This window comes from Streptomyces sp. NPDC058579 (assembly GCF_042718575.1).
GTDB lineage: Bacteria > Actinomycetota > Actinomycetes > Streptomycetales > Streptomycetaceae > Streptomyces.
In genome coordinates, this window is record NZ_JBHXPI010000004.1 from 112325 (window position 1) to 331084 (window position 218760).

A 218760-nucleotide genomic window follows, 5' to 3' on the forward strand; every position below is an offset into this window, starting at 1 on the left:
ACGTCGAAGACACCGTTGTTGCGGCCCAGTCGGAGCACCGCGACCTTGTCCGCGACGGCGCGGACGTCGGCCATGTTGTGGCTGATGAGGATGACTCCGTGGCCGCGCTCGCGCAGCCGCTCCACGAGGTCGAGCACCTGTGCGGTCTGCTCGACGCCGAGGGCGGCGGTGGGCTCGTCCAGGATGACGACCTTCGGGTCGCCGATCAGGGCGCGGGCGATGGCCACGACCTGCCGCTGACCGCCGGAGAGGGCGGCGACGGGGATGCGGACCGACGGGATGCGGATGGACAGGGTGTCCAGGAGCTCCTTGGCGCGCTTCTCCATGGCGATCTCGTCGAGGACGGAGCCGGAGCTCAGCTCGCTGCCGAGGAAGAGGTTGGCGACGACATCGAGGTTGTCGCAGAGCGCCAGGTCCTGGTAGACGGTGGCGACCCCGAGGTTCTGGGCGTCGTGGGGCTTGGTGATCTGGACGGGGCGGCCGTCCCACTCGATGACGCCCTCGTCGATCGGGTGGACACCCGAGATCGTCTTGACGAGAGTCGACTTGCCGGCGCCGTTGTCGCCGACCAGGGCGACGACCTCACCGGCGTGGATCTCCAGTTCTACGTCGGTGAGCACCTGGACGGCGCCGAACCGCTTGGAGACTCCGCGCAACGCCAGCACGGGCGTAGCGGACACGTGAATCATCTCCTTCGCCGCCTGACCGGCGGGGATGGTGGTGCGAAGAGTACTGAGGGGGGCTGTGAGAGAAGTCCGGCGCCCCGCCCCCGCTTGCGGGGCGTTGAACGGGGCGGGGCGCCGGACCGGATCCGGGGGCCGTTCAGAGGGGTGATCCGAACCGAACGGCCGTACCGGCAGCGGGGGTTACTTGATGCCCGCCGCCTCGCAGGCCGCCTTGTACTCGGCGGTGCAGATGTCGGCCGCCTTGTAGACGCCGTCCTTGATGATCGTGCCGGCGATGTCGGCCTTGGTGACGACCTGGGCGTCGTACAGCTTCGCCGGGATGTCCTTGAACTCACCGGTCAGGCTGGTGACCTTGGTGGGAACGAGGTCGTCGATCTTCTCGCCCTTGAGGAGGCGGACGGCGATCTCGGCGGTGGTCTCGGCCTCCGGCTTGATCTGCTTGTAGATCGTGAAGGCCTGCTCGTCCTTCAGGATCCGCTGGAGACCGGCGAGCTCGGCGTCCTGGCCGCCGACCGGGACCTTGATGCCCTGCTTGGAGAGGGCGGTGATGATGCCGCCGGCCATGCCGTCGTTGGCCGAGTAGACGCCCTGGAAGCCGTCCTTGCCCAGCGAGTCGATGGCGGCACCCATCTTCTTGTTGGCCTCGTCCGGGGACCAGTCCGGGATGTCCTGCTCGTAGACGACCTTCTTGACGGCCGAGTCGAGGACGCTGTGCGCGCCCTTCTTGAAGAGCGGCGCGTTCGGGTCGGTCGGCGAGCCGTTGATCATGACAACGTTGGCGTCCTTGGCCTTGTCGCCGAGCGCCTTCACGAGGCCCTCGCCCTGGAGGCGGCCGATCTTCTCGTTGTCGTAGGAGACGTAGGCGGAGATCGGGCCCTCGGCCAGCCGGTCGTACGCGACGACCTTGACGCCCTTCTTCTCCGCCTGCTGGACCCAGGACTTGGTGGCCTTGTAGTCGACCGAGTCCAGGATGATGACCTTCACGCCCTGCGTGACGAGCGCGTCGAACTGCTTCTTCTGCGTCTCGGTGTCCTGCGCGGCGTTGTTGTACTTGACCTCGCAGTCCGAGCAGAGAGCCTTGATCTTCGCCTCGATGATCGGGCGGTCGAAGGTCTCGTAACGCGTGGTCTTGTTCTCCGGCAGCAGCAGACCGATGGTCTTGCTGTCGCCGCCGCTCCCGTTACCCGAGTCGCTGTCGCCCGCCTTGCCACAGGCGGCGACGGAGAGGGCCATGGAAACCGCGGCCGTGCCTATGACGACGCGACGCGTCAATGCGTTCATGTGGGGTTGCCTCCCTGACGAGGCCGCGACGTTGCGGCCGAGGTGGCTGGAAGTCAACTCGGCCGCGAGGACATCGTCAAGAAGTAAATCCTTAACGAGATGGCAACGGTGCCATTCGTTATCTAAGTGAAGGCAGGCGCGGAGGCCTGCGCCGCGCCGGGCAAGGCGCTCTCAAGCAGGGTCGAATCGCCCATTTCGCTCAGTACGAGAGCCAGCGCGCCGAGCACCTCGGCGCGGCTGCCGAGCGCCCCGGGAGCCAGCGACAACTGCCGGGCGGCGCTGGGGATCGCGTACCGCGAGACGGAGTCGCGGATGGGCGCGAGGACCAGTTCACCGGCCTCGGCCAGGTCGCCGCCGAGGACGACCCGGCTGGGGTTGAGCAGGTTGCAGAGGTTGGCGACCCCGCTGCCGATGTGGCGGCCGACGTCGGCGATGACGCGCCGGCAGCCCGGGTCGCCCTCGCGGGCCAGCTGCACGACCCGTTCCATCGTCAGATCGGGGCCGTGGCCGGGCTGGAGCAGGGGCAGGACGTAGCGGGCGGCCGTGAAGGTCTCCAGGCAGCCGCGGTTGCCGCAGCGGCAGACCGGGCCCGACTCGTCGAGCGTGATGTGCCCGATCTCGCCCGCCGTGCCCCCGGGGCCCCGGTAGACCCGCCCGTCGATGACGAGACCGGCCCCCACGCCGCTGGCGACCTTGATGTAGGCCAGGTCCTTCACCCCCCGGCCGCTGCCCCACACGAGCTCGCCCAGCGCGCCGAGGTTGGCGTCGTTGTCGACGTACACGGGCACGCCGAGCCGGCCCGAGAGCTCGTCGGCCGGGTTGATGCCGGACCAGCCCGGCAGGATCGAGGTGGAGCCCAGCGTGCCCGAGGAGACATCGATCGGGCCCGGTACGCCGAGGCCGACGCCGACGACCTTGTCGCGGCCGATGCCGGTAGCCCCGATGAGCCGCATGACCAGCTGTTCCGCCCGGTCGAAGCCCTCCGCGGCGGAGGCGTCCACGTCCAGCGGCTCGGACTCCTCGGCGAGCACCTGGTGAGCCAGGTTGCCCACGGCGACCCGCAGATGGGTGTGTCCGAAATCGACGCCGATGACGATGCCGGCGTCGCCGGAGAGCGAGACGCTGCGCGCCCGGCGGCCGCCCGCGGAGGTGGGCGTGACGTCGACGGTGCCGCCGTCCTTCAGCTCTCGCACGATGTTGGAGACCGTGGCGGCGGACAGGCCGGTCGCCCGGGCGATCTCCGCCTGGGTGAGCGAGCCCGCCATGCGTACCGCACGGACCACCCGCTCGAGGTTGGCCCTGTGCAGAGATGTCTGCGACCCCGGAGTCTCCATCGACTCATCCACTCCCGCCTGCGATGGACGGTGTGATCACCGCCCCGGCCGGGGACGCGCCTGTGAGACCCCAGCTTGTTCTCCAACTTGTGAACTCTAAGCTGAGCCTTTGGGCTTGTCTCCCGTCAAGACCTTGAGCAAGACCTTGAGCAAGGTGAGGCTCGAATGAGCCCGAAGTCAAGCACTCCTCGTGACCATTCGATCACGTCATGTAGTCCGAACGGGGGCGGTGTACGGCGAAGGGCGGCCCCCTCGCGCGGGGGCCGCCCTTCGCCGGCAAGTGTCCTGGACGGTTACTTCACCGCGCCCGCAGTCAGTCCCGCGACCACCTGGCGCTGGAAGATGATGTACGCGGCGAGGACCGGGAGCATCGCCATCACCAGGCCGGCGAAGAGGCCGGACCAGTCGCCCTTGTAGCCCTGGCTCACGGCGAGCTGGACCAGGCCCTGGGAGAGCACCTTCTTGTCCTGCTCGGTGTTGAGCACGGTGGGCAGCAGGTACTGGTTCCACTGGCCCAGGAAGTTGAAGATGCCCACGCTGATCAGGCCGGGCTTGGCCATCGGCAGCATCACCTGGAAGAAGGTCCGGGTGTGCGAGGCGCCGTCCATGAAGGCCGCTTCCGCCACCGAGGTCGGCAGGGTGCGGAAGAAGGCCGTGAGGAAGAAGACCGTGAACGGCAGCGAGTACGCGATGTAGACCAGGACCAGGCCGTGCAGCGTGTTGAGCAGGGCCATGTTCTGGAGCACGTAGAACAGCGGTACGAGCGCCAGGATGATCGGGAAGCTCATCCCGCCGATGAAGAGGAAGTAGATGAAGCGGTTGCCCGGGAAGTCGAAGCGGGCCAGGACGTAGGCCGCCATCGAGCCGAAGAGCAGCGTGCCGATCAGCGAGCCGCCCACCACCAGGATGGTGTTCAGGAAGTAGTCGCTCATGTGCGCCTCGGTCCAGGCGCGCGACCAGTTCTCGAAGTGCAGCTTGTCGGGCAGCGCCCAGGGCGAGGTGAAGATCGCCCGGTCGGTCTTGAACGAGGTCATGACCGCCCACAGCAGCGGCATGATCACCATGATCGCCCAGATGATCAGGATGCCGTGCGAGAAGACGTTGAGGGTGGCGCCCTCCGCCTTGCTCGTCCTGCGGGGAGCGGCGGGCGCGCGCTCCGTCACCTTCGTGATGCCGGGCTCGGGCGGCTCGGGGAGCGCCGCGCCGGCGGGAGGGGTGTCGATGGCTTTCACCGGAGGTCACCTCGTGCTGTCGTGCCGGCCACCGCGACCGAGCTGCTTTCCTGCTGGGGATCCGGGGCTTGTCCGCCGGGAAGACACAGCGTCGGTCGATGACGCGACATCGGTTGGGGACGAGGCATCAGTACTCCAGCCGCTCGCGCCGGCCGAACCGCATGACGACCGCCGCGAAGAGCAGCGTGACGACGAGCAGCGCGACACCGATGGTGGTCGCGTAGGCGGCCTGACCGTCGCGGAATGCCTTCTGGTACACGTACAGCGGCATCACGATGGTGGAGTAGTCAGGGCCACCGCCGTTGGGGCCGACCGTCATGATCTGGACGACGGCGAAGGACTCGGCGCCGAGCGCCAGGATGCCCATGTAGATCCAGCCGGACTGCACGGTGTCCCAGAGCAGCGGCAGGGTGATCTTGAAGAACGTGGTGAACCGGTTGGCGCCGTCGAGCAGCGCCGCCTCGTAGAAGTCCTTGGGGATGGACGCCATGCCCGCCGAGAAGAGGACGACGAAGAAGCCGACCGTGGACCAGACGAGGACGACCATCACACAGATGAGGGCCAGGTTCGGGTCGCCCAGCCAGTCGGGCTGGATGCTGCCGAGTCCGACTCCCTTGAGGACGGAGTTGATGGCTCCGCTGTTCGGGTTGTACGCGAACTGGAACAGGAGCGCGACGATCGCGATCGAGAGCACCTGCGGGAAGAAGTACACGATCTTGTAGAAGGAGGAGCCGCGCACACCGGCGACGGCCGCTCCCCGGCGGCGCCGACCACCGACATTGAGCATGAACGCGAAGAACAGCGCCAGGCCGACGGTGACCAGCGGCAGGACGACGGCGAAGGTCAGGCTGTGCTGGAGCGATTTCCAGAACACCTCGTCGTCGAGCATGCGGCTGTAGTTGTCGAACCCGACCATCTGGAATTCGGGGCTGAGACCGCTCCAGTCCGTGAACGAGTAGTAGATGGACTGGACGAAGGGCCAGATGACGAACAACGCGTACATGGCCAGGGGGATCGCCAGGAATCCCACGATGAAACGGTACTTGCCGTGTTGCATTCCTACCGACCCCGATCTTCCCGCGGAGTAGCCGCTGGTGCCGTGCGTGGCGTGCGTGCCGTACGCAAGGAGCCGGGGCCCGCTCCCGGTCGGCGGGAAGGGGCCCCGGCACAGCTCACTGGTGCTTGTAGTGCTTGATGGAGGTGTCCTTCGCCGCCTCGTCGGCGTACTTCTGGATCTTCTTGATCGTCTCGGCCGGGGTCGCCCGGCCGGCCATCATCTCGCCGAGTCCGGCGACACCGATCTTCTCCTTCTGCAGCGCCACGTACCAGTCCTGCAGACGCGGGTTGACGACGTTCTGGCCGGCCTTGTCGAGGGCCGCGACACCGGACTTCAGACCCGGGGTCAGCTCGATGCCGTCGGTGCCGCCGTTGAAGGCGGTCAGCGACTTCACGGACTTGGTGAAGTTCTTCGAGGAGGCCTCGCTGAGCATGATGCGCAGCTGCTCCATGCCGCCCTCGATGTTCTTCGCCTTGGCCGGGACGATGAAGGGCTCACCGCCGGAGGCCCAGATGGTGCCGAACGGCATCTTGTCGGAGGAGTCGATGCCGGTCGGGGCGTTGACGGCGAGGTTGAAGTCGGCCGGCATGGTCTTCGCCGCCTCGTTCTCCACCCAGGAGCCGTTCGGGATGAAGAGCGCCTTGCCCTCGGTCCAGGCGGTCTGCGACTGGATGTGGTCGAGGCCCGGGGTGCCCTGGAGGATGTAGCCCTTGCGCTGGAGCTCGTAGTACGCCTCGAAACAGGCCTTGACGGCCGGGTGCTCCCAGGCCTTCGGCTCCAGGTTGTCGATCGCGTCGAGGACCTCGCGGCCGCCGACCTTGGCGATCATCGGGTACAGCGAGAAGGGCACGTAGTACGGGTGCTTGCCCGCGTACGTCCAGCCGGCGATGCCCTTCTTCTTGGCCTTCTCGCAGACGGCCAGCATCTCGTCCCAGGTCTCGGGGTACGTCGCGTCGAGCGACTCGAGCAGCTTCTGGGAGTACCAGACGCCGTAGACCGTGTACGCGTAGTAGAGGATCCAGACCGGGGCGCCGTCGAACTGGCCCATCTCCACGATGCCGGGGCGGAGGGTGTCGCGGACCTTCTTGTTCGGGTCGTCGAGCGAGGCGGCGTCGAGCAGCGCGGTGAGGTCGGTGAGCTGCTTCTGGCCGACCAGGACGCCCATGTCCATTTGCTCGGCGCCGGAGTTGTCGATGAGGTCCGGCGGGTTGCCGCCGTTGAACCGCGGCTGCAGCTCGGTGGTGATCTTCTGGGTGGCGGTGAACTTGACCTTGGCCTGCGGGTAGGTGCCCTCGTAGACCTTGACCGCGTCCTTGGCGTACTGCTGGCCGAAGCCGCCGTCGAAGAGGACGAAGTCCAGGGGGGCCGAGCCGTTGACGCCGAGCGGGTTCTTCTCGGACTTGGTGCCCTTCTCGACCTTGTCGCCGCCGCCACCGTCACCGCCACTGGCGCAGGCGGAGAGGAAGCTCATCGTCGGCACCGAGATCAGACCGAGGGCGGCGGAGCGCTTGATCAGATCACGGCGGCCGAGGCCCTCGTTGTGGTGCGCGGAGGTGTCGTGCGCGGAGGTGGATCCCATGCTCAAGTCCTCGCCTTCATTCAGGACTCAGGCGGTGTACCGGTCGCCCGTTTTCTGCTCGCCACAGGCGAAGGGCCCCGCCACCGCATTCGTATGCAGCTTGGGTCGTACACGTACAGGCGTCGTGCCGTCGGGTGAGAGGTACGACGGTCCGGACGCCGACAGGTATAGTCCACTTCCCTTCTTCTGAGCAAGATCGAAAGCCGGTTTGCGAGGCAGTCTTTCCCGAAGTGAGACCTCCCGGATTATGACGGCGTATAAGTGCCGTTTCATCCCTCGACTTGCTGTCAACACCCTTGACACCACCTGCTACTTGCCCCACTACTGGAGCCTGCGCCATTCAGATGACAACGTTGTCCAAATCCAGCGGCAGGAGCGGCGACACTCCATGGATCCCAGAATTCGCACCCGATCACGGTCCGGGAACCGGTCCCGGAACCCCCGCCTCAGAGCCGCGGCGCTGCTCGCGTCGACGGCATTGGTACTGAGTTCGGCGCCCTCCGCGGCACAGGCACTTCCCGGCCAACCGGACACACCTTCCCGGGAGTTCACGACCTCCTTCGAATCGGACGAAACACAGCCCACCTGGCGCAATTCGGTGGACATCGCAGCGGACGGGGCCCCGCGGGCGTCGGGGGTCGACGGCGGATTCGCCAGTGGAATACCGGGCAATGTCACCGACAAGGTGACGACGCTGCGGGCCAGCGGTGAGAACGCGGGCTCGGGAGAGACCAAGGAGAATCTGGTCGATCTCCAGCCCGGCACGAAATGGCTGGTGTTCGAGCCCACCGCCTGGCTGGAGTTCGATCTCGACGAGCCGGTCAAGGTGGTCACGTACGCGCTGACCTCGGCGAACGACGCGGCGGAGCGCGACCCCAGGGACTGGACGCTCAAGGGCTCCGCGGACGGCAAGGAGTGGAAGGTCCTCGACAGCCGGTCGGGCCAGAGCTTCGCCAAGCGCTTCGAGACCCGGACGTTCGACTTCACCAACGACACGGCGTACCGCCACTACCGCCTGGAGCTCACGAAGAACGCGGGCGCGAATCTCACCCAACTGGCCGACGTTCAATTCTCGAACGGGGACACCTCGGCCCCCGTGCCCGAGGAGATGCGCAGCCATGTCGACCGTGGCCCCGGCGGTTCGCCGACCGCGAAGGCGAACGCGGGCTTCACCGGAACGCGGGCGCTGCGCTACGCCGGTACGCACAAGCCGGCCGGCCGGGCGTACTCGTACAACCGGATCTTCGACGTGGACACCCGGATCGACCGGGACACCGAACTGTCGTACCGGATCTTCCCGTCCATGCCGGAGACGGACCTCAACTACCCGGCCACGAACGTGTCGGTGGACCTGGCGTTCACCGACGGCACTCACCTGAGCGAGCTGCGGGCCACCGACTCCCACGGCGGCGCGCTCTCCCCGCAGGGCCAGGGCGCGGCGAAGCGGCTCTACGTCAACCAGTGGAACCAGGTGTCCGCGCGGATCGGCTCGGTCGCGGCCGGGAAGACCGTGGACCGGATCCTGGTGGCGTACGACTCCCCCAAGGGCCCGGCGAAGTTCCAGGGCTGGATCGACGACATCGCGCTGAAGCCCAAGGCGCCCGAGAAGCGGCTCGCCCGGCTCTCCGACTACGCGTCGACCATCCGGGGCACGAACTCCAGCGGCGCGTTCTCCCGCGGCAACACGTTCCCGGCGACCGCGGTCCCGCATGGCTTCAACTTCTGGACGCCGGTGACCAACGCGGCCTCGCAGAGCTGGCTGTACGAGTACGCGCGCGGCAACAACGCGGACAACCTGCCGACGGTGCAGGCCTTCGCGGCGAGCCACGAGCCGAGCCCCTGGATGGGCGACCGGCAGACCTTCCAGCTGATGCCCTCGGCGGCGGCCGGCGCTCCGCCGGCGGACCGGACGGCGCGGGCGCTCGCCTTCCGCCACGAGAAGGAGACGGCACGCCCGCACCACTACGGCGTCACCTTCGAGAACGGCCTGAAGGCCGAGATGACCCCGACGGACCACGCGGCGATGATGCGCTTCACCTACCCGGGTGAGGACGCGAGCGTCGTCTTCGACAACGTCACCGACCAGGGCGGCCTTACCCTCGACCCGGCGACGAGCTCCTTCTCCGGCTACTCCGACGTCAAGAGCGGTCTGTCGACGGGCGCGACGCGGATGTTCGTGTACGGCGTCTTCGACGCGCCGGTCACCGACTCCGCAGCACAGGGCGTGAAGGGCCACTTCCGCTTCGACGCGGGCACGGACCGCACGGTCACGCTCCGCCTTGCGACCTCGCTGCTCTCGGTGGACCAGGCGAAGGCGAACCTCGCGGACGAGCTGCCGGCGGGCAGCCGCTTCGAGAAGGTGAAGGACCGGGCGCAGACGGCGTGGGACAGGATCCTGGGCCGGGTGGAGGTGGAGGGCGCGAACCACGACCAGCTGACGACGCTCTACTCCAGCCTGTACCGCCTGTACCTCTACCCGAACTCGGGCTTCGAGAAGGTGGGGTCGACGTACAAGTACGCGAGCCCGTTCTCCCCGATGACGGGCGAGGACACTCCCACCCATACCGGGGCAAAGGTGGTGAACGGCAAGGTCTACGTCAACAACGGCTTCTGGGACACGTACCGCACGACGTGGCCGGCGTACTCCTTCCTCACCCCGAAGAAGGCGGGCGAGCTGGTCGACGGCTTCGTGCAGCAGTACAAGGACGGCGGGTGGATCTCCCGCTGGTCCTCCCCCGGTTACGCGGACCTGATGACCGGCACGTCCTCGGACGTGGCGTTCGCCGACGCGTACGTGAAGGGCGTGGACTTCGACGCGAAGGCGGCGTACGAGGCGGCCCTGAAGAACGCGACGGTCGTGCCTCCGAGCCGGGGCGTGGGCCGCAAGGGCATGGAGACCTCCCCCTTCCTCGGCTACGCGTCGACGGAGACCCACGAGGGCCTCTCCTGGTCCCTGGAGGGGTACCTCAACGACTACGGCATCGCGAAGATGGCGCAGGCGCTGCACAAGAAGACGGGCGAGAAGCGGTACCAGGAGGAGGCGGCGTACTTCCTCTCCCGGGCGCAGAGCTACGTCTCGCTCTTCGACGGCAAGGCCGGCTTCTTCCAGGGCCGCGACCTCAAGGGCGAGTGGCGGGTGCCGTCGGCGAGCTTCGACCCGCGGATCTGGGGCCACGACTACACGGAGACGAACGGCTGGGGCTACGCGTTCACGGCGCCGCAGGACTCGCGGGGCCTGGCGCACCTGTACGGCGGCCGGTCGGGCCTGGCCGGCAAGCTGGACACGTACTTCTCGACACCGGAGACGGCGAGCCCGGAGTTCGTCGGCTCGTACGGCAGCGTCATCCACGAGATGACGGAGGCCCGGGACGTACGGATGGGCATGTACGGCCACTCCAACCAGGTCGCGCACCACGTGCCGTACATGTACAACGCGGCGGGTCAGCCGTGGAAGACGCAGGAGAAGGTCCGCGAGGTCCTCTCCCGCCTGTACACCGGCAGCGAGATCGGGCAGGGCTACCACGGCGACGAGGACAACGGCGAGCAGTCGGCCTGGTACCTCTTCTCCGCGCTGGGCTTCTACCCGCTGGTGATGGGCAGCGGGGAGTACGCGATCGGCTCGCCGCTCTTCACGAAGGCGACCCTGCGGATGGACAACGGCCGCACGCTCGTGGTCGAGGCCCCGCGCAACAGCGCGAAGAACGTGTACGTCCAGGGCGTGAAGCTGAACGGCAAGCGCTGGAACTCCACGGCACTCCCCCACGACGTCCTGGCCCGCGGCGGCAAGCTGACGTTCGACATGGGCCCGAGGCCGTCGACCTGGGGCACGGGCAAGGAGGCGGGCCCGGTCTCGATCACCCCGCTCGGCTCGGCCCCGGCTCCGCGCAGGGACGCGACGACGGGCACGGGCCCGCTGGTCGACAACACGTCGGCGACGTCGACGGTGGTGACGGCGACGTCGCCGGCCGTTCTGCCGGTGGCGGAGAAGACGCGAGCGGTCCAGTACACGCTGACGTCGGAGGCGGCGGGTTCGGCGCCGACGGGGTGGGTGCTGCAGGGCTCTACGGACGGACAGAAGTGGATGAATGTGGATAGCCGGTCCGGTGAATCCTTCACCTGGGACCGCCAAACCAGGGCATTCACGATCAAGTCGCCGGGTGCATTCACGACATACCGTCTGATCGTGGACGGGGAGGCGAAATTGGCGGAAGTGGAGCTGCTGAGCTGATCCGGTCGAACATGACCGTCTATCCGAAACAGTTCTGTCACAAACAAATTGCCCTGTGAAGATCCTGTGCGAGGATCTTCGGGCATGAGTGGTCCGCCGCGCCCCTCGACAGGGTCGCGGCGGACCCGTTGGACCAAAAAACGGGAGTACTACGTGGCCAATTCTTCTGGCCTGAACACCACGGGCATCCTGTCCCGTGTCACGGTCGCCGCGATAACGGCGGCCCTGGTCGCCACGACCACGAGCGCGGTCGCGGCGGAGGCGCCGAAGCCGCGCTCCGCGGACACCGCGCAGTCCGCGCCGGCCGCCAGCACCTTCAACGCTCCGGCCGCCGCGGCCGAGGCCCCGCTGAACGCCCTGTACGGCGTCGACAGCACGGGCTTCATGTACGGCTACACGCCGAACGGCCAGGGTGGCCTCGACACCCGCCTGTTCTCCGGCTCGGGCTGGGAGTACACCAAGCAGATCACCCAGGTCGACCACAACGCCGACGGCCGCTCCGACGGTGTCTGGGCCGTGACCAACGGCTCGCTGGAGTACCTCCAGTGGGGCGAGGACCCGGCGCGCGTGGGCGGCGGCTGGGGCATCTACAACAAGGTGATCTCGACGGGCAACCTGGGCGGCGCCGCTGCGGACGACCTGCTCGCCCGTGACAACGCCGGCAAGCTGTACATCTACCTCGGCTACGGCAACGGCAAGGTGACCGGCCGCACCCTGGTCGGCGCGGGCTGGGGCTCCTACACCCAGATCGCGGGCAACGGCGACCTGAACAACGACGGCAAGGCCGACATCGTCGCGCGCGACGGCGCGGGCATCCTGTGGCTGTACAAGGGCACGGGCAACTACAAGGCCCCGTTCCAGACGCGCACCAAGATCGGCGCCGGCTGGAACGCCTTCAACTCGCTCGTCACGGTCGGCGACATCGACCTGGACGGCATCACGGACATGATCGCCCGTGACAAGGCCGGCAAGCTCTACCGCTACTCGGGCACCGGCATCGCCTCTGCCCCGTTCAAGCCCAAGGCCGTCATCGGCACCGGCGGCTGGAACACGTACCGCCTCATGTTCTGATCGACGCCTTGAGCGCCTGACGAACAGACGAACGGGCCCCGCTCCTCGAAAGAGGAGCGGGGCCCGTTTCGTGCATGACAGCGTCGTGACCGTTCGTCACCACAGCGCCCAAAACGCACACATCAGCGATCCACGCCGATGTGTAGCACCTGGCCACGGGAGCTCCTGACGGTCGCTCCTCCAGGCCAGCCACCCTCGGCGGAAGACTTCCTGAAAGGTTGAGCGATGCTCTTTGGAACGTGGAACTGGGTCTCCTTCGTGGTGGGGTTGTTGGCTCTGTCCATAGGGGTATCCGTCCTGGCCTCCGGGGAATTCAGCGGAAATGAGTTCACCGTCGTCCTGACCCTGGGTCTTGGGGGATGGGTGTCGGCGACGGCTCCCTTCGCGGGGGCTCGGGTGGACGACGTGGGTATTCGCTATCGGGGGATCTTCAAGTGGGCCACCTTGCCCTGGGGTGAGGTTCGGTCCATTTCCGTCGGACCCCTGGGCGGGAACGGTCTCTTCGAGGCGGAGATGCCCGTGGTCCAGAAGGCGGACGGGAAGGACCTGCCGATTCTGACTCTGGCCGGGTACACCTCCGGGAGGTCGCGCGCCAACGACCGCGTGCGACGACAGGTGGCTGTCATGCGCGAGGGGCTGGACCGCGCCCATCGGCATTGATCGGGCTTGGCCTGCGCGCCGCGCGTACGCGAACGGGCCCCGCTCCTCCTTCGAGGAGCGGGGCCCGTTCGTCTGTCAGTCGGTGCGTCAGCCGCGGATCAGGTTGCGGAGGACGTACTGCATGATGCCGCCGTTGCGGTAGTAGTCCGCCTCGCCGGGGGTGTCGATGCGGACGACCGCGTCGAAGTCGACGCCCGTGTCCGTCGTGACCTTGACCGTGCGCGGGGTCGTGCCGTTGTTCAGTTCCTCGACGCCCGTGAAGGAGAAGGTCTCCTCGCCGGTCAGGCCGAGGGAGGCCGCCGAGGCGCCCTCCGGGAACTGGAGCGGGAGGACGCCCATGCCGATGAGGTTCGAGCGGTGGATGCGCTCGTACGACTCGGCGATGACGGCCTTGACGCCGAGGAGCGCTGTGCCCTTGGCGGCCCAGTCACGGGACGAGCCGGAGCCGTACTCCTTGCCCGCGAGGATCGCGAGCGGGGTGCCCTGCTCGATGTAGTTGCGCGAGGCGTCGTAGATGAAGGAGACGGGGGCGCCGTCCTTCGTGAAGTCGCGGGTGAAGCCGCCCTCCGTGCCCGGCGCGATCTGGTTGCGCAGGCGGATGTTGGCGAACGTGCCGCGGATCATGACCTCGTGGTTGCCTCGGCGGGAACCGTACGAGTTGAAGTCGCGGCGCTCGACGCCGTGCTCCGTCAGGTACTGGCCCGCCGGGGTGTCGGCCTTGATGGCGCCGGCCGGGGAGATGTGGTCGGTGGTGACCGAGTCGCCCAGCTTGGCGAGGACGCGCGCGCCGACGATGTCGGTGACCGGGGTGGTCTCCATCGTCATGCCCTCGAAGTACGGGGGCTTGCGGACGTAGGTGGACTCGTTGTCCCACTCGAAGGTGTTGCCGGTCGGGATCGGCAGCGCCTGCCACTGGGCGTCGCCCGCGAAGACGTCCTGGTAGGACTTGTTGAACATGTCCTCGCCGATGGAGTTGGCGACGACGTCGTTCACCTCGGCCTCGGAGGGCCAGATGTCCTTGAGGAAGACCGGGTTGCCCTCGGTGTCGATGCCGAGCGCGTCCTTCGTGATGTCGACCTTCATCGAACCCGCGAGGGCGTACGCGACGACCAGCGGCGGGGACGCCAGGTAGTTCATCTTGACGTCGGGGTTGATACGGCCCTCGAAGTTCCGGTTGCCGGAGAGGACCGAGGTGACCGCGAGGTCGTGCTCGTTGACGGCCTTGGAGACCTCCTCCGGCAGCGGGCCGGAGTTGCCGATGCAGGTGGTGCAGCCGTAGCCGACGAGGTTGAAGCCGACCTTGTCGAGGTACGGGGTCAGGCCCGCCTTGTCGAAGTAGTCGGTGACGACCTTCGAGCCCGGGGCGAGGGTGGTCTTGACCCACGGCTTGCGGGTCAGGCCCTTCTCGACGGCCTTCTTCGCGACGAGCGCGGCGGCGACCATCACGTACGGGTTCGAGGTGTTGGTGCAGGAGGTGATCGCGGCGACGGTGACGGCGCCGTGGTCGATCTCGTACGTCGAGCCGTCGGGGGCGGTCACGGTGACCGGCTTCGACGGGGCGCCGTCGGGGTGGTTGACCGGGGCGTCGGAGGCCGGGAAGGACTCCTTGCCCGCCTCGTCGGCCTCGTCCACGTAGTTGCGGACGTCGAGGGCGAACTGCTGGGCGGCGTTCGCGAGGACGATGCGGTCCTGCGGGCGCTTCGGGCCGGCGATGGAGGGGACGACCGTGGAGAGGTCGAGCTCCAGCTTCTCGGAGAAGTCGGGCTCGGCGGACGGGTCCAGCCAGAGGCCCTGCTCCTTGGCGTACGCCTCGACCAGCGCGACCTGCTGCGCGGAACGGCCGGTGAGCTTCAGGTAGTTCAGGGTCTCGCCGTCGATCGGGAAGATCGCGGCGGTGGAGCCGAACTCCGGCGACATGTTGCCGATGGTGGCGCGGTTGGCGAGGGAGGTGGCGGCCACACCCTGACCGTAGAACTCGACGAACTTGCCGACGACGCCGTGCTTGCGCAGCATCTCGGTGATCGTGAGGACGAGGTCGGTGGCGGTGGTGCCGGCCGGCAGCTCGCCGGTCAGCTTGAAGCCGACGACGCGCGGGATGAGCATGGAGACCGGCTGGCCGAGCATCGCGGCCTCGGCCTCGATGCCGCCGACGCCCCAGCCGAGCACGCCGAGGCCGTTGACCATGGTGGTGTGCGAGTCGGTGCCGACGAGGGTGTCGGGGTACGCCTGGCCGTTACGGACCATGACCGTACGGGCCAGGTGCTCGATGTTCACCTGGTGGACGATGCCGGTGCCCGGGGGGACGACCTTGAAGTCGTCGAAGGCGGTCTGGCCCCAGCGCAGGAACTGGTAGCGCTCCTTGTTGCGGCCGTACTCCAGCTCGACGTTCTGGCCGAAGGCGTCCTTCGTACCGAACTTGTCGGCGATGACCGAGTGGTCGATGACCAGCTCGGCCGGGGAGAGCGGGTTGACCTTCGCCGGGTCGCCGCCGAGCTCCTTGACGGCCTCGCGCATGGTGGCGAGGTCGACGACACAGGGCACACCGGTGAAGTCCTGCATGATCACGCGGGCCGGCGTGAACTGGATCTCCTGGCTCGGCTGAGCCTGCGAGTCCCAGCTGCCCAGGGCACGGATGTGGTCGGCGGTGATGTTCGCGCCGTCCTCGGTGCGGAGGAGGTTCTCCAGAAGAACCTTCAGGCTGTAGGGAAGGCGCGCGGAGCCCTCTACCTTGTCCAGCTTGAAGATCTCGTACGACTCGTCGCCCACGCGCAGCGTGCTGCGGGCGTCGAAGCTGTTCGCCGACACGACAGTCTCCTTCATCAATGTGCGCGTATTACCGCCATGCTGCCGCCACGACTCCTCGCCGATCCGCTAAGGTAAGACTTAGTTAGGTAACCCTTACCCGGGTGGGCGGCTGCGGTGCGCCGTAAGCAGTTATCTCGATGTCGAGATAACTCTAGTGCATCCCCGCCGCTCGGTCATGCCCGGCATGCCTGTGCGCGTCCGCGCGCGTGGAGCGCGTGCTGCGGAAGGTGCGGCGGTACGTGTCCGGCGGCACGCCGATCGTGCGGTTGAAGTGGCGGCGCAGGGTCGTGGCCGTGCCCATTCCCGTGGCGGTCGCGATGGCGTCGACGCTGTCGTCGGTCGCCTCCAGGAGCTCCTGGGCGTGGCGGATCCGCTGGGTCAGCAGCCACTGGAGCGGCGTGGTGCCGGTCACCGTGCGGAAGTGGCGGGTCAGGTTCCGCGAGCTCATGTTCGCCCGGCGGGCCAGGTCCTCCACGGTCAGCGGCTCGCCGAGCCGTTCGAGGACCCACGGGAACAGGGCGGCGAGCGGGTGGTCGTCCTGGGCCGGCACCGGGGCGGTGACGAACTGGGCCTGACCGCCGGCCCGGTGCGGGGGTACGACGAGACGGCGGGCGACCGTGTTGGCGAGCGCCGAGCCGTGGTCGAGGCGGACCAGGTGCAGGCACAGGTCCATCGCGGCGGCCTTGCCCGCCGAGGTCAGCACGCTCCCGTTGTCGACGTAGAGGACGTCCGGGTCGACCTCCACCCGGGGGTACCGGGCCGCCAGGGCCTCGGTGTGCGCCCAGTGCGTGGTCGCGCGCCGCCCGTCGAGGAGCCCGGCGGCGGCGAGCACGAAAGCGCCCGTGCACAGCGAGGCCACCCGGGCGCCCGCCTCATGGGCCGCGCGCACCGCGTCGACCAGGGCGGCGGGCGGGTCCACGTCGGCGTCGGCCCAACCGGGGACGATCACCGTGCCTGCGCCCGCGAGGCCCTCGAAGCCGCCGTCCGGCTCCAGCAGGAACCTGCCGAAGCGGACGGGGGCGGGGCCGTGGACGGCCAGCTCGTACAGGGGGTCGCTGAACACCTCGTACGCCACGGAGAGTTCGAAGTGCAGCATGCCGTCGGTGACGGCCAGCGCGACGATGCCCGTGCCCGCGCCCGTGCTCGTGTCCGTGCCCGCAGCCTCTGTACCGCTGTCCGATTCCATGTCCGGAAGTGTATGGGGCGTGTCGTTCCAGACACTCGTGCCGGGCGTCCGCCGTTGCCAGACTCTCCGTATCCGTACGAAGCATGGACATAGGGGATCTCATGAGTGCAGGTCAGACGGTCGCGGTGTACGGCGCCTACGGGCACACCGGGCGTTTCGTGGTGGCGGAGCTGATCGCGCGCGGGTTCGTCCCGGTCCTGTCGGGGCGCGACGCCGACAAGCTGCGGGAGCTCGCGGCGTCGCTGCCGGGCGTCGAGGTCCGGCCCGCCTCGGTCGACGACCCGGCCGCGCTCGACCGGGCCCTGGCCGGCGCCGCCGCCGTGATCAACTCCGCCGGGCCCTTCGCCGCGACCGCCGCCCCGGTGATCGAGGCGGCGCTGCGGGCCGGCATCCCGTACGTGGACGTGGCGGCCGAGATCGAGGCCAACCTCGACACGTTCGCGCGGTTCGCCGAGCCGGCGCGCGCCGCGGACACGGCCGTCCTCCCCGCGATGGCCTTCTTCGGCGGCCTCGGCGACCTGCTGGTCAGCGCGGCCCTTGGCGACCGGACGACGGCCGACGAGGTCCATGTCGCGTACGGGCTGAGCAGCTGGCACCCGACGGCCGGGACCCGCGCGGGCGGCGCGATCTCCCGGCGGCGCAGGGAAGGCCGGAACGTCCGTTACACCAAGGGGCGCCTGGAGTACGGCGACGGCACCCGGCCGACCGTGAAGTGGTCCTTCCCCGAGCCGCTCGGGGTCAGGGACGTGATCGGCGACTTCACCATGGCCGACGTCGTCACCGTCCCCAGTCACCTGGCCGTCCCGGAGGTCCGTACGTACATGGCCGTCGAAGCGGCCAGGGACGTGGCCGCCCCCGACACCCCGGCACCGGCCGCTGCCGACGAGCGGGGGCGTTCCGCGCAGACCTTCCTCGTCGACGTCCTCGTCCGCTCCGGCGGCGAGGAGCTGCGCGCCACGGCGAGCGGCCGGGACATCTACGCCGTCAGCGCGCCGCTCGCCGTGGAGGCGGTCGACCGGCTGCTCACTGGCCGGAGCCGGACTGTCGGAGTCGCCTCTGCCGGGGCGATGTTCGACGCGCCGGACTTCCTCCGCGCCCTGTCCGCCGACCTCTCGGTGGAGCTGTAGACCGAGGCACAAGGCGGCCGGGGTCAGCCGTGCCAGACGCCCGTCGCGGCGGTGGTACGGACGTACTCCGCGAAGTCGCGCGGTTCGCGGCCGAGTGCGCGCTGCACACCGTCGGCGAGCTGGGCGAAGCGCTCCTCGCGGATCCAGCCGTAGAGCATGTTGACCAGCTCCACGTACTCCCCCGACAGCCCCTGGCGCACGCCGAAGGCCGCGAACTCCTCCGGCGGGACCGCGCGATGGGCGATGTCCCGGCCCGTGGCGCGGCCGATCTCGTCCATGACGTCGTCGAGACCGAGCAGGCGCGGCCCGGTCAGTCGGTACGTCTCCCCGGCGTGGCCGTCCTCGGTGAGGGCGGCCACCGCCACATCGGCGATGTCTTCGGCGTCGACGAACGGCTCGCCGCCGGTCCCCGTCGAGCTGACGACCTCGCCGTCGAGGATCTGCCCGAGGTAGAAGGGGTCCTCGCTGAAGTTCTGGGCGAACCAGGCCGGCTTCACGATGGTCCAGGCCGTGCCCGACTCCCGTACCGCGCGCTCGCAGGGCAGCTTCTCCTCGCCGTCCGGCACCACCCAGTCGTTGGCGGAGAGCAGGACGAGCCGCTCGACCCCGCGCGCGGCGGCGAGCCGGCTGAAGGCGCGCATCGAGTCCGCCGCCGTGTCGGTCTGCGCGTCGACCAGATAGACCGCGCCCGCGCCGGCGAGCGCCGGCTCCCAGGTGGACTCGTCGGTCCAGTCGAAGGGGGTCGGTCCTTTACGGGAGGCGGCGCGCACCTCGTGGCCGGCGTTCTGGAGGCGGGAGAGGACACGGCGGCCGGTCTTGCCGGTGCTGCCGAGGACCAGGACAGGCTTCGTCACCGAACTCTTCGTCATCGCATTCCTCGATTTCGTCGTCTTCGTCGTCATGGAACGAGTCAAACGCGCCGGTGGTGAGGCGGGGAATGGTCTGTCGACTCAATCCGATGTCTGAGCGTCTAACCTTGCCGTATGGACGCGTTGGGGAGCCTGCTGTACGAGGTGAGGGCCGAGGGCGCGCTGTTCAGCCGGAACCACTTGGCGCCCCCGTGGTCGGTCCGGTTCGCCGACCGCGCACCGCTCACCCTGGTCACCATGTTGCGGGGCTCAGGCCTCGTCGACGTGGGTGACGGCGAGCCGCCGGTCGCGCTCGGCGAGGGTGACGTGGCCGTCGTCGTCGGCTCGGAGCCGTTCTGCGTCGGCGACGAGGACGGTTCGGGGGCGCCGCCGCTGTACGTACGGGAAGGTCCCGACCGGTGCACGACGGCCGACGGTGAGGAGATCAGCGAGGACGTCATCCTGGGCCCGCGGGTGTGCGGGAACAGTGCGGACGGCCCCGCGGTGCTGCTGACCGGCAGTTATCGGGTCGGCGGGCGGGTCTCGGAGCGTCTGCTGAGCACGCTCCCCCGGGTCCTCGTGGTCCGCCCCGAGGGCGGACCCGCACCGATCATGGACCTGACGGCCGCCGAGATCGGCCGCGACGACCCGGGGCAGCAGGCGGTCCTCGACCGGCTCCTGGACCTGTTGCTGCTGTGCACACTGCGGGAGTGGTTCAGCCGTCCGGAGGCCGATCCGCCGGGCTGGTACCGGGCGCTCGGCGACCCGGTCGCGGGCCGGGCGCTCCGGCTGATCCACGACCGCCCGGAGCAGACGTGGACCGTGGCGGCGCTCGCCGAGGAGAGCGGCGTGTCGCGCGCGACGCTGGCCCGCCGCTTCACCGAGCTCGTCGGCGAACCCCCGATGGCCTATCTGACCGGCTGGCGCCTGGCGCTGGCGGCCGACCTTCTGGCGCGCACCGACGAGACGGTGGAGGCGATCGCCCGACAGGTGGGCTACCGCAGCGCGTTCGGGCTGAGCGTGGCCTTCCAGCGCGTCCACGGAACCCGCCCCAGCCACCACCGCGCTGCCGCGAGAACCGTCGCGGCCTGACCCCGTACGAGCCGGGGCCTTCGCCGCCTGACCCCCTACGGGCTCAGGACCGTCGCCGCCCGACCCCGTACGAACTCAGGACCGTCGCCGCCCGACCCCGTACGAGCTCAGGACCGTCGCCGCCCGAGCTCAGGACCATCGCCACCCGACCCCCGTACGGGCGCGGTTCGATTGCCGGGGCCGGGCGGTGGGCCGAGGATCGGAGCATGGGCATGTTCAGCGGCGCGCATGTGATTCTCTACACCCCGGACGCCGACGCCGACCGGGCCTTCCTCAAGGACGTCCTCGGCTTCGACCACGTCGACGCCGGTGGCGGCTGGCTCGTCTTCAAGCTGCCGCCGGCCGAGGTCGCGGTGCACCCGACGGCGGGTGAGTCGAAGCACGAGTTCTATCTGATGTGCGACGACATCGCCGCCACGCTCACCACCCTCGAGGATCGCGGCGCCGAGATCTCACGGCCCATCAGCGATCAGGGCTGGGGTCTGCTCGCCGCCGTACGGCTGCCGAGCGGGGCCGAACTGCCCCTGTACGAACCGCGTCACCCCACTGCGCACGGCGCGTCACCCTGACGGCCCACCCCCACGCGAGCGTCATCTCATATCTGAGATAACGTGACGCCCATGGCAGACGACTACCTCGTACGCATCGGCAAGCTCATCCGTGACGCCCGTCAGCACCGTGGCTGGACACAGACGCAGCTCGCCGAAGCCCTGGCCACAAGCCAGAGCGCCGTGAACCGGATCGAACGTGGCAACCAGAACATCAGCCTTGAGATGATCGCACGCATCGGCGAAGCACTCGACAGCGAGATCGTGTCCCTCGGTTACGCCGGACCCATGCATCTGCGGGTCGTCGGCCGCCGCCGGCTCTCCGGCGCCATCGACGTCAAGACGAGCAAGAACGCGTGTGTCGCGCTGCTCTGCGCCACGCTCCTCAACAGCGGCCGCACGGTCCTGCGCCGCGTCGCCCGGATCGAGGAGGTCTTCCGGCTCCTGGAGGTCCTCAACTCCATCGGCGTGCGCACCCGTTGGATCAACGACGGGGTCGACCTGGAGATCGTGCCGCCCGCCGAGCTGGACATGGACTCGATCGACGCCGAGGCGGCGATCCGGACCCGCTCGATCATCATGTTCCTCGGCCCGCTGCTGCACCGCATGGACCGCTTCAAGCTGCCGTACGCGGGCGGTTGCGACCTCGGTACGCGCACGATCGAGCCGCACATGATCGCGCTGCGCCGCTTCGGCCTCGACATCACGGCGACCGAGGGCCTCTACCACGCGCAGGTCGAGCGGTCGGTCTCCCCCGACCGCCCGATCGTGCTGACCGAGCGCGGCGACACCGTGACGGAGAACGCGCTGCTGGCCGCGGCCCGCCACGACGGCGTGACCGTCATCCGCAACGCCTCCTCCAACTACATGGTCCAGGACCTCTGCTTCTTCCTGGAGGCGCTGGGCGTACGGGTGGACGGCATCGGCACGACGACGCTGACCGTGCACGGTGTCCCGCGGATCGACGTGGACGTGGACTACTCCCCCTCGGAGGACCCGGTCGAGGCGATGAGCCTGCTGGCCGCGGCCGTGGTGACGGAGTCGGAGCTGACGATCCGCCGGGTCCCGATCGAGTTCATGGAGATCGAGCTCGCGGTCCTGGAGGAGATGGGCCTCGACCACGACCGCTCGCCGGAGTACGCGGCGGACAACGGCCGCACGCGCCTGGTGGACCTGACGGTCCGGCCCTCCAAGCTGGAGGCCCCGATCGACAAGATCCACCCGATGCCGTTCCCGGGCCTGAACATCGACAACGTGCCGTTCTTCGCGGCCATCGCGGCGACGGCGCAGGGCAAGACCCTCATCCACGACTGGGTCTACGACAACCGCGCCATCTACCTCACCGACCTCAACCGCCTCGGCGGCCGCCTCCAGCTCCTCGACCCCCACCGCGTCCTGGTCGAGGGCCCGACCCGCTGGCGCGCGGCCGAGATGATGTGCCCCCCGGCCCTTCGCCCGGCGGTCGTCGTCCTGCTGGCGATGATGGCGGCCGAGGGCACGTCGGTCCTGCGCAACGTCTACGTCATCAACCGCGGCTACGAGGAACTGGCGGAACGCCTGAACTCGGTGGGCGCGCAGATCGAGATCTTCCGGGACATCTGACCCGAACACCACACCGCCGCACCCTGTCTGACCTGCGAATACGCTGGTCAGACAGGGTGCGGCGGTGCTTTTCGGGCGGGTCGGCCGGTGGAACGGCCATACACTCGCTCCATGGGTCGCACCGGTTCGACGTGGCAGTGCCTGCGGCAGGCCGCGTCCGGAGTGGGTGCGGCCGTCGTCGACCCGGCCACCGCCGCTGACGTCGAAGCGCCCCGGATCCGCCGCATCGCCCTGCACGGCCACGGCTAGCGATCCCTCTCCCCGGCGCGCCGCTCCGCGTGCCGTACGCCGGGTCTCTCACCGGCCGAGGCCGCCTCGCCCTTCTGTCGCCGGGCGGTCTCCGCCCCGCTCCACATCACCACAGCAGCCTTCCGGCACTCGCCGGCGCTGCCGCCTGGCGACGGCCGCACGCATGGGCCGAGCCACCTCGAAGGGATCATTGTGAAGCTGAGCGACTTGCTGGCCGGCCAGGAGCACCACGTCCTCCACGGTGCCCCGGGCAGGACTCTGATCACCGCGGGGCCCACCTTCGACGTGGAGCGGGTGACGCCGGGTTGCCTGTTCATCGCCGTGCCCGGACACCAGGAGGGCGGGCCCGACTCCGTGGCGCCCGCGCTCGCCCGCGGAGCGGCCGCCGTACTCGTCGACGGCACCGGACCGGCGCTCCCGTCTTCGGTGTGGCCGCCGGGCGCGTGTGCCGTGCGGGTGCCGGACGTCCGGAGGGCGGCCGCGGTCGTGACCTCCCGTTACTACGGCGAACCGGGGCGGCAGATGGATGTCGTGGCGATCACCGGCACCAACGGCAAGACATCGGTCTCGTACATGGTCGAGTCCGCCCTGCGGATCGCCGAGGGCGCGAAGGTGGGGGTCATCGGAACGGCCGGCAGCCGCATCGGCGACGAGCTGATCCCGATGCCGCGCTCCGTGCTGACCACCCCGGAATCGCCGGACCTGCAGTATCTCCTCGGGTGCATGCGTGACCGCGGGACCGGCAGTGTGGTCCTCGAGGCCACGTCGATGGGCCTGCTGACGCACCGGGTGGACCGTACGTTCATCGACGTCGGGGTGTTCACCAACCTCACGCAGGACCACCTCGACGACCACGGGACGATGGCGAACTACCGGGACGCCAAGCTCCGTCTCTTCCAGGGGCTGTGCCGGCGCGCCGTGGTCAACGTCGACGACCCGGTCGGCGCCGGGATCGTGGCGATGATGCCGGGTGCGGTGACCACGTACGCCCTCGACACGCCGGCGGACTACCGGGCCACCGGCCTCGTCGTCAGCGCGTCCGGCACGCGGTTCACCCTGCACCACGGCGGGCGTACGTATCCGGCGTCGATCCCGGTCCCCGGCCGGTTCTCGGTGGCCAACGCGCTCGCCACGCTGGCCGCCTGCCACGTCCTCGGCCACGAGCTGGGCTCCCTCGTCACCGCGCTCGAGCTGATGCCGCCCGTCCCCGGCCGGTTCGAGCGCTTCGAGACTCCGGGCGGTACGTCGGTGATCGTGGACTACGCCCACTCCCCGGACTCCCTGGACAAGGTCCTGACGACCATCCGCGGCTACGCGCGCGGCCGGGTGATCACCGTCTTCGGCTGCGGCGGCGACCGGGACACGACGAAGCGGGCCGACATGGGGCGGATCGCCGGGACCCACTCCGACCTGTGCGTCCTCACCTCGGACAACCCGCGCAACGAGGACCCGCAGACCATCCTGGACCAGATCGTCCCCGGCCTCGCCGCGACCGGCACACCGTACGAGCGGATCGCCGACCGCCGCGAGGCCATCGCGTTCGCCCTGTCCGCGGCAGGCCCGCGGGACACCGTCCTGATCGCCGGCAAGGGCAGCGAGCCGCACCAGATCGTCGGCGACGAGCTGCTGCCCTTCAGCGACATGGCGACCGCGCGCGAACTCGCCGACGACTACTCCGGAGCCGGCGCTACGGGCGTACCCGCCGGGCCTCGAACCGGCCCGGGGTCAGTTCGAGGGTGAAGCTGACCTGCTGGCCCTCGGAGAGGACCTGGTCCGCCGTCTCTATGTCCTCGGCTCGGACGTAGACGGCGTCCTCGTCTCCGTACGGGGTGATGAACCCGTACCCGCCCTCCTGGTTGAAGTACGTCACGAGTCCCTTGCGGCGGCCGTTCACGATGGACTCCCTCGGGCGGCTTGCACCTCCCTTCCATCTCACCTCTGGACGGGCGCCTTGGGAAGATCCCTCAAGCGATCGGGCCGCTACGGAGCGTGATGGAGAGAGCAGCTCACTCGACGGGTTCCACCACGAAGACGGGGATCTCCCGGTCGGTCCCGCGCTGGTAGTCGGCGTAGGTGGGGAAGGCCGCGACGGCCCGTTCCCACCAGGCCTGGCGCTCCTCGCCGGTCACGAGCCGGGCCTTCATGTCCCACCGGCCCGTCCCGTCACGCAGCTCGACCTGCGGAAAGGCGACCAGGTTGTGGTACCAGACGGGGTGCTTCACGGCGCCGCCGTTGGAGGCGACGAGCGCGTACGCGCCCTCGTGCTCCACCCGCATGAGCGGGGTCTTGCGGAGCTTGCCGCTCTTCGCGCCGACGTTGGTCACGAGGACGACGGGCAGGCCGCGCATCGTCGTGCCCTCCGTGCCGCCCGAGCCCTCGTACAGCTCGACCTGCTCCCGTACCCACTGCGTCGGGCTGGGCTCGTACGTTCCCTCAAGCGGCATGTCGCTCCCTCTTCTCGCGTCGGTCCGGTCAGTCCATCAGAGACTCCCGCCTCAGGGATATGAGTGGGGTCAAATGTCTCCTTTTCGGCGTGTTGGCGCGTGAAGCAGGCCACTCTCCGCAAGGCGTTGCGCATGGATCCCGGTAGCCAGGGCAGGCGGCCGGACCGCCGGTCCTACCGGCAGGGGGACTCAAAGGAACGAAAGGCCGTACGCGACGTGACCGCAACACAGCAGACCATCCACGTGGGTGGAGAGTGGCGCTCAGCCCTCTCCGGCGCCACGCGCGAGATCATCGATCCCGTCGACGCGACCGCCTTCGCCGTCGTGGCGGAAGGCGGTGTCCAGGACACCGACGACGCCGTGGCCTCGGCCCGAGCCGCGTTCGACGACGGTTCCTGGCCACGCACGCCCGTCGCCGAGCGCGCCGCCCTGCTGCGGCGGGTCGCGGGCCTGCTGGAGCGCGACCGGGAGCGGATCGGCGCCCTGGAGAGCCAGGACGCGGGCAAGACGCTGGAGGAAGGGCGCGTCGACGTCGACTGCGTCCGCGACGCCTTCCTCTACTTCGCCGACCTCGTGGAGAAGGAGAGCGGCGCGCGGATCGTCGACGCCGGGTCCGAGGAGATCCACAGCGTCGTCGTGCATGAGCCCGTCGGTGTCTGCGCTCTGATCACGCCGTGGAACTATCCGCTGCTCCAGGCCAGCTGGAAGGTCGCGCCCGCCCTCGCCGCCGGCAACACCTTCGTGATCAAGCCGAGCGAGATCACTCCCCTGACCACCGTCGCGCTCGTCGAGCTGCTGATGGAGGCCGGGCTGCCGCTCGGCGCCGCGAACATCGTCACCGGGCCCGGCGCCACCGTCGGCGCCCGGCTCGCCGAGCACCCCGACGTCGACCTCGTCTCGTTCACGGGCGGGCTCGTCAGCGGTACGAAGGTCGCGAGGGCGGCCGCCGACAGCGTGAAGAAGGTCGCCCTCGAACTCGGCGGCAAGAACCCCAACGTCGTGTTCGCCGACGCCTGTGCGACGCCCGAGGGCTTCGACACCGCCGTCGACCAGGCGCTCAACGCCGCCTTCATCCACAGCGGCCAGGTCTGCTCCGCCGGCTCCCGCCTCATCGTCGAGGAGTCGCTGCGCGAGCGCTTCGTCGCCGAACTCGCCCGCCGGGCCGAACTGATCCGGCTCGGCCGCGGCACCGACGAAGGCGTCGAGTGCGGGCCGCTGGTCTCCGCCGCCCAGGTCGCCCGGGTCGAGGACTACGTGTCCTCCGCACTCGGCGAGGGCGCGGTGCTGCGGGCGGGTGGCGAGAAGCCCGCCGGGCCCGGCTACTTCTTCCGGCCCACCGTCCTGGACCACTGCCACCGCCGTATGCGCGTCGTCCGCGAGGAGATCTTCGGGCCCGTCCTCACCGTGGAGACCTTCCGCACCGAGGAGGAGGCCGTCACCCTCGCCAACGACACCGAGTACGGCCTCGCCGGAGCGGTGTGGACCGCCGACGAGGAGCGCGCCCGGCGCGTCGCGGGCCGGCTGCGGCACGGAACCGTCTGGATCAACGACTTCCACCCGTACCTTCCGCAGGCGGAATGGGGCGGCTTCGGCAAGTCCGGCATCGGCCGCGAGCTCGGCCCGAGCGGCCTCGCCGAGTACCGCGAGGCCAAGCACATCTACCAGAACCTCGCTCCGCGCCCGGTGCGCTGGTTCGCGGGCGAGAAGGACCAGGCATGAGCGAGCAGCACGTGTACGACTACGTCGTCGTCGGCGGCGGTACGGCCGGTTCCGTCATCGCCTCCCGGCTGACCGAGGACCCGGACGTCAGCGTCGCCGTCATCGAGGGCGGCCCCAGCGACGTCGGCCGCGACGACGTCCTCACCCTGCGCCGCTGGATGGGCCTGCTCGGCGGTGAGCTGGACTACGACTACCCCACCACCGCGCAGCCCCGGGGCAACTCGTACATCCGGCACAGCCGTGCGCGGGTGCTCGGCGGGTGCTCCTCGCACAACACCCTCATCGCGTTCAAGCCGCTGCCCTCCGACTGGGACGAGTGGGCCGAGGCCGGCGCCGAGGGGTGGGACGCGGCGGCCATGGACCCGTACTTCGCCCGGCTGCGCAACAACATCGTCCCCGTCGACGAGGCCGACCGGAACGCGATCGCCCGGGACTTCGTCGACGCGGCGCAGAGCGCGCTCGGCGTTCCGCGCGTCGAGGGGTTCAACCGGCAGCCCTTCCACGAGGGCGTCGGCTTCTTCGATCTCGCCTACCACCCCGAGAACAACAAGCGGTCCTCCGCGTCCGTGGCCTACCTGCACCCCTTCCTGGACCGGCCGAACCTGCACATCGCCCTGGAGACCTGGGCGTTCCGGCTCGACCTCGAAGGCACCCGCGCCACCGGCGTGCACATCCGTACGAAGGACGGCGCGGAACACGTCGTACGCGCCCGGCGCGAGGTCCTGGTGTGCGCGGGGGCCGTGGACACCCCGCGTCTGCTGCTGCACTCCGGCATCGGGCCGCGCGCCGACCTGGAGAAGCTCGGCATCCCCGTCGTGCACGACCTGCCGGGCGTCGGGGAGAACCTGCTGGACCACCCCGAGTCCGTCATCGTCTGGGAGACCCACGGTCCGATCCCGGAGAACTCGGCGATGGACTCCGACGCCGGGCTCTTCGTCCGGCGGGATCCGGCGGAAGAGGGGCCGGACCTGATGTTCCACTTCTACCAGATCCCCTTCACCGACAACCCCGAGCGGCTGGGCTACGAACGGCCCGCGCACGGCGTCTCGATGACCCCGAACATCCCCAAGCCGCGCAGCCGCGGCCGGCTCTACCTGACGAGCGCCGACCCCGAGGTCAAACCCGCCCTCGACTTCCGGTACTTCACCGACGAGGACGACTACGACGGCCGGACCCTCGTCGACGGGATCCGCATCGCCCGGCGGATCGCGGCGAGCGAGCCGCTCGCCGGATGGCTGAAGCGCGAGGTCTGTCCGGGGCCCGAGGTCACCTCCGACGAGGAGCTCAGCGCCTACGCCCGGCACGTGGCGCACACCGTCTACCACCCGGCCGGCACCTGCCGAATGGGGGCCGCCGACGACGAACTAGCCGTCGTCGCGCCCGACTTGAGGATCCGGGGCCTCGACGGCATCCGGATCGCCGACGCGTCCGTCTTCCCGACCATGACCGCCGTGAACCCGATGATCGGCGTGCTCATGGTCGGCGAGAAATGCGCCGACCTGCTGGGAGGCAGCAAACGATGAGTACCAGTCCGGCCAACCCCGTCTTCTCCGTGCGTGACCTGTGGAAGGTCTTCGGTCCGAAGGCCGACCGCGTGCCCGCAGACCCGGAACTCGCCGCCCTCGGCCCCGCCGAGCTGCGCGAGCGCACCGGCTGCACCGCCGCCGTCCGCGAGGTCTCCTTCGACGTCCGAAGAGGCGAGGTCTTCGTCGTCATGGGCCTGTCGGGCTCGGGCAAGTCGACCCTCGTGCGCTGTCTGACCCGGCTCATCGAGCCGACCTCGGGCACCCTCTCCATCGACGGCGAGGACGTGCTGGCCATGGACGCCGGCCGGCTGCGCGAGCTGCGCCGGCACCGGGCGTCGATGGTCTTCCAGCACTTCGGCCTGCTGCCGCACCGGTCCGTGCTCGACAACATCGCCTACGGACTGGAGATCCAGGGCGTGGGGCGTGCCGAACGGCGCGAGCGGGCGGCGGAGTTCGTCGCCAAGGTGGGCCTGGAGGGCATGGAGGACCGCAGGCCGGGCCAGTTGTCCGGTGGCCAGCAGCAGCGGGTCGGGCTTGCCCGCGCGCTCGCCGTGGACCCCGAAGTCCTGCTGTTCGACGAGCCGTTCAGCGCGCTCGACCCGCTGATCCGCCGGGACATGCAGGAGGAGGTCGTCCGCCTGCACCGGGAGGAGGGGCGGACGATGGTCTTCATCACGCACGACCTGAGCGAGGCGCTGAAGCTCGGCGACCGCATCGCGCTGATGCGCGACGGGCAGATAGTCCAGCTGGGCACGCCCGAGGACATCGTGGGCTCCCCCGCCGACGACTACGTGAGGGACTTCGTCCGGGACGTGCCGCGCGAACAGGTCCTGACCGTCCGCTCGGCGATGCGCCCCGCGCTCCCCGACGAGCGCGAGGGCGGGCCTTCGCTCGCCCCGAGCGCCACCGTCCACGAGGCCATCGAGGCCGTGGCCCGTACGGGCGTGAACGCGCGGGTCGTCGAGGACGGCCGGTGTCTCGGCGTGGTCGACCACGCGGGGCTCCTCGGCGTCGTCGCCGGGGTCCCGTCCGCCGCGTCGGGGAAGGCGGTGGCCTGATGTTCGCCCATTCGACCTGGCCGCCGCCGGGCGGTCCGACCCGTACGGCTCTCGGGCGGTGGGGCCGATGACCGCCACCGTCACCTCCGCCTCGTCGGGCGGCCCGGGTGGTGTCGGCGCCGTGCTGCGGGCCGTCGCGCGCGGCCGCGGCCGGCTGATCGGGGCCGGCGCGCTCCTCGCGCTCGTCCTCGGCGGCGTCCTGCTGGGCGCCGGCGGTTGGCCCTCGGCGTTCTCCGTCGACGTGTCGGGACCGCTCGGCCGCACCAGCGACTGGATCATCGACAACCGCGACGGCCACCCGCTGTTCCTGTACTTCCTCGGGCACGTCAGCAACGTCGTGGTCGTCTCCGTGCGCGCGGTGTACCTCGTGCTGCTCGCGCTCGGCTGGGCCGGTGTGACCGCCGCCGCCGGGCTCGTGGCCTGGCGGGTCGCGGGCGTACGGCTCGCGCTGACGTCCGTCGCCGCGTTCGGCGCCTGCGGGCTGCTCGGCATGTGGGTTCCCACCATGCAGACGCTCGCCCTCATGGTGGTCGCCGTCGCCGCGTCCGTGCTGCTCGGTGGGCTCCTCGGGCTTGCGGCGGGCCTGTCCGACCGTATGCACCGGATCCTGCGCCCGGTCCTCGACACCATGCAGGTGCTGCCGGCCTTCGCGTATCTGCTGCCCGTCGTCCTCGTCTTCGGCATCGGCGTGCCCGCGGCCGTGCTCGCGACCGTCGTCTACGCCGCCCCGCCCATGGCGCGGCTCACCGCGCTCGGGCTGCGGGGCGCCGACGCCGGGGTCATGGAGGCCGCCGCGTCGCTCGGCGCGACCGGCAGGCAGCGGCTCCTGACGGCCCGGCTGCCGCTGGCCCGCAAGGAGCTGCTGCTCGGCGTCAACCAGTCGATCATGATGGCCCTCGGCATGGCCGTGATCGCGTCCGTCATCGGCGCCGGTGGCCTCGGCGACCGCGTCTACCAGGCGCTGGCCTCGGTGGACGTCGGTGCCGCGCTGGCCGCAGGAGTGCCGATCGTGCTGCTCGCCGTCGTCCTTGACCGGGTGACCGCCGCCGCGGGCGAGCGGATCGGCGCGGCTCCGGTGCGCCGGGCCGGGGTGCCGTCGGCCGGGCTCGGGTGGGCCGTCGCCCTCGTGGCGACCGCCGTCGTCGCCGTCGCGGGCCGTCTCTCCGACCGGCTCACCTGGCCCACCGCGTGGACGGTGGACATCGCCGGGCCCGTCAACGGGGCGGTCGACTGGATGACCGCCCACCTCTACTCCGGTGTGCCGATCGTCGGCGGCACCGCCGACTGGGCCGGGCGCTTCACCACGTGGGTCCTCAACCCGCTGCGCGACGGCCTGCAGTGGCTGCCCTGGTGGGCGGTCCTGGTGACCGTCGGCGCGCTCGCCCTGCTCATCGGCACCTGGCGCACCGCCACGACCGCCGTCCTCGCGATGGCCGCGATCGGGGTGCTCGGCGTCTGGGACCCGGCGCTCGACACGCTGTCCCAGGTCCTGGCCGCCGTCGCGGTGACCCTGCTGCTCGGCTTCGCCCTCGGCGTCGCCGCGGCCCGCAGCGGCCGCCTGGAACGGGCGCTGCGTCCGGTGCTCGACGTCTTCCAGACGATGCCGCAGTTCGTGTACCTGATCCCCGTGGTCGCCCTGTTCGGGGTGGGCCGCGCCCCGGCGGTCGCGGCCGCCGTGGTCTACGCACTGCCCGCGGTCGTACGGATCACCGCCCAGGGCGTACGCGCGGTGAACCCGGCCGCGCTGGAGTCGGCGCGCTCGCTGGGCGCGACCGGCCGCCAGCAGCTCGTCCAGGTCCAGCTGCCGCTGGCCCGGCCCGCGCTGCTCCTCGCCGTCAACCAGGGCGTGGTCCTCGTCCTCGCCGTGGTCGTCATCGGCGGGCTCGTGGGCGGCGGGGCGCTCGGCTACGACGCGGTCTTCGGACTGGCCCAGGGCGACCTGGCGACCGGCCTCGTCGCGGGCGCGGCGATCGTCTGCCTGGGCCTGACGCTCGACCGCGTCACCCAGCCGACCGAGCGCCGTGACCTCTCCGGAAAGGGGGCCTGAGATGGCTCGTACCCGTATCGCCGCACTCGTGACAGCCGCCGCGCTCGCGGTCGGCCTCACCGGCTGCGGAGCAGCCGACATGACCCGCCAGGCCTCCCCGTTCGCCGCCGCCGAGGGGTCCCGCACGGTGACCCTGTCGGTGCAGTCGTGGGTGGGCGCGCAGGCCAATGTCGCCGTCGCCCAGTACCTGCTCGAACACGAGCTCGGCTACCGGGTGGACACCGTCCAGATCGACGAGGTGCCGGCCTGGGACGCGCTCAGCCAGGGCCGGGTGGACGCCATCCTGGAGGACTGGGGCCACCCGGAGCAGGAGAAGCGGTACGTCGAGGACAAGGGGACGATCGCCCGGGGCGGCGATCTCGGGGTGACCGGCCACATCGGCTGGTTCGTACCGACGTACTTCGCGGAGAAGCACCCGGACGTCACCGACTGGAAGAACCTGAACAAGTACGCCGACGAGTTCCGTACCGCGGAGAGCGGCGGCAAGGGCCAGTTGCTGGACGGTTCGCCGTCCTACGTGACGAACGACAAGGCGCTCGTGAAGAGCCTGGGGCTCGACTACGAGGTCGTGTTCGCGGGCTCGGAGGCGGCGCAGATCACCCAGATCAAGCAGTTCGCCAAGGAGAAGAAGCCGTTCCTGAGCTACTGGTACAAGCCCCAGTGGCTGTTCGAGAAGGTCCCGATGACGGAGGTGAAGCTGCCCGCGTACAAGGAGGGCTGCGACGCCGATCCGGAGAAGGTGGCCTGCGCGTACCCGCACACGCCGCTGCAAAAGTTCCTCAACGCCCGCTTCGCGGACGACGGTGGCGACGCCGCCGCGTTCCTGAAGAAGTTCCGGTGGACGACGGAGATGCAGAACGACGTCGCGCTGATGATCGCGGACCAGAAACTGTCGCCTCAGGAGGCGGCGGCTCGGTGGGTGAAGGAGAACGAGGCCACCTGGCGGACCTGGCTGCCGTCCCGATGACGCCGGACGTCAGTTCGGGGTCAAGGGGTGGCTGCGGAGCTTCTTGCGGAGGGTGCGCGTCTCGGGGTGCTTGGGGCCGTAGGCCGCGTCCAGGATGGCGAAGCTGTCGTCGTACCACTGGCGGGCCTGCTCCGGGCCGTCGGTGAGCAGGGCCACGTCGCCGAGGCGCTCGCAGAGGACGCTCAGGTCGCGCTGGGTCGACAGGTCGCGCGGGTCGTCGCCGAGGAGGGCGCGGCGCAGCGAGAGGGACTCGTCGTAGTGGGCGCGGGCGGCTTCCAGGTCGCGGCGGCGCAGGGCCAGGTCGCCGAGGCGTTCGAACTGGACGGCCAGGTCGCGCCGCGCCTGGGGGTCGCCGGGGAGCTCGGTCGCGAGTTCACGGCGTACGGCGAGGGCGCGGGCGTACCAGCGCGCGGCCTCGTCGAGGTCCTGGCGTTCGGTCGCGAGCAGGCCGAGGCGTTCCAGGACAATGCCCAGCTCGCGGCGGTCGGCGGTGTCGAGCGGGTCGGCCTCGACGACGTGCTCGGCGAGCGAGAGGGCGGTCGTGAAGCGGTCGCGCGCGGTGCCCTGGGCCGCGGGCCCGCCGGTCCGCAGGGCGATCTCGCCGAGTTTGAACTCGCCGAACCTGAGGTCCCTCAGGAGCCGGCTGTCGTCGGGGTTCTCCTCGCGCAGCCGGGTGGCGATGGCGAGGCCCTCCTCGTACGCCTGCGCGGCCTGGTCGAGGCGGTCGGCGCCGACCCAGAAGTCGCCGTACTTGTTGAACGAGAGGCTCAGGTCCCGCCGGGTGGAGAGGTCGGGGAACTGCTCGGCCAGCCGGATCGACTCGGCCAGCATCCGCTCGTAGTGCCGCCGCGCCTCGCGCGGCTTGCCCTTCCGAAGGGCCTGGTCACCGGCCTGCTCGGCCGAGGAACAGCTGTCGACGAGACCCTGCCGGACCCGGACCGCATCCCATCTCGTCATCGAACCCCCACGTGCGTGAACTCTGCCTGACCGGGATCACTATCCCCGGCGCCGACACCCCGCGAATCGTCCTGGGGCCAAGCTTCCACCAGAGTTCACCCGGCGGTCGTGGGAGGGTCAGGTGGTACGGGCGGGCGCCGCGTGGGCGGCCCGCCCGTACCCGTTCCCGCTTACTTCAGGGCGGCGATGGCGGCCTCGTAGTCGGGCTCGGTGGCGATCTCGCCGACGAGCTCGGAGTGGAGCACCGCGTTGTTCTCGTCGAGGACGACGACGGCGCGGGCGGTCAGGCCGGCCAGCGGGCCGTCGGCGATGTCGACGCCGTAGTTGGTGTGGAAGTCACGGCCGCGCACGGTGGAGAGCGTCTTCACGTTCTCCAGGCCCTCGGCACCGCAGAAGCGGGACTGGGCGAAGGGCAGGTCCGCGGAGATGCAGAGCACGACCGTGTTGTCCAGGTCGGCGGCCTTCTCGTTGAACGCGCGCACCGAGGCGGCGCAGACGCCGGTGTCGACGCTCGGGAAGATGTTCAGCACCTTGCGCTGACCGGCGTACTGCTCCAGCGTGCTGTCCGTCAGCTCCTTGGCGACGAGCGAGAACGCCGGAGCGACGCTGCCGGGGGCGGGCAGCACGCCGTTGACCTGCACGGGGTTGCCCTTGAACGCGATCTGGGCCATGGGGAAGCTCCCTCGGAGAGTGACTACGACAACATCTCCGATCGTACGTGGCGTGATCCCCCCGGCACGCCCCGCACCGGCCCCGGTCGGCCGCTGCCGATCAGCCCGCTCCGGGCGGTGGCATGCCGCCCTTGAGGCGTTCGATGTCCGAGGCGCGGACCTGGATCACGAAGAGGGCGACGACGAACGCCACGATGGAGAAGACCGCGGCCGTGACGAAGCCTTGGGAGACACCGGCGGTGAGGACCTCTTCGGACCAGGGCGGCGGAAGTTCGCCCGTCTTGGCGAACTGGGCCTTCTCCAGGGGACTCGCCTGGGCGAGGAAGGCCGGGATCTGATCCTTGGCCTCGTTGCGGCTGGCCGTGCCGAAGACCGTCACCAGGATCGACAGGCCGAGCGAACCGCCCACCTGCTGGGTGGCGTTGAGCAGCCCGGACGCGGCGCCGGACTCCGCCTGTTCGACGTTGGACAGCGCCATGATGGTCAGCGAGACGAAGATCAGGCCCATGCCGAAGCCGAAGACCAGGATCGGGCCGAGGACGCTGCCCAGATAGGTGGAGTCGACGTCGGTCAGCGTCAGCCAGGACAGGCCGACCGCCGACAGGAACGAGCCGGCCACCATGAAGGGTTTCGGCCCGTATCTGGGGAGCAGTTGGGAGGTGAGTCCGGCGCCGACCGCGATGATCGCGCTCACCGGCAGGAACGCCAGGCCGGTCTTGAGCGGGCTGAAGTGCAGGACGTCCTGCACCCAGAGCGTCAGGAAGAAGAACATCCCGAAGATCGCCGCCGCGAGGCAGAGCATGATGGCGTACGTGCCCGCCCGGTTGCGGTCGGCGAACATGTGCAGCGGGGTGATCGGCTGCCGGGAGCGCCGTTCCACCAGGATGAACAGGAGCAGCAGGACGACCGCCGCGCCGAACGAGGCCAGCGTCCACGGATCCCGCCAGCCCTCCTGGGCGGCGCGGATGAATCCGTACACCAGCGCCACCATGCCGAGGGTGGAGGTGAGCGCTCCGGTGAAGTCGAAGTGGCCGGGGTGCCGCTCGGACTCCTTGATGTGGCGGGGCGTGAGGAACGCGATGAGCAGGGCGATCGGCACGTTGACGAAGAAGATCCAGCGCCAGTCGAGCCATTCGACGAGCAGTCCGCCGGCGACGAGGCCGATCGCGCCGCCGCCCGCCGAGACCGCCGCGAACACGCCGAAGGCCCGGTTGCGTTCCGGGCCTTCCTCGAAGTTCGTGGTGATCAGGGAGAGCGAGGTCGGGGAGGCTATCGCGCCGCCGACGCCCTGCAAGGCCCGGGCGGCGAGCAGTTGCCAGTCGTTCTGGGCCAGTCCGCAGAGCAGTGAGGCGAATCCGAAGAGCAGGATGCCGAAGATGAAGACGCGGCGCCGGCCGAGGATGTCACCGGCACGTCCGCCGAGCAGCAGCAGTCCGCCGAAGGTCAGCGTGTACGCGTTGACCACCCAGGACAGGCTCGTGGTGGAGAAGTTCAGCGAGTCCTGGATGTGGGGCAGTGCGATGTTGACGATCGTGATGTCCAGAACGACCATCAGCTGACACGAGGCGATGACGAAGAGGGCGATGCCCTTGCCGTCGCCGCCCTTCTTGGGCGGCGTCGTGGTCTGTGCTGGGTTGGGCGTCGGGTTCGGTGTACTCATGGCGCATCGCGCCCTCGCTCACTGAGAGAGGCCGTGGGCCGGTCAGTCCACCTTTCGACATTAAGCCCGGGTCCTGCGACTCTCCAGTTGATCAAGTGCGCGGGCGCTCACCTGCTGTTCACTCCAGGACGGCGAGGCCGTCGACCTCCACCAGCGCCTGTTCGTCCCAGAGCCGTACGACTCCGATCACGGCCATCGCCGGGTAGTCGCGGCCCGCCAACCGCCGCCAGATCCGGCCCAGTTCGGGAGCGTTGCGGCGGTAGTCGGCGATGTCGGTGGCGTAGACCGTGACGCGGGCGAGGTCGGCCGGGGAGCCGCCGGCGTGCCGGAGCGCGGTGAGGAGGTTGGTCAGGGCGGTCTCGAACTGCTCGGGCAGGGTGTCCCCGACGACCTTGCCGTCGCGGTCGAGGCTGGTCTGCCCGGCGAGGAGGACGAGTCGGGAGCCGCTGGCGGTGACGGCGTGCGAGAAGCCGGTGGGCGGGGAGAGTTCGGCGGGGTTGTGCCGGTGCAGGCTCATGCCGTGGCCTCCTGTGGGTGTTTCGCCGCCGTCTGTGGCCTCTGCGCCGCGGCGTACAGCTCCTTGGCGATGATCGTGCGCTGGACCTCGGTGGCGCCTTCGTAGATGCGGGGGGCACGCACCTCACGGTAGAGGTGCTCAAGGAGATGGCCGCGCTGCAGCGCCCGCGCCCCGTGCAGCTGGACGGCCGCGTCGACGACGTACTGCGCGGTCTCGGTGGCGAGCAGCTTCGCCATCGCCGCGCGGCGGGGCACGTCGTCCGCCCCGGCGTCGTAGGCGGCGGCCGCCGCGTAGACGAGGAGGCGGGCGGCTTCGGTACGGGTGGCCATCTCGGCGACCTGGTGGGCGACGGCCTGGAGGTCGCCGAGCACGCCGCCGAAGGCCGCGCGGGTGGCGGTGTGCGCGAGGGTGGCGTCGAGGGCGGCCTGGGCCATGCCGACCGCGAAGGCGCCGACGCTCGGGCGGAAACGGTTGAGCGTGGTCATGGCGACCCGGAAGCCCCGGTCTGGCTCGCCCAGGAGGTCCGCGGGGCCGACCGGGACCCCGTCGAAGACGAGGCTGCCGATGGCGTGCGGGGCGAGCATGTCGAGGGGGCTGCCGGAGAGGCCTGGCCGGTCGGCCGGGACGAGGAACGCGGTGACGCCGCGGGCGCCGGCGCCCGGGGTGGTCCGGGCGAAGACGGTGGCGAAGTCGGCTTCCGGGGCGTTGGAGATCCAGCGCTTCTCGCCGTGGAGGCGCCAGCCGCCCGCGCCGTCCCGGCGGGCCTCCAGGGCGAGCGCGGCCGCGTCCGAGCCCGCCTCGGGCTCGCTGAGCGCGAAGGCCGCGACCGCCCGTCCCGCGACGACCTCGGGCAGCCAGCGGGCCCGCTGCTCGGGGGTGCCGAAGGCGGCGACCGGGTGGCCGCCGAGGCCCTGGAGGGCGAGGGCGGTCTCGGCCTCCGTACAGGTCTGCGCGAGGGACTCGCGGAGCAGGCAGAGGTCGAGGGCACCCGCGTCGAAGAGCCCGGCGAGCAGGCCGTACTCGCCGAGGGCGGCGACGAGGGGGCGGTTCACGCGGCCCGGTTCGCCCTTGTCGGCGATCGGCCGAAGCCGTTCGGCCGCGAGGGCGCGCAGTTCCGCGCAGCGGGCGGTCTGCTGTGGATCGAGTGAGAATACGGACATTCGGTCCCCTGTCCCGTTCGCCGACATCACTTCTATCGCGCACCGTTGACTGTCGTCATCATCACGATACGCTCGTTGGGCGACCCCACCACGACAAGGGGACGAACTGATGGAGCTGACCCCCTCGGCCCACCTCGACACCTTCGCGCGCGATCACCTGCCGCCCGCCGAACAGTGGCCACGACTGCTCTTCGATCTGCCCGGGCTCGACTACCCGGAACGCCTCAACTGCGGCACGGAGCTGCTCGACCGTACGGTGGAACGATTCGGCACGGAGCGGCCCGCGTTCCGGGACGGCGACGGGAACGTCTGGAGCTACGGAGAGCTGAGCGGGCGGGTGAACCGGATCGCCCACGTCCTGACCGCGGAGCTCGGCGTCCGGCCCGGCAACCGGGTGCTCCTGCGTGGCCCCACCACCCCCTGGCTGGCCGCCTGCTGGCTCGCCGTGATGAAGGCGGGCGCGGTGGCCGTCACCGTCCTGGCCCAGCAGCGCGCCCAGGAACTGGCCGTCATGTGCGAGATGGCCCGCTGCACGCACGCGCTCTGCGACGTCCGGACGGTGGACGACCTGGTCAAGGCCGAGGTGCCCGGGCTGCGGATCACGGCCTTCGGCGGGGACGCCCCGGACGACCTGCTGACCCTCGCCGCCGCCGCGCCGGACACGTACGAGGCGGTGGAGACCGCCGCCGACGACGTGGCCCTGATCGCCTTCACCTCGGGGACCACCGGGCAGCCGAAGGGGTGCATGCACTTCCACCGGGACGTGCTCGCCGTCGCCGACACCTTCTCCGCGCACGTGCTGCGCCCCGAGCCGGTCGACGTCTTCGCCGGCTCCCCTCCGCTCGGCTTCACCTTCGGGCTCGGCGGGCTCGTGCTCTTCCCGCTGCGCGCCGGGGCGAGCGCGCTGCTGCTCGAACAGGCGGGCCCCAAGCAGCTGTTGGAGGCGATCGCCGCCCACCGGGTGTCGGTTCTCTTCACCGCGCCGACGGCGTACCGGGTGATGCTGGAGGAGATCGACCGGCACGGCGGCCACGACGTGTCGACCCTCGGCTCGCTGCGGCGGTGCGTGTCGGCGGGCGAGAACCTGCCGGCCGCGACCTGGGACGCCTGGCACGAGCGCACCGGTCTGAAGCTCATCAACGGCATCGGGGCGACGGAACTCCTCCACATCTTCATCTCGGCGGCCGACGGCGACATCCGCCCGGGCACGACCGGCCGGCCTGTGCCCGGCTGGCAGGCGCGGGTGGTGGACCGGGCGGGGGCCGAGCTCCCGGACGGCGAGGAGGGGCTGCTCGCGGTGCGCGGCCCGGTCGGCTGCCGGTATCTGGCCGACCCGCGCCAGAGCGAGTACGTCCACCGGGGCTGGAACGTCACGGGCGACACGTACGTCCGTGACGCCGAGGGCTACTTCCGCTACGTCGCCCGCGCCGACGACATGATCATCTCGGCGGGCTTCAACATCGCGGGCCCCCAGGTGGAGGAGGCGCTCCTCGCCCATCCGGACGTGGTCGAGGCGGCGGTGGTGGGGCACGAGGACGCGCTGCGCGGCCAGATAGTGGTGGCGTACGCGGTGGTACGGGACGGGGTGCCGCGCGACGCGGAGACGGCGGGCGCGCTGCGGGCCTTCGTACGGGCCCGGCTCGTGCCGTACAAGAGCCCCAGGAAGATCGTCTTCCTGGACGCGCTGCCCCGGACGGCGACGGGCAAGCTCCAGCGATTCCGGCTGCGAGCGGCCTCGGAGGACACCCCCTAGAGTGATCACGTGGTCGAGCAGCACACCCCCCGTTCCCTGATCGTCTCGCTGTACGGCGCGTACGGCCGTGGGCTCGCGCCCGGCGAGGAGCCCCTGCCGGTGGCCGAGCTGATCCGGCTACTGGCGGTGCTCGGCGTGGACGCGCCGTCGGTGCGCTCGTCGGTGTCCCGGCTGAAGCGGCGCGGCCTGCTGCTGCCCCGGCGGACGGCGGACGGGGCCGCCGGGTACGTCCTGTCGGACGACGCCCGCCAGCTCCTGGACGACGGCGACCGCCGGATCTACGCCCGTACCGAGCCGGCGCTCTCCGACGGCTGGGTCCTGGCGGTCTTCACCGTCCCCGAGGCCGAGCGCCACAAGCGCCACCTGCTGCGCTCACGCCTGGCCCGGCTGGGCTTCGGGACGGCGTCACCGGGGGTCTGGATCGCCCCGGCGCGGCTGTACGAGGAGACCCGCCACACCCTGGAGCGGCTGGAGCTCTCCTCGTACGTGGACCTCTTCCGTGGCGCGCACCTGGGGTACGCGCCGACGGCGGAGGCGGTGGCCCGCTGGTGGGACCTGCCGTCGATCGCCAAGCTCCACGAGGAGTTCCTGGCCGCCCACGAGCCGGTGCTTCGGGCCTGGACGGCCGCGCCGGGCTCGGCGGAGGACGCGTACCGCGACTACCTCTTCGCCCTGGACTCCTGGCGCCGCCTCCCGTACGCCGACCCGGTCCTCCCGGCCGAGCTGCTGCCCCAGGACTGGCCGGGCGCCCGCTCGGCGGCGGTCTTCGCGGAGCTGCACGAGCGGCTGCGGGACCGGGGCGCGGAGTTCGCGCACGTCACGTCAGCCTGAGCCGCGGTTTCGGCGCGTCCGTGCGGCCCGTCGGGGGTGTGCGGCTGCCCGCGCGGTACGGGTCGGGCCAGGGCGCGGCCGGGCCCTGGTAGTTCTGGTCGGCCGCCGCGTGCAGGGTCCAGTGCGGGTCGTAGAGGTGGGGACGGGCCAGGGCGCAGAGGTCGGCGCGGCCGGCCAGGAGGAGCGAGTTGACGTCGTCCCAGGAGGAGATCGCGCCGACCGTGATGACCGGGACGCCGAGCGCGCCCCTGATCCGGTCGGCGTACGGGGTCTGGTAGGAGCGGCCGTACTCGGGGCGCTCGTCGGAGACGACCTGACCGGTGGAGACGTCGAGGGCGTCGGCGCCGTGAGCGGCGAAGGCGCGGGCGATCTCCACGGAGTCCTCGGGGGTGGTGCCGCCGTCCGCCCAGTCGGTCGCGGAGAGGCGTACGGTCATCGGCCGGTCCTCGGGCCACACCTCCCGTACGGCGTCGAAGACTTCGAGGGGGAAGCGGAGCCGGTTCTCCAGCGGGCCGCCGTAGGCGTCGTCGCGGTGGTTGGTGAGCGGGGAGAGGAAGCCGGAGAGCAGGTAGCCGTGGGCGCAGTGCAGTTCGAGGAGGTCGAAGTCGCAGGCGGCGGCGCGCCTGGTGGCGGCGACGAACTCCTCCCGTACGGCCGTCATGCCGGCCCGGTCCAGGGCTCGGGGGATCTGGTTGACCCCCTCGCGGTACGGCAGCGGGGAGGCGGCCGTCAGCGGCCAGTTGCCTTCGGGGAGCGGCTGGTCGATGCCCTCCCACATGCGGCGGGTCGAGCCCTTGCGGCCCGAGTGGCCGAGCTGGACGCCGATCGCCGTGCCGGGGGCGTTGCCGTGGACGAAGGCGGTGACCCGGCTCCAGGACTCGGCCTGTTCGTCGGTCCAGAGGCCGGTGCAGGCCGGGGTGATGCGGCCCTCGGGGCTCACGCAGACCATCTCGGTCATGACGAGTCCGGCGCCGCCGAGGGCCCTGGCTCCGAGGTGGACGAGGTGGTAGTCGGTGGGGAGGCCGTCCTCGGCGACGTACAGGTCCATCGGGGAGACCACGACCCGGTTGCGCAGGGTGAGGCCGCGCAGCCGGAAGGGGGTGAACATCGGCGGGGTGCCGGGCGGGCAGCCGAATTCGCGTTCCACCGCGTCGGTGAAGCGGGGGTCGCGCAGGCGCAGGTTGTCGTGGGTGACGCGGCGGCTGCGGGTGAGCAGGTTGAAGGCGAACTGCCGGGGCGGCTGGTCGAGATGGCCCTCGATCTCCTCGAACCAGCGCAGGCTGGCGGCCGCCGCGCGCTGGGTGGACTCGACGACGGGCCTGCGTTCGGTCTCGTACGCGGCGAGGGCCTCGGGGATCGTGGGCTGTTCCTCGACGCAGGCGGCGAGCGCGAGGGCGTCCTCGACGGCGAGCTTGGTGCCGGAGCCGATGGAGAAGTGCGCGGTGTGGGCGGCGTCGCCGAGGAGGACGATCGTGCCGTGGGACCAGCGCTCGTTGACGACCGTACGGAACGCGGTCCAGGTGGAGCGGTTCGAGCGCAGGGGGCGGCCGCCGAGGACGTCGGCGAAGAGCTTGGCGCAGTGGGCGGTGGACTCGCCCTCGTCCATCTCGTCGAAGCCCGCGGCCTGCCAGACCTCCTCGCGCATCTCGACGATGACGGTGGAGGCGGTGGAGGAGAAGGGGTAGCCGTGGAGCTGCATCACGCCGTGCTCGGTCTCGGCGATCTCGAAGCGGAAGGCGTCGAGGGCGAAGTCGGCGGCGAGCCAGACGTAGCGGCAGCGGTGGGCGGTGATCCGGGGGCGGAAGACGTCCGCGTGGGCCTCGCGGGTCGCGCTGTGGACGCCGTCCGCGGCGATGACGAGGTCGTGGTCCGCGGCCAGTTCGGCGGCGGGCGGCGCCTCGGTACGGAAGCGGAGCCGTACGCCGAGTTCGGCGCAGCGGGCGTGCAGGATCTCCAGGAGCCGGCGGCGGCCGAGGGCGGCGAAGCCGTGTCCTGTGGAGGTGAGCAGCCGGCCCCGGTGGCCGATGTGGATGTCGTCCCAGCGGACGAACTCGTAGTGGAGCGCCCGGTAGACGGACGGGTCGGCGTGTTCGATGCCGCCGAGGGTCTCGTCGGAGAGGACGACGCCGAACCCGAAGGTGTCGTCGGGGGCGTTGCGCTCCCAGACGGTGACCTCGCGGGCGGGGTCGAGCCGCTTGAGCAGCGCTGCCGCGTAGAGCCCGCCGGGGCCGCCGCCGACGACGGCGACCCGGAGCGGGGCGGTGGGTGCGCGGCCCGCCTCGCGCGGGGGCATCGTCAGCGCCCCCGCCACTTCGGGGGGCGTTTCTCGGTGAAGGCGGCGTGGAACTCGGCGTAGTCCTCGCCGTTCATCAGGAGCGCCTGGGTGGCGGCGTCCAGCTCGACGGAGGCCGCGAGCGGCATGTCCAGTTCGGCGGTGAGCAGGGCCTTGGTCTGGGCGTGGGCGAGGGCAGGCCCGTCGGCGAGGCGGCGGGCGAGCTCGGCGGCGCGGGCGGTGGCTCCGCCCTCCTCGGTGACCTCGCTGAGCAGGCCGATGCGCTCCGCCTCGGCCGCGTGGACCGGGTCGCCGAGCATGAGGAGCCGGGTCGCGTGGCCGAGGCCGACGACCCGTGGCAGGAGGTAGGCCGCGCCCATGTCGCCGCCGGAGAGCCCGACGCGGGTGAAGAGGAAGGCGAAGCGGGCGGTGGGGTCGGCGATCCGGAAGTCGGCGGCGAGGGCCAGGACGGCTCCGGCGCCTGCCGCGACGCCGTGGACGGCGGCGATCACGGGGAAGGGGCACTCGCGGATCGCGCGGACGACCTGTCCGGTCATCCGGTTGAAGTCGAGCAGCTGGGCGGTGTCCATGGCGAGCGTGGCGCCGATGATCTCGTCCACGTCGCCGCCGGAGCAGAAGCCGCGCCCCTCGCCGCCGAGGACGAGGGCGCGGACGGCCCGCTCGCGGGACAGCTCGGCAAGCAGGTCGCGCAGGTCGGCGTAGGCGCCGAAGGTGAGCGCGTTGAGTTTCGCGGGGCGGTCGAGGGTGACGGTGGCGACGCCGTCGTCGACGGTGAGGCGCAGGTGCTGCCAGCCCTCGGTACGGGGTGCGGAGCCGGTAAAGGGGCTCATGGGGTCGCCCTCCCTTCCTCCTCCCCGGAGCGTATCACCGCGTTGTGACCACCGTCACGAGTGCGCGATATCGCTGCGGCCCGAAGGTCCCGGCGCCTTGGGGGCACTGGTCCCCGCCGAGAAGGAGGGGGTGCCCATGGAATCGGCCGGCACGGTTCGTAAGGTTGAAAGCCGGACGTGTCGGGGCAGACGCTCCTTCAGGTCCTCCCCCACGTCCTCCCCACACACCGCACCGCACCGCCCTGCCCACTGCTCACCGCTCACCGCCCACCGCTCTCGGCGAAGGGAGCCCGCCATGGCCGAAGCCGCCGACCCCACCTCGTGGCGCGTCGAGCTTCCGCACACCACCGCCGCCGTGCCGATCGCCCGGGCCCTCGTCCGTACCGCGCTCACCGAGCTGGAAACGCCCGCCGACAGCGACACGGCCGAGCTGCTCACCGCCGAGCTGGTCGCCAACGCCGTGGAGCACACGGACCCCGAGGACCCCATCGAGCTGGTCGTCGAGCTGCTGCCGGGCGGCTGTCAGGTCGAGGTGCACGACCGGCGGCCGGCGGGGCCCGGCGAGCTGATCGGCCACGGGCCTGTCGCGCGGCCCGACCCCTGGCAGGAGCACGGGCGCGGGCTGCTCCTCATCCGCGCGCTCTCCAGCGACTGCGGCCACCGCCCCACCGCGCAGGGCAAGGCGGTCTGGTTCACCCTTCCCGCGAAACCTGCACAGCGTCGGCGGCCGGAGCACTGAGCTCCGGGGCCGTACGGTCCGCGGCACCGGACGCGAGCCGCGAGTTGCGGCGCCCGTAGAACGCGTAGACGAGCGCTCCGACGGCCAGGAAGACCACGAACTGCAGCCAGGTCGCCCAGCCCGTGCCCCAGATCAGGTACAGGCAGAAGCCGACCCCGAGCACCGGGCTCAGCGGGTAGAGCGGCACCCGGAAGGAGCGCGGCAGCTCCGGGTCGCGGCGGCGCAGCGCGATCACCGCGATGTTGACGACGGCCATGACGGCGAGCGTGCCGATGGTCGTCAGGCCGACCACCACGTCGAGCGAGGCGAACGCGGCCGGGACGGCGAAGACGGCCGCCACGATCCACGTGTTGGCGACGGGGGTCGCGCTCTTCGGCGAGACCCGCTCGAAGACCCGGGGGACGAGCCCGTCCCGGGACATCGACATCAGGATGCGGGTCTGCCCGTACATCACCGCGAGGACGACGGACGCGATCGCGACAACGGCGCCGAAGGCGATGATCCCGCCGCCGATCGTCGACCCGGTGACCTGGTCGACGACGAGCGAGAGCGCGGCCGGCTTGTCGGCGACGGCGTCGGCACCGAGTGCGCCGATCGCGGAGAGCGCCACCGCGCCGTAGAGCAGCGTGACGACCCCGATGCAGACGAGGATCGCGATGGGGATGTTGCGGCGGGGGTTCTTGACCTCCTCGCCCGCGGTGGTGATGGCGTCGAAGCCGATGTACGAGAAGAACGCCACGGACGCGCCCGCGGTGATCCCGGCGGCGCCGTGGGTGGCGAACGGCGCGAGGTTGCCGTCCTGGAAGGCGCTGAAGCCGATCGCGCAGAAGAGGACCAGGATCCCGAGCTTGAGGACGGCCATCGCGGCCGTCGCCCGGGCGCTCTCCCGGACCCCGCGCACCAGGAGCACGGCGGCCAGCGCGATGACGACGACGGCGGGCAGGTTGACGACACCGCCGTCGCCGGGTCCGGCGGAGAGCGCCTGCGGCAGGCTCAGCCCGACGAGGCTGTCCAGGAGCTCGTTCAGGTACTGGCTCCAGCCGACTGCGACCGCGGAGACCGAGACGCCGTACTCCAGGAGCAGGCACCAGCCGACGAGGAAGGCGACCCGCTCGCCGAGGCTCGCGTACGCGAAGGAGTAGGAGGACCCGGAGACGGGGATCGCGCCGCCCAGCTCGGCGAAGGAGAAGGCGGTGAAGACGCAGGTGATCGCGGCCAGGACGAAGGAGACGACGACGGCGGGGCCCGCCTCGGCGACGCTGTCGGAGAGGCCGACGAAGATCCCGGTGCCGACGATCGCGCCGATGCCGAAGCACATGAGCTGGAAGAGGCCCATGGTGCGCTTGAGGCCGTGGCCTTCGAGGTCCGCGCCGGATTCGGCGATCAACTGCTGGGGGGATTTGATCCGCGGCGCGGACGGGGACATGCGGGGGTTCTCATCTCTGATCAAGCGGGGCGCCCGGGGTGTGGACGCACGAGTGGGGTCCGGGCTTGTGAGCCCGAACCCCACCAATCGATCCGATGGTAACCATGAGAGCGCATATACACCCAATCGGGCGTATCGCTATCCGTGAGCTGCGGCTATGACCATCCGCGAGCTGCGGCCACGACTAGCCGAGGTCGCCGGCCATCGTGGCGACGAGGACCGCCTTGATGGTGTGCATCCGGTTCTCGGCCTCGTCGAAGACGACGGAGTGGTCCGACTCGAAGACCTCGTCGGAGACCTCCAGCTCGCTCAGCCCGTGCCGGGCGTGGATGTCGCGGCCGACGGCCGTCCCGAGGTCGTGGAAGGCCGGCAGACAGTGCAGGAACTTCACGGCCGGCTCGCCGGTGGCGCGCAGCACGTCCATGGTCACGGCGTACGGCAGGAGGTCGGCGATCCGCTGGTCCCACACCTCCTTGGGCTCCCCCATGGAGACCCAGACGTCGGTGGCGACGAAGTCCGCGCCCCTGACGCCCTCGCCGACGTCCTCGGTGAGGGTGATCGTCGCGCCGCTGGTCTCCGCGAGGGCGTGCGCCGAGGCGACGACCGCCTCGCCCGGCCAGTACGCCTTCGGGGCCACGATCCGGACGTCCATGCCGAGGAGGGCGCCGGTCACGAGGTAGGAGTTGCCCATGTTCAGCCGGGCGTCGCCGAGGTAGGCGAAGGTGACCTCGTCGAGCGGCTTGTCCGTGTGCTCGGTCATGGTGAGGACGTCGGCGAGCATCTGGGTGGGGTGCCAGTCGTCCGTCAGACCGTTGAACACGGGGACGCCGGCGTGCGCGGCGAACGCCTCGACCTTCTCGTGGTTGTCGCCGCGGTACTCGATGGCGTCGAACATCCGGCCGAGGACCCGGGCGGTGTCCTTGACCGACTCCTTGTGGCCGATCTGCGAGCCGGCGGGGTCCAGGTACGTGGTCGAGGCGCCCTGGTCGGCGGCGGCGACCTCGAAGGCGCAGCGGGTCCGGGTCGAGGTCTTCTCGAAGATCAGGGCGATGTTCCGGCCCCGGAGCCGCTGGACCTCGACGCCCGCCTTCTTGGCCGCCTTCAGCTCGGCGGCCAGGTCGATCAGACCGCGGAACTCCTCGGCGGAGAAGTCCAGCTCCTTGAGGAAGTGGCGGCCGATGAGGTCGGTGGCCATGGGGCGCTCCTGGATACGGTCGGGGACGGCGAGGCGACGACGGAAGGACGACGACGAACAAGTCTGCGACTGGAAGTCTATACGCCAATCAGCATGGCTATACAGTGACCCCGCACACGCGACGCCTCGGCCGCCCCCGGCCCGGTCGGGTTCACACGGCGTCGCGCTCCACCGGGCAGCTCATACAGCGCGGGCCGCCCCTCCCCCGGCCCAGCTCGCTGCCGGGGATCTCGATCACCTCGATGCCCTGCTTGCGCAGATGGGTGTTGGTGGTCGCGTTCCGCTCGTACGCCACGACCACGCCCGGCTCGACGGCGAGGACGTTGCAGCCGTCGTCCCACTGCTCGCGCTCCGCCGCGTGGACGTCCTGGGTCGCGGTGAGGACCCGGATGTCCTGGAGGCCGAGCGCGGCGGCGATCGCGCTGTGCATGTGCTCGGGCGGATGGTCGGTGACCCGCAGGGACTGGCCCTCGTCGCCCGGCTCGATCGTGTACGAGCGGAGCATGCCGAGCCCCGCGTACTGCGTGAAGGTGTCGTGGTCGACCATCGTCATCACCGTGTCCAGGTGCATGAACGCGCGCCGCTTCGGCATGTCGAGGGCGATGATCGTCCGGGCCGAGCCGGCCGCGAACATCCCCCGGGCCAGCATCTCCACCGCCTGCGGGGTGGTCCGCTCGCTCATGCCGATCAGGACGGCTCCGTTGCCGATGACGAGGACGTCGCCGCCCTCGATGGTGGACGGGTAGTCGGCCTGGCCCTCGGACCAGAGGTGGAAGCTGCCCGCCTCCGGGCCGGCGAAGAGCGGGTGGTGCTTGTAGATGGCCTCGAAGTGGACGGTCTCGCGCTGCCGGGCGGGCCAGCGCATCGCGTTGATGGAGACGCCGTCGTAGATCCAGGCGGAGGTGTCCCGCGTGAAGATGTGGTTCGGGAGCGGGCCGAGGATGAAGTCGTCCAGGTCCATCGCGTGGAACCGGACCGAGGTGGGCTCGCGGTGCGCCGCAAGGAACTCCCGCTTCGTCATCCCGCCGACGAGCGCCTCCACGAGCGTGACGGCGTCCAGGGAGTCGAAGGCCGCGCGGAGGTGGTCGGCGGCGAGGGGGCCGTACTCCTTCTCGTCGAAGACCCGGTCGAGGACGAGCTTGCGGGCGGCGGGCAGTTCGAGGGACTCGGCGAGGAGATCCCCGAAGAGATGGACCTCGACGTCCCGGTCGCGCAGCACGTCGGCGAACCCGTCGTGCTCCTGGCGTGCGCGGCGCACCCAGAGCACGTCGTCGAAGAGGAGAGCATCCTTGTTGGATGGTGTCAGCCGCTTCAGCTCCAGATCGGGCCGGTGCAGTATGACGCGGCGGAGCCGCCCGGTCTCGGAATCGACATGGAATCCCATGCGCCCATCCTGACGGAGCCGGGCGGCTCACGCGTGGTTCTCACGTCACGACCATCGACACGATGACGGAGACGAGGGTGACTATCACGGCGAGGAGCGCCACGAAGACGAGCTTCCCGTCGCCGGGGGGACGCGGGGGCGCCGGCGCCGAAGTCGGCGGCGGGGGTGAGGGTACGGGGGGCTGCGGGGTCTGGGGGTACGGGGCTTGGAAGGTCGGGGCCTGGGACTGTGCAGCCTGGTAGGCCTGGGGCTGTGAGGCCTGGTAGGCCGGGGCCTGGACCGGCGCGGCCTGGAAGGCCACGGGCGTCGGAACGGGTTCCGGGGGGAGTGCGGGGTCCTGGACGAGCACCCGCCAGACGGCCTCGGGGAGGCCGGGCCGCTCGTCGTCCACGATCTGCTGGAAGGCCGCCCGGGCGGCGGGGACCGGGCTCGCCCGGAGCCGGGTCAGGAGCGCGACGAGCACGCCGTTCGCCGGGGCGTCGCCCTCGTCCAGGAGCGGGCGCACGGCCCAGCGGTACAGGGCGGCCGCGTTGGCGGCACGGTCGGCCTCGTCGGGTTCGCCGAGGAGGGCGGAGCGCGGTGCCGTCACGAAGAACTCGTGGGCGATGACGAGGTCGCCGAACTCGCGCCGTAGGAGCTGCGGCCAGTTGGGCAGCCGGCGGGCGATCTCGCGCATGAGGAGGGTGGTGACCCGGTACGGGCGGTGCCCCCGGAGCGCGGTGAGCAGTTCACGGTCACCGGCCGCCCGGACGCGTGCCTCGGCGTCGTCCACGTCGGCGGCGAGCCACCGTACGAGACCGGTCTCCACCGGCCTCCCGCGCCGCGACCGCCCCATGCGCCACCAGGCCTTGCCCCCCTCGGGCCCTCGCCACACGGGGGTCACGACGGGCACGTCGCCGTGGGACTGAAGCGGGGGTGGTGGCGGGGGTGGAGGCGGGGGTGGTTGGTGTGTCTGGGGTGGTTGGTGTGGCTGGGGTGGTTGGTGTGGCTGGGGTGGTTGGTGTGGCTGCGGTGGCTGCGGTGGCTGCGGTGGCTGCGGTGGCTGAAGTACCTGAGGTGGCTGGTACGGAGCGGGAGGCCAGGTCGGCGGGGCCACGGGCTCGACCGGTACGACAGGCACGACGGGCTCGACCGGTACGACCGGCTCAACAGGCACGACATGCTCGACCGGTGGGGCCCCGCCCCCCTCCGGAACCCCGTACGAGGCGTCCTCGTCCTGGACCCAGGCCGGGACGCGCGCGGGCTCCGGGGGCTTGGTGTCGTCGGCGGACGCGCGGCGGGCGCGGGCGGCGTCGAGGCGGGCCACCGCCCGCCCGGCCGACTCCAGGAGCGTGAGGTCGCTCGCGCCCGGGGCCTCGCGGAGGGCCGCGACGACCGCGCCCTCCGGGCCGTCGAGGTGGTGGTGGACCAGGCGGGCCGCGAGCTCCTCCGCCCGGTCGCCGATCCGCTCGCGCGGGTCCACCCGGCGGCGGTCCGTGTTCCGACTGGCCGCCCCCGACCACTGGCCGACGAACACGTAGCGCAGCTTGTTCAGTTCGACCGTGTCGTGGCTCGCGAAGGTCCAGCGGCGCGGGCGCGGTACGTCGGTGAACATCGCGTGCAGCCCCCGCAGCACCGCGTACGCGGTGTCGCCCCGCTCGTCCAGGACCGTGAACCGCGCCTGTGGGTGCCGTAGCAACTCCGCGACCACGCCCGTGAGTTCGTGCTCCACTCCGGGCAGCGCCAGGTCGAGCGCCCGCTGACCGGCCACCGCCGAGGCCACCAGCGCCTCCCTCTGGACGACGGGCAGCGCCCCCCGTATCAGCCCCGAAGGCAGCTCCGCCCCCTGCCAGTCCCAGCCGTGCAGCCCGAGGCAGAACGCCGGGTCGAGCAGCTCCGGCGAGCCGACGAGAGCGTGGCAGACGACCGACGCCCGCCCGCCGGGGTCCCGTCCGGGCGTGCGGCGGATCAGGACGACGCCCGCGGGCTGCTCCACCCGGAGCAGCGCGGGCCGGGTCTCCTCCCCGCTCGCCCGCAGCAGCGCTCCGTAGATCTGGAAGAGGGCCTCCACCTCGTCCCGCTGGCCCGACCACGCCACCGGTCCGAACCCCGTGGTGCCGACGGCGTTCTCGCTGTCCCAGCGGAAGACGATCTGGTCCGCCTCGTATCTCGACCGGCTCATCCGGCCCCCTCCTCGATCGGTTCCGCCCCGGGAAGCAGCCCGCACATGGCGAAGATGGACAACAGCGGCGCGAGGACCCGGCGCGACCGGGCCCCGTGCGGGAACCGGTCACCCTTCGCCTGCCCGCCGGTCGCCGCGACGAAGTGCAGCGTGCAGCGCGCGCTGTCGTCGAAGGGCTTGAGCCAGGCGCGGCTCGCGTAGTGGGCCAGGAAGGCGTACGCGTCGCGGCTCTCGGCCCGCAGCGCCTCCCGGTCGATCCTCGGCGGCAGCGCGCGGCCCAGCCAGCGGTCGACGGCCGGTTCGAAGCGGACCAAGTCGGACTTGTTGACGGCGATCGCCGCCGGCGCGCCGATCAGTCCGTCGGCCGGCCGCTCCATCCGGTTGAGGACCGTGGTGAACGCCTCGTCCCCCAGGTCCCGCAGGGGCAGCCCGTCCTGTTCGCGGACCGGGTCGAGCGAGGGCATGCGCAGGGCGCGCAGCGGATCGAGGACGAAGACGAACGCGTCGACGCCCGACAGGAAGTTCGTCACCATGCCGTCCTGGGCGAGGTCCTCGCCGGCCAGGTCGAAGAAGACGACGGGCCGGGGCGTCGCGCCCCGGGCGGAGACGAGCAGGCCGTCGGCGAACCGGGCGAAGGTCTGCTGGACGGTGCTGCCGAGCCGCCGTCCCTGCTGCAGGCTCTGCACGCGCTCGCGCAGGAACGCGCGGTGCGTGTCCGGGTTGAGCGGCAGGCACTTCAGTCCGTACCGCTCCAGGCCGCCGAGTTCGACCTCGCCGAGCATGGCCGCGAGGAGATGGGTCTTGCCGACGGAGGAGCTGCCGACGAAGGCGATGGAGAGCGGCTCCCCGTTGGTCAGGTACGGCACGGGCAGTTCGTGCGCCTCGTCGCCAGGCCCGGCGTGGGGGCACAGGTGGTACGCCTTGCGCAGGAGCTCCCGGCGGTGCGCCGGCCGCTGTTCGGCGGCGAGGTCGAGCGGGAGCCGGTTGCCCTTGGTGTCGATGGTGACGAGGAGACTCTCGTCGTACTCGACGGAGAGCAGGCAGTGCGGGCACATCCGCCCGCGTCGCCGCGGAGCCGGGACGGCGACCGTCGCGGGAGCGGGGGGCGGGGGCGAGGTGGGGCGCGGCGGGTTCCGGTCGGCGGAGTCGCCGCCGAACAGCCGGGCGCGCAGGGAGGGCCGGGGCGCCACCAGGTCGTAGGGGTTGCGGGCGCCCTCACGTCCCGGCTGCCGCCCGTCCTCCGTCCCGCTCGGCTCCGGCGGGGACAGCGACGCCGCCGCCCGGCGTTTGCGGGCGAGGTGGGCGTCGAACTCGGCGCGGCCCCGGCTGAGCGGATCGGGCGCGCCGACGGCCGTGGCGAGCGGGTCCGGGACGTGCAGGAGCCGCAACAGCTCTACGGGCGAAGGTCGTTGTGCCGCGTCCGCGGCGAAGAGCCCGCTGTGTTCGAGCGCCGCGAGGCGGCGGTAGTCGCCGAGGTCCTCGGGCGGGCCCTCGCCCCGGTCGGGGTGACCGGAGAGGAGGTAGTAGCCGATCCTGCCGACCGACCACAGGTCGTCGCGGGTGTCGGCGGTGCCGCGCCCGGCGCGCTGTTCGGGCGAGGCCCACGGCGCCGCGCCGAAGGCCTCGCGGGCCTCGCCCGCGCGCAGTACGGCGTACGGCTCGCCCAGCCGCACATGGGTGCCGTCCCAGCGCACGGTGTCGGGGGCGATCGTCCGGTGCACCAGGTGCACCTCGTCAAGGAGCCGTACGGCGAGGGCGAGTTGGGCGAGGACCCAGGCCTGTTCATCGCCGTTGAGGCGGTCGGCGCACTCCGTGAGCGGCGATCCGGCGGGCAGCCGGTAGAGCACGAAGGGCTCCGCGCCCTCCAGGTCGAAGCCGACGACCCGGGTGAAGACCTCCCCGAACTTCTCGGTGCCGTAACGCCGTTCGAGCGCCACGGCGGCGGACACCTCCCGTTCCAGGGCGCCGTACGCGTGCGGGTCCCCCTGCGCGGAGCGCGGCAGCCGGTACTGGAGGACCGGCCAGCCGGCGCTCAGCGTGACCTCGCGGACGAGCACACCGGGGCGGCCGGGCGCTCTGCGGTCCGCGCCGTACCGGACGGCGAACCGGATCGTGTCCCCGAGGTGCGTGGAGAACTCCAACTCCTCCTGAAGCCCGGGGTGTCGGGCATGTCGCGCGTGTCGGGTGTCGTCGTCGGATTCGGTCATGGCGCTCCCGCCTCCTCTGCCCTGACGATGCGTACCACGTCCGGGCGCAGCGGTACGAGCCGCAGGACGCCGGCGTGGCGTCCCGCGCGGGTCCACTCCACGTCCTCCCCCGTGCCCCGCCAGATGTCGTCGCCGGTGGCTCCGCGCCGCATCGTCTCGGGGACGAAGCGGACCTGGCGGACGGCGCCGGGGTCGTGCGAGAGCAGCCGCAGATTCTCGGGCCCGCACATCGGCACCGTGTGGTCGGGGCCGTCGTCGGCGGCTATCAGCCGGGCCACGGCGTCGGGCGCGACACCGGTGAGCCGGGCCGCGTCGGGGCGGTCGCGCCGGTCGCCCGAGCCGGGCGGCGGGGAGGCCGCGACGTCCCGTTCGAGCCGGACGCGGGTCTCGTCGAGCAGCTCGGTCAGCCGCTCGTCCAGGGGCAGCCGGCCGGCGTTCGCCGGGTCGCGTTCGATCCCCGCCCAGCAGCCGTCGAGGATGCGGACGGTGCCCTCGACGAGGTCGGCGAGGAGGGTGTCCACGAGGGCGGGGCCGCCGTCGCCGTGCCGGCGCTCCAGCCAGGCGGGCGCCGGGTCTCCGGCCGCCCCGGTGGGGGCGAAGGGCTCGGCGGGCGCCGGGGGCTCGGGCTTGCGGGGCTCCGGAACGAGGTCGTCCTCGTCCGGTCCGTCGGACCAGAGGTCGTCGCCCGCGCTGTCCGCCCAGTCGCCCCAGCTCCAGGCCTCGCCCGTGCCCGTTCCCATGCCCGTGGCCGCGTCCACGCCGCCCGCAGGGTCGTTGCGCTCCGGGCCGTGGTCGTGGGCGCGCCCGAGACGACCGGAGCCGTGCGCGTTCCCCTCGTACGAGTACGGGTACGGGTACGGGTACGCGTCGGCCGTCGCGGCGAGGCCGCGCAGCAGTCGGGCGACCGCCCCGGCGCCCTCGGCGCAGTGGTGGCGCACGTCGGCGAAGAGCCAGTCGTGCACGGCCGTCGTGATCACGAGGTCCTGGATCTCCTTCAGCAGGGGGCCGGCGTGCCCCGGGTCCATCCGCGTCCACCAGTCGTCCACGGCACTCGTCCAGTCCCGCAGGGCGAGCCCGACAACGGCGGCGACGGCGACCACGGAGGTCACGGCGCCCGCCCAGAGCGGGAGGCCGAGGAGCTGCCCCACGGCCGCTCCGAGGACCCCGCCGACGACGCCGCCGAAGAGCCGGGGCGCGGCGCCGGTGCTGCCGCCGCCGTCGAGCCGCCCGTCCGGTGAACGGTTGGGCCTGCGGCGCAGCATCAGATGGGCCAGGCCGGCGGCAAGGACACCGGTGGCGGGCCCGAGGGCCCAGCCGGCGCCGGGCCAGAGCCCGGCGAGGAGTGCGAGGACACCGGTCACCACGAGCGCGACGGACCGGGAGCCGCCGGCCGTGAATGGCTGCTGCGCGGCCATCCGGTGCAGGTCCTCGGGCGGGCAGATCTCGTCGAGACGGGCGAGCCGGGCGGCGCTGCCGGCCGGGGCCGTGCGCGACGAGAGGGCCGCGAGCCGGGCGGCGACGGAGCGCAGCGGGAGCCCTCGGTCGATGAGTTCGTACGTGTGGTCGCGCAGGGCCGGGACGATCCCCGCGCGCGAGATCTCCCGCGGCATCTCGGGCAGTTCGACGCCCCGGTCGCGCAGGTGCCCCCGGTGCTCGGCGGTGAGCCTCGCCCCGCCCGCGACGGCGAACATGTCGGCGACGGCGGCTCGGAGGCGCTTCAGGGCACCGGCAAGGCGTTCGATGTCCCCCGGCAGGTCGGGCGACCGGTCGGGGGACGCGAGGAAGCCGGCCGGACCGCGCACGCGCGCGTGGCCCTCGACGGCGTCGTCCCAGGCCTCCTCGCAGGTGAGCAGCAGGCCACCGGCCCGACCGTGGGCGGGCAGCCAGTCGTGCCCGGCGAGCGAACGCGGGACGGACTCGTCGAGGAGCAGGGCGAGTTCGGCGGGCGCGCCGTCCGTCGAGGGAGCCTGGGCGGGTACGTCCGGTCCCGCGAGCCCCTCCACGGCCTGCCGCCAGGACCGGGCGCGGGCCTCCTCGGTCAGGTCGTGCTCCAGGACGCGCGCGGAGGGGACGGCCACGCCGTGCACCACCTCCGCGAGCGCACGGAGCACGGCCCCGAACACCTCGGGTCCCGAGACGATGTCCACGAGCGGGCGCAGCGCGGCGTCGTCCGGCTCGTCGAGCAGCCACAGCACCCCGGCGTTGCGCGGGCGCAGTGTCAGGGAGCGGTGCAGGACGCGCTGCCCCGGGGCGCCGACGGCGAGGCAGATGATCCGCGCGGGGCCGTACGACGACAGGCGTTCGTGCAGGAGTTGGTGGGCGACGAGCATCTCGGCGTCGTCGAGCACGACGAAGCGCCGGTCCCCGGGGGGCTGCGGGGCGTCCAGCGCGGCGCGCACGACGCCGTCGGGGTCGTGCAGCGGGGCCCTGAGGTCGAGGCACACGGCGTTGCCGGGCACCGGGTGCTCCGGGGTCGCGCGGGGGCTCACTCCTCCTCACCGTCCAGGGCCCACGGGATGCGGACGTCCTCGGGCGCGGGCTGGGGCGGGGCCTGGGGGCCCGCCTCGGGCCGGGGTTCGGGCCGGGGCCGGGGCACGGACTCCGGGGGCGGTTCCGGCGAATGGCTCGCGGCCTGAGCCTGAGCTTGGGCCTGTGCCTGTGCCTGAGCCTGGGCTTGGGCTTGGGCCTGAGCTTGCGCCTCAGCCTGCGCCTGCGCCTGCACTTGGGCATGCGCCTGTGCCTGTGTCTGTACGTACCGGTCGAAGAGGGCCTGGAGGCTGGGCCGAACGGGATGTCCCGACCCCGAGAAGCGCCGGTTCATGGCGGCCGGGAAGGTCACCGTCCAGAAGTGGCGCAGGGGCGCGAGCCATTGCGCGTCCCGCTCGTCGTACTCCGTGCTCAACTGGTCGAGCAGCGCCACCTGGCGCGGGACGACCTTCTCGATGAGGTGGACGAAGAGCGGCGACGGGTCGGCCGGGACGTGGGTGAGCCCCTTGGGCAGCGAGCGCATCAGCCGCTCGCAGAACACCTCCACGATCTGGCCCTCGTCGAGCAGTGCCGACTGCTCGTAGCCGCGCAGCAGGCCGGCCCAGCTGGAGAGCGCTCCGTCGAAGCCCTCCAGGCGGAGCGACATGCTCGCGCCCTCGCCCTCCTGGAGCCGGATGCGGACCAGTTCGGGGGAGTCCGCCGGTCCCTGGATCCGAATGTTCCCGTTCCACATCGCGTTGAGCAGCCGGTGCAGGATCCGGGTGCGGTCCTCCTCGGTGGAGACCAGCCAGTCGTCCTGGTAGCCGAGCCGCTGCCGCCAGTGCAGGAAGTCGTCCTCGCCCGCCGAGTCCCGTGCCTCCGCCCAGAGTTTGAGGACACTGCGGACCTCGGAGATGTCGGTGAGGTTCATCCCGCTGCGGAAGAGGACCACGGTGATGGAGTCGGTGTCCACGGCCCGGAACTCCTGCGTTCCGCCGACCGGCAGGTTCAGGTCCTCGGCGAGGTACTCGGACGCGCGGGTGTCGGACTCGCTCGCCGGGTGCACGATGAGGGTCTTCAGCGGTCCGCCGCCGTCCGGGCTGAAGCCCACCGGGAGCAGCCCGGCGATCCCGGCCCGGAACTGTTCGAGCCAGCGGACGTCGATCTTCGACTCGGCGGCCTCGTCCCCGGACGCGGCCCGCAGCAGCAGCTCCATGGACGGCAGCAGGGGCCGCGTGTAGCGGTCCTCGTTGGCCTCGCCGAAGAGCCGCTTCACGCGCTGCTCGACTACCTGCTTGATCTCCTTGACGGCGGCGCCCGGCGAGCGGCGGACGGCGTCCAGGGCGGAGCGCCAGTCCTCGGCCCTGACCAGCCGGCCGAGGAGGGTGGCGGCGTCGACGTTCTCGGGGAGCCGCTCGCTCTGCGCGAGCCGGTCGAGGACGTCGTCGTAGAAGGCCCGCAGGCTGTTCTGCGGGGGCAGGAGGTACGTGATCCCCGTGCGGTCGTCGCGGTAGAGCTCGCGCCTGCGGTCGGCGAAGAGGCGGCCCTCGTCCTGTTCGTGGGCGCGCAGCGCGCTGGTCAGCTCGCCGAGGTCGTGGACGATGCGGTGCAGCGGGTCCCGCCACTGCGTCTCGCCCTCCTGCCAGCCGCTGTGCCAGAGCTTCCGGGCCCGCCAGGTGTACCAGTCCTCCTGTTCGGCGAGCGCGTCCTGGACGTCGGGGTCGCTCCACCGGGCCGGTACGAGACCGCCCGCGCTGCGCTTGATGTGCGGGATCACGGGTGGCTGGTTGTGGACGTGCGGGGGCCGTTCGGGTTCGTTGCGCCGGTTGTCGAGCATGCCGGTGAACCCCTCCCTGCCGATCCGGTCCGTGTGGCCGGGCAGACCGTTCAGGACGGCCTCCAGCTGGAAGGGACCGATCTTGTCGAGGAGTTCCCGTACGCCGGTACCCGGCTTGAACTCCTCGACCAGGCGCGGCACTTCGCGCTCCAGGGTGCTCGTGAGGCGGTCGAGGGAGTCCTCCATGTCACCGAGCCGGTCGAACAGCGCCCTGGTGATCGCCCGGCTCCCCTTGGGCAGTTCCTCAGGCGCGGGCACGTCGGGGGCCTCGCGGACCCAGAGCCGCCCGACCCCCGACCGGTTGAAGAGCTCCTTGACCAGCTCCGGGGAGTCGGAGGAGGGGCGGCGGGCCCGCTCGGTCATGCCCCGGACGGCCTGGGCGAGGAGGCGCGCGGCGACGATCTCGGCGAGGTCGTCGACGGGCACGGTGAGGGAGGCGGCGAGGCTGGTGGACATGCCGCGGTAGCCGATGCCGGTACGGGCCGGAGTGGACCGTTCCACGCTCTTGTTGACGAAGCTGGCGGCGAAGGACTGGTAGTCGTCGTCGTTCCCCCGGTTGGCCCCGGGGCCGCCGTTGTCCTCGCCGACCTCGGTGCCGATGAGGGACATCACCATCGCCGTGATGGAGCGGCGCAGGTCCTCGGGGCGGATGACGGCGGGCTTGGAGAACAGGAACGCGGTCTGCACGGTCGAGGCCCGCAGCTTGACCGCGCCCTCGCCCGGGTAGTGGACGCTGATCCGGCTGCGCTGCTCGACGTCGCCCAGTTCGTCGAGCGCGTCCGGCACGTTCTGGTCGTCGACGAGCCGCGAGAGGTCCACCAGGGAGCGGGCGGCGTTCAGTTCGGCCTCGCGGCCGCCGCCCGCCTCGGGCGGGAACGCCGAGGGCATGACGACCAGCGGGTAGATCTTCACGCCGCGCACCTTCGCGTTGCGGAACTCGTGCCCGATGAGGTGGAGGAAGTCGTAGAAGATCCCGGCTCCGGTGCCGCCCGCCACCGAGAAGGCGACGAAGACGTCGCAGCCCCGGATCCGGCCGCCGCCGACCCGCTGGAGGTCACCGGCCGAGGTGCCGATGGCGCTGATGGCCTCGCGCAGCTGGCGCAGGACCGGTTCGAGACCGTGGCGCATCGTCGCGAAGAGCGCGGCGCGGCCCACGGTCGGCAGCTGGCCCGCGCCGTCGTGCAGCGGGGCGACCCGGGGCTGGCGGGCCTGCGGCGGCAGCCACGAACGGGTCTCCTCGTGCAGCGCGATCCGCAGCATGCGGGTCACGTCGGGAGAGGAGTCGAACTCGGCCGGCAGCAGGTCGCGGACCATCCTGGACGTACGGGCGTAGGCCTGGCTCTCGGCGCCCTTGGCCTTGAACTGAGGCTGGTGCAGCAGGTCGCCCTCGCTGAAGTCGGCGTAGACGAACTGGAGGCACTCGGGCAGCTGGAACGGCAGCCGCTTGCCGCCGTCGACGAGGTCGGTGCCGTCGGGGCCGCACAGCTCTCTGCGCAGGCTCCGCTCCAGTTCGCTGCCGATGCGTCCGCCGGTGCCGCCCAGGCCGACGAAGAGCATGGGCTGGTAGATCTTCATGTGCGTCTCCCCTTGAGACCGTGGTGGTGCGGTCGGTGCGTGAGCCGTCAGAAGTCCGATGAGCGGGTCGATCCGCGCGGCTCGGTGGAGCCGCCGGAGTCGGGCCGTCCGGTACGCCGCCGGTCCCGGCCCTGGTCGCGGTCGGTGGACCGTCCCGGGTCCCGGTCGGTGGACCGGTCGCGGTCTGTGGACCGGTCGCGGTCGGTGGTCGCCCGCTCGCGGCGCCGGTCGGTGTCGGGGGCGTCGGTGCCCCGGGTGGAGGAGCGGCGGCGGAAGCGGTCGCGCAAGCCGCCGGAGCCGCCGGTACGTTCGCGGCCGCCCGTACCCGTACGCGTACTCGTACCTGTACTCGTACTCGTACGCTCCCGGCCGCCGGACCCTCCCGTACGGACCGAGTCCGTGCCGCGGCTCGGGCGGCGGCCGTCGACGGCGACGAGTTCGAAGTCGTCGAGGCCGGCCGGCACCCCCGCGCGGACGGAGAACTCCCGCCCTCCCCTGGGGCGCAGCAGCAGCTCGCCGCCGCCCGACCGGCGCAGCCGGTGGGCGGAGGACCCGCCGCGGGCCCGGCGGAGCGTGGGGGCCGCACCGCGCGCCTCCTCGATCGTGAAGAGGTACTCGCCGCCGGGGCTCTGGTTCTTGCGGATGCCGAGCGTGCTCAGGACCTGTCCGTCGCGGAGGAGTTCGAGCCGGACGCCGGTCAGGTCCCTGCGGCGGCGCCGGTCGCGGTACCGGACGAGGGCGAACGCCCCGGCGAGCAGCAGGACCGCCGCCCCGGCCACCACCGCGCCCCACCAGCGGTCCCACCAGGTAGGCGGCGCCTCCACCCGTACGTCGAGGAAGGTGGTGTCGAGGGTGCGGTCGCCGTCGGCCGCGTCCAGGACCACGACCTGGCCGCCCAGTTCGCCCACGGGTGTGCCGCGACCGACGGTGACCGTGAAGTCGTACCGGGTCTTGCGGCCCGCTTCGGCGGTGACCGTTGCCGGGGATAGGGTGAGGTCGGCGCCCGGTGTCTGGTCCTTCAGGGCGAGGCGCAGACGGTGCGGCACGCTGTCGTCGTTGGCGACGTCCAGGGTGCCGCGCACGGTGGCCCCGGGGTGGACGGTCACCCGGTCGACGGTGAGACCGGCGGTGACGGTGGGCGTCTCGTCGGACGTCTCGGTGTGCAGCGGGCGCCGGTCCGAGGTGATGCCGGGCGCCACCATGTTCGTGACGAGTTCCAGGGCGCCGGTGGCGGTCGCAGGGACGGTGACGCGCCCCGTGAACCGTACGTCCCCCGCCCGCCGGTCGGGGGCCCGCCCGTCGTCGGCGAGGCGGACGGTGACCGGCTCGAAGCCGGGGCCGCTGAGCACGGCGGAGACGCCGATCCCCGCCAGCTGGGTGGGGTCGGTGATGACGACCCCGCGCCGGGTCTGCATCCGTACCTCCACCACGGTCTCCTCGCCCGCGCGCGGCGAGGCGGGGTCGAGGGTGACCTCGGAACGCAACCGGCCCTGCCAGATGGCCCGTACGGCGACCTCGCGGTCCCGGTGTCCCTCCGGGGCCTCGATGCGGACGCGCCAGCGGCCGGGCATCGGGTTCTTGACGCGCAGCGCCTCGACCGGGCCGTCCTGGCCGCTGACCTCGAAGGTCGAGCCGTCGAACTCGCCCTGGGTGGGCACCTTGCGGCCGCTCGGGTCGTAGTACGTCACCCGCACCTTGGGGTCGTGCTTGCCGACCGTGAGCGAGCCGTCGGTGGCGATCGGCGGGATGGTGACGGCCAGGTCGGCCGGCGGCTTGCCGATCGTGCCATGGGCGATCTGGGCGCAGCGGGCCGCCGCGAACGTCTCCTGGAGCGCCTTGTCGATCCCCGCCGCGTCGTCGACCACCCGCATCCGGGGTACGGCCCCGGGCACGTCGGCGCAGCTGCCGCGATAGCCGCCCTCGGCCATCGCGGTGAGGGCGGCGCGGTCGATCTCGCCGCCGAAGCCCAGGGGCCAGATCTGGACGGAGGCGGCCCGGGCCCGGGCGAGTTCCTCGGCGAGCCGCTTCTCGCCGTTGCTCTGCCGGATGGCCTTGTCGGGGCCGTACTCGGGGCTGTCGCCCACGTCGAGCTTGCCGTCGGTGAGCAGGAAGACGACCTTGGGCGTGGTCGTCCGGCCGCCCTCCGTGAGCCGGGAGACGGCCTGCCGGATCGCGGCGGGGAAGTCGGTGCCGGGGCCCGTGCGGGCCGGGTCCCGGCGGGTCAGCTGCGGGACGCAGTCGCTGAGGCGCTGGCGGCCGGCCGCGTCGGCGACGGTCGGCGGGCACACCTCGCGCACCGGGGACTGGCCCGGCTTCTCGGAGCTTCCGAAGCCGATGACGGTGGCCCGGGAGCGTTCGGATATCTCCCCCTGGCTGAGCAGGGCCGCCGCCTCCGTCTCCAGGGCGAGGTCCTTGTCGGCGAGGCTCGCCGACTGGTCCACGACGACGGCGAAGTCGATGGGGTCGGGGCCCTCGGACGGCGGCGGGGCCGCCGCGGCCTTGAGGGTCTCGGGAGTGGTCCAGGGCATCGCCGCGTCCGCCGCGCCCGGGCCGGAGAGCGCGAGCAGCGCCCCGGCGAGGAGCAGGACTCCCCCGGTGTTTCTCCACTGCATGTTTCTCACCACAGTCCGCTGAAGAGGGCCGGCAGCGCGCCGAGCGCGAGAGCGCTCACGCCCCGACGCAGCCATCGGTATTTCGCGGCGAGCACGACACCGTGCACGCTCGCCTGTTCGAGAAGCCAGTCGGTGACGTCCACGCCGGACGCCGTGAGCCGGTCGCGCAGGACGTCCGGCCCTGTCCCCGCCGTGAGTTCGCGCAGCAGGGTGCGGTCGGCGCCGACGCGGGTACGCGGCAGCACCACCGAGACGAGCATCAGGACCCCGGCCGTCCACAGCACTCCGGCTCCGACGAACAGGGCCAGACCCGCGCCCGATGAGGGCAGCGGACCGGGGTCCCGGGAGAAGACCACCGCCAGGAAGGCGAGGGCGCCGGAGAGCAGGATCGCCGCCTTCGTGTCGGCCCGGCCGATGTCCTCACGGACGGTGGTGAGGAGCCGCTCGGCCATGAAACGGAGGTCGGCGGCGTCCGGCACGGATATCGATGCGGGCGCGGGGGTCGGGGTGGGCGTGGGCGCGGTCATTCCGTGTCCCAGTCGTCGAACTCGGAGCTGGGTCGGCGGGCGGGCCCCCGGTCGTCGAAGTCCCGGTCGTCGTGGCGCCTGTCGTCGTGCCGCCCCTCGTCATTGCGCCGGCGGCGGGCGCGGTCGCGCTCGGAGGACGACTGGACGCGGGTCGGCTCGTACACGGTCCGTTCCTCGTCCCGCGCCTCCCTCGAACCCTCGTCCCGCGTGTCCCGCGCCCCCTCGTCCCGCTGCTCGTCCTCGTCGCGCTCGTCGTCGCGCCACGGCGGTGCGACGGGCTCGGGTTGCCCCTGCCCCCTGTCCAGGGCCGCCCTTCCACGGCCGGAACCGGGTGGGTTGAGGACCCGCTGGGCGACCCCGCCGAGGACCGAGCCCGTGCTCTCCCGCAGGAACTCCAGTACCTGGTACATCGGTTCGCCGATGTCGTGCCGCTCCAGGACCCCGGTGTCGAGCAGGCGGTTGAACACGGCCAGGAAGTCGGCCTGCCCCTCCCGCTTCTCGTGCTGGAGCTCGCGCCTGATCTCCCACTGCTTGTCGGGGTTCATCGCCATGTGGTGGGCGATCTGCGCCAGGTCGCCTCGCCGGAACAGCTCTTCGAGCTCGCGGGCCCGTTCCGCGACGAGCCCCCGCTCGCCCAGCTCCTTGAGCCGCTTCTGCTCCAGCTCTCGCTCGTCGACCTGGATCGACACCTCGATGATGTCCCGCTCGCCGACCTTCTCCTTGATGGCGTCGGCCAGGTCGATGAAGACCAGGACCCGTACGCGCAGCCCCAGGTCCTCGCCGAGGCTGAAGCGCCCGGAGCTCAGCTCCTCGCGTACGGCCTCGTCGGCGCGCTGCGCGTCGGTGAGCCTGAATCGGCGGGACACCGCCCGCAGCCCGTCCAGGAGGTCGTCGCGGATCAACTCGGCCACGTCCCACACCTGTTGGGTGACGACGAGGTACGGGTCCGCCACCTCCCACACCACCCGCGCGGCGGCCTGGAAGAAGATGCCGTCCCCGGATGCGGGCAGGCTCAGCTCGAACTCGGTGACATGGCGGCCTGTCAGCACCTCGAAGACGGTGTACGGGGAGCCCAGGAGGGGCTTGTTGGTGTCCTCGGTGCGGTCGGGCCACATGATGCGGTGGCCGCCGTTGCGGTAGAGCAGCACGGCCGCGACCGCGCCGCTGGTCCGCTTGTACGGAGGCGCGACCTCGCGGGCCAGCGGCCCCACGGCCTTCTCCCCACCCGACTGCCCTGACTGCCCCGACTGCTCGGGCTGTTCCTGCTGCCCGCGTCGCTGCCCGCTCTGCCGCTCCACGTCTCGCTGTCCGTCCCTCTGCCCCTGCTGTCCGCGCCCGGCCTGCTGACCGCGCTGCTGCCCCCGCGCTCCCTGCGCGCCTTGTGCGCCCTCTGCGCCCTGTGCGCCCTGCTGTCGCCGCTGTCCCTGTCCGCCGCCCTGGCCGCCCTGCCCGCCGTTCTGGTTCCGGGGGTCGTTCATCGCTCGGCTCCTTCCGCCACCGCGTCCCACATCCGGCCCGCGGCCCGCCGGTCCATCGGCCGGTCCCGGTCGCCGACCAGTTCCTTCAGCAGCCCGCGCAGCCGGTCGCGGTCCCTTCGCGTCACCCCGAGCAGCGGCAGCAGCCGGCACACGTGGTCCAGCGCCTCCTCGTCGCGCGACGCGCGGCGAAGCAGGCTCCCCAGGCCGTCGAGGGCCGCCTCGCCCGAACGGCCGGTGCCGAGGGTGTGGCGCAGCAGCCCCGCGAGGTGCGGCGCGAGGGAGGGGTGGGTGGCGAGCAGGGCCACGAGGAGCGGCCTGGCCGCGTGCGGCTCGAGCTCGGGCACGTCCCGCAGGCCCCAGAGGTGGGTGGTCCGGAACGTCAGCGTGTTCAGCATGGAGACCAGGACCAGGTTGGCGAGGTTGAGCCGCCCGTCGCGGAGCCAGGCCGCCATCCGCCGCACGACCGGCTCCGGGTCGCCCGAGGCGAGCAGCCGTACGACGCTGAAGGAGGCCGTGCCGATGACGTCCACGTCGGTGGCCTCCCGGCGGCGCACCACGCGCGCGAGCGCGTCGAGCGAGCCCGTCACGGTCCCGGCGGCGAGGACGTAGCCGTGGGTGAGCAGGACGGTGTCGAGGAGCTCGTCGTCCTCGCCGTTCGCCCAGTCCTTCAGGACGGCGACGACGGCCGGCTTCACGCGCGGGTTGCGGGCGGCCTCGGCGAGCGCGGTCGCGGCCGCCATCCGCGGTACGGCGCTGTCCATGGCCGCCATCGGGGCGATCAGCTCGCCGAATCCGTAGATCCAGTCCCAGGAGCAGAGCACGCCCGCGGCGATGGAGGCCCGTACCCACACCTCGGGGCGCGGGTCGTGGCAGAGCGTCCGGAGCCAGCGGGAGACCGGGCCGCGCACGTTGTGGTAGCCGTCCCAGATCTCGGCGAGGACGGCCGGAGCCAGCGCCTCGCCCTGGAAGCGGATGGCCCGGACGGGCACCTTGACGGACCCGAGGTCGAGCTCGCCGTCCTCCAGGACCGAGCGGGCCAGGACGGGCCGGCTGTCGGCGTGGGTGCCGAAAAGGCGCCGCCCCGGCGGCTGTTCGGGGTCGAGGGTGGCGGCAAGCTCCCAGGTGAGGAGTTCGGCGGCCTCGGCGGCGATGCTGTACGCCGAGCCGTTGAAGACGGCGACGGCGATCCGGAACGCGGTCGCGTTGAGGGCGGGCAGCGCCTCCGGGAGCGTGCCGGGCCGGTCCGCGCCGGCGAACCAGGAGCGGGCCTGCGCGCGGACGAACGCCGAGCAGTCCTCCAGGAGTTCGGCGTCGGTCAGCTCCTCCTTCTGCCGCCTCGCCAGGTGGTCGGCGAGCCGGGCGGCCTCCCGGGGGCGCAGCGCGTCGAGGCCGAGGGCCTTGGTCACGTCCGCGCGCGTGGCCAGGGCCCGCGCGCCGTCGAGGGCGCCCTCGGGCTCGCCCCGCAGCAGCGTCCGCAGGTGGCGGTGGAGGACCTCGTGGGAGGGCGGCGGCGGGCAGTACATCCCGTACCGTCCGCGCAGCAGCCGGTCGGCGAGGTCGCCGCTCTCGACGAGGACGACTCCGTACGCCTCCTGTTCGCGCAGCTGCTCGCTGAACCGGTCGAGGTGCAGTTCGGAGAGGCGTACGCGGGTCCTGCGGGGCCTGTCGTGGCGCTCGTCGCGGCCCCGGTGCGGCTCGTGCTCGGCCCGGCCGTCGTCGGAGGGCAGTTCGAGCAGGTGGCCGAAGCCCCGCTCCAGCGCGGCGGTGTCGATCTCGTCGACGCGGTGGCGGGGGTCGAGCCGGTTGACCTTGTGGTCGGTGACCTCGGAGAGCACGGCGAGGGCGGTGGCCTTGCGGCCGCTGCCGGGTTCGCCGCACAGGACGAGGAGGCGGTTGCCGCGCAGGAGGTCCCGCATCCGGGCGTAGCCGGGCACTTCGCGGTACACGTCGTCCAGGTGCTGGAGCGTCTCCTGCGGGACGGCGCCCTGGACCAGTTCGGGGCGGGTGCCCGACCAGAACTGGGTGATCCACTGGTTGCCCTCGTAGATGTGACCGTCGCCGCCGATCTCGTACGTACGGCCGGCGGGCCGGGGCGCGAGGGTGCGCAGGGCGGCCCGCGCGGTTCCGGCGCCGCCGGTGCCGCCCACTCCGTCGACCGGGCTGCGGCCGGCCCGCTCGAAGGGGCTCAGCTCCGGGGCGGGAGCGGTTTCGGTGCCTCCTTCGGGACGCTCGGGGCCGGAGGTCTCGCCGCCTCCCGTGCCCCCGGACCCTCCCGAGCCGCCGGGGGACGCGTCGTCCCGGGACTCCTCCGGGGCCGGGGCGTCGTCCTGATCGCTCATGCCGTCTCCCCCTCTGCGGCGGCGGGCCGGTCCTTGCGGATGCCGGTGATGCCGCCGTGGATCGTGTTCCGCTCGAACACCTGCATGTCGCCCCCGGCCTGGTACTGCCGCAAGAGCTCAGGTGCGGGTACGTCGGTGGGCGGTGGGCCGTCCCCCCGCGCCGGCCCACCGCCGGTCTGTGCGCCCCCCGGGGCCGCCGGGGCCGCCGGGAGCGGCGGGGCCGGGAGGCGGGGGATGTGGAACCAGGCGAGCTCGTCGGTCTCCTTGGAGCGCACCCGGGCCTGCCGGTAGTGCGCGGGCTCGACGTAACGTCCGCCCTCGACCACGACGTTGGAGTAGAGCCAGTCCGAGACGACCACGAGCAGGTCGGCCTCGGGCGCCGCGGTCATGATCTCCTTGGCCGTCGGGCTGTCGCAGAGCCGGCAGGCGAGGTCGACCGCCCGTCCGACCAGGCCGTGGCCGTCCTCCAGGACGAGGCCCGCGTTCATGCCGACCCGTATGCGCAGCCGGTCGCGGCGGTTCGCGTTGTGCTCGCGCAGGCTCTCGTACAGGGTGTCGATCCACCGCCCGAGGACGAACATCGGCGGTACGTCGGGGCGCAGCGCCCCGAGGATGCCGTCGCCGCGGTCCTCCTGGTGGACGGTGTCCGGTTCGACGCCGATGGCGGCGTACGCCTCGCCGAAGGCCTCGTACATGGTGGCGCGCATCAGCCGTTTCGCGTCCATGCCCAAGGTGCCCGATCCGACGGCGTCGCCGAAGACGACGAGCCGGTGGATCGCTCCGGCGCTCGCTCCCGCGCTCGCTCCCGCAGTGCTCACTCGGACTCCCTGTGTGTGCCGTGGTGCCGTGGTGACGGGTCAAGACTGGCCGCGCGCGGCGGCCCGGGCTGTAGCCGTTTACACACCGGGCGGAGATTTCTCCGCCGGGCTCGTACGAGGTGATCCGCCCTGGGCCAGCAGGATCAGGACGGGCATGTCGAGGACGACGACCCGGCGGTTGGCGGTACGGACGACGTCCTGTTCCCGCAGCAGCCGCAGGGCCTTGGCCACCGCCTCCCTGGTCGCGCCGACGGCGGCGGCCAGGTCGTGCTGGTGCAGCGGGAGTTCGAGTACGGTCCCGGTCTCGGCGCGCCGGCCCGCGCGCTCGGCCAGTTCGACCAGGCGGGCGGCGAGCCGCTGGAGCACCGTCTCGGAGGCGAGGGCGCGGCGCTCGACGTCGGCGCTGCGCAGCCGGGCGGAGAGCTGCCGCATGATCAGCGCGGTGGCGTGCGGGTGGGTGGCGAGGAAGTGCCGGAAGCGGTCGCCGGAGACGGCCACGGCCTCCACGCGGCCGAGGGCGGTGACGGTGGCGCTGCGCGGGCGCCGGTCCACGGCGGCGAGGTCGCCGACCACCTCGCCCGCGCCGCGCAGGGCGAGGATGAGCCGGGTGCCGCGCTCGGTCTCGACGGAGACGACCGACCAGCCCGAGGTGAGCGCGAGGACGTACGCGGAGGTGTCGCGCTCGCGGATCATCACCTCGCCGGGCTCGTAGGCACGCGGAGTGCCGGCGGCGAGGAGTGCCGTGCGGTCCTGGTCGGGGAGGGCGTGGAGGAAGGAACGGTCCTGGCCGAAAAGACTCACCGTCGCTCACCCCCCGCTCTCGCCCGCGCGGCCTTTCGGCCACGTGACGAAACCGCTCCGCCTGCGCGCTCATGTGTATGGGTCTCACCTCACGTGACGAGCGCAGCCACTCTGTTGACGCTGCGTCACGCCGTGGGGTGAAGAACGCTAGGTGCTGGTGCGAATACTCGCCAACGAGCATGGGGGGCGCAGGGGAGCGTTGCTATCCAGCCCCCTGCGCCCCCCGTGGCGGCACCGTCGCGATCACGTCACAGACGCGGGTCCACCGGCTCGGACTCCAGTGCGAGCACCGCGAAGACGGCCTCGTGGACCCGCCAGAGCGGCTCGCCCTCGGCGAGCCGGTCCACCGCTTCCAGGCCGAGCGCGTACTCGCGCAGGGCCAGCGAGCGCTTGTGGCCGAGGAAACGGTTGCGCAGCCGCTCCAGGTTCTCCGGGCGGGTGTACTCCGGGCCGTAGATGATCCGCAGGTACTCGCGGCCACGGACCTTCACGCCCGGCTGGACGAGCCGGCTCTTGGCGCCGCGGACGAGCGCGGCGAGCGGCTTGACGACCATGCCCTCGCCCCCGGCGGCCGTCATCTCCAGCCACCAGTCGACCCCGGCCCTGACCGACTCCTCGTCGCCCGTGTCGACGATCAGCCGGCGCGTGACCTGGAGCAGACCGGTCGGGTCGGCGTCGACGAGCCGGTCGAGCCACCCGAGCTGCTCGTCGTGCGGCACGGCCGTCAGCGCGCGCCCCCGCGCGGCGAGGATCTGGAACGGGGCGAACCGCACCCCTTCCAGGCCCTGCGTCGGCCAGCAGTACCGCCGGTACGCCTCCGTGAACGCCTCGGCGTCCGCGGCGCGTTCGCGCTGCTTGGCCAGGAGCGCGTCCACGCCCGCGACCCCGCGCGCCGCCGCCTGCTCCAATGCGCCCAGCGCGCCCGGGAAGACGGCGCGGGAGGCCGCGCCGACGGCCGCGTACTGCGAGCGCAGCAGCCCGGCCGACTTCAGCGACCACGGCATGAGCTCGCCGTCGAGCAGCAGCCAGTCCGTGTCGAGGCTCTCCCAGAGCCCGGCGGCGGTGATCGCCGCCCGCAGCCGCGCGAGGACCTCCTCGGTGACCGCCTGGTCGTCGAAGAAGGGGCGTCCGGTACGGGTGTGCAGCGCACCGGTCACTCCGGTGACCCCGAACCGTTCGCGCGCCACGTCCTCGTCCCGGCAGACCAGGGCGACGGCCCGCGAGCCCATGTGCTTCTCCTCGCACACGACCCGCTCGACGCCGTCCGCCCTGTACTGCGCGAACGCCTCGGCCGGGTGCTCCAGGTAGCCGTCCCGCTTCGAGGTCGCGGTGGGCGCCATGGTCGGCGGCAGGTAGGCGAGCAGGCGCGGGTCGACCGCGAACCGGCTCATGACCTCCAGGGCCGCCGCCGCGTTCTCCTCGCGTACGGACACGTTGCCCATCTGCCGGGTCTCCACGATCCGGCGTCCGTGCACGTCGGCGAGGTCCAGCGGCCGGCCCTCGTGCCCGCCGGGCGCCTCGGTGGCGAGCGGCCGGGCGGGCTCGTACCAGACCTTCTCCGCCGGTACGTCGACGAGTTCACGCTCCGGCCAGCGCAGCGCGGTCATCTTCCCGCCGAAGACGGCACCCGTGTCGAGGCAGATGGTGTTGTTGATCCACGAGGTGTTCGGGACGGGCGTGTGGCCGTAGACGACGGTGGCCTTGCCGCGGTACTCCTCCGCCCACGGGTAGCGCACGGGCAGCCCGAACTCGTCGGTCTCCCCGGTCGTGTCCCCGTACAGCGCGTGCGAGCGCACCCGGCCGGAGTTCCGGCCGTGGTACTTCTCCGGCAGACCGGCGTGACAGACCACGAGCTTGCCCTCGTCGAGGACGTAGTGGCTGACGAGCCCGTCGATGAACGTGCCCACCTCGGCGCGGAACTCCTCGCTCTCGCGCCCCAGCTGCTCGATGGTCTCGGCGAGGCCGTGGGTCTCCTGGACCTTGCGGCCCTTGAGCCAACGACCGAGCTTGTTCTCGTGGTTCCCGGGCACGCAGAGCGCGTCCCCGGCCGCGACCATGGACATGACCCGGCGCAGGACGCCCGGGCTGTCCGGTCCCCGGTCCACGAGGTCGCCGACGAAGACGGCCGTACGGCCCTCGGGGTGGTGGCCGTCCTCGTAACCGAGCCTGCCGAGCAGCGTCTCCAGCTCGGAGCGGCAGCCGTGGATGTCACCGATGATGTCGAAGGGGCCTGTGAGGTGGCGCAGGTCGTTGAACCGCTTCTCCAGGACGACCTGGGCGCCCTCCACCTCCTCGACGCTGCGCAGGACGTGCACCTTGCGGAAGCCCTCGCGCTCCAGGCCGCGCAGCGAGCGGCGCAGCTCGCGGCGGTGGCGCTGGACGACGTGCCGGGGCATGTCGGCGCGGTCGGGGCGGGTCGCATTCCGTGCCTGGCAGACCTCCTCGGGCAGGTCGAGGACGATCGCGATCGGGAGCACGTCGTACTGGCGCGCGAGCTGGACGAGCTGGCGCCGCGCCTCCTGCTGGACGTTGGTGGCGTCGACGACGGTCAGCCGTCCCGCCTCCAGGCGCTTGCCGGCGATGTAGTGCAGGACGTCGAAGGCGTCCCGGCTGGCGCTCTGGTCGTTCTCGTCGTCGGCGACCAGGCCCCGGCAGAAGTCGGAGGAGATGACCTCGGTGGGCTTGAAGTGGCGGCGCGCGAACGTGGACTTGCCGGAGCCGCTCGCCCCGATCAGGACGACGAGGGAGAGGTCGGTGACGGGCAGCGTGCGGCTGGTCTCGTTGGTGTTCATGCCTGCTCCTCCTTCGAAGTAGTCAGATCGGGCTTCTGGGCGAAGACGGCCATCTGGGTAGGCGGGCCGACCTCGGGGTCGTCGGGTCCGACGGGTGTGAACTCGACTCCGTATCCGTACTGTTCGGCGACGCGGCCCGCCCAGGCGCGGAACTCGTCACGGTTCCACTCGAAGCGGTGGTCGCTGTGCCGGACGTGTCCGGCCGGGAGGGACTCCCAGCGGACGTTGTACTCGACGTTCGGCGTGGTCACGAGGACCGTCCGGGGGCGCGCCGAGCCGAACACGGCGTATTCGAGCGCGGGCAGCCTGGGCAGGTCGAGGTGCTCGATGACCTCGCTCAGGACCGCCGCGTCGTAGCCGGTGAGCCGCTTGTCGGTGTACGCGAGGGAGCCCTGGATCAGCTTCACCCGGCCGGCCTGCCGCTCGCCGAGCCGGTCGAGCCGCAGCCGGCGCCCGGCGACGGTCAGGGCGCGTACGGACACGTCGACGCCGACGATGTCGGTGAAGCGCACGTCCTTGAGCAGCGCCTGCACCAACTGGCCCTGGCCGCAGCCGAGATCGAGCACGCGCGTCGCGTCGGCGGCGCGCAGCGCGGCGAGGATCGCGTCCCGGCGCTGCACGGCGAGCGGCACCGGCTTCTCCTCGGTGTCGGTCGTCTCGTCGACGGCGTTGTCGACGTCCTCGACGTCGAGGTCGTCGGCCTCGGCGAGGCGGGCGAGCTCCAGACGCTCCATGGCGTCCCGGGTCAGGCCCCAGCGACGGGAGAGGTAGCGGCTGGTGATCAGCTTCTGCTCGGGGTGGTCGGCCAGCCAGCCGTCGCCCGCGCGCAGCAGCTTGTCGACCTCGTCGGGCGAGACCCAGTAGTGCTTGGCGTCGTCGAGGACGGGCAGCAGGACGTACAGCTGGTTGAGCGCGTCGGCGAGCCGCAGCTCCCCTTCGAGGACGAGGCGCACGTAGCGCGAGTCGCCCCACTCCGGGAACGCGGTGTCGAGCGCCACCGGCTCCGCCTCGACCGTGTCCCAGCCGAGGGGCCCGAACAGCTTGCGGACCAGCTCGGCCCCGCCGCGCGCGGGCAGCGCCGGGACCTCGACGCGCAGCGGCAACGGCGCGGCGGCCCGCTCGGGCATCGCCTTGCAGGCGCCGTGCAGGGCGCTCTTGAAGACGGTGGCGAGCGCGACGGCGAGCAGCGAGGACGCGGCGTAGGGCCGGTCGTTCACGTACTGCGCGAGCGCGGAGTCGGGGGCACCGCCCCGCCCCTTGCCCTTGCCGCGCCGCACCAGACCCACGGGGTCGATCTCCAGGAGAAGCGCGGCCGTACACCGCTCGGCGCTCGCCTCGGGGTAGAGGACGTGCGCCGTGCCGTGCGAGGTCGAGAACGTCTGCGCGTTGTCGGGATGCTTGTGCAGCAGAAAGCCCAGATCGGTCGCGGGACGTTCGGGGGTGCCGGTGGTACTGATCGTCAGGAACACGTGTCCGAGTATGGTCCGATATCCCGGCTCCGACCAGGCATTTTCCCGCTGAACGGCTCCGCGCGGCGCCTACACCTCTCGGTACTCCACCGGGTCGGCGGCCGGGTCGTGGGCGCGGTAGCGGGCGAGGCGCTCCAGGAGGGTGCCCGGGGCCTTGTCGCCTACGGTGGCCAGGAGGGCGTAGAAGGGCACTTCGCCGACGCCGTCCCTGACGGTGGGCTGGTTGACGAAGGGCCGCTCCAGGTAGATGTTCTTCTCCACCTCTTCCCGGGGGATCCCCTCCGGGGCCTCACGGTAGGTCCAGGCCCCGTGCCGGTGGCGGACGGCGACCTCGCCGACGTACCAGACGGCGCCCTGGACGAACGGGGTGTCCTCGGCGGCCCGGTACGCGTCCTTGGCGGTGAACCGTTCCACCATGAGCCGCCCCAGGGTCTCCAGCGACTCCGGGGAGAAGTCCCAGGCCCCGGGCCCCGCGTCCGCCGCCCAGGCGGGGAAGTCGTCCCGGCGCTCGGTGAGCCAGCCCGCGAGCCAGGGGTGCGGGGCGTCGGCCGCCCACGGGTCGAGGCCGGGGGTCGGTTCCTTGGCGGGCTTCCAGCCGGGTTCACGCTCGCGGTGCGCCGCGACCGCCGCGCGCAGTTCGTCGGCGGCCTCGGTGAACGCGCCGGAACGGTCGCCCTCCTGCGCGGAGATGATCAGCTCCAGGGGGTCGAGCGGAGCCAGGCCGAGCGCGGGGTCGGGCAGCACGACCGGGCGGTCGGCGGCGCTCATGGCCCAGCGGCCGCCGCCGACCGCCATGAGCGCCTCGCCGAGGTAGGCCATCGCGCCCTGGAGGAAGTCCTGCGACTCGGGCGTGCCCTCGGGCTGGTACGTGAAGACCAGGGCGTCCTCCAGCAGGCGCAGCGACTCCTGCGACATGTCCGGGGTGAAGTCCTCGGGGGTGTACCAAGTGTCGAGCCGCATCACGCGGGCCGGCACGTCGTCGATCCACGCGGCCAGCCGCTCGCCCTCTGCGGCGCCGTTCGTGGGTCCTTCCGCGGCGCCGCTCGTGGTCCCGTCCGTGGTGCCGTTCGTGGTGTCAGACATGCCCGCCACTCTAGACAGGATGCGCCCAACCAATCCGAAGTGGCAGACTGGACACACGAGTTACGTTCCAAAACCTTGGCGTGTCCCTGCCACTTTCTTCACACACCCCTCCTATCGTGAGTGGCCATCAGGTCACTTCCACGGGGGCCGTGTCCTGATATCCGACCGCATGCACCTTCAACCCGTGGCCCCCTGACCATGGGACCGATCATCTTGACCACCGCCAGACCACGGCGCTCCAGTTGGTTCGGCCGCGCGGCCGTCCTGGCGTTGAGCGTCGGCATCCTCTCCGGCAGCCTGCCGCTCCTGGACAACGTCCAAGAGGCCCAGGCCGCGCCCAAGCGCTGTACCGAGATGTACCAGACGCCCAACTCGGCACCCCGGCTCGGAAGCCTGCCCGGCTTCAAGGCCCCGGGGAAGTACCAGTGGCGCACCCTCGGGGACACCAAGCGCACGTACTCCTTCGACAACCCGCGCAAGCGCCTCTCGGGCCTCGACCTGCCCAGCGCCGAGGACCTGGACAAGATCCTCCCGGACCCGAGCAAGTACCCCAACGCCTCCCCGGAGCACGCCTGGGCGTACTGGAAGCAGAACCAGGCCGGGAAGTCGCCCTACAAGGGCACCTTCAACGAGTACGTGAACAGCTACTACACCAACGGCGAGGCCAACAGCCGGGGCGGCAACGCCTACGAGGCCGAGGTCGCCCGGTACTTCAAGCTCGGCGGGCAGAACTGGTACTGCCAGTACTCCATGGCCGAGGAGATGCCGGAGCTCTTCCGGGAGCTCGTCGAGGAGCTCGGCGAGGACAACGTCAAGAAGGACCGCCGCTTCGACGCGATCAAGACCAACGGCCGCGACAAGATCATCTACGAGTTCAAGTCCGGCACGAAGCAGATCGACACCAAGCAGCTGCTCGTCGACCAGGCCCTGGGCAAGCGTGGGTACAAGGTCGTGTACGTCTTCGGTGAGCCGCCGAGCAAGGCCGTCGAGGCACGCCTCCGGGCGCACGGCCTCTCCTGGTACCAACACCGCGCCACGCCGGACGCCCGGTACACACCGCACCCCCAGTACACCCGTCAGGACCCCGCCTTCAGCGGCAGGACCTGCCCCACCGCGACCACTCTGGCCTCGGCCAAGGCGGCCGGCTGCGGCAGCTCCCGGGGCGCGGCGAACGACTTCGCCCGCAACTCCGGCCGGACGAAGGAAGAGGCGCAGCGCCGCCAGGCGGCGGCCCGGCAGGCGCCCGGCGCGCCCTTCCGGATGCGGGGCCCCGGTGGCATCGACTTCACCACCATGGAGCTGCGGTACATCACCGAGCCCGTCAAGGGCAAGGGCATGGACTACGGCTTCAAGGCCAAGATGAACGACGACGAGGACGAGAACCCCTCGTGGGGCGGCGGGGCGAAGATCGACCTCTCGTCCGACACGATGTTCACGTGGCTCGCCCTGCACCCCAACCGGTTCTGGGTGAACCTCAACCCCGACCAGCCGGACCAGGTCACCGACGACAAGCTCGCCAAGACCGACGCGGGCCGCATCCTGCTGGAAGCCGACCTGGAGATGAAGCACGACCTGTCCCGGGTGATGGTCCCGGACAACCCGGTCGGCAACCGGCTGTGGGACTCGTTCCAGCACGTCAACGGCGCGCCCTGCTGGAAGACGTACCGGTACTACATCGAGCCGGCCCCGGCCCAGGTCCGCGAGGAGGACGGCAAGCTCTACATCCTCGACGCGCCCATGGACGTGAAGGCCGCGAAGATCGACTTCGACGAGGGCTTCAAGTGCAAGCAGCCCGAGTCGGTCCAGGAGTACAACTTCCGGCAGATCCAGGAGATCGCGATCCCGGAGGTCGAGAAGCTGGTCAACACCGCGCCCCAGTACGCCGATCTGCGCAGCGTCTACACCTCTCGGATCGCCGCCGAGTGGATCAAGCAGCGGGACGCCGTGAAGCCCGGTGACTTCCACGCGCTCATCGGCTCGGATGACGCGACCGCCTGGCCCTCGCGCACGAAGTGGGACCGCGACAAGGTCTACGCGGACTACATGAAGTCGTACCGCGAGGGTGACTTCCACTTCAAGCGGACGTACCCGCAGGACGGTTCGGTCCTGGAGTTCTCCTTCTACCTGGGTGGCGTGGACTTCTCCAAGCAGCCCAAGCAGAACATCTCGAAGGCGCGCTTCCAGGCCGAGAACCCGGACATGCCCGACACGGTGAACGCCGCCGTGAAGTCGACCACCGCCTACGCCGACACGGACACCGCCTTCCTCGGCGGCAACAACACCGGCAAGGACTCCGGCGGCACCGACCCCACGCCGACGCCCACCCCGACCAAGCCGGGTCCCGACCCGACCGACAAGCCGACGACCCCGGCCCCGAGCCCGTCGACACCGGGCAACGGCAACGGGAGCGGCGGTCAGACCCCGCCCGCGAAGGACCCTGACGGCGGGCTCGCCGACACGGGCTCCGACACGCCCGTCGGCCTGATCGTGGGCCTCGCCGCCGTCCTCGCGGCGGTGGGCGCGGGTCTGCTCTGGTGGAAGCGCCGCCGCACCATGGCCGACGGCTGACCCACCACCCACTGAGCACCACTCTCGGCCCCGTACCCGCACCGGGTACGGGGCCGAGTCACGCCCGTCAGGGCGCAAGGGCGGCGGAGAGGGCCGCGATACGGTCCGGTCCCACGCGGCAGCAGCCGCCGATCAGCCGGGCCCCGGCCGCCGGCCAGTCCCGCATCCGGTCCGGGTCGAAGGAGCCGGTACCGCGCCAGGCCCGGGCGCCGGCGTCCCACTCCTCCCCGCTGTTGGGGTAGACGACGACCGGCTTCCCGGTGGCCCGCGCCGCGATCCCGACGGCCCGCGCCGCGTCCGCCGGCTCGCAGCAGTTGACCCCGACCGCGAGCACCTGCTCGTTCCCCGCTACGAGCCCGAACGCCTCGGCGAGGCCCTGCCCGGCGCGCGTCCGCTCGCCCGCCACGGTGTACGAGAGCCAGACCGGCACCCCGCACCCCTCGACGGCCCGCAGCAACGCCTCCGCCTCGACCGCGTCCGGCACCGTCTCCAGGGCCAGCACGTCCGGCCCCGCCGCCGCGAGCGCCTCGACCCGGGGCCGGTGGAACCGCTCCAGCTCGCGCACGGTCAGTCCGTACCGGCCCCGGTACTCGCTACCGTCGGCGAGCATCGCTCCGTACGGCCCCACCGACGCGGCCACCCACACCGGTGCCACCGCGCCCTCCCCCGCCGCCCGGGCCAGCTCCACGCTCCGCCCGAGCAGCCGCGCCGCCTCCGCCCGGGCCACCCCGCGCCGGGCGAAGCCCTCGAAGGTGGCCTGGTAGCTCGCGGTGATCAGCACTCGCGCGCCCGCCCGCACATAGGCGGTGTGCGCCGCCGCGATCTGCTCGGGCCCGTCGGCGAGCAGCCGCGCCGACCACAGCTCGTCGCTCAGGTCACAGCCCTGGGCCTCCAACTGGTTGGAGAGCCCGCCGTCGAGGACGAGCACCTCGCGGGCGAGCGCCTCGGCCAGGGGGTGGACGGGCCTCATCGGTGCGCCTCCGTTCAGCCGAGCTGCGACTGGACCTGGGCGGAGATCAGCTCCAGGTGGTCCAGGTCGGACAGGTCGAGGACCTGGAGGTAGATCCGGGACGCCCCGATCGCTCCGTACCGCCCGATCTTGTCGACGACCTCCTCGGGCGAGCCGGCCAGACCGTTCGCCTTCAGCTCCTCCACGTCCCGCCCGATGGCCGCGGCCCGGCGGGCCACCTCCGCGTCGTCCTTGCCGACGCAGACCACCAGGGCGTTGGAGTACACCAGCTCGTCGGCCCGGCGCCCCGCGGCCTCGGCGGCGGCCCGGACGCGCCCGAACTGCCGCTCGCTGTCCTCGATCGAGGCGAAGGGGATGTTGAACTCGTCGGCGTACCGCGCGGCCAGCCGCGGCGTGCGGGTCGCGCCGTGCCCGCCGATGAGCACCGGGATCCTGTCCTGGGCGGGCTTGGGGAGCGCGGGCGAGTCCGCGAGCTGGTAGAACTCGCCCTCGTAGGAGAACTTCTCGCCGAGCTTCGTGTTCCAGAGCCCCGTGACGATCGCGAGCTGCTCTTCGAGCCGGCCGAACTTCTCCTTGGGGAACGGGATGCCGTACGCCCGGTGCTCCTCCTCGAACCAGCCCGCCCCCAGGCCCAGTTCGACCCGGCCGCCCGACATTTGGTCGACCTGGGCGACCTGGATGGCCAGGACACCTGGGAGCCGGAACGTGCCGGCGGTCATCAGCGTGCCGAGCCGGATCCGCCGGGTCTCGCGGGCGAGGCCGGCCAGGGTGATCCAGGCGTCGGTCGGCCCGGGCAGCCCGTCGCCGGAGCCCATGCTGACGTAGTGGTCGGAGCGGAAGAAGGCGTCGAAACCGAGGTCCTCGGTGGCCTTGGCGACCGTGAGCAGGGTGTCGTAGTCGGCCCCTTGCTGGGGCTCGGTGAAGATTCGAAGATCCATGCCTCCATCCTGCACCGACGGGCGGCCGTCAACCTCTCCGTCAGCCCGGGGGCCGGTCCTGCCCGGTCGGGTGAATATCGGGCCCTGTGGCGGGCCGCGTCCCACCCGGCCAGTGACCGTGGCCCGGCGCGCGTCGTTGGCTCGGGCGGTGCCGGACCGCCCGGCGCCCGCGTGCCGGCGGCCGCTGCCGGTGCGACGTGCTCCCGTGTGGCCCTCCCTTCGGGGGAAGGGCCTGGGCCGAGGAGGCCGCCATGTCCCAGGAAGCCGCGCCCGAAAGGGCGCTGCCCGAGCAGCCGGTGCAGCAGTCCGTGCCCGAGCAGAAGGGCTCCGGCGCCCCCAAGGGCCTGCTGCAGCAGATGGAGGAGCTGATGGCGGCGCTCACCGCCGACCTGTCGCAGCTCGACGCCGACCTCCAGTCCTCGTCGGACCGACTGGAGAGCGAGGGCCAGGAACGGAGCCAGGCGAACGACGAGCCCCGAGCCCGGTGACGCCGACCCGGCCGCCGCCGCGCGCGGTGACGCCGACCCGGCCGCCCGCCGGCGACTCATGACGACGCCCCCGCCGGACCCGCCCGGCCCCGAGCGGCATCGGGCGGCCGGTCCCGCTCCCGGATCGCGAGTCGCCGCAGCATCCCGCGCACCCGGTCGTTCGACTCGTCGGCGGCGTCGATGGCCTCGATGCACTGCCAGTACAGTCCCTCCTCGTCGGTCGCGCAGGCCACGCCCACCAGGGCGATCCCCACTTCCCCGAGCAGCGCGCCGAGCGCGGTCAACGCCACGCGTGGCTCGACCACTTCGGTGAGCTGGGCGGCTCTCGGTCCGCCCGTCCCGAGCAGCGGACAGTCGGGCACCATGCCGCGCCCGCCGCCGATCTCGCTCAGCCCTCGCGCCTCGCTCCGCAGCTCCTGCGGTCCGCAGAGGGCGAGATGACTCCCTATCGCCTGGGCGAGGGCCTGGGCCTGCCAGGCCTCCGCCACGATGTCCAATGCCGTCCCCGCTCCCGCGAGCGCGTGCCGGCCTGCCGCGATCAGTCGCTGCGCTTCCATGTACGCCGCCCCCGTTCGTACGACTTACTGCCCACTGACTCCATTACCCAGCGTGAAGGCGCCTGAGCCCCCACGCCAGAGGAATTCGGAAATCTGTGGACAGTAGGCTCGATGGGGAAATCCCGATCACTCCGAAGAGTGACGAAAACCGTTTTCGGTGGCGCTCCCGTCCCGTTCCTCGTGGGTCGGGGGCCGTCGGGCCGGGAATCGGAGTTCGTTCCTGTCGATCTTCGCCGCCAGCGCGGCGAGCGGGTCCACGCCCAACACCTCGCAGAACTGCAGCAGATACGCCAGCACGTCGGCGACCTCGTCCTCGACCCGGTGGGCGGTGTCCGGGTCGTCCATCACCCGGTCCGCCTGCTCGGGCGTCAACCACTGGAAGATCTCCAGGAGTTCGGCCGCCTCCACGCTGAGCGCCGCCGCCAGGTTCTTCGGGGTGTGGTACGGCTGCCACTCCCGCGCGGCCGCGAACTCGGCCAGCCTGCGCTGCAATCCCGCTACATCCAGTTCACTCACGCCCCAGGTCTACCACCGACACCCCCGGTGTCTCGCGTGCGTACCGCGCCGCCGGCTCCCCCACCGAGCCCACGAGCCGGATGTGCCCGCCGGAGGCGATGTCGGCGGCGAGCCCGAGCAGCGCGCGGAGCTGGCGTCCGTCCAAGGACCGGTCGAGGCCGTCGGCGAGGACCGTCAGGGTCCGCATCGCGGCGGGCACCTCGCCGAGCTGGTCCATGGCGAGCACCCCGGGCCCGGTGAGCAGGACGAGCGCGAGGGCGAGATAGCGCAGTTCGCCGTCGCCGAGCCGGCCGAGCGGGGTCGCGAACGGTGCCCGGCGCGGCGCCGGGACCACGGCGGCCCCGGCCCACCCGGACGCGCCGGACGCGCCCGGCCGCACGGCGCCGCCCGGTGCGCGCTCCAGGAGCGCCCGTACCGTCGCGTCGGGCAGCTCCTCCACCCGCAGCCCGGTCACGATCCCCGCGCACCCGGCGCCCGCGACCACCGCGAGCCGGGCGTGGCGGCGCGGGCACTCGGAGGCGGTGCGGTGCAGGACCTCCGCCAGGTTGTCGCAGCCGCGCAGCAGCCGGCCCTCGCCCATCGGCACGGATCCCCGCATCCGGGCGGGCTCCGGATCGCAGGGGAACACCGAGCGCAGCGCGACGACCACCTGCTCGGCGGCGGCCAGGACCTCCAGCTGCCCCTTCGTCTTGCCTGCCACGCGCAGCGGCAGCAGCGCGGTGCCGAGGAGGTCGTCGGGGAAGGGCGCCCGGGTGACCGGCGTGGCGCCCGCGGTGTGCCACTCGGCCTGGACGGCACTGCGGCCGGGGTCGCGCAGCGCGGTGGTGAGGAGCGTACGGCCGCGGCAGGTGAGGCGTTCGCCGACGATACGGAGCGTGGGTTCGGCCTGGACCGCGAGGTCGAGGCGGACGGGTCCGGCCGGGCCGTCGACGGTGCAGCCGATCCGGAAGCCGCGCCGCCCCTGGGCGTCGGGCCGGGCGTGTTCGGGTACGTGGGCGACGGCGTCGGGGAACGCGGCGGCCAGGTCCTCCCCGGCGCCGAGCCGGGCGAGCGCCTCGTAGGCCCGCAGGGCGCTGGACTTGCCGCTGCCGCTCGCCCCGGTGAAGAGGGTGACGGGGCCGAGCGGATGGACGGCGGCGCGGTGCGCGGCGAAGGCGGAGAGGCGGAGCTCGGTGACCGTGGGGCGGGCGGGCCGGCGCGCGGAGGCGTCCATCAACTGCCGCAGCGCGTCCCGCCGCGCGGCCCGCGTGCCGGAACCACCGGGACCGCCAGGACCGCCGGAACCGCCGGGACCGCCGCCGGAACCACTTGATCCACCCACGGGCGGACCGCCACCACCCACCGGAGCCCGCTCCCCCGCGGGGCCGCGTAACGGTGCCCGGACCGGGGTCGTACAGGCAGGGGAAGCGGCGGAGGCGGAGGGGAAGGAGGAGACGGAATCGGGCGTGTGGCCGCCGGTGGAGTCCATGATCGGACCGTACGCAGCCCCGTGGATGACGAACCGTTACGCCCTGTCCATCTTCCTACGATCGGGGGACGGCCGCCCCGGCCACGTCCTCCCCGGCCTCCGCTTCGGACGTGCCCTCGACCTCCGTACCGGCGGGGGCGAGCAGGAAGACGTTGCGGTCGACCCGGTGCATGCCGCTGCCGAGGCCGAAGACCACGCCGCTGCTGAAGTCCAGGATGCGCTTGGCCACTTCGGTGTCCGCGCTGGTCAGGTCGAGGAGGACCGGGATCCGGGCGATGAGGTACTCGGCGACCTCGCGGGCGTCGGCGAAGACCTGCACGCGCAGGACGACCATGCGGCGCTGCTCGGCGGCCTCATAGGGGTCGGGCATGGTGCGGTGGTCGACTCTGGACGGCCATTCGTCGCGGCCGCGCAGGGGGACGACCTGGGCGAGGCCCTCCCACTGCGCGTCGGTGACGTCGTACCTCTCGTACCTACTCATGCGCCCATCCTCCCGTTTCTCACCCGTTCGGCCCAACACCGACACGAGTGGACTCTGACGGCCCGTTCGCGGAGGGCATCAGCGTTCGACCGGCAGTCCGCGCGGTTCCTTGACCCGCTTCATGATGATCTGCGAGTTGACCTCCGTGACGCCGGCCAGCGAGGTGAGTCGCTCGATCCAGAGGCGTTCGTACGCGGCGAGGTCGGCGACCGCGATGCGCAGGAGGCAGCCGGGGCTGCCAAAGAGGCGGTAGGCCTCGATGACGTCGGGGATGGCCTGCAGGGCCTCCTCGAAGGCCTCGACGGTCTCCCGGTCGCGCCGGACCTCGATCGAGACGAGGACCTCGAAGCCGCGCCCCACGGCGGAGGGGTCGATCACGGCGCGGTACCCCTGGATCACCCCGTCCTCCTCCAGCTGCCGCACGCGCCGCAGGCACGCGGAGGCGCTGAGGCCGATGCGCTGGGCGAGCTCCAGATTGCTCAGACGGCCGTCGTCCTGAAGCTCACGCAAGATGCTGCGGTCGATCCGGTCCATGACGCAATTATGCATGCGGGAATTCACGATTCCGGCGCGGAACTCGCAATCGTATTCCATACAAGCTGAACTATCGTTGCGAAGGCGACTACCTTCGATCTCCGGGACAGACACCCATGCAGTGGACACGCGACGACCGGCCCCGCCGGATCACCCTCATCAGCACGGGCGGCACCATAGCCAGCCGCTGGCAGGGCACCGGTTACGCCGCCGACGCGTCGGGCGACGACGTCCTGGCCACCTCGGCGCTGCCCGAGGGCGTGGTGGTCGAGGTCGTCGACCTGTTCAACGTCAACAGCTCCCGGATGACCTCCGTCCGCCAGCTCACCCTGCTGCACGCGGTCCACGCCGCGCTCGCCGACCCGGGCGTGGACGGCGTCGTGGTCACGCACGGCACGGACACCCTGGAGGAGTCCGCCTTCTTCCTGGACCTCCACCACTCCGACCCCCGCCCGGTCGTCTTCACCGGCGCGCAGCGTCCGCTCGGTACGGGCGACGGCGACGGCCCCGGCAATGTGTACGACGCCCTGCAGGTCGCCGCCTCGGTGCGCGACCTGGGCGTGCTCGTGGTCTTCGACGGCCGGGTGCACGCGGCGCGCGGCACGGTGAAGACGCAGACCCTCGCGGCGGACGCGTTCGCGGACCCCTCCGAGAGCGTCCTCGGGAAGGTCGGCTTCGGCAGCGTGCACATCCGCCGCAGCCCGGACCGCCCCACTCCGCTGCCGCTGCCCAAGGCCACGGCCACGGCCTCCGCCGACGCGACTGAGGAGCTGCCCCGGGTCGACGTGGTCATGCACCACAGCGACGGCGACCCGCTCTTCCTGAACACCTCCGTCGCGGCCGGCGCCGGGGGCGTCGTGCTCGTCGGTACCGGGGCGGGCAACGCCACCCCCGAGATCTCCGCGGCCGTCGGCGCGGCCGTCGCCGACGGCATCCTGGTGGCCCTGAGCACGCGGGTCCCCGCCGGCCCGATCGCCGAGCTGTACACCGGCGGCGGGGCCGTGGACCTCGTGGCCGCCGGAGCCGTACCCGCGGGGACGCTGCGTGCGGGGCAGGCCCGGATGGCCGTCCTGGCGACGCTCCTCGCGGACGTCTCCGCCGAGCGCCGCCCGGCGCTGCTGCACAGCCTCCTGAACGGCCCGGTCCGCCCCGAGCCCGCCCTCGCGGCCTCCGGCGCCCGCTCCTCCAGCGCCTCCTGACGGCGCCGCCTGGTTCATTCGCGGACGCAGTGGTGCCGTGACGACCGGTCACGGGGGTGCGGGACGGTCGGCCTCGGGGGTGCCGAGGCCGGCTCGGCGGTGTGGCGGCGGATCGCGGACAGCAGGGCGTCGACGTCCTCGGCGGAGTGCGCGAACGACGTCACGAACCGGACGACGCCCGGCTCCCAACGGTCGTGGTAGAAGGCGTAGCCGTCGGCGAGCAGACCCTTGATGGTGTCGGGAGCAAGACCGCAGAAGACCATGTTCATCTGCGGCTCCGCGCCGGGCAGTTCGACGCCCGGTACGCCGCTCAGGCCGTCCCGGAGACGTGCGGCGAGAGCGTTCGCACGGTCGGCGTTGCGCAGCCAGAGGCCGTCGGTGAGGTACGCGTCGAGCTGCGCGGCGTGGAAGCGCGCCTTGGCGGCGAGCTGCCCGGCGCGCTTCACGCGGGCGGCCAGTTCGGCGGAGAGGGACGGCTCGAAGGAGATGATCGCGTCCGCGGTCATCGTGCCGTTCTTGGTCGTGCCGAACGACAGCACGTCGATGCCGGCCTTCCAGCTCAACTCCGCCGGGCTGACGCCGAGCCGACCGACCGCGTTGGCGAAGCGCGCGCCGTCCATGTGCACGCCAAGACCGGAGGCCTTGGCAATCAGGCACAGGGTGCGGATCTCCTCGACGGTGTACACACCACCGGTCTCCGTGCCCTGGCTGAGCGTGAGGGCCGAGGGCTGGACGCTGTGCCGGTCGCCCGCACGCCTCCGTATCTCGCGCAGCAGCGCCTCGGGGTCGACCTTGCTGTCGGCGCCGGGGACGGTGACGACCTTGGAACCGCCCGTGAAGAACTCGGCGGCACCGCACTCGTCGTTGTGCACATGGCTCCCTGTGTGACACAGGACGCTTCCCCAGGGGCGGGCGAGGGCCGACAGGGCGAGGCCGTTGGCGGCGGTCCCCGAGGAGACCAGGAAGACGTCGAGGTCCCGCTCGAAGACGTCCCTGAGGCGGCGCCGGACAGAGTCCGTGTACGGGTCGGCGCCGTACGGCAGGGAGTGCCCGGCCAGCGCCTCGGCGACCGCCTGCGCCACCTCGGGGGACGCGCCGGCGGTGTTGTCGCTCAGGAAGTTCCGGCCGAGGGAGGCCCGGCCGAGGGAGTTCCGGCCGGCGGAGTTCCGGCCGGCGGAGACCTCGTCACCGGGCTCACTCATCGCGCGTCCAGGTGTCATTCCCCGCGAGGAGTTGTGCGAGGTCGCCCTTGCCGTGCTGCTCGATGGCGGTGTCGAGTTGGTCGGCCATGAGGGTGTCGTAGACGGGGCGTTGGACGGAGCGGAAGACGCCGATGGGGGTTTGGTGGAGGGTGTCGGGGTCGGCGAGGCGGGAGAGTGCGAACGCGGTGGTGGGTGAGGTGGCGTGGGCGTCGTGGACGAGGAGTTGTGACTGGGTCTCCTCGGTGACTTCGACGACCTTGAGGTCGCCGGTGAGGGTGTCGCGGACGACGCCCTTGCGGCCGTCGGTGCCGAAGCGGATGGGGTGGCCGTGTTCGAGGCGGATGACGGCTTCTTCCGCTTGTTGTTTGTCTTTGAGGACTTCGAAGGCGCCGTCGTTGAAGATGTTGCAGTTCTGGTAGATCTCGACGAGGGCGGTGCCGGGGTGGTCGGCGGCCTGGCGGAGGACCTCGGTGAGGTGTTTGCGGTCGGAGTCGACGGTCCGTGCCACGAACGAGGCTTCGGCGCCCAGGGCGAGGGAGACCGGGTTGAAGGGTGCGTCCAGGGAGCCCATGGGGGTGGATTTGGTGATTTTGCCGAGTTCGCTGGTGGGGGAGTACTGGCCCTTGGTGAGGCCGTAGATGCGGTTGTTGAAGAGGAGGATCTTGAGGTTGACGTTGCGGCGCAGGGCGTGGATGAGGTGGTTGCCGCCGATGGAGAGGGCGTCGCCGTCGCCGGTGACGACCCAGACGGACAGGTCACGGCGGGAGGTGGCGAGGCCGGTGGCGATGGCGGGGGCGCGGCCGTGGATGGAGTGCATCCCGTAGGTGTTCATGTAGTACGGGAAGCGGGAGGAGCAGCCGATGCCGGAGACGAAGACGATGTTCTCCTTCGCCAGGCCCAGTTCCGGCATGAACCCCTGCACCGCGGCCAGGACGGCGTAGTCGCCGCACCCGGGGCACCAGCGCACCTCTTGGTCGGACTTGAAGTCCTTCATCGACTGCGCCGCTTCGGCCTTCGGGACAAGGGACAGCAGGGTGTCAGCCATGGATGGCCTCCTTGAGAACCGTCGCGAGCTGTTCCGCCTTGAAGGGCATGCCGTTGACCTGGGTGTACGAGTGGGCGTCGACCAGGTACTTGGCCCTGATCATCAGGGCGAGCTGACCGAGGTTCATCTCCGGTACGACGACCTTCTCGTACCGCTTCAGCAGTTCCCCGAGGTTCCTCGGGAAGGGGTTGAGGTGCCTCAGATGGGCCTGCGCGATCGGCACGCCGACGGACCGCAGTCGGCGGACGGCGGCGGTGATGGGTCCGTAGGTGGAGCCCCAGCCGAGGACCAGGGTCTTGGCGCCGCTGGGGTCGTCGACCTCGATGTCGGGGACTTCGATGCCGTCGATCTTGGCCTGGCGGGTGCGGACCATGAGTTCGTGGTTGGCCGGGTCGTAGCTGATGTTGCCGGTGCCGTCCTGCTTCTCAATGCCGCCGATGCGGTGTTCGAGGCCGGGGGTGCCGGGGACGGCCCAGGGGCGGGCGAGGGTCTGGGGGTCGCGCTTGTAGGGCCAGAAGACTTCGGTGCCGTCGGCGAGTTCGTGGTTGGGTCCGGTGGCGAACTGGACCCGCAGGTCGGGGAGTTCCTGCACGTCCGGGATCCGCCAGGGCTCGGAGCCGTTGGCGAGGTAGCCGTCGGAGAGCAGGAAGACCGGGGTGCGGTAGGTGAGCGCGATCCGTGCGGCCTCGATCGCCGCGTCGAAACAGTCCGCCGGCGTCCTCGGCGCCACGACCGGTACGGGGGCTTCGCCGTTACGGCCGTACATCGCCTGCAGCAGGTCCGCCTGCTCGGTCTTGGTCGGAAGCCCGGTCGAAGGCCCGCCGCGCTGGATGTCCACGATCAGCAGCGGCAGCTCGAGCGAGACCGCGAGCCCGATCGTCTCCGACTTCAACGCCACACCAGGCCCCGACGTGGTGGTGACGGCGAGCGAGCCACCGAAGGCCGCACCCAGCGCCGCGCCGATACCCGCGATCTCGTCCTCGGCCTGGAACGTACGCACACCGAAGTTCTTGTGCCGGCTCAGCTCGTGCAGGATGTCGGAGGCCGGAGTGATCGGGTACGAGCCCAGGTAGAGCGGCAGATCGGCCTGCTGCCCCGCCGCCACGAGCCCGTACGACAGGGCGAGGTTGCCGTTGATATTGCGGTACGTCCCGGTCGGGAACGCCTTCGTGGCCGGAGCGACTTCGTACGAGGCCGCGAAGCTCTCCGTGGTCTCGCCGAAGTTCCAGCCCGCCCGGAAGGCCACGATGTTGGCCTCGGCGATCTGCGGCTTCTTCGCGAACTTCTGCCGCAGGAACCTCTCCGTACCCTCCGTCGGCCGGTGGTACATCCACGACAGCAGCCCCAGCGCGAACATGTTCTTCGACCGCTCGGCCTCCTTGCGGGAGAGCCCGAAGTCCTTCAACGCCTCGATCGTCAACGTCGTGAGCGGCACCGGATGAACCCGGTACGCGTCCAGCGAACCGTCCTCCAAAGGGGACGTCTCGTAGCCGACCTTCGCCATCGCCCGCTTGGCGAACTCGTCCGTGTTCACGATGATCTCGCTGCCACGCGGCACGTCGTCGATGTTGGCCTTCAACGCGGCCGGGTTCATCGCGACCAGCACGTTCGGAGCATCGCCCGGGGTCAGGATGTCGTGATCGGCGAAATGCAACTGGAACGAGGAGACACCCGGCAGCGTCCCGGCAGGAGCCCTGATCTCGGCCGGGAAGTTCGGCAGCGTCGACAGGTCGTTCCCGAACGACGCCGTCTCCGAGGTGAACCTGTCACCCGTCAGCTGCATACCGTCACCGGAGTCACCGGCGAACCGAATGATCACCCGATCGAGCTTGTGCACCTCTTTGCGGGTCGGTGCCCGCTCGCTCAACAGACCGGAATCCGTCATGGGTTGTCCTTAGGGGAGGAGAGGAAGAGCCGTGGCGAGGGCGATGGCCGCCGCGTACGAAGGCAGAGGCGTCGGTACGTCGTGCACGGCGAAGTCGGCCAGTTCGGCGGGGACTTCGGAGACGCCCACGTACGGATCGGCGACGCCGTACGCGAGGCCGACGCCCGTCGCCTTCAGGTACGCCTCCTTGCGCGTCCACACCCGGGCCAGCGCGCCGGGGCGGGCCGCGTCCGGCAGGGCGCGCAGGGCGCTCTGCTCGCGCGGGTGCAGGGAGGGGAGGAGCTCGTCGGTGATGGCCGGGCGCGGGACGCCCTCGACGTCGGCGCCCACCCGGGCCCCCGAGACGGCGATCAGGGCGAGGCCGTCGCTGTGCGAGAGCGAGAAGTGCGGGCCGCCGCCTGCCAGGGCGGGCCGCCCGTGCGGCGCGCCGCAGCATGGGCAGTCCTCGCGGACCAGGCCCAGGACCTCGGGGGCGAGCCCCGTGTACCCGCCGAGGACGAGGCGCAGCCCGATGTGGGCGGCCCGGTAGCGGTGCCGGTCGCCGGGGCGGCGCAGGCGGGCCGACCGGTCCCGTTCCTCGGGGCTCAGGGGCGTCTCCTCGGCCGCCACCGGGTGGCCGCCGACGATCTCCCGGTCCGTGTCCAGCCACCACAGGGCCACCTCGCCGCCCCTCGGCGGCCGGCCCGGCTCCGGAAGGGCGTTCTCCGGAATGTGGAGGGTGGGGAAGAGGGAACGGGTACGGGGTACGCCGAGGGTCTCAGCCATCGACCCCGCCCGCCCCGGCGAGTTCGCGGATCGTGGGCGTGCGGAACAGGTCCCGCAGCGGTACGGCGGGCAGTCCGCGACCGCGCAGTGCGGCGCTGATCCGCACCGCGAGCAGGGAGTTGCCGCCGAGCTCGAAGAAGTCGTCGTCCAGGCCGACCGGTGTTCCGAGCATCGCCGACCAGACCTCCTGGAGCACCGCCGCCTTGCCCGCCGCCGAGCCCTCCCCCGCCGGCTGCACCGCGGCCGGCGGGGGCGTCGCCGTCCGCGTCGGCTCCGGCAGCCGTGCCGCGTCCAGCTTCCCGTTGGTGGTCAGCGGCAGGGAGTCGAGCGGGGTGACGGTCGCCGGGAGCATGTACGCGGGCAGGACGGTCGCGGCCCGCTTCCGTACCCCCGCGGCGTCGAGGTCCGCCGGGACGACGTACGCGTCGAGGCGGGCGGTCGCCGGGTCGGACGGGTCGTCGCGGCGGACCACCACGGCCGCCGCGCGGACGTCGGGGTCCTCCAGGAGTACGGAGCGGATCTCGTCCAGCTCGATGCGGAAGCCCCGGATCTTCACCTGGCTGTCGATGCGCCCCAGGTGTTCGAGGGTGCCGTCGGGGCGCAGCCGGCCGAGGTCGCCGCTGTGGTACTGGCGGCCCTCCGCGTACGGGTCGGTGGTGAAGCGGGCGGCCGTGAGTTCGGGCTGTCCCAGGTAGCCGAGGGCCACGCCCGCGCCGCCGACGCGGATCTCGCCCGTCACGCCGGGCGGGACGAGCCGGCCGCGCGCGTCGGTCACGTACAGGTGCCAGCCGGGCAGCGCCGGGCCGACGGACTTCGAGCCCGCGAGGGCCAGTTCGCGGGTCAGCGTCTGCGCGGTGACGTGCACGGTGGTCTCGGTGATGCCGAACATGTTGACCATGCGGCACTCGTCCTCGGGGTGCCGGTCGAACCAGCGCAGCAGCATGCGGGCGTCCAGCGGCTCGCCGCCGAAGACGACGAGGCGTACGGCGAGCGCCGCGTGGTCGGTCTCCAGGAGCTGGGAGAAGGCGGACGGCGTCTGGCTGAGGACGGTGACGCCCTCGCGCCGCAGCAGGTCGCGGAACTCCTCGGGCTCGCGGGAGACGGCGTACGGGACGACCACGAGCCGACCGCCGGTCAGCAGGCAGCCCCAGATCTCCCAGACGGAGAAGTCGAACGCGCCGGAGTGGAAGAACGTCCACACGTCGTCCGGGCCGAGGCCGTACTCCTCGCGGGTCGCGTCGATGAGCGCACCGACGTTGCGGTGCGGGACGACGACGCCCTTGGGCCGGCCGGTGGAGCCGGAGGTGTAGATGACGTAGGCGGGGTCGTCCGGGCCTCCCATCCGCGGGAGTTCCACCGTCTGGTCCGGTGCGCTCGTCAGGAGGTCGTCCGGGGTGACGGGCGTGCCAGCATCGGCCGGGTACTCCGCGTGCCGGGTGATCACCAACTCCAGGCCCGCGTCCTGCGCGGTGTGGGCGAGGCGGTCGGCAGGGTAGGCCGGGTCGGTGGGGACGTACGCGGCGCCCGCCTTGAGGACGCCGAGCATGGCCGCGACGATCTCGTTGGTGCGCTCCAGGCAGATGCCGACCCGGTCGCCGGGCGCGACCCCGCGCGCCACGAGGCCACGGGCCAACCGGTCGGCCAGGCCGTCGAGTTCGCGGTACGTGAGGGTCGTCGTGCCGTCGCCGACCGCCGGGGCGTCCGGGCGGGCGGCGGCCACCCGCGCGAAGGCATCGGTGAGCCGCTCCGGGATGCCGGTGAGGACGGCGTCCGGTCGGCCGAGCGCGGCGACGCGCTCGCGCTCGGCGGCGTCCAGGAGCTCGGCGTCGTCGGCTTGGAGGGCCGGGGTCTCGCCGAACTGGCGCAGGACATGGGCGAGATGGATCAGGAAGGCGTCGGCGATCTCGGGAGAGAAGTGACTACGGCGGTACGCGGCCCAGAGGCGGCCGCCGCCCTCTCCCGTCCCCGGCAGCACCGTGACCGTGAGCGGGAACGGCGGTGCGAGGCAGGGCAGGTACTCCCCCGCGTACGGCAACGGCCCCTCCCCCACGGCCGGTTCGAGCAGGCCCACGGTCACCGGGCGGTCGGTCGGCGACGGTACGGCGGCGAGCAGCGAGGCGAGCGTGGCGTCCGCCGGGATCGCGTGGGCGAGTGCTCCGCGCAGGTCGGTGGCGAGCGTGATGTCGCCGGTGGCGCCGTGGCCCTCGTAGCGGTGCAGGGTGAGGGCGAGGGCGGCGCGCAGCGCGGCCGGGTGGGCCCCGGCGGGCAGGTCGAGGGAGCGGGTCTCCCAGGCGGTGGCTCCGCTCGTACCGCCGCCCCAGTCCGGCGCCGGGCCGGTGCCGACGGCGAGAGGGGTGGAAGCGGCTTCCGAGGCGGCGTGGGCCGGTCGGCCCACGAGCCCCGTGCGCTCGCCGGTGGACGGTCCGGCCTCCGTCGGCATCGCACCGGGGCCCGCTGACCCCACGCCCAAGGCACCGGCGGCAGCCGTGCCCCCGTGGGCCGCCACCGCCCCGTCGACCAGGCCGACGGCCAGGCGGGTGAGGGCGTCCCGGTCTAGTACCGAGCGGTCGGCGACGAGGATCAGGTCCTCGACTCCGTCCTCGTGGCGCAGCAGCACGCACCGTACGGCCGGGGTCGGCCGGTTCAGCTCGGTCCGTCGGCGGCGCAGGGCCACCGGCTCGTCGGAACCGGCCGCGACGTCCTCCACCCACAGCCGCCAGGGGCCCGCCGCGCCCAGGCGAGCCGTCAGCTCGGCGGCGGTCACCCGACTGCTCAGCCGGACCCGTAGGGCGTGGCAACGCTCACCCACCATGGGGGTGTCCTCCCTCTCAACTCTCACAACGGTCACAACTGCTGGTCCCGCGCAGGTCAGCGCGCGGTGAACCCGCCGTCCACGGTCACTACGGAGCCCGTCACCTGGCGGGCGTCGTCCGAGACGAGGTAGACGACGGCGGCGGCCACGTCCTCGGGCTCGATCAGGGCGTTCATCGGCTGCGCCTCGGTGAACGTCTGCTCGTGCTCGCCCACCTCCACCTCCAGGGCGCGGGCGATCTCGGCGAGCATCCGGCCCTCGGCGGTCGGGTCGTCGCGCACGGAGCCGGGGCAGACGGCGTTGACCCGGACCTTGGTGGGCGCGTAGTCGAGCGCGGCGGCCTTCGTCAGTCCGATCAGGCCGTGCTTGGCGGCGACGTAGCCGGCGAAGTGCCGGTAGCCGACCAGGCCGGCCGTCGAGGAGATGTTGACGATGGAGCCGGAGCGGCGGGCGCTCATCGCCCCGGCGACCGTACGGATCACCCGCCAGGCCCCTGACAGGTCGACGTCGATCATCAGCGCCCACTCGTCCTCGCCGATCTCGTGCGCGGGACGGCCCGAAGGGGCCGCGATCCCCGCGTTGTTGACGGCGGCGTCGATCTGGCCGAAGCGGTCCACGGCGAGGGCCACGGCGGCCTCCACGGAGGACAGGTCGCGTACGTCGCAGGCGGCGGTGAGGACTGCGGCGCCGTTCTTGCGGCAGAGGGTGGCGGTGTGTTCCAACTGGCCACGCGTCCCCAGCGGGTACGGCACGCCGTCGAGGTCCTCGCAGAGGTCGAGCAGCGCGAGGTCGGCGCCCTCGGCGGCGCAGGCGACGGCGGTGGCCCGGCCGAGGCCCCGGGCGGCGCCGGTGACGAGGACGGTCTTGCCGGTCAGACGCACAGTTCCGCCCCCTCGGCCGAGGTCGCCAGCTCCTCGGCGACGATCCGGAGCAGTTCGGGCGCCGACTCGGTGAGGTACATGTGGCCGCCGTCCAGCTCGACGTGGCGGTGCCCGGCGTCCGTGGTCCGGTCCCAGGCCTCGGCCTCGGAGCGGCGGACGAGGGTGTCGGCCGTTCCGCGCAGGGTGGTGACCGGGACCGTCAGGCTCCGGTCGTCGGAGGGTACGTACGACTCGTGCATCTCCACGTCGGCGCGGAGCGTGGGCAGGACCAGCTCGCGCAGCTCGGGGTCGTCCAGGGCCTCGTCCGCGTAGCCGGCGAACTCGTTGACGCGCGCCAGGAACGCGTCGTCGTCGAGGCCCGTGGCGCGGGCGGCGCGCGGCTCGGCCGGGTGCGGGGAGCCGCTGGCGAAGAGCCGTACGAGCTGGACGTCCGGGGTGGACGCGAGCCGGCGGGCCAGCTCGTACGCGAGGACCGCGCCGAGGCTGTGGCCGAAGAGGGCGACGCGGCGCGGGCCGGCCTCAGCGGGCAGGGCGGCCAGAGCGGTCAGAAGGTCGGCGTGGAGGGCGGCGGCGGCGGCGTGCGCGTCGCGGAACGGCTCCTCGTCGATGAGGCGTTCACGGCCCGGGAGCTGGAGCGGCAGGACGTCGAGGCCGAGGGGCTCGGCGTGGCGCTGCCAGGGGCGGTAGAACGAGGCTCCGGCGCCGGCGAAGGGCAGGCAGACGAGGGCGGTGCGGTCGGACATGTCAGTGTTCCCCGGTCTGGTCGGCGGCGGCGGTGGACCCGGGCTCGGGCTCGGGCTCGGGCGCGTCGGCCGGCAGGCGGACGTCGTAGGTGACCGGCAGCCTCACCAGGCCACGGCTGGTGGAGTTGTCGAAGAGCCACTCCAGCTCATCGGCGGGCACGGCCAGGCGCAGGCCGGGCAGGCGGCGCAGCAGGGTCGTGAACGCTATCTGGCCCTCGACCCGGGAGAGCGGCGCGCCGACGCAGAAGTGCGGGCCCTGGCCGAAGGCGAGGTGGCGGTTGGCGGAGCGGGTGATGTCGAGCCGGTCCGGGTCCTCGAAGGCCTCGGGGTCACGGTTGGCGGAGCCCATGAGGAGGTGGACGAATGCCTCCTTGGGGATCGGGCAGCCGCCGATCTCCATGTCCTCGGCGGCGACCCGCAGGGTGCCCCGGTAGACGGGGGACTCGAAGCGCAGGAACTCCTCGACCGCCGAGCCGGCCAGATCGGGCCGGGAGCGGAGCAGTTCGAGCTGGTCGGGGTGGGTGAGCAGGGCCTGGACGCCGTTGCCGATGAGGTTGGCGGTGGTCTTGTGACCGGCGATGATCAGCAGGACGAGGGTGGAGACGAGCTCGTCGTTGGTGAAGCGGCCCTCCTCGTCGGCGGCCCGCAGCAGGATGCTGACCAGGTCGTCGCCGAGGTCGGCGCGCCGGTCGGCGAGCAGGTCGAGCAGGTAGCGCTCGATGTTCTCGCTGGCGTCCTTGAGCTTCTCGTTGGACTCGGCGTCCGGGTACGGGGCGCCGCTGAGCCAGTTGCCCCAGCTGTGCAGCTGCGGCCGGTCGTCGACCGGGACGCCGAGGAACTCGCAGATGACGCGCATCGGCAGGGAGAAGGCGAACTCCATCAGGTTCGCTTCGCCGTGCTCGGGCAGGTCGTCGATGAGCTCGTCGGTGATCTCCTGGATGCGCGGGCGGAGCAGCTCCATCCGGCGCGGTACGAAGGCCCGGCTGACGAGCTTGCGCAGCCGGGTGTGCTCCGGCGGGTCGGCGGTGAGCATGTTGCGGATCAGTACGGGACTGGCGTCCTTGACGAGGTCCCGGAACCAGGCGGGGGCGTTGTCGATCTGCTTCGACAGGCGCGGGTCGCTGAAGGCCTTGAGCGTGGTCTCGTAGTCGGCGACGACGTAACCCTCGCCGCCCACCGGGTAGTTGATCGCGTGGACCGGGCAACCGCTGGCACGCAGCTTGGCGTTGGGGGTGTGGAGGTCGTTGCCCTCGGGGGCGGTGAAGAACTCGGGGGGCAGCTGGTCCGTGGTGCGGGGCAGCTCGGTGGTCATCGGGTTTCTCCTTCCTTGTCGGAACGCTTGGTGTCGGAGCGGTTGTTGTCGGAGCGGCTGTTGTCGGAGGCGGGCGCGTCGGCGGCCGACGCGTCGGCGGCCGGCGCTGTGTCTGCTGTCGGTGCCGTATCGGGCTGTGCCGTGTCCGCGTACGCCTCCGGGGGCGCGAGGTTGCGGATGCGCGGGCTGAGGGTGGGCAGGGCGGCCAGGCCGGAGACGACGGCCATGATGGTGAACACCCAGACCGGTCCTGCCGTGTCGAAGACGGTGCCGATGACGAACACACCGACCGGGGCGGCGATCATCGACATGAACATCACCGCGCCGAGGACCCGGCCCTGCGCCTTGTCGGGCACCATCGCCGCGAGGTAGGCGAGGAAGAGCGCGCTGGTGATGGGGCCGCGCAGGAACACGCAGGCGACGATGATGCCGAGCGGGATGAGCCCGGAGACGTTGGCGAGCAGGATCGCGGCCACGGGCCCGATCCAGGCGGCGGCCAGGAAGAGCTTCGCCGGGGCGACCTTCTTGATGACGGGTCCCGCGACGAGCGAGCCGACCAGTCCGCCGATGCCGGCGATGGAGAGCAGCATGCCGGTGAAGCTCGCGGAGGCCCCCCGGCTCTCGGCGGTGGCGATCAGGGCGAGGAAGACGCCGGAGTGGGTGAACGCCATGTTCGAGCCCATGATCCAGACGATCAGCAGCCGCAGGACCGGCTGGTTGGCCAGGATCTTGAAGCCCTCGGCGGTGTTGCGCTTCTCCCCCGGGCTGATCTGCTCGACCTTCATCGGCTTGCGGATGAAGAGCAGCAGGACGGTGGAGACGAGGAAGCCGATCGAGGCGCTCAGGAACGGGAACGCGCGCGCCACGCCGAACAGCGCGCCGCCGACGGGCGGGCCGCCCATGGTCGCCGCGAAGTAGCGGATCTGGTTCTGGGCGGTGGCCTGGGTGAGCTGGGAGGGCGGGACGAGCTGCTTGATGGCGGCGAGTCCGGTGGGGTTGGAGATGCCGAGGCAGGCGGCCGAGCCGACCGCGACGGCGAAGACCAGGACGGGGTGGGTCTGGTCGGCGAAGATCAGCAGGCTGAAGACGCCGAGCAGGACGACCCGGACCAGGTTGCAGATGATCATGAGGAGCCGGCGGTCCACCCGGTCGGCGAGCGTGCCGCCGGGGATGGACATCAGGCTGGCGGTGATGAGCTGCGCCGAGCCGACCGCGCCCGCGTAGAAGGCGGAACCGGAGGAGGCCAGGATGAGCAGCGGGTACGCCACCTCCGCGGTCTCCTTGGCGAGCGCGGCGAACGCCTCGCTGGTCCAGAGTGCCTGGAAGTCGCGGTTCTTCAGGAGCGGCTTCTCGGCGGGCTCCTGCTTCTCCTTGGTCTGCTCCTTGGTCGCCCCCTTGGTCTCCTCCCTGGTCTCCCCCTTCGTCTGCTCCCGCAGCTCCTGTTCGTCCGGCGACTCCGTCGCCATGTCCGCCGTACTGCCGGGCGGTGTCTGCGAGACCGTCATGAGTCCTTCCTCTCCTTGGGTTCCTCTGTGAGTACTTCGTCGAGGCGGGCGGCGAGTTCGTCGACGTACGGGGCCCGCAGCATCGACCAGTGGTCGCCGGCGACCGGGACCACGCGCAGCCCCGCCGGGTAGAGACCCGCCAGGCGCCGCGCGAGCCGGGCGGCCGCTGCCGGGTCCGCGTCCGCCTTGAACAGCACGGCCGGGCAGTCCACCGGGCCCGGCCGGTGGGCCAGTACGGCGGCCTGGCCGGCCAGGAACCGGCGGCGCGCCTCGGGGTCGCGGCGGAACGGCCCGGCGGTCGGGCCGACGCGGAGCAGGGTGTCGAGGCCGGCCCGTACCCCGCCGAGCAGGAAGTCGGGGGCGGCGGCGACGGGGAGCGGACGGGTGTCGGGGACGTAGCCGTCGAGGGAGACCAGTACGTCCACCTCCCGCCCGTGGCCCATGAGCAGCCGGGCGGTCTCCTGCGCCACGACGGCGCCGAAGGACCAGCCGCCGAGCGTGTACGCCCCCGTCGGCTGGGCCCGCAGCAGGGTGCGGGCGTGCGCGGCGGCGAGGGAGCGGATCGTGCCGCCCCGGGACGCGGGCCGCTCCAGGGCGAGGACCGGGCGGTCGCCCACGGGAGCGAGCCGTGCGGCCAACTCCCGGTAGGGCAGGGCGTTTCCGAGGGCGTCCGCGACGAGGAAGACCGGGCGTCCTGTGCCTGCCCGCAGGGTGGCCACGCCGGGGGGCAGCGCGGTGACGGGGTCGGTGCGGCCGGGCAGCCGTCGCTCGACGAGTTCGACGAGTCCGGCGAAGGTGCCGTTCAGGGCGAACTCGGTGACGGAGACCTCCGCGCCGAGCCGTTCGCGGACGGCGGTCGTGAGCGCGAGGGCGAGCAGCGACTCGCCGCCGAGGACGAAGAAGTCGTCCCCGTCTCCGACGGCCGGGACGCCGAGCGTCTGCCGCCAGATCTCTTCGAGGGCTCGGCGCGGACCTCCGGCGGCCAGGGTGGCCTTCGCCACCGAGGCCTTCGCGACCGCACCCGTCGTCGCCCTGCCCCGGCCAGGTCCCGCCTCCGGGTCTGGGGCGGGGGCCGGGGCCGAGTCCGGGTCCGGAGCCGGGTCAGGGTCCTCGCCCAGGAGCGGGTGCGCGGGGAGCGAGCACCGGACGGGCCGGTCCTCGGGGTCGGCGTACCGGGCCTCCAGGACCGATTCGAGGGCCTGGTCCACGCCGAGCTCCCAGAGGGCGCCGATCGCGTCGAGCAGCCCGGCCTCCGTCTCGACCCGGCCGCCCGGGGCGAGCCGTACCGTCCGGTGGCGCGGGTTCCAGCCGGGCGCGACCCGCAGCGAGCCGGTCATCGAGCCGCCGGGGCCCAGCTCCAGGTACGTCGTGCAGCCGGCGGCCAGCAGCGTGGCGGTGCCGGCGTCGAGCCGGACCGGTTCGCGCAGGTGCTCGGCCCAGTGGCCGGGGGTGACCACGGCCTCGGGATCGGCCCAGTCGCCCGTGGTGTTGGAGATGTACGGCAGCCGAGGCGGGCGGGCGGGCATCGACGACAGATGGTCCCGCACCGCCTCGGCTGCCGAGTTCATGGCCGGCGAGTGGAAGGCCCGCCGGGTGTGGACGGGCGTGACGCGCAGTCCGGTGAGCGCGTCCCCCGCGAGAAGGCAGTCCATGGCGGCCTCGGGGCCCGAGAGGACCGCCGAACCGTTTCCGCGTACGGCGACGGTGACACCGGAGTCGACGGGCAGCCGGGCCTCGACGTCGGCGGGGGCCGCCTCGACCACGGCCATGCGGCCGGGCTCGGCGTCGCGCATCGCCACGGCCCGCCGGTGGACAAGCCCGACGGCGTCGGGCAGGCTCCACACCTCCGCGAGCGCGGCGGCGGCGTACTCGCCGATGCTGTTGCCGAGCATGGCGTGAGGGGTGACACCCCACGCGGCCAGCTGACGCCCGAAGGCGAAGCCCAGTGCGAAGAGCCCGAGTTGCTGGTGGACGGTGTCCGCGTACCAATCGTCGCCGAGCGAGCCGACGCCGAGCGAGCCGTCGACCGCCGGCGCGGAGACCACGGACCCGGCGACCGCCGCCGCTCCGGAGCCGCCCGACTCGGCGCCATCCGACCCAAGGCCGCCGTCGGCCACCGGCCCGGCGGCGTCCCGTGCCTCGCCGCCCGTTCGCGCGTCGCCGTCCTCAAGACCCGCCTCGACCGGGACGACCACCGGGTTCAGATCCACCCCACAGTCGTCGTACGCGATCTTGCGGATCTCGTCGAAGGCCGCGCGGAACTCCGGCAGCAGCCGGTACGCGGCCTCGCCCGCGGCGCTCTTGAGGGTGCCCTGCCCCGGGAAGAGGAAGGCCACCTTGCCCAACCGGCCCGGGGTTCCCGGACGTTCCGCCGCCGCCCCGGCCGCCGCGCGCAGTGCCTCCGCCGCGTGGGCGTGGTCGCGTACGACCACGGCCTGACGGTGCTTGTGGACGCGGCGCCCGGACAAGGTCCATGCCACCGCGTCGAGTTCGGGTGCGGAGGAAGCATCGGCCTCGGGGCCGTCGAAACGATCCGCCAGCGCCTCGTCCAAGCGGGCCAGCGAGGCCGGGCTGTAGCCGGAGAGCGGCAGCAGACGCGGTCCGCCGACGCGCCCCCCGGCGCGCCGGCGCGACGGCGCGACCGTCGGCGCCTCGGTCAGCACCGCGTGCGCGTTGGTGCCGCCGACGCCGAACGAGCTCACCGCTCCGGCCCGCCGCTCCTGGCCCGCGCGCAGCTCCCACGGGCCGAGGGACTCGGTCACGCGGAACGGCGAACGCTCCAGCTCAAGAAGCGGGTTGGCGGACGTGTAGTGCGCGGTCGGGTAGATCTCGTGGTGCTCCAGCATGAGGGCCGTCTTGATCAGGCCCGTCACACCCGCCGCCGCGCCGGTGTGCCCGATGTTGCCCTTGACGGCGCCGAGCGCGCACCAGGCGGTGTCCGCCTCCAGGCCCCCGCTCGCCGGGCCGAAGACCTCGGTGAGCGCCTGCACCTCGATGGGGTCGCCCAGTTGGGTCGCCGTCCCGTGCGCCTCCACGTGTCCGATCGCGGTGGCGGGGAGCCCGGCCGCGTCCAGGGCCGCGCGGATGACCTCGCTCTGGCCGCCGGCCGAGGGCGCGGTGTACGCCATCTTGTCCGCGCCGTCGTTGTTGACGGCGGTGCCCGCGATGACTGCGGCGATCCGGTCGCCGTCGCGCAGGGCGTCGGCGAGCCGCTTGAGCACGACCACGCCCACGCCCTCGCTGGGCACGGTCCCCGCGGACCGGGCGTCGAAGGGACGGCAGTGTCCGTCCGGCGCCAGGATCCCGCCGGGCTCGAACAGGTAACCCCACTCGCCGGCCGGCATCACGGTGACGCCGCCCGCGAGGGCCGCGTCGCACTCGCCGCCGCGCAGCGCGCCCACCGCGAGGTGGACGGCGGTCAGCGAGGTGGAGCAGGCGGTCTGCACGGTGATCGCGGGCCCGCGCAGGCCGAGCTTGTACGCGACCCGGGTGGCGACGAAGTCCTTCTCCCGCCCGATGTACCGGGCCAGTTCGCTCAGGGCCGCGTCGTTCCTGCCGGGGCCCGAGCGGTCGGCGCCCGCGTAGACGCCGACGCGGCCGCGGAACCGTACGGGATCGAGACCGGCGTCGTCGACGGCGGTGGCCGCGCACTCCAGGAAGACCCGCTGCTGCGGGTCCATCGCCGCCGCCTCCGCGCGGCTGTACCGGAAGAAGGACCAGTCGAAGCGGCGGGAGTCCTCGATGACGCCCATGGCCGGTACGAAGTTCTCCTGGCCCGCGTAGGCGGGGTCCACACCGCTCCTGAGCAGCTCCTCGCGGGTGGGGCGGCTGATGCCGTCCCGGCCCGCGCGGAGCAGGGCGCGGAAGGCGCGGACATCGCGTGCGCCGGGCAGTCGGCAGGCCATGCCGACGACGGCGACGGCGTCTTCGAGGGACATGTCAGACCTCTCCTCCCAGGTCGACACCCAGGTCGACGTACAGGTGGTCGAGACCGACGTAGCTGAGGTTGGGGCCCCAGACGGCGGCCTCTTCGGACAGCCGGGCGTCCGGGAACCGCGCCGCCAGGCGGCGCAGCAGGACGGCCGCCTCCAGGCGGGCCAGCGGCGCGCCGACGCAGTAGTGCGGGCCGTGGCCGAAGACGAGGTTCCGCTCCCCGTCCGCGAGCGCGGCGGGGGTCGAACCAGGGGCCACGCCAGAGGCCGCGCCGGGCGACTCGGCCGCGACCGCTCCGGTCACCGGACAGACGGCTGCCGGGACTTCCTCCTCGACCTCGTCGAGCGGCCCCTGACCGGTGAGGCTCACAAGGACGAGGTCCCCCTCGCTCAGCCGCGCCCCCGCGAACTCCTGGTCGTACGCGACGACCCGGCCGAGGTGCCGCAGCGGCGGCTTGCGGACGAGCACCGACTCGACGAGGCCGGCGACCGCGCCCGGCTCGTCGCGCTTGACGGTCTCCCAGAGGTCCTGGTCGCCGAGGGCGGTGAGGACCGTGGAGCCGAGCAGCGAGGCCGTGGTCTCCAGGCCGCCGAAGAGGCACATGGCCCAGGTCGCGGTGGTCCGGGCCCGGTCCTCCGGGGTGTCGGTGGGGAAGCCCTCCAGGGCCCGGGCGCCGGCGAGCGCCTCGGCCATCTCCTCCATCACCTTGTGCGCGGCCAGCGCGTGGTCGCGGCGGTACATGGCGCCGATGAACAGCGACAGGGTCCGCGACCAGCGGTGCAGGACGGGCGGGGGCACGTCGACGCCGACGACGTGCGCCATGACCTTGCCCGAGATGCCCTCGGCCACGGCCGGCACGAGGTCCTGCGGGCGGTCGGCGGCGGCCAGTTCGGTCAGGCACTCGTCCGTGATCTCCTCGATGCGCGGCGCGAGGAGGCGCACGTACGAGGCGGAGAGCATCCGCTGGACCGGGCGCCGCAGCGCCATGTGCTCGGGGGCGTCGGCCTGGACGAACCAGAGCCGCAGGAACTCGGTGAGCTCCCGGTACTCGGCGCGGGCCGTGTCCGTCATGTAGAGCTGGAAGGAGCGCTCGAAGGTCCCTGAGGCGAAGCCGGGGTGGTTGAGGACCTGCAGGGCCAGGCGCGGGTCGGCGACGACCCAGCAGTCGAGTCCTTCGTCCCACTCCGGCGCCCGGACGCCGTCCGCGAGGGACGGCGCCGGGACCGGTGCCGCGGTACGGGTCATCAGTCCGCGGCCTTCTCGATGAGGGCACTCAGCCCGGCGGGCGTGGGCGACAGCAGGAAGTCCCGCAGCCGTACGTTCGCGCCCAGCTCCTGCTTGATCTTGCGCATCAGGCGTACGGCGCCGAGGGAGTTGCCGCCGACCATGAAGAAGTCGGTGTCCTCGGTGACCTCGGTGAGGGGGTCGCCGTCGATGACTCCGTCGAACAGTGCGGCGATGCGCTCCAGGTCCACCCCGGCCGGTGCCGGGACGGCGGGCGCCTCCACCGCGGGCACCGGGGCGGCCGACCGCTTCGCCGGGCCCGCCACGGCGGCGAGCGCACGCCGGTCGACCTTGCCGTTGGCGGTCACCGGCAGCCGGTCCACCACGGCCCACAGGTTCGGGACCATGTAGGAGGGCAGGTTCTCCGCGAGCAGTTCGCGCAGGCCCACCGCGTCGACGGCGGCGCCCGGCGCGAGGACCACGGCGGCCACGAGCCGCTTGTCGGCGCCGTCGCCGTCGGTCACGATCACCACGGCGTCCTGCACCTCGGCGTGCGCGGCGAGGACGTCGCTGATGGCACTCAACTCGACCCGGTAGCCGCGCAGTTTGACCTGGTCGTCGGCGCGGCCGAGGAAGCGGACGCGGCCGCTGGTGTCGACGCGTACGAGGTCGCCGGTGCGGTAGAGGCGCTCGGGCACGTCCGGGGAGAGGTTCCCGAAGACGCGGGCGGTCTCCTGCTCGTCGCCGAGGTAGCCGTCGGCGAGGCCGGCGCCGCTGGTGTAGAGCTCGCCGACCGCGCCGGGCGGGAGCTGGCGGCGCCGGGCGTCGAGGACGTACACGCGGGTGCCGGGGACCGGGCGGCCGATGGGCAGCGGGCCGTCGACGTCCTCCACGCGCGCCACCGAGTGGGTGGTGGTGAAGGTGGTGTTCTCGGTCGGACCGTAACCGTTGGTGAGGACGATGCCGGGGTGCCGGGCCAGCAGCCGGGCGGTGTGCTCGTGGGGCACCACGTCGCCGCCGGTGAGGAGCTGGCGCAGGCCGCCCAGGGAGTCCGGGGCGAACTCCTCGACCAGGCGGAAGAGTCCGGCGGTCAGCCAGGCGACGGTGACCCCGCGCTCCTGGAGGAAGGCACCGAGCTCGGTCGGCGAGGCGAGGCCCGCCGGGTGCACTTCGAGGGAGGCGCCGGTGAGCAGGGCGCCCCACAGCTCCAGGGTGGAGGCGTCGAAGGAGAGCGGGGAGAGCCGAAGCATCCGCTCGCCCGCGCCGAGGCGGACGTAACCGGCCTCGTGGACCAGGCGGATGACCGCCCGGTGCGGTACGCACACGCCCTTGGGCTGCCCGGTGGAGCCTGAGGTGAAGGCGACGTACGCGAGGCGCGCCGGGTCGGCGGGCGAGGTGGGCACGGCGTCGGCCGGGCCTGGCCGCCAGTCGGCCTCCCAGGTGGCGACGGCGGGGACGCCCAGGCCGGCGAAGCGCTCGGCGACGGTGGAGTCGACGGGTCCGGTGAGGGCGACGGTCGGCTTCGCCCGCTCCAGGATCTTCGTGACGTGGCTGTCGGGCAGCGCGGGGTCGATGCCGACGTACGCGGCGCCCGCCCAGGCCACACCGAGGACGGCGACGGCCTCGGCGACCGAGCGGTCCACGCCCACCAGGACCCGGTCACCGGGCCGTACACCCGCGGCGAGCAGCAGCCTGGCCTGCTCGGCGGCGGCCGCTTCGAGCTGACCGTACGTCAGGGTGTGGGCGGCGTCGCGGACGGCGACGGCGCCGGGCTCGCGCGCGGCGACCTCGCGGAAGAGGGCGTCGAGGGAGGTGACGGGGAAGTCCCGGCCGCTCTCGTTGATCTCGTCCAGGAGCGCGCGGCTCTCCACGGAGATGCCCCGGACGTCTTCGAGCCGGGCGTCGGGCGCGTCGGCGAGCTGGGCGACGGCGGCGCGGTAGTCGGCGACGAACGCCTCCGCCTCGGCCTGGCGCCAGACGCTCGTCGCGTACTCCAGGTGGCCGGCGTACGACGGGTCGGCGTGGCCGATGAGCATCGTCAGGTCGAACTGCGAGCCGCCGCCGTGGCCCTCCTCGACGCGTACGCGCAGCGGTCCGGCGGTCAGCTCGCGCGGGACGAGCTGGTCGTGCATGCCGAAGCAGACCTGGACGAGCGGGTGGCAGCCGAGGCTGCGCTCGACGCCGAGGCGGGCGACGAGCTCCTCGAAGGGCAGGTCGCCGGCGTCGATGGCGGCGCCGAGCGAACGGTGCACCCCGCGCAGGTAGTCGGCGACGTCGAGGTCGTCGTCCACGTCCACGCGGACCGGTACGAGGTTGCCCGCGACGGCGACGAGCCGGCGCAGTTCGGAGGAGCCGCGGCCCAGCAGCGGTACGCCGACCAGGAGCCGGCGGGCACCGGTGCGGCGGGCCAGGGTGAGGCCGAAGGCGCCGAGCAGGAAGGCGTACGGGGTGATGCCGAGGGCGCGGGCCTGTGCGGCGACCCGCTCGGTGACGCCGGCACCGAGATCGAGGCCGAGGCGGTCGCCCGCGCCGTCCTGGACGGCGGGGCGCTGCTGGTCGGCGGGGAGTTCGAGGACGGACGGCACGCCGTCGAGGTGGGAGCGCCAGAACGCGGCCTGCTCGTCCCAGGCGCCGCGGGCGCGGGCCTCCTCCTGGTGGTGGCGGAGGGCCGCGAGCGGGGTGCCGAGGTCGCGGGGCGCGGCCTGGCCGACCTGGGCGGCCTGGGCGGCGAGTTCGGCGTACGTCTCGAATATCTCGCGCAGCAGGTGTCCGACGGCGTAGCCGTCGAGGACCATGTGGTGCGCGGCGAGGACGAGGGCGCCGCGCTCGTCCTCCGCGGCGGCGGGGGCCCAGTGGCCGAACCGGTAGGCGGGGGCGGCCGCCAGGTCGAAGGGCTCGCGGCCGAGGTCGGCGCCCTCGCGGCGGACCTGGCTCTCGAAGGCCTCCGCCGGACCGACGTAGGTGTGCGCGACGAGCTCGGGGGTGTGCGCGGGCAGGATCTCCTGGACCACGTCGTCGTCGGTCTCGCGGAAGACGGTGCGCAGCCCCTCGTGGCGGGCGACGGTGGCGGCGATGGCCTTGGTGAGGAGGTCGCGGTCGAGCCGGGCGCCCTCGGTGAAGCAGTGGAAGACGAGGTTGTAGGGGGAGCCGCCGGCGACCCGCTCGATCAGCCACATGCCGCGCTGGGCAGGGGTGAGAGCCTGCTCGGCGCTGCCGGTGAGCAGTTCGGCGGGGGCCGTCTCGGCGGGGGCGACGGGCGTGGCGCCGTCGAGCACCTGCCCGAGGGGGGCCTCGCCGAGGAGGTCCATGATGGCGACGCGCAGTCCGAGCTTCTCCTGCAGGACGGCGGCGAGGCGCATGGCGCGCAGCGAGTCGCCGCCGAGGGAGATGAAGCTCTCGTCGCCGAAGGCGTCCGGGCCGTCCGGGAGGTCGAGGACCTCGGCGGCCAGCGTGCGGGCCGTCATCGGGCGGCTCCGGTGGACTGGGTGCGGGCGGCGGCGAGGAGCGCGGCGCGGTCGCCGCCGGCGCCGGGGGCGGCGGCCGGGGCAGCGGCGGCGGCGATCAGCTCGGCCTGGCCCTCGACGGTGGGCTGGCGGAACAGGTCCATGGTGCGGACCTCGCGGCCGGAGACCTGGCCGAGGCGCTCCACGAGGAGGACCAGGAGCAGCGAGTCGCCGCCGGACTCGAAGAAGCTGACGTCGTCGGCGACCTCGTCGGTCTCCAGGACCTCGCGCCAGATGGAACGTACGAGTTCGAGGCGGGCCTCCGGGTCGTCCAGGTCGACGGCCGGGGCGGTGGTGTCGGGGCGTACGGACTCTTCGAGCACGGGATTCTCCGGGAAGGTGGCGAGGTCCGCGGCGCTGCGCCGCAGAGCGTTGAGGAAGTCCTGGACTTCTCCGGTGCCGAACACATGGACCGGGTAGTCGAGGGAGAGCCCGAGCCGCCGTCCGTCGGGCGTGTCCTCGAGACGGACGAACAGGGCCAGGTCGTACTTGATGAACATCGGGTCGAGCGGGCGCAGCCGGCCGGCGGTGCCGGGGACCAGGTCGAGGGAGCGGGGCGCCTCGTCGAGGTTGACCAAGACCGGCGACAGTGGCGGCCACAGGGCGTTGCGGTCGGGGTTGAGGGCGGCGGAGACCGCGTCGAGGGGTACGTCGCTGTCGACGAAGGCCTCCATGCCGCCGATCCGTACGCCGGCGAGCAGGTCGTGCCAGGTGTCCTCGGCCTCGACGGTGGCCCGGAGCACGACGGTCGTCATGAACATCCCGATCACCTCTGCGGTGGCGGGGTCGTCGCGGCCGGGCCAGGCGAAGGCGATGAGGAAGTCCCGCTGGGGCCCGGTGCGGGCGAGGGTCGCGGCGAGCAGCGCGACGCCGACCATGAAGGGCGTACAGCCCTCGCGGGCGGCGACGTCCATGATCCGGGCGGTGGTCGCCGTGTCGAGCGAGGTGGTGACGGTGGCGCCGAGCAGGGACTCCTCGGTGCCGTCGGGTGCGGTACGGGTGAAGGGCAGGCGCACCTCGGCGGGTGCGCCGCGCAGCCGGTCGACGACCTCGGCGACCTGCTCGGCGATCGCGTCCGGGTCGCGTCCGGCGACGACGGAGGCGGGGTGCGGTGGGGTGCTCAGGAGCGGTTCGACCCCGTCGACGGCGGCCCGGTAGAGGCCGACGATGTCGTCGAGGAGCATGCCGCGGGAGACCCCGTCGAAGATGATGTGGTGCACGTTGAGGACGAGGAGGGTGCGCTCGGGCCCGAGGCGCATGACCTCCGCCCGGGCGGGCGCGTCCTTCGCGAGGTCGAACGGCGCGGAGCACAGGGCCCGTACCAGGTTGTCGACCTCCTCCTCGGTCCAGCCCTCGGCCTCCGCGTCGAGGAAGCCGGGCTCGGCCGGCGGGCCTTCGGTCGTGTACTCGACCTGGCGGCGCTTGACGTCGAGCCGGAAGCGGGCGCGGAGCGAGGGGTGCCGGGAGAGGGACCGTCCGACCGCCGAGACCAGCGCCGCGTGGTCCACGGGGCCGGTGAACTCGACGACCGTGGGGACCAGTTGGGTGGGGCGCAGCAGCTCGTCCCGGTCCAGGACCCAGATGCCTTGCTGCACCCTCGTGGCCGGATACCAGACGTGTCCGGTCGGTGACGTACCGTACGGCGCTGCGGGCAGCACGAATGGACCTCCGAATTCCGCGGGGGCGGTGAGTGGGATGGAGCCCGGTGGGGCTGGGTGGAGCCAGGTGGAGCTAGGCGGGGCGGCGTGGAGCCGGCCGTCGGGCCTGGCTCAGCCCCACTGGGAGTCGTCGAGCGGCGCGACGGGGGTCTGCGGCGGGGTCGGGCCCCACTGGGAGTCGGCCTGGACGGTGGAGGCGGGAGCGGTGGTGCTCGTGACGGCCAGTCCCGCGATGGCCGGAATCGTCAGCGCGAGAACGGCGAGAGCTCTGACGGAAGCGTGCTTGAACATCTCTATACCTTGCCTTTTCACTGTGGTCGGAGTGACGGTGCATGGTTTAGACCTGTGTGGTTCCCCGTCCGGAATCATGCGTTGTACTGACGCGCCGGGTCACCCGTGATCGGGGAGGATGATCCTGCAATGCGGAAACCAGCAGGGTGGGGAAATGTGCACGAGAGCGGACATAGGAAGCGAAGATCGCACCGTCGAGATCTGCGCAACCGGACTTCAGTACTACGCCGACGCCTTGGCGAACCGGCCGACGTCGGGCGAATGCCCTCAATGCCTGCTTGACCTGGGACTTGTCCAGCGCGTGCCGGACGGGGAACTCGCCCCGATACCGCCCCGGCTGGCCTCCGGGGCACAGATGGACCGTATGGAACGCGTCATCGAGGAGAAGAAGCACGCCCTCTCGACCATGCGCGCGTCCATCGCCCAGGCGCAGGAGATCTATCTCGACAGTTATGGCCAAGGGGATTCGCATCTGATTCGCGTCGTGCAGGGGGCCGACGCCATCAGCGCGACGCTTTCGGCGGCCGTGCACGCCTGCGAAGAGGAGCTGCTGACGGCGCAGCCGGGCGGGGGCCGGCCGCAGGAACTCCTGGACAAGGCGCTCGCCAGCGATCTGGAGGCGATCGGGCGGGGTGTCGCCCAGCGGACGATCTACCAGCACACGATCCGCTCCCACCAGCCGACGCTCACGTACGTCGAGCACATCGCGCGCGCGGGCGGTGAGGTCCGCACGCTCGACGAGGTCTTCGACCGGCTGATCGTCTGCGACCGGAAGATCGCCTTCATCCCGGACCCCAGCTCGGAGCGGAGCGAGATCGCGCTCGCCGTGGAGCATCCCGGCGTGGTCCGGTACCTGGTGGGCATCTTCGAGCACGCCTGGCAGCGGGCCTCGCCGCTGCGCAACTTCCCCAGCACGCGGCTGCCCCCGCTGCTGACGGACGAGGTGCGGCGGGCGATCCTGCGGCACATGGTGAACGGCTACACGGACGACGCGATCGCGGCCCGCCTCGGCATGAGCACGCGCAGCGTGGCCAACCACATGCGGTGGGCGGCGGAGCTCTTCGGCAGCCGCAGCCGGGCCCAACTGGCCTACCTGATAGCCAAGAGCGGCTTCCTGGACGACGCCCCGGAGTGACGGGACGGCCCCCGGGGGTGGGGTGGGGCCGGGGGGCTGCTGGGGGGGTGGTGCTGGGGCCTGGGGGCGCGGGGGCGCGCGGGGGGATCTTCACGTTCGGCGCGGTGTCATGTACGTTGTGCCATCAGCACCACCCCCGCGCGGTCTTCTCCGGCCGCAGCAGAGCGCAGACCGGCTGGTTCCCCGTCGCGCCACGCAGGACCCTGCCCCGGGTCGTCGATCCGGTGGCCTGTGGTCCGTCTCTCCGCACGCGCCCCGCGCCGTCCTTTCCGTACGCCGCGAGCCCGCGTGTCCTGGCGCGTTCCCACCGCCCGCCCCGGCGAAAGGAAGACGGGTCTTGACCGTCCACGCCACCACACCGTCCGATACACCGTCGCTCGTGCCGCCGCCCGGCTGCCCGATGCACGCGGCCGCCACCGGCCCCGCCGACGCCCTCGACCTGGTCGACCCGAGTCTCTACAGCGACGGCGACCCGCACCCGGTCTGGGCGCGCATGCGCGCGCTCGACACCCTGACCCGCCACGAGGTCGACGCCGACCGCTGGTTCTGGAACGTCGTGCGCTTCGACGACTCCGACCGCGTCCTGCGCGACACCGCGACGTTCACCTCCGAACGCGGCACCATGCTGGACCTGCTGGGCCTCGACGACCCGGCCAGCGGCAAGCAGCTCGCGGCCACCGACCCGCCGCGCCACACCGAGATGCAGGGCCGGCTCAAGAAGGCCCTGGCCATCAAGTCGGTCGACCGGCAGCGGGAGATGATCCGCGACCTGGTCGTACCGCTCATCGAACCGCTCGGCGACGGCGGCACCTTCGACTTCGCGCAGGCCATGCTGGCCATGCCGATGTCGGTCACCGGCACCATGATGGGCCTGCCGACCTCGGACTGGTCCTGGCTCAACCGGCTCACCACCGTGTGCATCGCCGCCGACGACCCCGAGTACCAGGACGCGGGCGGCCGGGACGTCACCCTGAAGGCGGCCCACCGGGACCTGTTCGCCTACTTCCAGGACCTGGTGCGGTTCCGCCGCAACAACCTGGGCGACGACCTGCTGAGCGTCCTGATCTCCACGGAGTTCGAGGGCCGGCACATGGCGCCCGACGAGATCGTCGCCAACTGCTACAGCCTGCTGCTCGGCGCGAACGTCACCACCCCGCACGCGCCGAACTTCGTGATGGCCGAGTTCATCGAGTCCGGCGTGCTCCAGGACTGGGCCGCGCACCCGGAGGCCGACGCCACCGGTCTGGAGGAGTCCCTGCGCTGGGCCTCCCCCGTCAACCACTTCCTGCGGTACGCCACCCGCGACATCGAGATCCGTAACACCCGGATCAAGGCCGGGGACGCGGTCGTCGTCTGGCTCGGCTCCGCCAACCGCGACGACCGGGTCTTCACGCGCGGCAGCGAGTTCGACATCCGGCGCAAGCCCAACAAGCACCTCGCGTTCGGCATCGGCCCGCACTACTGCATCGGCCACAGCGTCGCCCGCGTCACCCTCAAGACGCTGTACGACGAGCTGTTCACGCGCTTCGAGGACTTCCGGCCCGCCGGCACCCCCGAGCGGCTGCGCTCCAACTTCGTCTCCGGCTACAAGCACATCCCGATCACCGCCCGCCCCGCGCGCGGCGGCGACGGCCGGGCGAGGAGGGCGGCGTGACGACGCCGGGCGTGACGAACCCCGGAGCGGCGAACACCGGAGTGGCGAACCCCGGAGTGGCGAACCCCGGCGGCACGACCCCGGCCAGGACGTCCGGCGCGCCGACCGGGACGCGGTGGCTGCGCCGCTTCCACGCCGCCCCGGCCGGCGCCCCGCGCCTCCTCGTCCTCCCGCACGCGGGCGGCAACGCCTCGTACTACTTCCCGTTCTCGGCCGCCCTCGCCGACCACGCCGAGGTACTGGTCGTGCAGTACCCGGGCCGCCAGGAGCGGTTCGGCGAGCCGTGCGTGGAGTCGCTGCACGAGCTGGCCGACCTGGTGACCGCAGAACTGTTCGGCGCCCGGGAGACCTTCCTGGACCGGCCGTTCACGGTCTTCGGGCACAGCATGGGTGCCTCGCTCGCCTTCGAGGTGTCCTGCCGGCTCCGCGACGCGGGCTTCCCGCCCGCCGCGCTCGCCGTCTCCGGCCGGCGCGCGCCGTCGATCGCCGCGCCCGGCGCGGTGCACCTCGCCGACGACGAACGGCTCATCGCGGACATGAAGCTGCTCGGCGGCACGGACGAGCGGATGCTCGACCACCCCGAGCTGCTCGCCGCGATCCTGCCCGCCGTCCGCAGCGACTACGTGGCCACGGAGACGTACCGCTTCCGTGGCGCCACCCCGCTGGACTGCCCCGTCACCGCGCTCATCGGCGACATCGACCCGCGGGTCGACGAGTCGCAGGCACTCGCCTGGCGCGCCCACACCACGGGCGCGTTCCGGCTGCGCTCGTACGCGGGCGGCCACTTCTATCTCGTACCCCACCTGGACGCCATCGTGTCCGAGCTGCTCGCCGATCTCCCGGCCGGCACCACGGACACCGTCAGCACCGGCGCACCCACCCACCCCTGATCCGAAAGGACCGTCCGTCATGAAGTACCGCGTCATCGGAAGTTCGCCCGCAACGCGCCGCGAGGTCAGTGTGCTGAGCCTCGGCGCCATGACCTTCGGCACCACCGTGGACGAGGCGACGTCCTACGCGATCCTCGACCGCTTCGTCGAGGCCGGCGGCACGTTCATCGACACCTCCAACAACTACGCGTTCTGGGTCAACGGCACCCAGGGCGGCGAGAGCGAGGAGCTGGTCGGCCGCTGGCTGAAGAGCCGGGGCATCGGCGACGAGGTCACCATCGCCACCAAGCTGGGCGCCCGCCCCAACCAGCCCACCTCGGGCTTCAGCCTGGACGTCGAGGGCCTCTCCGCCAAGGTCATCCGCGAGTCGTCGGAGCGCAGCCGCGAGCGCCTCGGCATCGAGAAGATCCACCTGCTGTACGCGCACATCATGGACGAGCACACTCCGCTCGAGGAGACCGTCCAGGGCTTCGCCGACGTCGTCGCGGACGGCGTGGCCGGCCTGATCGGCGCCAGCAACCACTGGGCCTGGCGCGTCGAGCGCGCCCGCGCCCTGGCCGCCGCGGCGGGCGTACCCGGCTACGAGGTGCTCCAGCACCACCACAGCTACCTGCGCCAGCGCATGGACGTCCCGAGCCTGCGCTCCCCCGACGGCAACCAGGGCCTGGTCAGCGGCGACCTGCTCAGCTACCTGCGCGCCAACCCCGAGCTCACCCAGGTCTCGTACTCGCCGCTGATCTCGGGCGCGTACGTACGGGACGACAAGCCGCTCGGCGCGGGCTTCGAGCACGCGGGCACCGAGCCGCGGCTCAAGGCGGTCCGCGAGGTGGCGGCGGAGACCGGCGCGACGGTCAACCAGGTGGTGCTCGCCTGGCTGATGGGCGGCGACATCCCGGTCCTGCCGCTGGTCGGCGCCTCGTCGGTGGCCCAGCTGGACGAGAACCTGGGCGCGGTCGACCTCGAACTGACCGAGGAGCAGCGGAAGAAGCTCGACTCCGTCAACTGACGCACTCCCGCCGCGTGCCCCCCGCCTCTTCCGAGCCGCGGGGCACGCGGCCGTCCTACGGCGTCTGCGCGCTGTTGCCCTCGACGGGACGGTCGATCCACTCGTTCCAGCCCAGCGGCCGGTCGTAGCCGGGCCGGCCCACGTTGCCGCTCGTACGGAACGGCTTGCCGTCGTCGTCGATCCGGACCGTACCGCGCTGCTTGCCGCTGGACCAGTCCAGTTCGATGTACCAGGTCACGTCGTGCGCCTGGGCGCGCGCCATCACGTAGAAGACCTCGGGGTCGGTCTCGCTGACCTTGTACGGGAAGTCCCGCTGACCGGCGACGGGGGTGACGTCGGGGCGCGGGGAGTCGAGGTCCACGGCGAAGGACTTGGTCTCCACCAGACCGCCGCAGCCGACGCCCATGCTGTAGTCGTTCCAGGCGAGCGGCGCGCCCTTCCTCTCGACGCGGACGTGGAGGGCGTCCACGACGACGGTCTGCTTCCCGGTGCCCTGCACGGTCAGCGCGAGCATCTGCTCGCCGCTCGCGACCCCACCGAGCGACGCGACCCAGCCGGGCGCCTCCGCCTCGATGGGCGGCGGGGGAACCTGCGCGGGCTCCCGGTCCAGCAGGTAGTGCTGGCTGCACGGGTCATCCCACTTGTACGCGTTGGTGGCGACGGTCGGCGCGGTGGCTTCCGCTTGGCCCCCGCCCGTTCCCGTACCCGCGCCCTTGCCCGTGGCCTTCGACGCCGACGGTGTCGGGCCGGTGCTGCCGCTCTTGCCCGACGCCGACGGGCTCGGGGTCGGGGTGGCGGGCGCGGTCTCCGGGCGCTCGGAGACGGACGAGGAGCCCGCGGCGTCCCGCTTGTCGTCGCCGTCCGCGCCTCTGGGGACGTTCAGCACGAGGGCCACCGAGACGACGGCCGCGACGACGGCGGCACCGGCGATCGCGACGGTACGCCGACGCCACCCGCGCCGGGGGCGGGGCTCGGCATCGGGCGCGGGAGACGGGCCACTGACGACCAGCTCGCCGTCGTCGGACGCGTCCGACTCCGGCTCCGCGTCCGCTTCCACCTCCGCCTGCGGCGCAGGCGCGGGTGCCGGTACGGGTGCCGCCGCAGGTGCCGGTACGGCTTCGGGCGCCGACCCCTTGCGCTGGCGCGTCACGTCCGCGTGCACCCAGAGCCGGTGCAGCTCGACGAGCTCGTCCGGCGTCGCCTTGCAGAGCCGCGCGAAGCGCTCCACGGGCGCGTAGTCCGTCGGCACGGCCTCCCCGGTGACGTACCGATGGAGGGTGGAACCGCTCAGGTGCAGTCGCTTCCCCAGTGAGCCGTAGCTCAGTCCCGACCGCTCCTTGAGCCGACCCAGAAGCGTCGCGAACTCGTCCCCGACCACCGTTTCATCCTCTCCCACATCCCGCCCCCGCATCCCAGGGATCGACATCCCCCCAGGTCAACGGCCTGACTTCGTCCCAGTGTCCCGTACCACCCGGCGGTTGTGGCGGGCGGGACGGATCTTCGCTCAAGCTCTGGTCATCCAAGCACGCCGCAGCGGCCCGGCCGCCGGCCTGCACTCGACCCACGCACATCCAGGGGGACCCCACCATGTCCGGACGCATCACCCGAACCCGCCTGCTCGCCGCGACGACGGTCGCGATCGCCGCGCTCTCGCTGACCGCCTGCGGTGACACCGACGCCTCTTCCGCACGGAGCCACGGCGCCGCCGACTCCGCCTCCGACTCCACCCCCACCTCCACGGTCACCTCCACCCCCACCGCGAGCCCCTCCGCGTCGCAGCCCGCCACGCAGCCGCCGAGCACGAGCCCGACGGCGCAGCCGGCCAAGACCACGGCGAAGAAGTCCGGCACCAAGGAGAGCGGCGGCAAGGGTGACGCGCAGGCCTCCACCGGCGGGGGCGGCGAATCCAGGAACCCGCAGTGCGGCGCCGGCACCACCAAGACCATCGCCACGCCGGTCTCCCGCCCGCTGAACCACCTCCTGATCACCGTCACCAACACCGGCAAGAAGTACTGCGACCTCCTCGGCTACCCGGTCGCCCGCTTCGGCGAGGCCCAGTCCGTGCCCCCGGTGGACGAGTCCACCCACCCGCAGGCGGTCGTCACCCTCGCCCCGGGCGAGTCCGCCTACGCGGGCGTCCGGCTGTCGGCCGCGGACGGCGGCGGTCTCCACGGCTACACGGCCAAGAGCCTGACGGTCGGCTTCAAGAACGGCACGTTCGCGAAGCCTTCGCTCCCCGGGAAGGGCGTGTACGTCGACTCCACGCTCCAGGTGACGTACTGGCAGCAGCAGATGGGCGACGCCCTCAACTGACGGCCGGAGCCGGCAGGACGATCGAGGTGCAGAGCAGTCCGTCGCGTACGCTCCAGCGTCCGGGCAGGCTGCGCCCCGTCGGCCAGGGGCCCTCGACGAGGAGTTCGGCCAGGAAGCCGCCCGAGGTGCCGGTCCGGCTGTCGCCCGTGACGTCCAGCGTGAGGGTCGCCTCCTCGAAGGTGAGGAAGCGTTCGGTCAGCGGGAACCACGCCTTGTAGACGGACTCCTTCGCGCTGAAGAGCAGCCGGTCCCAGCACACGCCGGTGTTCACGCGCGCCAGCGCCTGGACGGCCGCGGACTCCCGCGGGAGAGCGATGGCCTCCAGGACACCGTCCGGCAGGGGTTCGTTCGGCTCGGCGTCGATGCCGATGGTGAGGGCCTCGTCCGCGCGGGCCACCGCCGCGGCGCGGTAGCCGACGCAGTGCGTCATGCTGCCGACGACGCCCGCCGGCCACCGCGGCGCCCCGCGCTGCCCCGGCAGGATCGGTACGGAGGGGATGCCGAGCCCGGCCAGCGCCTTGCGGGCGCAGGCTCGGGTGGTGGTGAACTCCCGCCGCCGGGTGTCGACGGCGAGGGCGATGTGCTGTTCCTCCTCCGGGTGGAGCGGCGCGTGCGGGAGGTCGGTACGGGTGTCCGCGTACCGGACGCCGGCCGGGAGTATGTCGCCGATCATCCGCGCGGCTCGTCCTGGAGGACCGGGCGCAGCAGTGTCTTCGGCAGCCCTCTCTTGCCCCACTCGCGCGGATAGCCGAGCGAGACCTCCTTGAACGGCACGCCGTCGTAGGTGGTGTCGCGGGGGATGTGCAGGTGTCCGTAGATCGCGGCGGCGGTACGGAACCTCCGGTGCCAGTCGGCGGTCAGCACGGTGCCGCACCACTGGGCGAACTCGGGGAACCACAGCACCGACGTGGGCTCCTGGACGAGCGGGAAGTGGTTCACCAGGACCAGGGGGATCTCCGGGTCGCAGGCGGCGAGCCGCTCCTCGGTGGCGCTGACGCGGGCGCGGCACCAGGCCTCGCGGCTCGGGTACGGGTCCGGGTGCAGCAGGAACTCGTCGCTGCAGACGACGCCGGCGTCGTAAGCGCGGGCCAGGGCCTGTTCCTGGCTGAGTCCGGGCGCGCGGAAGGTGTAGTCGTACAGCAGGAAGAGCGGGGCGACCGTCACCGGTCCGTCGGCTCCGCGCCAGACCGGGTAGGGGTCCTCGGGGGTGTGCACGCCCAGGGTCCGGCAGAACGCGACCAGATGGTCGTAGCGGGCCTGCCCGCGCAGTTGGACCGGGTCCGACGGGTGGGTCCACAGTTCATGGTTCCCCGGCGCCCACACCACCTCGGCGAATCGGCCGCGCAGCAGCGTCAGGGCCCACTCGATGTCCGTGGTCAGTTCGCCGATGTCGCCGGCGATGAGCAGCCAGTCGCCGTCGGTCTCCGGCTTCATCGTCTCGACGATGCGCCGGTTCTCGGCGTGGGAGACGTGCAGGTCGCTCACGGCGAGCAGCCGGCCGGTCTTTCGCTCGGTCATGGGTCTCACACCTGTGCTTCCGCGCGCGGGGCGAGCACCTTCGGTGCCCCTTGTTTCCAGAGAAAGGACACGTGAATTGAGGCGCTCTCGATGAGCCGGTGCGAAATTCGCGATACTGCGTGGAGCGGCGCCGATACGCCGACTAAATGCCCCCGCCCAGCCACAACGCATCCCCAGAACGTCGTCGAAAAGAACAGAATTCCAGCAATTCCCCCGTCAAGCCGACTCAAGCTATACCAGTGGACGATCCACTCGCAAGGCATCCATCGGTAACCCGCAGGTGGGGGCCGTGCCGGGGCCGGCCGACGTCTCCGACCCCGGCCCGGCCCCGGCCTCAGGCGCTCAACGCGCCCGCGCGGCCTCGCTACTCGACCTTGGCGCTCTCGATGATCACGGGCTCGACCGGGACGTCCTGGAAGCCGTCGCGGCGGCCGGTGCGAACCGCGGCGATCCTGTCGACCACGTCGAGCCCCTCGACGACCTTGCCGAACACCGCGTAGCCCCAGCCCCGCGGGGACGGCGCGGTGTGGTTGAGCGAGTCGTTCTTCGCGGTGTTGATGAAGAACTGCGCCGACGCCGAGTGCGGGTCGGAGGTACGGGCCATGGCCACGGTGTAGCGGGCGTTGACCAGCCCGTTGTTCGCCTCGTTCTCGACCGGCGCGTGGGTGGGCTTCTGCGTCATGTCCTCCAGGAAGCCACCGCCCTGGATCATGAACGTCTGGATGACGCGGTGAAAGACGGTGTTGTCGTAGTGCCCCTCGTTGACATACGTCAAGAAGTTCTCGACCGTCTTGGGTGCCTTCTCGGCGTCGAGCTTGAGCTTGATCACACCGAAGTTGGTGGTGAGCACGACCTGGGTCATCGTGACTTTCCTCCGCGAACTGTAGAACTGTCGAACCGTCAATAAATCGGCCTCACCCTATAGGACCTGGTTCTTCGTCTTCGCCTTCTCGAAGGTGCGGGCGAACGAATCGTTGCCGTACCCCTCGGCGACCAGTTCGTCGGCGGCCTGCTTGACCGGCTCGAGCCAGGACGCGTCGACGCCCAGCTCCTTGCTCGCCTGGAGGATGTGGCCGAGCGCGAGCCGGTTGGTGCTGACGTTGGAGATCTCGGTCGCGTAGTCGCCCTCGTCGATGACGCGCGCCTGGTCCTGGTTCGCGATGGCGGCCCAGGCGGCCGTCGACCGGGCGTCGTCGGGCGTGCCGGTGGTCAGATTGATGAGGGTCTTGCCCCCCAGCTGCGCGGCCAGCGGCTCGATCAGGCCACGCGTGACCTCATACGTCGACACGCACACGATGACGACCTCACTGGCGGCGACCGCGTCGCCGACGGAACCGGCGAGCGTCGCGCCCTCGGAGACGAGCGCGTCGGCCTTGCCGGCGGGCCGGTTCCACACGGTGGTCGGGTGACCGTTGCCGAGCAGAGTCGCAGCTTACAAATTGGTAAGTGGGCGGCCGGGGAGGGAAATCCGAAATTCAGTCACAGCAGCAGCCACAACTGTCGGGCGCGGCCGCCGCAACCGGGACTGGCACCAGAACCGGAACCGGCTGACGCACATACGGGACTCCCCTACCGACCTCGCGAAGCGCGACGTGGGCGGGCAGATGCCTCCGACGTCCGGCGCGGATGCCGTTGCCGATGACGAGGACTTCGGCGAGTTCGTGACTGGCGACCACGGTGGCAAGGCCCAGGACGCCGGTGGCGGCCAGCGGGACGAGCGCGACGAGGATGCCGCCGGACATCACCAGGTTCTGGGTGAACACCCGGCGGGCGGCGCGGGTGTGGGCGATCGCGTCGGGCAGGCGGCGCAGGTCCTCGCCCATGAGCGCGATGTCGGCGGCTTCGACGGCGACGTCGCTGCCCATGGCGCCCATCGCGATGCCCGCGTCGGCGGTGGCCAGGGCGGGGGCGTCGTTGATGCCGTCACCGACCATCGCCACCGGGCCGTGGGCGGCCCGGAGTTCGGTGACGATACGGGCCTTGTCCTGCGGGAGGAGTTCGGCGCGTACGTCGTCGATGCCGGCGGCCGCGCCGATGGCGGCGGCGGTACGGGCGTTGTCGCCGGTGAGCATGACGACCCGGATGCCCTGGCCGCGCAGGGCCTTGACGGCTTCGGCGGCCTCGGGGCGTATCTCGTCGCGTACGGCGACGGCGCCGAGCAGGACGCGGTCGTGCTCGACCAGGACGACGGTGGCGCCGGCGTCCTGGAGCCGCAGGACGTCGTCGGCCAGCGGGCCGGCCTCGACGAAGCCGGGCTTGCCGAGGCGCGCCGTGCCGCCGTCGACGGTTCCGGTGAGGCCGTTTCCGGGGACGGCTTCAACCTCCTCTCCCGGGGTGAGGTCCCGCGCGTCGACCTCGGCGAGGATCGCGGCGGCGAGCGGGTGTTCGCTGCGGGCTTCCAGCGTGGCGGCCACCGCGAGCACCCGCGCACGGTCCGTGCCGGCCACGGGTACGACGTCGATGACCACGGGTTCGTTACGGGTGAGGGTGCCGGTCTTGTCGAGGGCGACCACCTTCACCTTGCCCAGGGCCTCCACCGCGGCACCGCCCTTGACCAGGACGCCCGCCTTGGAGGCCGTACCTATCGCGGCGACGACCGCCACGGGCACGGACAGCGCGAAGGCGCACGGGGCGGCGGCGACGAGGACGACCAGGGAGCGTTCGATCCACACGGCGGGGTCGCCGAGGAGGCTGCCCACGGCCGCGATCAGGGCGGCGAGCACGAGGACGCCGGGGACGAGGGGCCTGGCGAACTTCTGCGCGAGGCGCTGGCTGGCGCCCTTGCGTTCCTGGGCCTCGTGGACGATGTGGACGAGGCGGGCGAGGGAGTTGTCCCGCGCGGTCGCGGTGACGGTGAGCTCCAGGGCGCCGGAGCCGTTGACGCAGCCGGCGAACACCTCGGCGCCGGGGCCGGCTTCGACGGGCACGGACTCGCCGGTGACCACGGACATGTCCAGCGCGCTGCGGCCGGAGGCGATGACGCCGTCGGTGGCGATCCGCTCACCGGGCTTGACCAACAGGACGTCGCCGACCCTGAGTTCGGCAGCCGCCACCTCGGTCTCCGTACCCCCGCGACGGACGGTGGCGGTGGGCGGGACCAGGTCGAGCAGGGCGCGCAGGCCGTGCTGGGTACGGGCGACCGCGTACCCTTCGAGGCCCTCGGCGACGGAGAACAGGAAGGCCAGGGTGGCGGCCTCCCCGTACTCGCCGAGCGCGACGGCGCCGACGGCGGCGATGGTCATCAGCAGCCCGACGCCGAGTCGCCCCTTGAGCAGGCCGCGCACGGTGCCGGGGACGAAGGTCGCCGCGCCGACGAGCAGCGCCGCCCAGGTGGCGCCGGTGTCCCAGGGGCCGGGCAGCAGGAGGGAGGCCAGGAGCAGGAGTCCGGATGCGGCGGCCGCTTGGAGTTCGCGTACCTGCCATATCGCGGCGGGGGCGGGGGCCGTTCCCGGACCGGGGGTGTCGGTGGCGCAGCACGCGTCAGCCATGAACGTCCCCCTCCTCGGCGCAGTCGTCGCCCTCGGAGTCGACGAGCAGGACCAGGGAGGCCAGTTCGGCCAGGGCGTGGGCGAGCTTGGGGTCGGCCAGTTCGTAGCGGACCCGCCGGCCTACGGGGACGGTGCGCACGAGACCGCAGCCGCGCAGACAGGACAGATGGTTCGACACGTTCCCGCGGGTCATGCCCAGGGCGTCGGCGAGATCCGACGGGTAGGCGGGCGCTTCCAGCAGGGCGAGCAGCAGCCTGCGCCGGTTCTCGTCGGCCAGTGCGGTACCGACCCGGGCCAGCGCGGCGGCGTCGACGGCGACGGCGACGGGCCCGCAGGTGTGAGTAACGTCCATGAGGCACGACAGTACAGCCAAACCTGAATCAAGCACAGCCTGAACTCAAGGATGGTGGGCACGCCTCCGGGACACAGCAGGCCACCTGCGAGGATGAGGGCCGAGCGGCCGACCGCCCACCGGGGCCGGGGCCGGGGCCGGGGCGACGAGAAAGAGCAGGGCGACGTGGAGCACCGGGAGTCCAAGGGCCTGGTCGAGCGGATGGACGACCACCAGGTCGCGATCTACCTGGCGGCGATGGCGGCGGGCGGCCTCCTCGGCTGGCTCGCCCCGGCCGCCGGTCCGGGCCTGGAACACGCCATCAACCCGGTTCTCGGGGCGCTCCTCTTCGTGACCTTCCTCCAGGTGCCGGCGGCCGAGCTGTTCCGCTCGCTGCGCGACGGGCGCTTCCTGGCCGCGGCCCTGGTCGTGAACTTCGTCGTCGTCCCGCTAATGGTCGCGGCGATGTTCACGTTCCTCCCGGCCGACCAGGCGGTCCGCCTCGGCGTCCTGCTCGTGCTGCTGTGCCCGTGCGTCGACTACGTGATCGTCTTCTCGGGCCTGGCCGGAGGCTCCAGCCGCCGTCTGCTGGCCGCCACTCCACTGCTCCTGGTGGCACAGATGGCGCTGCTCCCGGGCTTCCTCTACCTCTTCATGGGCCCCGACCTGGCCGACATCGTCGAGCCGGGCCCGTTCCTCGAAGCGTTCCTGGCCCTGATCGTCATCCCGCTGGCCCTGGCCTGGGCCCTACAGGCCTGGGCGGCCCGCCGCCCGACGGGCCAAAAGGTGTCCGCCGCGGCGACCACGACAATGGTCCCGCTGATGGCGGCGACCCTCCTCACGGTGGTCGCCTCACAGGTCCCCAAGCTCGGCGACAGCCTCACGGACGTCGCCGCCGTGATCCCCTTCTACGCGGCGTTCCTGGTGGTCATGGCCTTCGCGGGCAAGGCCGTCGCCCACCTCTTCCACCTCGACACCGGCGCCGCCCGCGCGATCGTCTTCACCGGCGCGACCCGCAACTCCCTGGTAGTCCTCCCCCTGGCCCTGGCCCTCCCGGACACCCTCGCCGTAGCGGCCGTGGTCGTAGTCACGCAAACCCTCGTGGAGGTCCTGGGCATGGTCACGTACGTCCGCCTGATCCCCCACCTGATCCCGACCCAGCCCCGGAGGTAGGTCATCTTCTTACTGATCGTCGCCTGTGACGTCCTGTTCTGGTTACTGCTGTTCAGCGGACTGGCGGCCCGCTACATCGCCGGGTGGCGAAGGCTGGGCGGCGCGCTGCTGCTGTGTGTCCCGCTGCTCGACGTCGTCCTGCTCGTGGCGACCGTCATCAGCGTGCGGGGCGGCGCCGAGCCGGACATCTGGCACGGCCTGTCCGCCGCGTACCTCGGCCTCACGGTCGTCTACGGCCACAGCACGCTGCGCTGGGCAGACCAGAAGTTCGCGAAGCGCTTCGGCGAAACACCCGCCGGCCCCACCCCCGAACCGCTCTACGGCCGCCAGGCGATCGCCGCGGCCTGGCGATCCTGGCTCCGCTTCCTCCTGGCGTACACCCTCAGCGTCAGCCTGACCGCCGCCCTGGTCGCCCTGACCGGCGACAGCCAGGACAGCGGGCCCCTGCTGGTATGGCTGAACCCACTGACCAAGATCCTCATCTACTCCTTGATCTGGCCGGTCATCACCACCCTCCGCCCGGGGAGGCCGCCTCAGCCACAACCGGATTCGGCCGGTTCCTGAGGGGCGCCGGACGATTGTGCGGGGCGGGACGCCACCTCGTTGGAGTTGCTCGGCCGTGCGTGCGGGGTGGGGCGGTTGGGGGCGGGGGTTGGGGCCACGCGGGTTGCCCCCTCCCCCAGCACACAGAAGAGATGCCGCCTGACCGGCTGAGCCGAGCTGAGAGCCTCTCAGCTCGGACCGGGGGGCGGGGTATCAGGCGCTGAGCCAGTCCTGGTACCGGTTGGTGGCCAGCCGGGCATCGGCGCCGGGGACGAGGGCGTCGCCCTGGACGGCGGCGAAGAGTCCGGCCTGGTCGTCCACGACCACGGGACGCTCGTCGCCCCGCGCGGCCAGGGTGATCCGGCCGATCTCGTCGAGCGTGAACCGGTCGGGACCCGCGACCTCCAGGATGCCGCCGAGCGGCGAGCCGGTGGCCACGTCCGCGAGCGCGTCGACCACGTCGGCGCTGGCGATGGGCTGCACCGGCGTGGCGGGCAGCCGCACGGCGGTGTCGTCCGAGGTCCACGACATGGTCGGCTCCATGAACTCGTAGAACTGCGTGGCGCGCACGATCGAGTAGGGCGTGGAGCCGCCGCGCAGCAGCTCCTCCTGGAGCAGCTTGGCGCGGTAGTAGTCCAGCTGCGGCACCTCGTCGACCCCGACGATCGAGAGAACGACCTGATGGCGCACGCCCGCGCGCACGCCCGCGGCGAGCAGGTTGCCCACCGTGGCGCGGAAGAAGTCGAGCGACGCCTCGTCGAACGTGGGCGAGTTGGTCACGTTGACGACCGTGTCGGCGCCGGCGAGCGCCTTGTCGAGACCCTCACCCGTGAGCAGGTCGACGCCGGACGACAGCGACGCGGCCGTGACCTCGTGGCCCTGGGCGGTGAGCTTGGCGGCGAGCTGGGAGCCGATGAGCCCCGTTCCGATGACGGTGATCTTCACGATGTTCCTTCCGTCTGCGACTAACTCGGACAACTTCTATCCGAGATGATACTCGGATATCCTGTATCCGAGTCAAACGGAGGCGGAATGAAACTGTCGGGGGGCGTGGAGTGGGCGCTGCATTGCTGCGTGGTACTGACCGCGGCCAGCACACCAGTACCGGCGGCCCGCCTTGCCGCGCTGCACGACGTGTCGCCGAGCTATCTCGCCAAGCAGCTGCAGGCGCTGTCGCGCGCAGGCCTGGTGCGCTCGATCCAGGGCAAGACCGGCGGATACGTCCTCACCAAGAAGGCCACTGACATCACGCTCCTCGACGTGGTCCAGGCCGTCGACGGCGCGAGCCCGGCCTTCGAGTGCACCGAGCTCCGCCAACGAGGGCCCCTGGGAACACCGCCGGAACAGTGCACGAAGCAGTGCCCGATCGCACGGGCGATGGGAGCGGCCGACGCGGCATGGCGGGCTTCGCTCGCGGCAGTGACCATCGCCGACATCGCGTCAACGGTGGAGGAGGACAGCGGCCCCCAGGCCCTGCCCACGGTCGGGGCGTGGCTGAGCCGGGCGACCGACTGAGCAGGACTGCAAAGGTTTGCGGTCACTCGAAGTCGACGGCGGCGACCCAGCCCCCACCAGCCCCCAGGTCAGGCGCCCTTCGCCACCCGCTCCAGAATCGCCACGCACTCCACGTGATGCGTCATCGGAAAGAAGTAGTGACATACCCAGAGGACAAAACAGCAGGTCAGAGGGCCGCACCACTCCAGCGACGGGGCCCGTGCGTCAAACCAGCGTCACAACGGAGAACGGAATGGCGCGCGATGATCCCAGCACGAGGCTGTGCAAGCGCTGGCGAGCGCTTGCACAGCCGAATACAGCCGCCGCCAACTTGGTCCGCAAGAGCGCAGCGGCCACTCATGCGGTGCGCATCCTGCCGCCCCCGAGTCGGCCGATCAGCCCAGGTCCTGGCGAAGGCGGCGGAGATAAGTATCGATCTGCGCCAGCCCAGGCCAGTCGCCTCCCCGTAGGCGGGAGGTTTCCGACCGGAGCCGTTCTCCTATGTCCAGCGCCTGGTGGAGGCTTTCCGTCGCGGCGTACAGGCTCATCAGCCGTGCGAGAGCATCGAGGTGGCGGTTGACCGCGTCCTCGTCGCCCTCGTCGGGCGTGATCTCGCCGATTCGGTCAAAGGCTTGGATGGCGGCGGTCGCTTCGCCAAGTTCCATCCGGCATTGCCCGGCGTAGTACCAGCACAGCTGGCCTTGCTCGTCTTGGTCGCCATAGCGGTCGGTGTACTTGTGGGCGAGCGGCTCGAAGAGCGCGAGGGCCTCTCGGTGGCTTCCTGCCAGAAACCTCACCTGGGCGAGACTGAACTCCATGCCTTCTCGGAGCTCCAGGTCAGCGGCTCTTGCGATTGCCTCGGCCAGTGCGTCAGCTGCCTGCGTGAACTGGCCCTGCTGAGCCAGCCCCGCCGCCCGGTCGGAGACCGCGTCCGCCTCCTGCTCGGTCAGTGCAGCAGGGTCTGTCGCCGGCCCCTGCGACGCGCCTGCCACTGAGGGCGCCCACGGTGAGGGAACGACGACTGTGGGTGTGTACGAGGCGGAGACACTAGGGCTGGGCTCCCGGCCGCCGAAGGGTCGCAGGAACGGAAGACGGGGGTCGAGCATGCCCTCGTCGGTCGTAGCGGCGGTGCCGGTGGAGGCGTGGACGAAGGGCAGCAGGGTGTCGTAGACCGCCATCGCATCCATACGCTGCTCGGCTTCCTTGGTGAGCATCGCCAGCAGGAGCTTCTCGATGTCGGCCGGCACATCCGGGCGCAGGGTGCGGATGGGCGGAGGCGGGGTGTGGACGTGGTGCCACATGTGGGAGCGGCTGTCGTCGGGGGTAAACGGCGGCTTTCCGGTGAGGAGTTCGTGGAGCACGCAGGCGAGCGCGTACACGTCTGCGGCGGGGCCGACAGCGTTGGCCAGGCTCTGCTCCGGGGACATGTAGGGCGGGGTGCCTACGGTCATGCCGACCTGGGTGAGGCGGGGCAAGGTGCCGATTCCGCGCAGGGCGGCGACGCCGAAGTCGAGGACCTTGACCACGCCTCCGGGGGTGAGCATCAGGTTGGACGGTTTGATGTCGCGGTGAACGACGTCGTGGTGGTGCACTGTGTCAAGGACGGAGGCAATCTGGGCGCCGACGGCAGCGGCCCAGGAGACGGGGACCGTCTCGCTTTCGTAGTCGGTCTCGTCGATGAACGTCTGCAGTTCGCGTCCCTGCAGGAGCTGCATGACGACGAACAGCCGTCCGCTGGCCTCGTCGGTTCCGGTGTCGTAGACGGCCGGCACACCTAGTTGTTCGATGCCGGCGGTGATCTGGACCTCGCGCAGGAATCGGGCGCGGCGGGTCTGCAGGGTCTCCTCGAAGGCCGCGCCCTGCAACCCTGGCGGGACCGGGCTCTCGGCCAGCATCATCTTGACCGCGACCCGGCGGTCCAGGCGCTCGTCGTACGCCTGCCAGACCTCGCCCATTCCGCCCGCGCCGATGGGCGTGTGCAGCCGGTACCGGCCCGCGATCACGCGGGCCGGTACGCCGGCGTCGAAGCTCGGCGTGCCGCCCTGCATCATGCGAGGTCCCTCTCTGTGTGGTCGGAGCGTGACCACCCCGTTCGGCCTCTTGCCTGACATGCTGCAGAGCACAGGCTATGCGGTCGGCGGTTCCGCCTGACGGCTTCCGGACGACTTGAGCTCGGCGGCCCGCTGCTCCGTGGCGCGGCGCTCGGCCTCGCGGCGGACCGGGCGTCGGATGAGTTGGTACGCCTGCTGGGTCGCGACCTGCTTGAACAGGCGGTTGACGTCGGCGTCGTCGAAGTAGCGGACCATCAGGGCGTCGTTGGACGCCGCCTGGTCGATGACGATCCGGTCGAGGTCCTTCTCCAGTTCTCCGCCGAAGACTTCCTGGTCCTGGTGCAGGGCGATGGCCCGGAGTTCGGGGTCCTCGCTGACAGCAACAACGAGTTGACCGAGGAGGATCTGGTCGGTGGTGGACAGCCCGGTCCCGTACTCGTCGTTGACGGACTGGATCACCTCGGCCAGCGACATCTCCTCCGCCTCGGCTACCGCTCCGGCCGCCTCGGGTACCAGGCCAGGCAGTACCTGCGCACCCGCCGCCTCCAGGCGCAGCTCCGGGGTGCCTGTCTGAGCGATGCGCATGTGGCTCGGGGCGGCCGTCCCTATGTCGGCGCCGGCGCTGCGGGCGGGTGCGGGAAGGCGGCGCAGCAGGAAGCGGCCGTACTGGTAGAGCCGTTCCAGTTCGAGGTTCTCGAATCCGATGACGTGGGAGAGCCAGCCGTACGCCTTGGTGTAGGAGTCCAGGGCGCGGCGGAATTCGGCGGCGGTGTCTGGTTCGCTGGCGTTGAGGGCGTTGAAGCGGTCCAGGGCGGGCTGCAAGTAGCCGTAGAGGCGGGCGTGGGCCTTCATGATGGCGGTGTCGGTGGCCGAGCCGCCTTGGAAGGCCGCGAAGTACGCAGTAACGAAGGCATCCATCTCTGCTTCCACCAGGAGCTGGTAGGCCATCACCTCGCGCTCGCGGTCAAACAGGAGGTTGGGGTCGGTGGGCTCGCTGACCGACGCCTCGTAGTACTGCTGGAAAGCCTGCTCGATGTCCTCGGGCCGGTTGGCGAAGTCGAGGATGAACAGGTCCTCGGTGGTCTTGAGCCGGTGGGTGCGGTTGAGCCGGGAAAGCGTCTGCACCGCGGCCAGCTTCACCAGGACCTTGTCCACGTACATGGTGGTCAGCAGCGGCTGGTCGAAGCCAGTCTGGTACTTCTCGGCAACAACGAGGATGCGGTGCTCGGGCTTCGGCACGGAAGGCGGGTTCGGGTCGTCCGCGCGGGTGTAGCCGAACCGTGCTGGCAGTTCGCGTTCGGGGAAGCCGTTGAGCTTGGCCTCGGTGTACTCAATCCCATCGATGGTCAGGGCCCCGGAGAACGCGGCCAAGGTGCCGCAGTCAGTGAAGCCGCGCTGGTCGATGTAGGCCCGCATGGCCTGGTACAGCCGTACGGCGTGGTCACGGCCGGAGGTGACGACCATCGCCTTGGCCCGGCCGCCGAGTCGCGGGCTGGAGTGCGACCGGAAGTGGTCGACGACGATCTTCGCCCGGGAGGCCATCGACGCCTCCGACATCAGCGCGGCCCTCACCAGCCGCGAGCGGGCCTTGCGTGGGTCCACCTGCTGCTCCGCCTCATCGGCGGCGGCCTCCTGGAGCTTGAAGTACGTGGCGTAAGTGATGTAGTTGCCGAGAACGTCGAGGATGAAGCCCTCCTCGATGGCCTGCCGCATCGAGTAGACGTGGAACGGTCCCTTCTCCTGCTCCCCCGAGCCGGGATTCGCGTAAGGGGTGCCGAAGAGGTCGATCGTCTTCGCCTTGGGGGTGGCCGTGAACGCGAAGAAGGACAGGTTCGGCTGCTTGCCGCGCGCCAGGGCCGCGGCCGTCAGCGGGTCGCCGTCCTCGTCCACCGCGTCCGAGCCGAGACGTCCCAGGGCCTTCTTCAAGGCCGCCGCGCTCTCCCCGCCCTGCGAGGAGTGCGCCTCGTCGATGATCACCGCGTAGCGCTGGCCGCCCAGTCCGGCGACCTTGTCCAGGACGAAGGGGAACTTCTGCACCGTGGTGATCACGATCCGGGCCGTCGGCCCGGTCAGCGCGTCCGCGAGTTGCTGGGAGTTCTCGTCGATCCGCACGACCACACCGGCCTTGTGGTCGAACTGGTAGATGGTGTCCTGGAGCTGCTTGTCCAGTACCCGCCGGTCGGTGATGACGATGACCTTGTCGAAGACCAGCTTGTTCGCCCCCAAACCGGAGGCGAGCGCGGCAGGTGCGATCTGCCCAGGGTCGTGGGAGGTGTGCAGGCTGGACAGGTGGTGCGCGAGCCAGGCAATGGTGTTGGACTTGCCCGAGCCGGCGGAGTGCTGGATCAGGTAGTTCTCCCCTGCACCGTGGCGGGCCGCGTGCGCGATGAGCTTGCGCACCGCGTCCCACTGGTGGAAACGCGGGAAGATCAACGGCTGTGTGTGCGCGCTACCCGGCTTGTGCGACGGCGCCCGGCCGGCCTTCGCGGCGGCGTCCTCGACATGCAGGAACCGTTGCAGCAGCTCCAGCCAGTTGTCTCGGGCCCACACCTCGTCGAAGAGGTACGAGGTGGGGTACGTCCCATCCGTCGAGGCCGGGATGTTGCCCGCACCGCCCATCCGGCCAGGGCCACCGGATCCGGTGTTGAAGGGGAGAAAGCGGGTGGCGTCGCCGGCCAGGCGGGTCGTCAGAAATGCCAGCGTCGGATCGACCGCGAAGTGGACCAGGCTGCGCTTGGCGAAGAACAGTTCCTTCGGGTCGCGGTCGCGGCGGTACTGCCGCTTGGCGTCCTCGACGGTCTGACCGGTCAGCCCGTTCTTCAACTCCACCGAGGCGACGGGGAGTCCGTTGAGGAAGAGAGCCATGTCGAGGCTGTCGGCCGGGCGCGCGGCGGAGTAGTGGAACTGGCGCACGAAGGTGAGCCGGTTGGCGTTGTACTCGTCCAAGGCGTCGGCGGCGAGGGTGTGCGCGGGACGGAAGTACGCAAGCTGGATCTTCACGTTCCGGTCATTCACGCCCCGACGCAGTACGTCCAGCAGGCCGCGGGAGTCGATCTCCCGCGCCACCCGCTTGGCGAACCGACCGATGGCCTGCTCTTCGTCCTCGCCGTACGCGGCCTGGAGGGCCAACCACGCGTCGTTCTGCGACGCTCCGAGGAACGCGACCAGCTCGGAGGTGTCGATACCGAGCGTGGGGTTGTAGGTGTTCGACAGCCCGCGCTGCCAGCCGCTGCGCAGCAGTGCCGCTTCCACGGCGTTCTCAAATGCCTTCTCGGTGTATACGCGGGCGTCGTTCATCTGAATCCCCCTCAGAGGTCACGGTCGTGCGCGGGGCGGGCTGTGGCGACGTCGAGCTGGCCGGTGACGGCAGCAGTGATCAACGCTTGGCGTCTCTCCGAAAGCAGTGCAGAAGACGTCTCGATGGCAGCCCTGGTGGCTTCGATACGCCGCTCCTCAGCTGCGAGATCAGCCGCGATTTGCAGTTGCTGTCCAACAGGAACAGATGGGATGTGGATTTCCTTGATATCTTCGGACCTCAACTTGATGGTCTGCCCCGATTGCCCCCGCATCAGCAATGACATAAAGCCTCTCACCGGGCGGCTACGCAACATCAAGGCCACAAACTCAGGACTCCATTCAAGATCTGTACGAACACGATAGAGGAGGTCGCTCAGGAGTAGATTTCGCCCCTCTGTATGAGCCACTGTAGACACCCCAACATGTTCGGCCGACCCACTTCCGCGCGTCATGAGAAGGTCGCCATCAAGGATCCGGTAGCGGAAATCAGGGCGCAAGGTACTGGGGAGCCGCTTGTGCTCCATAGGACGAAAGACGCCCGAACTCACGGAGCTCGTCTTCAGCACTGCCCACTCGTCCGGCCCGGCGGGTGCATCTTCGCACTGCGGGCTCCACCCCTGCTCGACGGAGCGAACGACCCTCCGGAGACGGACAATTCCATGCTCCGTGATCAGGCTCTCCACTCTGGCAGCCAGGCGTGACACCCAAAGCTCTTTGAGGCTGTCGAGCTGACGCCTACGGGCGTCAAGGAGAGCGTCGATGTACCCAGTCTCAGCGTCGAGGAAGTCGGCGATGCGTCGCTGCTCGTCCACAGGAGGAAGCTTCACTGGAAGCACTCGCAGCAGGTCATTGTCGATTTCCACCTGCCCTGGGCGCACCCCACGCGACAGCGAGGCAAATTCCGTTGCATAGATTCCCGAACGAAGAAGCCAGTTAAGGAAGCGACCGTTCTCGTGATGGTTCGGGCGAAAGCAAATGTAGTGCCCGGAGACGATGCCACGGTATGGGGAGATGCCGACTGACCCCTGCCAAGCCTTCATCCGATTCACCACCAGCCATCCTGAGCCGATTAGCTGGTAAATGTTACGGTCAGGCGCAGCTTTGTTAAAGTTGTCGTCTCGACCTTCCCGCTTCACTACGCCGTGGTCGCGATATACGCTGAGCAGTTCCTCATGTGGATGCCCGATGTCTTTGATGCGGTCAAACATCGCCCACAGAGGAACTGTGCGCCAAGTCGAGGGCCAGGCAACTGGCGAGAGAATCGACTGATCAAATCGCGCCGGGTTCACCCTGTCACCGCTCCCAAAAGTGCCTGAATTTCTGCCTCCAACGACTTCAGTTCCGCGTTAATCTCCGTCAGAGGCCGCGGTGGCGTGTAGGTGTAGAACTGGCGCGTGAATGGGATTTCATACCCCAGCTTGAACCGCTCCATCTCTTTCGTCTTCGGGTTGCGGGTCTCCGCGATCCAGGCATCCGGGACATGAGGCAGCACCTCGCGGGCGAAGTACTCGTCAATGTCCTCGTCGAGCGGGACGTTCTCGTTGTCGCGCAGGTCGGGGTCGGGCTCGGGCTTGCCCTTAACAAGCTGGACCTCGCCTTCCGGATCGGTCACGCCCACCGCGTCGCGCAGGGCCTTCTGGAACGGCGCAACGGAGGGCCACAGGACGCCGCCGGCGACCATCGCCGTCCGCAGGGCGTCCCACGCCTCAGCCTTGGTGGCCCACTGCGATCCGAGCAGCGGCTTGAGCGCGGCCAACAACAGCTCGACCGCCGCCTCGCTCCCGACCGCCTTCTTCACGGCGGCCGACGCCCCGAGCTGATCAAGGCTGTCCTCGGTCAGCTCAAAGCGGAGCTTGAGCGGCCGGTCCACTGCGATGCGTTGGTAGCCGAACTTCCGGTTGGCGAAGAGCTTCACCCGTCCGTGGTCCGGATGGCTCTCGTCGCCAGCGATGCTCAGCGCGTCGCGGTAAATCGCGCCGATGCGTCCAATCTGCGCCCTGGTGATCTTCTTGCGCTTCTCGCCGAGACCCTTATGCATCTTCGACCACTGGTCGCGTGCGTCGAGCAGGATCACGCGGCCCTTGCGGTCGGCGGGCTTGCGGTTGGTGACGATCCAGAAGTACGTGGAGATACCCGTGTTGTAGAAGAGCTGGTCCGGGAGGGCGACAATCGCCTCCAGGTAGTCATGCTCGATGATCCACCGACGGATCTCCGACTCGCCCGACCCAGCGCCACCGGTGAACAGCGGGGAGCCGTTGAAGACGATGGCCAGGCGGGTGCCGCCGGCCTCGTCGCCCGCCTCGTCCTTCTTGAGCGGCTGCATCTTGCTCATCATGTGCTGCAGGAACAGCAGCGATCCGTCGTTGATCCGAGGCAGGCCGGCTCCGAAGCGGCCGTCGAATCCCCGGTCCTCGTGCTCCTGGCGTACGGCCTTCTCGACCTTCTTCCACTCCACACCGAAGGGCGGGTTGGCGAGCATGTAGTTGAAGGTCTCGCCGTCGTGGCCGTCCTGGCTGAAGGAGTTGCCGAAGCGGATGTTCTTGGCCGTGTGGCCCTTCAGAAGCATGTCGGAGCGGCAGATCGCGTACGACTCGGCGTTCAGCTCCTGTCCGAACAGGTTGACTCGCACGCGCGGGTTCAGCTTGCGGATGTGCTCTTCAGCTGCCGAGAGCATGCCGCCGGTGCCGCAAGCCGGGTCGAGGATCTTGACGACCTGGCCCTCTCCGTTCAGCCGGTCGTCGTCCGGGGCGAGCAGCAGCTCGACCATGAGCTCGATGACCTCGCGCGGGGTGAAGTGCTCACCGGCGGTCTCGTTGGAGGCATCGGCGAACTTGCGGATCAGCTCCTCGAAGACGTAACCCATGTCGTGGTTGTCCACGGCTTTGAAGCTCAGATCCAGGCCGGCGAACTTCCGCACCACCTGGTAGAGCAGATCGGCGTTGTCCAGGCGGTCGATCTGGAGGTGGAACTCGTAGCGGTTGATGATCTCAGTGGCCTCCGAGGAGAATCCCCGGATGTAGTCCTTGAGGTTCTTCGCCACGTTAGCTGCGTCGTTGCTGATCGTGTCGAAGGTCTGCTCGGACAGGTTGTAGAACTTGAGTTTGGACGCTGCCAGCAGCAGCCCGTCCTTGTTCTCCCCGGTGTAGGAGGCCGCCCGGTCCCACACGGCCTGACGGGTCGGGGCCATGACGCAGTCCAGTCGGCGCAACACCGTCAGCGGCAGGATGACCTTTCCGTACTCCGAGCGCTTGTAGTCACCGCGCAGGAGGTCGGCCACCGACCAGATGAAGTCGGCCAGTTCCTGGTTCTTGCTCAAAGTGTCCTGTCCTCTCGCCCCACTGCGGCGTCTCCGTCGGTCGTCGTGCTCTGGTGTTCGGCGTTGCCGCCGACACGGGTTGGCGGCGGATCGAGTGCGCCGCCGGTGAGGCCGTCGCGGGCGAGCCGCGCAGCCCGGTCGCCCATTTTGGCGAGTTCGGCAAGTTCGTGCTCGAACGCACCCAACGAGCGAAAGGCGTCGCCGTAGCGATGCTGTCGCTCAACGTCCATGCGGGGTAGGCGCGCCGCCTGCAGGTCCGCTCGGAACGTACCCGAGGAGGACGTGCTACGACGGACGTTCGCCGCGCTGCTGGCGAATCCACGCACGTAGTCGGGGTCCAACTGGTCGCTGACGGAGATGAGCTCGTCACCGTCCAGGCTGACCAGGCCGGCAGCCAGCAGGTCGCTCACCGCCACCGGGACGCCATCGTCCAGGGCGTCGGCCCGGCCACGCGGTGGCAGCTCGGGAAGCAGCGCCCGCAGGCGACTCAGGCGCGTGTCGAGATCCTCGCGCAGCTTGGCGTACTCCACCGCGTAGTCGGGTTCCGGCTCGCGTACGTAGCGGCTGGGCGTGAGGTCCACCTCGTTGTCCAGCAGATCGATCAGCGGCACCTCCGTCTCCTGATGCGGCTGAGGGTCCCACGGCCCGTCCGGGCTGTTGGTACTGAGGTCCACCATCCGAATAGTCCCCGCCGCCCGCCCGGGGATAGAGGGACGGGCCAGCAGCCACAGGTGTAGCGGTAGTGCGTGACTGGCAGCGAGGCCGGGCGGTAGAGCCACCACTGCGGTTACGCAGCCGCGGCGCAGCAACTCCGCACGGATTCTGCGACCGGAGCGGCGATGGGCGACCGACGCCGGCAGGACCACCACGGCCCGCCCGCCGGGTGCCGTGTGGTGGTAGCAATGCTGAAGCCAGGCGAGTTCGCTCTCCCCGCGCGAGGGCACACCCGCTTCCCAGCGCGGATCGATGAGAAGCTGTTCGCGGCCCCAGTCGGCCACGGCCGTCGGAGGCTCGCACACGACCAGGTCCGCGCGAAGATCGGGGAACGCGTCAGCCCGCAACGAGTCGCCTACCACCACCTGAAGCGGCGCCGCCGCCCCAGTGGCAGCCAAGGCCGCGCGCACCTGGGCTACGCGTGCCGCATCCGCCTGTGTGTCCTGCCCCAGCCTGCCTCGGACCGCACCGCCGCCCACCGCAACGAGGAGCGATCCTATGCCACACGCAGGGTCAAAGACGGTGCCTGAGGTCTCACCAGCGAATTCTCGGACCGCACGAGCCAGGCGCAATGTCGAGGCCCCATCCAACGCGGCGCGCGCGGTGGACTCCAGCAGACGGGCGACTAGAGCATCCATCACCTCGGTAGGCGTCCGGACCGCGACCAGCCGATCCACCGCCTCTCGGGCGGCCTGGTCAGCGAGGTCTTCCGCATCGCCCCGGAGATATTCCCCAAGAGCAGCCAGCGCCCCGGCCATTTCCTCACCATAGGCGCCGCGCAGCGCCTGCCAGAGCCGGACCTCCCCGCTGACCTCCGGCCCGCCGCGCTGCCCTTCCAGCCACTGCCGTACCTCGGCGAGCGAGAACAGGGGACTCGCCGAGGTGCCACCTACGGGTGTGGGGAAGTCCGAACGACGCCTGCGCCAGTTGGACACCGCGGCACGCGTCACGCCTGCCAACCGCGCGATCTCCGCAGCGGTCGCCGTGGCATCAGGAGCCTCGTTTCCTACGGTCATGGCGCGACCGTACACCGTTCACGCTCGAACTTTCAAGTTACATTCTGTTGACGGCGTTAACTAGCTCCTGTTCACTGGGTGTCACGCGCCAAGGACTCCGACACCGCGCACGGCACACGGCACACGGCACACGGCAGCCGGCACACGTAGGAGAACCGGGCGTGAGCACGAAGTCACGCGGATCGAGGAGAACGACCCCGTGGCACCGACCTCCGGCACCTCGACTCAAAGGAGCATGACGTGGCCTCTATGGAGAAGAGCAGCACCGGCACCCGTAAGTCCACACTTCACCGACTCACTGTTCCCAACGGTGGCGAGGTAGAACTTCGCACCCTTGTGCGCCCCCACTATCTCGACAGACCCGGATACCAAGTCCGCGAGTTCGCCTGGGAGGGCGTCACCGGCCTGCTGGTGAACGGGGGAATCCCCCGAGATCGCGCCGACTGGTGCCCAGCTGTCGAGCGGATCACCGGCCTGGAGGTCAACGAACGGAATCACTCCGCTGCGGGCCTGGTGCTCATGCGTACCGAGCGCGGCCTGTACGCCCTGAGTTACGGGGTCGGCCAGCACATGCTGGACCCGTACTACCGTGATGATGAGTTCGGCCTGGAGTTCGCCACCCGCTGCCTTGACGAGGACGGCATCATCAAGGTGCGCAACCAGATCATGGACGGGCGAGGGCGTGTCGACGAGTACTCCGTTGCCCGGGGGGAGCGTATCGACGGCTTCGGCCTCGACCGGTTCGGCGCAGTCGTCCGCCGTATCTGCGGAACGATCAGCGGCATCCCGTTGACCTCACTGCCCTCCGGCACCTCCAAGCACGTTCGGGTCGAGTGCTCAGAGTCGACCATCAAGCTGCCGCTGGCCACCACGCCGGAGGAATTCCTCAACGACCTGCGCGCGATAGAGGAGGTCTGCTCGCGCCCGGATCCGCTGCCCGAACTGGGCTTCGTCGATCGGCTCCGCACGCTGGACAACCGCAGCCGCAAGGCGGTAGATGCCCAGGCAGTCCTTGAGGGCATGCTCGCCGACCCGAGTCAACCGCGGCTCACGCTGGGAGTTCCGGATAGTTGCCAGGAGGGCTTCGGCTCCGCTCAGGCGTTCCGGATAAGCTCGGGGAGCCGCAGCATCGACGTCACCAACCTGGACCTTCCTGTCCTCCTCGAGTTCGTCTCGGACAAGACAGAGGGCGAGCGCCTCAAGGCGCTCGGCCAGGTACGGGTCGTCATGTTCAGCGACGACGACCTGAAGACGCCGGCCAGCGCCGCCACCACCGGCAAGGAATGGCTCATCGCGGACGTCCCCGTGGGAACGTCGCGGTACTTCTACGGCCACGGAAAGTGGTACGAGGTGGGAGCTGGCTTCCTCGAGACGTTGGAGGAAGAGCTCCGGGAGCTACTGGGCAAGCCATCCAGCGTCCAGCTGCCGGCCTGGCCGAAGGGAGTACCGAACGCCAAGGGGCGGGACTCTCACGATGAGGACTGGTACAACAAGCAGGCGGCAGGCCAGGAGGGCTATCTCCTGTTCGACAAGAAGAACATCGTCACCGACAAGTTCAACGGTGGCGGACTGGAGATCTGCGATGTCCTCGGCCCGGACAACCAGCTGATCTGCGTCAAGAAGGCCACCAGCAGCAACGGCACCGCGCCGCTGAACCACCTCTTCGCCCAGGCGGTCACTGCCGTCGAAACCCTGCGCAGCGACGAAGCCATCCGCAGCGCTTTCCTGAGGCAGGTTGCGGACCGTACTCCCGACCACCGCCTCCTGAGCGACTTCGGCACGCTGAAGGTCGTGCTCGCCATCCTCCTCAAGGACGGAAAGGAGATCACTGTCGATTCTCTCTTCGCTTTCGCCCAGGTCTCCCTCCTCCAGTCGGCACGTCGCTTGCGGGCGATGAACGCAGAGGTAGAGGTCGTCGCTATCCGACGCTGAACTGCTCCAGGCTGCTACTCCGACCTCAGACAACGAGGGCGGCCCGGAATTTACCCAGCAGAGATCGGCAGCAGCTCTGAGCGCTGCACGCGCAATTCCATCGCTGGCCGGTGCGCTGGCACGCCGACCGAGCGCAAGCGTCCCATGCCGCTACAGTCCGCGCTGAGCTCTCTCCCCCCCCGCATGCCATCACACAAGGTGACATCTGCACACCTATGCTTGCCGAAACCTGCCTCGCTCCGGGGCGGCCTGCTGCGATCTTGACTCCCTAAGAAGGCTGCCCCGGAACGCCATTCATGGCGACCAAAGCAGGGACCAACTTCCACTGACGGACCGTCAGCAATGGCGCTGGATGAGCGTCATTCGAGCGTCAAGGCACTGGGCGATCCAGCGGGACTACGGCCGCGCCCCTTCGTTCGCCACCTAAAACCGCAGGCCAGGCGACCGTAGTGGTGAGCGACGGCCTCCACCTGTTGTCGGGATGAAAACAGGTGGAGTTGCTACCGAATCCGAAAAATCGCAGGTCAGGAGCCCTTTGTGACAGGCTCCAGAATCGCCACGCACTCCACGTGATGCGTCATCGGGAACAAGTCGAACGCCCGCAGCGTCCGTACCCGGTAGCCGCCCTCCTTGAAGTAGGCGATGTCGCGGGCCAGGGCCGCCGGGTCGCACGCGACGTAGGCGATGCGGCGGGCGCCCAGGCCTGCGAGGTGCTTGACCGTCTGCTTGCCGGCGCCCGCGCGGGGCGGGTCCAGGACGATGAGGTCCACCTCCGTGATGCGGGTGCGCGGGAGGACGGTCTCCACCTTGCCCTGCTCGATGCGCACGCGGTCGTAGGCCTCGAGGTTGTGGCGGGCGTCCTCGACCGCGCGCTTGCCGGACTCGATGCCCAGGACCGCGCCCTGGTCGCCGACGCGGTCGGCGATCGCGCCCGCGAAGAGGCCGACGCCGCAGTAGAGGTCCAGGGCCGAGTCGCCCTTGCGGGGCATCAGGCCCTGCATGACCGCGAGGACCAGGGTCTGGGCGGCCTTCGGGTGGACCTGCCAGAAGCCGCCGTTGCCGACGCGGTACGTGCGGTCGTCGGCGCGCTCGCGGACGAAGGCGCGGCCGTGGACCCGGTGCACGCCGCCGTCGTTCTCCTCGACGCGGAGGACCGAGACCGGCTTGTCCAGTTCCACCAGGGGGAGGCGGGCTCCGGGGCGGGGGGTCAGGATGACCTGGCGGTCGCCCGAGCCCGTCGCCGCGATGGCCTCCACCGAGGCCATGCCCTCCCAGGTGCGCTTCTCGATGCCGAGTTCCGTGACGCCGGGAGCCGCGATCATGCAGTGGTCGATCACCTCGACCTCGTGCGAGCGGTGCCGGCGCAGGCCCGCGTGGCCCTCGACGTCGACCGCGTACTGCACGCGGGTGCGCCACTGCGGGACCTCGCCCACCGGGAGCTTGTCGCCCTCGGCCGGCATCACGGTGCCGTCCCAGCCGGCCTCCTCCGGGGTGAGCCCGGCGAGGCGCTGGAGCTGCTCGGCGATGACCTCGCCCTTGAGGCGGCGCTGTGCGCCCGGCTTGGCGTGCTGCCAGTCGCAGCCGCCGCACTTGCCCGGGCCGGCGAAGGGGCAGGGGGCTTCCACCCGGTCCTTGGAGGCGTCCAGGACCGTGATCGCGTCCGCGCGCAGGTAGCGGGAGGTCTCGTCGCCCTCCGTCACCTTCGCCACGACCCGCTCGCCCGGCAGCGCGTGCCGGACGAAGAGGACCCGGCCGCCCTCCGTCCGCGCGATGCAGTGGCCGCCGTGCGCCACCGGACCGACCTCGACCTCGTACTCTTCCCCGACCAACGAAGGAACAGGTGCGTTCTGCATGATCGGGTGACTCCAGGGGAAGAGGGAGGTGGGCTGCCGCTCGCGGCAGCGAGCCAGGCGGCAGCCCACCAGTCTACGTGCCCTTTCCGGCCGGTTCCTTCGTGCGCTTCTCGACCGGGCCGCGCCGCACCGAACCCGGCGCGTTCCAGTCCTGCCTCTTCCGGGCCCGCTTCCTCGCGGCCTCGGACGAGCGGAGCTGGTACGGGACCGAGGTGACCATCACGCCCGGGGTGAAGAGCAGCCGGCCCTTGAGCCGCAGGGCGCTCTGGTTGTGCAGCAGGTGCTCGTACCAGTGGCCGACGACGTACTCGGGGATGTAGACCGAGACGGCGTCCCGCGGGCTCTCGCGGCGGATGTTCTTGACGTACTCGATGACCGGCCGGGTGATCTCGCGGTACGGCGAGTCGAGGATCTTCAGCGGTACGTTGATCCCGCGCCGGTCCCACTCCTCCCGCAGCGCCTTGGTCTCGGCCGGGTCGACGTTGACGCTCAGCGCCTCCAGCTCGTGGGCGTGCAGCAGCTTCGCGTACGCGAGGGCGCGCAGCGTCGGCTTGTGCAGCTTGGAGACGAGGACCACGGAACGGACGCGGGAGGGCCGGACGTACTCGTCGGGGCGCTCCTCGGCCGCCGCGATCTCCTCCGCCACCGAGTCGTAGTGGCGCCGGATCGCCGACATCGTCCCGTAGAAGATCACCATGCCGAGCAGCGCGACCCAGGCGCCGTGGGTGAACTTCGTGGCGAGGACGACGACCAGGACCAGGCCGGTGAAGAAGGCGCCGAAGGCGTTGATCGCGCGGGAGCGGATCATGTGGCGGCGCTTGGCCGGGTCCTTCTCGGTCTTCAGGTGCCGGTTCCAGTGCCGGACCATGCCGGTCTGGCTGAGGGTGAACGAGACGAAGACGCCGACGATGTACAGCTGGATCAGCTTCGTCGAGTCGGCTCCGTAGACCCACACCAGCAGCATCGCGGCGCCGGCGAGGAGCACGATGCCGTTGGAGAAGGTGAGCCGGTCGCCGCGGGTGTGCAGCTGGCGCGGCAGGTACCGGTCCTGGGCGAGGATCGAGCCGAGGAGCGGGAAGCCGTTGTACGCCGTGTTGGCGGCGAGGAAGAGGACGAGCGCCGTGGCGGCGGCGAGGACCACGAAAAGGAACGTTCCGTCGCCGAAGACCGCCGCGGCGACCTGGGAGATCACCGGGTCCTGTACGTAGCTCTCGCCGACCGGCTGCCCGTTGCTCAGCAGGTCGTGCGCCGGGTTCTCGGCCATCCGTACGTCGGTGGCCATCGCCAGGAAGATGATGCCGCAGAACATGGTGACGGCCAGGCCGCCCATGAGGGCGAGCGTCGTGGCCGCGTTCTTCGACTTCGGCTTGCGGAAGGCGGGGACGCCGTTGGAGATCGCCTCGACGCCGGTGAGGGCGGCGCAGCCGGAGGAGAAGGCGCGGAGCAGCAGGAAGACCAGCGCGAAGCCGGCCAGGCCCTCGTGCTCGGGCTTGATCTCGAAGTCGGCGGTGGGCGCCTTCATGGTGTCGTCGAGGACGATCCCCTTGTACGCGCCCCAGGCGATCATGATGAAGACGCCGACGACGAAGACGTACGTCGGGATGGCGAAGAGGCTGCCCGACTCCTTGACCCCGCGCAGGTTCATCAGCGTGAGCAGCAGGATGACGGCGACCGCGCAGAGGACCTTGTTCTCGACGACGAACGGGACGGCCGAGCCGAGGTTCTCGATTCCGGAGGAGATCGAGACGGCGACGGTCAGGACGTAGTCGACGAGCAGCGCGCTGGCGACGGTCAGACCGGCCTTCGGGCCGAGGTTGGTGTTGGCGACCTCGTAGTCGCCGCCGCCGCTCGGATAGGCGTGCACGTTCTGGCGGTAGGAGGCGACGACCGTGAACATCAGGACGACGACGGCCAGCGCGATCCACGGGCTGAAGTGGTAGGCCGACAGACCCGCGATCGACAGGACGAGCAGCACCTCGCCGGGTGCGTACGCCACCGAGGACAGCGGGTCGGAGGCGAAGACGGGGAGGGCGATGCGCTTCGGGAGCAGGGTCTCCCCGAGCTTGTCGCTGCGCAGAGCCCGTCCGATCAGGATGCGTTTGGGCAGGTCGGTCAGTTTGGACACGCAGAGGATCGTAAGCGTTAGGAATTCGTCAGGCTCACCTCGGGCCCCCATCCACACCGAATCTCCCTGGCCGCGACCTGACAGGGGCCTCGGATGCGGTCCCGCCCGGGGTTGCCGCATAAGCTCGGACCGGGCAGCACGGCAGGGCGCTGCCCGCCACGGCCCGGGCCAGTCGGGTGAGGAAAGTTGTGAGCAGGGTGTTTTCGCAGGTCAGCAAGACGATCAGGAGTGCGGGGTAAGGGGACGTGCACATCGTCATCATGGGCTGCGGGCGAGTGGGAGCCGCTCTCGCGCAGACCCTGGAGCAGCAGGGGCACACCGTCGCGGTCGTGGACCAGGACCCGACGGCTTTCCGCCGTCTCGGCTCCGGTTTCGGCGGACGCCGTGTCACGGGCGTCGGGTTCGACCAGGACACCCTGCGTGAGGCGGGGATCGAAGAGGCCGGCGCCTTCGCCGCCGTGAGCAGCGGCGACAACTCGAACATCATCGCGGCGCGGGTCGCGCGCGAGATGTTCGGCATCGAGAACGTGGCGGCCCGGATCTACGACCCCCGGCGCGCCGAGGTCTACCAGCGGCTCGGCATCCCGACGGTCGCGACGGTCCGCTGGACCGCCGACCAGATGCTGCGGCGGCTGCTGCCGTCCGGCGCGGAGCCGCTGTGGAGCGACCCGAGCGGTGGCGTGCAGCTGGCGGAGGTGCACACCTCCGCGGCGTGGATCGGCCACAAGATCAGCAAGCTGCAGGACGAGACAGGCGTACGCGTGGCATTCCTCACCCGGCTGGGCGAGGCGGTCATCCCCTCCTCGCAGACGGTGCTGCAGGAGGGCGACCTCGTGCACGTGATGATGCGTATCGACGAGATCGGCAAGGTCGAGGCGGCCTTCGCCGAGGGTCCTGAGGAGGGCGGTCACTGATGCGTGTCGCAATCGCGGGCGCGGGTGCGGTGGGCCGTTCCATCGCGGGCGAGCTCCTGGAGAACGGCCACGAGATCCTGCTGATCGACAAGGCGCCCACGGCCATCTCGGTGGAGCGGGTGCCGCAGGCGGAGTGGCTGCTCGCCGACGCCTGCGAGATCACCTCGCTGGACGAGGCGGCGCTGCAGCGCTGCAACGTGGTCATCGCGGCCACCGGAGACGACAAGGTGAACCTGGTCGTCTCGCTGCTCGCGAAGACCGAGTACGGCGTGCCGCGCGTCGTCGCCCGAGTGAACAACCCGAAGAACGAGTGGCTCTTCAACGAGTCCTGGGGCGTGGACGTCGCCGTCTCGACGCCGCGTCTGATGTCGGCCCTGGTGGAGGAGGCGGTGAGCGTCGGCGACCTGGTCCGGCTGCTGCGCTTCAGCCACGGCGACGCGAACCTGGTGGAGCTGACGCTGCCGCCGGAGTCGGCTATCGCGGGTACGGCGGTGGGCGACGTGGCCTGGCCGCAGGACACCTCCCTCGTGACGATCATCCGCGGCTCCCGGGTCCTGACCCCGACCGCCGAGGAGACCCTGGAGGCCGGCGACGAGCTCCTCTTCGTGGCCGCCCAGGCCCGCGAGGAGCAGCTGGAGGACCTCCTCTCGGTCCGCCGCGACGAGGGCGCCCCGAAGAACTGACGGCGCGTGCCCGTACGGGGAAGGGCCCGGGACCTTGAGAGGTCCCGGGCCCTTCCCCGTACGAACGACGACGCCTACGGCTTACGCCTCCGGCTGCCTGGCCGCGGCTTCCTCGCGGGCCTTCTCGGCCGCCTCCTCCGCCTCCATCTCGGCGAAGACGTCGATCGGCGGCGGGGCCTTCGCCAGGAAGACCCACGTCAGGTACACCGCGAGCAGGAACGGCGGGATCTTCAGCGCGACGAGCACCCAGCCGAACTGGGTCGTGTCGGCCCACCAGTAGAGCGGGAAGAGGATCGCGCACTTGGCGAGCAGGATCAGGCCCCAGGCCCAGCTCGCCTTGGCGTACGCCTTCTTCCGGCCGAGGTTACGGGTCCGCCAGGAGAGGTTCTCCTTGAAGACCGGGCCCAGGATGAGGCCGATCAGCGGCACGCCCGCGATCGTCGTGATGATGTACGCGAGGGCCAGGCCCAGCGTGTACAGCATGCCCGGCAGGTAGAAGTCCTTGGCGTTGCCGGTCATCATCGCGAAGACCACGCCGAACGCGACGCCGAAGACACCGCTGAAGGCGTGCTTGACCGTGTCCCGGCGGATCAGCCGGACGGCGACCAGGACCAGGGAGACCGCGAGCGCCGCGATCGCCGAGATGTGCAGGTCCTTGTTGATCGTGAAGATCGTGACGAAGAGCAGACCGGGCACGACCGTCTCGATCATGCCGCGCAGACCACCGAACGCCTCGAAGAGCGCGGCCTCCGTGACCTCCTTCGATGCCCGGCGGTCCTGATCCGACTGATCCGACTGGTCCGTCGGATCCGTCTGATCCTTCGTCGGCTTGTCGAGCGACGTCACCGGCTACTCCTGTCCGAGCGGTCGGAGCTCGTATTTGGGGTTGAAGAGGACCCGCCGGCCGTGGCTCATGGAGATCCGGCCGGAGGCGATCAGCTTGCGGCCCGGCTCTATGCCCACGATGGACCGCCGGCCCAGCCACACCACGTCCAGCGGGGCCGTGCCGTCGAACAGCTCGGCCTCGAGGGCGGGCACACCGGCCCGGGGGCGCAGCGTGACCGTGCGCAAGGTACCAGTCACCTTGACTATCTGGCGGTCGGAACAGTCCGAGATGCGCGTGCAGCCCGACGCCTCGGCGTCCTCCTGGAGCTCTTCGGACTCCAGCTCCTCCTGCGAGGTGGACAGCCGGTCGAGCATCCGGCGGAAGCGCCCGGCCGGCTTCTCTGTACGGGGTGCGGCACTCATACAGAAAGCGTACCGGCCGCCGACGGCAGCGGAACCGGCCCGGATCGCCCCGGACCGCCCCGCATCAGCGCGCCACCTGTCAGCGCGGCCCGAATCAGTGCTCGAAGCGGTAGCCCATCCCCGGCTCCGTGACGAAGTGCTTCGGGTGCGAGGGGTCGGCCTCCAGCTTGCGCCGCAGCTGCGCCATGTAGACCCGGAGGTAGTTGGTCTCGGTGCCGTACGACGGGCCCCAGACCTCCTGCAGGAGCTGCTTCTGGCTCACCAGGCGCCCGCTGTTGCGGACGAGCACTTCGAGGAGGTGCCACTCGGTCGGCGTGAGACGGACGTCCCGCCCGTCCCGGTGGACCTTCTTCGCGGCCAGGTCGACCGTGAAGTCCTCGGTCTCGACCGTCACGACGCCGTCGTCCCCGCCGCCGACCGGCTCGGCCCTGCGCACGGCGGCGCGCAACCGGGCCAGCAGCTCGTCCATGCCGAAGGGCTTGGTGACGTAGTCGTCGGCGCCGGCGTCGAGGGCCTCGACCTTCTCGTCGGAGGTCTGGCGCGCCGAGAGCACCAGGATCGGCACTCGGGTCCAGCCGCGCAGGCCCTTGATGACCTCGACACCGTCGAGGTCCGGCAGGCCGAGGTCGAGGACGACCACGTCGGGGTGGCGTTCGGCGGCGAGCCGAAGGGCGGTGGCGCCGTCGGGGGCCGCGTCCACCTCGTACTTGCGCGCCTTGAGGTTGATCACCAGCGCGCGGACGATCTGCGGCTCGTCGTCGACGACGAGAACCCGGGTCATCGAAGGCTTCCTTCTCTCTGCTTCGTACGTCTGGAAGAACGGGGTCGTCCGGGAGGACGGGGTCGTGCTCGGGGACGGGGTCGTGCTGGGGGACGGGGTCGTCCCGGAGGGCGGGGTGGGTCGTGGGGTCACGTGGTGATCCGGGCGGTGGGCAGGTCGGAGTCCGAGGGCGGCAGCTGACCGTTCACGGCCTTGAGGGTCAGCGTCATCGTGAGGCCGCCACCAGGGGTGTCCTCCGCGGTGATCGTGCCCCCCATGGCCTCGACGAAGCCCCGGGCGACCGCGAGGCCGAGGCCGACGCCGGAGCCCCGCGGGGCGTCCCCGAAGCGCTGGAACGGCTCGAAGACGCGCTCCTTGCTCTCGTCCGGCACCCCGGGCCCCCGGTCGACGACGCGCAGCTCGACCCGGTCGCCCAGGGCGCTCGCGGAGACGGTCACCGGCGTCCCGTCGGGGCTGTACTTGACCGCGTTCTCGACGACGTTGGCGACGACCCGCTCCAGGAGCCCCTTGTCGACCTCCACCATCGGCAGGGTCTCGGGGATGTCCAGCTCGGCACTCCCGTCCGGCACGCCGCCGAGGGCCATGGGAACCACCTCGTCCAGGTCGATGGGACGGATAAGGGGGGTGACCGTACCGGTCTGGAGCCGGGACATGTCGAGGAGATTACCGACCAGATGGTCCAGCCGGTCCGCTCCGTCCTCGATGCCCTCGAGAAGTTCCGCCCGGTCCTCCTCTGACCAGTCGACGTCGTCGGAGCGCAGGGAGGAGACGGAGGCCTTGATGCCGGCCAGCGGGGTACGAAGGTCATGGCTGACGGCCGCGAGGAGCGAGGTGCGGATCTTGTTGCCCTCGGCCAGCTTGCGGGCCCTCTCCGCCTCGCCGACGAGCCGCTGGCGGTCCAGGACGACCGCGGCCTGGGCGGCGAAGGCGCCGAGCACACGACGGTCCTCGGCGGGCAGGACGCGGCCGGTCAGCGCGAGCGCCATGTGCTCGCCGACGGGCATGTCCACGTCCGCGTCCTCGGGGCGGGCGGCGGGGCGCTGTCCGACGCTCGCCGCGCAGGTCCACGGCTCGACGTCGCTCTCGCGTTCGAGGAGGGCGACCGATTCCATGGAGAAGGTCTCCCGGACGCGTTCGAGCAGGGCGGGCAGGCTGGACTCCCCGCGCAGCACGCTTCCGGCCAGGTACGAGAGCACCTCGGACTCGGCGCGCAGCCGGGCGGCCTGGTGGGTGCGCCGGGCGGCGAGGTCGACCACCGAGGCGACGGAGACGGCGACGCCGAAGAAGACGGCGATGGCGACGATGTTCCTGGGGTCGGAGATCGTCAGCTGGTGCACCGGCGGGGTGAAGAACCAGTTCAGCAGGAACGAGCCGAAGGCGACCGACGCGAGGGCCGGCAGGAGCCCGCCGAGCAGCGCCGAGGCGACGGTCAGCGCAAGGAACAGCAGCATGTCGTTGGCGAGGCCGAGGTCGGCGTCGATGTGCGTGAGGAGCAGGGTGAGCAGCGCGGGGCCCGCGATGCCGACCAGCCAGCCCCAGATGATCCGGGAGCGGCCGAGCCGGGCGCCCCGGGCGACGGGCAGGCCGCGGCCCTTGGCGACCTCGTCGTGGGTGACGATGTGGACGTCGAGGTCGGGGCCCGACTCGCGGGCGACGGTCTGGCCGACGCCGGGACCGAACATGTACTGCCAGGTCTTGCGGCGGCTGGAGCCGAGGACGATCTGGGTGGCGTTGACGCCCCGGGCGAACTCCAGGAGGCCGGAGGGGATGTCGTCCCCGATGACGTGGTGGAACGTTCCGCCCAGGTCTTCGACCAGCGTGCGCTGGACGGCGAGTTCCTTGGGCGAGGCGGCCGTGAGGCCGTCGCTGCGGGCGATGTAGACGGCGAGCACCTCGCCGCCGGCGCCCTTCTCGGCCAGCCGGGCGGCGCGGCGGATGAGCGTACGGCCCTCGGGGCCGCCGGTGAGGCCGACGACGATCCGCTCGCGGGCCTGCCAGGTGGAGCGGATGCCGTGCTCGCCCCGGTACTGCTGGAGGTACTCGTCGACCCGGTCGGCGGTCCAGAGCAGGGCCAGCTCACGCAGGGCCGTGAGGTTGCCGGGGCGGAAGTAGTTGGCGAGGGACGCGTCGATCCGGTCCGGTTTGTAGATGTTGCCGTGGGCCATGCGGCGCCGCAGGGCCTGGGGCGACATGTCGACCAGCTCGATCTGGTCCGCGCGGCGCACGACCTCGTCGGGGACGGTCTCCTGCTGGCGCACGCCGGTGATCGACTCGACGACGTCGCCCAGCGATTCGAGGTGCTGGATGTTGACGGTGGATATGACGTCGATCCCGGCGGCGAGCAGCTCCTCGACGTCCTGCCAGCGCTTGGAGTTCCGGGAGCCCGGCACATTGGTGTGGGCCAGTTCGTCCACGAGTGCGACGGCGGGCTTCCTGGCGAGGACGGCGTCGACGTCCATCTCGGTGAAGGTGGCACCCCGGTACTGGAGGGTGGCGCGCGGGACCTGCTCCAGGCCGTGCAGCATCACCTCGGTGCGCGGCCGTCCGTGGTGCTCCACCAGGGCGACGACGCAGTCGGTGCCTCGTTCGACACGGCGATGCCCCTCGGAGAGCATCGCGTACGTCTTGCCGACGCCCGGTGCCGCGCCGAGGTAGATCCGTAGCTTGCCGCGTCCCATGCCATGACCTTACGTCCAGAGAATCGGACATTCCGCACCAGGGGCAAGCGCGACAAGCTGTATTGACGTGATTCTGATGGCTCCGGGAGCGAACCGGCGGAAAGGTGGCTGGCGCTTTCCCGCGGAGTCGCTACGCCCTTCCGTGAGGCGCCCACGGCTCCTGGCCCGGCGGCCGACGGCGCGGGATCGGATATTGGATATTGGACAGTGGATATTGGATCCGATATCCACTGTTGATCCACTGCCGCCGTCAGTGCTCGATGATCTCGCCGTCGTTCAGTTCGAGCACCCGGTCCGCGAGGCCCAGGAGCTGGGCGTCGTGGGTGGCCACCAGGGCCGTCACACCCTCGCTGCGGACCACCGCGCGCAGCAGGTGCATCACCGCGAGTCCGGTCTCGGCGTCGAGCTGGCCGGTCGGCTCGTCGGCGATCAGCAGGGCCGGATTGTTGGCGAGGGCCCGGGCGATGGCGACGCGCTGCTGCTGGCCGCCGGAGAGCTCGCCGGGCCGCTGGGCCGCGTGGTCGGCGAGGCCGACCAGGGCGAGCAGGAGCGCCACCCGCTCCTCGCGCATCTTGGGATCGGCCTTGCGCAGCCGCAGCGGTACACCCACGTTCTCGGCGGCGGTCAGGATCGGGATGAGCCCGAACGACTGGAAGATGAAGCCGATCCGGTCCCGGCGCAGCTCCAGGAGCCCGTTCTCGCCGAGCTCCGCGAGGTCGGTGCCGTCGATGGTGATCCGGCCGCCGTCGGGGGCGTCCAGGCCGCCGACCAGGTTGAGCAGGGTGGTCTTGCCGGAGCCGGAGCGGCCCTTCAGGGCGACGAGCTCCCCGCGCGGGATGTCGAAGGAGACCCCGCGCAGCGCGTGGACGGCGGCCTCACCCGTACCGTACGAGCGGCGCAGCTCCTCGACGCGGACCATGGGTCCGCCGGTCGGGTCCTCGGCGACGGCCGTGCCGGACCGGGCGCTGCTCTCACTCATCGCTGTGCTCCCCCTCGTCGAACGTGTGCGCCCGTCAGTATGGGCCGCCGAGGGCCCGCACGACCAGGGTCCGGACATGCCGGTGGGCCGCATTCCGGACACGTTGTCCGGAATGCGGCCCACCGGCCTAGATCGCGAAAGAGTACGAATACGGGGTCAGCGGACCTCGGTGATCTCCGGTCCGCGCTGGAGCTGGCCCATGCCTCCGGAGAAGCGGGAGCCCTCCTGCTCGTCCTGCTGCACGCCGTCCGGCACCATCTGCGCGTCGTTGGGCAGCTTGAGGACGATGGGGTCGCGCGGGGCCATCGGGCCCTCGCCCCGGACCACCACGGTGTCCCGGACGATCTGCTCCAGCAGACCGGCGGCCTCGGGCTGCACGGCTCCCTGGCCGGAGATGACTCCGCGCAGGAACCAGCGGGGCCCGTCGACGCCCACGAAACGCACCAGCTGCACACCGCCGGTGCCGTCCGGCAGCTGCACGGGGACCTGCGCCCGCAGCTCCCAGCCCAGCGGGCCCTCGACCTCGTCGATGACCCCGCCCTGCTGGGTGATGCCGGAGGCGATCTCCTCGCGGACCTCGCCCCAGATGCCTTCCTTCTTCGGCGCGGCGAAGGCCTGCAGCTGTACGGCGCTGTTCTGCAGCACCACGGTGGCCGCGACGATCGCGTCGCCCGCCACCTCGACCCGGAGCTCCATGCCCTCGACTCCGGGCACGAAGATTCCGCCGAGGTCCACGCGGCCGTCCTCCGGCTTGGAGACCTCGGCGATGTCCCACGGTCCGTCGGGCCGGGGCGCCGGCGGAAGGTTCACCCGACGCGGCCCACCGGCCGTGTCGTCAGTGTCGACCTCGTCGACGACCTGCTCGGCCTCGCCCGCCGCGTCCTCAGCGGTACCGTTCTTCTTGCGACGTCCGAACACGTCACTGTCCTTCCCGGTCGGATACGACCGAAGCGTATCGATTCCCACCCGTTGCGCCGTCCACGGCGGCATGACCGCCGGTGGACCCGAAGCCCCCCTCGGCCCGCGCCGAGCCGGGAAGCTCCGCCACCTCGTGGAAGCGCACCTTCTCGACCTGCTGGACGACCAGCTGGGCAATCCGGTCGAACCGTTCGAACCGCACGCTCTCGCGCGGGTCCAGGTTGACCACGATCACCTTGATCTCTCCACGGTACCCGGCATCCACCGTCCCTGGGGCATTCACCAGGGCCACTCCGCAGCGGGCGGCCAGGCCCGAGCGCGGGTGCACGAAGGCGGCGTAGCCGTCGGGGAGCGCGATGGAGACGCCGGTCGGCAGCACGGCCCGCTCCCCGGGGGCCAGGACGGCCGCCTCGGTGGTCACGAGATCGGCTCCGGCGTCGCCGGGGTGGCCGTAGGCGGGGATCGGCACGTCGGGGTCGACGCGGCGGATCAGGACGTCGAGAGGGGAGTTGCTCATCAGGGGTTCACCTCGAAGGCGCGGGCGCGCCGGACCTGGTCGGGGTCGGACATGGCGGCCTGGATCTCCTCCGGGCGGCCGTTGTCGATGAAGTGGTCGACCTTGACCTCGATGAAGAGGGCGTCGGCGCGGACGGCGACGGGGCCTTCCGGCCCGCCGATCCGGCCGACGGCGGTCGAGTAGATCTTGCGCCCGTGCACGGCGGTGACCTCGGCCTCCAGGTGCAGGACGGTGCCGACGGGGACGGGCCTGACGAAGTCGGTCTCCAGGCGTCCCGTGACGGCGATGACCCGCAGCAGCCAGTTCAGGGAGCCGAGGGTCTCGTCGAGCGCGGTGGCGAGGACGCCGCCGTGCGCGAGGCCGGGGGCGCCCTGGTGGTCGGGGGTCACCGTGAACTCGGCGGTGACGGTCACGCCCTCACCGGCCCGGGCCTCCAGGTGGAGTCCGTGGGGCTGCCCGCCGCCGCACCCGAAGCAGTGCGCGTAGTGCGCGCCGAGCGGCTCGCCCGGGGCAGGCGCGTCGGGGTGGCGTACCGGCGGTATGGCGTCGGCCGGCGGGGTGAGGCGAGGAGATGTTGCGGTCACAGGCGCAGACCTTACCCGCGAGTCCGGGCGCAGGTCGCGCCGTGCCAAGCTTGGACGCATGCAGCCTTCCGCCTCCTCCCCCGTTCCGCCCGCCCCGGCGGCCTCGGCGCCGCGTTTCGACGAGCGGCTGACCGCTCCCGGCTCCTGGTGGGTCATCACGGCTCTGCTGGGCCTCAGCGGCGGTCTGGTCATGTTCCCGCTGGGCACCGTCCCGACGCTCGGCGGCGTGATCGCCGCGGGCGCGCTGGCGGCGGTGGCCGTGTCGTCGTACGGCTCGGTGCGGATCCGGGTGGTGTCCGGTTCGCTGGTCGCGGGTGACGCACGGATCCCGGCGACGGCGCTGGGGACGCCGGAGGTGCTCGACGAGGAGGAGGCGCGCGCCTGGCGCACGTTCAAGGCCGATCCGCGCGCCTTCATGCTGCTGCGCAGCTATGTGCCGCGGGCGGTCCGGATACAGGTCACCGACCCCGAGGACCCGACGCCGTACGTCTATCTCTCCACCCGCGACCCGGAGGGCCTGGCGGCCGCGCTCGAGGCGGCCCGCACGGAGGGCCAGGACAGCTAGAAGGGCCAGGACGGCTAGAAGCCGATCTGCTTGGGGTTCTCGGGCTGCTCCAGCGGGGGCAGCCCCTCCAGGGCGTCCCAGGGGACCTGTCGCGCGCGCAGGTCCTTGCGGACGTGCTGGGCGAGCTTTCTGGTGTCACGGCGGTTCATCACGGCGCCGACGGCCGCGCCGACCATGAACGGCATCAGGTTGGGCAGGTTGCGGACCATGCGCTTCATGATCTGCTGGCGCAGCTCGCGCTTGAGCTGGCCGCCGAGCGCCGCGTTGACGGTGGTCGGCTTGGTGGGGTCGATGCCCCGCTCCTCGGTCCAGGCGGTCAGATAGGCCGTCGACCGCTGGGTGAGCGTGCCGGGTGGCCTGAGTCCGTAGACCTCGTGGAGTTCGGCGATGAGCTTGAGCTCGATCGCGGCGACCCCGGTGATCTCGGCTGCGAGCTCGGCGGGCATGGCCGGGGGTACGGGCAGCATGGCGGCCGCGCCGACGCCGGCACCGACGGTCGAGCTGGCATTGCAGGCGCCCGCGATGAGCTTGTCGGCGATCTGCTCCGGGCCGAGCCCGGGGAAGTGCTTGCGCAGGGTCGCCAGGTCCCGGACGGGGACGCGCGGGGCGATCTCGATGATCCGGTCGGCGAGGTAGCCGATGCCCGCTCTGGCGCTCTCGCCGCCGCGCTTCACGCCGCGTTTGACGGCGTCGATCCGCGCGCGGTCGAGCTTCATACGGTCCAGCTGCACGCGCGCCGGGTCGGCGACGCGCTTGACGAGGCGCCCACCGCGTGAAGCGTCCCGCTCCTCCGGTTCCGGCACCGTGGCAGCTTCGAGCGAGGCCGAAGGGCCCCGCTCGTCGTCACGTGCGCCGAGGGAGGGCAGGAGGGCGGCCTGCTCGGCTGCCGTGGCCTCCTGGGCCACGTCCGCCGGGTTCGAGCCGCCCTGTTCCGCCTCCGGCCTCCCAGGAAGCCGGAAGCGTCGCTTCCGAGACGGTGAGTCGCCTGCCACGGTCGACCGATCTCAGTCGCAGTCGCGGCAGATCGGCTGACCGTTCTTCTCCCGAGCCAGCTGGCTGCGGTGGTGCACGAGGAAGCAGCTCATGCAGGTGAACTCGTCCGCCTGCTTGGGCAGGACCCGGACGGCCAGCTCCTCGTTCGAGAGGTCGGCGCCGGGCAGCTCCAGGCCTTCGGCGGCCTCGAACTCGTCGACGTCGACCGTCGAGGTCGACTTGTCGTTCCGGCGGGCCTTCAGTTCCTCAAGGCTGTCCGAATCGACGTCGTCGTCGGTCTTGCGTGGGGTGTCGTAATCCGTTGCCATGTCGCTCTCCCCCTCTGGGTGGTTGCGGTGTCTCCAGCGCAGGTAACGCTCGAGAGGCCGGACTTGTGCCCGACCCGAGGCGGAGATTTTGCCTCACATCAAGGTCTGTTACTCAATCGACACCCAACCGGCCCTCTCACGAGTGATCGGCGTTGGGTGGCGAACCGGACCGTACACGGTCCTCCTGCCGCCCTTCACGGGCGCCACCCCGTGTACTTCCCGTCATCCAGGGCCCGGGAAACCCGGACTTTTCCGGGTTTTCCCATGAATTCTCGATCACGGAGAGTAGAGCGCCGGATGCATGCCCCTGTGATCGATCACACACGTGCGTCTCAGGGGCGGACCCGGAATTCCGCGCAAAGCGAACGGAACCGGTTGGTACTCGAAGTGTGTCAGATGGGCAGAGTGACACGCATCACGAGACCACCGCCTTCGCGGGGCTCCGCGATGATACGGCCACCGTGGGCACGCGCGACGGAACGGGCGATCGACAGGCCGAGTCCGACGCCCTTGTCGCTCCCGGTCCGCTCCTGCCGCAGCCTTCTGAACGGCTCGAAGAGGTTGTCGATCTCGTACGCGGGAACCACGGGACCCGTGTTCGAGACGACGAGGACCGCCTGACCGTGCTCGGTCGCGGTGGTGACCTCCACCCAGCCTTCCTCGGCCACGTTGTACCGCACGGCGTTCTGGACCAGGTTCAGGGCGATCCGCTCCAGGAGCACGCCATTGCCCTGGACGACGGCAAGGCCACGCTCGCCGCGGATCTCCACGCCCTTGGCCTGGGCCTCGGCGTGCACCTGGTCGATGGCGCGCGAGGCGACCTCCGCGAGGTCGACCGGCTTGCGCTCGACGATCTGGTTGTCGCTGCGGGCGAGCAGCAGCAGGCCCTCGACCAGCTGCTCGCTGCGCTCGTTGGTGGCGAGCAGGGTCTTGCCGAGCTGCTGGAGCTCGACCGGCGCCCCGGGGTCGGAGAGGTGGACCTCCAGGAGCGTGCGGTTGATCGCCAGCGGGGTGCGCAGCTCGTGCGAGGCGTTGGCGACGAACCGCTGCTGGGCGGTGAAGGCCCGCTCCAGGCGCTCCAGCATCTCGTCGAAGGTGTCCGCGAGCTCCTTGAGCTCGTCGTCCGGGCCGTCCAGCTCGATCCGGCGTGCCAGGTCGGAGCCGGCCACCTGGCGGGCGGTCCGGGTGATCCGGCCCAGCGGGGAGAGCACCCGGCCGGCCATGGCGTAGCCGAAGGCGAAGGCGATGATGCTCAGGCCGAGCAGGGCGAAGAGGGAGCGGCGCAGGAGGTCGTCGAGCGCCATTTCCCGCTGGCGCTGGAGGCAGGCCGAGACGGCGTGGTCGAGCTGCTCGCCGGTGCCCTGGACGGGCAGCTCGCACCAGGAGGTGGTCGGCTGGACCTTGCCCTCGATGACCTTGAAGGGCAGCTCGGAGGCGCTGTCGCCCAGGGCCTGGGCGGTGAAGAGGTAGATGATCGACAGCAGCAGGATGCCGGCGATCAGGAACATGCCGCCGTACAGCAGCGTGAGCCGTATCCGGATGGTCGGGCGGAGCAGCGGCCTGACCGGGTCCCTCGGGTCCCAGGTCGGCTTCGGGGGCGCCTGTGGGTGCGCCGGTGTCGCGGCCACCGGGTCAGATCCGGTAGCCGGAGCCGGGCACGGTGACGATGACCGGCGGCTCGCCCAGCTTGCGGCGCAGGGTCATCACCGTGACCCGTACGACGTTGGTGAACGGGTCGGTGTTCTCGTCCCAGGCCTTCTCCAGGAGCTGCTCGGCCGAGACGACCGCGCCCTCGCTGCGCATGAGGACCTCCAGGACCGCGAACTCCTTGGGCGCGAGCTGGACCTCCTTGCCCTCGCGGAAGACCTCGCGGCGGTTCGGGTCGAGCTTGATGCCCGCGCGCTCCAGGACGGGCGGCAGCGGCACGGTGGTGCGGCGGCCGAGGGCGCGCACGCGCGCGGTGAGCTCGCTGAAGGCGAAGGGCTTCGGCAGGTAGTCGTCGGCACCCAGTTCCAGGCCCTCGACGCGGTCGCTGACGTCGCCGGCGGCGGTGAGCATCAGGATGCGGGTGGGCAAGCCGAGCTCGACGATCTTGCGGCAGACGTCGTCGCCGTGGACCAGCGGAAGGTCGCGGTCGAGGACGACCACGTCGTAGTCGTTCACCCCGACCCGCTCCAGGGCGGCGGCGCCGTCGTACACGACGTCGACGGCCATGGCCTCCCGGCGCAGTCCGGTGGCCACCGCATCGGCGAGCAGCTGCTCGTCCTCGACGACGAGTACGCGCACGTCGGTTCTTCCTTCCTGTGGGCCCATGCCCTCAACACGGACCGGGCGGTCTGAGCACTGACTGTGCGTGTCCATCCTGCCCCGTACGCGCGTAAACCGGCTGTAAGGCGGCCTGCGGGAGGCGGGCACGGGGCGTCGCGGTGGGCGGGGGGGCGTGTGGAAGCACGGGTGGAGTCAGAGGGGGCGTGCGAAGAATTCACCTGATTCCCGGGCCAGTTGAGGTTTCTCTGAGGAAACACCTGGGGAGGACGTCTGCACACCCCGTGATCACACTCTGCTTCGTGGCACACGTACGTCGCCGCCACAGGCCGCTCTGTCCCCCAGAGGTTCACAGCGTGTGATCCACCCACCCTCGGCACACCCCCGTGCCACCGACCCATGACGAGGGGGCGCACCATGGACGCTTTCACCGCAGGACTGCTGCAGCGCATAAGGACCGCGCAGACCGACCTCACACGGGCACGCGAGACGGGCGACGACTTCCTCGCGGAGGTCGAGCAGGCCGAGCTCGACGACCTGCACCGACTGGCCGCCGAGCACGGCGTGGAGGTCGGCGCCGCCAGCGTCTGACCCCATGCGGAGAGGCCCCGGTGTCCACACACCGGGGCCTCTCCGCGTCTCCGGTACCGCTCAGTCGTGCCAGGCCCCGAGCTCTTCCAGGAGCCCCTGGAGGGGCTCGAAGACGCCCGGTGGGGCCGCGACGGTCAGCTCGCCCGACGGGCGCTCGCCGGGCCGTCCGCCGGTCAGGGCGCCCGCCTCGCGGGCGATCAGGTCCCCGGCGGCGAGGTCCCAGGGGTTGAGGCCCCGCTCGTAGTAGCCGTCGAGGCGTCCCGCGGCGACGTCGCAGAGGTCGATGGCGGCCGATCCACCGCGCCGGATGTCGCGCAGGCGCGGGATCATCCGCTGGGCCACGTCGGCCTGATGGGCGCGGCGGGTCTGGACGTAGGCGAAGCCGGTGGAGATCAGCGCCTGGTCCATCGGGGGCGCCGGGCGGACCGCGAGGCGGCGCTCGCCGTGCGCCGCGTCGACGTACGCGCCGCCGCCGAGCACCGCCCGGTACGTCTCGTTCCGCATCGGCGCCTCGACCACGCCGACGAGGGTCTCGCCGTCGCGCTCGGCCGCGATGGACACGGCCCAGGTCGGCAGGCCGTAGAGGTAGTTCACGGTCCCGTCGAGGGGGTCGATGACCCAGCGGACGCCGCTGGTGCCGGGGGTGGCGGCGCCCTCCTCGCCGAGGAAGCCGTCGTCCGGCCGGTGCTCGGCGAGGAAGCCGGTGATCAGCTTCTCGGCCGCGATGTCCATCTCCGTGACGACGTCGATGGGGCTGGACTTGGTCTTGGCGACCGTCAGGTCGTCCGGCCGGCCGTCGCGCAGCAGCACGCCGGCCCGGCGCCCGGCCTCCAGGGCGAGGCCGAGCAGTTCGGTCAGCAGGGGGTCGGTCGGGGTGGGGTTCTCAGTCACCAGGGCTCCTCAGGCGTACGGACTGTCGGCGCCGGCCGCCGCGGGCCGCTCCGCCCGCGCGGGGCAGCAGCCGATCGGGCAGAGGTCGTGGGAGGCGCCGAGGGTGCCGAGGGCGCAGCGCTCGACCCGGGCCCCGCGCTCCCCCGCCGCGCGTTCCAGGACGAGGTCCCGTACGGCCGCGGCGAACCGGGGGTCGGAGCCGACGGTCGCCGAGCGGCGCACCGGCAGGCCCAGCTCGGCGGCCTTCGCGGTGGCTTCGGTGTCGAGGTCGTAGAGGACCTCCATGTGGTCGGAGACGAAGCCGATCGGGACCATCACCGCGGCCGGGACGCCGGCGCCGTGCAGCTCCTCCAGGTGATCGCAGATGTCCGGTTCCAGCCACGGGATGTGCGGGGCGCCGCTGCGCGACTGGTAGACGAGCTTCCAGGGGTGGGCGACACCGGTCTCCTCGCGGACGGCGTCCACGATCGCCCGGGCGACGTCCAGGTGCTGCCGCACGTAGGCGCCGCCCTCGCCGTGGTCACCGACGGGGCCGGAGGAGTCCGCGGCCGAGTCCGGGATGGAGTGCGTGGTGAAGGCGAGGTGCGCCTCGGCGCGGACCGACTCGTCCAGCTCGGCGAGGGAGGCGAGGACGCCCTCGACCATGGGGCGGACGAAGCCGGGGTGGTTGAAGTAGTGCCGCAGCTTGTCCACCCGGGGCAGCGGCAGCCCCTCCGCCTCCAGCTCCGAGAGCGCGTCGGCGAGGTTCTCGCGGTACTGCCGGCAGCCGGAGTACGAGGCGTACGCGCTGGTGGTGAGCACGGCGATGTGGCGCCGGCCGTCGGTGACCATCTCCCGCAGCGTGTCGGTGAGGTACGGCGCCCAGTTCCGGTTTCCCCAGTAGACCGGCAGGTCGAGGCCGGCCCGCGCGAAGTCCTCGCGCAGCGCGTCGAGCAGCGCGCGGTTCTGGTCGTTGATCGGGCTGACGCCGCCGAACAGGAAGTAGTGCTGTCCCACCTCCTTCAGCCGCTCCTTCGGGATGCCTCGGCCGCGCGTCACGTTCTCCAGGAACGGGACCACGTCGTCCGGGCCCTCGGGGCCGCCGAAGGAGAGCAGCAGAAGGGCGTCGTACGGGGCGGGATCGTGCTGATCGGACATGGCACCGATCCTGCCACCAGCCACTGACGGCCGATGGCCCGGCCCGACCGAAAAAGTGGCTGCACCATCCAGTTCAACGCCGTAGGCTTTAGCTGTTAATTACACGTTTGAGCCGCTGCCTGCCCGGAGATCCTCTTGCCCAGTCCCTACCGCGCGATCTTCGCGGCGCCCGGCACCAGATCCTTCTCGGTGGCCGGTTTCATAGGCCGGATGCCGCTGTCCATGATGGGCATCGGCATCGTCACGATGATCTCCCAGGTCACCGGCCGGTACGGCCTCGCGGGCGCGCTCTCCGCGACCATGGCCATGTCGGCTGCCGTCCTCGGCCCGCAGGTCTCCCGGCTCGTCGACCGGCACGGCCAGCGCCGGGTGCTGCGCCCGGTCACCCTCGTCTCGCTCGTCGCGGCGGCCGGGCTGCTGCTCTGCGTGCAGCAGAAGGCCCCGGACTGGACGCTGTTCGTCTTCACCGCCGTCATCGGCTGCGTGCCGAGCCTCGGTGCCATGACCCGGGCCCGCTGGGCGGACATCTACCGGGGGGAGGCGCGCCGGCTGCACACCGCGTACTCCTGGGAGTCGATCGTCGACGAGGTGTGCTTCATCTTCGGCCCGATCATCTCCATCGGTCTGTCGACGATCTGGTTCCCCGAGGCGGGCCCGCTCTTCGCCGCCGTCTTCCTGGCCGTCGGTGTCTTCTGGCTGACCTCGCTGCGGGCCACCGAGCCCGAGCCGCACCCGAAGGACGCCCACTCGGGCGGCTCGGCGCTGCGCTCCCCCGGTCTGCAGGTCCTCGCGCTCGCCTTCGTCGCCACCGGCGCGATCTTCGGCTCGGTCGACGTGGTCACGGTCGCCTTCGCGGAGGAGCAGGGCCACAAGGCCGCCGCCAGCCTGGTCCTCGCGGTCTACGCGCTGGGCTCCTGCCTGGCCGGCGCCGTGTTCGGGCTGCTGCACCTCAAGGGCGAACCGTCCCGCAGGTGGCTGCTGGGTGTCTGTGCGATGGCCGTGAGTATGATCCCCCTCCTACTGGCCGGGAACCTGCCGTTGCTGGCCGTGGCGCTCTTTGTCGCGGGCCTCTCCATCGCACCGACGATGGTGACCACGATGGCCCTCGTCGAAGCGCACGTACCGCGCACCAAACTGACCGAGGGCATGACCTGGACAGGGACCGGGCTCGCCGTCGGTGTCGCGCTGGGCTCCTCGGCCGCCGGCTGGGTGGTCGACGCGTCGGGTGCGGAGGCGGGGTACGTGGTGCCCGTGGTCTCGGGCGCGTTCGCGGCCGCGGTGGGTCTCCTGGGGTACCGCCGGCTGCGCAGGCCGGTGCCGACGCGGGAGGGGCAGCGTGAGCAGGACACCGAGAGCACGGTGGACGAGCACGAGGGCGGCGAGCAGCCCGTGGCGTAACTGGGCCGGGAACGTCACCTCCCGTCCCGCGCGGGAGGTGAGCCCGGCCTCGGCCGAGGAGCTGGCCGACGCCATCAGGAAGGCCGCCGAGGACGGGCTGCGGGTGAAGACGGTCGGTACCGGCCACTCCTTCACCTCGATCGCCGCCACGGACGGCGTGCTGATCCGTCCGGACCTGCTGACGGGCATCCGGCGGATCGACCGCGAGGCGATGACCGTGACCGTGGAGTCCGGCACTCCGCTGAAGCGGCTCAACGTGGCGCTGGCCCGGGAGGGCCTGTCGCTCACGAACATGGGCGACATCATGGAGCAGACGGTCGCCGGGGCCACCTCCACCGGGACGCACGGCACCGGCCGCGACTCCGCCTCGATCGCCGCGCAGATCCGGGAGCTGGAGCTGGTCACGGCGGACGGCGGGCTGCTGACCTGTTCGGAGAAGGAGAATCCGGAGGTCTTCGCGGCCGCCCGGCTCGGGCTCGGCGCGCTGGGCGTGGTCACGGCGATCACCTTCGCCGTCGAGCCGGTCTTCCTGCTCACCGCGCGCGAGGAGCCGATGACCTTCGACAGGGTCACCTCGGAGTTCGACGCGCTGCACGCGGAGAACGAGCACTTCGAGTTCTACTGGTTCCCCCACACGGACAACTGCAACACCAAGCGCAACAACCGCAGCGTGGGCCCCGCCGCCCCGCCCGGACGGATCGGTGCCTGGATCGACGACGAGCTGCTGTCGAACGGCGTCTTCCAGCTCGCGTGTTCGGTGGGCCGGGCGGTCCCCCCGGTCATCCCGTCGATCGCCAAGGTCTCCAGCCGCGCCCTGTCGGCCCGTACGTACACCGACATCCCGTACAAGGTCTTCACCTCCCCGCGCCGGGTGCGCTTCCTGGAGATGGAGTACGCCCTGCCGCGCGAGGCGGCCGTCGCGGCGCTGCGCGAGGTGAAGGCGATGGTCGAGCGTTCGCCGCTGAAGGTGAGCTTCCCGGTGGAGGTGCGGACGGCGCCCGCCGACGACATCGCGCTCTCCACGGCCTCGGGGCGGGAGACGGCGTACATCGCGGTGCACGTCTACAAGGGCACGCCCCACCGCGCGTACTTCACCGCGGTGGAGCGCATCATGACCGCGCACGGCGGCCGGCCGCACTGGGGCAAGGTGCACACCCGGGACGCGGCGTACTTCTCCGAGGTCTACCCGCGTTTCGCCGAGTTCACCGAGCTGCGCGACCGGCTCGACCCCGACCGGCTCTTCGCCAACGACTATCTGCGCCGCGTCCTGGGCGACTGAGTCCTGGGCGACTGACGGCCCATCACGCCGCCTGTCACTCGGCGGGCGTTCCGGCCTTCTCCGGAGCGCCCGCGCCGGTGGACGGGGTGTCCGTCGGGGGCACCGTGGGCGTCGTCGGACCGCTGGGGGTCGGGGTCGGCGTGGGGGTCGGCGGCGGGGTCGGCGTGGGCGTCGGGTCGCCGCCTGCGGAGCCCGAGGGGGTCGGCGTGGGGTCGGGGGTGCGGTTCCCGGAGTCGGGCGTCGCGCCGTCGGTGGGGGTGCCGCCGCCCTTCTCCCGCTGCTCCTGCCGCTGCCCCGTCGGCGCGTCGTCGGACGGCTGCTCGTTCTTCGCCTCGCCGCCGCGTCCGACGACCGAGCCGAAGGTCGTGGTTCCCTTCGTGCCGCTGAAGTCCTGATCGGAGATCAGTTCGTAGGTGGTGATGCCGCCCATGGCGACGAGGAAGACGAGCGCGGCGCCGACGGCGGACCGCTTCCAGCCCCGGACGCGCGTGCCGTGCGTGGTCGCCTCGCTGAAGTCCTCGTCGTACGGGGGCACGGCGGGCCCGCCGACGGTCGTGAGCACCTGGGTGCGGTCCAGGGCGGGGTGGTCCTCCGGGGCCCGGCCGACGGGTGCCTTCGCCGGCTCGGCGTGGACGGTGACCTCCCGGATCTGCTCGCCCGTGCGCTTGAAGACGTGCTGGAAGACCGAGCCGCCGCAGGTGGCGATGACGCTGATCACACCGGCGCCCAGGATCGTGCCGTACACACCGAGCGTGGAGGCGAGCTTCGCCGCCACGACGGCGGCGATCGCGGAGCCCGAGACCTGAGCGACGCTCAGGTCGAGCTTCTTCTTCTCACCGTTCTTCTCCTGCTCCATACCCACAAAGGACAAATGGGCGAAGGGGATGGTTCCGTTTCCGTGGTTTCTGTGAAGAGCGCCACGTGCGGCCGGAGATCACGGACACTCAACTCCCGTACCCCCGGAGAAGTTGGGCGGCGCGCCGGTCCACCCAGGTGGCCCGAATGGAGTACTCTGGCGATCCCTGGGTCCGGGCTCCCTCATGGGTGCCGGGTCACGGGGAGGGGGCCGAACGTGGCACTCGAACCGGCGGAGCCGAGGCACCGCACGGTCTCCCACTGCGGAGCGTGACCGGCAGTCACTCAGCGTCGCAAAAGGGTAACCGTGCCATAACGGCGATCCAAGATCCATGCCCGACACGCCGGGCAACTCGGCAAGGTTGTGGCAGGCTGCACCCGGGCAGGCCACACTCGACTAGCGGAAGCAGCGACGCACGTGACGTCGGCAGGCACCACCCGGGAGGTCCCCATGCCCGAACTGCGTGTCGTGGCCGTCTCCAACGACGGCACACGACTGGTGCTGAAGGCTGCTGACAGCACGGAGTACACGCTTCCGATCGACGAGCGGCTGCGCGCCGCCGTGCGCAACGACCGCGCGCGGCTCGGCCAGATCGAGATCGAGGTGGAGAGCCACCTCCGCCCGCGCGACATCCAGGCGCGGATACGTGCCGGTGCCTCCGCCGAGGAGGTCGCCCAGCTCGCCGGAATCCCCGTCGACCGCGTACGGCGGTTCGAGGGCCCCGTGCTCGCGGAGCGGGCGTTCATGGCCGAGCGGGCCCGCAAGACGCCCGTACGCCGGCCCGGCGAGAACACCGGACCGCAGCTCGGCGAGGCGGTGCAGGAGCGGCTGCTGCTGCGCGGCGCCGAGAAGGACACCGTGCAGTGGGACTCCTGGCGCCGCGACGACGGCACCTGGGAGGTGCTGCTCGTCTACCGCGTCGCGGGCGAGGTGCACACGGCGAGCTGGACGTACGACCCGCCCCGGCGGCTCGTCCAGGCCGTGGACGACGAGGCACGCGCGCTGATCGGCGAGACGGACGACACCATCGCCGCCGCGCCGGAGCCGAGCTTCCCGTTCGTGCCCCGGATCGCCCGGCTGCCGCGCGACCGGCCGCTGGACCGCACCCTCGACCGGACTCTCGACCGCCAGATCGAGCGCCCTGCCCCGGTTCCCGAGCCGGAGGACGAGCGGGACTCGCTGACCAGCCTGCTGGAAGCGGTGCCCAACTTCCGCGGCGACATGGTCGTCCCCGACCGGATCACCGACCCGGCCTCGACCGAGCCCGGAGAGGAGCCCGAGGCGGAGGAGCCCCCGGCTCCCGCGGCCTCGGCCGGCGCGGGCTCGGCCTACGCCGACGTCCTGATGCCCCGCGCGGTCTCGGGCCACCGCGACCGCCTCACGGGCACCACGGACCGCCAGGCGGAAGCGGACGGCGTCCGCCCGGGCCGCCGCGCGGCGGTCCCGAGCTGGGACGAGATCGTCTTCGGCACGCGAAGGAAGAAGCAGGACTGACGCCCGTACAGCAGGACGTATGGCAGTACGTAAGGCAGTACGTGAAGGGGCCCGCGCCGGGATCGGTGCGGGCTCCTTTGCCTTTGCCTTCGCCGTTCGGCAAGGCCTACTGCGGGTCCGGGCCCTTGGCGACGGGGCGGGCGGGGTCGTTGGACCACTCCGACCAGGAGCCCGCGTAGAGGGCGGACGGGATGCCCGCGATCGCCAGGGCGAGGACCTCGTGCGCGCCCGAGACGCCCGAGCCGCAGTAGACGCCGACCATCCCGTCCTCCTGGGCACCGAGCGCGTTGAAGCGGGCCGCCAGCTCCCGCGCCGGCAGGAAGCGGCCGTCCTCGGCCACGTTCTCCGCCGTCGGGGCGGAGACCGCCCCCGGGATGTGGCCGCCGACCGGGTCGATCGGCTCCACGTCGCCCCGATAGCGCTCCGCCGCCCGCGCGTCGAGCAGCAGGCCCGAGCGGGCCAGGGCCGCGGCCCCGTCCGCGTTCAGCAGCCCGACCTCGCTCGGGTCCGGCGCGAAGGCGCCCGGCTCCGGGCTCGGGGTCTCCTTCGACAGCTCGTGCCCCGCCGCCGTCCAGGCCGCGAGACCGCCGTCCAGGACCCGTACGTCCGTGTGCCCGGTCCAGCGCAGCAGCCACCAGGCCCGCGCGGCACCCCAGCCGAGGCCGCCGTCGTAGACGACGACCGGCGTGCCCGCGGAGACACCCGCCCGGCGCATCGCCGCGCCGAAGACCTCCAGGTCCGGCAGCGGGTGCCGGCCGCCAGGACCGGGCGGAGCGGCCAGTTCCGCGTCCAGGTCGACATAGACCGCACCGGGCACGTGCCCGGCCTCGTACTCGGGCCGTCCGGGCGGGCCGCCGAGCTGCCAACGGACGTCCAGGAGGACCGGGCGCCGGGCCCCGGCCAGGTCGCTCGCGAGATCGCTTGCGGAGATGATGGGCTTCATGGGTGCCATCCTCGCGCAGCCCGCCCCCGACCGGACCACGGCATAGGACGACGGAACTCGGCGCGGCCGAGGCGCGCGGGGCGCCCGTCGGTGCGAGCATCGTGCTCGGGCGCGCCCGAGGGGCGTGTACGGGGCGTGGTCGGCGGGCAGGAACCCGCTGCGGAAGCCGAGAACGCCGACCCAGGGCCCCGCTCCCACCCGCCCGCACGAGTCCCGTGCGCCCGGGTCCCCCGCACGGCCACGACGACGATGGTCCGAGGAGAGAGTGACGATGACCGAGGCGACTCGGCGCACACCCGGTACGCCCTCTTGGGTGAGCTTGATGGTGCATGGGCTTGACGCGACGCGGGAGTTCTACGGCGCGCTCTTCGGCTGGGAGTTCGCCCCCGGTCCGCAGCAGCTCGGGCCGTACGTCCGCGCGCTGCTCGACGGCAAGGAGGTGGCGGGCATCGGCCAGCTGCCGCCCGACCGGCACCTGCCGGTCGCGTGGACGACGTATCTGGCCACCGATGACGCCGACGAGGCCGCGGAGACCATCCGCTGCTGCGGGGGCACCGTCGCCGTCGGCCCGATCGACGCGGACGAGGCCGGCCGCCTGGTGATCTGCTCGGACCCGGTCGGCGCCGTCTTCGGCGTCTGGCAGGCCGAGCTGCACCACGGCACGGCGACCGCCGGGCCGCCCGGGACACCGGTGTGGAACGAGCTCCTGACGTACGAGACCTCGGCGGTCGCGAAGTTCTACCAGACGGTGTTCCGGTACGAGGCCGAGCCGGTCGTCTCCGCCGACTTCGACTATCTGACCCTCCACCTGGACGGCCGCCCGGTGGCCGCCCTGCACGGCGTCGGCACCGCGCTCCCGCGTGACCGGGGCCCGCACTGGATGACGTACTTCGAGGTCGCCGACACGGACGCGGCCGCGCGGCTCGTCACCGAGCTGGGCGGCCAGGTCCTGCGGCCGCCCAGGGAGGGCACGACGGGCCGGATCGCGCAGGTGGCGGACCCGGAGGGGGCCGTCTTCACGATCGTCCACTCGGCGACGGACTGAACGACGGCGGCCCCGGACCGCCCGCCGTCAGCCCCTGCCGCTGCGGATCAGGCTCCGGCGCAGCCGGGACGCGGTGCTGCGCGGGGCCGGGCCGCCGCCGGGCAGGGCGAGCTGCGTCAGCCGCTCGGCGTCGAAGTAGCGCGCCATGTCCGCGTCGCCCCTGTGGGCTTCGAGGAAGCGGGCCGTCTCGTCCCGGAGCAGCGGGTGGAGCTTGGGCTGCATGCAGAAGCCCACGGCCCGGACGAGCGGGGTGAGCGTCTCGGGTCCCGCGCCCGGGACGGCCGGTCCCGTGCCGGTCTCCAGGTCGGGCACGATGTGGTCCACGACGGTCAGCGGCACCCGGTTGCTGTTCTCGACCGGCGTCAGCCGGTCCAGGACCGTGTCGGTGCCCACGCGCGCGATCGGTACGCCGTAGTAGACGGAGGCGGTGACCATCGCGGTGGAGAAGCAGCCGACGACGAGCCGGGGCCTGCACCGCTCGTAGAAGGTCTCCGCGAGCAGCGGGCCGTCCAGGACCGTCAGCCGTACGCCGGCCTCCTCGGCGGCCTCGTTCAGCGCCGTCGAGTAGCGGGCGGGCGCGGTCGGGTGCGGCTTGAAGATCACCGAGGTATGTCCGGCCGCCGCGGCCCCGCGCATCATCCGGATGTGCAGCTCCTCCTCCTCGTCGGCGGTGAGGATGTCGAGCGCCGCGAGGTACTGGCCGAGGAGGAGGGCGGTGGGCTCGGCCGCGACCGCCTCGGTCACCATCGGGTCGCCGTCGGCCGCCTCGGCGATCTCCGCGAGGACCGTGCGGAAGGCCTCGTCGGGGACGAGTTCGGGCTGGACGCCGTACTCGGAGAGCAGCATCGGGCGAAGCCCTGGGACCAGGTCGAGGTGGAGCAGGCGCCCGACCCGGCAGGCGATCGACTGCGGCAGCTCCTCACGCGTCGGGCCGTAGCTCATCAGGCCGTCGGCGTAGACCTGGACGGTGCTCTCGGCGAAGACGAAGGCGAGCGCCTTGGCGGGGTTGACCTGGATGGACTCCACGATCAGCTCGACCGGGGCGTCGCCCAGCTCCCACGCCGTGCGGAAGACGCGCTGCCAGAGCGGGGCCTCCTCGGTGCGCGGCGACCAGGTGGCGGGGTGGTGCGGCTGGATCGCCTCGTTCCAGTCGATGACCTCGTCGAAGCGGGTGACGATCCGGTCGTAACCGGTCATCGTCTCCATCCGCAGGGCGGTCTCCGGGATCGCCGCGTTGTTCGAGACCAGCAGGATCCGGCGGGCGCCTTCGGCGGCCCCGAACTGACCCGCGTCGATGGCCGCCGCGAGCGTTGCGGCGCCGTAGAGCGTGGACATCTCGAAGATCTGGATGCGCGGCTTCGCCGTCGTCGTACGCGGGTTCGCGGGTGCCGTACGCGGCTTCGCGGGCGTCGCGGTCATGATCAGGCGGTCCTTCCGGTGGCGCGCAGGCCGCGGAGCAGGGTGCTGCGCGCGGTGTCCATCGTCGCGAGGGTCTCGTCGAGCACCTGCTGCGGCATCCGGCGCAGGGCGTCGGTCACGTTCTGCTTGAGCCGCTTGGTGACGGCCGGTTCGTACTGGTCGGCCTTGCCCATGTGGAAGGCGATCATGGCGCAGTACGTACGCACGGCCTTCGGCAGGAAGCGGTCGGCGTCGCGGTCCGCGGAGACCTCCTCCAGGAGGAGGTCGTACGACGGGATGAAGTCGAGCTGGCGGTTGTCGGTGATCTGGGTGAGGGAGGTGGTGACGCCGCGCCGGTAGAAGACGCCGTGGACGCTGAGGGACGCGTAGGTGGCGGCGTTCAGGTGGAGGCGCCAGATCCAGAGCCGGTCCTCGGCGGTGCGCAGCTTCGTCTCGAAGCGCGAGCCGCCGTTCTCGAAGAGCCGGGCGCTGTAGATGCCGAAGGGGACGAAGGGGTAGTCGACCATCGTGATCATGCTGGCGGGCGCGATGCCGTCGCGCGGGTCCATCACGCTCTCGCGCTCCTTGGCGGGCGCGTAGCGGATGGCGCGCTTCGTGCCGGTCGACAGGACGTGGTCGGTCCGGGCGAAGTCGCAGCCGAGCGCCTCGATGCCGTCGACCATGGCGCGCAGGTGGCCGGGGGCGTACCAGTCGTCACCGTCGAGGAAGGTGATGTAGTCGCCGGTGGCCGCGTCGATCCCGGTGTTGCGCGCCTGGGCCACGCCGAGGTTCGTCTCGTGGCGGATCACTCTGGCGTTCGGGATCCGGTCCCGCCAGCGGTCCAGGACATGGGGCGTCTCGTCCGTCGAGCAGTCGTCGATCAGCAGGAACTCGAACTCCGGGTCCGCGTTGCCGGCGAGGCTGCGCATGGTGTCGGAGGCGTAGATCCCGACGTTGTGGAACGGCACGATGACGGACAACTTGGGCACTCGGACATCCCCACACTCAAGCCAGGCGAACAGAAGAGCAGACGAACGGACCAGCGGACGAACAGATCGGCGGACCGGCGGACGGGCGGGCATCCGCCCGGTGTGCGAGCGGGCTCGCGGCTGTGTTCACCTGGGCGAACGCCGGTCGGACGGGCAGCGTAACCACCGTCATTTCCCGTCCGACGAGCCGGACGCGGACTCCAGGTGAACTCTTGGCGCCCTCCTGGCGAACCGGCCCCCGCGTCCGCCTCCGAGTCGGCCCCGGAGTCCGAGCGCGAGCAGGACGAGCAGCGCCACGGCGCCGATCGCACCGCCGGCGCGCAGTCCCGGTGGCCGGAAGGTGCACGTGACAGACGTCGTCGTGGAGTCGAGCGGGACGGCGAGGAGGCCGAGGTAGCTCTGGGCTGGTGTCGGGGCGGCGCCTCCGGCGGCGCAGTACCAGCCGGAGACGCGCGGTACGGCGATGACGGCGGTTCCCGTGCTGCCGGCCGGGAGTTCGGCGGTCAGCGTGTGGCCCGAGACGCGGACGTCGGTGGCGCCGGTCGCCGTCAACTGCCGTACGGCGGTGTCGAGACGCTCCCGGTCCAGGCAGCCGAGGGGCTGCCGCGGCAGGGACGGCGGCTCGTCGCCGCGCAGTTCGACGCGTACGGATCCGGAGGCCGGGACGGTGCCGAGCGTCCGCATCGGGCCCTGCACGGACGGGAGTCCGCCGAAGAAGGAGACGGGACGCTCGCCCGCCAGGGCCGCGGTGGCCTGGAGTTCGGGCGCCCAGAGCCAGACGCCGGAGCCCGCCGGGCAGGAGGCCGTCAGGGTCGTGGCACCGCCGGGGCCGTCGGTGCGCCGCACCTGCTCCGGCACGGTGTACACCCGCGATCCGAGCAGCAACTCCTGGTTGGCGAAGGCGGATTCGCCGAAGTCGGTACCGCGCGCGGGCAGCCGGACGTCCGGGCGGACCGTCACGAGCGGCGGCACGGGCGTGTCGGTGACGGTGATGTCCGCCTCGGGGAGGGTGTCCGGCGTCACGGGCGCGGCGGGCTCGGACCGCATCCGGGTGCCGATGGAGAAGATGGCGTCGGTCACCGGGTTGTCGAGCGTGGTCAGGTGGCGGCCCTTGGCCCAGAAGCCGAAGCCCAGCGCGGAGAGGGTGCGGTTGTACGACTCCGCGGTGAGGCTGGAGTAGTACTCGGAGCTCTGGCCGCCGACGAGCAGGACGTCGTTGCCGCCCGGCAGTTCGCCGGGGTCCGTACGGTGGCGTGGCCAGGCGTCCTTGTCGGCGACGGCCCGCCGCATGTCCTCCTGCCAGGGCCCGACGCGCGGGGACCAGTGGACCTGAGCCAGCGACAGTTCGGCGATCCTGCCGCCGGTGACGGCGGCCTCGCCCGCCTGGGCGACGACGAGGAGGAGCACGGCGAGGGCGGGCAGGGCCTTGACGCCGACCGCGTACCGCCGGGCGAGCAGGACGGCCACGGCGGCGAGCGCCGCGAGGGCCAGGGCGGCGGCGAAGGCCGGGTAGGTCCAGCGGTCGACGACGAGGCTGCCCCGGGCGGCGAAGGCGAGGGCGGCGAGCACGGCCGCCCCGCCGAGGAGGGCGGGCAGCGGGGGCAGGCCGCGGGCTGTGGAGAGCCAGGCCGCGATCAGCAGCAGCCCGCAGAGCACGAAGGCCTGCCGGTACGGGATGCCGTTCGGCGAGGCGCCCGCGTGCCAGAGGAGGTGGGTGGGGCCCCATTGCAGGGAGAGCGCGACCAGGACGATCGCGGCCGTCCAGACGAGGCGCGTCCGGAGCGCCACCGTGCTGTTGAAGGGCAGGGTGAGCGCGAGCGCGAGCGCCGGGGTGCCGATGAAGAGGGCCGGGCTGGCGACGCTGGCCGTGGCGGGCAGCAGCCGGGCGAACACCTCGGTCCAGGCGACGGCCGTGAACGTCACCTCGGGGGTCGGGTCGGCGGTCTTGGTCGCCAGATAGATGACCAGGACGAGCGGGGTGGCCAGACCGATGCCGAGGAGCACGGCCCGGGAGGCGCGCAGCAGCCCGGCCAGGCGCCGGCGGGCCGGCCCGGGTTCGGTGAGCAGGCGGACCGTCAGGACGATGGCCGCGCCGAGGGTCGCCATGTACGCGGTGTAGAAGTTGGCGTACCAGGCCAGGGCGACGACGAGCGGCCCGAGGACGGGCCGGCGCCCGCTGCGGGCCCACTCGCCCACCAGGCACAGGAGAGGGAAGGCGAGCAGCCCGTCGAGCCACATCGGCACGGTGGTGCCGTAGTTGAGGGTCCAGCCGCACAGCGCGTACGCCGCGCCCAGCACGGCCGCGACCTGCCAGGGGCCCCGGCGCAGCCGGAGGAGCAGGACCGCCATGGCCGCGCCCGCGGCGGTGATCTTGGCGGCGGTGATGACGTAGAGGGCGAGCTCGATCCGGTCGGCCGGGAAGACCACGACCAGCAGGTCGAACGGGCTGCTCAGGTACGTGCCGTAGTCGCCGAGGAAGTTCGAGCCGAAGCCCGCGCTCCAGTTGACGAACAGGTCGCCGTCGGCCTGGCCGAGGAGGACTCTGCGCCAGTGGGCGTGGAAGGGCAGGTACTGCTGGCCGAGGTCGACGGTGTTGCGGGTCGTGGGCCCGAACGGATGGCTGCCGGCGAGGAGACCGCCGAGGCAGAGGACGAGGCAGGTCAGCAGGGCGGCAGCGGCGGCCGCCCGGACGCGCGTGCTGCGCCGGACCCGTACGAGGAACCGCTGCTCGCGGGGCCGGCTTCCCCCGCCGTCCGGGGCGCCCGGACGCTCGGCCTCCGTGCGCGCGCCTTCGCCCCGGTCGGGCACGGTCTCGGCAGCAGGGGGCACACGTCCTCCGGGGTGTCTCGCGCGGCGCGCGGTTGCGCGTAGGCCCGGTGTTCACGTTCACGTCACGGGCAGACAGCCATTACCGCCGAGCCGGACGACTCGCGTCCGATCAGCAGGCGGTCTTCCGGCGCACCCGAGGTGAACACGAGGTGTTGCGACAGGGGCTCCACTGACGGGGCTCCACTGAGGGGGCTCCACGCGCGGGGCTTCTCCGACGAGGCTCCGGCGGCGGGGAACCCCGCGCACGGCGATAGCCACCCCACGCAATACCCTCCGCTTGCACTTAACCAGCGTCTGCAACTATTGTCGAAGCAAGCAAGACCCCCCTGCAAGCATTCTGGAAGGTGCTCCACCATGCCTCTCGCGCTCCTGGCCCTCGCCATAGGGGCCTTCGGGATCGGCACCACCGAGTTCGTGATCATGGGCGTGCTGCCCCAGGTCGCCGGCGACTTCGGTGTCTCCATCCCCACGGCCGGCTGGCTGGTGACCGGCTACGCCCTCGGTGTCGTGTTCGGCGCCCCGCTTCTGACGGTGCTCGGCACCAAGGTGTCCCGGAAGAAGATGCTCCTCTTCCTGATGGGCCTCTTCATCGTCGGCAACCTGCTCTCCGCCGTCGCCCCCTCCTTCGGCATGATGCTGGCCGGCCGGATCGTGGCCTCGCTCGCGCACGGCGCGTTCTTCGGCATCGGCTCGGTCGTCGCCGCGGACCTGGTCGCCCCGGAGAAGAAGGCGTCCGCGATCTCCCTGATGTTCATGGGCCTGACCGTCGCCAACATCGTCGGCGTACCGCTCGGCACCTACATCGGCCAGGCCGCCGGCTGGCGCGTCACCTTCGCCCTCGTCGCCGCGCTCGGCGTGGTCGGCTTCCTCGGCGTGGCCAGGCTCATCCCCACGACGGGCCGGGCCGAGACGGCGAACGTGCGCACCGAGTTCGCCGCCTTCAAGAACGTGCAGGTCTGGCTGGCCATGGCGATGACCGTCCTCGGGTACGGCGGTGTCTTCGCGGCCATCACGTACATCACCCCGATGATGACCGAGGTCGCCGGCTACACCGAGGGGGCCGTGACCTGGCTCCTCGTCCTCTTCGGCATCGGCATGTTCCTCGGCAACCTGCTCGGCGGAAAATTCGCCGACCGCGCCCTGATGCCCATGCTCTTCGTGTCGCTCGGCGCGCTCTCCCTCACCCTGCTGGCCTTCACGGCCACCGCGCACAACAAGGTCCTCGCCGCGATCACCCTCACCCTGATCGGCGCCCTCGGCTTCGCCACCGTGCCGCCGCTGCAGAAGTGGGTCCTGGACCAGGCCAAGCAGGCCCCGACCCTCGCCTCGGCCGCCAACATCGGCGCCTTCAATCTCGGCAACGCCCTGGCCGCCTGGCTCGGCGGCGTCGTCATCGCCACGGGCCTCGGCTTCACCGCCCCGAACTGGGTCGGCGCGCTCCTCTCCGGTACGGCGCTGCTGCTGGCGTTCTTGGCGGCGTTCCTGGACCGGCGTAGGCGTGCCGCGGCTGCCGGAGCCGAGGCCGGCGCAGGGACCAGCTCCCAGGCCCGGACCGCCGCACCGGTACCGGCCGGGCTGCACTGACCCCCGTACCCCTCACAACCGCGTACCCCTCCCCCACCCAAAGGAAGACAGCACCATGAGCACGACCACCACCACGGCCGTCACCCCGCTGACCACCCAGGACGCCGAGATCCTGCTCTCCGCCGCACGCCGCGCCGCCGAGCACGCCGGGGTCACCGTCAGCGTCACCGTCCTGGACGCGGGCGGCCATCTGCTGGCCTTCCGCCGCGACGACCGCGCGGTCCTGATCTCCGGCGAGACCAGCACCCGCAAGGCGTACACGGCCCTCCAGCTCAACGCCCCCACCGCCGACCTCGTCGACCTGGTGAAGCCCGACGGCCCGTTCCACAGCCTCACGACGGCCCTCGACCGCCCGCTCCTCTTCATCGCCGGCGGCCTCCCGGTCCACCGCGACGGCCGGCTCATCGGCGCCATCGGCGTCGGCGGCGGAGCGCCGGAACAGGACCACGGCTTCGCGACCGCGGCCGTCGAGGACCTCGCAGCGCGGTAGCCCGACCCGCCGGCTCGCGAGGGGGGCACGGCGTGAGCCCCCGGGCGAAGGACGTGTGACGGGCCGCGCACCGTGCCGCGAGGAGCACGAAGCCAACATGGCCGGGAGCGAAAGGCCCTGCCTACTGGTCGGCCAGCAGGTCGGTGCGGTGCTGTTCGAGGTCGGTGACGCCCTTGAGGCCCGCCCTGACCGTGTACCGGGTGTAGCCAGGAGCCGACTCGTCGGTCAGCTGAAAGTTGTCTGCGAAGCCCCAGCTGCCGCCTGTGTAGACGCCCTTGATCCAGCCGTCCACCGTCCCGACAGCGTCGAACGGGCCGCCCTTCCATCGGAAGGTCCAGTGGGTCCGGTACCAGGCGTCCAACTGCTCCGGGGCGGCCAGGAAGTGCTCGCCGCTCGGGTCCCGGGGATCGGCGACAAGACCCTCAGGTCGGTCATGCCCAGTGGTCAGTGCGATGAGGCCCGAGGCATCGGCCTCGGCAGCAGCCGGATACGTCCGGCCGCGGTAGACCGCGTAGGCCTTGGGGCGGAAATGGTCGACCTCGGCCAGCCGCCGCACCAGAGCGTGCAGCGGCTGGAGCAGATCCTCGCGGTGCTCCTCCAGATCGGTGACCTCGCCGCGCGGGAAGACGCCGCGGTAGCGGATGCCCCGGCGCTTGAGATGCGCTTTGGCGAAAGGTTCGTCGGAGCCGAGATAGTCGCCCGTGAGCGTGGCGGGCGCGGCGGCGGCGCAATCGAAGAGCTCGCCGCGCCAGCGGAACGTCCACCTCACGGCATACCAGGCTTCAAGGCGCTCCGGCGCAACCGGGTACCCCACCGACCCGTCGGCCGCCTCACGCGGCGCGAGCCCTTCGGGTGCGGGGCAGCCGGGCTCGGGCAGCAGCTCGACGGACGGCCATAGGCCCACGGCGGGACGGGTCCGGTAGAGCTTGCCGTGGAAGACGGCGACCTCGCCCTTGTCCGGGAAGGGAAAGCCCGCAGGGTCAGTCATGGTGATTTCCACCGTCCTTCGTTCTTGTCGAAGAAGCCGACGGCCGCTTCGGTACCGTCGGCGTGCATACGCCAAATCTCAGCATGGTCGGGGAAGCCGGTGGACTCGGCGATCCACTCCGGGATACCCCCGCCGGTGTAACCAGTGCCGAGGAACGGGTCACGCCAGGCCCGTCCCATGCTCTGGTCGGCCATGCTTGCGATGTGGTTGGCCAGCCTCTCGTCGTCGACGGCGCCGAAGCTCGGATTGGCACGCATGTCGTGCGGTGCCGGGAAGCGCAGCTGGTACGCCTCGGACGCGCCCGGAGGGACGGGCGACCAGCCGGCCCCGCCATCGTCAAGAGCAAGCCCGTCGCGCAGTTGGTCCATGCTGCGCAGGTCGACGGTGTCGGAACCGCGCGCGATGGAGCCGCGGAACTCGCCGGGATTGAAGGGGTCCTCGCCCAAACTCGTGGCGTTGTCCAGATAGGCCTGCATGGTCGGGGGGGCGATCACCTTGGTCACCATGCGGCCCTCGTCGAGCTTGATCGCGTCACGGACCCCGACGACCTCGCGGGCCTGCGCCTCGCTCAGCTCGTTGGTCCGGGTGAGCCGGAGCTTGTCGTGCTCGGAGCGGTCCAGGCCGCGTGCGCCCAGCTGGTCGTCGATCTCCTGCTGGTAGCTGGGGCCGTCGCGCAGCGCGCTGTTGTCGTGCCGCTCGGCTTCGTCCTCGGACGCTTCGGCCGTCGGCTCGGCCTCCGCCTCGTGGTCCTGGCGAATGCCGTTGCCGTCGCCTGGCAGGGCAGTCTCGCCGGTCTCCCCCGGCTTCGCACCGGCACCGGCCGGTTCGGCGGCCTCGGCCTCACTCGCCGGCGTCCTGCCCTCGTGGGCTTCGACGGGATCGGCCTCGTTCTCGGCGTGCGCGGGGAGGTCCCGGGGACCTTCTGCCTGCGGCTCCGGGGCATCGATCGGCGCCGTCGGCTCCGGAGCCTCTTCAGCCGAGTGCAGGACCTCCGCAGGCGGCTTCGCCGCCTCGGCCCGTTCCGGAGCAGCCTCCGCGTCAGCCTCGGGTGCCGGCGGCTCGGGTGCGTCCGTCGGCGCTGTCGGCTCCGTCGCCGACCCATCGGCGGCCTCCGATGCCCGTGCGGGTGCCGCGTCCGCTTCGCGGGACTCGGCTCGGGGCGGAGCCGGGGATTCTCCGGGCCCGGTCGCCTCCGCCTCTGCGGGCTCCGGAGCGGTCTCGGTCTCGGGTGCGCCGGGTCGTCCGGCCCCGTCCACCCCGGCCTCCGGCGCGGCCTCGGCGGTCGGCTCGGCGGCCGCCTCGGGCGCCGACACGTTCTTGGAGGACTCGTCCGGCTGCTCGGCACCGGGTGCTGCGGTGTACGCGGCCGAGTACGGCACGGAGTCGTCGTAGGGCTTGAGTTCCAGCTCCAGTTCGGGAATTTCGTCGTCCGGTTCCGGCCGATCGCCGGAACCTTCCGGCGCTTCCGGTTCGCTGCCCTCGGCGGCGGGCGCCTCCGGGCGCTCGGGCCCGACCGACCCGGTGGTGTCGTCCGATGCCGGGAAAGGAGCGGGCGCCTCGTCCGCTTCCGGGGAGCCCGATCCGGCCGAGTCGACGGCCTCCGCCGGAACCGGTGCTACCTCCGGAACCGGTGCTTCCTCCGGATCCGGCGCCACGTCCGATGACACACGCGCGTCCCGGCCAGGAGCCTCGCCAGAATCCGACGCCCTGGCGGGGTCAGGTGCCTCGTCAGGATCAGAGGCTTCAGCGGGGACGGGTGCCTCGTCGAGGTCAGAGGCTTCAGGCGGGACGGAGGCATCCGCCGGGTTGCGGACTTCGGCAGAGGCAGAGGCTCCCGCCGAGTCGGAGGCTTCGGCGGGATCGGGCGCTTCCGCCGAGTCGGAGGCCTCCGCCGGATCGGGCGCTCCCCCCGAGTCGGAAGCCTCCGCCGGATCGGGCGCCCCCGCCGAGTCAGGCGCTTCCTCCGGCTTGGAGGCTTCCGCCCGGTCCGTCGCCGGGGCCGGGGCCGGGGCGTCCGTCGGCGGGGCCGGGGCTGGGGCGTCCGTCGGCGGGGTCGGGGCAGGAGCGTCCGTGGGCTCTGGCGAAGCTGAGGCTTCCGGACGTGGGGGCTGCTCTGTCGGGCGCTCGCTCATCGGTCACGTCCTGGCCGGACGTTGTCGCGGTAGAGGCGAACCCAGGGCAGGGTGTTGCGCTGCCAAGCCGCTCGGGCGACGTGGACGAAGACACAGGCCCGGTAGTCGTCCACCGCGGAGTCCCGATCCCCTTCCGGCACGCGCAGGGGAACCGTGTCCGCGAGCCCGGCCACCCAGTCGCCGGTGTCGCGCCACCAACCGGCCTGCTCGCCGCTCGTCTTCGGGTACGCCGCCACGCGTTCCTTCAACTTCGTACCGTGCTCGGGCCACACCGCCGTGGCGGCCCGGGTGCGGAAGCTGCACCGGTGACGGCAGCCTTCGCAGTCCGGGAAGGGCGCCAGTGCGGCGTCGACCGCCTCGTCGTCGGCTGCCAAGGCGCGGAAGCGGGTGGCCAGTTCCGCGTCCGTCGCCAGAGGTGCCCGGCTGACGCCCGCCTCCCTCGCTGCCTGCGCGCGTACGTCGGGTACCTGGAGCAGTCCCGGACGGTCGATGCGGTCATGGTGGGCGAAGGCCTGGAAGGGCTCAAGGGAGGCGGCGTACCGCTCCTGGTCGGGAGAGAACCGCATGGTTCCGCCGATGAGGTTGCGGTCCTCCGCGGACGGCAGACGGTGCATGACCTTGAGGTTGGTGTTCTTGTACGCGTCCTCGACGAGCTTGCCGGGTACCTGTTCGACGATGACCACGCCCTCGCCGTACTTACGGTTCTCCGCCAGGGTGTTGGCGAAAGCCTGGGCCGCCCGGGCCTGCGCGTTGCCCTCCTTCGCGTCGCCACCGTGGGCCACCGGCCGGCCGAGCAGGCGGTGAGCCTCCTCGATCACGGTGACGTGGGCGAGGGAGCCGCCCCCGCGGTTCGCCTTGTAGTACTCGGTCATGTTCTGCAGGAGCAGCGCTGTGATGAGCGACTGCTCCTTCTCGTTGTCCCCGACTCCGGCCAGTTCGACGATCACCGGCCGCCGCAACAGCTCCTCCACCGGATAGGAGCGGGCCACGTCCAGGGTGGTGCCGCAGGCCCCTTCCGCGAGGGACTCCGCACGCAGGCGGGAGGCGGCGACGATGTTGTCGCGTACCTCGCCCGAGTAGTCCAGCTGCTCGCACTGCTTGCGCATCTCCGTGATGAAGTCGCGCAGCGTCGGCCAGTCTCCGGCCTGGGCCGCATCGGCGATGTCGGTGGGGACGATGCGCTTGCGGGCGTACGTCGCGCGCAGGGCCCGGTTGTAGATGCTGGGCAACGGGTCCCAGAGGCCGAAGGCCGCGTCGAAGCAGGCCATGAGTCCGGCGATGTGGGTGCTGACGCGCACCCCGGCCGGCACCTCGAAGGGGTTGAGGCGCAGGGGTGCGACGGATTCGTCGCCGACGGTGAGGACCAGCAGGTCCTCGAACCCAGGTCGGGTGGCCAGCCAGCGGTAGTCGTCCAGGGCGGAGTTGACGGGTTCGAGGACGAGGAAGGGCACCTGGTGGTGACGCCACAGTTGCTCGCAGAAGGCCAGTGTGGTGTTGGTCTTGCCGGAGCCGGTCGTCCCCACGATCAGGGCATGCCGGGTGAGGTCGCCGAGGCCGATGCCCAGGGGGCCGGCGGGCGTGTCGTTGACGAGCTGCTGTCCGAGGGTGATGGCCGGGCCGTCCATGCGGTACGCGGTCTCACCGGCCATGCCGGGGCGCCGTACGGGGAAGCCCGTCATGTGGCCGTTGACGGCCAGCGGAAGGCGGAAGGCCGCAACGGCCTCACGGGCGTCGACGAGTTCCGGAAGCAGTCGCAGGGGCGGGGAGAGCTGTTCGGGCAGCCGCCAGCAGTGGTCGCCGCCCCAACGCGACTGCTCCAGGGTGGTCAGCTGCCGCCAGGCCGCGGGTAGTTCACCGGGTGCGGGCCAGGCCACGGTGTGGGCCGCACCGTTGATCGTCTCGGTGAGGACGCCGCCCTCGCGAGCCTGCACCGGCGGGGACACGGTGGCACCGACGAGCTCGGCGAGGGATTCCGGCAGGGGCGCCGGCGAGGCGAGCCCGATCCGCACGCGGAACACCCGGTCGGTGTAGCGGCGGGCAGCATCGGCATAGATGCGGGAGGCGTCCACGGCGAAGGCGTCGGCGGCGAGTTGGGCGCCTGGGGACCACAGCCCGTCGGGGAGCTGCCCTGGTGTGCCCAGGCGTCCGTACTGTGTGGCGATGCGGTGCAGCAGCGGACCGAAGTCGGGCGGTACGACGTACGGCTCCAGGCCGATGCTGAGCATGACGGGGTACGGGTGCGCGGCCAGCGCCTGCCACAGCATGTCCCACGGCGGGGCCGCCGCTGTGAACGGCTGCGGCGCGAGGTAGTACTGCACCCCGGCGTCGGGGCGGTTGGGGAGACCACTGTGGTAGCGCTTGCGGATCTCCGCCACCCCCGCCGCCCCATCGGGCGAGAAGGGGGTCAGCAGCCGTGCCGTCTCGTCGCCGTCCTCGACCGGCGTGGCGTGCACATGCCGGGGCAGCGCTGCCATCCGGTCACGGAGCCCGCGCGCGGCCGCCTGGGCGCGCTCCGCGGTGGGAGCCGCGACCCGACCGAGCAGGGCGCAGGAGAGCCTGCGCTCGACCGGGTCGCTGAGGTACCGCAGCTCGATCCGTTCGCCATGGCCGGTGTTCCACTGGCCCGTCAGCCAGGCGGTCTCGGCGGCCGCCGCCTTGGTCCTGCGCTCCGATTCCGAGAGGTCCGCGTACTCCCGGGTCTCGGTGAGGTCGGCGGCGGCGTCGATGCGAACGGCCGTCCAGGCCCAGACGGTCATGCCGTCGGTGGCGGTGAGCACGCCGTCCGGCCCGGCTGCGCTCAGTTCCCACCGCCGGGGGTCCCGTACGGCGGCATGGGCGGGGCGGTCGGCGGGGTCGGCGCACCGTAGTGGGGCGGCGGGGGGCCCGGGACCTGCGGAGCCGGGTACGGCTGGTTCATGTGCGGCGCCATGGCCGGACCGGCCGTCCCGGGCGCGGGCACGGCGCCCGGAACGGGACCGCCGTTGTTCGTCGCCTGCCCGTTCGCGGCGGCGCCCGACTGGATGGGCGGCTCCTGACCGAAGGTCGACACGAGCGGAACCTCGATGCCCTGGACAGCCGTCTCCACGCCCTCGCGGGCCGCGGAGTGCACGGCCTCCCGCATGGCACGCGGCTTCTCGGTGCGGAGCATCTGGTTGATCGTGCCCGTGCGGTTGAACATCCCGCCCACGAGGTCCTTCAGGAAGTGACCGATGATCACCGCTCCGGAGCGGTTGCGCCACATCGTCCATCCGACGTACAGGCTGGTCCCGTAGCCGAACACCGTCACGTAGGCGACGTACCGGCCGCTCTTGACGACCAGCCGATTGTTCACGACCTCCGGCATGATGTCGCTGCGGATCCGGACAGGCACCGCGGACACGGGGATCTGCCGCCGCGCGAGGGCGCCGTAGATGGCCGCGTAGGCGGAGGACGATGCCGCGTGCTTGTCCTCCAGCAGGGTCTTCCACTCCGAGACCGGTTCGTTGATGCGCGCGGCGAGAAGGACGATCCAGAAGGCGATGGTGCCGAGGATCTGTCCGGTGCCCAGCTCACCCTCCGAGTCGAAGGGGCCGGAGTCCGACATCAGCGCGGGCAGCAGGCCGAAGATCAGGAAGACGAGGAGGGAGACGACGAAGGCCTGGAACCAGAGCTGGAACACGGTCCGGAAGGGCACGGACTCGTCGAAGCTCAGCTCGACGTCCTCGTACTTCATCGTCTGGTTGCGGTATGCGGCATTCGGCCCCATCGCCCCCGTGGCCGCCCAACCCGCCGTGCCTCCGGCTTGTATACCGTCCATGGTCCCCGTTCCAACGTCCCAGCATTCGAGTTGATCACACTAATGCAGGCGACCGACATCGACCAAAGCCCCCCGAACTTCGGGGAGTCGGCACGGACCGGGGACAAGGAAGCAGTGCTCAGGCGTGGTTGACGGGGAGGACGTCCGGGGAGAGGGCGCCGGCGCGGGTGGCGGCGGAGGTCATGTGGCGGCGGTGGTGGCGGCGGCAGAGGACCTCGTAGCCGACTTCCTCGGCCGGGCGGTTGACGTCGCCGACGACGACCTGTTCGCCCTCGACGACCATGACGCCGTCCACCGTGCGGGCGTTGTGGGTGGCGCGGGCGCCGCACCAGCACAGCGCCTCGACCTGGAGCTGCTCGATCCGGTCGGCCAGTTCGATCAGCCGCTGCGAGCCCGGGAAGAGCTTGGTGCGGAAGTCGGTGGTGATGCCGAAGGCGAAGACGTCCAGCTCCAGGTCGTCCACGATCCGGGCCAGCTGGTCGATCTGCTCGGGCGCGAGGAACTGGGCCTCGTCCACGATGACGTAGTCCGCCTTGCCGCCCTTGGACAGCTGGTCCACCAGATACGCGTACAGGTCCATGCCCTCGCCGGCCTCGACCGCCTCCGTCACCAGGCCGAGACGGGAGGACAGCTTGCCCTCTCCCGCCCGGTCGTCACGCGTGAAGATCACGCCCTGGAGCCCGCGGGCAGAGCGGTTGTGGCCGATCTGGAGAGCCAGTGTGCTCTTTCCGCAGTCCATCGTTCCGGAGAAGAACACCAGCTCGGGCATGGGGAGTCAGGGACCTTTCAGGTCGGGGTGGGTGACGGGGGTAAGGGCGTACGGGTACGGGTCAGGAGCGGACTTCGAGGAGCGGGACCAGCTGCTCCGCGGGCGTCATCGATCCGTGCACACCGACCATCGCCGACTCGTGGGGCTCGTTGACGGAGGCGGTGATGATGACGTCGTCGTGGGCCGCGGCGACGACGTCGCCGATCCGGCCGTGGACCCGCTCGTCGACCTCGTCGCCGAACCAGCCGAGCGCGATGGCCTCCTCGCGGCTCGCCACCCAGAACTGCTCGCCGAGCACTTCCCGCCAGCACGTGAGCACATCGGCCTCGGCCCCCGGCACCGCGTAGACGTGCCGGGCGCGCCCCTCGCCGCCGAGGAGGGCGACACCGGCGCGCAGCTCCCAGTCCTCGTCGAAGTCGATCCGGTGCTGGTCGTCGAAGGGGATGTCGACCATGCCGTGGTCGGCCGTGACGTACAGGGCCGAGCGGGGCGGCAGCTGCTCCGCGAGGCGCTGCACGAGCCGGTCGACGAACATCAGCTGACCGCGCCAGGCGTCGGAGTCGATGCCGAAGCGGTGTCCGGCCCCGTCGAGTTCGCTGTAGTACGTGTACACCAGCGAGCGGTCGCCGCCGGCGAGCTGCTCGGCGGCGAAGTCCATCCGCTCCTCGCCGGAGAGCCGGCCGTGAAACGTCCCGCCGCTCAGCGCGATCTTGGTGAGCGGGGTGTCCTGGAAGATCGGCGACGAGACCTGGGCGGTGTGGATGCCCGCCTCGTGGGCGAGCTGGAAGACCGTGGGGTACGGCTGCCAGACGCGCGGCGAGGTCCACGGCTTCCAGCGGAGCTGGTTCATCAGCTCGCCGGTCCCGGGGTTGCGGACGGTGTAGCCGGGCAGTCCGTGCGCGCCGGGGAACCGTCCCGTACCGACCGAGGCGAGCGAGGTCGCGGTGGTGGCGGGGAAGCCCGCGGTGATCGGGCGACCAGTGCCGCCGCGCGAGGAGCCGAGGAGGGACGTGAGGTACGGGGCCTCGTCCGGGTGGGCCTTGATCTGCTCCCAGCCGAGCCCGTCGATCAGGAAGAGGCAGTTCCGGTCGGCCGGGGCGAGCTCGGCGATCCGGGCGTCGAAGCCGGGGGCGCCCTGTCCGGCGACGAGCGTCGGGAGGACGTCGGCCAGCGAGCCGGTGCCGTACTCGGGGACGGGCGCCGTGGCGAGATCGAGCGGTACGGGATCGTCCGGCCAGCCGGAGGCGACGGTGGTGGGCTGGACGACCATCAGCGGGTCGCCGCGGTGGCTTCGGAGAGCGACTGGGCGAAGACGAGGGTCTGGCGGACCGTGTCCGGGCCGTCGCCGGCCTCGCTGACGCGCAGGCTGAGGTCGTCGGCGGTGGCGTTGCCGGTGTAGCCGTGGTCGGCGTCGCAATTGGGGTCCCCGCAGGCGGCGGGCTCCAGGTCGATCCGCGAGACGGCGCCCCAGCCGATGGTGAGGACGACCTCACGGGGCAGGGTGCCGACGGTGTACGACTCCGGGTTGGCGACGACCCGGCTGACGACGACGGAGGAGATCCGGTCGAGCTTGACCGACTCGGTGGAGGTCGTGGCGTACGGGGTCGGGGAGCTGCTGTCGGCGGCCTGCTCGTCGGTGTGGCTGACGATGAAGCGGTTGGCCGTCAGGACGAGGACCGTGACATGGCGACGGACCTCGTTGGAGTCGAAGGTGGTCTCCTGGTGCACCAGGTACGACGCGATCGGCTCGCCGCCGACGGCGGCCTCCACCGCCTCGGCCACGAGGGCCGGGTAATAGCCGCTGCGCTCGATCGCCGCGCGCAGCCCCTGGGTCGTCGTACCGGTCTTCGCCATGGACTCCATCCTAATCCGTCGGAAGGGGCACTCCGGGACGGTCCGGCCGTCTCGTCGAGGCCGTTCCCGAGGGGGTCTAGTAGCCGTCTAGTAGCTCGGAAGGCTGCGCGGGCCGAGGTCCGTGCGGGGTGGTGGTGGGGCGAGCCGGACCGTCGCGCCGAGCACGGAGAGGCCGTGCGGGGCGACGACGACGGGCTCCAGGGCGATCGCGACGACCTCGGGATGGTCGTCGACCAGCCGGGAGACGCGCAGCAGCAGCTCCTCGAGGGCGGGGGTGTCGACGGGGGCGGAGCCGCGCCAGCCGAAGAGCAGCGGGGCGGTGCGGATGGCGCGGACCAGCTCGGCGGCGTCCCGGTCGGTGGCCGGGACCAGGCGGTGGGACATGTCGCCGAGCAGTTCGGAGGCGGCGCCGGCCAGGCCGAAGGAGAGCACGGCGCCGACCGCCGGGTCGATGGCCGAGCGCACGACGGTGTCGACGCCGCGCGGCACCATCGCCTGGACGACCGGCAGCAGCTCGGCGGGCTTGCCGAGGGCCTCGGTCAGTTCGGCGTACGCGGTACGGAGTTGTTCCTCGCCGGCGAGGTCGAGGCGTACGCCTCCGAGGTCGGGGCGGTGGCGCAGGTGGGGGGCGGTCGTCTTGAGGGCGACCGGGTAGCCGAGCCGGTCGGCGGCGTGAACGGCGGCGTCGGGGGTGGGCGCGGGCAGGGTGGGGAGCACGTCGATCCCGTACCGCCCGAGCAGCTCGCGGGCCGCGTGGGCGTCGAGGGTCACGCCGCGGGCGTCCGCGTCCGGCCCGAGGGCGCGCTCGATCTGCGCGGCGGCCCCGGCCTCGTCGATCTCCTCGAACTCGGGCACCCGTCCGGGCTCGACGGCCTGCCGTCGCCACTGCCCGTACCGGACCGCCTCGGCCAGCGCACGCACGGCCCGCTCGGCCGCGGGGTAGGCGGGGATCCCGCCGGGGCGGGTGGGAGTAGCGGGGGTGGGCGGGCCTTCGGCCGCCGTCGGGGTGGCAGCGGCCGGGGGTGCCTGCGGGGCAGGGGCCGGGGGTCCCTGCGGGGCCGGGGCCGGGGCCGGTGGCGTGCGCCGAGCCGGCGGTCTCGTGCTGGTGGCCGCCGAGAGGGCCTCCGCCAGGCCGCCCATCTCGACGTGGACGACCACCACCGGCTTCGCCGGCAGCGGGGCGGCGGCGACCGCCTCGCGGAGCTGGGCGGCGAGGACCTCGCCGTCGCCGGACTCCACCGCGCCGTTCTCGCCGACCCAGGGGATCGCGGTCACCACGACCGCGTCGCACGCGTCGTCCACGAGCGCGGCCGCCAGCGCGGTGCGGAAGTCCGCGGGGCTCGCGCCCGTCGTCAGGTCGAGCGGCCGCAGTGGGCGGAGCCCCTCCGTCAGGCAGGCGTCGTACGCGAGCAGGCCGAGCGACTCGGAGTTGCCGAGGATGGCGACGCGCGGCCCGGCCGGCAGCGGCTGGCCCGCGAGGAGGAGCCCCGCGTCGACGAGCTCGGTGACCGTGTCGACGCGGATGACCCCGGCCTGCCGGAGCAGCTCGGAGACGGTGGCGTACGGGATCCGGGTGACCGGCACCCGGTGTCCCGGCGGCGCGCTTCCGCTGTGCCGCGCGCCCCTCACCACGACGACCGGCTTCACCGCCGCCGTGCGCCGGGCCAGCCGGGTGAACTTCCGCGGGTTCCCGATGGACTCCAGGTACAGCAGGACGACGTCCGTCTCCGGGTCGTCGTACCAGTACTGGAGGAAGTCGTTGCCGGAGACGTCCGCCCGGTTGCCCGCGGAGATGAAGGAGGAGATCCCGGCGCCGTGCCGGTGCAGTCCCGCGAGGAGCGCGATACCGATCGCGCCGGACTGGGTGAAGAGCCCGATCCGTCCGGCGGCCGGCAGCCGCGGCGCCAGCGAGGCGTTCAGCCGGACGTCGGCCGAGGTGTTGATGATCCCGAACGCGTTGGGCCCGATGATCCGCATGCCGTACGAGCGGGCCTGCCGCACCAGTTCCCGCTGCCGGTCCCGGCCCTCCCCCGACCCGGTCTCCGCGTACCCCGCCGAGAGCACGACGAGGCCGCGCACCCCGTGCTCGCCGCAGTCGGCGACCGCTTCGGGCACGCGCTCGGCGGGGACGGCCACGATCGCGAGGTCCACCGGTTCGCCGATGTCCCCGACGGAGCGGAAGGCCGGCACTCCTTCGAGCGTGCCGGTCTCCTCGGTCAGGGCACGGTTGACCGCGTACGTCCGTCCGGTGAAGCCGCCGTCCAGGAGGTTGCGCAGGACCGTCCGGCCGACCCCGCCCGGGGTACGGCCCGCTCCGACGACGGCGACCGAGCCGGGGGTGAGGAGCCGCTGCACGGAGCGCGCCTCCGCTCGCTGCTCCCGGGCGCGCTGCACGGCGAGGGAGCGGTCGGTGGGCTCCAGGTCGAGGTGGAGCCGTACGGAACCGTCCTCGAAGCTCCGCTTCTGGGTGTATCCGGCGTCCGTGAAGACCTTGATCATCTTGGTGTTGGCGGGCAGCACCTCCGCCGCGAACCGCCGGATGTCCCGTTCGCGCGCCACCGCCGCGATGTGTTCGAGCAGCGCGGAGGCCACGCCGCGCCCCTGGTGGGCGTCCTGGACGAGGAAGGCGACCTCCGCCTCGTCGGCGGGCGAGGAGGCGGGCATGCCGCGGTCGTCGATCCGGTCGTACCGCACGGTGGCGATGAACTCGCCGCCGACCGTGGCCGCGAGGCCCACCCGGTCCACGAAGTCGTGGTGGGTGAAGCGGTGCACGTCCTTGGCGGAGAGCCGGGGGTAGGGCGCGAAGAAGCGGTAGTACTTCGACTCGTCGGAGACCTGCTCGTAGAAGCTGACCAGCCGGTCGGCGTCGTCGGCGGTGATGGGCCTGATGCGCGCGGTGCCGCCGTCGCGGAGGACGACGTCCGCTTCCCAGTGGTCGGGGTACTCGTGTTCCGCTTGCTCCGGCCGTTCCGACGCGCTCTGCATGGGCCAAGCGTACGGCCGGGGTACGACACGGGCACCGGTCGCGCGGCACGTGTGCGCCATGCAAGGTAAGGAGGACCGAACGGCCCCCCGGCGGGGGCCGAAGGTCGGCGACGAGCACCCCGCGACCCGTGAGAGACTGGTCTAGACAACCCGCTTGAGACTTGAAGGGCAACACCATGGCTGAGCGCCGCGTCAACGTCGGTTGGGCCGAGGGCCTGCACGCCCGCCCCGCCTCCATCTTCGTCCGTGCCGCCACGGCCTCCGGCGTCCCCGTGACGATCGCCAAGGCCGATGGCAACCCGGTGAACGCCGCGTCGATGCTCGCGGTGCTCGGTCTGGGTGCGCAGGGCGGCGAGGAGATCGTGCTCGCTTCGGACTCCGAAGGCGCCGAGGCCGCGCTCGACCGTCTGGCGAAGCTGGTTGCCGAGGGTCTCGAGGAGCTCCCCGAGACCGTCTGACGGATCTCCGGCCGGACGGACGTCCGGGCCGAATTCGCGGGAAGCCGCACACGCCGAAATGACGGCGGGTGCGGCTTCTTTCTTTTCCTGATTCCGGGCCGCTCCGCGTCGCGATTCCAGCATTCCGGGCAGCACGAAGAAAGCCCCCGAGAATTCCCGCTCTTTGTATACGGCCCGCTCGTTAATTCCGGCCGCTCGCGGTGTTGACGACATGTTGCGAAGTCCTCACACGCCCGCGCGGCGGACGGTCGGGGCGCTTCAGCCGGTGCAGCAGCAGAGAGCGCTCGGCGTGCAGCGCGGTCAGGGCGCGGGCCCGTTCGGCGTCGCCGCGCGCCACCGCGTCCACGATCGCCCCGTGCTCCGCCCACGCCTCGACCGGCTGGGCGGGGGCCTCGACCGCGTACATCCAGGCGATCTTGTGCCGCAGCTGGGTGAGCAGGGCGGTGAGCGCCGGGCTGCCCGAGGCCTGCGCCAGGGTCTCGTGGAACCAGCCGCCGAGCGAGCGCAGATCGTCCCCCTGTCCGCGCCTGGCCCGCTCCTGCCCCAGTCTGACCAGGCCGCGCAGCACCTTGAGGTGCGCGTCGGTACGGCGCTGCGCGGCCCGGGCGGCGCCGAGCGGTTCAAGCAGCGAGCGCATGTCCAGGAGGTCGGCCGCCTCCTGCTCGGTGGGCTCGGCCACCTGCGCGCCCGCGTGCCGGCGGGTGATCACGAAGCCCTCGGACTCCAGGGTGCGCAGCGCCTCGCGGACCGGGACGCGGGAGACTCCGTATCGGCGGGCCAGCTGCTCCTCGGTCAGCCGGCCGCCGCGCTCGAAGACGCCGGTGACGATGTCGTCCCGGATCGCCGTGCACACCGAGTGCGCGGGAATGCGCATGATCGACCTCCGCCTTAATACGCGCGAAACCGGTTGTCCGGTGACTCTATTGCAGCGGGGCGGCATTTCCGACGGGTCCTCGTTAACCATGGATATCTTTTGGTCAGCGATGGGTCAGCGAAAAGCCCCGGCTCAGTACGAGCCGGGGCTTTTCTGACGTGCGCGGCCGGTCGGTCAGACGTTCACGCCGCGGGCGCGGAGGTACGCGACCGGGTTGATGTCGGAGCCGTACTCGGCGGTGGTGCGGGCCTCGAAGTGGAGGTGCGGGCCGGTCGAGTTGCCGGTCGACCCCGAGATCCCTATCTGCCGGCCCGGAGTGACGGACTGGCCGACGGAGACACTGATGGCCGAGAGGTGCCCGTACTGGGTGTACGTGCCGTCGTTCATCCGGATGACGATGTTGTTGCCGTACGCGCCGCCCCAGCCGGCCTCGACGACGGTGCCGGAGCCGACGGAGACGACCTTGGTGCCGTAGGCGGCGTGGAAGTCGACGCCGGAGTGGCTGCCGGAGGACCAGAGGGAGCCGCCGGCCTGGTAGCCGGTGGAGACGTACGAGCCGGCCACGGGGGACTGGAAGGAGTTCAGGCGCTTGCGCTCGGCCTCGCGGGCGGCGCGCTCCTTGGCGGCGCGGACCTCCTTGGCGCGGGCCTCCGCCTTGCGCTTGGCCTCCGCCTTGGCGCGGGCCTCGGCGACGCGCTTCGCCTCGGCCTCGGCGGCCTCGCGCTCCTGCGCGGCGGCCTGGGCGTCGATCTTGTCGGCGAGGGCGTTGTCGGCGACGACGACCTGGGTCAGGCCGGTGTCCTCCAGGGAGGGGGCGTCCGTGTCGACGGCGAGCGCCGGGGAGGCGAGGGTGCCGATGACGCCGGCGGTGGCGAGGGTCGCGACGCCGGCGACGCCCGCGCTGCGGCGCGCCAGACGGCTCGGACCACGATGCTTCCCGGTGGCACGGGTGAACGCCATGTAGTGGCTGATCCTTTCCTTCCTTCTCGCCTACCGGGTTAGCTGACGGGTTCGGAGCAGGAAGGTCTCCTACGGGCCCCTCCGCACGGATGCGAAGGCGTCCGATTCACCCCAGGGACTTCGTGTGGGTCCCCGGCTCCCCAGGCTCGCGCCTGACGGGGACTCGGCGATGACTGTCCGATGCCGCGGGTGCGGCGGGTGCAACTGGCGAACAGCCGGACCGACGCTATGCGGATCGTCTTTCAATCACCAAACAGACACGCCTGTTTGTAAGACATGCCACAGGGCATACAACCACGCTATACATCAATACGGACAAAGCGGAGGACCCTGACGTAACGTGACGTCAGGGTCCTCCGGACACTCCGCCGCAGCAGCGGCGCGGCTCAATCAGCCGGTGACGACGGTGACTTCGCCGATGCCGAGGGCCCGCACCGGCTCCTCGATCTCGGCCGCGTCACCCACGAGCACGGTGACGAGCCGGTCCACCGGGAAGGCGTTGACGACGGCCGCCGTCGCCTCGACCGTGCCGGTCTCGACCAGGCGCGCGTACAACTGCGCCTGGAAGTCGTCCGGGAGGTGCTGCTCGACCTGGTCGGCGAGCGTCGCCGCGACGGAGGCGGCGGTCTCGTACTTGAGCGGCGCCACGCCCACCAGGTTCTGCACGGCCACGTCGCGCTCGGCGTCCGTCAGACCCTCGGCCGCGAGGGTGCGCAGCACCTTCCACAGGTCGTCAAGTGCCGGGCCGGTGTTGGGGGTGTCCACGGAGCCGCTGATGGCGAGCATCGAGGCACCGTTGCCCGCGCCGTCGGAGCGCAGGACCTGACCGAAGGCCCGGACACCGTAGGTGTAGCCCTTCTCCTCGCGCAGGACGCGGTCCAGGCGGGAGGTGAGCGTGCCGCCGAGGCAGTACGTGCCGAGGACCTGGGCGGGCCAGACGCGGTCGTGCCGGTCGGCGCCCACGCGGCCGATCAGCAACTGGGTCTGGACGGCGCCCGGCCGGTCGACGATGACCACACGGCCGGCGTCGTCGGCCGTGATCGGAGGCATGGGCCGGGACTCCGCGCTGTTCCCCGTCCAGGCGCCCAGCGACTCGGCGAGGACCTTGTCCAGGTCCACGTCGGTCAGGTCGCCGACGACCACGGCGGTCGCCGTGGACGGCCGGAGGTGGGTCTGGAAGAAGGCGCGGACGGCGGCGGCGTCGATGGCCGCCACCGTCTCCTCGGTGCCCTGGCGCGGCCGGGACATGCGGGACTCGGCCGGGAAGAGCTCCTTGGAGAGCTGCTTGGCCGCCCGGCGGGCCGGGTTGGCCGTCTCGTGCGGAATCTCGTCGAGACGGTTGCGCACCAGACGCTCGACCTCGGTCTCGAGGAACGCCGGCGCGATCAGAGCCTCGGAGACCAGCCCGAGCGCCTTGGGCAGCCGGGAGACGGGAACCTCCAGGGAGACCCGTACGCCCGGGTGGTCCGCGTGCGCGTCGAGCGTGGCGCCGCAGCGCTCCAGCTCGGCGGCGAACTCCTCGGCGGTGTGCTGGTCGGTGCCCTCGGTGAGGGCACGGGCCATGATCGTGGCGACACCGTCGAGACCGGCGGGCTCGGCCTCCAGCGGGGCGTCGAAGAAGATCTCGACGGCCACGACCTGCTGACCGGGACGGTGACAGCGCAGCACCGTCAGGCCGTTGTCCAGCGCCCCGCGGTCCGGGGCGGGAAAGGCCCAGGGCCTGGCCGAGCCCGGCTCGGGCTGCGGGTGGAACGTCATGCTCGTCAAAGACGCGGCAGCGTCGGTCACTGGTCCGCTCCCTCTTCCTCGTCGCTGTCGCCCTGCTCGGCGTCGCTCTGTTCGGTACCGACGGGCTCGTAGACCAGCACCGCGCGGTTGTCCGGCCGCAGCCGGGCCGCGGCGACCTCGCGCACCTCGTCGGCCGTGACGTCCAGGACCCGGTTGACCGCGGTCAGCGCCAGCTGCGGGTCGCCGAACAGGACCGCGAAGCGGCACAGTTCGTCGGCGCGTCCTGCGACCGTGCCGAGCCGGTCCAGCCACTCGCGCTCCAACTGGGCCTGGGCGCGCTCCATCTCCTCGGGCGTCGGGCCCTCGGCGGCGAACCGGGCCAGCTCCTCGTCGACGGCCGTCTCGATCTCGGGCACCTCGACGCCACCGGAGGTCTTGACGTCCAGCCAGCCCAGCGATGGCGCGCCGGCCAGCCGCAGCAGGCCGAAGCCGGCGGCCACGGCCGTACGGTCGCGGCGCACGAGGCGGTTGTGGAGCCGGGACGACTCGCCCCCGCCGAGCACGGTCAGGGCGAGGTCGGCGGCGTCGCACGCGCGCGTGCCGTCGTGCGGGAGGCGGTAGGCGGCCATCAGCGCGCGGGCCGGGACCTCCTCCTCGACGACCTCGCGCAGCTGCTCCCCGATGGTGTCGGGCAGCGCGCCGTCGCGCGGGGGCAGCTTGCCGTCGTGGGACGGGATGGAGCCGAAGTACTTCTCGACCCAGGCCAGCGTCTGCGCCGGGTCGATGTCGCCGACGACCGACAGGACCACGTTGTTCGGCGCGTAGTACGTACGGAAGAAGGCCCGCGCGTCCTCCAGCGTCGCCGCGTCCAGGTCGGCCATGGAGCCGATCGGCGTGTGGTGGTAGGGGTGGCCGTCGGGGTAGGCGAGGGCGGTCAGCTTCTCGAAGGCCGTGCCGTAGGGCACGTTGTCGTACCGCTGGCGGCGCTCGTTCTTGACGACGTCCCGCTGGTTCTCCATGGACTCGTCGTCCAGGGCGGCGAGCAGGGAGCCCATGCGGTCCGCCTCCAGCCAGAGCGCGAGCTCCAGCTGGTGCGTGGGCATGGTCTCGAAGTAGTTGGTGCGCTCGAAGCTCGTCGTGCCGTTGAGCGAGCCACCCGCGCCCTGCACCAGCTCGAAGTGGCCGTTGCCGTGGACCTGCTTCGAGCCCTGGAACATCAGGTGCTCGAAGAGGTGGGCGAGGCCGGTGCGGCCGGCGACCTCGTGGCGGGAGCCGACGTCGTACCAGAGGCACACCGCGGCGACCGGGGTCAGGTGGTCCTCGGAGAGCACCACACGCAAGCCGTTGGCCAGCCGGTGCTCGGTCGCTGTCAGGCCGCCTGAGCCGGCCTCTGCCGTGGCCGTGTGACCCATGGGCATGTACGTCCCTTCGATCGCGATATGGAAAAGTCCTCCCACCCTATGCAAGCGCACTGACACCTCGCGAAGTTCCCACAGGTTCCCGGCGTCCCTCTTCCGGGTCGCGGGGCGTCACGGACGGCTCACGAACCGCTCATACCCGGGTCGCGGTCGGCGTTGTCGGTGGGACGGTCCACAATGGTCCGCGTCAGATCAACCTTGTTGGTGAAGGAGCCGCAGCCGCGATGGCCCGCCGCAGCACGAAGACACCGCCGCCGGACGACGCGTTCGAGGAGAGGATCCTCGACATCGACGTCGTCGACGAGATGCAGGGCTCCTTCCTCGAGTACGCGTACTCGGTGATCTATTCCCGCGCGCTGCCGGACGCCCGCGACGGCATGAAGCCGGTGCAGCGCCGCATCGTGTACCAGATGAACGAGATGGGGCTCCGCCCCGACCGCGGCTATGTGAAGTGCGCCCGCGTCGTCGGCGAGGTCATGGGCAAACTGCACCCGCACGGCGACGCGTCGATCTACGACGCGATGGTGCGCATGGCCCAGCCCTTCTCCATGCGCCTCCCGCTCGTCGACGGCCACGGCAACTTCGGCTCGCTCGGCAACGACGACCCGCCGGCCGCCATGCGGTACACCGAGTCGAAGATGGCCGCCGCCGCGCTGATGATGACGGAGTCCATCGACGAGGACACCGTCGACTTCACCCCGAACTACGACGGCCAGGAGCGGGAGCCGGTCACGCTGCCGGCCGCGTATCCGAACCTGCTGGTCAACGGCGCCTCGGGCATCGCGGTCGGCATGGCGACGAACATGCCCCCGCACAACCTGGGCGAGGTCATCGCGGCCGCCCGGCACCTGATCCGCCACCCGAACGCGGACCTCGAGGCGCTCATGCGCTTCGTGCCGGGACCCGACCTGCCCACCGGCGGCCGGATCGTCGGCCTCTCCGGCATCAAGGACGCCTACGAGAACGGCCGCGGCACGTTCAAGATCCGCGCCACCGCGACCGTGGAGGACGTGACCCCCCGGCGCAAGGGCATCGTCGTCACCGAGCTGCCCTTCACGGTCGGCCCGGAGAAGGTCATCTCCAAGATCAAGGACCTGGTCGGCTCCAAGAAGCTCCAGGGCATCGCCGACGTCAAGGACCTCACCGACCGCAGCCACGGCCTGCGCCTGGTCATCGAGGTCAAGAACGGCTTCGTGCCGGAAGCGGTCCTGGAGCAGCTCTACAAGCTGACGCCGATGGAGGAGTCCTTCGGCATCAACAACGTGGCGCTGGTCGACGGCCAGCCGCTCACGCTCGGCCTCAAGGAGCTCCTCGAGGTCTATCTCGACCACCGCTTCGACGTGGTGCGCCGGCGCTCCGAGTTCCGCCGGACGAAGAAGCGCGACCGGCTGCACCTGGTCGAGGGCCTGCTCGTCGCGCTGCTCGACATCGACGAGGTCATCCGCCTCATCCGCTCCAGCGAGAACTCGGCGCAGGCGAAGGAGCGGCTGATCGAGCGCTTCTCGCTGAGCGAGGTCCAGACGCAGTACATCCTGGACACCCCGCTGCGCCGGCTCACCAAGTTCGACCGGATCGAGCTGGAGACCGAGCGCGACCGGCTCAACGGCGAGATCGACGAGCTGACCGGGATCCTGGATTCCGACAGCGAGCTGCGCAAGCTGGTCTCGGCGGAACTGGCGGCGGTGGCCAAGAAGTTCGGCACCGACCGGCGGACGGTCCTGCTGGAGTCGGCGGGCGCTGCGGTCACCGCCGTGTCCCTGGAGGTCGCGGACGACCCCTGCCGGGTGCTGCTGTCCTCGACGGGCCTGCTGGCGCGTACGGCCACGGCGGAGGTCCCGGCCCCCGCCGAGGACGGCAAGCGGGCGAAGCACGACGCGATCGTGTCGGCGGTCCCGGCGACGCAGCGCGGCGACATCGGCGCGGTGACCTCCACCGGCCGGCTGCTGCGGCTCGCGGTGATCGACCTGCCCCAGCTACCGGACACGGCCGCCGCGCCGAACCTGGCGGGCGGGGCGCCCCTGGCGGAGTTCCTGACCCTGGAGGACGACGAGACGGTGGTCTGTCTGACCACCCTCGACGAGTCCTCGCCGGGTCTGGCGCTCGGCACGCTGCAGGGCGTGGTCAAGCGCGTGGTCCCGGACTATCCGGCGAACAAGGACGAGCTGGAGGTCATCACCCTCAAGGAGGGTGACCGGATCGTCGGCGCGACCGAGCTGCGGACGGGCGAGGAGGACCTGGTCTTCATCACCTCCGACGCCCAACTGCTGCGCTACCAGGCCTCGCAGGTACGGCCCCAGGGCCGGCCGGCGGGCGGCATGGCGGGCATCAAGCTGGCGGACGGCGCCGAGGTGCTCTCGTTCACGGCGGTGGACCCGGCGGTGGACGCGGTGGTCTTCACGGTCGCGGGCTCCACGGGCACGCTGGACGACGGTGCCGCCACGTCGGCGAAGCTGACGCCGTTCGACCAGTACCCCCGCAAGGGCCGTGCGACCGGTGGTGTGCGCTGCCAGCGGTTCCTGAAGGGCGAGGACGTGCTCATCCTGGCCTGGGCTGGCGCGACCCCGGCGTTCGCCGCACAGGAGAACGGCACGCCGGTGGAGCTGCCCGAGGTCGACCCCCGCCGCGACGGCTCGGGCACCCCGCTGCCGAAGCCGGTGACGGTGCTGGCGGGCCCGGCGAGCTAGCCCTCGTCGTCCGGATCGTTCTCCCGCTCCTGTACGTACCGCAGGACGCCCCACATGCTGTGCTCGTCGGGGGCGTCCTGCGGGCCGTTCACGCGGCAGCCGTCGAGCGCCTTCCGCAGGGCCCCGGCGTCGATGCCGGAGCCGATGAGGACGAGTTCGGTGAGCCGCTCCTGCCCGGCGGTCCAGGGCTCGGGGTAGAAGCGCAGGAACCTGCCGACGGCGTGCACGGCGTAGCGGTTGGCGGGGTCGGCGGCGCCGAAGTCGAGGAAGCCCTTGATGCGGTACAGGCCCTCGGGCCGGGAGTCGAGGAACTCCATGAGCCTGCGGGGGTGGAGCGCGGTGCCGGAGGTCAGGGAGAGGGTCTCGTAGGCGGCGTGCGGATGGTCGTGCGCGTCGTCGTCCCCGTACAGCAGGTCCTCGATCGACATCTGCCCCTCGATCTCCCCCTCGGGCACGACCCGGTCGAAGAACAGCTCCGGGTCGACCCGCCCGTGCGCGGCCCGGACCACGGCGGCGCGCCCGGCGAGCTCTGCGACGACCTCATGGACGGCGTCCACCTCGTCGACCCCCACCCGGTCGACCTTGTTGAGGACGACGAGGTCGGCGAGGGCCAGATGCCGGTCGGTCTCGGGGTGCGCGCCCCGGGTCCGCGCGAACTCGGCGGCGTCGACGACCTGCACGAGCCCGCCGTACACGACCCGCTCGTTCTCGCTGGCGAGCACCATCCGCACGAGCTCCTGGGGCTCGGCAAGACCGCTCGCCTCGATGACGATCACGTCGAGCCTGGCCTCGGGGCGGGTGAGCACCTCCAGGTACTCGTCCAGCTCACTCGCGTCGACGGCACAGCACAGGCACCCGTTCCCGAGCGAGACGGTGGAGCCGACCTGCCCGGCGACGGTCATGGCGTCGATCCCGATGTCCCCGAAGTCATTGACCATGACACCGATCCGGGTCCCCCGGGCGCTGCGCAGCAGCTGGTTGAGCAGCGTCGTCTTGCCCGACCCGAGAAACCCGGAGAGTACGACGACGGGAATCTGCTGCTTGGTCAAGGGAAACCCCTCCGACGACTCGACACACACCAAAGCCCCCAGAATAGGCACTAGGCGCAAAGAACCCCGCAGCCACCGACGGCGAGCGTCGGAGGCGACGCGACTGCCCACCAGGCGCACGGGCACGGCGGCCCGAGAACCCCACGCTCTTCCCTGCCCGCGACGCGAAGCCGTCGCGCCCCACCGCCCCGCGGCCGCCGACGGCGGGCCACCGCGCACAGGTCGGCCCGCACCTCTGCCCTCCTTCCCGCACGGGTGGTGCGGGTGGGAACCCCAGCCCGGCCGGAGGCCGGGCGCACCCCCACCGGCCCGCGGCCGCACCACCCACCTCCGCCCGCCTACAGGCCGCCCGCCCAAGGGCCCCGCACATTTCCGGTCCCCGCCCCCATCCCCGTACCGTTCCTGCCATGCCCCCCGCACCGACCACCCCCACGCGACGCAGGCGCTTCGGCTGGCCGAGGCGGGTCTTCGCCCAGGTCCTCCTGATGCAGCTGGCCATCGCTGCCGGCGTCACCGTGCTGGCCACCGGCCTCTTCCTCGCGCCGCTGAGCGACCAGCTCGACGACCAGGCCATGCGGCGCGCCCTCGCCATCGCCGAGACCACCGCCTCCCCCGAGGTCGCGGCCGCGCTGCGGACCACCGGCCCCTCCGCCGAGGGTCCGGTGCAGCGCGAGGCGGAGCGGATCCGGCAGGCCACGGGCGCCGAGTACGTCGTGGTCATGGACACCCGGGGCGTCCGCTGGTCCCACACGGACCAGGCCCAGATCGGCAAGATCGTCTCCACGGACCCCAGCGCCGCGCTCGCGGGCCGCGAGGTCATGGAGATCGACAACGGCACCCTCGGCCGTTCCGCAAGGGGCAAGGCCCCGCTGCGGGACGCGGAGGGGGCCATCGTCGGCGCGGTGTCCGTCGGCATCGAGTACGACAGCGTCCACGACCGGCTCCTCGGGGCGATCCCCGGCCTCCTCGCGTACGCGGGCGGCGCCCTGGCGGCCGGTGCCCTGGCCGCGTACCTGATCTCCCGCAGGCTCCAGCGGCAGACCCACGACCTGGCGTTCTCGGACATCTCCGCGCTCCTCGCCGAGCGCGAGGCCATGCTCCACGGCATCCGCGAGGGCGTCGTCGCCCTCGACCGCACCGGACGCGTCCGGCTCCTGAACGACGAGGCGCAGCGGCTGCTCGGCATCGGCCCCGAGGCGACCGGGCGCCCCCTGGAGGAGGCGCTCGGCTCAGGTCGTACGGCCGATGTGCTGGCCGGCCGGGTCACGGGTGAGGACCTGGTGACCGTACGGGGCAACCGTGTGCTGATCGCCAACCGGATGCCGACGGACGACGGCGGCGCCGTCGCCACCCTCCGCGACCGGACCGAGCTGGAGCGGCTCGGCCGCGAGCTGGACTCCACCCGGGGCCTGATCGACGCCCTGCGCGCCCAGGACCACGAGCACGCCAACCGGCTGCACACCCTCCTGGGCCTGCTGGAGCTGGAGATGCACGACGAGGCGGTCGAGTTCGTCACCGAGGTCGTCGGCGTCCACCGGGCCACCGCCGAGCAGGTCACGGAGAAGGTCCACGACCCGCTGCTCGCCGCGCTCCTGGTCGGCAAGGCCACGGTCGCCGCCGAGCGGGGCGTGTCCCTGCGGATCTCCGCCGACTCGCTCCTCCCCGACCGGCTGGTCGACCCCCGCGAGCTGGTCACGGTCGTCGGCAACCTGGTCGACAACGCCCTGGACGCCGCCGCGGGCACCGTCCACGCGCGCGTGGAGATCGCCCTGCGGGCCGAGGGCCGTACGGTCGTCCTGCGGGTCACCGACAGCGGTCCTGGCGTACCGGACGACCGCCGCGAGCTGATCTTCACCGAGGGCTGGACCACGAAGGAGCTGCCCTCCCACGGCAAACGGGGCCTGGGCCTGGCCCTGGTGCGCCGACTCGCCGAACGCCGGGGCGGCAGCGCCCTGGTCGGCACTGGCCCGGACGGCAACGGCGCCGAGTTCACCGTCGTCCTCCCGGAGGCGCTGGACGAACCCGAGCCGACGGAGCGTACGACAGTGTCCGTGGGAGAGCCGCGATGATCGACGTACTGGTCGTGGACGACGACACCCGCGTGGCGCGGATCAACGCGGCGTACGTGACGAAGGTGCCCGGTTTCCGGGTCGTCGCCACCGCCCACTCCACGGCGGAGGCGCTCGCCCGGCTGAGCGAAGTACCGGTCGACCTGATCCTGCTCGACCACTACCTGCCCGACGAGAACGGACTCGCGGTCGTACGGGAGTTGCGCCGCCTGGGCCACCAGACCGACGTGATCATGGTGACGGCGGCGCGCGACGTGGCGACCGTCCAGGCGGCGATGCGCCACGGCGCGCTGCAGTACCTGGTCAAGCCCTTCGCCTTCGCCGGGCTGCGCGCCAAGCTGGAGGCGTACGCAGGCCTGCGCGACACGCTCGAACGCGGCGGCGAGGCCGAACAGGCCGAGGTCGACCGCATCTTCGGCGCCCTCTCGGCGGGCGCGGTGGAGCCCGACCTCCCCAAGGGCCACTCCCCCACCACCGCGGAGCTGCTGCGCCAGGTGCTGCTGGCCGCCGACGGGGCTCTGTCCGCGCAGGAGATCGCCGAGCGGGCGGGGGTGAGCCGGCAGACCGCGCAGCGCTATCTCAAGCTGCTCGAACGGGCCGACCGGGTGCGGCTCTCGCTGAAGTACGGCGAGACAGGCCGCCCCGAGCACCGGTACGTCTGGGTGAAGGCGACGGGCTGAGCCCCACGGAGACCCCCTCCGGGCCTCAGACGGCCCCGGCCCCCGTCAGGGCCCTGACCTCCGTCTCCGCATGCTTGGCCGCGTCCGGCGGCTCGGAGGACGTGACGGTACCGATCCAGCCCGCCAGGAAGCCGAGCGGGATGGAGACCAGGCCCGGGTTCTGAAGCGGGAAGACATGGAAGTCCACGCCGGGGAAGAGCGCCTCGGGGCTGCCCGAGACGACCGGGGAGAAGACCACGAGCAGCATCGCCGGAACGAGCCCTCCGTACACCGACCAGACGGCGCCGCGCGTGGTGAAGTTCCGCCAGAACAGCGAGTAGAGCAGCACCGGCAGGTTGGCCGACGCGGCGACCGCGAAGGCGAGGCCGACCAGGAACGCCACGTTGAGGTCGCGGGCGAGCAGACCGAGCCCGATCGCGGCCGCGCCGATCCCGGCCGCGGCCATCCGCGCCACGGTCACCTCGCTGTACTGCTTCGCCCGCGGGCGCCTGCGGCGCAGCGAGGCGTACAGGTCGTGGGCGACGGAGGCGGACGAGGCGAGCGTGATGCCGGCGACGACGGCCAGGATGGTGGCGAAGGCGATGGCGGCGACGATCGCGAACAGCACCGTGCCACCGGTCGACCCGGCTCCTCCGCCGAGGTCGAGGGCGAGCAGCGGTACGGCTGTGTTCCCGGCGGCGTTGGAGGCGCGGACGGCGTCGGGGCCGATGATCGCGGCGGCGCCGAAACCGAGGACGATCGTCATGAGGTAGAAGCCGCCGATGAGTCCGATGGCCCAGACGACCGAGCGACGGGCGGCCCGCGCGGTCGGCACGGTGTAGAACCGGGACAGGATGTGCGGCAGGCCCGCGGTGCCCAGGACGAGGGCGAGGCCCAAGCTGATGAAGTCGAGCCGGGCGGTCCATTCGCCGCCGTAGCGCAGGCCCGGCGCGAGGAAGTCCCGTCCGTGTCCGCTGCGTTCGGCGGCCGTGGCCAGCAACTGGTTGAAGTCCCCGTGGAAGCGGAGCAGGACCAGCACGGTGAGGGCGATCGTGCCGGCGATGAGCAGCACGGCTTTGACGATCTGGATCCAGGTGGTGGCCCGCATACCGCCGAGCGACACGTAGATCACCATCAGCGCGCCGACACCGATCACGGTCCAGGAGCGGGCGGCCTCGCTGGTGCCCCCGAGGAGAAGGGCGACCAGGCTGCCCGCGCCGACCATCTGGGCCACGAGATAGAGCACGGAGACGGTGACGGAGGACGTGCCGGCGGCGATCCGTACGGGGCGCTCCGCCATCCGCGCCGCGACGACGTCGGCGAGCGTGAACCGGCCGCAGTTGCGCACCAGTTCGGCGACCAGGAAGAGGACGACCAGCCAGGCGACGAGGAATCCGACGGAGTACAGCATGCCGTCGTAGCCGAAGAGCGCGATCAGGCCGGAGATGCCGAGGAAGGAGGCGGCGGACATGTAGTCGCCGGCGATGGCGAAACCGTTCTCCAGGGGCGAGAAGAGCCGTCCCCCGGCGTAGAACTCCTCGGCCGAGCCGTGCCTGTTCCGGCTCACCCAGGTGGTGATCCCGAGGGTTACGGCGACGAAGGCGCTGAACAGCAGCAGCGCGAGCATCTGATGGTCGTTGGTCACCGCTGCACTCCCCGTGTCATCCCCTGTGCCCGTGTCTCGTCGAACACCGTCCAGCGCAGCTCCAGCGCGGCCCGGTCCCGCCGTAGCCGGGCGTGCCGGGCGTAGGCCCAGGTCAGCAGGAAGGTGGTGAGGAACTGCCCGAGCCCGGCCAGCATCGCCACGTTGACCATCCCGACGACGGGCCGTGCCATCAGCCCGGGTGCCGCCGTCGCCGCCACGACATAGGCGAGGTACCAGAGGAGGAAGGCGAAGGTCGCCGGGATCACGAACCGCCGGTAGCGGCTACGCACTTCCTGGAAGGCCGGGCTGCGCTGGACCTCCAGATAGATGGCGGCCGCACCCCGGTCGGATCCGTGCGCCGAACCGTGCACCGACCCGCCCTCGAACCCGCGCCCCGAGTCTCGCCGCTCCGAACCGTGCACCGACCCGGACAGCGACCCGTGCTCCGGCTGCTGTCGCGGTACGGCTCCGGTCGCCGGCGCGGCGGTCCCGTCCTCGGTGCCCGGCGCCTCCGCGTCGACCGACTCGCCCCAGCCGGAGGCGAGTGCGTCGTACCAGGGGTCGTCGATCCGCACCGCGGGGACGCCCGGCCCTTCGTGCTTCTCCACCGCTGAACTCTCCTTGTCAGCGAACCGTTTCGGCCGCGTGCCCAAGGATGGACAGAGCGGGAAGATCCAGGACTCTTCTCCCTCCTCACTTCACCCCATCAGGTGATGGCTTCCCCTGGTGGTGCGACGAGCCCATGGTGATATGCGTACCGGACGGCCTGCACGCGGTCGCGGACTCCGGCCTTGGCGAAAAGGTTGTTGATATGGGTCTTCACCGTGGCGGTGGAGATGCTCAGCCGGGCGCCGATCTCCTGGTTGGAGAGGCCGTCCGCGACCAGGACGAGCACCTCGGCCTCGCGCTCGGTGAGCCCGTCGGGCAGTGTGACCGGTTGCCGCCGCGGCCGGCCTCCCGGCGGGTCGCCGACGGGTCCGCCGCTCCGCTCGGGCTCGACCATCAGCTTTTCCAGGAGCCGCCGTTGGACGGAGGGAGCGAGTCCGGCCCGCCCGTCGAGCACGTCGTGCACCGCACGCCCGATCTCCTCCCCTCCCGCGTCCTTGGTGAGATAGCCACGCGCCCCCGCCCGGAGCGCCGGGAAGAGGGAGTCGTCGTCGGCGTACGTGGTGAGGACCACGACCTCGGTGCCGGGGTGTTCGGCGCGGATCTTCCGGGTCGCCTCGACTCCGTCGCAGCGCGGCATCCGGAGGTCCATCAGCACCACATCGGGGGCCAGTTCGGCGGTCAGGGCGACGGCCTCCTCGCCGTCCCTGGCGGCCCCGACCACCTCGATGCCGGGCAGCAGGCCCAGCACGAGCACGATCCCCTCCCTCACCATGGACTGGTCGTCGGCGACGATCACCCGCGCGACCCTGCGGTCGTCCCGCCGGTTCCCGGGGTCGCTCATGCCGGCACCCTCAGCCGCACCGCGAAGCCGTCGCCCTCGGGCCCCGCGTCCAGCGTCCCGCCGAGGAGCTCGGCGCGCTCGCGCATGCCGAGCAGCCCGTAGCCGGAGCCCGAGGCGCCAAGCCCTGCTCCCCCGACCGCTCCGGGTGCGCCCGAGTCCCGTATCTCCAGGGCGACCTCCCCCGTCTCGTAGGCCAGGAGCAGGCTCGTCCTGGCCCCGGGAGCGTGCTTACGGACGTTGGTGAGGGCTTCCTGCGCCACTCTGCGTACGGCCTGGGAGGCTTCCGCCGGCAACTGTCGCCGCGCGCCGACCACTTGGACCTCGGCCCGGTCCTCGCGCGCCAGCTCCCGTAGGTAGTCCTCGACGGGCACCATGTCGCCGCGGAGAGCGGAGAGCGCCTGCCGGGTCTCGGCGAGCCCCTCCCGGGCCATGGACCGGGCCGCGACCACCCGCTCCAGGATCGTCTCCCGCTCGGCGCCCGCCTCGATCTGGAGCCTGGCCGCCTCCAGGTGCACCATCTGCGCGGAGAGGCTGTGCGCCAGGACGTCGTGGATCTCGCGGGCGATCCTGGCCCGCTCGGCCAGGGCCGCGGAGGCCGCCTCGGCGTCGCGTGCGGCGCGCTCCTGGGTGAGGAGCCGGAACCCGGCGCTCCTGGCCTCGGCGTCCAGGCGGAGGGAGTACCCGGTGAGCAGAACCGCGGCGGTGGTGACTGCGGCACCCGCGATCCCGGTCTCGTCGGCGTCGACGAACCCCCCGGAGAGGACCAGCACGGTGGCCAGGGCGACGGGCATCGGCAGTCGCTGCATCGCGGCGACGGAGACGACGATCCAGAGCAGGGTGGCGGTGACATGCGCTCCCGCGAGGTGCGCCGCGAGGCCGAGGCCCGCGCCGGCCCCGAGCAGGGCGAGGGAGGGCAGGAGCCGGTTGGCCAGGGTCGTCCGGTGGTAGGCGCAGAGCGCGGCCGCTGCCAGGACGAAGCCCAGCGGTGGGAGCACTCCGTACCAGCCGGGAAAGGCGCCCGAGAGATAGGCGCTGATCACGGTCCCCCCGCTTATCGCGGCGAACAGCAATCCATCGATCACGAGGCGGCCGCCTGGCACCCCGACCCGGGTCAGTGCCTCCGGCGCGGGCCACGCGAGCCATCGCCTGGTCGACGTGTTGCCTTTCACATCCGTCCCCCTCCGTCATCTCGATGCTACGGAGAGGGAGCGCGTGCGTGATCAGCTCAGGGGTGGAACTTGGTGGCTCCACCCGTGGGTGGAGCCACCCGGCTACGCGTCGATCCGCGACCGGTCGAGCGTCGCCGCGGAGCTGGTGATGAACTCCTTGCGGGGCGCCACGTCGTTGCCCATGAGCAGGTCGAAGACCTGCTCGGCCGAGTCCAGATCCCCGATGTTGATCCGGCGCAGGGTCCGGTGCCGCGGGTCCATGGTGGTCTCCGCCAGCTGGTCGGCGTCCATCTCGCCGAGGCCCTTGTAGCGCTGGATGGCGTCCTTGAAGCGGACCCCCTTGCGCTGGAACTCGAGCAGGGTCTGGCGCAGCTCGCTGTCCGAGTACGTGTAGACGTACTTGTCCTGGCCCTTCTTGGGCTGGACGAGCTCGATCCGGTGCAGCGGCGGCACGGCGGCGAAGACCCGGCCCGCCTCGACCATGGGGCGCATGTAGCGCTGGAAGAGGGTCAGCAGCAGGCAGCGGATGTGCGCGCCGTCGACGTCGGCGTCGACGAGGAGCACGATCTTGCCGTAGCGGGCCGCGTCGATGTCGAAGGTACGGCCCGAGCCGGCTCCTATGACCTGGATGATCGCCCCGCACTCGGCGTTCTTGAGCATGTCCGAGACCGAGGACTTCTGGACGTTGAGGATCTTGCCGCGGATCGGCAGCAGCGCCTGGAACTCGCTGTTCCGAGCGAGCTTGGCGGTGCCGAGCGCGGAGTCTCCCTCGACGATGAAGAGCTCGCTGCGCTCCACGTCGTCGCTGCGGCAGTCGGCGAGCTTCGCGGGCAGGGAGGAGGACTCCAGCGCCGTCTTCCTGCGCTGCGCGTCCTTGTGCTGGCGGGCCGCGATACGGGTCCTGGCGGCCGCGACGGCCTTCTCCAGGACGGCCCGGGCCTGGGCCTTGTCATCGCGCTTGGTGGACGTGAGGAAGGCCTTCAGCTCCTTGGCGACCACGGTGGCGACGATCCGGCGGGCCGCCGAGGTGCCGAGCACCTCCTTGGTCTGCCCCTCGAACTGCGGCTCGGCGAGCCGGACGGTCACGACGGCCGTGAGGCCCTCGAGGGCGTCGTCCTTGACGATGTCGTCCTCGGCGACGCGCAGCATCTTCGCGGAGCGCAGCACCTCGTTGACCGTCTTGGTGATGGCCTGGTCGAAGCCCGAGACGTGGGTGCCGCCCTTGGGGGTGGCGATGATGTTGACGAACGACCTGACCGTGGTGTCGTAGCCGGTGCCCCAGCGCAGGGCGACATCGACGCCCAGCTCGCGGGTGACCTCGGTCGGCGTCATGTGGCCGCGGTCGTCGAGGACCGGGACGGTCTCCTTGAAGGTGCCCTGGCCGGTCAGCCGGAGCACGTCACAGACGGCCTTGTCCTGGGCGAGGAACTCGCAGAACTCGCTGATGCCGCCGTCGAAGCGGAACGTCTCCTCGCTCTTGCCCACGCCCTCCAGGTCCCGCTCGTCACGGACGACGATGGTGAGACCGGGGACCAGGAAGGCGGTCTGCCGGGCGCGCTGGTACAGGTGCTCCAGGGAGAGCTTGGCGTCCTTGAGGAAGATCTGGCGGTCCGCCCAGTACCGCACGCGGGTGCCGGTGCGGGTCTTCGGGACGCGCTTGCCCTTCAGCAGGCCGCTCGACGGGTCGAAGGGGCTGTCGGGGCCCTGCTCGGTGAAGATGCCGGGGACGCCCCGGCGGAAGCTGATCGCGTGCGTCGCGCCGTTCCGGTCGACCTCGACGTCGAGCCGGGCCGAGAGCGCGTTCACCACGGACGCGCCGACGCCGTGCAGGCCGCCGGAGGCCGCGTACGAGCCGCCTCCGAACTTTCCACCCGCGTGGAGCTTCGTCATGACGACCTCGATGCCGGAGAGCCCCGTCTTGGGCTCGACGTCGACCGGGATGCCCCGGCCGTTGTCGCGCACCTCGACGGAGCCGTCGTCGTGGAGGATCACGTCGATGTGGTCGCAGTAGTCACCGAGAGCCTCGTCGACCGAGTTGTCGATGATCTCCCAGAGGCAGTGCATCAGACCGCGACTGTCGGTGGACCCGATGTACATACCGGGGCGCTTGCGGACAGCTTCGAGCCCTTCGAGTACGAGCAGGTGCCGCGCGGTGTAGTTGGAACCGTCACGGTCTGCGGTCAGCAGCGCACTGGACGGCACGGACGTCTCGGCGGTCACGCGGTTCGCTCCTCGCTGAATTTGAAAACTGGCCCAGTGGGGTAAGGCCCGGCGTCATTCACCGGTCAGAGGGTACCGATGCCTGGTAGAGCCGTTGTCACGCCACCCTCCTGATTTCTCATGCTAGTGCAGAGTCGCATGGGTGTTCGATCCCTCGAAGGGGTGACGCGAACATCACGTTCCCTTCGAGGCATGAACCATTTAGGCTCCGGGCACGTCCTCATGAACAACCGGCAACCCAGCCGGGAGGACGAAACCGAGACAAGCAATGCGAAATCCGTAGAGCGACGCAATACGGCCCATTCGCCGCCAACCGGCAGCAGCAGCCACCTCGGGAAGAAGTTTCGAGGAAAAGCCACGAGCGGGAACGTTTTCGGCCTGGTTGGATGTTGACCCTGGTACGACAGCTCGTCGAGCTAGAGAAGAGGCGACGTGACTACTGTTCTGACCCCCGCGAGCCCCCTGACGGCCGCTGACCGCTGCGACCGCTGCGGCGCCCAGGCGTACCTGCGCGTCGTCCTGACAAGCGGCGGTGACTTGCTCTTCTGCGCCCACCACGGTCGCAAGTTCGAGCCGGAACTCAAGAAGATCGCCGCGGAAATACAGGATGAGACCGACCGGCTCACCGATGTGCCGGCCAAGGCAGTAGACGAGGACCGCTGACGCCTCGCATCCACGACGAGCCAAGGGCCGGTCACTAGACCGGTCGACGGGCGGCCACCCCCGCACCCCGGGGGTGGCCGCCCGTTCTCGCACCCGAGGCTCAGAAGTTCTCCGGCAGCACCTTCGAGACGCGCGTGTAGACGCCCGGGTTCTCCGGCTGTCCGCAGCCGCTGCCCCAGGACACCAGACCGATGAGCCGCCCGCCGGCCACCAGCGGCCCGCCACTGTCCCCCTGGCAGGCGTCCCTGCCTCCCTGCGGGTCACCGGCGCACAGCATCGTGGCGGACCGGTACGCCGCCCCCCAGCCGCCCGGGTAGGCCCGCTCGCACGCGCTGTCGGGCAGCACCTGGACGCGCGCCGAGCGCAGGGCGGACGCGTAGGTCCCGTTTCCGGTGGTGTCCCCCCAGCCGTACACGTCCGCCGCCGTGCCGGGTGTCTCTGCCGCGTCCCCGGGGACGGCGGTCTTGATCACGTACGACTGCGGCAGCGGGCTCGCCAGTGTCAGTACGGCGAGGTCGTTGGTATTGGCCGTCGGGTCGTAGTCCGGGCTGACCCATGTACGGGAGACCCGGATCTCGTGTCCGTCCTGGCCGTACAGGGCGCTCCGGCCCGCGATCACCTTGAAGTCGGGCAGATCCGAGGGCTCGCCTCCCAGGACGTCCCTGCCCAGGCAGTGGGCCGCGGTCAGCACCCGGGTGGGCGCCACGACCACTCCCCCGCAGAACTGGCCCGCCCGCGTACCCCCGAACCGGTCACGGCTGGAGAGCGCCACGGCCCACGGAGCGTCCGCGGCGGCGGCGGGCTGCCCGCCCACCACGACGCTGTCGGCGGCCGCGGGGGCGACGGCGGCGAACGGACCGGCCGCGGTCGAGATCAGGCCCAGGGCAGTGGTCACTGCTCGGGCGATGGGGCGACGCATAGAGCCTCCTGACTCTCCGGTGACTTCTGTTCACCCAGCGTCGTTCAGGCCTTCCCACCGCGCACCCGCGCAATGCCGAAGGGCCCGGCCCCCTTTCGGGGAACCGGGCCCTCCAGTTCGAACGAACGCGGACTAGTCGAGGTAGTCGCGCAGCACCTGCGAGCGGGACGGGTGGCGCAGCTTCGACATGGTCTTCGACTCGATCTGGCGGATGCGCTCGCGCGTCACTCCGTAGACCTTGCCGATCTCGTCCAGCGTCTTCGGTTGGCCGTCGGTGAGACCGAAGCGCATGGAGACCACGCCGGCCTCACGCTCGGAGAGCGTGTCGAGCACGGAGTGCAGCTGCTCCTGGAGGAGCGTGAAGCTGACCGCGTCGGCCGGGACGACCGCCTCGGAGTCCTCGATCAGGTCGCCGAACTCGCTGTCGCCGTCCTCACCCAGCGGGGTGTGGAGGGAGATCGGCTCGCGACCGTACTTCTGGACCTCGATGACCTTCTCAGGGGTCATGTCGAGCTCCTTGGCCAGCTCCTCCGGGGTGGGCTCGCGGCCCAGGTCCTGGAGCATCTGGCGCTGGACGCGCGCGAGCTTGTTGATGACCTCGACCATGTGCACCGGGATACGGATGGTGCGGGCCTGGTCGGCCATGGCGCGGGTGATCGCCTGACGGATCCACCAGGTGGCGTACGTGGAGAACTTGTAGCCCTTGGTGTAGTCGAACTTCTCGACGGCGCGGATCAGACCCAGGTTGCCCTCCTGGATCAGGTCCAGGAAGAGCATGCCGCGGCCGGTGTAGCGCTTGGCCAGCGAGACCACCAGGCGGAGGTTGGCCTCCAGGAGGTGGTTCTTGGCGCGGCGGCCGTCCTCGGCGATGATCTCCAGCTCGCGCTTGAGCTTGGGCGCCAGCTTGTCGGAGTTGGCCAGCTTGTCCTCGGCGAACAGACCGGCCTCGATGCGCTTGGCGAGCTCGACCTCCTGCTCGGCGTTGAGCAGCGGGACCTTGCCGATCTGCTTGAGGTAGTCCTTGACCGGGTCCGCGGTGGCACCGGCGACGGCGACCTGCTGCGCCGGAGCGTCGTCCTCGTCCTCGTCGGACAGGACGAAGCCCTTGTTCTCGCCCTCGGCCTCTTCGTCCTCGCCCTTGCCGGGCACGGCCTCGTCGAGGAGCTCCTCGCCCTCGACGGCCTCGTCGGCGTCCTTCTTGGTGGCGGTCTTCTTGGCCGTCGTCTTCTTGGCGACGGTCTTCTTCGCCACCGTCTTCTTGGCCGCGGTCTTCTTCGCGGCCGCCTTCTTGGCCGGCGCTCCGGCCTCGTCGGCCGGGTCCGCGCTCTCTGCCGCCGGGGCCGCCGTGGCGGCCGCGACGGTCTTCGTCACGGTCGTCTTGGCGGTGACGGTCTTGGTGGCGGTGCGCTTGGCCGGGCTCTTCGCTGCGACGCTCTTGCGGGCGCGCTTCGGCGACTCCGCTGCACTGACCATCAGCGTCACACCCTCTTCCTCGAGGATCTGGTTGAGGCTGCGCAGAACATTCTTCCACTGGGTTGGCGGAATCTGGTCAGCCTCGAAGGCCCGACGCACGTCATCGCCGGCGATCTGCCCATCAGCCTTTCCCCGCTCGATGAGCGCCATCACAGACTCGGACTCGGCGATCTCCGGCGGGAGCGTACGGGATGTGCTGGCCGACACGAACAACCTCTCGGAACGATGGAAAACGGCTTCCGGCCCCGCCCAGGATCGGGCTGGAGCCGACGACCGTCGACGGGGAATGTGCCGACGGCGCGGGCTGGACCGGGGAACTGCACAGCGCCTGAGACGGCTGCTGTATTCCTTCCTCGGCTGTCACCTCTTAAGTCATCGCACGGCTTCGAGGAGTGTTACGCCCAATCCGCGTGGCCCGAGTCACACCCCATGTGCGACGAAAGCGGCCAGAACGGGCGTTCGTCGCACATTCGCGCCACCGGAGCCCCCGCGACCCCGGGTCTCAACCATGATTCCCGGGTTCCGCACGGCTCCGGCGGCACGTGACGCGTACGCCTCGCGCGCCCGGCCACGGCCCGCGGGTCAGTGCTCGCGCGGAGCGGGCACGACGCGCTCCACCTCCGGGTGGACCGTGAGCAATTGCCGCATGGCCGTCTCGGCCCCCTGGGCGTCGCCCGTCGCGAGGCAGTCGGCGATGCGCGCGTGGTGCGCCAGGCTGACCTCACCCGGGCGGTCACAGCCGGTGACCGGGCCGCCGGAGACCTGGAGCGCGGCGGAGACGATGCCGGAGAGGTGCTCCAGCATGCGGTTCCCGGCGAGCTGGATGAGCAGGGAGTGGAACTCGGCGTCGGCTCGGGAGAAGGTGATGCCGTCCCCCTGGGCATAGGCGTGGCCCATGATCTCGACCATGTCGGAGAGCCGCTGCTGGACGTCCTCACGGCCGTGACCCGCGGCGAGACGCGCGGCGAGGGGCTCGATCGTCCACCGCAGCTCGTTCAGCTCGCGGCGCTGGTCGTCGCGCTGCGGGCCGAAGGCGCGCCACTCGATGATGTCGGGGTCCAGCAGGTTCCAGTCGCTGACCGGCCTGACCCGGGTGCCGACGTTAGGACGGGCGCTGACCAGGCCCTTGGCCTCCAGCACGCGCAGCGACTCGCGCACGACGGTGCGGGAGACCTCGAAGCGCTGGCCGATCTCCTCCGGAACGAGCGGGCGGTCCGCGCCGAGGTCGCCGGAGACGATCATCTGACCCAGCTGCTGGACGAGCTGGCCGTGCAGTCCGCGGCCACGGCTGCCGGCGCTGCGACGACCAACCCGGCCGAGGTCCGTCTCCACCCCTTCCCAGGAGGGCGGACCCACGCGCTCGGCGACGGGCGCCTCCGCGTACGGGTATCGATCGAGATCGCCCGGGGCGCCGAGGCCGGAGTCGACGGGACGGGCGGCGGTCATCATGGTGTGCGCAAGGGTACTCACGCATCCTTTGTCGGCGTGGCCCTCGTGCCCCTTGAGGTCTTTGGTGAAAAGCACACGAAAGGGTGATCGGCACCCCCTACACAATTGACGATTATTCGGACATAGCCGGGCATTCTCAAGAGAGTTGCCAAGGAAACGGAACCTTTCGATCCGGACTTGATCACCAACGCGCCTTGCGATGAAGGCCGGTGATCACATACGCGCAGAGGAGCGCGGTCAACGCCAGCGCCAGCGCCACCCCCACGGGCTGCGCGACGACCCGCAGCGCGCCCAGCAGCCAGTGGTCGGCCGCCGCCGGCCACTCCATGCTGACGAATTCCCTCAGCCGGCCGGGAAGTCCGGCGATCGACCGACCCGCAGGGCCCGCGGTCGTGTGACGCAGCAGCGGAGCCACGACCACGGGTACCGCGAGCACCGCGGCCACTCCCGCCGCCGCCACCCGGAAGACCCCGGCCCCGAGCACCCCCGCCCAGGCGCATCCGACAATTAGACCGAGCCAACTCGCACACAGAGTCGGCCAGTTTTCCGGTACGGGAATCAACTCGCCGCCGTACACGAGGCGGAGCGCCTCCAGGTCTGCCACCACGACGAGCACCGCGATGACCAGGGCGGTGGCGGCCGCGACCGCGAGCTTGGCGAGCAGCAGCCCCAGCCTGCGTGGAACGACGCCCCGGCCGGTCGTGAGCGCCGGGTAGCGGTACTCGTCGCCGAACGAGAAGGCGCCGAGCAGCCCCGCCCCGAGCGCGGCGGGGGGCAGCGGCGAGAGGGCGGGCCAACCGGCGAGCACCGTCGGCAGGGGCGTCCGGCCACTGCGCGCGAGGAGCAGCGAGATCACAACGGAGGCGACGAGTACCGCCGCCACGACGAGCGGTGTCGCCGGAACGCCGAGCAGCCTGCGGATCTCGTACCGCAGCGGCCGCAGCGGCGAACGGGCCGGCCGCCGGGGCTCCGCCGGCCCGGGGTCCGGCGCGGCGGCAGCGGGCCGCTCGGGCTCGGCATCGACTTCGGTGTCGGTGTCGCGACGGCCCTCGCCCCGGGCGTCGGCGCCCAGGGCGCCTGTCTCGACGGGGCCGGTGTCGGCAGGGCCGGTGTCGCCCACCTCGTCGGTCAGCCGGTGGATGAGGACTCCGTGACGGAAGGCGGTCTCTCCGATAGCGGCGCAGTCGCTGCCGTAGACGGACAGGCGGTTGCCGCGCTCGGTGATCACTTCGACGGTGCGGCGCGCGGCGCGCGCCTCCTGGGTGACGGCGGCGGCGAGCCGGGCGGCATGCGGTGTGCGTACGGCCACGCGCGGCCGGAGCCGGGTGTGCGCGAAGTCGGCGGCGGCCTGGGCCGCGACGAGCCGCCCCTTGTCGAGGGTGACGATCCGGTCGGCGTTGCGGGCCGCGTCCTTGGGATCCTCGGTGGCGTAGAGGACGGTGCCGCCCTCGGTGGCGTGGGCGCGCAGCAGTTCGTGCAGCCAGGTGCGCTCGCGTACGGAGAGCCCGGCGCCGGGCTCGTCGAGCAGCAGCGTGTGCGGGTCACCCAACAAGGCCGAGGCGAGGCCGAGTCGGCGGTCCATCCCCCGGGAGAGCCGGCCGATGCGCTGGTCGCGCAGGCCGGCGAGTCCCACGAACTCCAGCAGCTCGTCGGCTCTGGACGCGGGGACCCCCGCGGCGGCGCTGAGCATCCGCAACTGGCTGCGCAGGGTCCGCGAGGGGTGTCCGGGAACGTCACCGAACAGCACCCCCACCTCGCCGGCGGGGTGGGCGATGCGCTGCAGGGGGCGGCCACGGAAGTACGTGACGCCTCGGCCCGGCTCGAGTTCGAGCATCAGCCGCAGGGCGGTGGTCTTCCCGGATCCGGCGGGGCCGAGAAGGGCGGTGACCTGGCCAGGCCGTGCGTCGAAGGTGAGATCGTCCACGGCGGGCGGGAGGTCGCGGCGGGGGCTGCTGGTGAGTCCGATGGCCTGGAGCATCGCTTCTCTCGCGGTAGGTGAGACCGCTCCGCGGCAGGGCGGCTATCGAAGCAAGATAACGCTACATTTCGGACTTTTGGTGCATAGCTGGGACCACGGGTCGCCCCTGAGCGATCCGCTCAGACCTCAGGACGGAGCATCGGCGGGTTGAGCAGCGTCGCCCCGCCTGCCCTGAACAACTGTGCGGGGCGCCCGCCCTGACGGGTCGTGGTACCGCCCGCCGGAACCAGGAAGCCGGGCGTACCGGTCACCTTCCGATGGAAGTTGCGCGGGTCGAGCGCGACACCCCACACGGCTTCGTACACCCTGCGGAGCTCGCCGACCGTGAACTCCGGCGGGCAGAAGGCCGTTGCCAGCGAGGAGTACTCGATCTTCGAGCGGGCCCGCTCCACGCCGTCACCGAGGATCCGCGCGTGGTCGAAGGCGAGCGGCTCGGCCTGCCCGTCGTCGACGGATCCATCCTTGCCGAGCAGCTCCTCCACCGGGGCCCAGCGGGCGCTGTTCGCGTCGCCGCCCGCGCGCGGGGCGGGCAGATCCGGGGAGAGCGCCAGGTGGGCGACGCTGACCACCCGCATCCGGGGGTCGCGCTCCGGGTCGCCGTAGGTGGCCAGCTGCTCCAGGTGGGCGCCGTTGGCCGGCACGGGCGCCGGGGCACCCGGGTCGTGGACGCAGAGTCCGGTCTCCTCCACCAGCTCGCGCGCCGCAGCCATGGTCAGGTCCTCGTCGGCCCGGACGAATCCGCCGGGCAGCGCCCACCTGCCTTGGAACGGTGCTTCTCCCCGCCGTACCACCAGGGCGCACAGGGCGTGGCGCCGCACGGTGAGCACGACCAGATCGACAGTGACGGCGAAGGGCGGAAAGGCCGACGGGTCGTAGGGAGGCATGCCGTGATCATAGTCGTCTTCCTGACGATAAACACGCCCCTCCCGTGCATCGAGGTCGACTTCTTCTCGCTCCTCGGCGACCGCGCCGGTGCTGTGGGGCGGCATCCGGTCAGCCCCCCAGCTGGAGGCCGTCGGCGGCCTCCTCGACCATCCCGAGGCCCAGCCGGCTCACTCGCGCGGCGAACGGCTCCCCGGCGACCCGTACGCCCGACAGCTGTACGGCTCCGAGCGGAGCGGACCGGACGGGGTGCAGGGCGACCGTCCCACCGGGGGCGTCCGGCCGGATCCCGACGAGGGCCGTCACGAGGTGGACCGCACCGGCCGCCGCCACCGCCGCCGGCCGACAGGCCGTCGGATGGGGGACGGGGATCGCCCCGGTCGTCCGCACGCCGCCGCCGTACATCTCGGGCAACCGGTAGCCGAACGCCTCCGCCGCGTCGACGAGCCCCTTCAGCAAGGAACCCGCTTCCCTCTCGTACCCCGCCGCGGCGAGCCCCGCGACGGCCACCGCCGTCTCATGGACCCGCACCGCACCGGCCCGGTGCCCGAAGGGGTTGTGGCCGGGCTCCTTGGCACCGAGGCTGCGCAGCCCCCATCCGGAGTCGAGCGCGGGCGTGCCCAGCAGACGGGCCAGCTGTTCGGTCGAGGCCTTGTCCAGGAGACCGGGTGCGTACCGCCCGCCGCCCAGGAGTCCGGTGTCGAGCAGGTGCGCTGCCCAGCCGCCCAGCTGCGTCCACGGTCGGCCGCCGGGCATCAGGGCCGCGGCGGGCCTGCCGCCGGACCTGTCGTCGAGCCAGAACACCGCCCGGAACCGCTCGCGCAGGGCGCGAGCCCACTCCCGCCATTCGTCACCCCCGGGCCGGCCGCAGCCGTCGAGGAGGTCGGCGCCGAGCAAGGCCGCGCGATGGGCATGGGCCTGGGTCTCCGCCCGCCAAGGCCCGGCGGGGCCCGGGTCCGGTACGAAGCCCTGCGCGTCGGCGGCGGCCCTGAGCCACTGGAGGCACCGTTCCGCGGTGGGAAGGAGCTCCACGAGGTCCTGCTCGGGGAGCCCCCACCGCCTCGCCTCGGCAAGGACCGTGGGGAAGGCGAGCGTGGCCTCGATGCCCGTGCAGCGCGGAGGGAGAAACGGACCGGCGTCTCTGAGGGGCCCTTGGATGCGGCCGGTCGCCGGCCCTGGCCCGTCGAGCTGGGTGCGGGCCAGGGCTCTGAGCGTCGTGACGGCGAGCCGGGTGCCGAGCGGGAGGGCCATGCGCGCCGCCCAGAGCGCCTCGGCGGTGACGGGTCCGCAGCGCCAGGGGACTCCGGCGGCGAGGTGGACGTCGCTCGGGTGCACCGGGTCTCGCTGCAGGAGCGCCCGCAGGTCGTCGACTGCCACCCGCAGGAGCTCGCCGATCCGGGGATCGTCACCCTCGGCGCGCGCTTCCGCGAGGACGACCCCGCTGGGTCGGCCCGTACCGGTGCCCACGGCTCCGGAAGGTCGGGGCGCGCGGTCCGCGCGCACCCTGAGCTCGATGGTCCGGGTTGCCCCAGGAGCCAGGTCCATCTCCCACCGAAGGAGTCCCGCCGCGGCCAGCGCGTCCGTCGGCGGCGGGTCGGCGCTGACGGAGGCGTACCGTCCGTCACCCGCTGTCCAACGCATCCCCGTGCCATGGACGCTCGCGGCGATTTCGGGTCCTGCCCGCCCCGCCGCCACGGCGCCCAGGTCCGCGAGATCCGTACCCAGAGCGATTTCCACCGGGAGGCGGAGGGCTCTGCCGACGGAGCTGCGCAGGGTGATCCGCTCGGTCCCGTCGGCGTCGCGTGAGCGCTCGACGGTGAGTCCGGGGTCGGGGCCGATGTCTCCCGCCGTACGGACGGCGGAGAGGAAGACCGCGCGGTCCACCGAGGCCTGGCGGCCTTGCAGGGCGAGAGGTTCCCGGCCGGCCACGCGCAGCACGGAGCGGGAGAGGAGACGGCGTCCGGAGACGTAGACCCCTTCGAGGCCGTGGCCGGTGAGCTGGCCGTGATCGGGAGAGATCGCGAGGGCGGGCAGGGCCACGCAGAGCAGCGCGTGGTGCACGGACGGCGGTTCGCCCGGTCGAGCGGCGGAAGGAGGCGTAAGCCCGCCGGCGGACGCCTGTCCGGCCGGGGGTCCGGGGGCTGTCGGGAGTCCGGGGGCTGGGGCGGGACGGGAGGCCATGGGTGGTGTGCGGTGCTCTCTGTGCGATCCGGGCTGCCGATAGGGGTTCGGCGGCACGGGTCGTCGGGCTCCGCCACAGAGGTGAACGCCGCTGCGGGTGGCCTGGTCACGGGCGTCACCGCCCGCTCCTGGTCCCGCGCTGTCCGCCGCGCGGTCCGGCCGGCCGGGTCGCGGCACCGCGCGATCGCTGGGCGGAGTCCTTGCCGGGACGGGTCCCCGCAGTCGGCGCAGCCTTCCTCGGGGCCTTCGCGACCTTCCCCGGCTTCGCCTTCGCCTTCGCGGGACGGTGCGCGGCGTGCTGTTCCAGGGCCGCCGCCCTCGACCCGCGCTCCTGCCGCAGGCAGCTCCGCAGGGATTCGGGGTCCAGCCCCTCGTTGCAGGCCTGGTGCAGCAGCCGGGCGAAGACGTAGTCGGGGTCGGCGTCCAGGGCGAGCCCCAGGGCGACCCGGGCGGCCGGCTCGTCCCCGGTGGACCAGGCCACCCAGCCGGCGAGCGTGAGCGGAGCCGCAGCGTGCTCGCCGAACGGTGCGACGCAGCGCCGGGCCAGCACGCGCCACAGCCGCAGCGCGGCGGCACCCTCGCTGCCCTCCATCCATTCGGCGGCCTGGTCCCGTGTCTCCCGATCCTGGAGCCCCAGGATCAGGGCGGCGGCCTCATCGGCGTCGATGGTCGCGTCGTCGGCCGCGTCCTGTTCGGCCGTCGCGGTACCACTCACCCCGGTCGGCACGGGTGGCGAGGCCGGGGTGTCGAAGCGTCGGAGGACCTCGCGGGCAAGGTTGATCGTCGTCTCCCTGACCTCGGCACGGCCCGCGCCGGGCGGACCGTCGAAGATCTTGGGGACGATCACGGCGGAGGCCTCGTTCAGGGCCTTGCGCTGCCGTTCGTCCTCGGACGAGGGCGACGCGCGGGGCGTGAGCCGGGCCTCCATGTCCCGCAAGGATCCCCGGACCTGGATTCCGGCGTACGCGGCGGAGGCCGCCATGACCGACGTACCGGTCAGCGCGAGGGGCGTGCCGTCGGGCGGGCAGCAGCGGGTGTCGGGGCAGCAGTAGGAGAAGTACAGGCCGTCGGAGATGCAGAGCGCTTCGTAGACGGGAATGTCGAGCGCGCCGCAGGCGGTGCGCAGGCGCTGGGCGAACGGGCGCAGCCGCTCCATCACATGACGGCCCGTCTCACCGGGTGCCGGGTCCTGGCAGAGGAAGACGACGATGCCGTCCGGCCGGGTTCCGCGCCGGGCGCAGCCGTCGACGAGGCACTCGGCGAGGTGTTCCGCCGTCGAGGGCCATTCGTTCGCGGAACGCGGGATGCCGAGCCTGACCCGGCCGCCGAATCGTCCGTGCTCACCATGGAGCGCGACGAGGACGACGGAATCGCTCGGGTGGAAGCCGAGCATGAACGGGAGTGCGTCGGCCAGTTCGGCGGGGCCGCGCAGCGTGATCTGCTGGGTTTCGGTCGTTCCACGGAATTCGTGCGGGTTCGTGTTCATGGTCACGACGGTCTCGCGCCGACCGCCGACTCCGAAAGCCCTGTGGATAACTCCCCGACCGACCCCGCCCGGAGTTATCCACAGGCTCGGGCGGCTCGGTCGCGCGATGTCCGAGGCATCGGCTTACCTGGGATCATGACCCACACAGACCACCCGGACACGTGGCGCGTATCGAAGCCGTTCAGCGACCGAGCGCGCGGGAGCCATACCCACACTCACCCCGAAGCCGCGAGAACCAGCGGGAGAACCGGACCGCTGCCGGCCCGGCGGAGCTGGCGGGTCGCGACGGCGAGGGTCCAGCCGGAGTCGGTGTATTCGTCCACCAGCAGGACGGGCCCGGCGGCTCCTGCCACGGCGGCGGCAAGCTCCTCCGAGACGGTGAAGGCACCGAACAGGCCCCTGAGCCGCTGCGCGGAGTTGCTGCGGCGTGCCGCTTCGGCGCCGCCCGATCCGGTGTACGTCAAGGTGCCGAGGTAGGGGAGGCGACCGATGGATGCGATCCCCTGCGCCAGGGAGCCGACGAGCTGCGGTCGGCGGAGCGACGGCACGGCGACGACGCCCACGGGCCGGGCGGAGGCGTCCGCGACGTTCGGCGCCCACCCGCCCGAAGAGCGCGCCCAGTCGGCCAGGACGGCCACCGCCGCCTTCAGAACGTCGTCGGGGACCGGACCGTCGGGGGCGTTCTCGGCCAGCAGGGGGCGCAGTCGGTTGCCCCAGCCGATGTCCGAGAGGCGGCCGAGGGCACGCCCGGTGGACCCTTGCTCACCGGCGGGGATACGCCCCTTGAGGTCGATGCCCAGGGCCGGCATACCGGTCGGCCACATCCGACGAGGCTCGACCTCCACCCCCGGGCGGTCCAGCTCTCGCGTGGCGCCCGTCAGCGCCTCGGTCGAGACGGAGGAGCCGATCCAGGCTCCGGCGCAGTTGTCGCACCGGCCGCACGGCTCCGCACCCTCGTCGTCCAGGTGCTGACGCAGAAACTCCATCCGGCACTGGGTCGTGCTCACGTAGTCGCGCATGGCCTGCTGCTCGGCCTTGCGCTGCCGCGCCACCCACTCGTACCGCTCCGTGTCGTAGACCCACGGCTGCCCCGTGCTCTCCCAGCCGCCCTTCACGCGCTTGACGGTCCCGTCCACGTCGAGCACCTTGAGCATCGTCTCCAGGCGGGTGCGGCGCAGATCCACCGCCGCCTCCAGGGCCGGCACGGACAGCGGTCGTCCCGCGTCCGCGAGGGCCGCGAGCGTCTGACGGACCTGTGCCTCGGGTGGGAAGGCCGTGTCGGCGAAGTAGCGCCAGATCGCCTCGTCCTCCTTGCCCGGCAGCATCAGCACCTCCGCGTGTTCCACACCGCGTCCGGCACGGCCCACCTGCTGGTAGTACGCGATCGGCGAGGACGGCGAGCCGAGGTGGATCACGAAGCCGAGGTCGGGCTTGTCGAAGCCCATGCCCAGGGCCGAGGTCGCCACCAGCGCCTTCACCCGGTTCTGCTGCAGATCGGCCTCGGCCTGCAGCCGGTCGGCGTTCTCCGTACGACCCGTGTACGAGTCCACCGTGAAGCCGCGCTGCCGCAGAAAGGCCGTGGCCTCCTCGGCCGCGGCCACGGTCAGCGTGTAGATGATCCCGGAGCCCGGCAGCTCGTCCAGGTGCTCGGCGAGCCAGGCGAGGCGGTGGGCGGCGTCAGGCAACTGGACGACTCCGAGCCGGAGGCTCTCCCTCTCCAGCGAGCCCCTCAGGACCAGGGCCTCTCCCGCTCCCGTACCCAGCTGCTCGGCCACGTCCGCGGTGACCCGTGCGTTGGCGGTCGCAGTGGTGGCCAGGACCGGCACGCCCGGGGAGAGCTCTCCGAGCATGGCCCGCAGCCTGCGGTAGTCGGGGCGGAAGTCGTGGCCCCAGTCGGAGATGCAGTGCGCCTCGTCGACCACCAGCAGACCGGTCGTGGCCGCGAGCTTGGGAAGCACCTGCTCGCGGAAATCGACGGAGTTGAGCCGCTCAGGACTCACGAGGAGAACGTCGGTCTCGCCCCGCTCGACCTCCCCGTAGATGGAGTCCCACTCCTCCGGGTTGGCCGAGTTGATGGTGTGCGCCCGGATACCGGCCCGCTCCGCCGCATCGACCTGGTTGCGCATCAGCGCCAGCAGCGGCGAGATGATCACCGTCGGACCGGCCCCGCGGCGGCGCAGCAGAGCCGTCGCGACGAAGTACACCGCCGACTTGCCCCAGCCGGTGCGCTGCACCACCAGCGCGCGCCGACGCTCCTCCACCAGGGCCGACACCGCCTGCCACTGGTCCTCCCGCAGCCGCGCGGCGCCTCCGGGGTCTCCCACGAGCTCGGCAAGGATGGCGTCGGCTTCGGCACGGAGCTCCAGGTTGTCCATGCCTCCATGCAACCTGATGACACTGACAATCGGCCAATTCACCCGGAGCGACATCTCACTCTCGAACGGTCCACGGCGCGGGCACCAGCAGGGACCGTCCGGGCGCGTTCCCCCTGATGCCTGACGTCCAGGTGTGAAACGGAGCGTGAACAGTGGGTGTCTGGGCAGGGATATGAGTGTCATACCAACCCATTCCAGTCAGCGGCGTCAATTGCTCGTTGCCGCTCGCGCACGGGCCAGCAAGAATTGGGAACCCGCCCGGCATGGCCCCGTACGCGGTCCGGAAGGACTGTGCCGTGGTGCGCCCTCACTCGACCCTGCCCGTCCAGCGGGCGCGTATCCGAAGGGAGGACCGTGACCTTCGGATTCGCTCCGTCCGCAGCCACTTCGATCAACTCGTCGACCGAGTCCGCCAGCCGCCTCGCGCGGATGCTGGAGCCGGCGGAGTGGGCGGCGGCCGAGATCCCGCTGCTCCGCAACCCCCGTGAGGTCGTCAGCGGGCTGCACACCCGCCACCGTCCGACCCCGGCGACGGCGGTCGTCGCCGTACTCGACCACGAGGAACGGCTCACCGCCAGCGCGTCGTTCACCCGTCGTCCGGCCCCGGCGGACGGCTGGGAGTTCCGCAACGTGCTCCTCGCCCATCTGCGCCGCGTCATCCCGCACGACCTGCGCCGCCGGACACCCGTGCGGACGGCGGTGCTGCTCTACTGCCGGGACGGCGACGAGCGGTGGACGGAGGAGGACGGCGCCTGGATGTGGGGCCTGCGGGACGCCTGCACGCTGCACGGGCTGCGCTGTGGCGCGTACATCACCCTGACGCGCGGCGGCTGGCAGGTGCTGGGCGAGGGGCGCGGCGGCCGGTACCCCGGCTCGGGTTCGCGCCCCACGCCGCTCGGCGACGTCCCGTCCGAGCTCGGCCTTCTGACGCCCCGTACGGCCGGCGGTGCCGCCGAACCATTGCGCCGGACGGCGGCCCGCTGAGGCGGACCGCCCCTGCCGCTGAGGCGGACCACACCGGCCGCAGGGGCGGGGCCACGGCCCGGCCGCCCCGAAGGGCAGCCGGGACAGGACCACGAGAAGTGATCCTGCTCAGACCTCGTACGGGTCAGACACCCGCGCCGAGCACGGCGTTGATGCGCTGCGGGTCGCCACAGACGATGAGCAGCGCGGTCGCGCGCCCCATCGCCAGGGGCAGCGCCTTGGCGGCTGCCTCCTCGGCTCCACCGTTGACCGCCACCACGACCACGGGCCGGGCGACCGCCCGCTCCACGGCGCCGGCGTCGGCGAAGAACACGTCGTCGCCGGCGTCCTGCTGGGCCCAGTAGGCGGTCTCGCCGAAGGACAGCTCGTGCGCCGTCCACGGGTGCTGCTCACCGGTGGTGAGCACGAGGACGTCGCCGGGGGCGCGGCCGCTGTCCAGGAGCAGATCGACGGCCTCTTCGGCGGCGTCGAGGGCGCCGTCGACCGGGGCGGGGATCACCTGGATCTGCGGGCCGCTCCGCTGCTCGGAACGATTCTCCGGACGAGTCGACGGGGACTGCGCGGCACCGGTGTGCGGGCGGGGCGTCGGCGGTCCGGGCCTGGCCGATCCGGGACCGGGACGCCCGGGACGCGGCGAGGCCGCGGAACGCGGACCGGGGACGGGACGGGGGGTCGGCGCGGGGTGGCCTGCGGCCGTGCCGCGGGGACCCTGGGCACTCTCGTGAATCTGAGGCTCCTCGGGGAAGAGAGGCATGGGTGGATGTCTATCAAACGCCGGTGCGCGGGGCTCCGGCGGGTGGGCACAATCGTGCGACCCGGCCCTCGGCCGAAGCCTGCCGGGAAGTTCAGAAATCGAAGCCGAGCTGGCCCCCGCTTTCCAGTGCGGCCGCCTCGGCGGAGATGCGGATCTTCTTGAGGTGCCGCCACTGGGGCAGCGCGTCGAGATACGACCAGGAGAGCCGGTGGAAGGGCGTCGGCCCCCGCTCTTCCAGGGCGGCCTTGTGGACCGGCGAGGGGTAGCCCGCGTTGGCATCGAAGCCGTATCCCGCGCACCCCTGCGACTCGCCCTCCAGTTCGGCCATCATCGCGTCACGCCGGACCTTGGCGATGACGGAGGCCGCCGCCACGGCGATGCAGGACTGGTCGCCCTTGATCACCGTACGGACCTTCCACGGGCTGCCGAGGTAGTCGTGCTTCCCGTCGAGTATCACCGCGTCGGGGCGGACCGGCAGGGCGTCCAGCGCGCGCACGGCGGCCAGCCGGAGCGCGGCGGTCATGCCCAGCTCGTCGATCTCTTCGGGGGAGGCGTGGCCGAGGGCGTAGGCGGTGACCCACTTCTCCAGTTCCGCGGCCAGGGCGGTACGGCGCTTGGGGGTGATCAGCTTGGAGTCGGTGAGCCCCTCGGGTGCCCGGCGGAGGCCGGTGACGGCCGCGCAGACCGTGACGGGACCGGCCCATGCCCCGCGTCCGACCTCGTCCACCCCGGCGACGATCTTGGCGCCGGTGGTGGCTCGGAGCGAGCGCTCGACGGTGTGTGTGGGTGGTTCATAGGGCATGGCGCCAGCCAGATTACGCCGATGGGCCCCGCCCGCGATACCCGGATTCCCCTCGGAAGTCCGAACGGGCCATGTGAAGCCGGTCCGAGACGGCTTGATCTGATCGATCGCGGGGCATCCGGAACGCACGCACCCCGGCCCCATCCGCTCACGAGCGGGTCAGGAACCGGGGTGGCGCGCGGCGAGATTCCGACTGTGCGCAGGACGTCCGGATCGCTCCGAAGGTCAGGGGGTCCCGTACGGGTCGGCGTACGGGTCGCCGGACCGATCGCCGTTCTCGTAGGGGTCGTAGTCATCCCCCCTGCTCACCGCTCCGCACTCGGCCGGGCTCCGGTCGATGCCCCGCTCCGCCAGGAGCGTGCGCGCCCTCGCCTCCGACCAGCTGGTGGCGTACCATCCTCCGTCGTCGCCGCGCAGGCGCACCTCGATGCCGAGGAGGGCGCAGGAACGCTGCGGCTCAGGAAGCCGGTCGAGGGCGGGTACGGCGTCCGCCGAGAGCCTGGCCAGATAGGGAATGTCGATCTTCTTGGAGCTGCTGAACCGTTCGACGTTGCGTTCGGCGACGAGGGCGTCGGGTGAGGCGAGGCCGAAGGCGAGTACGCCCGCGGCCGCGCTGACGGCCACCGCGCGGGGCAGCAGCCGCGCGCCGAAGATCCCTGCGGCCATGATCAGCAGAATGACCACACCCAGCCAGATCTCCATGGCGGCCACGGAGATGCGCAGCCTGGTGAGCCCGTACGCGTCCACGTACAGGTCCATCCTGCGCAGCGCGGAGGCGACCACGACGAGCGTGAGGACGCACAGGGTGCCGAGGACGCCGCGGACGAGCGTGCGGTCGCGGGCGTCCGCGCGCGGCGCCCAGCGCAGGGCGAGACCGATCACCACGAGGGTGAGCAGGGTGGCCATGAGCAGCTGCCAGAAGCCCTGGCGGGCGTACGCGGAGTAGGTCAGGTCGGTCTCTTCGAGGACTTTGTCGTACCCGCCGAAGAGAACGGCGAGTTGGACCGCGTTGAACACAGCGAAGAGCAGGTTGAGCACGATGAGCGGAAGGGCCCACTCCAGCCGCGCGCGGGCCCGGCCGGGGCGGATCACCATCCGGTCCCAGCGCAGGGGCGCGGCGGCGGTACGGGCGAGGGCGATGGCGCCGAAGAGCCCGAGCAGGAAGAACGAGAGCCGCCAGGGCGCCTGCTCCAGCGAGACGTCGGGCATCAGGGAACCGAGCAGGTCGGCGAAGGCCGCGTCGGCGCCGGCGAACAGCGCGCCGAAGACGACGAGCAGGGCGACGGCCACTCCGACGGTCCGCACGACCGGGCCCCACCGGCCGCGCGAGCCGTCGGCCCGGTCGCGTACGCCGCGCCAGATCCAGCCGGTTCCGGAACCGAGGGAGTCGAAGAGGCCGAAGGGCGCGAGGAGAACGCTCGGCCAGCCACGGCCGCCATGTAGGGCGAGGGCCGTCACGCCGAGGGCTGTGACGATCGCGAGGAAGGTCGGCCATCCGGCATCCCGCAGCGCTGGGACCGCGAGAAGGGCGAGCCCCCCGATCGCCCAGACCAGCGTCCAGGGCCGGAGCCGGCGGCCCGCCGCCCGCGCGGCGAAGGCAGCCGCGAGGACCGCGGGAGCGGCCACGATCATCAGGTTGAGGCCGATTCCCTCGTCGAGGAGCAGGGCGCACAGCACGGCGGTGGCGAGGACCGCCCAGAGCGTCGGGGCGGTGACCTGGGCCGGCGCGGCGGGGCGCAGTCGGGTGAGCCAGGTGTCGCCGGGGGGCGTGGGTGGAGCCCAGGGGTGCGGCGGCCGGCCACCGGGCCACGCCGTGGCCGCCGCGGCCCGCTGGTGCGGCGGCGGGTACGGCGGTTGGTACGGCCCGGGCGGTACTGGACCAGGTGGCAAGGGACCGGGCTCCGCCTTGCGCTCGGCCGCTGCCCCCGCTGTGGGCTCAGCCACTGTCCCAGCCGTGGGCCCGGCAGCGGTCTCCGCCTTGGGCTCGGACGTGGGCGTGGGCTCGCTGACGGGCTGAGCTCTGTCCTGCGGTGGTGGATCGGACGGTATGTCGGACACGGGACCCCCTCCCGACCCGGCTCGCATGCGGCGCCTCGCCGGCGGAGGGCTGCGTTCCGGGTGTCGTGTCTGCGCGCTCTCGACATGATCAGCGCTGCGGAACGGCCGACTCTAACGGCGGTCCGCCCGTTCGGACCCGACCGGACGGCGCTGTGTCAGGACCGTGACACTCACCGGCCCGTTCCCGGGGTACGGGGAGGGGCCGATCAGGGGCGTACGGCGGCCGGCACCCAGTCCGGCAGCTCCTCCGTCCGCTCCAGCCAGGAGGCGGGCGGCGCGCCGGCCGTGCCGGAGGCCACGACTCCGCCGGCGATCGCGCAGGTGGTGTCGACGTCGCCGCCGACCTGGGCGGTCGTCCAGAACACCTGCTCGTAGTCGCCGAGGGCCCGGGCCGCCGACCAGAGCGCGTACGGCACGGTGTCGTGGGCGCTGGTGCGCCGCCCACTGCCCAGGACCGCCGCGACCGTCCCGGGGTCGCCGTAGTCGAGCATGTCGCGGGCGCGGCGCAGCCCCGCGCCGACCGCGCTGCGCGGTACGAGGGCGATCACCCCGTCCAGGAGGTCCGTCGGCGTGGGCGGACCTCCGGGATCTGCGACGAGGGCGGCGGCGGCCGCGACGGCCATGGCGCCGACGACCGCCTCACGGTGCTGGTGCGTGGTGTACGCGGAGATCTCGGCCTGGTGGGTCGCCTGCTCGGGGTCGTCCGCGTACCAGGCTCCGAGCGGGGCGATCCGCATCGCGGCCCCGTTGCCCCACGAGCCCTGACCGTTGAAGAGCGCGGCCGCGAGCTCGCGCCAGTCACCGCCCTCCCTGATGAGCCGGAGCATCCTGTTGACGGCGGGGCCGTAGCCCCGGTCGAAGTCGTGGTGCTCGGCGAACGCGCGCGCGAGCGCGTCCTGGTCGATCCGGCCGTGGCTCACGAGCACGGCCAGGACCGAGCCGGCCATCTCGGTGTCGTCGGTCCATTGCCAGGTGCCCGGAGGCAGCTCGCGTCGCTTGAGCAGCGGATAGTTGACGGGAACGAAGAACTGGGAGCCCAGGGCGTCTCCCACGGCCAGCCCTCGAAGGCTGGCCAGGGCGCGTTCGAAGCGCCGGTCGAGAGTGGAGTCAGCGGTCATCGCTTCACCACTCTATCCGGTGTGGCCGTACGGTTCCGGGGTACGCCAGCGCTCGAACGGCCGGTCCAGGCTGTATCTGCCGTCCTCGCCGAGCAGCAGCGTCCGCGTCTCGCCGTTGCCCGGGTTGGACAGCGACTCGAACTCGGCGACGCTCCAGTGGAACCACCGCATGCAGAACAGCCGCATCGTCAGCCCGTGGGTCACCAGCAGCACGTTCGGCGGGTGGTCGGGCGCCTCGAAGCTGCGGTAGAGGCTCTCCAGGAACGACCCGACCCGGTCGTACACGTCGGCCCCGGACTCGCCCTGCGCGAAGCGGTAGAAGAAGTGCCCGTACGCGTCCCGGTACGCCTTCTGCAGGCGTACGTCCTCCCTGTCCTGCCAGTTTCCCCAGTCCTGCTCCCGCAGCCTCGGCTCCTCCCGCACCCGGACCCGCTCGGGGTCGAGCCGGAACTCCCGGAAGGTCTGGTGCGTTCGCCGGTACGGCGAGACGTAGACGCTGACCTGCTCCTCCCCGAAGAGGCCGCGCAGTTGCTCCCCCGTCTCCCGGGCCTGCCGCAGACCGGTCTCGGTGAGCCTGAGCGCGTGGTCGGGCTCCCGCTCGTACACCGTGTCGTCGGCATTGCCTTCGGACTCTCCGTGCCGTACGAGGACGATGCGCCGCGGTCTTGCCATGCCACGACCCTAGATCGCCCGCTCCGCTCGGGCTCAGCCGGGGAGGCACCCGGAGCCCATCCGGCGTACGTGGACGGCGATACGCCGGCGCAGGTGATTCAGACCGTCCAGGACGGCTCGAGCTGCACCACGTCCCCGCTGAGCGCCGCGACGTCGGCCTCGGTCTGGGCCCGGAGCCCGAGCCGTTCGACGCGCTCCACCCGGTACTTGCCGTGCTCCGCGGCGGACCGCCACATCGAGAGCACCACGAACTCGTTCCCCGGCGCCTCGCCGAACACCCCGCGCAGCATCCCGGGAGAACCGGCCATCGCCGGGTTCCACACCTTCTCCTGCATCAGCGCGAAGTGTTCGGCCTTGTCCTCGTGGACGCGGCAGTGCGCCACGCGCGCGACGTCGGCGTCCGTGAAGCGGGGCTCGAAGCCCGTCTTCACGTCGAAACGGTGGTCGAAGAGTTTGACCTGGAGATCCTTGAACGAGCCGGACTGCGTGGCCGCAAGCCGGTCGTGCGAGCGGGCCATGAACGAGTCGTAGAAGGCGCGGCTCTCCCAGAACGAGAAGACGTGAGCGATGTCGGGCCGCGCCCGGCTCCACCCTCCGCCCTGGCCCCGGAATCCCGGCTCACCCAGCAGCCCCGCCCATTTCCGCTGCCCCCGTTCGAACCCCCGACGGTCCACGACGGTGCAGCGAATCCACTTGACCAGCACGGCGCCATCGTACGGGGCATTCACCCTCCGCCACCCCGTTCTCGCGGTGAGTACGCATGACACCATGAACAACCGGTCGGAGACCATGGGCAGTTGACCGGGCCCGCGGTACCAGTCGTACGCAGAGAGGGAATTCACGGTGAGCGGACTCAACAAGGGGGTCGGCAAGGTCGAGGTGACGCTCAAGTGGGACCCCAGTCCGATCGGCGCGTCGGCGCACGATCTGGACATCATCGCCGGGGTCTACACGGCGGACGATCCGTACGGTGCGCCCGCCTACCTGGTGCACTTCGACAGCCGCTCCCCCGACGGCACGATCACACTGGGCCGGGACAGCCGTACGGGCCAGGGCTTCGGCTACGACGAGGCCATGACCCTGGAACTGAACCGGCTCGCGCCGCGGTACGCGCGCGTGGTGGTGGGAGTGGCCATACAGCAGGGTTCCGGAAGGCTGACGTTCGGCGACATCGTCAACACCGGTGTACGGGTGGCCGAGGGCTACCGGGAACTCGTCGTCCACGGCTTCGAGGACGTCGCCGGATCCACCGCGGCGACGGTCGTGGAGTTCACCCGAGACGGACCGGAGTCCTGGTCCTACCGGTCCGTGCTCCGCGGATTCGACTTGGACCCGCGGGCCTTCGCGGCGGGGGTGGGGGGGCGGCCCGCCAGACAGCGCCCCCGAGACAACCCGGAAAGGAGAAGGTGGGGCGGGCGCGGGGGGGGGCGCGCGGGAAATGCAGTCAG

At 71.6% G+C, this 218760-nt stretch carries 166 protein-coding genes, 1 pseudogene and 1 riboswitch (1 of these 168 running past the window's edge); of the genes and pseudogenes, 46 read left to right on the plus strand and 121 right to left on the minus strand.

Annotation, left to right across the window (positions count from 1 at the left end; translation table 11 throughout):
- The 6 genes from ACFWRO_RS07615 to ngcE all read right to left on the minus strand — a co-directional run.
- Positions 1 to 689, minus strand: partial view of an ATP-binding cassette domain-containing protein gene (locus tag ACFWRO_RS07615; RefSeq protein ID WP_384505714.1) — the 5' portion only. 118 nt of this gene lie to the left of the window's left edge; the window shows 689 of its 807 coding nt (coding positions 1-689); it begins with the start codon at positions 687 to 689; its stop codon lies off the left edge, out of view.
- 177 nt (positions 690 to 866) lie between these two features.
- Entirely contained in the window at positions 867 to 1967 is a 1101-nt protein-coding gene (locus tag ACFWRO_RS07620; RefSeq protein ID WP_384505716.1) for a substrate-binding domain-containing protein, read from the minus strand.
- A gap of 122 nt (positions 1968 to 2089) precedes the next feature.
- Positions 2090 to 3301, minus strand: coding sequence for an ROK family protein (locus ACFWRO_RS07625; RefSeq protein ID WP_384505718.1), 1212 nt, complete (start codon positions 3299 to 3301; stop codon positions 2090 to 2092).
- A gap of 293 nt (positions 3302 to 3594) precedes the next feature.
- Complete coding sequence (locus ACFWRO_RS07630; protein ID WP_384505720.1) at positions 3595 to 4533, minus strand: carbohydrate ABC transporter permease; 939 nt, start codon at positions 4531 to 4533, stop codon at positions 3595 to 3597.
- Positions 4534 to 4660: 127 nt separating this feature from the next.
- Complete coding sequence (locus tag ACFWRO_RS07635) at positions 4661 to 5590, minus strand: carbohydrate ABC transporter permease (RefSeq protein WP_384505723.1); 930 nt, start codon at positions 5588 to 5590, stop codon at positions 4661 to 4663.
- 115 nt (positions 5591 to 5705) lie between these two features.
- Complete coding sequence (gene ngcE, locus ACFWRO_RS07640; RefSeq protein WP_384505726.1) at positions 5706 to 7169, minus strand: N-acetylglucosamine/diacetylchitobiose ABC transporter substrate-binding protein; 1464 nt, start codon at positions 7167 to 7169, stop codon at positions 5706 to 5708.
- A 388-nt stretch (positions 7170 to 7557) separates the two neighbouring features.
- On the opposite strand from ngcE, the gene ACFWRO_RS07645 reads away from it, so the two are divergent.
- From ACFWRO_RS07645 to ACFWRO_RS07655, 3 genes are all read left to right on the plus strand, one after another.
- The gene (locus ACFWRO_RS07645) at positions 7558 to 11397 is read left to right on the plus strand and encodes a GH92 family glycosyl hydrolase (protein ID WP_384505729.1); all 3840 of its coding nucleotides are present in this window, start codon (positions 7558 to 7560) and stop codon (positions 11395 to 11397) included.
- A 153-nt stretch (positions 11398 to 11550) separates the two neighbouring features.
- On the plus strand, positions 11551 to 12468 hold the full coding sequence (locus ACFWRO_RS07650) for an FG-GAP repeat domain-containing protein (RefSeq protein ID WP_384505731.1): 918 nt from the start codon (positions 11551 to 11553) through the stop codon (positions 12466 to 12468).
- A gap of 225 nt (positions 12469 to 12693) precedes the next feature.
- Positions 12694 to 13128: a hypothetical protein gene (locus ACFWRO_RS07655; RefSeq protein WP_384505733.1), complete on the plus strand. Its 435-nt coding sequence runs from the start codon at positions 12694 to 12696 to the stop codon at positions 13126 to 13128.
- Between the two features lie 87 nt (positions 13129 to 13215).
- Here the strand turns inward: ACFWRO_RS07655 and acnA are convergent, their stop codons facing one another.
- A complete protein-coding gene (gene acnA / locus ACFWRO_RS07660) occupies positions 13216 to 15933 on the minus strand; it encodes an aconitate hydratase AcnA (protein ID WP_384505735.1) in 2718 nt (905 codons plus the stop codon).
- Positions 15934 to 16084: 151 nt separating this feature from the next.
- Positions 16085 to 17119: a helix-turn-helix domain-containing protein gene (locus ACFWRO_RS07665; RefSeq protein WP_384505738.1), complete on the minus strand. Its 1035-nt coding sequence runs from the start codon at positions 17117 to 17119 to the stop codon at positions 16085 to 16087.
- A gap of 101 nt (positions 17120 to 17220) precedes the next feature.
- Here ACFWRO_RS07665 and ACFWRO_RS07670 point away from each other — a divergent pair, with 101 nt between their 5' ends.
- Positions 17221 to 18246 (plus strand): saccharopine dehydrogenase family protein, encoded by a 1026-nt coding sequence (locus tag ACFWRO_RS07670; RefSeq protein ID WP_384505740.1) that lies wholly within the window; start codon positions 17221 to 17223, stop codon positions 18244 to 18246.
- Between the two features lie 23 nt (positions 18247 to 18269).
- Here the strand turns inward: ACFWRO_RS07670 and ACFWRO_RS07675 are convergent, their stop codons facing one another.
- A complete protein-coding gene (locus ACFWRO_RS07675) occupies positions 18270 to 19100 on the minus strand; it encodes an NAD(P)H-binding protein (protein ID WP_384505743.1) in 831 nt (276 codons plus the stop codon).
- A gap of 129 nt (positions 19101 to 19229) precedes the next feature.
- Here ACFWRO_RS07675 and ACFWRO_RS07680 point away from each other — a divergent pair, with 129 nt between their 5' ends.
- The 5 genes from ACFWRO_RS07680 to ACFWRO_RS07700 all read left to right on the plus strand — a co-directional run bounded on the left by ACFWRO_RS07680 (position 19230) and on the right by ACFWRO_RS07700 (position 24325).
- Positions 19230 to 20186, plus strand: coding sequence for a cupin domain-containing protein (locus ACFWRO_RS07680; protein ID WP_384505745.1), 957 nt, complete (start codon positions 19230 to 19232; stop codon positions 20184 to 20186).
- A 212-nt stretch (positions 20187 to 20398) separates the two neighbouring features.
- A complete protein-coding gene (locus tag ACFWRO_RS07685) occupies positions 20399 to 20755 on the plus strand; it encodes a VOC family protein (protein WP_384506325.1) in 357 nt (118 codons plus the stop codon).
- A 51-nt stretch (positions 20756 to 20806) separates the two neighbouring features.
- A complete protein-coding gene (locus ACFWRO_RS07690) occupies positions 20807 to 22336 on the plus strand; it encodes a UDP-N-acetylglucosamine 1-carboxyvinyltransferase (protein WP_362014493.1) in 1530 nt (509 codons plus the stop codon).
- A 111-nt stretch (positions 22337 to 22447) separates the two neighbouring features.
- Positions 22448 to 22585: a hypothetical protein gene (locus ACFWRO_RS07695; protein ID WP_384505748.1), complete on the plus strand. Its 138-nt coding sequence runs from the start codon at positions 22448 to 22450 to the stop codon at positions 22583 to 22585.
- Positions 22586 to 22777: 192 nt separating this feature from the next.
- Positions 22778 to 24325 carry a UDP-N-acetylmuramoyl-L-alanyl-D-glutamate--2,6-diaminopimelate ligase gene (locus ACFWRO_RS07700; protein ID WP_384505749.1) on the plus strand — a complete coding sequence of 516 codons (1548 nt, stop codon included), beginning with the start codon at positions 22778 to 22780 and terminating at the stop codon, positions 24323 to 24325.
- Here ACFWRO_RS07700 and ACFWRO_RS07705 read toward each other — a convergent pair.
- A complete protein-coding gene (locus ACFWRO_RS07705) occupies positions 24273 to 24479 on the minus strand; it encodes a cold shock domain-containing protein (protein ID WP_384505751.1) in 207 nt (68 codons plus the stop codon). The two genes, ACFWRO_RS07700 and ACFWRO_RS07705, sit on opposite strands and share 53 nt — an antisense overlap.
- 112 nt (positions 24480 to 24591) lie before the next feature.
- Positions 24592 to 25029, minus strand: coding sequence for a nitroreductase family deazaflavin-dependent oxidoreductase (locus tag ACFWRO_RS07710; protein ID WP_384505754.1), 438 nt, complete (start codon positions 25027 to 25029; stop codon positions 24592 to 24594).
- A gap of 216 nt (positions 25030 to 25245) precedes the next feature.
- Between ACFWRO_RS07710 and ACFWRO_RS07715 the strand changes: the two genes are divergently transcribed.
- The 5 genes from ACFWRO_RS07715 to ACFWRO_RS07735 all read left to right on the plus strand — a co-directional run bounded on the left by ACFWRO_RS07715 (position 25246) and on the right by ACFWRO_RS07735 (position 32346).
- A complete protein-coding gene (locus ACFWRO_RS07715) occupies positions 25246 to 26748 on the plus strand; it encodes an aldehyde dehydrogenase family protein (protein WP_384505757.1) in 1503 nt (500 codons plus the stop codon).
- Positions 26745 to 28271: a GMC family oxidoreductase gene (locus ACFWRO_RS07720; RefSeq protein ID WP_384505760.1), complete on the plus strand. Its 1527-nt coding sequence runs from the start codon at positions 26745 to 26747 to the stop codon at positions 28269 to 28271. The genes ACFWRO_RS07715 and ACFWRO_RS07720 overlap by 4 nt, the downstream gene beginning before the upstream one ends.
- The gene (locus ACFWRO_RS07725) at positions 28268 to 29332 is read left to right on the plus strand and encodes a glycine betaine/L-proline ABC transporter ATP-binding protein (protein WP_384505763.1); all 1065 of its coding nucleotides are present in this window, start codon (positions 28268 to 28270) and stop codon (positions 29330 to 29332) included. The genes ACFWRO_RS07720 and ACFWRO_RS07725 overlap by 4 nt, the downstream gene beginning before the upstream one ends.
- Before the next feature lie 67 nt (positions 29333 to 29399).
- A complete protein-coding gene (locus tag ACFWRO_RS07730; RefSeq protein ID WP_384505766.1) occupies positions 29400 to 31379 on the plus strand; it encodes an ABC transporter permease in 1980 nt (659 codons plus the stop codon).
- Position 31380: 1 nt separating this feature from the next.
- Positions 31381 to 32346 (plus strand): ABC transporter substrate-binding protein, encoded by a 966-nt coding sequence (locus ACFWRO_RS07735; protein WP_384505768.1) that lies wholly within the window; start codon positions 31381 to 31383, stop codon positions 32344 to 32346.
- A 9-nt stretch (positions 32347 to 32355) separates the two neighbouring features.
- Here the strand turns inward: ACFWRO_RS07735 and ACFWRO_RS07740 are convergent, their stop codons facing one another.
- The 5 genes from ACFWRO_RS07740 to ACFWRO_RS07760 all read right to left on the minus strand — a co-directional run bounded on the left by ACFWRO_RS07740 (position 32356) and on the right by ACFWRO_RS07760 (position 37311).
- Complete coding sequence (locus ACFWRO_RS07740; protein ID WP_384505771.1) at positions 32356 to 33303, minus strand: tetratricopeptide repeat protein; 948 nt, start codon at positions 33301 to 33303, stop codon at positions 32356 to 32358.
- A gap of 170 nt (positions 33304 to 33473) precedes the next feature.
- Positions 33474 to 33974 carry a thiol peroxidase gene (gene tpx, locus ACFWRO_RS07745; protein ID WP_384505774.1) on the minus strand — a complete coding sequence of 167 codons (501 nt, stop codon included), beginning with the start codon at positions 33972 to 33974 and terminating at the stop codon, positions 33474 to 33476.
- 100 nt (positions 33975 to 34074) lie between these two features.
- Positions 34075 to 35634: an MFS transporter gene (locus ACFWRO_RS07750; RefSeq protein WP_384505778.1), complete on the minus strand. Its 1560-nt coding sequence runs from the start codon at positions 35632 to 35634 to the stop codon at positions 34075 to 34077.
- A gap of 118 nt (positions 35635 to 35752) precedes the next feature.
- A complete protein-coding gene (locus ACFWRO_RS07755; protein WP_384505780.1) occupies positions 35753 to 36151 on the minus strand; it encodes a RidA family protein in 399 nt (132 codons plus the stop codon).
- Entirely contained in the window at positions 36148 to 37311 is a 1164-nt protein-coding gene (locus ACFWRO_RS07760) for an acyl-CoA dehydrogenase family protein (protein ID WP_384505783.1), read from the minus strand. The genes ACFWRO_RS07755 and ACFWRO_RS07760 overlap by 4 nt, the downstream gene beginning before the upstream one ends.
- A gap of 109 nt (positions 37312 to 37420) precedes the next feature.
- Here ACFWRO_RS07760 and ACFWRO_RS07765 point away from each other — a divergent pair, with 109 nt between their 5' ends.
- Entirely contained in the window at positions 37421 to 39064 is a 1644-nt protein-coding gene (locus tag ACFWRO_RS07765; protein ID WP_384505786.1) for an AMP-binding protein, read from the plus strand.
- A 9-nt stretch (positions 39065 to 39073) separates the two neighbouring features.
- Positions 39074 to 39895 (plus strand): PaaX family transcriptional regulator C-terminal domain-containing protein, encoded by an 822-nt coding sequence (locus tag ACFWRO_RS07770; protein WP_384505788.1) that lies wholly within the window; start codon positions 39074 to 39076, stop codon positions 39893 to 39895.
- On the opposite strand, the gene ACFWRO_RS07775 is transcribed toward ACFWRO_RS07770, so the two are convergent.
- Complete coding sequence (locus ACFWRO_RS07775; RefSeq protein ID WP_384505791.1) at positions 39882 to 42188, minus strand: bifunctional salicylyl-CoA 5-hydroxylase/oxidoreductase; 2307 nt, start codon at positions 42186 to 42188, stop codon at positions 39882 to 39884. The two genes, ACFWRO_RS07770 and ACFWRO_RS07775, sit on opposite strands and share 14 nt — an antisense overlap.
- Before the next feature lie 2 nt (positions 42189 to 42190).
- On the minus strand, positions 42191 to 43018 hold the full coding sequence (locus ACFWRO_RS07780; protein WP_384505794.1) for an enoyl-CoA hydratase family protein: 828 nt from the start codon (positions 43016 to 43018) through the stop codon (positions 42191 to 42193).
- A 295-nt stretch (positions 43019 to 43313) separates the two neighbouring features.
- Here ACFWRO_RS07780 and ACFWRO_RS07785 point away from each other — a divergent pair, with 295 nt between their 5' ends.
- Positions 43314 to 43757 carry an ATP-binding protein gene (locus ACFWRO_RS07785; RefSeq protein ID WP_384505797.1) on the plus strand — a complete coding sequence of 148 codons (444 nt, stop codon included), beginning with the start codon at positions 43314 to 43316 and terminating at the stop codon, positions 43755 to 43757.
- On the opposite strand, the gene ACFWRO_RS07790 is transcribed toward ACFWRO_RS07785, so the two are convergent.
- The 16 genes from ACFWRO_RS07790 to ACFWRO_RS07865 form a co-directional block, all read right to left on the minus strand.
- Entirely contained in the window at positions 43711 to 45183 is a 1473-nt protein-coding gene (locus ACFWRO_RS07790) for an amino acid permease (RefSeq protein ID WP_384505800.1), read from the minus strand. The genes ACFWRO_RS07785 and ACFWRO_RS07790 overlap by 47 nt on opposite strands.
- Positions 45184 to 45367: 184 nt before the next feature.
- Positions 45368 to 46378, minus strand: coding sequence for an ornithine carbamoyltransferase (argF, locus tag ACFWRO_RS07795; RefSeq protein WP_384505803.1), 1011 nt, complete (start codon positions 46376 to 46378; stop codon positions 45368 to 45370).
- A gap of 151 nt (positions 46379 to 46529) precedes the next feature.
- Positions 46530 to 47762: an arginine deiminase gene (locus ACFWRO_RS07800; protein ID WP_384505806.1), complete on the minus strand. Its 1233-nt coding sequence runs from the start codon at positions 47760 to 47762 to the stop codon at positions 46530 to 46532.
- A 40-nt stretch (positions 47763 to 47802) separates the two neighbouring features.
- Complete coding sequence (locus ACFWRO_RS07805; RefSeq protein WP_384505809.1) at positions 47803 to 49923, minus strand: hypothetical protein; 2121 nt, start codon at positions 49921 to 49923, stop codon at positions 47803 to 47805.
- Positions 49920 to 52130 carry a hypothetical protein gene (locus ACFWRO_RS07810; RefSeq protein WP_384505812.1) on the minus strand — a complete coding sequence of 737 codons (2211 nt, stop codon included), beginning with the start codon at positions 52128 to 52130 and terminating at the stop codon, positions 49920 to 49922. Before ACFWRO_RS07810 ends, ACFWRO_RS07805 begins: the two co-directional genes overlap by 4 nt.
- Positions 52127 to 54619: a hypothetical protein gene (locus ACFWRO_RS07815; protein WP_384505815.1), complete on the minus strand. Its 2493-nt coding sequence runs from the start codon at positions 54617 to 54619 to the stop codon at positions 52127 to 52129. The genes ACFWRO_RS07810 and ACFWRO_RS07815 overlap by 4 nt, the downstream gene beginning before the upstream one ends.
- Positions 54616 to 58008 (minus strand): tubulin-like doman-containing protein, encoded by a 3393-nt coding sequence (locus ACFWRO_RS07820; RefSeq protein ID WP_384505818.1) that lies wholly within the window; start codon positions 58006 to 58008, stop codon positions 54616 to 54618. The genes ACFWRO_RS07815 and ACFWRO_RS07820 overlap by 4 nt, the downstream gene beginning before the upstream one ends.
- A 47-nt stretch (positions 58009 to 58055) precedes the next feature.
- Complete coding sequence (locus tag ACFWRO_RS07825; protein WP_384505820.1) at positions 58056 to 60620, minus strand: vWA domain-containing protein; 2565 nt, start codon at positions 60618 to 60620, stop codon at positions 58056 to 58058.
- Between the two features lie 5 nt (positions 60621 to 60625).
- Complete coding sequence (locus tag ACFWRO_RS07830) at positions 60626 to 61147, minus strand: Pycsar system effector family protein (RefSeq protein ID WP_384505823.1); 522 nt, start codon at positions 61145 to 61147, stop codon at positions 60626 to 60628.
- Entirely contained in the window at positions 61144 to 62625 is a 1482-nt protein-coding gene (locus tag ACFWRO_RS07835) for a hypothetical protein (protein WP_384505825.1), read from the minus strand. The genes ACFWRO_RS07830 and ACFWRO_RS07835 overlap by 4 nt, the downstream gene beginning before the upstream one ends.
- Positions 62622 to 64964 (minus strand): hypothetical protein, encoded by a 2343-nt coding sequence (locus ACFWRO_RS07840; protein WP_384505828.1) that lies wholly within the window; start codon positions 64962 to 64964, stop codon positions 62622 to 62624. The genes ACFWRO_RS07835 and ACFWRO_RS07840 overlap by 4 nt, the downstream gene beginning before the upstream one ends.
- Complete coding sequence (locus tag ACFWRO_RS07845; protein ID WP_384505831.1) at positions 64961 to 65782, minus strand: hypothetical protein; 822 nt, start codon at positions 65780 to 65782, stop codon at positions 64961 to 64963. Before ACFWRO_RS07845 ends, ACFWRO_RS07840 begins: the two co-directional genes overlap by 4 nt.
- Positions 65783 to 65860: 78 nt before the next feature.
- Positions 65861 to 66583 (minus strand): Crp/Fnr family transcriptional regulator, encoded by a 723-nt coding sequence (locus ACFWRO_RS07850; RefSeq protein ID WP_384505834.1) that lies wholly within the window; start codon positions 66581 to 66583, stop codon positions 65861 to 65863.
- A 248-nt stretch (positions 66584 to 66831) separates the two neighbouring features.
- The gene (locus tag ACFWRO_RS07855; RefSeq protein WP_384505837.1) at positions 66832 to 69375 is read right to left on the minus strand and encodes a polynucleotide kinase-phosphatase; all 2544 of its coding nucleotides are present in this window, start codon (positions 69373 to 69375) and stop codon (positions 66832 to 66834) included.
- On the minus strand, positions 69372 to 70844 hold the full coding sequence (locus ACFWRO_RS07860) for a 3' terminal RNA ribose 2'-O-methyltransferase Hen1 (protein ID WP_384505840.1): 1473 nt from the start codon (positions 70842 to 70844) through the stop codon (positions 69372 to 69374). Before ACFWRO_RS07860 ends, ACFWRO_RS07855 begins: the two co-directional genes overlap by 4 nt.
- Positions 70845 to 70913: 69 nt before the next feature.
- Positions 70914 to 71927 carry a hypothetical protein gene (locus ACFWRO_RS07865; RefSeq protein WP_384505843.1) on the minus strand — a complete coding sequence of 338 codons (1014 nt, stop codon included), beginning with the start codon at positions 71925 to 71927 and terminating at the stop codon, positions 70914 to 70916.
- 213 nt (positions 71928 to 72140) lie between these two features.
- Here ACFWRO_RS07865 and ACFWRO_RS07870 point away from each other — a divergent pair, with 213 nt between their 5' ends.
- Positions 72141 to 74495 (plus strand): LPXTG cell wall anchor domain-containing protein, encoded by a 2355-nt coding sequence (locus ACFWRO_RS07870; RefSeq protein ID WP_384505846.1) that lies wholly within the window; start codon positions 72141 to 72143, stop codon positions 74493 to 74495.
- Positions 74496 to 74562: 67 nt separating this feature from the next.
- On the opposite strand, the gene mmuM is transcribed toward ACFWRO_RS07870, so the two are convergent.
- Positions 74563 to 75465: a homocysteine S-methyltransferase gene (gene mmuM / locus ACFWRO_RS07875; protein WP_384505849.1), complete on the minus strand. Its 903-nt coding sequence runs from the start codon at positions 75463 to 75465 to the stop codon at positions 74563 to 74565.
- A gap of 14 nt (positions 75466 to 75479) precedes the next feature.
- On the minus strand, positions 75480 to 76403 hold the full coding sequence (locus ACFWRO_RS07880) for an LLM class F420-dependent oxidoreductase (RefSeq protein WP_384505852.1): 924 nt from the start codon (positions 76401 to 76403) through the stop codon (positions 75480 to 75482).
- 251 nt (positions 76404 to 76654) lie between these two features.
- Here ACFWRO_RS07880 and ACFWRO_RS07885 point away from each other — a divergent pair, with 251 nt between their 5' ends.
- Positions 76655 to 76891, plus strand: a complete 237-nt coding sequence (locus ACFWRO_RS07885) for a hypothetical protein (protein ID WP_384505855.1) — start codon at positions 76655 to 76657, stop codon at positions 76889 to 76891.
- Positions 76892 to 76947: 56 nt separating this feature from the next.
- On the opposite strand, the gene ACFWRO_RS07890 is transcribed toward ACFWRO_RS07885, so the two are convergent.
- The 5 genes from ACFWRO_RS07890 to ACFWRO_RS07910 all read right to left on the minus strand — a co-directional run bounded on the left by ACFWRO_RS07890 (position 76948) and on the right by ACFWRO_RS07910 (position 80447).
- Positions 76948 to 77448 (minus strand): DUF6099 family protein, encoded by a 501-nt coding sequence (locus tag ACFWRO_RS07890; RefSeq protein WP_384505858.1) that lies wholly within the window; start codon positions 77446 to 77448, stop codon positions 76948 to 76950.
- A 126-nt stretch (positions 77449 to 77574) separates the two neighbouring features.
- The gene (locus ACFWRO_RS07895; protein ID WP_384505860.1) at positions 77575 to 77964 is read right to left on the minus strand and encodes a nucleotide pyrophosphohydrolase; all 390 of its coding nucleotides are present in this window, start codon (positions 77962 to 77964) and stop codon (positions 77575 to 77577) included.
- The gene (locus ACFWRO_RS07900) at positions 77957 to 79177 is read right to left on the minus strand and encodes an ATP-binding protein (protein ID WP_384506328.1); all 1221 of its coding nucleotides are present in this window, start codon (positions 79175 to 79177) and stop codon (positions 77957 to 77959) included. Before ACFWRO_RS07900 ends, ACFWRO_RS07895 begins: the two co-directional genes overlap by 8 nt.
- Before the next feature lie 310 nt (positions 79178 to 79487).
- Entirely contained in the window at positions 79488 to 79913 is a 426-nt protein-coding gene (locus ACFWRO_RS07905; protein ID WP_384505863.1) for a cell division protein SepF, read from the minus strand.
- A 78-nt stretch (positions 79914 to 79991) separates the two neighbouring features.
- Positions 79992 to 80447, minus strand: coding sequence for an Lrp/AsnC family transcriptional regulator (locus ACFWRO_RS07910; protein ID WP_384505866.1), 456 nt, complete (start codon positions 80445 to 80447; stop codon positions 79992 to 79994).
- Positions 80448 to 80563: 116 nt separating this feature from the next.
- Between ACFWRO_RS07910 and ACFWRO_RS07915 the strand changes: the two genes are divergently transcribed.
- Positions 80564 to 81646 carry an asparaginase gene (locus tag ACFWRO_RS07915; protein WP_384505869.1) on the plus strand — a complete coding sequence of 361 codons (1083 nt, stop codon included), beginning with the start codon at positions 80564 to 80566 and terminating at the stop codon, positions 81644 to 81646.
- Positions 81647 to 81660: 14 nt separating this feature from the next.
- Here ACFWRO_RS07915 and ACFWRO_RS07920 read toward each other — a convergent pair whose 3' ends face one another.
- From ACFWRO_RS07920 to ACFWRO_RS07985, 14 genes are all read right to left on the minus strand, one after another.
- Positions 81661 to 82848 carry a threonine aldolase family protein gene (locus tag ACFWRO_RS07920; RefSeq protein WP_384505872.1) on the minus strand — a complete coding sequence of 396 codons (1188 nt, stop codon included), beginning with the start codon at positions 82846 to 82848 and terminating at the stop codon, positions 81661 to 81663.
- The gene (locus tag ACFWRO_RS07925; RefSeq protein WP_384505874.1) at positions 82841 to 83893 is read right to left on the minus strand and encodes a 2-oxoacid:ferredoxin oxidoreductase subunit beta; all 1053 of its coding nucleotides are present in this window, start codon (positions 83891 to 83893) and stop codon (positions 82841 to 82843) included. The genes ACFWRO_RS07920 and ACFWRO_RS07925 overlap by 8 nt, the downstream gene beginning before the upstream one ends.
- Positions 83886 to 85778: a 2-oxoacid:acceptor oxidoreductase subunit alpha gene (locus ACFWRO_RS07930; RefSeq protein WP_384505877.1), complete on the minus strand. Its 1893-nt coding sequence runs from the start codon at positions 85776 to 85778 to the stop codon at positions 83886 to 83888. Before ACFWRO_RS07930 ends, ACFWRO_RS07925 begins: the two co-directional genes overlap by 8 nt.
- A gap of 9 nt (positions 85779 to 85787) precedes the next feature.
- A complete protein-coding gene (locus ACFWRO_RS07935; protein ID WP_384505880.1) occupies positions 85788 to 86543 on the minus strand; it encodes a 4'-phosphopantetheinyl transferase family protein in 756 nt (251 codons plus the stop codon).
- Positions 86536 to 89355 (minus strand): amino acid adenylation domain-containing protein, encoded by a 2820-nt coding sequence (locus ACFWRO_RS07940; protein ID WP_384505883.1) that lies wholly within the window; start codon positions 89353 to 89355, stop codon positions 86536 to 86538. The genes ACFWRO_RS07935 and ACFWRO_RS07940 overlap by 8 nt, the downstream gene beginning before the upstream one ends.
- A 56-nt stretch (positions 89356 to 89411) precedes the next feature.
- Positions 89412 to 90236, minus strand: a complete 825-nt coding sequence (locus ACFWRO_RS07945) for an SDR family oxidoreductase (protein ID WP_384505886.1) — start codon at positions 90234 to 90236, stop codon at positions 89412 to 89414.
- Positions 90227 to 90979: a thioesterase II family protein gene (locus tag ACFWRO_RS07950; protein WP_384505889.1), complete on the minus strand. Its 753-nt coding sequence runs from the start codon at positions 90977 to 90979 to the stop codon at positions 90227 to 90229. Before ACFWRO_RS07950 ends, ACFWRO_RS07945 begins: the two co-directional genes overlap by 10 nt.
- Before the next feature lies 1 nt (position 90980).
- Complete coding sequence (locus tag ACFWRO_RS07955; protein WP_384505892.1) at positions 90981 to 92291, minus strand: cytochrome P450; 1311 nt, start codon at positions 92289 to 92291, stop codon at positions 90981 to 90983.
- Positions 92288 to 93796 carry an MFS transporter gene (locus ACFWRO_RS07960; protein WP_384505894.1) on the minus strand — a complete coding sequence of 503 codons (1509 nt, stop codon included), beginning with the start codon at positions 93794 to 93796 and terminating at the stop codon, positions 92288 to 92290. Before ACFWRO_RS07960 ends, ACFWRO_RS07955 begins: the two co-directional genes overlap by 4 nt.
- On the minus strand, positions 93793 to 97734 hold the full coding sequence (locus ACFWRO_RS07965; protein ID WP_384505897.1) for a type I polyketide synthase: 3942 nt from the start codon (positions 97732 to 97734) through the stop codon (positions 93793 to 93795). Before ACFWRO_RS07965 ends, ACFWRO_RS07960 begins: the two co-directional genes overlap by 4 nt.
- A gap of 1 nt (position 97735) precedes the next feature.
- Positions 97736 to 98974 carry a cytochrome P450 gene (locus ACFWRO_RS07970; protein ID WP_384505900.1) on the minus strand — a complete coding sequence of 413 codons (1239 nt, stop codon included), beginning with the start codon at positions 98972 to 98974 and terminating at the stop codon, positions 97736 to 97738.
- Positions 98974 to 102417 (minus strand): amino acid adenylation domain-containing protein, encoded by a 3444-nt coding sequence (locus ACFWRO_RS07975; protein ID WP_384505903.1) that lies wholly within the window; start codon positions 102415 to 102417, stop codon positions 98974 to 98976. The genes ACFWRO_RS07970 and ACFWRO_RS07975 overlap by 1 nt, the downstream gene beginning before the upstream one ends.
- On the minus strand, positions 102414 to 104114 hold the full coding sequence (locus tag ACFWRO_RS07980; RefSeq protein WP_384505905.1) for a condensation domain-containing protein: 1701 nt from the start codon (positions 104112 to 104114) through the stop codon (positions 102414 to 102416). Before ACFWRO_RS07980 ends, ACFWRO_RS07975 begins: the two co-directional genes overlap by 4 nt.
- A gap of 111 nt (positions 104115 to 104225) precedes the next feature.
- Positions 104226 to 104405 (minus strand): hypothetical protein, encoded by a 180-nt coding sequence (locus ACFWRO_RS07985; RefSeq protein WP_384505908.1) that lies wholly within the window; start codon positions 104403 to 104405, stop codon positions 104226 to 104228.
- A gap of 355 nt (positions 104406 to 104760) precedes the next feature.
- On the opposite strand from ACFWRO_RS07985, the gene ACFWRO_RS07990 reads away from it, so the two are divergent.
- From ACFWRO_RS07990 to ACFWRO_RS08005, 4 genes are all read left to right on the plus strand, one after another.
- Positions 104761 to 105540: a LuxR C-terminal-related transcriptional regulator gene (locus tag ACFWRO_RS07990; protein ID WP_384505911.1), complete on the plus strand. Its 780-nt coding sequence runs from the start codon at positions 104761 to 104763 to the stop codon at positions 105538 to 105540.
- Positions 105541 to 105877: 337 nt separating this feature from the next.
- On the plus strand, positions 105878 to 107194 hold the full coding sequence (locus ACFWRO_RS07995) for a cytochrome P450 (protein WP_384505914.1): 1317 nt from the start codon (positions 105878 to 105880) through the stop codon (positions 107192 to 107194).
- A 56-nt stretch (positions 107195 to 107250) separates the two neighbouring features.
- Positions 107251 to 108084, plus strand: a complete 834-nt coding sequence (locus tag ACFWRO_RS08000; RefSeq protein WP_384506330.1) for a thioesterase II family protein — start codon at positions 107251 to 107253, stop codon at positions 108082 to 108084.
- A gap of 19 nt (positions 108085 to 108103) precedes the next feature.
- Positions 108104 to 109090 (plus strand): aldo/keto reductase, encoded by a 987-nt coding sequence (locus ACFWRO_RS08005; protein WP_384505916.1) that lies wholly within the window; start codon positions 108104 to 108106, stop codon positions 109088 to 109090.
- A 55-nt stretch (positions 109091 to 109145) separates the two neighbouring features.
- Here ACFWRO_RS08005 and ACFWRO_RS08010 read toward each other — a convergent pair whose 3' ends face one another.
- Positions 109146 to 110468 (minus strand): helix-turn-helix domain-containing protein, encoded by a 1323-nt coding sequence (locus tag ACFWRO_RS08010; RefSeq protein ID WP_384505919.1) that lies wholly within the window; start codon positions 110466 to 110468, stop codon positions 109146 to 109148.
- 209 nt (positions 110469 to 110677) lie between these two features.
- On the opposite strand from ACFWRO_RS08010, the gene ACFWRO_RS08015 reads away from it, so the two are divergent.
- Positions 110678 to 111403 carry a DUF4232 domain-containing protein gene (locus ACFWRO_RS08015; protein ID WP_384505922.1) on the plus strand — a complete coding sequence of 242 codons (726 nt, stop codon included), beginning with the start codon at positions 110678 to 110680 and terminating at the stop codon, positions 111401 to 111403.
- On the opposite strand, the gene ACFWRO_RS08020 is transcribed toward ACFWRO_RS08015, so the two are convergent.
- The 6 genes from ACFWRO_RS08020 to ACFWRO_RS08045 form a co-directional block, all read right to left on the minus strand.
- Entirely contained in the window at positions 111396 to 112076 is a 681-nt protein-coding gene (locus ACFWRO_RS08020; protein WP_384505925.1) for a 4'-phosphopantetheinyl transferase, read from the minus strand. The two genes, ACFWRO_RS08015 and ACFWRO_RS08020, sit on opposite strands and share 8 nt — an antisense overlap.
- A complete protein-coding gene (locus ACFWRO_RS08025; protein ID WP_384505929.1) occupies positions 112073 to 112921 on the minus strand; it encodes a metallophosphoesterase family protein in 849 nt (282 codons plus the stop codon). The genes ACFWRO_RS08020 and ACFWRO_RS08025 overlap by 4 nt, the downstream gene beginning before the upstream one ends.
- 364 nt (positions 112922 to 113285) lie before the next feature.
- A complete protein-coding gene (locus ACFWRO_RS08030; RefSeq protein WP_384505933.1) occupies positions 113286 to 113783 on the minus strand; it encodes a peptidylprolyl isomerase in 498 nt (165 codons plus the stop codon).
- 57 nt (positions 113784 to 113840) lie between these two features.
- Positions 113841 to 114344: an NAD(P)-binding domain-containing protein gene (locus tag ACFWRO_RS08035; protein ID WP_384506333.1), complete on the minus strand. Its 504-nt coding sequence runs from the start codon at positions 114342 to 114344 to the stop codon at positions 113841 to 113843.
- A 52-nt stretch (positions 114345 to 114396) separates the two neighbouring features.
- Positions 114397 to 116409: a heavy metal translocating P-type ATPase gene (locus ACFWRO_RS08040; protein ID WP_384505936.1), complete on the minus strand. Its 2013-nt coding sequence runs from the start codon at positions 116407 to 116409 to the stop codon at positions 114397 to 114399.
- Positions 116402 to 116761 carry a winged helix-turn-helix domain-containing protein gene (locus ACFWRO_RS08045; RefSeq protein ID WP_384505939.1) on the minus strand — a complete coding sequence of 120 codons (360 nt, stop codon included), beginning with the start codon at positions 116759 to 116761 and terminating at the stop codon, positions 116402 to 116404. Before ACFWRO_RS08045 ends, ACFWRO_RS08040 begins: the two co-directional genes overlap by 8 nt.
- A 201-nt stretch (positions 116762 to 116962) precedes the next feature.
- Between ACFWRO_RS08045 and ACFWRO_RS08050 the strand changes: the two genes are divergently transcribed.
- Positions 116963 to 117913 (plus strand): arsenic resistance protein, encoded by a 951-nt coding sequence (locus ACFWRO_RS08050; protein ID WP_384506336.1) that lies wholly within the window; start codon positions 116963 to 116965, stop codon positions 117911 to 117913.
- Between the two features lie 144 nt (positions 117914 to 118057).
- Positions 118058 to 118477 (plus strand): hypothetical protein, encoded by a 420-nt coding sequence (locus ACFWRO_RS08055; RefSeq protein WP_384505942.1) that lies wholly within the window; start codon positions 118058 to 118060, stop codon positions 118475 to 118477.
- 192 nt (positions 118478 to 118669) lie between these two features.
- Here ACFWRO_RS08055 and ACFWRO_RS08060 read toward each other — a convergent pair whose 3' ends face one another.
- The gene (locus ACFWRO_RS08060) at positions 118670 to 119401 is read right to left on the minus strand and encodes an SDR family oxidoreductase (protein ID WP_384505945.1); all 732 of its coding nucleotides are present in this window, start codon (positions 119399 to 119401) and stop codon (positions 118670 to 118672) included.
- Positions 119402 to 119488: 87 nt separating this feature from the next.
- Here ACFWRO_RS08060 and ACFWRO_RS08065 point away from each other — a divergent pair, with 87 nt between their 5' ends.
- On the plus strand, positions 119489 to 119971 hold the full coding sequence (locus ACFWRO_RS08065; RefSeq protein WP_384505948.1) for an RrF2 family transcriptional regulator: 483 nt from the start codon (positions 119489 to 119491) through the stop codon (positions 119969 to 119971).
- A 374-nt stretch (positions 119972 to 120345) separates the two neighbouring features.
- Here the strand turns inward: ACFWRO_RS08065 and ACFWRO_RS08070 are convergent, their stop codons facing one another.
- The 5 genes from ACFWRO_RS08070 to ACFWRO_RS08090 form a co-directional block, all read right to left on the minus strand.
- On the minus strand, positions 120346 to 122001 hold the full coding sequence (locus ACFWRO_RS08070; RefSeq protein WP_384505951.1) for a protein kinase: 1656 nt from the start codon (positions 121999 to 122001) through the stop codon (positions 120346 to 120348).
- A 75-nt stretch (positions 122002 to 122076) separates the two neighbouring features.
- Positions 122077 to 125298 carry a type I restriction endonuclease subunit R gene (locus tag ACFWRO_RS08075; protein WP_384505954.1) on the minus strand — a complete coding sequence of 1074 codons (3222 nt, stop codon included), beginning with the start codon at positions 125296 to 125298 and terminating at the stop codon, positions 122077 to 122079.
- 11 nt (positions 125299 to 125309) lie between these two features.
- The gene (locus ACFWRO_RS08080) at positions 125310 to 126506 is read right to left on the minus strand and encodes a restriction endonuclease subunit S (protein WP_384505957.1); all 1197 of its coding nucleotides are present in this window, start codon (positions 126504 to 126506) and stop codon (positions 125310 to 125312) included.
- A 77-nt stretch (positions 126507 to 126583) separates the two neighbouring features.
- Positions 126584 to 128614 carry an N-6 DNA methylase gene (locus ACFWRO_RS08085; RefSeq protein WP_384505960.1) on the minus strand — a complete coding sequence of 677 codons (2031 nt, stop codon included), beginning with the start codon at positions 128612 to 128614 and terminating at the stop codon, positions 126584 to 126586.
- A complete protein-coding gene (locus ACFWRO_RS08090) occupies positions 128611 to 130344 on the minus strand; it encodes an N-6 DNA methylase (RefSeq protein WP_384505963.1) in 1734 nt (577 codons plus the stop codon). The genes ACFWRO_RS08085 and ACFWRO_RS08090 overlap by 4 nt, the downstream gene beginning before the upstream one ends.
- A gap of 249 nt (positions 130345 to 130593) precedes the next feature.
- Between ACFWRO_RS08090 and ACFWRO_RS08095 the strand changes: the two genes are divergently transcribed.
- Positions 130594 to 132276: a DUF6119 family protein gene (locus ACFWRO_RS08095; RefSeq protein ID WP_384506339.1), complete on the plus strand. Its 1683-nt coding sequence runs from the start codon at positions 130594 to 130596 to the stop codon at positions 132274 to 132276.
- A gap of 524 nt (positions 132277 to 132800) precedes the next feature.
- Here ACFWRO_RS08095 and ACFWRO_RS08100 read toward each other — a convergent pair.
- Positions 132801 to 134129: a class I SAM-dependent RNA methyltransferase gene (locus tag ACFWRO_RS08100; protein ID WP_384505965.1), complete on the minus strand. Its 1329-nt coding sequence runs from the start codon at positions 134127 to 134129 to the stop codon at positions 132801 to 132803.
- A gap of 73 nt (positions 134130 to 134202) precedes the next feature.
- Positions 134203 to 136254 (minus strand): APC family permease, encoded by a 2052-nt coding sequence (locus ACFWRO_RS08105; RefSeq protein WP_384505967.1) that lies wholly within the window; start codon positions 136252 to 136254, stop codon positions 134203 to 134205.
- Positions 136255 to 136499: 245 nt separating this feature from the next.
- Between ACFWRO_RS08105 and ACFWRO_RS08110 the strand changes: the two genes are divergently transcribed.
- Positions 136500 to 137168: a TrkA family potassium uptake protein gene (locus tag ACFWRO_RS08110; protein WP_315893327.1), complete on the plus strand. Its 669-nt coding sequence runs from the start codon at positions 136500 to 136502 to the stop codon at positions 137166 to 137168.
- Positions 137168 to 137851 carry a potassium channel family protein gene (locus tag ACFWRO_RS08115; RefSeq protein WP_384505971.1) on the plus strand — a complete coding sequence of 228 codons (684 nt, stop codon included), beginning with the start codon at positions 137168 to 137170 and terminating at the stop codon, positions 137849 to 137851. Before ACFWRO_RS08110 ends, ACFWRO_RS08115 begins: the two co-directional genes overlap by 1 nt.
- A gap of 81 nt (positions 137852 to 137932) precedes the next feature.
- Here the strand turns inward: ACFWRO_RS08115 and ACFWRO_RS08120 are convergent, their stop codons facing one another.
- The 8 genes from ACFWRO_RS08120 to ACFWRO_RS08155 form a co-directional block, all read right to left on the minus strand.
- Positions 137933 to 138697 carry a DUF3159 domain-containing protein gene (locus tag ACFWRO_RS08120; protein ID WP_384505974.1) on the minus strand — a complete coding sequence of 255 codons (765 nt, stop codon included), beginning with the start codon at positions 138695 to 138697 and terminating at the stop codon, positions 137933 to 137935.
- 3 nt (positions 138698 to 138700) lie between these two features.
- Complete coding sequence (locus ACFWRO_RS08125) at positions 138701 to 139099, minus strand: OB-fold nucleic acid binding domain-containing protein (protein ID WP_361967355.1); 399 nt, start codon at positions 139097 to 139099, stop codon at positions 138701 to 138703.
- Positions 139100 to 139193: 94 nt separating this feature from the next.
- On the minus strand, positions 139194 to 139880 hold the full coding sequence (locus tag ACFWRO_RS08130; protein ID WP_362414558.1) for a response regulator: 687 nt from the start codon (positions 139878 to 139880) through the stop codon (positions 139194 to 139196).
- Between the two features lie 128 nt (positions 139881 to 140008).
- Positions 140009 to 142558 (minus strand): ATP-binding protein, encoded by a 2550-nt coding sequence (locus tag ACFWRO_RS08135; protein ID WP_384505979.1) that lies wholly within the window; start codon positions 142556 to 142558, stop codon positions 140009 to 140011.
- 250 nt (positions 142559 to 142808) lie between these two features.
- Positions 142809 to 143537: an ABC transporter ATP-binding protein gene (locus ACFWRO_RS08140; RefSeq protein ID WP_384505983.1), complete on the minus strand. Its 729-nt coding sequence runs from the start codon at positions 143535 to 143537 to the stop codon at positions 142809 to 142811.
- A 156-nt stretch (positions 143538 to 143693) separates the two neighbouring features.
- On the minus strand, positions 143694 to 144455 hold the full coding sequence (locus ACFWRO_RS08145) for a DUF3710 domain-containing protein (protein ID WP_384505986.1): 762 nt from the start codon (positions 144453 to 144455) through the stop codon (positions 143694 to 143696).
- Between the two features lies 1 nt (position 144456).
- Positions 144457 to 144972, minus strand: a complete 516-nt coding sequence (gene dut / locus ACFWRO_RS08150; protein WP_384505989.1) for a dUTP diphosphatase — start codon at positions 144970 to 144972, stop codon at positions 144457 to 144459.
- Positions 144972 to 145556, minus strand: a complete 585-nt coding sequence (locus ACFWRO_RS08155; RefSeq protein WP_384505992.1) for a PaaI family thioesterase — start codon at positions 145554 to 145556, stop codon at positions 144972 to 144974. Before ACFWRO_RS08155 ends, dut begins: the two co-directional genes overlap by 1 nt.
- Before the next feature lie 58 nt (positions 145557 to 145614).
- Between ACFWRO_RS08155 and ACFWRO_RS08160 the strand changes: the two genes are divergently transcribed.
- Positions 145615 to 146121 carry a DUF3093 domain-containing protein gene (locus ACFWRO_RS08160; protein ID WP_384505995.1) on the plus strand — a complete coding sequence of 169 codons (507 nt, stop codon included), beginning with the start codon at positions 145615 to 145617 and terminating at the stop codon, positions 146119 to 146121.
- 14 nt (positions 146122 to 146135) lie between these two features.
- Here ACFWRO_RS08160 and ACFWRO_RS08165 read toward each other — a convergent pair whose 3' ends face one another.
- From ACFWRO_RS08165 to ACFWRO_RS08180, 4 genes are all read right to left on the minus strand, one after another.
- Positions 146136 to 147113 carry a hypothetical protein gene (locus tag ACFWRO_RS08165; protein WP_384505997.1) on the minus strand — a complete coding sequence of 326 codons (978 nt, stop codon included), beginning with the start codon at positions 147111 to 147113 and terminating at the stop codon, positions 146136 to 146138.
- A 12-nt stretch (positions 147114 to 147125) separates the two neighbouring features.
- The gene (locus ACFWRO_RS08170; RefSeq protein WP_003955561.1) at positions 147126 to 147422 is read right to left on the minus strand and encodes a DUF4193 domain-containing protein; all 297 of its coding nucleotides are present in this window, start codon (positions 147420 to 147422) and stop codon (positions 147126 to 147128) included.
- A 392-nt stretch (positions 147423 to 147814) separates the two neighbouring features.
- On the minus strand, positions 147815 to 149050 hold the full coding sequence (locus ACFWRO_RS08175) for a sensor histidine kinase (protein ID WP_384506000.1): 1236 nt from the start codon (positions 149048 to 149050) through the stop codon (positions 147815 to 147817).
- A 4-nt stretch (positions 149051 to 149054) separates the two neighbouring features.
- Positions 149055 to 149708 carry a response regulator transcription factor gene (locus ACFWRO_RS08180; protein ID WP_384506003.1) on the minus strand — a complete coding sequence of 218 codons (654 nt, stop codon included), beginning with the start codon at positions 149706 to 149708 and terminating at the stop codon, positions 149055 to 149057.
- A 396-nt stretch (positions 149709 to 150104) separates the two neighbouring features.
- Here ACFWRO_RS08180 and ACFWRO_RS08185 point away from each other — a divergent pair, with 396 nt between their 5' ends.
- Positions 150105 to 150278, plus strand: coding sequence for a hypothetical protein (locus ACFWRO_RS08185; protein ID WP_361967377.1), 174 nt, complete (start codon positions 150105 to 150107; stop codon positions 150276 to 150278).
- A gap of 60 nt (positions 150279 to 150338) precedes the next feature.
- Here the strand turns inward: ACFWRO_RS08185 and ACFWRO_RS08190 are convergent, their stop codons facing one another.
- Both ACFWRO_RS08190 and ACFWRO_RS08195 read right to left on the minus strand, forming a co-directional pair.
- Complete coding sequence (locus ACFWRO_RS08190) at positions 150339 to 151169, minus strand: inositol monophosphatase family protein (RefSeq protein ID WP_384506006.1); 831 nt, start codon at positions 151167 to 151169, stop codon at positions 150339 to 150341.
- A gap of 9 nt (positions 151170 to 151178) precedes the next feature.
- The gene (locus ACFWRO_RS08195; RefSeq protein WP_384506009.1) at positions 151179 to 152306 is read right to left on the minus strand and encodes a ferrochelatase; all 1128 of its coding nucleotides are present in this window, start codon (positions 152304 to 152306) and stop codon (positions 151179 to 151181) included.
- A gap of 135 nt (positions 152307 to 152441) precedes the next feature.
- On the opposite strand from ACFWRO_RS08195, the gene ACFWRO_RS08200 reads away from it, so the two are divergent.
- Positions 152442 to 153704 (plus strand): MFS transporter, encoded by a 1263-nt coding sequence (locus tag ACFWRO_RS08200; RefSeq protein ID WP_384506012.1) that lies wholly within the window; start codon positions 152442 to 152444, stop codon positions 153702 to 153704.
- A complete protein-coding gene (locus ACFWRO_RS08205; RefSeq protein ID WP_384506015.1) occupies positions 153643 to 154983 on the plus strand; it encodes a D-arabinono-1,4-lactone oxidase in 1341 nt (446 codons plus the stop codon). The genes ACFWRO_RS08200 and ACFWRO_RS08205 overlap by 62 nt, the downstream gene beginning before the upstream one ends.
- A 34-nt stretch (positions 154984 to 155017) precedes the next feature.
- Here the strand turns inward: ACFWRO_RS08205 and ACFWRO_RS08210 are convergent, their stop codons facing one another.
- A complete protein-coding gene (locus ACFWRO_RS08210; protein ID WP_384506018.1) occupies positions 155018 to 155839 on the minus strand; it encodes a hypothetical protein in 822 nt (273 codons plus the stop codon).
- Between the two features lie 450 nt (positions 155840 to 156289).
- On the opposite strand from ACFWRO_RS08210, the gene sepH reads away from it, so the two are divergent.
- A complete protein-coding gene (sepH, locus tag ACFWRO_RS08215; protein WP_384506021.1) occupies positions 156290 to 157333 on the plus strand; it encodes a septation protein SepH in 1044 nt (347 codons plus the stop codon).
- Between the two features lie 106 nt (positions 157334 to 157439).
- Here sepH and ACFWRO_RS08220 read toward each other — a convergent pair whose 3' ends face one another.
- Positions 157440 to 158276 (minus strand): sulfurtransferase, encoded by an 837-nt coding sequence (locus tag ACFWRO_RS08220; RefSeq protein ID WP_384506024.1) that lies wholly within the window; start codon positions 158274 to 158276, stop codon positions 157440 to 157442.
- A gap of 271 nt (positions 158277 to 158547) precedes the next feature.
- On the opposite strand from ACFWRO_RS08220, the gene ACFWRO_RS08225 reads away from it, so the two are divergent.
- On the plus strand, positions 158548 to 159321 hold the full coding sequence (locus ACFWRO_RS08225; protein WP_384506026.1) for a VOC family protein: 774 nt from the start codon (positions 158548 to 158550) through the stop codon (positions 159319 to 159321).
- A gap of 27 nt (positions 159322 to 159348) precedes the next feature.
- On the opposite strand, the gene ACFWRO_RS08230 is transcribed toward ACFWRO_RS08225, so the two are convergent.
- The 3 genes from ACFWRO_RS08230 to ACFWRO_RS08240 form a co-directional block, all read right to left on the minus strand.
- Positions 159349 to 160740, minus strand: a complete 1392-nt coding sequence (locus ACFWRO_RS08230; protein ID WP_384506029.1) for a polysialyltransferase family glycosyltransferase — start codon at positions 160738 to 160740, stop codon at positions 159349 to 159351.
- Between the two features lie 2 nt (positions 160741 to 160742).
- Positions 160743 to 161708, minus strand: coding sequence for a glycosyltransferase family 2 protein (locus ACFWRO_RS08235; protein ID WP_384506032.1), 966 nt, complete (start codon positions 161706 to 161708; stop codon positions 160743 to 160745).
- 168 nt (positions 161709 to 161876) lie between these two features.
- Positions 161877 to 164537, minus strand: a complete 2661-nt coding sequence (locus ACFWRO_RS08240) for a YfhO family protein (protein ID WP_384506035.1) — start codon at positions 164535 to 164537, stop codon at positions 161877 to 161879.
- A 354-nt stretch (positions 164538 to 164891) separates the two neighbouring features.
- Between ACFWRO_RS08240 and ACFWRO_RS08245 the strand changes: the two genes are divergently transcribed.
- Together ACFWRO_RS08245 and ACFWRO_RS08250 are read left to right on the plus strand one after the other, a co-directional pair.
- Positions 164892 to 166121: an MFS transporter gene (locus ACFWRO_RS08245; RefSeq protein WP_384506038.1), complete on the plus strand. Its 1230-nt coding sequence runs from the start codon at positions 164892 to 164894 to the stop codon at positions 166119 to 166121.
- A 55-nt stretch (positions 166122 to 166176) separates the two neighbouring features.
- Complete coding sequence (locus ACFWRO_RS08250) at positions 166177 to 166611, plus strand: heme-binding protein (RefSeq protein ID WP_384506041.1); 435 nt, start codon at positions 166177 to 166179, stop codon at positions 166609 to 166611.
- 121 nt (positions 166612 to 166732) lie between these two features.
- On the opposite strand, the gene ACFWRO_RS08255 is transcribed toward ACFWRO_RS08250, so the two are convergent.
- The 8 genes from ACFWRO_RS08255 to ACFWRO_RS08290 all read right to left on the minus strand — a co-directional run bounded on the left by ACFWRO_RS08255 (position 166733) and on the right by ACFWRO_RS08290 (position 179135).
- The gene (locus ACFWRO_RS08255; RefSeq protein WP_384506042.1) at positions 166733 to 167611 is read right to left on the minus strand and encodes a hypothetical protein; all 879 of its coding nucleotides are present in this window, start codon (positions 167609 to 167611) and stop codon (positions 166733 to 166735) included.
- Entirely contained in the window at positions 167596 to 169266 is a 1671-nt protein-coding gene (locus ACFWRO_RS08260) for a hypothetical protein (protein ID WP_384506044.1), read from the minus strand. The genes ACFWRO_RS08255 and ACFWRO_RS08260 overlap by 16 nt, the downstream gene beginning before the upstream one ends.
- A 461-nt stretch (positions 169267 to 169727) precedes the next feature.
- Positions 169728 to 172508, minus strand: coding sequence for an ATP-binding protein (locus tag ACFWRO_RS08265; RefSeq protein ID WP_384506047.1), 2781 nt, complete (start codon positions 172506 to 172508; stop codon positions 169728 to 169730).
- 20 nt (positions 172509 to 172528) lie between these two features.
- Positions 172529 to 173527 (minus strand): hypothetical protein, encoded by a 999-nt coding sequence (locus tag ACFWRO_RS08270; protein ID WP_384506049.1) that lies wholly within the window; start codon positions 173525 to 173527, stop codon positions 172529 to 172531.
- A 118-nt stretch (positions 173528 to 173645) separates the two neighbouring features.
- Positions 173646 to 174296: a thymidine kinase gene (locus ACFWRO_RS08275; protein ID WP_384506052.1), complete on the minus strand. Its 651-nt coding sequence runs from the start codon at positions 174294 to 174296 to the stop codon at positions 173646 to 173648.
- A 61-nt stretch (positions 174297 to 174357) separates the two neighbouring features.
- Positions 174358 to 175566 carry an alkaline phosphatase family protein gene (locus ACFWRO_RS08280; protein WP_384506054.1) on the minus strand — a complete coding sequence of 403 codons (1209 nt, stop codon included), beginning with the start codon at positions 175564 to 175566 and terminating at the stop codon, positions 174358 to 174360.
- Positions 175566 to 176150: a DUF5998 family protein gene (locus ACFWRO_RS08285; RefSeq protein WP_384506057.1), complete on the minus strand. Its 585-nt coding sequence runs from the start codon at positions 176148 to 176150 to the stop codon at positions 175566 to 175568. Before ACFWRO_RS08285 ends, ACFWRO_RS08280 begins: the two co-directional genes overlap by 1 nt.
- An 87-nt stretch (positions 176151 to 176237) precedes the next feature.
- Positions 176238 to 179135, minus strand: coding sequence for a GNAT family N-acetyltransferase (locus ACFWRO_RS08290; protein WP_384506060.1), 2898 nt, complete (start codon positions 179133 to 179135; stop codon positions 176238 to 176240).
- A gap of 176 nt (positions 179136 to 179311) precedes the next feature.
- Here ACFWRO_RS08290 and ACFWRO_RS08295 point away from each other — a divergent pair, with 176 nt between their 5' ends.
- A complete protein-coding gene (locus ACFWRO_RS08295; protein ID WP_384506063.1) occupies positions 179312 to 179593 on the plus strand; it encodes an HPr family phosphocarrier protein in 282 nt (93 codons plus the stop codon).
- A gap of 181 nt (positions 179594 to 179774) precedes the next feature.
- Here ACFWRO_RS08295 and ACFWRO_RS08300 read toward each other — a convergent pair whose 3' ends face one another.
- The 4 genes from ACFWRO_RS08300 to ACFWRO_RS08315 all read right to left on the minus strand — a co-directional run bounded on the left by ACFWRO_RS08300 (position 179775) and on the right by ACFWRO_RS08315 (position 184567).
- Positions 179775 to 180467, minus strand: coding sequence for a GntR family transcriptional regulator (locus tag ACFWRO_RS08300; RefSeq protein ID WP_384506066.1), 693 nt, complete (start codon positions 180465 to 180467; stop codon positions 179775 to 179777).
- 174 nt (positions 180468 to 180641) lie between these two features.
- Positions 180642 to 181427 carry a M23 family metallopeptidase gene (locus ACFWRO_RS08305; RefSeq protein WP_384506069.1) on the minus strand — a complete coding sequence of 262 codons (786 nt, stop codon included), beginning with the start codon at positions 181425 to 181427 and terminating at the stop codon, positions 180642 to 180644.
- 12 nt (positions 181428 to 181439) lie between these two features.
- Positions 181440 to 181606: riboswitch (cyclic di-AMP (ydaO/yuaA leader) on the minus strand.
- Between the two features lie 211 nt (positions 181607 to 181817).
- Positions 181818 to 183185, minus strand: a complete 1368-nt coding sequence (locus ACFWRO_RS08310; RefSeq protein WP_384506342.1) for a M16 family metallopeptidase — start codon at positions 183183 to 183185, stop codon at positions 181818 to 181820.
- A 26-nt stretch (positions 183186 to 183211) separates the two neighbouring features.
- Entirely contained in the window at positions 183212 to 184567 is a 1356-nt protein-coding gene (locus ACFWRO_RS08315) for a M16 family metallopeptidase (protein ID WP_384506345.1), read from the minus strand.
- Between the two features lie 230 nt (positions 184568 to 184797).
- Here ACFWRO_RS08315 and ACFWRO_RS08320 point away from each other — a divergent pair, with 230 nt between their 5' ends.
- On the plus strand, positions 184798 to 187257 hold the full coding sequence (locus ACFWRO_RS08320) for a DNA topoisomerase (ATP-hydrolyzing) subunit A (protein WP_384506072.1): 2460 nt from the start codon (positions 184798 to 184800) through the stop codon (positions 187255 to 187257).
- Here the strand turns inward: ACFWRO_RS08320 and ACFWRO_RS08325 are convergent.
- Positions 187254 to 188306 (minus strand): CobW family GTP-binding protein, encoded by a 1053-nt coding sequence (locus ACFWRO_RS08325; RefSeq protein ID WP_384506074.1) that lies wholly within the window; start codon positions 188304 to 188306, stop codon positions 187254 to 187256. The genes ACFWRO_RS08320 and ACFWRO_RS08325 overlap by 4 nt on opposite strands.
- A gap of 407 nt (positions 188307 to 188713) precedes the next feature.
- On the opposite strand from ACFWRO_RS08325, the gene ACFWRO_RS08330 reads away from it, so the two are divergent.
- Together ACFWRO_RS08330 and ACFWRO_RS08335 are read left to right on the plus strand one after the other, a co-directional pair.
- A complete protein-coding gene (locus ACFWRO_RS08330) occupies positions 188714 to 190375 on the plus strand; it encodes an ATP-binding protein (protein ID WP_384506077.1) in 1662 nt (553 codons plus the stop codon).
- Positions 190372 to 191055 carry a response regulator gene (locus tag ACFWRO_RS08335; protein WP_384506079.1) on the plus strand — a complete coding sequence of 228 codons (684 nt, stop codon included), beginning with the start codon at positions 190372 to 190374 and terminating at the stop codon, positions 191053 to 191055. The genes ACFWRO_RS08330 and ACFWRO_RS08335 overlap by 4 nt, the downstream gene beginning before the upstream one ends.
- A 25-nt stretch (positions 191056 to 191080) precedes the next feature.
- Here the strand turns inward: ACFWRO_RS08335 and ACFWRO_RS08340 are convergent, their stop codons facing one another.
- From ACFWRO_RS08340 to ACFWRO_RS08360, 5 genes are all read right to left on the minus strand, one after another.
- On the minus strand, positions 191081 to 192679 hold the full coding sequence (locus tag ACFWRO_RS08340; RefSeq protein WP_384506081.1) for a cation acetate symporter: 1599 nt from the start codon (positions 192677 to 192679) through the stop codon (positions 191081 to 191083).
- Complete coding sequence (locus tag ACFWRO_RS08345; protein ID WP_384506083.1) at positions 192676 to 193287, minus strand: DUF485 domain-containing protein; 612 nt, start codon at positions 193285 to 193287, stop codon at positions 192676 to 192678. Before ACFWRO_RS08345 ends, ACFWRO_RS08340 begins: the two co-directional genes overlap by 4 nt.
- Positions 193288 to 193385: 98 nt before the next feature.
- Positions 193386 to 194129 carry a response regulator gene (locus ACFWRO_RS08350; protein WP_384506085.1) on the minus strand — a complete coding sequence of 248 codons (744 nt, stop codon included), beginning with the start codon at positions 194127 to 194129 and terminating at the stop codon, positions 193386 to 193388.
- The gene (locus tag ACFWRO_RS08355; RefSeq protein ID WP_384506088.1) at positions 194126 to 195298 is read right to left on the minus strand and encodes a sensor histidine kinase; all 1173 of its coding nucleotides are present in this window, start codon (positions 195296 to 195298) and stop codon (positions 194126 to 194128) included. Before ACFWRO_RS08355 ends, ACFWRO_RS08350 begins: the two co-directional genes overlap by 4 nt.
- A 102-nt stretch (positions 195299 to 195400) precedes the next feature.
- Positions 195401 to 197518 carry a type IIA DNA topoisomerase subunit B gene (locus ACFWRO_RS08360; protein ID WP_384506091.1) on the minus strand — a complete coding sequence of 706 codons (2118 nt, stop codon included), beginning with the start codon at positions 197516 to 197518 and terminating at the stop codon, positions 195401 to 195403.
- A 432-nt stretch (positions 197519 to 197950) separates the two neighbouring features.
- Between ACFWRO_RS08360 and ACFWRO_RS08365 the strand changes: the two genes are divergently transcribed.
- The gene (locus ACFWRO_RS08365) at positions 197951 to 198181 is read left to right on the plus strand and encodes a hypothetical protein (protein WP_137992866.1); all 231 of its coding nucleotides are present in this window, start codon (positions 197951 to 197953) and stop codon (positions 198179 to 198181) included.
- 100 nt (positions 198182 to 198281) lie between these two features.
- On the opposite strand, the gene ACFWRO_RS08370 is transcribed toward ACFWRO_RS08365, so the two are convergent.
- The 8 genes from ACFWRO_RS08370 to ACFWRO_RS08405 form a co-directional block, all read right to left on the minus strand.
- Entirely contained in the window at positions 198282 to 199100 is an 819-nt protein-coding gene (locus tag ACFWRO_RS08370) for a S1 family serine peptidase (RefSeq protein WP_384506094.1), read from the minus strand.
- A gap of 132 nt (positions 199101 to 199232) precedes the next feature.
- Positions 199233 to 200780, minus strand: a complete 1548-nt coding sequence (locus ACFWRO_RS08375; protein WP_384506097.1) for an RNA polymerase sigma factor — start codon at positions 200778 to 200780, stop codon at positions 199233 to 199235.
- 375 nt (positions 200781 to 201155) lie between these two features.
- Complete coding sequence (locus ACFWRO_RS08380) at positions 201156 to 202043, minus strand: FadR/GntR family transcriptional regulator (RefSeq protein WP_384506100.1); 888 nt, start codon at positions 202041 to 202043, stop codon at positions 201156 to 201158.
- 160 nt (positions 202044 to 202203) lie between these two features.
- Positions 202204 to 204000 carry an ATP-binding cassette domain-containing protein gene (locus ACFWRO_RS08385; protein WP_384506103.1) on the minus strand — a complete coding sequence of 599 codons (1797 nt, stop codon included), beginning with the start codon at positions 203998 to 204000 and terminating at the stop codon, positions 202204 to 202206.
- 119 nt (positions 204001 to 204119) lie between these two features.
- Positions 204120 to 204884 carry an NUDIX domain-containing protein gene (locus ACFWRO_RS08390; protein ID WP_384506105.1) on the minus strand — a complete coding sequence of 255 codons (765 nt, stop codon included), beginning with the start codon at positions 204882 to 204884 and terminating at the stop codon, positions 204120 to 204122.
- A gap of 109 nt (positions 204885 to 204993) precedes the next feature.
- Complete coding sequence (locus ACFWRO_RS08395; RefSeq protein ID WP_384506108.1) at positions 204994 to 207063, minus strand: glycogen debranching N-terminal domain-containing protein; 2070 nt, start codon at positions 207061 to 207063, stop codon at positions 204994 to 204996.
- A gap of 115 nt (positions 207064 to 207178) precedes the next feature.
- The gene (locus tag ACFWRO_RS08400) at positions 207179 to 208549 is read right to left on the minus strand and encodes a DUF4192 domain-containing protein (protein WP_384506111.1); all 1371 of its coding nucleotides are present in this window, start codon (positions 208547 to 208549) and stop codon (positions 207179 to 207181) included.
- Between the two features lie 215 nt (positions 208550 to 208764).
- The gene (locus ACFWRO_RS08405) at positions 208765 to 210924 is read right to left on the minus strand and encodes a RecQ family ATP-dependent DNA helicase (RefSeq protein ID WP_384506114.1); all 2160 of its coding nucleotides are present in this window, start codon (positions 210922 to 210924) and stop codon (positions 208765 to 208767) included.
- A gap of 354 nt (positions 210925 to 211278) precedes the next feature.
- Here ACFWRO_RS08405 and ACFWRO_RS08410 point away from each other — a divergent pair, with 354 nt between their 5' ends.
- The gene (locus ACFWRO_RS08410; RefSeq protein WP_384506117.1) at positions 211279 to 211908 is read left to right on the plus strand and encodes a hypothetical protein; all 630 of its coding nucleotides are present in this window, start codon (positions 211279 to 211281) and stop codon (positions 211906 to 211908) included.
- Between the two features lie 124 nt (positions 211909 to 212032).
- Here ACFWRO_RS08410 and ACFWRO_RS08415 read toward each other — a convergent pair whose 3' ends face one another.
- From ACFWRO_RS08415 to ACFWRO_RS08440, 6 genes are all read right to left on the minus strand, one after another.
- Positions 212033 to 212662 (minus strand): hypothetical protein, encoded by a 630-nt coding sequence (locus ACFWRO_RS08415; protein WP_384506120.1) that lies wholly within the window; start codon positions 212660 to 212662, stop codon positions 212033 to 212035.
- Positions 212663 to 212753: 91 nt separating this feature from the next.
- Positions 212754 to 213464 carry a ribonuclease HII gene (locus tag ACFWRO_RS08420; protein WP_384506123.1) on the minus strand — a complete coding sequence of 237 codons (711 nt, stop codon included), beginning with the start codon at positions 213462 to 213464 and terminating at the stop codon, positions 212754 to 212756.
- A gap of 225 nt (positions 213465 to 213689) precedes the next feature.
- On the minus strand, positions 213690 to 215549 hold the full coding sequence (locus ACFWRO_RS08425) for a DUF4153 domain-containing protein (RefSeq protein WP_384506126.1): 1860 nt from the start codon (positions 215547 to 215549) through the stop codon (positions 213690 to 213692).
- Positions 215550 to 215728: 179 nt separating this feature from the next.
- Positions 215729 to 216640, minus strand: a complete 912-nt coding sequence (locus ACFWRO_RS08430) for an ADP-ribosylglycohydrolase family protein (protein WP_384506129.1) — start codon at positions 216638 to 216640, stop codon at positions 215729 to 215731.
- A 12-nt stretch (positions 216641 to 216652) separates the two neighbouring features.
- On the minus strand, positions 216653 to 217312 hold the full coding sequence (locus ACFWRO_RS08435; protein WP_384506132.1) for a histidine phosphatase family protein: 660 nt from the start codon (positions 217310 to 217312) through the stop codon (positions 216653 to 216655).
- Between the two features lie 98 nt (positions 217313 to 217410).
- Complete coding sequence (locus ACFWRO_RS08440; protein WP_384506135.1) at positions 217411 to 218016, minus strand: YdbC family protein; 606 nt, start codon at positions 218014 to 218016, stop codon at positions 217411 to 217413.
- A gap of 139 nt (positions 218017 to 218155) precedes the next feature.
- Here ACFWRO_RS08440 and ACFWRO_RS08445 point away from each other — a divergent pair.
- Positions 218156 to 218683: pseudogene (locus tag ACFWRO_RS08445) on the plus strand (TerD family protein); the annotation flags it as partial.
- Between the last annotated feature and the right edge of the window lie 77 nt (positions 218684 to 218760).

What these genes read in the sequence shown, in the direction of transcription:
- ACFWRO_RS07620 (WP_384505716.1), bottom strand. Translation starts at nt 1,967, where the DNA reads ATGAACGCATTGACGCGTCGCGTCGTCATAGGCACGGCCGCGGTTTCC.
- ACFWRO_RS07625 (WP_384505718.1), bottom strand. Translation starts at nt 3,301, where the DNA reads ATGGAGACTCCGGGGTCGCAGACATCTCTGCACAGGGCCAACCTCGAG.
- ACFWRO_RS07635 (WP_384505723.1), bottom strand. Translation starts at nt 5,590, where the DNA reads ATGCAACACGGCAAGTACCGTTTCATCGTGGGATTCCTGGCGATCCCC.
- ngcE (WP_384505726.1), bottom strand. Translation starts at nt 7,169, where the DNA reads ATGGGATCCACCTCCGCGCACGACACCTCCGCGCACCACAACGAGGGC.
- ACFWRO_RS07645 (WP_384505729.1), top strand. Translation starts at nt 7,558, where the DNA reads ATGGATCCCAGAATTCGCACCCGATCACGGTCCGGGAACCGGTCCCGG.
- ACFWRO_RS07655 (WP_384505733.1), top strand. Translation starts at nt 12,694, where the DNA reads ATGCTCTTTGGAACGTGGAACTGGGTCTCCTTCGTGGTGGGGTTGTTG.
- ACFWRO_RS07665 (WP_384505738.1), bottom strand. Translation starts at nt 17,119, where the DNA reads ATGGAATCGGACAGCGGTACAGAGGCTGCGGGCACGGACACGAGCACG.
- ACFWRO_RS07670 (WP_384505740.1), top strand. Translation starts at nt 17,221, where the DNA reads ATGAGTGCAGGTCAGACGGTCGCGGTGTACGGCGCCTACGGGCACACC.
- ACFWRO_RS07680 (WP_384505745.1), top strand. Translation starts at nt 19,230, where the DNA reads ATGGACGCGTTGGGGAGCCTGCTGTACGAGGTGAGGGCCGAGGGCGCG.
- ACFWRO_RS07685 (WP_384506325.1), top strand. Translation starts at nt 20,399, where the DNA reads ATGTTCAGCGGCGCGCATGTGATTCTCTACACCCCGGACGCCGACGCC.
- ACFWRO_RS07690 (WP_362014493.1), top strand. Translation starts at nt 20,807, where the DNA reads ATGGCAGACGACTACCTCGTACGCATCGGCAAGCTCATCCGTGACGCC.
- ACFWRO_RS07695 (WP_384505748.1), top strand. Translation starts at nt 22,448, where the DNA reads ATGGGTCGCACCGGTTCGACGTGGCAGTGCCTGCGGCAGGCCGCGTCC.
- ACFWRO_RS07710 (WP_384505754.1), bottom strand. Translation starts at nt 25,029, where the DNA reads ATGCCGCTTGAGGGAACGTACGAGCCCAGCCCGACGCAGTGGGTACGG.
- ACFWRO_RS07720 (WP_384505760.1), top strand. Translation starts at nt 26,745, where the DNA reads ATGAGCGAGCAGCACGTGTACGACTACGTCGTCGTCGGCGGCGGTACG.
- ACFWRO_RS07725 (WP_384505763.1), top strand. Translation starts at nt 28,268, where the DNA reads ATGAGTACCAGTCCGGCCAACCCCGTCTTCTCCGTGCGTGACCTGTGG.
- ACFWRO_RS07730 (WP_384505766.1), top strand. Translation starts at nt 29,400, where the DNA reads ATGACCGCCACCGTCACCTCCGCCTCGTCGGGCGGCCCGGGTGGTGTC.
- ACFWRO_RS07735 (WP_384505768.1), top strand. Translation starts at nt 31,381, where the DNA reads ATGGCTCGTACCCGTATCGCCGCACTCGTGACAGCCGCCGCGCTCGCG.
- ACFWRO_RS07740 (WP_384505771.1), bottom strand. Translation starts at nt 33,303, where the DNA reads ATGACGAGATGGGATGCGGTCCGGGTCCGGCAGGGTCTCGTCGACAGC.
- tpx (WP_384505774.1), bottom strand. Translation starts at nt 33,974, where the DNA reads ATGGCCCAGATCGCGTTCAAGGGCAACCCCGTGCAGGTCAACGGCGTG.
- ACFWRO_RS07750 (WP_384505778.1), bottom strand. Translation starts at nt 35,634, where the DNA reads ATGAGTACACCGAACCCGACGCCCAACCCAGCACAGACCACGACGCCG.
- ACFWRO_RS07755 (WP_384505780.1), bottom strand. Translation starts at nt 36,151, where the DNA reads ATGAGCCTGCACCGGCACAACCCCGCCGAACTCTCCCCGCCCACCGGC.
- ACFWRO_RS07760 (WP_384505783.1), bottom strand. Translation starts at nt 37,311, where the DNA reads ATGTCCGTATTCTCACTCGATCCACAGCAGACCGCCCGCTGCGCGGAA.
- ACFWRO_RS07765 (WP_384505786.1), top strand. Translation starts at nt 37,421, where the DNA reads ATGGAGCTGACCCCCTCGGCCCACCTCGACACCTTCGCGCGCGATCAC.
- ACFWRO_RS07775 (WP_384505791.1), bottom strand. Translation starts at nt 42,188, where the DNA reads ATGCCCCCGCGCGAGGCGGGCCGCGCACCCACCGCCCCGCTCCGGGTC.
- ACFWRO_RS07780 (WP_384505794.1), bottom strand. Translation starts at nt 43,018, where the DNA reads ATGAGCCCCTTTACCGGCTCCGCACCCCGTACCGAGGGCTGGCAGCAC.
- ACFWRO_RS07785 (WP_384505797.1), top strand. Translation starts at nt 43,314, where the DNA reads ATGGCCGAAGCCGCCGACCCCACCTCGTGGCGCGTCGAGCTTCCGCAC.
- ACFWRO_RS07790 (WP_384505800.1), bottom strand. Translation starts at nt 45,183, where the DNA reads ATGTCCCCGTCCGCGCCGCGGATCAAATCCCCCCAGCAGTTGATCGCC.
- argF (WP_384505803.1), bottom strand. Translation starts at nt 46,378, where the DNA reads ATGGCCACCGACCTCATCGGCCGCCACTTCCTCAAGGAGCTGGACTTC.
- ACFWRO_RS07800 (WP_384505806.1), bottom strand. Translation starts at nt 47,762, where the DNA reads ATGGGATTCCATGTCGATTCCGAGACCGGGCGGCTCCGCCGCGTCATA.
- ACFWRO_RS07805 (WP_384505809.1), bottom strand. Translation starts at nt 49,923, where the DNA reads ATGAGCCGGTCGAGATACGAGGCGGACCAGATCGTCTTCCGCTGGGAC.
- ACFWRO_RS07810 (WP_384505812.1), bottom strand. Translation starts at nt 52,130, where the DNA reads ATGACCGAATCCGACGACGACACCCGACACGCGCGACATGCCCGACAC.
- ACFWRO_RS07820 (WP_384505818.1), bottom strand. Translation starts at nt 58,008, where the DNA reads ATGAAGATCTACCAGCCCATGCTCTTCGTCGGCCTGGGCGGCACCGGC.
- ACFWRO_RS07825 (WP_384505820.1), bottom strand. Translation starts at nt 60,620, where the DNA reads ATGCAGTGGAGAAACACCGGGGGAGTCCTGCTCCTCGCCGGGGCGCTG.
- ACFWRO_RS07830 (WP_384505823.1), bottom strand. Translation starts at nt 61,147, where the DNA reads ATGACCGCGCCCACGCCCACCCCGACCCCCGCGCCCGCATCGATATCC.
- ACFWRO_RS07835 (WP_384505825.1), bottom strand. Translation starts at nt 62,625, where the DNA reads ATGAACGACCCCCGGAACCAGAACGGCGGGCAGGGCGGCCAGGGCGGC.
- ACFWRO_RS07840 (WP_384505828.1), bottom strand. Translation starts at nt 64,964, where the DNA reads ATGAGCGATCAGGACGACGCCCCGGCCCCGGAGGAGTCCCGGGACGAC.
- ACFWRO_RS07855 (WP_384505837.1), bottom strand. Translation starts at nt 69,375, where the DNA reads ATGAACACCAACGAGACCAGCCGCACGCTGCCCGTCACCGACCTCTCC.
- ACFWRO_RS07865 (WP_384505843.1), bottom strand. Translation starts at nt 71,927, where the DNA reads ATGTCTGACACCACGAACGGCACCACGGACGGGACCACGAGCGGCGCC.
- mmuM (WP_384505849.1), bottom strand. Translation starts at nt 75,465, where the DNA reads ATGAGGCCCGTCCACCCCCTGGCCGAGGCGCTCGCCCGCGAGGTGCTC.
- ACFWRO_RS07880 (WP_384505852.1), bottom strand. Translation starts at nt 76,403, where the DNA reads ATGGATCTTCGAATCTTCACCGAGCCCCAGCAAGGGGCCGACTACGAC.
- ACFWRO_RS07885 (WP_384505855.1), top strand. Translation starts at nt 76,655, where the DNA reads ATGTCCCAGGAAGCCGCGCCCGAAAGGGCGCTGCCCGAGCAGCCGGTG.
- ACFWRO_RS07890 (WP_384505858.1), bottom strand. Translation starts at nt 77,448, where the DNA reads ATGGAAGCGCAGCGACTGATCGCGGCAGGCCGGCACGCGCTCGCGGGA.
- ACFWRO_RS07900 (WP_384506328.1), bottom strand. Translation starts at nt 79,177, where the DNA reads ATGGACGCCTCCGCGCGCCGGCCCGCCCGCCCCACGGTCACCGAGCTC.
- ACFWRO_RS07905 (WP_384505863.1), bottom strand. Translation starts at nt 79,913, where the DNA reads ATGAGTAGGTACGAGAGGTACGACGTCACCGACGCGCAGTGGGAGGGC.
- ACFWRO_RS07910 (WP_384505866.1), bottom strand. Translation starts at nt 80,447, where the DNA reads ATGGACCGGATCGACCGCAGCATCTTGCGTGAGCTTCAGGACGACGGC.
- ACFWRO_RS07915 (WP_384505869.1), top strand. Translation starts at nt 80,564, where the DNA reads ATGCAGTGGACACGCGACGACCGGCCCCGCCGGATCACCCTCATCAGC.
- ACFWRO_RS07920 (WP_384505872.1), bottom strand. Translation starts at nt 82,848, where the DNA reads ATGAGTGAGCCCGGTGACGAGGTCTCCGCCGGCCGGAACTCCGCCGGC.
- ACFWRO_RS07925 (WP_384505874.1), bottom strand. Translation starts at nt 83,893, where the DNA reads ATGGCTGACACCCTGCTGTCCCTTGTCCCGAAGGCCGAAGCGGCGCAG.
- ACFWRO_RS07930 (WP_384505877.1), bottom strand. Translation starts at nt 85,778, where the DNA reads ATGACGGATTCCGGTCTGTTGAGCGAGCGGGCACCGACCCGCAAAGAG.
- ACFWRO_RS07935 (WP_384505880.1), bottom strand. Translation starts at nt 86,543, where the DNA reads ATGGCTGAGACCCTCGGCGTACCCCGTACCCGTTCCCTCTTCCCCACC.
- ACFWRO_RS07940 (WP_384505883.1), bottom strand. Translation starts at nt 89,355, where the DNA reads ATGGTGGGTGAGCGTTGCCACGCCCTACGGGTCCGGCTGAGCAGTCGG.
- ACFWRO_RS07950 (WP_384505889.1), bottom strand. Translation starts at nt 90,979, where the DNA reads ATGTCCGACCGCACCGCCCTCGTCTGCCTGCCCTTCGCCGGCGCCGGA.
- ACFWRO_RS07955 (WP_384505892.1), bottom strand. Translation starts at nt 92,291, where the DNA reads ATGACCACCGAGCTGCCCCGCACCACGGACCAGCTGCCCCCCGAGTTC.
- ACFWRO_RS07960 (WP_384505894.1), bottom strand. Translation starts at nt 93,796, where the DNA reads ATGACGGTCTCGCAGACACCGCCCGGCAGTACGGCGGACATGGCGACG.
- ACFWRO_RS07965 (WP_384505897.1), bottom strand. Translation starts at nt 97,734, where the DNA reads ATGTCCCTCGAAGACGCCGTCGCCGTCGTCGGCATGGCCTGCCGACTG.
- ACFWRO_RS07970 (WP_384505900.1), bottom strand. Translation starts at nt 98,974, where the DNA reads ATGACCCGTACCGCGGCACCGGTCCCGGCGCCGTCCCTCGCGGACGGC.
- ACFWRO_RS07975 (WP_384505903.1), bottom strand. Translation starts at nt 102,417, where the DNA reads ATGACGGCCCGCACGCTGGCCGCCGAGGTCCTCGACCTCCCGGACGGC.
- ACFWRO_RS07985 (WP_384505908.1), bottom strand. Translation starts at nt 104,405, where the DNA reads ATGTTCAAGCACGCTTCCGTCAGAGCTCTCGCCGTTCTCGCGCTGACG.
- ACFWRO_RS07990 (WP_384505911.1), top strand. Translation starts at nt 104,761, where the DNA reads ATGGACCGTATGGAACGCGTCATCGAGGAGAAGAAGCACGCCCTCTCG.
- ACFWRO_RS08005 (WP_384505916.1), top strand. Translation starts at nt 108,104, where the DNA reads ATGAAGTACCGCGTCATCGGAAGTTCGCCCGCAACGCGCCGCGAGGTC.
- ACFWRO_RS08015 (WP_384505922.1), top strand. Translation starts at nt 110,678, where the DNA reads ATGTCCGGACGCATCACCCGAACCCGCCTGCTCGCCGCGACGACGGTC.
- ACFWRO_RS08020 (WP_384505925.1), bottom strand. Translation starts at nt 112,076, where the DNA reads ATGATCGGCGACATACTCCCGGCCGGCGTCCGGTACGCGGACACCCGT.
- ACFWRO_RS08025 (WP_384505929.1), bottom strand. Translation starts at nt 112,921, where the DNA reads ATGACCGAGCGAAAGACCGGCCGGCTGCTCGCCGTGAGCGACCTGCAC.
- ACFWRO_RS08030 (WP_384505933.1), bottom strand. Translation starts at nt 113,783, where the DNA reads ATGACCCAGGTCGTGCTCACCACCAACTTCGGTGTGATCAAGCTCAAG.
- ACFWRO_RS08040 (WP_384505936.1), bottom strand. Translation starts at nt 116,409, where the DNA reads ATGGCTGACGCGTGCTGCGCCACCGACACCCCCGGTCCGGGAACGGCC.
- ACFWRO_RS08045 (WP_384505939.1), bottom strand. Translation starts at nt 116,761, where the DNA reads ATGGACGTTACTCACACCTGCGGGCCCGTCGCCGTCGCCGTCGACGCC.
- ACFWRO_RS08050 (WP_384506336.1), top strand. Translation starts at nt 116,963, where the DNA reads ATGGACGACCACCAGGTCGCGATCTACCTGGCGGCGATGGCGGCGGGC.
- ACFWRO_RS08065 (WP_384505948.1), top strand. Translation starts at nt 119,489, where the DNA reads ATGAAACTGTCGGGGGGCGTGGAGTGGGCGCTGCATTGCTGCGTGGTA.
- ACFWRO_RS08070 (WP_384505951.1), bottom strand. Translation starts at nt 122,001, where the DNA reads ATGATGCAGGGCGGCACGCCGAGCTTCGACGCCGGCGTACCGGCCCGC.
- ACFWRO_RS08075 (WP_384505954.1), bottom strand. Translation starts at nt 125,298, where the DNA reads ATGAACGACGCCCGCGTATACACCGAGAAGGCATTTGAGAACGCCGTG.
- ACFWRO_RS08080 (WP_384505957.1), bottom strand. Translation starts at nt 126,506, where the DNA reads ATGTTTGACCGCATCAAAGACATCGGGCATCCACATGAGGAACTGCTC.
- ACFWRO_RS08090 (WP_384505963.1), bottom strand. Translation starts at nt 130,344, where the DNA reads ATGACCGTAGGAAACGAGGCTCCTGATGCCACGGCGACCGCTGCGGAG.
- ACFWRO_RS08095 (WP_384506339.1), top strand. Translation starts at nt 130,594, where the DNA reads ATGGAGAAGAGCAGCACCGGCACCCGTAAGTCCACACTTCACCGACTC.
- ACFWRO_RS08100 (WP_384505965.1), bottom strand. Translation starts at nt 134,129, where the DNA reads ATGCAGAACGCACCTGTTCCTTCGTTGGTCGGGGAAGAGTACGAGGTC.
- ACFWRO_RS08115 (WP_384505971.1), top strand. Translation starts at nt 137,168, where the DNA reads ATGCGTGTCGCAATCGCGGGCGCGGGTGCGGTGGGCCGTTCCATCGCG.
- ACFWRO_RS08125 (WP_361967355.1), bottom strand. Translation starts at nt 139,099, where the DNA reads ATGAGTGCCGCACCCCGTACAGAGAAGCCGGCCGGGCGCTTCCGCCGG.
- ACFWRO_RS08130 (WP_362414558.1), bottom strand. Translation starts at nt 139,880, where the DNA reads ATGACCCGGGTTCTCGTCGTCGACGACGAGCCGCAGATCGTCCGCGCG.
- ACFWRO_RS08135 (WP_384505979.1), bottom strand. Translation starts at nt 142,558, where the DNA reads ATGGGACGCGGCAAGCTACGGATCTACCTCGGCGCGGCACCGGGCGTC.
- ACFWRO_RS08140 (WP_384505983.1), bottom strand. Translation starts at nt 143,537, where the DNA reads ATGAGTGAGAGCAGCGCCCGGTCCGGCACGGCCGTCGCCGAGGACCCG.
- dut (WP_384505989.1), bottom strand. Translation starts at nt 144,972, where the DNA reads ATGAGCAACTCCCCTCTCGACGTCCTGATCCGCCGCGTCGACCCCGAC.
- ACFWRO_RS08160 (WP_384505995.1), top strand. Translation starts at nt 145,615, where the DNA reads ATGCAGCCTTCCGCCTCCTCCCCCGTTCCGCCCGCCCCGGCGGCCTCG.
- ACFWRO_RS08170 (WP_003955561.1), bottom strand. Translation starts at nt 147,422, where the DNA reads ATGGCAACGGATTACGACACCCCACGCAAGACCGACGACGACGTCGAT.
- ACFWRO_RS08185 (WP_361967377.1), top strand. Translation starts at nt 150,105, where the DNA reads ATGGACGCTTTCACCGCAGGACTGCTGCAGCGCATAAGGACCGCGCAG.
- ACFWRO_RS08195 (WP_384506009.1), bottom strand. Translation starts at nt 152,306, where the DNA reads ATGTCCGATCAGCACGATCCCGCCCCGTACGACGCCCTTCTGCTGCTC.
- ACFWRO_RS08210 (WP_384506018.1), bottom strand. Translation starts at nt 155,839, where the DNA reads ATGGAGCAGGAGAAGAACGGTGAGAAGAAGAAGCTCGACCTGAGCGTC.
- sepH (WP_384506021.1), top strand. Translation starts at nt 156,290, where the DNA reads ATGCCCGAACTGCGTGTCGTGGCCGTCTCCAACGACGGCACACGACTG.
- ACFWRO_RS08220 (WP_384506024.1), bottom strand. Translation starts at nt 158,276, where the DNA reads ATGAAGCCCATCATCTCCGCAAGCGATCTCGCGAGCGACCTGGCCGGG.
- ACFWRO_RS08225 (WP_384506026.1), top strand. Translation starts at nt 158,548, where the DNA reads ATGACCGAGGCGACTCGGCGCACACCCGGTACGCCCTCTTGGGTGAGC.
- ACFWRO_RS08230 (WP_384506029.1), bottom strand. Translation starts at nt 160,740, where the DNA reads ATGACCGCGACGCCCGCGAAGCCGCGTACGGCACCCGCGAACCCGCGT.
- ACFWRO_RS08245 (WP_384506038.1), top strand. Translation starts at nt 164,892, where the DNA reads ATGCCTCTCGCGCTCCTGGCCCTCGCCATAGGGGCCTTCGGGATCGGC.
- ACFWRO_RS08250 (WP_384506041.1), top strand. Translation starts at nt 166,177, where the DNA reads ATGAGCACGACCACCACCACGGCCGTCACCCCGCTGACCACCCAGGAC.
- ACFWRO_RS08270 (WP_384506049.1), bottom strand. Translation starts at nt 173,527, where the DNA reads ATGGACGGTATACAAGCCGGAGGCACGGCGGGTTGGGCGGCCACGGGG.
- ACFWRO_RS08275 (WP_384506052.1), bottom strand. Translation starts at nt 174,296, where the DNA reads ATGCCCGAGCTGGTGTTCTTCTCCGGAACGATGGACTGCGGAAAGAGC.
- ACFWRO_RS08280 (WP_384506054.1), bottom strand. Translation starts at nt 175,566, where the DNA reads ATGGTCGTCCAGCCCACCACCGTCGCCTCCGGCTGGCCGGACGATCCC.
- ACFWRO_RS08285 (WP_384506057.1), bottom strand. Translation starts at nt 176,150, where the DNA reads ATGGCGAAGACCGGTACGACGACCCAGGGGCTGCGCGCGGCGATCGAG.
- ACFWRO_RS08290 (WP_384506060.1), bottom strand. Translation starts at nt 179,135, where the DNA reads ATGCAGAGCGCGTCGGAACGGCCGGAGCAAGCGGAACACGAGTACCCC.
- ACFWRO_RS08295 (WP_384506063.1), top strand. Translation starts at nt 179,312, where the DNA reads ATGGCTGAGCGCCGCGTCAACGTCGGTTGGGCCGAGGGCCTGCACGCC.
- ACFWRO_RS08300 (WP_384506066.1), bottom strand. Translation starts at nt 180,467, where the DNA reads ATGCGCATTCCCGCGCACTCGGTGTGCACGGCGATCCGGGACGACATC.
- ACFWRO_RS08305 (WP_384506069.1), bottom strand. Translation starts at nt 181,427, where the DNA reads ATGGCGTTCACCCGTGCCACCGGGAAGCATCGTGGTCCGAGCCGTCTG.
- ACFWRO_RS08310 (WP_384506342.1), bottom strand. Translation starts at nt 183,185, where the DNA reads ATGACGTTCCACCCGCAGCCCGAGCCGGGCTCGGCCAGGCCCTGGGCC.
- ACFWRO_RS08315 (WP_384506345.1), bottom strand. Translation starts at nt 184,567, where the DNA reads ATGGGTCACACGGCCACGGCAGAGGCCGGCTCAGGCGGCCTGACAGCG.
- ACFWRO_RS08320 (WP_384506072.1), top strand. Translation starts at nt 184,798, where the DNA reads ATGGCCCGCCGCAGCACGAAGACACCGCCGCCGGACGACGCGTTCGAG.
- ACFWRO_RS08330 (WP_384506077.1), top strand. Translation starts at nt 188,714, where the DNA reads ATGCCCCCCGCACCGACCACCCCCACGCGACGCAGGCGCTTCGGCTGG.
- ACFWRO_RS08335 (WP_384506079.1), top strand. Translation starts at nt 190,372, where the DNA reads ATGATCGACGTACTGGTCGTGGACGACGACACCCGCGTGGCGCGGATC.
- ACFWRO_RS08350 (WP_384506085.1), bottom strand. Translation starts at nt 194,129, where the DNA reads ATGAGCGACCCCGGGAACCGGCGGGACGACCGCAGGGTCGCGCGGGTG.
- ACFWRO_RS08370 (WP_384506094.1), bottom strand. Translation starts at nt 199,100, where the DNA reads ATGCGTCGCCCCATCGCCCGAGCAGTGACCACTGCCCTGGGCCTGATC.
- ACFWRO_RS08385 (WP_384506103.1), bottom strand. Translation starts at nt 204,000, where the DNA reads ATGCTCCAGGCCATCGGACTCACCAGCAGCCCCCGCCGCGACCTCCCG.
- ACFWRO_RS08390 (WP_384506105.1), bottom strand. Translation starts at nt 204,884, where the DNA reads ATGCCTCCCTACGACCCGTCGGCCTTTCCGCCCTTCGCCGTCACTGTC.
- ACFWRO_RS08395 (WP_384506108.1), bottom strand. Translation starts at nt 207,063, where the DNA reads ATGGCCTCCCGTCCCGCCCCAGCCCCCGGACTCCCGACAGCCCCCGGA.
- ACFWRO_RS08400 (WP_384506111.1), bottom strand. Translation starts at nt 208,549, where the DNA reads ATGAACACGAACCCGCACGAATTCCGTGGAACGACCGAAACCCAGCAG.
- ACFWRO_RS08405 (WP_384506114.1), bottom strand. Translation starts at nt 210,924, where the DNA reads ATGGACAACCTGGAGCTCCGTGCCGAAGCCGACGCCATCCTTGCCGAG.
- ACFWRO_RS08415 (WP_384506120.1), bottom strand. Translation starts at nt 212,662, where the DNA reads ATGCCTCTCTTCCCCGAGGAGCCTCAGATTCACGAGAGTGCCCAGGGT.
- ACFWRO_RS08420 (WP_384506123.1), bottom strand. Translation starts at nt 213,464, where the DNA reads ATGCCCTATGAACCACCCACACACACCGTCGAGCGCTCGCTCCGAGCC.
- ACFWRO_RS08425 (WP_384506126.1), bottom strand. Translation starts at nt 215,549, where the DNA reads ATGCGAGCCGGGTCGGGAGGGGGTCCCGTGTCCGACATACCGTCCGAT.
- ACFWRO_RS08430 (WP_384506129.1), bottom strand. Translation starts at nt 216,640, where the DNA reads ATGACCGCTGACTCCACTCTCGACCGGCGCTTCGAACGCGCCCTGGCC.
- ACFWRO_RS08435 (WP_384506132.1), bottom strand. Translation starts at nt 217,312, where the DNA reads ATGGCAAGACCGCGGCGCATCGTCCTCGTACGGCACGGAGAGTCCGAA.